Origin of the sequence: Pseudomonas sp. EA_35y_Pfl2_R5 (genome assembly GCF_963970805.1) — a bacterium.
Lineage (GTDB): Bacteria > Pseudomonadota > Gammaproteobacteria > Pseudomonadales > Pseudomonadaceae > Aquipseudomonas.
Genome location: NZ_CAXAOW010000001.1, coordinates 227,448 through 456,824, shown reverse-complemented (window position 1 = coordinate 456,824; position 229,377 = coordinate 227,448). Strand labels below are relative to the sequence as shown.

Annotated in this window: 204 protein-coding genes and 1 pseudogene (2 of these 205 running past the window's edge); 101 read left to right on the top strand and 104 right to left on the bottom strand. The window is 61.2% G+C overall.

All coding sequences use genetic code 11. The features are described from left to right. The 30 genes and pseudogenes from tssI to AACX99_RS01865 all read right to left on the bottom strand — a co-directional run. Positions 1-1,339: the 5' portion of a type VI secretion system Vgr family protein gene (gene tssI / locus AACX99_RS02010; protein WP_339409156.1), read on the bottom strand. Its footprint begins 752 nt before the window's first position; only the first 1,339 of its 2,091 coding nucleotides appear in the window; it begins with the start codon at positions 1,337-1,339; its stop codon lies beyond the left edge, outside the window. Positions 1,340-1,393: 54 nt separating this feature from the next. Beyond that, positions 1,394-2,389 carry a serine/threonine-protein kinase gene (locus tag AACX99_RS02005; protein WP_339409155.1) on the bottom strand — a complete coding sequence of 332 codons (996 nt, stop codon included), beginning with the start codon at positions 2,387-2,389 and terminating at the stop codon, positions 1,394-1,396. A 10-nt stretch (positions 2,390-2,399) separates the two neighbouring features. Next, a complete protein-coding gene (locus AACX99_RS02000; protein WP_090379571.1) occupies positions 2,400-3,128 on the bottom strand; it encodes a PP2C family protein-serine/threonine phosphatase in 729 nt (242 codons plus the stop codon). After that, positions 3,128-6,667 (bottom strand): type VI secretion system membrane subunit TssM, encoded by a 3,540-nt coding sequence (gene tssM, locus AACX99_RS01995; protein WP_339409154.1) that lies wholly within the window; start codon positions 6,665-6,667, stop codon positions 3,128-3,130. Before tssM ends, AACX99_RS02000 begins: the two co-directional genes overlap by 1 nt. Beyond that, complete coding sequence (icmH, locus tag AACX99_RS01990) at positions 6,664-7,545, bottom strand: type IVB secretion system protein IcmH/DotU (RefSeq protein WP_339409153.1); 882 nt, start codon at positions 7,543-7,545, stop codon at positions 6,664-6,666. Before icmH ends, tssM begins: the two co-directional genes overlap by 4 nt. Before the next feature lie 2 nt (positions 7,546-7,547). Next, positions 7,548-8,879, bottom strand: coding sequence for a type VI secretion system baseplate subunit TssK (gene tssK / locus AACX99_RS01985; protein WP_090240817.1), 1,332 nt, complete (start codon positions 8,877-8,879; stop codon positions 7,548-7,550). Positions 8,880-8,882: 3 nt separating this feature from the next. Continuing rightward, the gene (gene tssJ, locus AACX99_RS01980; RefSeq protein ID WP_339409152.1) at positions 8,883-9,365 is read right to left on the bottom strand and encodes a type VI secretion system lipoprotein TssJ; all 483 of its coding nucleotides are present in this window, start codon (positions 9,363-9,365) and stop codon (positions 8,883-8,885) included. 5 nt (positions 9,366-9,370) lie between these two features. Further along, a complete protein-coding gene (gene tagH / locus AACX99_RS01975) occupies positions 9,371-10,567 on the bottom strand; it encodes a type VI secretion system-associated FHA domain protein TagH (protein ID WP_339409151.1) in 1,197 nt (398 codons plus the stop codon). A 19-nt stretch (positions 10,568-10,586) separates the two neighbouring features. Continuing rightward, positions 10,587-10,718: a type VI secretion protein gene (locus tag AACX99_RS01970; protein WP_339409150.1), complete on the bottom strand. Its 132-nt coding sequence runs from the start codon at positions 10,716-10,718 to the stop codon at positions 10,587-10,589. 221 nt (positions 10,719-10,939) lie between these two features. Beyond that, positions 10,940-13,087 (bottom strand): lipase family protein, encoded by a 2,148-nt coding sequence (locus AACX99_RS01965; RefSeq protein ID WP_339409149.1) that lies wholly within the window; start codon positions 13,085-13,087, stop codon positions 10,940-10,942. A 6-nt stretch (positions 13,088-13,093) separates the two neighbouring features. Continuing rightward, the gene (locus AACX99_RS01960; RefSeq protein WP_339409148.1) at positions 13,094-13,942 is read right to left on the bottom strand and encodes a hypothetical protein; all 849 of its coding nucleotides are present in this window, start codon (positions 13,940-13,942) and stop codon (positions 13,094-13,096) included. Between the two features lie 6 nt (positions 13,943-13,948). Continuing rightward, on the bottom strand, positions 13,949-14,695 hold the full coding sequence (locus AACX99_RS01955) for a hypothetical protein (RefSeq protein WP_339409147.1): 747 nt from the start codon (positions 14,693-14,695) through the stop codon (positions 13,949-13,951). Further along, complete coding sequence (locus tag AACX99_RS01950) at positions 14,692-15,534, bottom strand: DUF4123 domain-containing protein (RefSeq protein ID WP_339409146.1); 843 nt, start codon at positions 15,532-15,534, stop codon at positions 14,692-14,694. The genes AACX99_RS01955 and AACX99_RS01950 overlap by 4 nt, the downstream gene beginning before the upstream one ends. Next, positions 15,531-17,597, bottom strand: a complete 2,067-nt coding sequence (locus AACX99_RS01945; RefSeq protein ID WP_339409653.1) for a type VI secretion system Vgr family protein — start codon at positions 17,595-17,597, stop codon at positions 15,531-15,533. The genes AACX99_RS01950 and AACX99_RS01945 overlap by 4 nt, the downstream gene beginning before the upstream one ends. Before the next feature lie 168 nt (positions 17,598-17,765). After that, positions 17,766-18,224 (bottom strand): annotated as a pseudogene (locus tag AACX99_RS01940) (putative adhesin); the annotation flags it as partial. A gap of 103 nt (positions 18,225-18,327) precedes the next feature. Beyond that, positions 18,328-19,839, bottom strand: a complete 1,512-nt coding sequence (locus AACX99_RS01935; RefSeq protein WP_339409651.1) for a sigma-54 interaction domain-containing protein — start codon at positions 19,837-19,839, stop codon at positions 18,328-18,330. A 10-nt stretch (positions 19,840-19,849) separates the two neighbouring features. Continuing rightward, positions 19,850-22,465 carry a type VI secretion system ATPase TssH gene (gene tssH / locus AACX99_RS01930; protein WP_339409145.1) on the bottom strand — a complete coding sequence of 872 codons (2,616 nt, stop codon included), beginning with the start codon at positions 22,463-22,465 and terminating at the stop codon, positions 19,850-19,852. 11 nt (positions 22,466-22,476) lie between these two features. Continuing rightward, positions 22,477-23,484, bottom strand: a complete 1,008-nt coding sequence (gene tssG / locus AACX99_RS01925; protein ID WP_339409144.1) for a type VI secretion system baseplate subunit TssG — start codon at positions 23,482-23,484, stop codon at positions 22,477-22,479. After that, a complete protein-coding gene (gene tssF, locus AACX99_RS01920; protein WP_339409143.1) occupies positions 23,448-25,238 on the bottom strand; it encodes a type VI secretion system baseplate subunit TssF in 1,791 nt (596 codons plus the stop codon). Before tssF ends, tssG begins: the two co-directional genes overlap by 37 nt. Then, on the bottom strand, positions 25,238-25,660 hold the full coding sequence (locus AACX99_RS01915) for a carboxypeptidase-like regulatory domain-containing protein (RefSeq protein ID WP_339409142.1): 423 nt from the start codon (positions 25,658-25,660) through the stop codon (positions 25,238-25,240). Before AACX99_RS01915 ends, tssF begins: the two co-directional genes overlap by 1 nt. 95 nt (positions 25,661-25,755) lie before the next feature. After that, positions 25,756-26,388 carry a hypothetical protein gene (locus AACX99_RS01910; RefSeq protein ID WP_339409141.1) on the bottom strand — a complete coding sequence of 211 codons (633 nt, stop codon included), beginning with the start codon at positions 26,386-26,388 and terminating at the stop codon, positions 25,756-25,758. A 10-nt stretch (positions 26,389-26,398) separates the two neighbouring features. Beyond that, positions 26,399-27,289, bottom strand: a complete 891-nt coding sequence (locus AACX99_RS01905) for a glycine zipper family protein (protein WP_339409140.1) — start codon at positions 27,287-27,289, stop codon at positions 26,399-26,401. Then, complete coding sequence (locus tag AACX99_RS01900) at positions 27,286-27,837, bottom strand: PAAR domain-containing protein (RefSeq protein ID WP_339409139.1); 552 nt, start codon at positions 27,835-27,837, stop codon at positions 27,286-27,288. Before AACX99_RS01900 ends, AACX99_RS01905 begins: the two co-directional genes overlap by 4 nt. A 9-nt stretch (positions 27,838-27,846) precedes the next feature. After that, a complete protein-coding gene (tssE, locus tag AACX99_RS01895) occupies positions 27,847-28,254 on the bottom strand; it encodes a type VI secretion system baseplate subunit TssE (RefSeq protein WP_339409138.1) in 408 nt (135 codons plus the stop codon). An 8-nt stretch (positions 28,255-28,262) separates the two neighbouring features. Beyond that, positions 28,263-29,738: a type VI secretion system contractile sheath large subunit gene (tssC, locus tag AACX99_RS01890; RefSeq protein WP_339409137.1), complete on the bottom strand. Its 1,476-nt coding sequence runs from the start codon at positions 29,736-29,738 to the stop codon at positions 28,263-28,265. A gap of 24 nt (positions 29,739-29,762) precedes the next feature. After that, entirely contained in the window at positions 29,763-30,269 is a 507-nt protein-coding gene (tssB, locus tag AACX99_RS01885) for a type VI secretion system contractile sheath small subunit (RefSeq protein ID WP_090379617.1), read from the bottom strand. 33 nt (positions 30,270-30,302) lie between these two features. Next, positions 30,303-31,865, bottom strand: coding sequence for a type VI secretion system protein TssA (tssA, locus tag AACX99_RS01880; RefSeq protein WP_339409136.1), 1,563 nt, complete (start codon positions 31,863-31,865; stop codon positions 30,303-30,305). A 468-nt stretch (positions 31,866-32,333) separates the two neighbouring features. Beyond that, positions 32,334-33,239: a D-hexose-6-phosphate mutarotase gene (locus AACX99_RS01875; protein ID WP_339409135.1), complete on the bottom strand. Its 906-nt coding sequence runs from the start codon at positions 33,237-33,239 to the stop codon at positions 32,334-32,336. Positions 33,240-33,344: 105 nt separating this feature from the next. Then, entirely contained in the window at positions 33,345-34,721 is a 1,377-nt protein-coding gene (locus AACX99_RS01870; RefSeq protein WP_339409134.1) for a TRAP transporter large permease, read from the bottom strand. Then, positions 34,714-35,259, bottom strand: a complete 546-nt coding sequence (locus tag AACX99_RS01865) for a TRAP transporter small permease subunit (RefSeq protein ID WP_339409133.1) — start codon at positions 35,257-35,259, stop codon at positions 34,714-34,716. The genes AACX99_RS01870 and AACX99_RS01865 overlap by 8 nt, the downstream gene beginning before the upstream one ends. 189 nt (positions 35,260-35,448) lie before the next feature. Between AACX99_RS01865 and AACX99_RS01860 the strand changes: the two genes are divergently transcribed. The 4 genes from AACX99_RS01860 (at position 35,449) to AACX99_RS01845 (ending at position 38,992) form a co-directional block, all read left to right on the top strand. Then, positions 35,449-36,549: a TRAP transporter substrate-binding protein gene (locus tag AACX99_RS01860; RefSeq protein WP_339409132.1), complete on the top strand. Its 1,101-nt coding sequence runs from the start codon at positions 35,449-35,451 to the stop codon at positions 36,547-36,549. A gap of 232 nt (positions 36,550-36,781) precedes the next feature. Next, positions 36,782-36,937, top strand: a complete 156-nt coding sequence (locus AACX99_RS01855) for a hypothetical protein (protein ID WP_339409131.1) — start codon at positions 36,782-36,784, stop codon at positions 36,935-36,937. Between the two features lie 31 nt (positions 36,938-36,968). Next, positions 36,969-38,330, top strand: coding sequence for a cache domain-containing protein (locus tag AACX99_RS01850; protein WP_339409130.1), 1,362 nt, complete (start codon positions 36,969-36,971; stop codon positions 38,328-38,330). 29 nt (positions 38,331-38,359) lie between these two features. After that, positions 38,360-38,992: a response regulator transcription factor gene (locus AACX99_RS01845; protein ID WP_339409129.1), complete on the top strand. Its 633-nt coding sequence runs from the start codon at positions 38,360-38,362 to the stop codon at positions 38,990-38,992. Positions 38,993-39,187: 195 nt separating this feature from the next. On the opposite strand, the gene AACX99_RS01840 is transcribed toward AACX99_RS01845, so the two are convergent. After that, the gene (locus tag AACX99_RS01840; protein ID WP_339409128.1) at positions 39,188-39,589 is read right to left on the bottom strand and encodes an acyl-CoA thioesterase; all 402 of its coding nucleotides are present in this window, start codon (positions 39,587-39,589) and stop codon (positions 39,188-39,190) included. 310 nt (positions 39,590-39,899) lie between these two features. Between AACX99_RS01840 and AACX99_RS01835 the strand changes: the two genes are divergently transcribed. The 7 genes from AACX99_RS01835 (at position 39,900) to AACX99_RS01805 (ending at position 49,093) form a co-directional block, all read left to right on the top strand. Then, on the top strand, positions 39,900-40,871 hold the full coding sequence (locus tag AACX99_RS01835) for a PstS family phosphate ABC transporter substrate-binding protein (RefSeq protein ID WP_339409127.1): 972 nt from the start codon (positions 39,900-39,902) through the stop codon (positions 40,869-40,871). A 254-nt stretch (positions 40,872-41,125) separates the two neighbouring features. After that, positions 41,126-43,411 carry a phosphate ABC transporter permease gene (locus AACX99_RS01830; protein WP_339409126.1) on the top strand — a complete coding sequence of 762 codons (2,286 nt, stop codon included), beginning with the start codon at positions 41,126-41,128 and terminating at the stop codon, positions 43,409-43,411. Between the two features lie 15 nt (positions 43,412-43,426). Further along, a complete protein-coding gene (pstA, locus tag AACX99_RS01825; RefSeq protein ID WP_339409125.1) occupies positions 43,427-45,103 on the top strand; it encodes a phosphate ABC transporter permease PstA in 1,677 nt (558 codons plus the stop codon). A 65-nt stretch (positions 45,104-45,168) separates the two neighbouring features. Then, the gene (pstB, locus tag AACX99_RS01820) at positions 45,169-46,002 is read left to right on the top strand and encodes a phosphate ABC transporter ATP-binding protein PstB (RefSeq protein ID WP_339409124.1); all 834 of its coding nucleotides are present in this window, start codon (positions 45,169-45,171) and stop codon (positions 46,000-46,002) included. A gap of 142 nt (positions 46,003-46,144) precedes the next feature. Beyond that, complete coding sequence (gene phoU / locus AACX99_RS01815; RefSeq protein ID WP_339409123.1) at positions 46,145-46,876, top strand: phosphate signaling complex protein PhoU; 732 nt, start codon at positions 46,145-46,147, stop codon at positions 46,874-46,876. A 133-nt stretch (positions 46,877-47,009) separates the two neighbouring features. Beyond that, complete coding sequence (locus AACX99_RS01810; protein ID WP_339409122.1) at positions 47,010-47,921, top strand: response regulator; 912 nt, start codon at positions 47,010-47,012, stop codon at positions 47,919-47,921. 275 nt (positions 47,922-48,196) lie between these two features. Then, the gene (locus tag AACX99_RS01805) at positions 48,197-49,093 is read left to right on the top strand and encodes a M23 family metallopeptidase (RefSeq protein ID WP_339409121.1); all 897 of its coding nucleotides are present in this window, start codon (positions 48,197-48,199) and stop codon (positions 49,091-49,093) included. Between the two features lie 161 nt (positions 49,094-49,254). Here the strand turns inward: AACX99_RS01805 and AACX99_RS01800 are convergent, their stop codons facing one another. The 5 genes from AACX99_RS01800 to AACX99_RS01780 all read right to left on the bottom strand — a co-directional run bounded on the left by AACX99_RS01800 (position 49,255) and on the right by AACX99_RS01780 (position 54,424). Further along, on the bottom strand, positions 49,255-50,595 hold the full coding sequence (locus AACX99_RS01800) for a hemolysin family protein (RefSeq protein ID WP_339409120.1): 1,341 nt from the start codon (positions 50,593-50,595) through the stop codon (positions 49,255-49,257). A 69-nt stretch (positions 50,596-50,664) separates the two neighbouring features. Continuing rightward, complete coding sequence (gene phoR / locus AACX99_RS01795) at positions 50,665-51,972, bottom strand: phosphate regulon sensor histidine kinase PhoR (RefSeq protein ID WP_339409119.1); 1,308 nt, start codon at positions 51,970-51,972, stop codon at positions 50,665-50,667. Positions 51,973-52,041: 69 nt separating this feature from the next. Then, the gene (gene phoB / locus AACX99_RS01790) at positions 52,042-52,731 is read right to left on the bottom strand and encodes a phosphate regulon transcriptional regulator PhoB (protein ID WP_090379663.1); all 690 of its coding nucleotides are present in this window, start codon (positions 52,729-52,731) and stop codon (positions 52,042-52,044) included. 91 nt (positions 52,732-52,822) lie between these two features. Next, positions 52,823-53,716 (bottom strand): 4-hydroxybenzoate octaprenyltransferase, encoded by an 894-nt coding sequence (gene ubiA / locus AACX99_RS01785; RefSeq protein ID WP_339409118.1) that lies wholly within the window; start codon positions 53,714-53,716, stop codon positions 52,823-52,825. A 153-nt stretch (positions 53,717-53,869) separates the two neighbouring features. After that, positions 53,870-54,424, bottom strand: a complete 555-nt coding sequence (locus AACX99_RS01780) for a chorismate--pyruvate lyase family protein (RefSeq protein WP_339409117.1) — start codon at positions 54,422-54,424, stop codon at positions 53,870-53,872. A gap of 213 nt (positions 54,425-54,637) precedes the next feature. Between AACX99_RS01780 and AACX99_RS01775 the strand changes: the two genes are divergently transcribed. The 6 genes from AACX99_RS01775 (at position 54,638) to AACX99_RS01750 (ending at position 58,235) form a co-directional block, all read left to right on the top strand. Beyond that, positions 54,638-54,805 carry a rubredoxin gene (locus tag AACX99_RS01775; RefSeq protein WP_090240746.1) on the top strand — a complete coding sequence of 56 codons (168 nt, stop codon included), beginning with the start codon at positions 54,638-54,640 and terminating at the stop codon, positions 54,803-54,805. Positions 54,806-55,046: 241 nt separating this feature from the next. Next, a complete protein-coding gene (locus AACX99_RS01770) occupies positions 55,047-55,214 on the top strand; it encodes a rubredoxin (protein WP_090379673.1) in 168 nt (55 codons plus the stop codon). Between the two features lie 63 nt (positions 55,215-55,277). Beyond that, positions 55,278-56,426, top strand: coding sequence for an NAD(P)/FAD-dependent oxidoreductase (locus AACX99_RS01765; protein WP_339409116.1), 1,149 nt, complete (start codon positions 55,278-55,280; stop codon positions 56,424-56,426). A gap of 186 nt (positions 56,427-56,612) precedes the next feature. Continuing rightward, complete coding sequence (locus tag AACX99_RS01760; RefSeq protein WP_090250753.1) at positions 56,613-56,885, top strand: HU family DNA-binding protein; 273 nt, start codon at positions 56,613-56,615, stop codon at positions 56,883-56,885. Between the two features lie 140 nt (positions 56,886-57,025). Beyond that, positions 57,026-57,418 carry a helicase gene (locus AACX99_RS01755; protein ID WP_274087006.1) on the top strand — a complete coding sequence of 131 codons (393 nt, stop codon included), beginning with the start codon at positions 57,026-57,028 and terminating at the stop codon, positions 57,416-57,418. A gap of 79 nt (positions 57,419-57,497) precedes the next feature. Further along, entirely contained in the window at positions 57,498-58,235 is a 738-nt protein-coding gene (locus AACX99_RS01750; protein ID WP_339409115.1) for a hypothetical protein, read from the top strand. Between the two features lie 55 nt (positions 58,236-58,290). Here AACX99_RS01750 and AACX99_RS01745 read toward each other — a convergent pair whose 3' ends face one another. The 3 genes from AACX99_RS01745 to AACX99_RS01735 form a co-directional block, all read right to left on the bottom strand. Beyond that, positions 58,291-59,697, bottom strand: coding sequence for an aminoacyl-tRNA deacylase and HDOD domain-containing protein (locus AACX99_RS01745; protein ID WP_339409114.1), 1,407 nt, complete (start codon positions 59,695-59,697; stop codon positions 58,291-58,293). 90 nt (positions 59,698-59,787) lie between these two features. Continuing rightward, a complete protein-coding gene (gene recG, locus AACX99_RS01740; protein ID WP_339409113.1) occupies positions 59,788-61,863 on the bottom strand; it encodes an ATP-dependent DNA helicase RecG in 2,076 nt (691 codons plus the stop codon). An 8-nt stretch (positions 61,864-61,871) separates the two neighbouring features. Next, on the bottom strand, positions 61,872-62,798 hold the full coding sequence (locus tag AACX99_RS01735; RefSeq protein ID WP_339409112.1) for a hydrogen peroxide-inducible genes activator: 927 nt from the start codon (positions 62,796-62,798) through the stop codon (positions 61,872-61,874). A 260-nt stretch (positions 62,799-63,058) separates the two neighbouring features. On the opposite strand from AACX99_RS01735, the gene AACX99_RS01730 reads away from it, so the two are divergent. From AACX99_RS01730 to AACX99_RS01665, 14 genes are all read left to right on the top strand, one after another. Beyond that, a complete protein-coding gene (locus AACX99_RS01730) occupies positions 63,059-63,472 on the top strand; it encodes an NADH-quinone oxidoreductase subunit A (RefSeq protein ID WP_339409111.1) in 414 nt (137 codons plus the stop codon). A 10-nt stretch (positions 63,473-63,482) separates the two neighbouring features. Continuing rightward, positions 63,483-64,160, top strand: coding sequence for a NuoB/complex I 20 kDa subunit family protein (locus tag AACX99_RS01725; protein WP_170048687.1), 678 nt, complete (start codon positions 63,483-63,485; stop codon positions 64,158-64,160). Positions 64,161-64,216: 56 nt separating this feature from the next. Further along, positions 64,217-65,998, top strand: a complete 1,782-nt coding sequence (nuoC, locus tag AACX99_RS01720; RefSeq protein WP_339409110.1) for an NADH-quinone oxidoreductase subunit C/D — start codon at positions 64,217-64,219, stop codon at positions 65,996-65,998. A 2-nt stretch (positions 65,999-66,000) separates the two neighbouring features. After that, positions 66,001-66,495 (top strand): NADH-quinone oxidoreductase subunit NuoE, encoded by a 495-nt coding sequence (gene nuoE / locus AACX99_RS01715; RefSeq protein ID WP_445261823.1) that lies wholly within the window; start codon positions 66,001-66,003, stop codon positions 66,493-66,495. A gap of 5 nt (positions 66,496-66,500) precedes the next feature. Further along, positions 66,501-67,874 carry an NADH-quinone oxidoreductase subunit NuoF gene (nuoF, locus tag AACX99_RS01710; protein WP_339409649.1) on the top strand — a complete coding sequence of 458 codons (1,374 nt, stop codon included), beginning with the start codon at positions 66,501-66,503 and terminating at the stop codon, positions 67,872-67,874. A 147-nt stretch (positions 67,875-68,021) separates the two neighbouring features. Continuing rightward, positions 68,022-70,742 (top strand): NADH-quinone oxidoreductase subunit NuoG, encoded by a 2,721-nt coding sequence (gene nuoG / locus AACX99_RS01705; protein ID WP_339409109.1) that lies wholly within the window; start codon positions 68,022-68,024, stop codon positions 70,740-70,742. After that, positions 70,739-71,731 (top strand): NADH-quinone oxidoreductase subunit NuoH, encoded by a 993-nt coding sequence (nuoH, locus tag AACX99_RS01700; RefSeq protein ID WP_275960207.1) that lies wholly within the window; start codon positions 70,739-70,741, stop codon positions 71,729-71,731. The genes nuoG and nuoH overlap by 4 nt, the downstream gene beginning before the upstream one ends. 13 nt (positions 71,732-71,744) lie before the next feature. Further along, positions 71,745-72,293, top strand: a complete 549-nt coding sequence (nuoI, locus tag AACX99_RS01695) for an NADH-quinone oxidoreductase subunit NuoI (RefSeq protein ID WP_160086025.1) — start codon at positions 71,745-71,747, stop codon at positions 72,291-72,293. Between the two features lie 162 nt (positions 72,294-72,455). Then, entirely contained in the window at positions 72,456-72,965 is a 510-nt protein-coding gene (nuoJ, locus tag AACX99_RS01690) for an NADH-quinone oxidoreductase subunit J (protein WP_090250589.1), read from the top strand. Further along, positions 72,962-73,270 carry an NADH-quinone oxidoreductase subunit NuoK gene (gene nuoK, locus AACX99_RS01685; RefSeq protein ID WP_090250586.1) on the top strand — a complete coding sequence of 103 codons (309 nt, stop codon included), beginning with the start codon at positions 72,962-72,964 and terminating at the stop codon, positions 73,268-73,270. Before nuoJ ends, nuoK begins: the two co-directional genes overlap by 4 nt. Continuing rightward, the gene (nuoL, locus tag AACX99_RS01680; protein WP_339409108.1) at positions 73,267-75,117 is read left to right on the top strand and encodes an NADH-quinone oxidoreductase subunit L; all 1,851 of its coding nucleotides are present in this window, start codon (positions 73,267-73,269) and stop codon (positions 75,115-75,117) included. Before nuoK ends, nuoL begins: the two co-directional genes overlap by 4 nt. Before the next feature lie 15 nt (positions 75,118-75,132). Further along, positions 75,133-76,662, top strand: coding sequence for an NADH-quinone oxidoreductase subunit M (nuoM, locus tag AACX99_RS01675; RefSeq protein WP_339409107.1), 1,530 nt, complete (start codon positions 75,133-75,135; stop codon positions 76,660-76,662). A gap of 19 nt (positions 76,663-76,681) precedes the next feature. Beyond that, on the top strand, positions 76,682-78,157 hold the full coding sequence (nuoN, locus tag AACX99_RS01670) for an NADH-quinone oxidoreductase subunit NuoN (RefSeq protein WP_339409106.1): 1,476 nt from the start codon (positions 76,682-76,684) through the stop codon (positions 78,155-78,157). 24 nt (positions 78,158-78,181) lie between these two features. Further along, positions 78,182-79,033 carry an SDR family oxidoreductase gene (locus tag AACX99_RS01665; RefSeq protein ID WP_339409105.1) on the top strand — a complete coding sequence of 284 codons (852 nt, stop codon included), beginning with the start codon at positions 78,182-78,184 and terminating at the stop codon, positions 79,031-79,033. Between the two features lie 13 nt (positions 79,034-79,046). On the opposite strand, the gene AACX99_RS01660 is transcribed toward AACX99_RS01665, so the two are convergent. From AACX99_RS01660 to AACX99_RS01635, 6 genes are all read right to left on the bottom strand, one after another. Next, positions 79,047-79,781, bottom strand: coding sequence for a hypothetical protein (locus AACX99_RS01660; RefSeq protein WP_339409104.1), 735 nt, complete (start codon positions 79,779-79,781; stop codon positions 79,047-79,049). 48 nt (positions 79,782-79,829) lie between these two features. Next, entirely contained in the window at positions 79,830-80,210 is a 381-nt protein-coding gene (locus AACX99_RS01655) for a RidA family protein (RefSeq protein ID WP_090250570.1), read from the bottom strand. Between the two features lie 147 nt (positions 80,211-80,357). Then, positions 80,358-82,466, bottom strand: coding sequence for a bifunctional GTP diphosphokinase/guanosine-3',5'-bis pyrophosphate 3'-pyrophosphohydrolase (spoT, locus tag AACX99_RS01650; RefSeq protein WP_339409103.1), 2,109 nt, complete (start codon positions 82,464-82,466; stop codon positions 80,358-80,360). Between the two features lie 60 nt (positions 82,467-82,526). Beyond that, positions 82,527-82,790: a DNA-directed RNA polymerase subunit omega gene (rpoZ, locus tag AACX99_RS01645; RefSeq protein ID WP_090250565.1), complete on the bottom strand. Its 264-nt coding sequence runs from the start codon at positions 82,788-82,790 to the stop codon at positions 82,527-82,529. 115 nt (positions 82,791-82,905) lie between these two features. After that, complete coding sequence (gene gmk / locus AACX99_RS01640) at positions 82,906-83,526, bottom strand: guanylate kinase (RefSeq protein ID WP_090250563.1); 621 nt, start codon at positions 83,524-83,526, stop codon at positions 82,906-82,908. A gap of 49 nt (positions 83,527-83,575) precedes the next feature. After that, on the bottom strand, positions 83,576-84,439 hold the full coding sequence (locus AACX99_RS01635; RefSeq protein WP_339409102.1) for a YicC/YloC family endoribonuclease: 864 nt from the start codon (positions 84,437-84,439) through the stop codon (positions 83,576-83,578). A 142-nt stretch (positions 84,440-84,581) separates the two neighbouring features. Here AACX99_RS01635 and rph point away from each other — a divergent pair, with 142 nt between their 5' ends. Together rph and AACX99_RS01625 are read left to right on the top strand one after the other, a co-directional pair. After that, positions 84,582-85,304 carry a ribonuclease PH gene (gene rph, locus AACX99_RS01630; protein ID WP_090379746.1) on the top strand — a complete coding sequence of 241 codons (723 nt, stop codon included), beginning with the start codon at positions 84,582-84,584 and terminating at the stop codon, positions 85,302-85,304. Between the two features lie 40 nt (positions 85,305-85,344). Further along, positions 85,345-85,716, top strand: coding sequence for a DUF4870 domain-containing protein (locus tag AACX99_RS01625; protein WP_160013746.1), 372 nt, complete (start codon positions 85,345-85,347; stop codon positions 85,714-85,716). 124 nt (positions 85,717-85,840) lie between these two features. Here the strand turns inward: AACX99_RS01625 and AACX99_RS01620 are convergent, their stop codons facing one another. Beyond that, positions 85,841-86,620 carry an exodeoxyribonuclease III gene (locus AACX99_RS01620; RefSeq protein ID WP_339409101.1) on the bottom strand — a complete coding sequence of 260 codons (780 nt, stop codon included), beginning with the start codon at positions 86,618-86,620 and terminating at the stop codon, positions 85,841-85,843. Positions 86,621-86,713: 93 nt separating this feature from the next. On the opposite strand from AACX99_RS01620, the gene pyrE reads away from it, so the two are divergent. Both pyrE and AACX99_RS01610 read left to right on the top strand, forming a co-directional pair. Beyond that, positions 86,714-87,355: an orotate phosphoribosyltransferase gene (gene pyrE, locus AACX99_RS01615; protein WP_339409100.1), complete on the top strand. Its 642-nt coding sequence runs from the start codon at positions 86,714-86,716 to the stop codon at positions 87,353-87,355. A gap of 22 nt (positions 87,356-87,377) precedes the next feature. After that, complete coding sequence (locus tag AACX99_RS01610) at positions 87,378-87,971, top strand: DUF4124 domain-containing protein (protein WP_339409099.1); 594 nt, start codon at positions 87,378-87,380, stop codon at positions 87,969-87,971. A 2-nt stretch (positions 87,972-87,973) separates the two neighbouring features. Here AACX99_RS01610 and AACX99_RS01605 read toward each other — a convergent pair whose 3' ends face one another. From AACX99_RS01605 to coaBC, 5 genes are all read right to left on the bottom strand, one after another. After that, positions 87,974-88,420 (bottom strand): acyl-CoA thioesterase, encoded by a 447-nt coding sequence (locus tag AACX99_RS01605; protein ID WP_339409098.1) that lies wholly within the window; start codon positions 88,418-88,420, stop codon positions 87,974-87,976. Between the two features lie 330 nt (positions 88,421-88,750). Then, on the bottom strand, positions 88,751-89,656 hold the full coding sequence (gene argB / locus AACX99_RS01600) for an acetylglutamate kinase (protein WP_339409097.1): 906 nt from the start codon (positions 89,654-89,656) through the stop codon (positions 88,751-88,753). Positions 89,657-89,686: 30 nt separating this feature from the next. Continuing rightward, positions 89,687-91,075 (bottom strand): phosphomannomutase/phosphoglucomutase, encoded by a 1,389-nt coding sequence (gene algC, locus AACX99_RS01595; protein ID WP_339409647.1) that lies wholly within the window; start codon positions 91,073-91,075, stop codon positions 89,687-89,689. Positions 91,076-92,330: 1,255 nt separating this feature from the next. After that, positions 92,331-92,786, bottom strand: a complete 456-nt coding sequence (dut, locus tag AACX99_RS01590; protein WP_339409096.1) for a dUTP diphosphatase — start codon at positions 92,784-92,786, stop codon at positions 92,331-92,333. A 30-nt stretch (positions 92,787-92,816) separates the two neighbouring features. Beyond that, positions 92,817-94,025, bottom strand: coding sequence for a bifunctional phosphopantothenoylcysteine decarboxylase/phosphopantothenate--cysteine ligase CoaBC (gene coaBC / locus AACX99_RS01585; protein WP_339409095.1), 1,209 nt, complete (start codon positions 94,023-94,025; stop codon positions 92,817-92,819). 189 nt (positions 94,026-94,214) lie between these two features. Between coaBC and radC the strand changes: the two genes are divergently transcribed. Beyond that, a complete protein-coding gene (radC, locus tag AACX99_RS01580) occupies positions 94,215-94,889 on the top strand; it encodes a RadC family protein (protein WP_339409094.1) in 675 nt (224 codons plus the stop codon). Here the strand turns inward: radC and AACX99_RS01575 are convergent. After that, the gene (locus AACX99_RS01575; protein WP_339409093.1) at positions 94,886-96,475 is read right to left on the bottom strand and encodes an ABC transporter substrate-binding protein; all 1,590 of its coding nucleotides are present in this window, start codon (positions 96,473-96,475) and stop codon (positions 94,886-94,888) included. The genes radC and AACX99_RS01575 overlap by 4 nt on opposite strands. A gap of 344 nt (positions 96,476-96,819) precedes the next feature. Between AACX99_RS01575 and rpmB the strand changes: the two genes are divergently transcribed. Further along, entirely contained in the window at positions 96,820-97,056 is a 237-nt protein-coding gene (rpmB, locus tag AACX99_RS01570) for a 50S ribosomal protein L28 (RefSeq protein ID WP_090240685.1), read from the top strand. 10 nt (positions 97,057-97,066) lie between these two features. Then, positions 97,067-97,222, top strand: coding sequence for a 50S ribosomal protein L33 (gene rpmG, locus AACX99_RS01565; protein WP_007894709.1), 156 nt, complete (start codon positions 97,067-97,069; stop codon positions 97,220-97,222). A 144-nt stretch (positions 97,223-97,366) separates the two neighbouring features. Here rpmG and AACX99_RS01560 read toward each other — a convergent pair whose 3' ends face one another. After that, positions 97,367-97,732: a cupin domain-containing protein gene (locus AACX99_RS01560; protein WP_339409092.1), complete on the bottom strand. Its 366-nt coding sequence runs from the start codon at positions 97,730-97,732 to the stop codon at positions 97,367-97,369. Between the two features lie 391 nt (positions 97,733-98,123). Here AACX99_RS01560 and AACX99_RS01555 point away from each other — a divergent pair, with 391 nt between their 5' ends. Further along, entirely contained in the window at positions 98,124-99,617 is a 1,494-nt protein-coding gene (locus tag AACX99_RS01555; protein WP_339409091.1) for an aldehyde dehydrogenase, read from the top strand. A 294-nt stretch (positions 99,618-99,911) separates the two neighbouring features. Then, positions 99,912-101,060, top strand: coding sequence for an MFS transporter (locus AACX99_RS01550; protein ID WP_339409090.1), 1,149 nt, complete (start codon positions 99,912-99,914; stop codon positions 101,058-101,060). Here AACX99_RS01550 and AACX99_RS01545 read toward each other — a convergent pair. After that, complete coding sequence (locus AACX99_RS01545; RefSeq protein WP_339409089.1) at positions 101,050-102,510, bottom strand: aminotransferase-like domain-containing protein; 1,461 nt, start codon at positions 102,508-102,510, stop codon at positions 101,050-101,052. The two genes, AACX99_RS01550 and AACX99_RS01545, sit on opposite strands and share 11 nt — an antisense overlap. 180 nt (positions 102,511-102,690) lie before the next feature. On the opposite strand from AACX99_RS01545, the gene AACX99_RS01540 reads away from it, so the two are divergent. Further along, a complete protein-coding gene (locus AACX99_RS01540; RefSeq protein WP_339409645.1) occupies positions 102,691-102,936 on the top strand; it encodes a DUF1127 domain-containing protein in 246 nt (81 codons plus the stop codon). A 40-nt stretch (positions 102,937-102,976) separates the two neighbouring features. Here AACX99_RS01540 and AACX99_RS01535 read toward each other — a convergent pair whose 3' ends face one another. Beyond that, positions 102,977-104,290, bottom strand: a complete 1,314-nt coding sequence (locus AACX99_RS01535; protein WP_339409088.1) for an NAD(P)/FAD-dependent oxidoreductase — start codon at positions 104,288-104,290, stop codon at positions 102,977-102,979. 175 nt (positions 104,291-104,465) lie between these two features. Here AACX99_RS01535 and AACX99_RS01530 point away from each other — a divergent pair, with 175 nt between their 5' ends. Then, positions 104,466-104,819 (top strand): YkgJ family cysteine cluster protein, encoded by a 354-nt coding sequence (locus AACX99_RS01530; protein ID WP_339409087.1) that lies wholly within the window; start codon positions 104,466-104,468, stop codon positions 104,817-104,819. Between the two features lie 3 nt (positions 104,820-104,822). Here AACX99_RS01530 and dadR read toward each other — a convergent pair whose 3' ends face one another. Beyond that, positions 104,823-105,311, bottom strand: coding sequence for a transcriptional regulator DadR (gene dadR / locus AACX99_RS01525; protein ID WP_090250512.1), 489 nt, complete (start codon positions 105,309-105,311; stop codon positions 104,823-104,825). Positions 105,312-105,465: 154 nt separating this feature from the next. Here dadR and dadA point away from each other — a divergent pair, with 154 nt between their 5' ends. The 6 genes from dadA (at position 105,466) to AACX99_RS01495 (ending at position 112,245) form a co-directional block, all read left to right on the top strand. Then, the gene (dadA, locus tag AACX99_RS01520; RefSeq protein ID WP_339409086.1) at positions 105,466-106,764 is read left to right on the top strand and encodes a D-amino acid dehydrogenase; all 1,299 of its coding nucleotides are present in this window, start codon (positions 105,466-105,468) and stop codon (positions 106,762-106,764) included. Further along, the gene (locus AACX99_RS01515; RefSeq protein WP_090250506.1) at positions 106,739-107,089 is read left to right on the top strand and encodes a RidA family protein; all 351 of its coding nucleotides are present in this window, start codon (positions 106,739-106,741) and stop codon (positions 107,087-107,089) included. Before dadA ends, AACX99_RS01515 begins: the two co-directional genes overlap by 26 nt. A 164-nt stretch (positions 107,090-107,253) precedes the next feature. Continuing rightward, complete coding sequence (alr, locus tag AACX99_RS01510; RefSeq protein WP_339409085.1) at positions 107,254-108,327, top strand: alanine racemase; 1,074 nt, start codon at positions 107,254-107,256, stop codon at positions 108,325-108,327. Positions 108,328-108,668: 341 nt separating this feature from the next. Next, positions 108,669-109,217, top strand: coding sequence for a cupin domain-containing protein (locus AACX99_RS01505; RefSeq protein ID WP_339409084.1), 549 nt, complete (start codon positions 108,669-108,671; stop codon positions 109,215-109,217). A 310-nt stretch (positions 109,218-109,527) separates the two neighbouring features. Then, positions 109,528-109,950, top strand: a complete 423-nt coding sequence (locus AACX99_RS01500) for a c-type cytochrome (RefSeq protein ID WP_339409083.1) — start codon at positions 109,528-109,530, stop codon at positions 109,948-109,950. Positions 109,951-110,115: 165 nt separating this feature from the next. Continuing rightward, a complete protein-coding gene (locus AACX99_RS01495) occupies positions 110,116-112,245 on the top strand; it encodes an acetyl-CoA hydrolase/transferase C-terminal domain-containing protein (RefSeq protein WP_339409082.1) in 2,130 nt (709 codons plus the stop codon). Between the two features lie 12 nt (positions 112,246-112,257). On the opposite strand, the gene AACX99_RS01490 is transcribed toward AACX99_RS01495, so the two are convergent. Both AACX99_RS01490 and rep read right to left on the bottom strand, forming a co-directional pair. Next, the gene (locus tag AACX99_RS01490; RefSeq protein WP_339409081.1) at positions 112,258-112,830 is read right to left on the bottom strand and encodes a xanthine phosphoribosyltransferase; all 573 of its coding nucleotides are present in this window, start codon (positions 112,828-112,830) and stop codon (positions 112,258-112,260) included. A 182-nt stretch (positions 112,831-113,012) separates the two neighbouring features. After that, positions 113,013-115,022, bottom strand: a complete 2,010-nt coding sequence (rep, locus tag AACX99_RS01485; RefSeq protein WP_339409080.1) for a DNA helicase Rep — start codon at positions 115,020-115,022, stop codon at positions 113,013-113,015. 266 nt (positions 115,023-115,288) lie between these two features. Here rep and AACX99_RS01480 point away from each other — a divergent pair, with 266 nt between their 5' ends. Next, positions 115,289-116,962 (top strand): putative bifunctional diguanylate cyclase/phosphodiesterase, encoded by a 1,674-nt coding sequence (locus tag AACX99_RS01480; RefSeq protein WP_339409079.1) that lies wholly within the window; start codon positions 115,289-115,291, stop codon positions 116,960-116,962. A 58-nt stretch (positions 116,963-117,020) separates the two neighbouring features. Here the strand turns inward: AACX99_RS01480 and pbpG are convergent, their stop codons facing one another. Further along, positions 117,021-117,968, bottom strand: coding sequence for a D-alanyl-D-alanine endopeptidase (gene pbpG, locus AACX99_RS01475; RefSeq protein WP_339409078.1), 948 nt, complete (start codon positions 117,966-117,968; stop codon positions 117,021-117,023). Positions 117,969-118,334: 366 nt separating this feature from the next. On the opposite strand from pbpG, the gene chrA reads away from it, so the two are divergent. Further along, complete coding sequence (gene chrA / locus AACX99_RS01470; RefSeq protein WP_339409077.1) at positions 118,335-119,678, top strand: chromate efflux transporter; 1,344 nt, start codon at positions 118,335-118,337, stop codon at positions 119,676-119,678. A gap of 91 nt (positions 119,679-119,769) precedes the next feature. Here the strand turns inward: chrA and AACX99_RS01465 are convergent, their stop codons facing one another. From AACX99_RS01465 to dibA, 9 genes are all read right to left on the bottom strand, one after another. Next, positions 119,770-121,122 (bottom strand): glutamine synthetase family protein, encoded by a 1,353-nt coding sequence (locus tag AACX99_RS01465; protein ID WP_339409076.1) that lies wholly within the window; start codon positions 121,120-121,122, stop codon positions 119,770-119,772. Positions 121,123-121,139: 17 nt separating this feature from the next. Beyond that, a complete protein-coding gene (locus tag AACX99_RS01460; RefSeq protein ID WP_339409075.1) occupies positions 121,140-121,697 on the bottom strand; it encodes a helix-turn-helix domain-containing protein in 558 nt (185 codons plus the stop codon). Positions 121,698-121,825: 128 nt separating this feature from the next. Continuing rightward, complete coding sequence (locus AACX99_RS01455) at positions 121,826-123,115, bottom strand: NAD(P)/FAD-dependent oxidoreductase (RefSeq protein WP_339409074.1); 1,290 nt, start codon at positions 123,113-123,115, stop codon at positions 121,826-121,828. Between the two features lie 224 nt (positions 123,116-123,339). Next, complete coding sequence (locus AACX99_RS01450; RefSeq protein WP_339409073.1) at positions 123,340-123,798, bottom strand: GNAT family N-acetyltransferase; 459 nt, start codon at positions 123,796-123,798, stop codon at positions 123,340-123,342. An 8-nt stretch (positions 123,799-123,806) separates the two neighbouring features. Then, positions 123,807-125,459: a diguanylate cyclase gene (locus AACX99_RS01445; protein WP_339409072.1), complete on the bottom strand. Its 1,653-nt coding sequence runs from the start codon at positions 125,457-125,459 to the stop codon at positions 123,807-123,809. Further along, positions 125,452-125,838, bottom strand: a complete 387-nt coding sequence (locus tag AACX99_RS01440; protein WP_339409071.1) for a response regulator — start codon at positions 125,836-125,838, stop codon at positions 125,452-125,454. The genes AACX99_RS01445 and AACX99_RS01440 overlap by 8 nt, the downstream gene beginning before the upstream one ends. Beyond that, positions 125,831-130,291, bottom strand: a complete 4,461-nt coding sequence (locus AACX99_RS01435; protein ID WP_339409070.1) for a PAS domain S-box protein — start codon at positions 130,289-130,291, stop codon at positions 125,831-125,833. The genes AACX99_RS01440 and AACX99_RS01435 overlap by 8 nt, the downstream gene beginning before the upstream one ends. 40 nt (positions 130,292-130,331) lie before the next feature. Then, entirely contained in the window at positions 130,332-131,465 is a 1,134-nt protein-coding gene (locus AACX99_RS01430) for an HDOD domain-containing protein (protein ID WP_339409069.1), read from the bottom strand. A 10-nt stretch (positions 131,466-131,475) separates the two neighbouring features. Next, positions 131,476-133,764 carry a phosphodiesterase DibA gene (gene dibA, locus AACX99_RS01425; protein ID WP_339409068.1) on the bottom strand — a complete coding sequence of 763 codons (2,289 nt, stop codon included), beginning with the start codon at positions 133,762-133,764 and terminating at the stop codon, positions 131,476-131,478. 168 nt (positions 133,765-133,932) lie between these two features. Here dibA and desA point away from each other — a divergent pair, with 168 nt between their 5' ends. The 8 genes from desA (at position 133,933) to AACX99_RS01385 (ending at position 141,957) form a co-directional block, all read left to right on the top strand. Continuing rightward, positions 133,933-135,120 carry a delta-9 fatty acid desaturase DesA gene (gene desA, locus AACX99_RS01420; RefSeq protein WP_339409067.1) on the top strand — a complete coding sequence of 396 codons (1,188 nt, stop codon included), beginning with the start codon at positions 133,933-133,935 and terminating at the stop codon, positions 135,118-135,120. Positions 135,121-135,285: 165 nt separating this feature from the next. Further along, on the top strand, positions 135,286-136,257 hold the full coding sequence (locus tag AACX99_RS01415; RefSeq protein WP_339409066.1) for a GGDEF domain-containing protein: 972 nt from the start codon (positions 135,286-135,288) through the stop codon (positions 136,255-136,257). Positions 136,258-136,729: 472 nt separating this feature from the next. Further along, positions 136,730-137,992 (top strand): OprD family porin, encoded by a 1,263-nt coding sequence (locus AACX99_RS01410; RefSeq protein WP_339409065.1) that lies wholly within the window; start codon positions 136,730-136,732, stop codon positions 137,990-137,992. 178 nt (positions 137,993-138,170) lie between these two features. After that, the gene (locus tag AACX99_RS01405) at positions 138,171-138,494 is read left to right on the top strand and encodes an ArsR/SmtB family transcription factor (RefSeq protein WP_339409064.1); all 324 of its coding nucleotides are present in this window, start codon (positions 138,171-138,173) and stop codon (positions 138,492-138,494) included. Then, positions 138,494-138,925 carry a YeeE/YedE family protein gene (locus tag AACX99_RS01400; RefSeq protein ID WP_339409063.1) on the top strand — a complete coding sequence of 144 codons (432 nt, stop codon included), beginning with the start codon at positions 138,494-138,496 and terminating at the stop codon, positions 138,923-138,925. Before AACX99_RS01405 ends, AACX99_RS01400 begins: the two co-directional genes overlap by 1 nt. Before the next feature lie 2 nt (positions 138,926-138,927). Next, positions 138,928-139,344 carry a DUF6691 family protein gene (locus tag AACX99_RS01395; RefSeq protein ID WP_339409062.1) on the top strand — a complete coding sequence of 139 codons (417 nt, stop codon included), beginning with the start codon at positions 138,928-138,930 and terminating at the stop codon, positions 139,342-139,344. Between the two features lie 38 nt (positions 139,345-139,382). Continuing rightward, the gene (locus AACX99_RS01390; protein WP_339409061.1) at positions 139,383-140,246 is read left to right on the top strand and encodes an MBL fold metallo-hydrolase; all 864 of its coding nucleotides are present in this window, start codon (positions 139,383-139,385) and stop codon (positions 140,244-140,246) included. Further along, positions 140,236-141,957, top strand: coding sequence for a SulP family inorganic anion transporter (locus tag AACX99_RS01385; RefSeq protein WP_339409060.1), 1,722 nt, complete (start codon positions 140,236-140,238; stop codon positions 141,955-141,957). Before AACX99_RS01390 ends, AACX99_RS01385 begins: the two co-directional genes overlap by 11 nt. Before the next feature lie 7 nt (positions 141,958-141,964). Here AACX99_RS01385 and mgtE read toward each other — a convergent pair whose 3' ends face one another. The 6 genes from mgtE to AACX99_RS01355 form a co-directional block, all read right to left on the bottom strand. After that, on the bottom strand, positions 141,965-143,605 hold the full coding sequence (gene mgtE, locus AACX99_RS01380) for a magnesium transporter (protein WP_339409059.1): 1,641 nt from the start codon (positions 143,603-143,605) through the stop codon (positions 141,965-141,967). Between the two features lie 78 nt (positions 143,606-143,683). After that, positions 143,684-144,790, bottom strand: a complete 1,107-nt coding sequence (gene aguA, locus AACX99_RS01375; protein WP_339409058.1) for an agmatine deiminase — start codon at positions 144,788-144,790, stop codon at positions 143,684-143,686. A 107-nt stretch (positions 144,791-144,897) separates the two neighbouring features. After that, a complete protein-coding gene (aguB, locus tag AACX99_RS01370) occupies positions 144,898-145,779 on the bottom strand; it encodes an N-carbamoylputrescine amidase (RefSeq protein WP_339409057.1) in 882 nt (293 codons plus the stop codon). 300 nt (positions 145,780-146,079) lie between these two features. Continuing rightward, a complete protein-coding gene (gene rmf, locus AACX99_RS01365; RefSeq protein WP_339409056.1) occupies positions 146,080-146,289 on the bottom strand; it encodes a ribosome modulation factor in 210 nt (69 codons plus the stop codon). Positions 146,290-146,599: 310 nt separating this feature from the next. Continuing rightward, the gene (gene gshA / locus AACX99_RS01360) at positions 146,600-148,180 is read right to left on the bottom strand and encodes a glutamate--cysteine ligase (RefSeq protein ID WP_339409055.1); all 1,581 of its coding nucleotides are present in this window, start codon (positions 148,178-148,180) and stop codon (positions 146,600-146,602) included. A 223-nt stretch (positions 148,181-148,403) separates the two neighbouring features. After that, positions 148,404-150,731, bottom strand: coding sequence for a Tex family protein (locus tag AACX99_RS01355; protein WP_339409054.1), 2,328 nt, complete (start codon positions 150,729-150,731; stop codon positions 148,404-148,406). A 226-nt stretch (positions 150,732-150,957) separates the two neighbouring features. On the opposite strand from AACX99_RS01355, the gene ompR reads away from it, so the two are divergent. The 3 genes from ompR to AACX99_RS01340 all read left to right on the top strand — a co-directional run bounded on the left by ompR (position 150,958) and on the right by AACX99_RS01340 (position 156,936). Then, the gene (ompR, locus tag AACX99_RS01350; RefSeq protein WP_090380028.1) at positions 150,958-151,692 is read left to right on the top strand and encodes an osmolarity response regulator transcription factor OmpR; all 735 of its coding nucleotides are present in this window, start codon (positions 150,958-150,960) and stop codon (positions 151,690-151,692) included. A 95-nt stretch (positions 151,693-151,787) separates the two neighbouring features. Further along, a complete protein-coding gene (locus AACX99_RS01345; protein ID WP_339409053.1) occupies positions 151,788-153,101 on the top strand; it encodes an ATP-binding protein in 1,314 nt (437 codons plus the stop codon). A 64-nt stretch (positions 153,102-153,165) separates the two neighbouring features. Next, entirely contained in the window at positions 153,166-156,936 is a 3,771-nt protein-coding gene (locus AACX99_RS01340; RefSeq protein ID WP_339409052.1) for a bifunctional diguanylate cyclase/phosphodiesterase, read from the top strand. A 156-nt stretch (positions 156,937-157,092) separates the two neighbouring features. On the opposite strand, the gene rimK is transcribed toward AACX99_RS01340, so the two are convergent. Beyond that, positions 157,093-157,998 (bottom strand): 30S ribosomal protein S6--L-glutamate ligase, encoded by a 906-nt coding sequence (gene rimK, locus AACX99_RS01335; RefSeq protein WP_339409051.1) that lies wholly within the window; start codon positions 157,996-157,998, stop codon positions 157,093-157,095. Further along, positions 157,995-158,462, bottom strand: a complete 468-nt coding sequence (rimB, locus tag AACX99_RS01330; RefSeq protein WP_445261822.1) for a retropepsin-like aspartic endopeptidase RimB — start codon at positions 158,460-158,462, stop codon at positions 157,995-157,997. The genes rimK and rimB overlap by 4 nt, the downstream gene beginning before the upstream one ends. 149 nt (positions 158,463-158,611) lie before the next feature. On the opposite strand from rimB, the gene AACX99_RS01325 reads away from it, so the two are divergent. Genes AACX99_RS01325 through AACX99_RS01315 form a run of 3 tightly spaced genes read left to right on the top strand, consistent with a single transcriptional unit; the run spans position 158,612 to position 160,355 of the window. Further along, positions 158,612-158,920 carry a metalloregulator ArsR/SmtB family transcription factor gene (locus AACX99_RS01325; RefSeq protein WP_339409050.1) on the top strand — a complete coding sequence of 103 codons (309 nt, stop codon included), beginning with the start codon at positions 158,612-158,614 and terminating at the stop codon, positions 158,918-158,920. A 32-nt stretch (positions 158,921-158,952) separates the two neighbouring features. Continuing rightward, the gene (locus AACX99_RS01320; RefSeq protein WP_339409049.1) at positions 158,953-159,918 is read left to right on the top strand and encodes an acyl-CoA desaturase; all 966 of its coding nucleotides are present in this window, start codon (positions 158,953-158,955) and stop codon (positions 159,916-159,918) included. Continuing rightward, complete coding sequence (locus AACX99_RS01315; RefSeq protein WP_339409048.1) at positions 159,918-160,355, top strand: RNA-binding S4 domain-containing protein; 438 nt, start codon at positions 159,918-159,920, stop codon at positions 160,353-160,355. Before AACX99_RS01320 ends, AACX99_RS01315 begins: the two co-directional genes overlap by 1 nt. On the opposite strand, the gene AACX99_RS01310 is transcribed toward AACX99_RS01315, so the two are convergent. Further along, a complete protein-coding gene (locus AACX99_RS01310) occupies positions 160,352-161,146 on the bottom strand; it encodes a phosphatase PAP2 family protein (protein ID WP_339409047.1) in 795 nt (264 codons plus the stop codon). The two genes, AACX99_RS01315 and AACX99_RS01310, sit on opposite strands and share 4 nt — an antisense overlap. Positions 161,147-161,362: 216 nt before the next feature. Here AACX99_RS01310 and hslO point away from each other — a divergent pair, with 216 nt between their 5' ends. From hslO to AACX99_RS01295, 3 genes are all read left to right on the top strand, one after another. Then, positions 161,363-162,250, top strand: a complete 888-nt coding sequence (hslO, locus tag AACX99_RS01305; RefSeq protein WP_339409046.1) for an Hsp33 family molecular chaperone HslO — start codon at positions 161,363-161,365, stop codon at positions 162,248-162,250. 181 nt (positions 162,251-162,431) lie between these two features. After that, positions 162,432-163,973: a phosphoenolpyruvate carboxykinase gene (locus tag AACX99_RS01300; protein WP_339409045.1), complete on the top strand. Its 1,542-nt coding sequence runs from the start codon at positions 162,432-162,434 to the stop codon at positions 163,971-163,973. Between the two features lie 747 nt (positions 163,974-164,720). Next, entirely contained in the window at positions 164,721-166,652 is a 1,932-nt protein-coding gene (locus tag AACX99_RS01295) for a RecQ family ATP-dependent DNA helicase (RefSeq protein ID WP_339409044.1), read from the top strand. A 23-nt stretch (positions 166,653-166,675) separates the two neighbouring features. Here the strand turns inward: AACX99_RS01295 and AACX99_RS01290 are convergent, their stop codons facing one another. Beyond that, positions 166,676-167,419, bottom strand: coding sequence for an ArsR/SmtB family transcription factor (locus tag AACX99_RS01290; RefSeq protein WP_339409043.1), 744 nt, complete (start codon positions 167,417-167,419; stop codon positions 166,676-166,678). A gap of 74 nt (positions 167,420-167,493) precedes the next feature. On the opposite strand from AACX99_RS01290, the gene AACX99_RS01285 reads away from it, so the two are divergent. Continuing rightward, a complete protein-coding gene (locus AACX99_RS01285; protein WP_339409042.1) occupies positions 167,494-167,841 on the top strand; it encodes an NIPSNAP family protein in 348 nt (115 codons plus the stop codon). Continuing rightward, a complete protein-coding gene (locus tag AACX99_RS01280) occupies positions 167,838-168,191 on the top strand; it encodes an antibiotic biosynthesis monooxygenase family protein (protein ID WP_339409041.1) in 354 nt (117 codons plus the stop codon). Before AACX99_RS01285 ends, AACX99_RS01280 begins: the two co-directional genes overlap by 4 nt. Before the next feature lie 189 nt (positions 168,192-168,380). Here the strand turns inward: AACX99_RS01280 and AACX99_RS01275 are convergent, their stop codons facing one another. From AACX99_RS01275 to AACX99_RS01255, 5 genes are read right to left on the bottom strand one after another with little or no spacing between them, the layout of a single operon-like run. Next, positions 168,381-168,992: an ABC-type transport auxiliary lipoprotein family protein gene (locus AACX99_RS01275; RefSeq protein ID WP_339409040.1), complete on the bottom strand. Its 612-nt coding sequence runs from the start codon at positions 168,990-168,992 to the stop codon at positions 168,381-168,383. Next, positions 168,989-169,906 (bottom strand): MlaD family protein, encoded by a 918-nt coding sequence (locus AACX99_RS01270; RefSeq protein ID WP_339409039.1) that lies wholly within the window; start codon positions 169,904-169,906, stop codon positions 168,989-168,991. The genes AACX99_RS01275 and AACX99_RS01270 overlap by 4 nt, the downstream gene beginning before the upstream one ends. Beyond that, the gene (locus tag AACX99_RS01265; RefSeq protein WP_339409038.1) at positions 169,907-170,695 is read right to left on the bottom strand and encodes an ABC transporter ATP-binding protein; all 789 of its coding nucleotides are present in this window, start codon (positions 170,693-170,695) and stop codon (positions 169,907-169,909) included. Further along, entirely contained in the window at positions 170,692-171,837 is a 1,146-nt protein-coding gene (locus AACX99_RS01260; RefSeq protein WP_339409037.1) for an MlaE family ABC transporter permease, read from the bottom strand. Before AACX99_RS01260 ends, AACX99_RS01265 begins: the two co-directional genes overlap by 4 nt. A gap of 51 nt (positions 171,838-171,888) precedes the next feature. Next, complete coding sequence (locus AACX99_RS01255; protein WP_339409036.1) at positions 171,889-172,815, bottom strand: exopolyphosphatase; 927 nt, start codon at positions 172,813-172,815, stop codon at positions 171,889-171,891. Positions 172,816-173,005: 190 nt separating this feature from the next. On the opposite strand from AACX99_RS01255, the gene AACX99_RS01250 reads away from it, so the two are divergent. Continuing rightward, on the top strand, positions 173,006-173,347 hold the full coding sequence (locus tag AACX99_RS01250; RefSeq protein WP_090250378.1) for a cupin domain-containing protein: 342 nt from the start codon (positions 173,006-173,008) through the stop codon (positions 173,345-173,347). 11 nt (positions 173,348-173,358) lie between these two features. On the opposite strand, the gene AACX99_RS01245 is transcribed toward AACX99_RS01250, so the two are convergent. Both AACX99_RS01245 and AACX99_RS01240 read right to left on the bottom strand, forming a co-directional pair. Then, positions 173,359-174,012, bottom strand: coding sequence for a DUF3313 domain-containing protein (locus AACX99_RS01245; RefSeq protein WP_339409035.1), 654 nt, complete (start codon positions 174,010-174,012; stop codon positions 173,359-173,361). Between the two features lie 98 nt (positions 174,013-174,110). Then, positions 174,111-175,049 carry a class I SAM-dependent methyltransferase gene (locus AACX99_RS01240; RefSeq protein ID WP_339409034.1) on the bottom strand — a complete coding sequence of 313 codons (939 nt, stop codon included), beginning with the start codon at positions 175,047-175,049 and terminating at the stop codon, positions 174,111-174,113. Positions 175,050-175,201: 152 nt separating this feature from the next. Between AACX99_RS01240 and AACX99_RS01235 the strand changes: the two genes are divergently transcribed. From AACX99_RS01235 to AACX99_RS01225, 3 genes are all read left to right on the top strand, one after another. After that, positions 175,202-175,804 carry a nitroreductase family protein gene (locus AACX99_RS01235; protein ID WP_339409033.1) on the top strand — a complete coding sequence of 201 codons (603 nt, stop codon included), beginning with the start codon at positions 175,202-175,204 and terminating at the stop codon, positions 175,802-175,804. A gap of 176 nt (positions 175,805-175,980) precedes the next feature. After that, positions 175,981-177,471, top strand: coding sequence for a flavin-containing monooxygenase (locus AACX99_RS01230; protein WP_339409032.1), 1,491 nt, complete (start codon positions 175,981-175,983; stop codon positions 177,469-177,471). Between the two features lie 182 nt (positions 177,472-177,653). Beyond that, positions 177,654-177,824: a hypothetical protein gene (locus AACX99_RS01225; RefSeq protein ID WP_339409031.1), complete on the top strand. Its 171-nt coding sequence runs from the start codon at positions 177,654-177,656 to the stop codon at positions 177,822-177,824. Between the two features lie 155 nt (positions 177,825-177,979). Here the strand turns inward: AACX99_RS01225 and AACX99_RS01220 are convergent, their stop codons facing one another. The 3 genes from AACX99_RS01220 to AACX99_RS01215 all read right to left on the bottom strand — a co-directional run bounded on the left by AACX99_RS01220 (position 177,980) and on the right by AACX99_RS01215 (position 179,613). After that, a complete protein-coding gene (locus AACX99_RS01220; RefSeq protein WP_445261829.1) occupies positions 177,980-178,432 on the bottom strand; it encodes an EAL domain-containing protein in 453 nt (150 codons plus the stop codon). Next, a complete protein-coding gene (locus AACX99_RS22120; protein ID WP_445261821.1) occupies positions 178,407-178,616 on the bottom strand; it encodes an EAL domain-containing protein in 210 nt (69 codons plus the stop codon). Before AACX99_RS22120 ends, AACX99_RS01220 begins: the two co-directional genes overlap by 26 nt. A 97-nt stretch (positions 178,617-178,713) precedes the next feature. Continuing rightward, the gene (locus AACX99_RS01215; protein WP_339409029.1) at positions 178,714-179,613 is read right to left on the bottom strand and encodes a LysR family transcriptional regulator; all 900 of its coding nucleotides are present in this window, start codon (positions 179,611-179,613) and stop codon (positions 178,714-178,716) included. Positions 179,614-179,823: 210 nt separating this feature from the next. On the opposite strand from AACX99_RS01215, the gene AACX99_RS01210 reads away from it, so the two are divergent. The 4 genes from AACX99_RS01210 to AACX99_RS01195 all read left to right on the top strand — a co-directional run bounded on the left by AACX99_RS01210 (position 179,824) and on the right by AACX99_RS01195 (position 184,555). Further along, a complete protein-coding gene (locus AACX99_RS01210) occupies positions 179,824-181,065 on the top strand; it encodes a 3-hydroxyacyl-CoA dehydrogenase (protein WP_339409028.1) in 1,242 nt (413 codons plus the stop codon). After that, a complete protein-coding gene (locus tag AACX99_RS01205; protein WP_339409027.1) occupies positions 181,062-182,852 on the top strand; it encodes an acyl-CoA dehydrogenase C-terminal domain-containing protein in 1,791 nt (596 codons plus the stop codon). The genes AACX99_RS01210 and AACX99_RS01205 overlap by 4 nt, the downstream gene beginning before the upstream one ends. A 70-nt stretch (positions 182,853-182,922) precedes the next feature. Then, positions 182,923-184,086: an iron-containing alcohol dehydrogenase gene (locus AACX99_RS01200; RefSeq protein WP_339409026.1), complete on the top strand. Its 1,164-nt coding sequence runs from the start codon at positions 182,923-182,925 to the stop codon at positions 184,084-184,086. Positions 184,087-184,114: 28 nt separating this feature from the next. Beyond that, positions 184,115-184,555 carry an acyl-CoA thioesterase gene (locus AACX99_RS01195; RefSeq protein WP_339409025.1) on the top strand — a complete coding sequence of 147 codons (441 nt, stop codon included), beginning with the start codon at positions 184,115-184,117 and terminating at the stop codon, positions 184,553-184,555. Positions 184,556-184,616: 61 nt separating this feature from the next. Here the strand turns inward: AACX99_RS01195 and AACX99_RS01190 are convergent, their stop codons facing one another. Beyond that, the gene (locus tag AACX99_RS01190) at positions 184,617-185,027 is read right to left on the bottom strand and encodes a hypothetical protein (RefSeq protein WP_445261828.1); all 411 of its coding nucleotides are present in this window, start codon (positions 185,025-185,027) and stop codon (positions 184,617-184,619) included. Between the two features lie 414 nt (positions 185,028-185,441). After that, entirely contained in the window at positions 185,442-186,533 is a 1,092-nt protein-coding gene (locus tag AACX99_RS01185; protein ID WP_339409023.1) for a substrate-binding domain-containing protein, read from the bottom strand. 183 nt (positions 186,534-186,716) lie between these two features. Between AACX99_RS01185 and AACX99_RS01180 the strand changes: the two genes are divergently transcribed. The 5 genes from AACX99_RS01180 (at position 186,717) to fdhD (ending at position 192,891) form a co-directional block, all read left to right on the top strand. Continuing rightward, positions 186,717-187,211, top strand: coding sequence for a formate dehydrogenase subunit gamma (locus AACX99_RS01180; RefSeq protein ID WP_339409022.1), 495 nt, complete (start codon positions 186,717-186,719; stop codon positions 187,209-187,211). After that, positions 187,208-188,779: a formate dehydrogenase beta subunit gene (locus AACX99_RS01175; protein ID WP_339409021.1), complete on the top strand. Its 1,572-nt coding sequence runs from the start codon at positions 187,208-187,210 to the stop codon at positions 188,777-188,779. The genes AACX99_RS01180 and AACX99_RS01175 overlap by 4 nt, the downstream gene beginning before the upstream one ends. A gap of 15 nt (positions 188,780-188,794) precedes the next feature. Next, complete coding sequence (fdhF, locus tag AACX99_RS01170; RefSeq protein WP_339409020.1) at positions 188,795-191,638, top strand: formate dehydrogenase subunit alpha; 2,844 nt, start codon at positions 188,795-188,797, stop codon at positions 191,636-191,638. A 34-nt stretch (positions 191,639-191,672) separates the two neighbouring features. Next, the gene (locus AACX99_RS01165) at positions 191,673-191,918 is read left to right on the top strand and encodes a formate dehydrogenase subunit delta (protein WP_339409019.1); all 246 of its coding nucleotides are present in this window, start codon (positions 191,673-191,675) and stop codon (positions 191,916-191,918) included. A 148-nt stretch (positions 191,919-192,066) separates the two neighbouring features. Next, positions 192,067-192,891, top strand: coding sequence for a formate dehydrogenase accessory sulfurtransferase FdhD (gene fdhD, locus AACX99_RS01160; protein ID WP_339409018.1), 825 nt, complete (start codon positions 192,067-192,069; stop codon positions 192,889-192,891). A gap of 63 nt (positions 192,892-192,954) precedes the next feature. Here fdhD and yrfG read toward each other — a convergent pair whose 3' ends face one another. Further along, positions 192,955-193,617 (bottom strand): GMP/IMP nucleotidase, encoded by a 663-nt coding sequence (gene yrfG / locus AACX99_RS01155; protein WP_339409017.1) that lies wholly within the window; start codon positions 193,615-193,617, stop codon positions 192,955-192,957. A 133-nt stretch (positions 193,618-193,750) separates the two neighbouring features. On the opposite strand from yrfG, the gene nudE reads away from it, so the two are divergent. Further along, a complete protein-coding gene (nudE, locus tag AACX99_RS01150; RefSeq protein ID WP_339409016.1) occupies positions 193,751-194,317 on the top strand; it encodes an ADP compounds hydrolase NudE in 567 nt (188 codons plus the stop codon). Continuing rightward, positions 194,314-195,147 (top strand): 3'(2'),5'-bisphosphate nucleotidase CysQ, encoded by an 834-nt coding sequence (gene cysQ / locus AACX99_RS01145; protein WP_339409015.1) that lies wholly within the window; start codon positions 194,314-194,316, stop codon positions 195,145-195,147. The genes nudE and cysQ overlap by 4 nt, the downstream gene beginning before the upstream one ends. A 172-nt stretch (positions 195,148-195,319) precedes the next feature. On the opposite strand, the gene AACX99_RS01140 is transcribed toward cysQ, so the two are convergent. Continuing rightward, complete coding sequence (locus AACX99_RS01140; RefSeq protein WP_339409014.1) at positions 195,320-197,230, bottom strand: beta-ketoacyl synthase; 1,911 nt, start codon at positions 197,228-197,230, stop codon at positions 195,320-195,322. A gap of 243 nt (positions 197,231-197,473) precedes the next feature. Between AACX99_RS01140 and AACX99_RS01135 the strand changes: the two genes are divergently transcribed. The 5 genes from AACX99_RS01135 (at position 197,474) to gcvH (ending at position 203,785) form a co-directional block, all read left to right on the top strand. Continuing rightward, a complete protein-coding gene (locus AACX99_RS01135) occupies positions 197,474-199,123 on the top strand; it encodes an acyl-CoA synthetase (RefSeq protein ID WP_339409013.1) in 1,650 nt (549 codons plus the stop codon). 110 nt (positions 199,124-199,233) lie between these two features. Next, a complete protein-coding gene (locus tag AACX99_RS01130; RefSeq protein WP_339409012.1) occupies positions 199,234-200,235 on the top strand; it encodes an extracellular solute-binding protein in 1,002 nt (333 codons plus the stop codon). 122 nt (positions 200,236-200,357) lie between these two features. After that, positions 200,358-201,974, top strand: a complete 1,617-nt coding sequence (locus tag AACX99_RS01125) for an ABC transporter permease (RefSeq protein WP_339409011.1) — start codon at positions 200,358-200,360, stop codon at positions 201,972-201,974. A 195-nt stretch (positions 201,975-202,169) separates the two neighbouring features. Further along, on the top strand, positions 202,170-203,252 hold the full coding sequence (gene gcvT, locus AACX99_RS01120) for a glycine cleavage system aminomethyltransferase GcvT (RefSeq protein WP_339409010.1): 1,083 nt from the start codon (positions 202,170-202,172) through the stop codon (positions 203,250-203,252). 143 nt (positions 203,253-203,395) lie between these two features. Next, positions 203,396-203,785: a glycine cleavage system protein GcvH gene (gene gcvH / locus AACX99_RS01115; RefSeq protein WP_339409009.1), complete on the top strand. Its 390-nt coding sequence runs from the start codon at positions 203,396-203,398 to the stop codon at positions 203,783-203,785. Between the two features lie 82 nt (positions 203,786-203,867). On the opposite strand, the gene AACX99_RS01110 is transcribed toward gcvH, so the two are convergent. The 4 genes from AACX99_RS01110 to AACX99_RS01095 form a co-directional block, all read right to left on the bottom strand. Then, the gene (locus AACX99_RS01110; protein WP_339409008.1) at positions 203,868-205,151 is read right to left on the bottom strand and encodes an esterase/lipase family protein; all 1,284 of its coding nucleotides are present in this window, start codon (positions 205,149-205,151) and stop codon (positions 203,868-203,870) included. Between the two features lie 18 nt (positions 205,152-205,169). Continuing rightward, positions 205,170-205,625 carry an NfeD family protein gene (locus AACX99_RS01105; RefSeq protein WP_339409007.1) on the bottom strand — a complete coding sequence of 152 codons (456 nt, stop codon included), beginning with the start codon at positions 205,623-205,625 and terminating at the stop codon, positions 205,170-205,172. A 3-nt stretch (positions 205,626-205,628) separates the two neighbouring features. Further along, the gene (locus AACX99_RS01100; RefSeq protein ID WP_339409006.1) at positions 205,629-206,549 is read right to left on the bottom strand and encodes an SPFH domain-containing protein; all 921 of its coding nucleotides are present in this window, start codon (positions 206,547-206,549) and stop codon (positions 205,629-205,631) included. 124 nt (positions 206,550-206,673) lie between these two features. Continuing rightward, on the bottom strand, positions 206,674-208,260 hold the full coding sequence (locus AACX99_RS01095) for a L,D-transpeptidase family protein (protein WP_339409005.1): 1,587 nt from the start codon (positions 208,258-208,260) through the stop codon (positions 206,674-206,676). Between the two features lie 170 nt (positions 208,261-208,430). On the opposite strand from AACX99_RS01095, the gene AACX99_RS01090 reads away from it, so the two are divergent. Further along, positions 208,431-209,087: a murein L,D-transpeptidase catalytic domain family protein gene (locus AACX99_RS01090; protein ID WP_339409004.1), complete on the top strand. Its 657-nt coding sequence runs from the start codon at positions 208,431-208,433 to the stop codon at positions 209,085-209,087. A 134-nt stretch (positions 209,088-209,221) separates the two neighbouring features. Here the strand turns inward: AACX99_RS01090 and AACX99_RS01085 are convergent, their stop codons facing one another. Together AACX99_RS01085 and rpiA are read right to left on the bottom strand one after the other, a co-directional pair. Continuing rightward, positions 209,222-211,006 (bottom strand): GspE/PulE family protein, encoded by a 1,785-nt coding sequence (locus AACX99_RS01085; protein ID WP_339409003.1) that lies wholly within the window; start codon positions 211,004-211,006, stop codon positions 209,222-209,224. Positions 211,007-211,123: 117 nt separating this feature from the next. Further along, positions 211,124-211,798, bottom strand: coding sequence for a ribose-5-phosphate isomerase RpiA (gene rpiA, locus AACX99_RS01080; protein WP_339409002.1), 675 nt, complete (start codon positions 211,796-211,798; stop codon positions 211,124-211,126). A 159-nt stretch (positions 211,799-211,957) separates the two neighbouring features. Between rpiA and ilvA the strand changes: the two genes are divergently transcribed. Further along, on the top strand, positions 211,958-213,472 hold the full coding sequence (gene ilvA / locus AACX99_RS01075; protein WP_339409001.1) for a threonine ammonia-lyase, biosynthetic: 1,515 nt from the start codon (positions 211,958-211,960) through the stop codon (positions 213,470-213,472). Positions 213,473-213,489: 17 nt separating this feature from the next. Then, a complete protein-coding gene (locus tag AACX99_RS01070) occupies positions 213,490-213,930 on the top strand; it encodes a DUF2269 family protein (RefSeq protein ID WP_339409000.1) in 441 nt (146 codons plus the stop codon). 64 nt (positions 213,931-213,994) lie between these two features. On the opposite strand, the gene AACX99_RS01065 is transcribed toward AACX99_RS01070, so the two are convergent. Continuing rightward, complete coding sequence (locus tag AACX99_RS01065) at positions 213,995-214,648, bottom strand: HAD family hydrolase (RefSeq protein WP_339408999.1); 654 nt, start codon at positions 214,646-214,648, stop codon at positions 213,995-213,997. Between the two features lie 154 nt (positions 214,649-214,802). On the opposite strand from AACX99_RS01065, the gene AACX99_RS01060 reads away from it, so the two are divergent. Together AACX99_RS01060 and ptsP are read left to right on the top strand one after the other, a co-directional pair. Beyond that, complete coding sequence (locus AACX99_RS01060) at positions 214,803-215,282, top strand: RNA pyrophosphohydrolase (protein ID WP_339408998.1); 480 nt, start codon at positions 214,803-214,805, stop codon at positions 215,280-215,282. Between the two features lie 18 nt (positions 215,283-215,300). After that, positions 215,301-217,580 (top strand): phosphoenolpyruvate--protein phosphotransferase, encoded by a 2,280-nt coding sequence (gene ptsP, locus AACX99_RS01055; RefSeq protein ID WP_339408997.1) that lies wholly within the window; start codon positions 215,301-215,303, stop codon positions 217,578-217,580. An 18-nt stretch (positions 217,581-217,598) separates the two neighbouring features. Here ptsP and AACX99_RS01050 read toward each other — a convergent pair whose 3' ends face one another. After that, on the bottom strand, positions 217,599-218,345 hold the full coding sequence (locus tag AACX99_RS01050; protein ID WP_339408996.1) for an NRDE family protein: 747 nt from the start codon (positions 218,343-218,345) through the stop codon (positions 217,599-217,601). A gap of 3 nt (positions 218,346-218,348) precedes the next feature. Next, complete coding sequence (locus AACX99_RS01045) at positions 218,349-218,717, bottom strand: hypothetical protein (protein WP_339408995.1); 369 nt, start codon at positions 218,715-218,717, stop codon at positions 218,349-218,351. Positions 218,718-218,838: 121 nt separating this feature from the next. On the opposite strand from AACX99_RS01045, the gene AACX99_RS01040 reads away from it, so the two are divergent. From AACX99_RS01040 to AACX99_RS01025, 4 genes are read left to right on the top strand one after another with little or no spacing between them, the layout of a single operon-like run. Then, a complete protein-coding gene (locus AACX99_RS01040; protein WP_339408994.1) occupies positions 218,839-219,621 on the top strand; it encodes a sulfite exporter TauE/SafE family protein in 783 nt (260 codons plus the stop codon). A 9-nt stretch (positions 219,622-219,630) separates the two neighbouring features. Further along, positions 219,631-220,431 carry a prolipoprotein diacylglyceryl transferase gene (lgt, locus tag AACX99_RS01035; RefSeq protein WP_339408993.1) on the top strand — a complete coding sequence of 267 codons (801 nt, stop codon included), beginning with the start codon at positions 219,631-219,633 and terminating at the stop codon, positions 220,429-220,431. Next, the gene (locus tag AACX99_RS01030) at positions 220,431-221,225 is read left to right on the top strand and encodes a thymidylate synthase (protein ID WP_339408992.1); all 795 of its coding nucleotides are present in this window, start codon (positions 220,431-220,433) and stop codon (positions 221,223-221,225) included. The genes lgt and AACX99_RS01030 overlap by 1 nt, the downstream gene beginning before the upstream one ends. A 59-nt stretch (positions 221,226-221,284) precedes the next feature. After that, complete coding sequence (locus tag AACX99_RS01025) at positions 221,285-222,349, top strand: transporter substrate-binding domain-containing protein (RefSeq protein ID WP_339408991.1); 1,065 nt, start codon at positions 221,285-221,287, stop codon at positions 222,347-222,349. Between the two features lie 11 nt (positions 222,350-222,360). Here the strand turns inward: AACX99_RS01025 and AACX99_RS01020 are convergent, their stop codons facing one another. Continuing rightward, positions 222,361-223,737 carry a DUF3482 domain-containing protein gene (locus tag AACX99_RS01020; protein ID WP_339408990.1) on the bottom strand — a complete coding sequence of 459 codons (1,377 nt, stop codon included), beginning with the start codon at positions 223,735-223,737 and terminating at the stop codon, positions 222,361-222,363. 108 nt (positions 223,738-223,845) lie between these two features. Beyond that, positions 223,846-225,240, bottom strand: a complete 1,395-nt coding sequence (locus AACX99_RS01015) for a DUF2868 domain-containing protein (protein ID WP_339408989.1) — start codon at positions 225,238-225,240, stop codon at positions 223,846-223,848. Positions 225,241-225,411: 171 nt separating this feature from the next. Between AACX99_RS01015 and AACX99_RS01010 the strand changes: the two genes are divergently transcribed. The 3 genes from AACX99_RS01010 (at position 225,412) to AACX99_RS01000 (ending at position 228,129) form a co-directional block, all read left to right on the top strand. Then, positions 225,412-226,587 carry a GGDEF domain-containing protein gene (locus AACX99_RS01010; RefSeq protein WP_339408988.1) on the top strand — a complete coding sequence of 392 codons (1,176 nt, stop codon included), beginning with the start codon at positions 225,412-225,414 and terminating at the stop codon, positions 226,585-226,587. A gap of 217 nt (positions 226,588-226,804) precedes the next feature. Next, entirely contained in the window at positions 226,805-227,317 is a 513-nt protein-coding gene (locus tag AACX99_RS01005) for a dihydrofolate reductase (RefSeq protein WP_339408987.1), read from the top strand. A gap of 164 nt (positions 227,318-227,481) precedes the next feature. Next, positions 227,482-228,129 (top strand): YitT family protein, encoded by a 648-nt coding sequence (locus AACX99_RS01000; RefSeq protein WP_339408986.1) that lies wholly within the window; start codon positions 227,482-227,484, stop codon positions 228,127-228,129. 70 nt (positions 228,130-228,199) lie between these two features. Here AACX99_RS01000 and ilvD read toward each other — a convergent pair whose 3' ends face one another. Then, positions 228,200-229,377: the 3' portion of a dihydroxy-acid dehydratase gene (gene ilvD, locus AACX99_RS00995; RefSeq protein WP_339408985.1), read on the bottom strand. 670 nt of this gene lie beyond the right edge of the window; the window shows 1,178 of its 1,848 coding nt (coding positions 671-1,848); its start codon lies beyond the right edge, outside the window — the gene reads right to left on this strand; it ends in the stop codon at positions 228,200-228,202.

Here is a 229,377-nt window from a genome sequence, read left to right as displayed (position 1 = left end):
AAGTCACCAGCACTTCCATGCCGATCCGTGGAATGGCGATGCCGCCGTAGCCATCACCGGCCCAGCTGGAGGCTACGCGCAGCCAGCAGCTGGTGGTGTCGTCGGCCTGGCCTTCGCGGTCCCAGAAGAATTGCACTTTGATTCGGCCGTATTCGTCGCAGTGGATTTCTTCGCCTGCTGGGCCGGTGACCACGGCGGTTTGGCTGCCCAGGACTTTGGGTTTTGGATGGGCCAGTGGCGGGCGGAAGGGCACGTCCCAAGGCGTGGCGGTGAAGTGGTTGCGGTAGCCCTGGGTGAAGCCGTCGCTGGCGGCGGTATGGCTGGTGACCGACTCTTCCAGCACCTGGGGTTGTTTGCCTTGGTGAATCACCTCGTGCAGCAGCCAGAGGTCGTTGTAGTCCTGGCGCGGGTGGTCGGAGAGTTCGAGGAAATGCCCGCAGAGCAGTTTCGGTTGATCGCCACGCCCTTCGGCCAGGCGGTAGTCGGTGCGGTGGCGTTCGAGGTGGCGTTGGCTGAGGTGTTTGCCGCGCACACGGTCTACAAAGCGGCCGGGGTAGTCGTAATCCTCAAGATCCGGCAACGGCTTGGCCTCGGGGTCGCGATCCTCCTTGAAGGCGGCTTCCATCAACAGTCGTGGCTGTTCGAAATCGTAATCACGGCGGGTGATGCGGCTGGTGCGGGTTTCCAGGCGTACGGCGAAGCGCTTGATCACCGGCTCATCGGCGGTCATGCCGTTGTCTTGCAGGTAGGCGGTGGGTTGGCCGAGTTTGCCAAACGCAGTCTGGTCATCACCAAAGGTCAGTACGTGGCCCTGACTGCTGTGCTGGAAGTGGTAGTGAATGCCTTCCTCCTCGCACAGACGTTGGATGAAGTGCAGGTCGCTCTCGTCGTACTGCACGCAGTAGTCGCGCGTGGGGTAAACCGTGGGGCCGAGCAGGAACTGGTAGCCGCCCTCGACGATGCCGTGCTCCTGCAGCACCTGGGCAACGATCTGCGGCACTGTCAGGTGCTGGAAAATCCGTTGGTTGGTGCGCAGGGCCAGGTAGCTCAGCTGCGGCACGATGCTCAGCTTGTAGCGGGTCAGGCGCTTGCCGGATTCGGCTTGGGCGACCTGATAGATCAGGCCGTGAATACCCAAGCCGTCTGGGGTAAAAGCGAGAAAGGCGCGCTGATGCAGCAGGCTTTGTAGGTCCAGCTCGGCGTTCTCGCTGATCAGTTCCACCTCGAAACGATAGGGCTGACTGATGGCTTCGCGGCCGCTGAACTCGAGCACTTGCAGGTCGTGCTCAAGGCCTTCGATGCTTAGGCTGAAGTGGGTTTCATTGGCCGGGTTGAACATAGTCATTTCCTTGTTAAAAGATCATCCATTGATGCTGCTGTGCGCGTGCTGCGTTCAACTGCGCCGTAGCCAGCGCCGCCAGCCGCTGGGTGTGGGCTGGCGAAATACCTCGAGCAACTGTGCGCAACTGATATTGCGCTGCGCTTCATCGAACGCCAGCGCGGTGCGCAAAGCGGGCCAGCAATGCGTCGGTAACTGCTCCGGACGTTGCAGCTGCTTATCCAGCTCCATGGCCTTGGCCTGTTTGGCACTCTGCCGGCGGAACGGGTGGCGCCCACTGGCCAGCTCATACAGCACGCACGCCAGGGCATAGACATCGGCGGCGGCAGTCAGCGGTGCGCCGTCGAGCAACTCCAGGGCGGCGTAACGCGGCGTCCAGGCGGTAAAGCGGTTACGGCACAGGCGCGGCAGGCCAGGTAGCAGGCCTTCCACGGGCTGGCCGAGACCATAATCGAACAGGCGTAGGCCGTCTTCGGCGAGCATCACATTGCTGGGTTTCAGGTCGCCATGCAGCACGCCGAGGCTGTGCGAATAGCTCAGGGCATCGAGCAGGGCGATGGCGATTTCCTGCAGCTCGCTCCAGGGCAGGCCCTCGGGGCGTTCACTAAGTAACTGGTCGAGGGTCAGGCCCTTGAGCAGCTCCAGGGTGAGGAAGGCGCGTTGACTCGGCACATCCACCTCGAAACCGAACAGGCGCACCACATGCGGATGATTAAGCCGCGCGGTGAGGGCGAACTCGCTGTACAGCAGCGAGTTGGCGTCCGGGTATTCGGCGAAGTCATCGCTGAGGGTTTTCAGTGCCACATAGGGCTCGGGATCACCGAACTGTTCGCGCAGCAGGTCACGGGCGCGATACACCGCACCCATGCCGCCAACGCCGAGCAGGCGCTCGATCTTGTAGCGGCCGCCGAGTACTTCCGGCAGTTCGCTGAGTACTTCGCGCGGGGCTTGCGTGGCCGGTTTGGCGGCAGTCGCGGCCAGGGCGAAGTAGGTCAGGTCGCTGGCCGGGCTGCTGGCCAGCTGCAGTTCGTCGAGCAGCTGTTCACTCATCCGTGAGTCCTCATCGGCGAATCACCACCGCACTCAGGTTGTCCCGCGCGGGGCCGTCGAGGGCCTGCTGGAACAAACGATTCAGGGTCAGCTGCGGTGACGGCAGGTTCAGCGCAGCACCCAGAGCATCGGCTGATAGGCCCTGGTAGAGACCATCGCTGCACAGCAGAAAGGCATCGCCGGGCAGCACATCGAGTTCGAGAATTTCCAGCTTCAGCTCGTCACTGGCGCCGATGGCGCGGGTCAGCGCGTGCGCTGCCGGATGCCGAGCGGCTTCGCTTGGGCTCAGTTGCTGCTCGTCAATCAGTTGCTGCAACAGCGAGTGATCGCGGCTGAGCTGATACAACCGACTGCCGCGCCACAGGTAGCAGCGGCTGTCGCCGGCCCACACGCAGGCGGCGCGGTCGCCTTCGATCAGCAGCGCCACTACCGTGCTGCCGATCACCGGATCGGGATGGGCAGCGGTAACTGTCAGCTCCTGGCCGAGGCGCCGGTTGAGCGAATGCAGGCGCTTGCGCAGTTCATCCAGACGCTGCGGCAAATCGCCTGCGCTCGGCTCGGCCAACTGCTCGACAATCAAGCGGCTGGCCAGGGCACCGTTCTGGTGCCCGCCCATGCCGTCGGCAACCACCCACAGGCCCTGCTCTGGCAGGGCCAGAAAGGCATCCTCGTTGCGCGCCCGCACCTTGCCGGTGTCGGTACGCGCAGCGCTGCGCCAGAGGTTGGCAACCTCCTGCATCAGAGCGTGGCCGGCAGTTTGAAGCTGCGCAGCTGGTCGAGGTCAAACGGGTTCGGCGAGCGCTGGCTGTGCAACAGGTAGTTGGCACGCAAGCCGCCCAGGTCGGCCTTGAGCATCAGCACGTCACGACCACTGTGGTAGTCCACGCTCATCAGGTCGAGCAGACGGAACAGCGACCAGGGGCCGGTGTTCTTCTCGATCCCGACCTTGCGTCCACCGAGCTCTTCTACAACCAGGCTGGTGCGTCCTTCATTGGCCTCGGTCGGCCAGCTGAAGGCAGTCTGCACGATAGGTCCGTGGCGGTATTCCATCTGCTGGTTGCCGAAACGGAAATCGGCACGGCCCAGGCTGGAATCCAGCGAGTAGGGCTCGAGCTTGAACAGCACTTTCGGCTCGTTGGGGTTCTCGGCAAAGAAGCTGCGGCGGATGGTTTGCGCATGGCTCATCTGCAACAGGAACTCGCGCGACAGTGGCAAGCCACGGCCATCCATACGGCGCAGTTGATACTGGCCGGCGGTGCCGCTGACAAATGGCTTGAGGTAGCTGTCGAAGAAGCGCTCGGCAATACCCTGAGCCTTGAAGAACTCGCGGAAGTCGGCAATCGCCACATCGCTTTCGCTGTGTGCGCTGAACGGATAACGCTGCTTCAACGAGCCATCGTAAGCGGCGTAGAGCTCGCTCTTATAGCGCTGGTTGAGGTAGTGGTAGGCGTCATTGAGCACTAGCATCCAGCTGTCTTCGGCGAGCAGGCCGAGCCAATTACCAACCGGTTGCGGCAGTCGCGCGGCACTGCTGCGCACCTGATTGATCGCGTCACGCTGGCCGCCCATGCGCGCCTTGGCCAATTCAAAGGCTGCTTGCTCCGGTGCGCTGGCGTGCGCCAGGCTGGCCAGTTGCAGCTGCAGGGCATCCAGCGCTTGCATGCTGGCAGCCAGCTCAGCCCCGGCACCGCCATTTTCATCAAGCAGGCGGTGCAGTGGCTCGAAACGACGCTCAAGGGTTTTGCGCGCAGTGTCCGGCAGGTTTTTCACCAGCGCCGCTTGCGCCTGTTCGGCGGCAGCACCGGCCAGTTTGGCAACTTTGCCCAGCTTGCCCTTGGCACCTTCCAGCGCTTCGGCGGCGGCACCGGCATCATCGGCGGCTTCGGCCATGCCTTTGAAACGGGTGTTATCACGCACTTCGACCAACAGCTGCAGCAGCGGTGAGTTGGCCGCAGTGAGGCTGGAAAGCTGCAGAGCGCCCTGATTGGCGCTGCCGATCGGGTCCAGCGACAACTGAGCAAGGGCTTCGCCCCAGTAGTTGGCGTAATCGCGGAAGTACAGCTGTTCCATTTCCACCAACAGGCGGCTGAGGTCGCTGCTGCTGAGGGTGTCGCTGTCGCCCAGTACCCAGTTATCGCGCAGCAGTTCGCGTACCAGGTCGGCACCCTTGGCGGTAAAGGTTTTCTGGTAGCCAGCCTGGGTATAGAAGCCCGGAATGGCGTAGTCGCTGCCGACAAATACGCCGGCTTGCGGGCCGAGCTTCTGGCTCAAGCGGTACTCCGGCAGGCTGCGGGCCTGGTCGCGGAGCATGCGGTAAACCACGTTGGCTAGCGATTCGCTACGCAGGATCTTGCGCGCTTCTGCGACCAATGGAGCGTTGAGCGAGTAAGGGGTAAACGACTCGGACAGCAAACGGTCGAAGTGCTCGTTGAGACCGCGCTGACCGACGCTGTTGCCGGCATAACGCAGCGACCAATCGGCTGCCAGCCATTCTTGCAGGAAGGCTTTGTCACGGCGCTCTTCGAGGTTGAGCATGAGGTAAGCGCGCAGGCTGTTGAGCAGGCGTTCACGGTCATTGAGGTTAGCGCGGACCTGGGCTTCCAGTTGGCGGCCAACACGGCTTAACAGCAGATTTTCCAGTTCGCCACGGTAGGCCCGCTGTACGGTTGGATCGGTTTTCTCACCCTGATACAAACCACCACGTTGCAAATAGGAGGCCTGATCCACCGGCGGGAATACCTGAGTGGCCGCGTAGCTTTGATCCAGCGCCTTGAGAGTGCGCAATGCATCGTCTTGCGCACTCAGGCTTTCGTGTTGCTGAGTCAGTTGCTGAGCGAGATCGCGCAGTTGTTCCAGGCGGCCGTGGTTACCGGAAAAACCATTGGCCCAGACCACACCAAACACACCGAGCACGACCAGGGCCGTGGCGTACATGGCGCGTTGGCCCCAGTCGATACGACGCACTTCCTTTTGATCCAGCCCGGCAAGGTCGGCCTCGGGGAAAATCACGCGATTGAGCACATGATTGATAAAGCGTGCGCGGCCGCTGCGGAAGGTCGGCAGGGCGCTGCTGGCCAAGCCGAGGTTGCGACCAATGCTGCTGGTGCTTGCATCGAGTTGGTCATTCAGTTCCGGTGCGCTGGTCAGATAGAAACCACGCAACTGGCTGGCGCGCTGATAGCGGTTGCCACTAAACGCCAGCTCGCTGAACAAGCACAGACGCTCGCCCAACAGGCCGAGTTGGTGCGGGAAGTCGAGAATGCGGCCACGGCGCTGGGTGTCGCGCTCCTGGTGCATGCGCAGGATCACCTGGCTGTTGAGGCGGCGCAGCAGCTCTTCGAACTCCTGACGGATTACCTGTACATCGGTGGCGTTCTGCTCCTTGCGGAAGCTGGCGCCGAGCACTTGATCGCTTTCTTCGCGCGATAGTTGGTCGAAGAACTCATCAAAGCCCAGCACTTTGTCGGCTTTGCTCAGCACTAGGTACACCGGCACGTTGGCGCCAAGGCGCTGATGAATATCCTGCAAGCGCTGACGGGTCTGGCGGGCGAGGTTTTCCAGTTCGACTTCGCTACCGCCTTGCAGGTACTCGACGGGGATATTCACCAGCACGCCATTGAGCGGGCGCGCGCGGCGTTTGCGCAGCAGGCCGAGCAGGGTTTCCCAGGCGCGGCCGTCGATGGCCGCGTCTGGTTGGGTCAGGTAGCGCCCAGCGGTGTCGATCAGTACGGCGTGGTCGGCAAAATACCAGTCGGCGTAGCGCGTGCCGGATACGTCTTTGGTCAGGCGTTGCTGGTCACCACGGTTGAGTGGGAAGTCCAGGCCGGAGAAGTCCAGCAGGGTGGTTTTACCGCTGCCTTGTGGGCCGAGCAGCATGTACCAGGGCAATTCACTGCGCCATTTTTCGCTGCGACCGCGGTACAGGCTGGAGCGTTTCAGGGTATGCAGCGCCTGCTTGAAGCGATGGCGCAACTCCATCTGTTCTTCATTGATCAGGCCTTCACGGCGCAGGCGCTCTTGGGCGTCGGCGTCATCTTCTTCGGCCTTCTTGCGGGCGGTGGCCTTCCAGCTGGCGAACACCATGGCCAGGCCCCAGATCAGGAACAGCAAGCTGATGCTCAGCAAGCGACTGGTGGCCGACTCCCAGAACTTGTAATCACTGACCGCCAGTAGCGGGCCGACGAACCACACCAGCAGGGCTAGCACCAGTACCAGGCACAGACTCCAGACCCAGGTCTTGCGAAAAAAATTGGCTAATTTGCCGAAGAAACTCTTCATTTCGTCTCATCCATGAATGCACCCGCGGACGGGTCAAGTTGCTCGTATGGCTGCAAAATTGTTTCGCGTTGCTCGCCCAGTACCCAGGCAAAACCGCCATACATCACTACCAAACAAACCACTGTGAACAGCGCCACCAGCCACCACGGCACGATGCGCACCAGGCGCCGACGGGTGTCTTTCAGGCCCTGCCAGTGCGGCGAGACTTCGCGCGGCACGTCACCGCGCATCTGGCGGATCTGTCGGTACAGGCTGTCGCGCACCGCTTCCAGTTCGAGCATGCCGCGTGGCAGCACGCGGTACTTGCCCTCGAAACCGAGCGACAGGCACAGGTACATCAGCTCAAGCATCGGCAGGTGTTTGACCGGGTTGCGCGACAGGCGCTCAAGCAGCTGGAAGAACTTCTCGCCGCCGAAGGTCTCGTTGTGGAAGCTCGACAGCAGGCTCATCTGCGACCACGTGCTCTCATTGCCCCACGGCGTGGTCACCACGGCTTCATCGACCACGGTGCAGAGCACATAACGGGCGGCCATGACCTGGCTGCTTTCCGCACCTTCGTGCAGGGCGCGATGCTCGAACAGCTTGATGGCGCTGGACAGACGTTGGTTGAGCGCGTGCATGTCTTCACTGTCGAAGCTGTGCTTGAGGCGCACCACCTCTGAGAGCAGATTTGCGGCTGCGGCTACCAGCGGGTTGAGGCTGATATTGAAGCTCTCCGCCGGGCGTAGTCGCGCGGCGTAGATCATCCGCTCTTCCAGCTGTTCGAACTTCGGCGGTGCGGCAAAATCGGTCAGCGGGCTGTGCGCTGGGGCATCACCTTTACGGTTGAGGATGACGGTTTTGTCGTCCTGGCCGTATTCCATTTCCTTGGTCGTCATAATCAGTTCCTGATCGCCCAGAATTTCATCTCAAGCCCGGAGAACTCGCCGGACACGTGGAAAGCGAAGCCGCCGGAGCGTTCCAGCTGCGCCAGGTCTTCGGAGCCCAGTTCCAGGGCGAAGTAGGTTTTGCCCGAATGGAAGGGGATCTGCCGTGGCGCCACGGGCATCGGTTTGACCTTGATCCCCGGCAGGTGCAGGTTGACCAGTTGGCGGATCTGCTCCACTGGGCCGACCTTGAGGTGCGCCGGCAGGCGGTTGCGCAGCTCTTCCGAGTCGCACTGAGCGCTAGCCGCGAGGACGAAGGTGGAGGTGGCGAGCAACTTGTGGTCGTGCAGCGGCGACACTTGAATGCCGTACTGACGCTGCTGCAGGAGCATTTCGATAGCGTGCTGCTCCAGCACCATCGACAGCACTTGGCGAATCGCGTCCATCAGCTTGCGGAAGCTGGTGCCCTGGTCGCTGTGCAGGTAACGGCCTTCCAGGCGCGGGCGTTTGATCTCGCTGGAGAAGGTCGCCAGCTCGCCGAGCAGGCCGAGCAACTCGCGGTAGATCTGCTCCGGGTGCACCTGTTCGATGCCCAGGTAATGACGCAGCACCGGCTCGAAGCGGTTGATTAGCTGCAGCATCATAAAGTCGCCGACTTCCGCACCGCCGACCTTGCCGGTGGCGCGAATTCGTTCGGCGAGAATGTCGCCGCGGTGCGCCAGCATGCTGATCACTTCCTTCAAGCAGCTGAGCAGGTAGCCGGAGGCCTGGAAGTTGACGTAGGTGGGGATGAACTCTGGATCAATGCTGATGACCCCGTCCGGAGTGGTGTCGAGCACATCGCACAGTTGCAGTTTGACGTAGGCCTGATCGCTCTGGTGTTCACCCAGCAGCAGGCGGAAATCCGGGCGGCCGCAGCTGACCTGACTCGATGCGCTGTCGCCGGCGTTGGAGTCGGCCACTTCTTCATCGAATGCGGTAAAGCGGGCCAGTACGTCTTGCTGTTCCGGGCGGCGGCTTTCGATATGGTTGCCGGTGACTAGCGGCAGGGCCAGGTACACCGGGGTGTTACCGGTATTCGGCGGCACGTCGAGAGCCAGTGGCTCGCGCTCAGCACCGATATCGAACAAGGTGCCGTCCGGCAGAATGCCGCTGGCCTTGCTGACTACCAGCTTGCCCATGTTGAGGAACTGGCGGTCGATCTCCAGCTCGAAAAAGCCCCACGCGTAGCTGTCGAGCTTCTGCGTGCGGGTTTTCAGTTGGTAGTCGTAGTAACGGTCGTTCTGCTGGAAGTGCTGCGGGCGCAGCAGCATGCCTTCCTGCCAGACCACTTTATGCATGGCCATGGCTTAGTCCTCGTCCTTGTCGGCTTTATCCGGAGCTTGAATGCCTTTGGCATCCAGCGTCAGCACGCTGTAGTTGTGCTCTTTTTCCTGCAACACAATCACTGTGCGCCAGTTGCTTTCTGGCAGGTCGCGGTAAGCGGCCAATACACCGACATAGCGGCTGCCAGGCTGTACCGAGAGTTTCAGTTTGCGCTGTTCGCCAGGACGCAGCTCCAGCTCTTCGAGCACCACCATGTCCGGCGACAGGGCTTCTTTCGGGCGCTGATAGAGCGAAAAGAAGTCGGCCGTTTCAAACGACACTGGGTGCTTTAACTCGACCAGGCGCAGGACGATCGGTGAAGGGCGGCCATTGAGGTCCGGGTTGAGTTCGTCCCGACCGTTAAGGGTCAGGTCGAGTTTGGTCATGTCCGAATAGGGCGACAGTGCGGCACAGCCGGTAAGGCCGAGCAGGGCGGCCAACAGGGCCAGGGGGAGCAAGCGGTGCATGGAAATCATCCTTGAACGTCGTTGTTAAGAGTGGCGATTAGGCGAACCTGCTCTTCATAGGTGCGGGCAAAGTCGCGGGCGAACAGACGGTCGCTCCAGTCGTCGTTCTGCTCCAGCGCGCTGTGCAGACGGCGGTAGGCGCGCCAGCGGCTGCCGGCAGTGGCGATCAGTGGCTTACGCCCTTCGCGCTCGAAACGCAGGCTCAGCTGCTCCGGCGACAGTTGCTCGAACATGCCCTTGACCGCCGCACGGCTGGCGGCGAGCAGCGCCACCTGATGCGCCTGCAGATCACGGAAACTGCGGCTGATGGTTTGCTCGGCACTGAGCTGACCCGCCTTGCCGCCACGCAGTAGGGCGCTCAGCGCTTCACTGCTGTCTGCGGTGTGTTTGAGTGGGTTGTTACCGGCGCTCTGCACCGTGGTCAGGGCCAGGCGCAGCTCATTTTTCAGTTCGCTACGGGTGCGCAGGCTCTGTTGCAGGCTGCCGACGCTTTGCTTGAGCAGCTTGGCTGCATTCAGGGCCAGGGCTTCGCGGGCGTCATCGTCGAGGTCATCCAGCTTGACCCCGAGTGCTTCGCCGAATTTTTCCCAGAAGCTCAAAGGCAGGCGTACCGGCTCTGGCGCTGGCTTGGGTTGGGTGATTACCGGCGGTGCAATCAGCTCCGGCACCAGCAGGTTCTCTTCATCGATCTGCGCATAGTCGCGTTGCTGGGCATGCACGTTGTGCGGCTGCAACACGGCCGTCAGGTCATCGACCTGAGCGTACACACGCTCCTGCTGATCCAGTGCAGTCATCGGGTCGAGATCAAGAAAGGCGTCATCCGGAATAATGCTGCCGGCCGGCTGCGCACGGCCGATATCGCCGGCGAACAGCGCTGGGTCCTGAATCAGCCTTGCGCGCAGCTCAAAATCACCGAAGCAATACACGCTGCCATGCTCAATACGCTGGGCCTCGCCCTTGCGCAGGCTGGCGCCGCTGTCTTTCAGCTGAATACCGTTGCTGCTGGTATCGGTCAGGAAGAACGAGCCATTGCGATAGCTCACCTCGGCATGCCGGCTGGACAACACGCGCTTGCGATCCGGTATCACCCAATCGCACTCCTCCGCCCGACCAATAATGCCGCCGGCCTGCTTGAAGGTTTTGGTGGTCAATAGACCTGGCACGAACTGCTGTGCACTGACCACATCGAAGACCAGTTCCATGGTGTTTTACTCCTTGCGGTCAGTTGCCGCGGGTTTGAGCTTGCGGGTCGCCCAGCGGGCGGTATTCGTCGTCGCTGAACTTGTAATTGCCGGTGCAGGCAGAGAGGCTCAGAGCTGCGAGAAGAACGAGGGCGTAATAGCGTTTAGGCACGCGGATTTCCTCCTTGAAAGCGTGAATGGCAACGGTAGTCACCGTTGTAGTGGCAAAGTGCTGCTTGTGGGCGGGCATTGAAATGCAAGACAGAGCCTTGTCAGGTGACCTGGTTCATAAAAATGGCGGATGAGCGCCCGAAACTGAGAGCTGTGAGCGTTGAAGTTGTGTTGGCATTCTCCGATGTCACTTGTGTGTCTGCAGTGGTGACGTCACTAGGATCATGCATATTGGTGCCTGCTAGGACTTGGTATCCGTGCTAGTTGGGGTGTCTTTCGGTTTTCGTTATGCGCTAGCCAGCGAGCAACCAGTTGTTCAAACTCGGGGTGGTTCTGCGCGTTGCCGTACACCGCGCTGGATGTGATCGGTTGTTTTGCCAACAGCGCAAGACGCTGAAGCGTCATATCCAGCTTGTCGATTTCGACTGTGACGTCTTCTTCTATCGCCGCTTTGGCTTCTTGGTAATTCCGGCGCAGATCCCAGGTTGGGATGGAGCGATTACGTGGGTCATTTTTGTATTGCGACCAGGTGACGTTTTTCCAGCGGCGCAATTTTTTGCCATAGGTCTCGATTTCGTCAGATAGCCACTTCTGTTCGAGGTTGGTGAGGGTACTGCCGCCGCGCTTGAGACTTTCCTGCCAGCGCAACAATGTGGCGTGGCACGCAGGGATATAGCCACCGAGCATTGTGTGATCCATGACGGATAAACTGCTGCGTTCGGGCATGTCACCTTTTAGGGCTAGGTAGTTGTAACGCGCGCAGGTGGCTTCTTCGATGCCGGTGCAGCCTGGCTTCCAAAGCACAGACGTCGGTGGGCCATCCGCCTGTGGCAACGGCATAAAGTGCCATTGCTGGCCATGGTGCTGATAGTCGTCGCCACTGAAGTTATACATTCCAGCGAGAAACAGCAGTGCACCCACGCCGGTTGACCCGCCGATCAAGGCGGCGGCACCCGGCCATAGCATGGCCCCTTTGGTGTCCATCCAGGGTGCTGGCACGGTGGGAATCAGGTCGTTGTGGTTGACGATACGGTGGTGAGTCAGTGCGCTGGCACCTTTTACAAATGCCTCGTCACCGGCTCGCGGGGAACCGTAGGTGTAGAGCAGCACGTCTTCGGACCAATTGTTTCTTATCCATTCGGCCATTAACAACGCGATGGCCCCTCCGAGGCTATGGCCGCACACCACTATTTTCTGGTTGTTCGTGCGGGCAAATTCCAGATAGGGCACCACAAAGTCGCGCACAGCTTTAAAGGACTCATGGAAACCATGATGGGCTTGGCCCTCCCCCGCCTCATTTGGCACTTGAGTGGCATTGACGTCGCGCACCCAGTCGGCAATTTCCTGAGTGCCACGGGCAACGATCAATACCATCCGATCATCATGGGTAATAAAGGCCTGGGCCTCACCAAGTGTGCCGCGCAGGATATTTGCAGGCTGATGCAGAAAGTGCACGGCTTGTGGTGTTCTGCGCTCCTCATTCAAACCGGCAAAGTGCTCATTATCATGGGGCACAATTTCCAGCCGTTTTGAGTAGGGCACCTCCTCGGTCAGCAGGTGATAGGGCGTTGCGCCGCCAAAGGTATCGGGTTCTGTGCAGTGCGCCAGCGTGGTGTCCAGTACATGGCCAAGGGTGCCGGGAACCGAATAGGGTGGCTTTGCTTCGCCCTTCGGGTCCTGGTCAAAAGGCTGATTGAACGGGGCGTAGGATTGCGTGGCCATCAGGGCAAACTGGTAAGCATCCAGCGCATTGAACTCCTTGCTTAGGGAAAGCAGCGGCCGATAAGCGCGTAAGGCTTTGACCTCCAACACATGGTGCTGGTTGGGTGCTAGAGCTGTACCCAGTTGTTCTTTCGCCAGCCCTGTGCTCTGCTTAAGCGACGCGGACGGGCGTGGATGCCAGGAGCTATCGCTGCGCGGTAGATGCGAGATGACTTCTGCAAAGTCACTGACCTCAACCCGATGGAATCGGGCCTTTTCTTGCACTGCACGCTCTTCAGCCAAATAGGTTTTGCCATCTGTACGGCGAGGGCCGGTGGGGGATTGTTCGGCAGCTACTTGCAGAGCAGTGAGTGGGAGTTTGTAGGCTTTTCGCGTTGTGAGCTCTTTGTACCACTTGTCAGTGATATTGCTTGCCAGACCTGAAATATCCAGCACGATTGGACCGCAATAAATGTTCTCTGCACGTGCAAAGCCATCACTATCTAGAATTCCTTCGATCTGTTGTCCCTGGCTATCGTGCAGCTTATAGGGGAGACCAGCGTAAGAACTGCCATCACCATGTTCGTCAACCAGCCGAAAGCTGATCCAATGCTCCCGGAGAGGGCAATTAAGTGTTTCAACTCTGTTGGTTTTAACCGAGTCATTCATCCCTGATCACTCCGTGCAATTTGGGTAAACGGTGCATTCACGACCGTTCATTTTGAAGGTTTTGAATTCTGGAGGGTTGCGACACCACTTCCAGCCATCCTTGTTTACACATGGCTTCCAACCCTCAGGAAATTTAATCCAGGTTTCGTCATGAGATGGCTCTTCTTCTGGATTTACCCGGAACTCCATTCTGACGGTCTTGCCCGGTAATTCGCCTCGAACCACTGCGATCCCCATGCCGCGCCGTTTCGAAAAATCTTCCGCGACTTGCCACTGTTCGTCGGTAGCGTGGCAGTAAAGAAGTTTTGCAATACCTCCTTTGCGGGCCAGCGCGTCGCTAATTTGAAATAGCCAGGTACAGAGCCCGCGAACTTCCAAGGTGCCGTTTGCCGGAAAGCGCGGCGCTTGCTCCGGGCGCTTGTCATAGATCTTCAAGCCGCCACCGGAAGGGTACTTGTCGAATACCGGATCAGGGCCGTAATGCCCCACCACCTTGAAATCAACCGAAGCTAACTGCAACGTGCAACCCACCAGCTTGTAGTTCAGCGGTATTTGTTGCTTGATCTGCTGGGGTTGAGAGTTGCGCTCGGTTTCGAAGATGGCGAAATGCTGATTGAGTTCAGTAACTTCTTTGCCAAGTCCATAGCTATAAAAAGTGCGCGTGCAGCCTTCGCGTTGAGTGGGGTTGTAGGTGGCGGTGATTTTTGAAGAGAAATCAGCAGGTAATTCGCCAGCCAAAGTAAAATTTTCAGAACCTGGCACAGCTACATTAATTGAACTGCATGCACTGCCACCAACTAGCATGCTTGTAAGTAGCAAGGTTTTAATAAAGCGCCTTTTCACTAATTGATTCATCGCTGCTTACTCCGTGCAATTTGGGTAAACGGTGCATTCGCGGCCGTTCATTTCGAAGGTTTTGAACTGTGGTGGCTCTGTACAGAGCTCTTCGAATTTAGTTCCCCAGCGACTTGTACAGGGCTTCCAGCCGGGTTTAGTTTTTAGCCAATAACCATTCATGTAAGGGCGCTCATCAGCGCTCACCTTAAATTGCAGCTGTACGGTCTTACCTGCTAGCTCATCGCGGGCCAGATGGGCTCCTGCATTTTCACAACTTAGTAGTTTTGAGATTTCTAGATAAAGCTTGCTGATTTGAAATGCCCATGAGCATTCAGCCTTCTTGGCCAGAGTACCGTTCGCCTGAAAGTCCGGCGCGCCCTCTGGGAGTTTGTCGACGATTACCAAGCCGCCATTGTCGTAAGTCTGCTGCCAGTCCTTATCGCCGTAGCGACCATGGATAAACAGCCCGACTCTGGCCAATTGCATTTCACACAACCCATCGTGATAGCTGACTGGGATGTTGAAACGGTATTGCTGCTGATCACTCTGGAGGCCGGTTTCGAACGACTTGGCCTGGCGGCGACCGTCACAGCCATTGGCCACGCCATAGTGGGCCTGGGCCTTGAGTGAGAAGTTGGCTGGCAACTCGCCTTCCAAGGTAAAGCTTTCGCCAGCCAGCTGGCTGAGTGAACTGCACGCGCTTAGCGAGAGGCCAAGCATGCTGATCCAGAACAGGCGATGTACCTGAAGATTGTTGAACGCAAAGGTCATGCCTGAACACTCGCTGTAAACAGCTCTTTGCTGCTGCGCGCGAAGTGGGCATCCGCTGTTTCATTCTCGACGGGAGCCCACGCAGGGTGTTCAGCGAGCGCAGGGTCGAGTTGGTAGCGCAGCAGAAACTGAATGCGTTCCAACGACTGCCACTGCCAGCTTTGGGCTTGCTCAAGTTTCGTGTCCAACCAGCTACTTAGGGGCTGCGTTTCGGCCAATTGAGCGGTTGCTGCTGAGTGGTTTTGCCACAACCACTGCTCCAGGTTATGCCGCAGAACTGCTTGGCTGACGGTCTCTGGTTCGGCCAGTTCTTGCCAGGGTTTGTCGAATGGCGCTGGGTATAGAGCCGGGTGCGGGTTATTGATGCTCTGCCAGGCTTGGCCGTCCCAACATAACGCGCTGTTTAGTGGGCCCAGTAGCAAGGGGTGTTGCGCTTCGCTGAGTTGAGCAAGATGGCGTGCGATTACCCGGTTGTCCTGAAAGCGGTAGAACGCACGTTGCTCTTGCTCATCAACTAGCAGGCGTTCTTGCCAGTGTTGGGTCAGGGTGGCTAGATCAATGTGTTCTGCGCTGGCCAGCCAACCCCAGTCACTTTCAGGTGTATTGAGTAGCGTCTGAATCAGCTCTGCGTCGGAGTTATGCAAACGCACCAGCCAAGGGCCGACTTCGGCCATATCAGTAAACTCGGTACCTTGGTAAAGGTTGACGTAGTCCTGCATCAGGTCTGCGGCGAACAGGGCTTTGATCGGATCAGGCTCTGCGAGGCTGTCGATAATCAGTACCAGCTCGCGTTGCTGGGCAAGCTGTTCAGTGAGCCAGTCTTGGGCTACTTCGATCATGCGCGGAGTCCTGTGTCACAGACGCCATCCCGGCATGCTTCACAAATAGGGCAGCGACTTGCACCAAGTTGGCGTGCCTTGCGGGCCATTTGCAGTTGGACGTTGGCCAGGGCGAGCTGAGGCTTTTCTCCTGCCTTATCCGCATCCGCCGCCCCCGGAATAATCGGCAGCACAATGCCGATCCCAGTGCCCACGCCCGGTGCGCCGCCGGAGTTCATCTTGATGGTTGCGCCGCTCAGGGTGACGCCACCCGGATCGAGCTTGAGGAAGCTGCCGCCGCCGCTGGCGGTGAGTTCCATGCCAGCGTCTATCACCACTTTGCTACCGGCGTAGTAGTGGATTTCGTTGCCGGCTTCGACGAATTGGCCGGTGCCGACTTTCACATGCTGTTTTTGCCCGACGGTTAGGTGGTCGTTGCTGCGGGTTTCCACTTTGCGGTCGGCGTGGGTAGTGCGGTGTTCTTCGGCCTGGAATTCGCTGTAGCTGTTGGCTTCGACCGTGTCGTGGCGCTCGTTACCCACGCGGATTTTCTGGTCGTGCTCGATGTTTTCGTCCCAGTCGCGCTGAGCATGCAGGTAGATCTGCTCGGCACCTTTTTTGTCTTCGATGCGCAGTTCGTTATAACCGCCACCGCCTGGGCTGCTCAGGGTTTTGAACAGGCTGCGGGTTTTGTTGGCAGGCAGTTCGTAGGGCACCACATGTTCGGCGTGGTACAGGCAGCCGGTGACAAGGGGCTGATCAGGATCGCCTTCGAGGAAGGTCACCAGCACTTCCATACCGATACGCGGAATAGCGATAGCGCCATAGCGGTCACCGGCCCAGCTGGAGCTGACGCGCAGCCAGCAACTGGTGGTGTCGTTGGCTTGGCCTTCGCGGTCCCAGTGGAATTGCACTTTGACGCGGCCGTATTGGTCGCAGTGAATTTCTTCACCGGCGGGCCCCGTGACTACGGCCGTCTGGCTGCCCAAGACTTTGGGTTTTGCATGCTTAAGTGCGGGGCGGTGCAACACGTCCCAAGGCGTGGCACTGAAGCGGTTGCGGTAGCCCTGTTGGAAACCGTCGCTGGCTTGGGTGTCGCTGGTGACGGACTCTTCCAGCACCTGCGGCTGTTTGCCCTCGTGGTGGATTTCCGTCAGTAGCCAGAGCTGGTTCCAGTCGCTGCGCGGGTGGTCGCTGAGGTTGAGATAGTGGCCGCTGAGCAGCAGCGGTTGGTCGCTTTCACCCTGGGCTAATTCGTAATCGCTGCGATGACGTTCGAGGTTGCGTTTGGCCAGGTGCTTGCCACGTTCACGCTCAACAAAGCGGCCGGGGTAATCGTAGTCTTCCAGGTCGGGGCTGAACTCACTGGTAAAAGCAGCTTCCATCAACAACTTGGGCTTTTCGAAGTCGTAGTCGCGGCGGGTTACGCGGCTGGTGCGGGTTTCCAGACGTAAGGCGAAGCGCTTGACCACCGGCTCATCGGCCACCAGGCCTGTGTCCTGCTGGTAGGCCGTTGGCGCGAGTTTGGGGAAGACGGTTTGGTCATCACCGAAGACCAGTACATGGCCTTGCTCGCTGTGCTGGAAGTGGTAATGAATGCCTTCTTCCTCGCACAGGCGCTGGATAAAGTGCAGGTCGGATTCGTCGTACTGCACGCAGTATTCGCGTTCTGGGTAGACGGTCTGGCCGAACTCGAACTTATAGGCGTTGCTCTGGATGCCATGTTCTTCGAGCACCTGGCTGATGATCTTTTCTACCGTCAGATGCTGGAAAATACGCTGGTTGATGCGGTGCGCCAGGTACGCCAGTTGCGGGCGCAGGGTGACGTGGTAGCGGGTTATACGGTGCCCGGAGTCGCCTTGGGCGATGCGGTAGATCAGGCCATGAATGCCGCCGCCATCGGCTGTGAATTCTAGGAAGGCGGGTTGATGTAGCAGGCTTTCCAGGTCCAGGTCAGGGCGTTCACTGATCAGCTCGAGTTCGAATGCAAAGGGTTGGCTGATGGCCTCGCGGCCTTTAAATTCAAGTACTTGCAGATCGTGGCCGAGACCGTCGATGGCCAGGGTAAAGCGGTTTGGCGCCAGGCTTGTGGCAAGGTTGGCGGCGTTGCCGGTCAAGGCGCGAACGACTGCGGAGGCCGATACCGCACTGCTTCTGGCATTGGCTGTAACAGCCTCAGTCGGCGGCTGGGTCGTCGCGGCCGGAGCAATATGGGTTGCGGGCTTGGGGTGAAAGAGAAAATTACGGCAAAACACACAGTGGATTTCGTCGTACTGCAGGCCGTGTTTGCTCAACTCGCTGAATACATCACTCAGCGCGATGGTGCTGTTCTGCAACAACAGGGTCGGGGTTTTGCGGTTGCGTACGGTGAGGATGTCGACGCCTTCAAGCTTGGCACCGTAGGCAATGCTCGAGTACTGGTCGTCGCTGTACTTGGAAACCAGGTAGTTCCGCGTGGATTCCCCCGGTCCTTTCTGTTCGTGCGGCGCGATTTCACCGCGCATCACCTTGCCCAGGCCGGGGTCTTGCAGGGTTTTACCGTCCGGGCCATAAAACACCAGCGAGGTGTTGGCGGGCACGTTCAAGTGCATGCCAGGCATATAAGCGCCATGGCTGGTGATGATCAGTTTCTTGCTTGGCTGCCCAGAGGACTTCTGGAACAGATAGAAATGTTCGCCGAGAGCGGTTGCGTTCGCTGGAGTAGGTTTCACGCGAAGACTCCTACATGACCACGTTGCGGCTGGACAAGCACAGCGCTGACGGGATTGACGTAACTCTGATTGGCGGCGTTGAACATGCTCTTCTCCTTAAGCCTTACACGTCAGCCGGGCTGATACTCAGCCGCTGCATGCGGTACAGCAGGGTGCGGCGCGGCAGGCCCAGTTCGCAGGCGGCGCTGGTCTGGTTGCCACGGTTTTTGCGCAGGCAGTCGAGCAGCAGGCTGCGTTCGACGCGCTCCATGCGTTCGCGCAGGTTCATGCCACTGTCGTCCGGGCTGCTGTCCTGACGCAGGTTGAAGTACTCGGGCAGTAGCTCGCCGCCTTCACATAACAGCACCGCGCGTTCGACCATGCCTTTGAGTTCACGCACGTTACCGGGGAAGGCGTAGCTGGCCAGTTGGTCCAGGGTGCGGTCGGCCCAACGGCAAGGGTTGCGCTGCAGGAAGGCACTGGCCTTGTCGGCAAAGTGCCGGGCCAGGGTGAGAATGTCTTGCTCACGCTCGCGCAGGGCCGGCAGTTCGATAGGGAACTGCGCCAAGCGGTAGTACAAGTCTTCACGGAAACGACCTTCTTCGACCAGGCTGCGCAGGTTGTGGTGAGTGGCCGAGACGATGCGTACATCGACTTTGTGCGTGCTGGTTGAGCCGAGCGGGCGCACTTCACCTTCCTGCAAGACGCGCAGCAGCTTGGCTTGTAGGCTCAGCGGCATATCACCGATTTCATCGAGGAACAGGGTGCCGCCATTGGCCGCGTCGAACAGGCCCTGATGGTCGCGGTCGGCGCCGCTGAACGCGCCTTTGCGGTAGCCGAACAGTTCACTTTCCAGCAGGTTTTCCGGCAGCGAGGCGCAGTTCTGCACCACAAAAGCTTTGCTGCGGCGAAAGCCGCAATCGTGAATGGCACGGGCTACCAGCTCCTTACCGGTGCCGGTTTCACCCGCCAGCAATACGCTGACAGGGTTGTGCAGCACTTTGCTGATCAGCTGGTAGACGCTGCGCATCGCCGGGCTGTCGCCAATCAGGCCATAGCCGCTGGCGCAGGGCATACTGACCACGGCAACCGGCTGCTCGTCGCTCGGAGCGCGCAGGCGTTGCAGCAGGTGCAGTTGGGCGACGACAAAGCTGCCCAGCTGGCCAAGCGAGTCGGCAAAGCCTTGCAACTCTCGCGAGCGCTGGCTGGCAATCAGCAACAGGCCGGTGACACCTTTCTGCTCATCCAGCAGCGGTTGGCACAGCAAGCTGCGCCAAGGCTGTTGCGCCTCGGGCAGGAAGCCGGTCTGGTGCAGGTTGCGATCCAGCTCATTGAGGCTCAGCGTCTGGTTCTGGCACAGGCAGTACTGCAGCAGATGTTCGCCGTCGTAGTCGCTGGACAGGCTGGCATCCGCACGCGGTTGCAACAGGCCGTCCTGCCATTCGGCGGACAGCGTCAGGCGGGTGTGAGTATCGTCGAGCAGGTACAGCTGGCTCAGTTCGCTGCCGGACAGCTGTGCGGCACTTTCCACCAGGCCGCCGAGCAGGGCATCGCTAGTGGACGCACGTGCCAGCGTGGCGAAGCGTTGCAACAGCGCTTCGGCATAGCGCAGCGGCTGCGGCACCTGACTGAACATCAGCGACATGTTAAGCGAACTCACAGACCACCGATCCTTCGCCGTCCAGGGTGGCGTGCACGCGTTGCAGGCTTTCGCCGCTGGCCATGGCGTCGAGCAGGCGGTCGACCACCAGCGGTTGCAGGTGTTGGTCAATCAGGTGATCGATCAGGCGTGCGCCGCTGTCGCTGTGGCTGCAGCGTTCGGCCAAATTCTCCAGTAGGGCAGGCGCGTAGCTGAACTGCAGTTGGCGACGTTGCAGGCGCTCAGCGAAGCGCTCCAGCTTGAGGCCGACCAGTTCATTGAGCACTTCGCCATTGATCGGGTAGTACGGCACCACGCGCATACGGCCGAGCAGTGCCGGCTTGAAGTGCTGGGTCAGGGTCGGGCGAATCGCCTGTTCAAGGTCTTCCGCATCCGGGCGCTGGCCGCCCTGGCAGAGGCTGGCGATCCGCTCGCTGGCCAGGTTGCTGGTCATCAAAATCAGCGTGTTGCGGAAGTTGATCTCGCGGCCTTCGCCGTCGTTGGCCACGCCTTTGTCGAAGATCTGATAGAAGACGTTCATTACGTCCGGGTCGGCTTTTTCCACTTCATCGAGCAGCACCACCGAGTAGGGCTTCTGCCGCACGGCTTCGGTGAGCATGCCGCCTTCGCCGTAGCCGACGTAGCCGGGTGGTGCGCCGATCAGCCGGGAGACGGTGTGCTTCTCCTGGAACTCGGACATGTTGATGGTGGTGAGGAAGCGCTCGCCGCCATACAGCAGATCGGCCAGGGCCAGGGCGGTTTCGGTTTTACCGACGCCGCTGGGGCCGACCAGCAGAAACACGCCGACCGGCGCATCGGCGCGATTGAGGCCGGCAGCGGTGGCGCGCATCGAACGGTCCAGGGCGGCGATGGCTTGCTCCTGGCCGCGCACGCGCAGGCCGAGGTCGCGGGCGAAGGTCAGCACCTTGCTGTTGTGCTCGCGGGCCAGCTGGCTCAGCGGCACGCCGGTCCAGTGGCTGATCACTTCGGCCACTAGGCGCGGGCAGACTTCGAAGCTAACCAGGCGCTCATTCACCTGAGTACTGGCCAGCTCGGCTTGCACGGCGCGCAGTTCGTCTTCCAATTGCTCCAGCTGCACGGCCTGGCCGTCGCTTTCTTCAGGTTTGGCTTCGGCTTCGTTCGGGTTCTGGCGCAGGCTGGCGCACTGCTTGCGCAATTCCAGCAGGCGTTCGGCCAGTTCACGCTGCACCGACCAGCGGGTTTCGATCTGCTCAAGTTCAGCGCGGGCCTGGCTCAGGCGCGCTTCGAGCTGTTCGAGGATTTCGCTGTCGATCTGCAAACCGGCTTGTTTGTCGCGGCCCATGGCTTCGCTCTGCCGTTCGCCTTCGGCAATTTCACCGCGCAGACGCTCCAGTGCCTCCGGTGCAGCGGCCAGACTGATGCGCACGCGGGCGCAGGCGGTATCGAGCACATCGACGGCTTTGTCCGGCAGTTGCCGACCGGCCAGGTAGCGCGCCGACAGTTCGGCGGCGGCGACCACGGCGTCATCACGCAGGTAGATGCCGTGGCTCTTTTCATACACCGGTGCCAGGCCACGGAGGATAGTCACGGCCTCTTCGACCGTCGGTTCGTGCAGTTGCACGGGCTGGAAGCGCCGGGCCAGGGCCGGGTCCTTCTCGAAGTACTTTTTGTACTCGCTCCAGGTGGTGGCGGCGATGGTGCGCAGCTCGCCACGCGCCAATGCGGGCTTGAGCAGGTTGGCTGCATCGCCACTGCCAGCCTGACCACCGGCACCGATCAGGGTGTGGGCTTCATCGATAAACAGGATGATCGGCTTGGGCGAGCCTTTGACCTCATCGATCACGCCCTGCAGGCGGCGTTCGAACTCGCCTTTGACACTGGCGCCGGCTTGCAGCAGGCCGAGGTCCAGACACAGCAGTTCGACACCCTTAAGCGCAGCGGGCACCTCACCAGCGGCGATGCGCAGGGCCAGGCCTTCGACGATGGCGGTCTTGCCGACACCGGCTTCGCCGACCACGATCGGGTTGCTTTTACGGCGGCGGGCGAGGATGTCGATCATCTGGCGGATCGCGCCGTCGCGGCACAGCACCGGGTCGAGCTTGCCGTCGCGAGCCTGCTGGGTGAAGTTGTGGGTGAAGCGCGAGAGGTTCGATTCGCCACCGGCTGCGGGTTTACCTGCGGCGGTTTGCGGTTGCTGAGCCATGGCGAATTCGCGCAGGCGCTCGGCATTCAGCTTGGCCAGCAGTGGCTGATAGTGGCTGCCGGCATAGCGCATCGGGTTGCGCAGCAGGGCGAGGATCAGCGCGGCTTCATCAACCTGGCTCTGGCCCAGTTCCAGGCTGGCGACCAGCAGGGCGTCCTGCAGCCATTGCACCAGTTCTGTGGCAAATACCGGGTTGCGCGATTCGCTGTGTTCGCCACGCGGTTGTAGGGCGCGGGCCAGCTCGCTGGCGTCCACTTCGGCATCCTGCAGGGCGCGGGGCAGCAAGCCTTCCGGGCGCTCAAGCAGGCCGAGCAGCAGGTCTTCGACGAGAATCTTGCTGCCGCCACGTACCACGCAGCGCTCGGCGGCGCATTCCAGGTCATGTTTGCTGGCCGCGTCGAGGGCTTGCACCAGTTGCTGTAAATCGACGTTGATCATTTCATCAATCCTTAATGAGCTTTGCTGCCGAGGGTGACCACGCCGTCGGCGTTGTCACGCCCGAGCCAAGTGGTCCAGCCCAGCAGGCAGGGGTTGTCCGCGCCGAGGCGCAATTCGCGTATTTCGTCCTGGCGCAGCTCCAGGCGTATGTCGTAATCGAGTGGGTCGCGCAGAGTGAAACGCACCAGCGCGCAGAGCGGTTGGTAGCCGCTGCCAATGGGCAGAAATTCGTGGAAGCGGTCCCAGTTCAGTTGGCGTACATGGATGCGGAACTTACCGCCGCGGTCGCGCACGAACTCGCCAAGCACCAGGCTTTCACCGAGCTGGCTGTTGGCCAAGCCCAGGCGGTTGCGCTGTTCGCCGAGGATTTCCACCTGACGCTCCAGGCACTGTTCGATATGCAGGTCGGCGTGCTTGAAGTAGTAGCGCAGTACTGACTCGATCAGTGCTGCCGAGTGGGCGCGCAGACTGAGCAGGCCGAGGTAGGGCAGCAGGCGCTTCCAGTTCAGCTCCTTAGCCTGGCGAATGGTCTCGCCACCCAGGCCGATCAGAGCAAACAGGTGTGCGGAGAACGCATCGACCGCACCGCTCTGGAACCGCGAGTGATAGCGGTACTTCTGCCAGGTTGGTAGCAACAGACGCTGTAGACGGTTGTTGAACAGGTCGAGGAAGTCGCGGGTCGGGTTGCCATCTTCACTGTCGCCCAGCGCTTGCTCACCGTAGAACGCTGGCAGTGGTGAGCCGGCGCCAAACAGGCTGACCAAGTTGATGCGCAGGCGCGCGCGCAGCTCACCGTGCTCTTCGAAGAATTGCACGCGATCGATATCGCTACCGGGGAACCCCATGCTCGGGTTGGCCTGCAGTTCCAGTCGCTGATACAGCGCCTCCTCATCCAGTTCAGGATGAGCAGCCTGCAAGCGTTCCAGCACCAGCTGCACACCCTGGAACAGGCTGTACTCGCGGATGCCCCGGCTAAGCCGGTTTAGAGCAGGGGCTGTTGCCCCATGCGCGGCGTCCATTGGTACACCTCTCCCTGTGTGCTCTGTACGCGCAGCTCGTGGTACGAGTTCAAGCTGGCATACAGGGCGAAAAATTCATTGAGTACGGTGGCGAAGAGAAATAGATCGCCTTCGCCGACATAGCCTTCGGGGTTGATCGTCAATTGCGTACGTACACCACGCACGGGCAAGCCGCGATGCAGGCGATCGACGTGCTGGTGGCTGATGCTTTTCAGACCGTCGAGCAGGCGCTTGCTGACCTTTTCTGCATGCTGGTCGTAGTAGCGCGGCAGGTCGTAGGTTTCGAGAATGACTTTGAGTGCCTCGACGTTGGCCAGCGACAGGTAGTTCAGCGACATGTTGCTGATCAGTTTCCAGAGAAAGTCGCGGTGCAATGGCGGTGCATAGCTCGGCGTTACGGCACTGATATTGCGGAAGGTGAGGAACTCCGGGGTGTCCTCGCAGGGCATGCAGATATCACCAAGGCCCAGCTGACGTGGCAGGTTCTGGTTGGTGCAGGTCAGCTCGATGGACAGGGTTTCATGCTGATCGAGGTTGCGCAGGCCAAAGCTCAGGTAGGTTTCCAGGCCGTCGCCAAGCAGCGACGGTTGCTGGCGCACGCTGTAGTGCGGGCGCGCCAGGGGCACGTCGAAGCTGGCGTCGTGCTCGAAGGATTCGAACGGCACGTACTCTTCGTAACCCTTGCCGCCAGGCTTCCAGCCGGTGACGCGATCCACCGAGAACACCCCGCAATGCTCGGAATCGAGCTCCGAGGGCAGCAGCAGGTACTGATCCTGCTTGCCGTCCAGGCGAATCGGGATGGCGTCATGGGCGAACAGGTTGACCACCGGTGTGCAGTACAGGCGCACGTTATCTAGGGTCGGGCGGATACGTTGCACGCCGGCCTTGTGGATATCGAAACGCAGTTCGATGCCGCGCGCCTGTTTGAGCACGTCTTCGGGGACGCGCTTGAGTGCATCGATGCCGAGCAGGTCGACAAACAGGAACTTGTCCTGGAAGGCGAAGTATTCCTGCAGGTAGCGGTAACCGCGGAAGGTGTTCAGCGGGTAGGGGATCAGCGCCTGATCTTCGGCAAAACCAACGGGCTGCACATTGCTGCTTGGCAGGTGCAGGCCATCCAATGGTCGCCCTAGCGTGTCCTGCAGCGGCTTGCCAGCCGCATCGAGCAGCACCAGCTGTACGCCACCGAGATGACGCAACAGGCTCAGGTAAAGCAGTTGGCTGATATAACGCTCGCCAGCCAGGTGCAGGCGCAACTGCTTGAGGTTGAGCTCGCCAAGATGGCCGTCCGCAGTCATGCCCAGGCGCAGGCTGAGCATCGCACCAGCGCCCTTGATCGAGTAGTCCAGGCCATTGAGCGCCAGTGGTAGCACCTCGGTGGCAAAGGCGGTGCGAAAACGGCAGGTCACGCCCTGGATCGGCTTGGATTCCACAGGTGTATGGCGTGGCACCAGCAAGGCACCGCCCGACCGTTTGAGTGGGTCGAACTGCAACATGCTGAACGCCGGCAGCGGGCGCATATAGTTCGGCCACAGCAGGTGCATCAGCGAATGGGTCAGCTCCGGCAGCTCGTCATCAAGCTTCTGCCGCAGACGTCCGGTAAGAAAGGCGAAACCTTCCAGCAGTCGCTCGACATCCGGGTCGCGCCCGCTCTGCCCAAGAAACGGCGCCAACGCCGGGCTGCGCTCGGCAAAGCGCTTGCCGAGTTGGCGCAGGGCGGTGAGTTCGCTCTGGTAGTAGTGGTTAAAAGACATCAGTTATTCATCCCTGCCGTGGGGTCGTCACATGGCCAATTATTGGTTGCTTGAATTTCTGCGTAGTCGTTGGGCATGTGCTGTGGAATCAGCTTCAGATCCTTGAAAGCTGTTACGGGTGGAACCCCACTACACCAATGTGGAACCATCCAGAGGCAGTGGCGAGGCTTGTAGCCGGGCGCTTCAATGGTCAGCACGGTGTTGCAGGGCGGGGCATCCTCCAGCAAGGTGATCAGGCGAAAATCCGAATGAGCGGCAAAAGCAAAACGCCCATTCGCATCGCTGCTGGTTTTGTAGATGCGGGCCATATCACTGCCAACATTCAAAGTCAGCTCTGCACCGCTTACCGGCTGCCCGCTTTCTACCGATACCAGGCTGCCCTCAATAGGTGGATTGACCGGCACCGTATGTGGATAGATCACGCAGCCGCTCAATAGCGAGCTGCACCCCAACATCGTGACGACCGTTGATAGGCCTCGATGGTGTAGGTGCATGTCCCCGCACGCTCCAGAGGTCATCAAGGGGACACTTCCTGATTATTCATGCCATCGTGAAAGTCGATGAACTCACGCCATTCAGCGGGGCATTCGAAACGGTCGAGGAAAGCAATCTGCTCAGCTTTTTCGAGGCTGTTCCAGAACGGTGTCCAGTAGGTATTCCACCAATACGCCATATCGCCTTGCAGGCTTCCTAGCGACTCGGGATCGACTTCCGGAAAAACTTCCCAGGGAGTGGGCGGCGCGATATCTATCTGACGCAGCGCAGCGACGAGCTGCATGCTGTTAGTAATAACGATCAGAGATACGTTGTTGAATTCGGTCTGTTCGCAGAGCGAGACAGTTTTACCGGCCGGGTTGCGCAACGACAGGAAGCGCGCTGATTGCCCCACTTCATGCTGGAAGTCTTCGTGCTCAATAACGTTGCGTAGTTCAGCCAGGCTGCTAGCACGCGGCATAAGGCTCATATGGTAGGCAGCAAGCTCGAATGGTTCGAGTGTGGTGACCAAGGGAAATCTTGAGGTTGAGGCTAGCGTAGGTAGCGGTTCGGCCGGGTACAGAGCGACCAATTCCTGAAGCTCATTTCGCACCGCAGTGGTGTGGACAACGGAAGCATCCTTGCCTACTTTGGCTTTTTTGAAAAATGGGAACATATCTGCGCCTTCAATTCTCATAGATGTGGTCAGCTACCCAGTCAGCGCCAAAATAGCCAGCAGCTCCGAAAACGATGCCGCCAACTAGTCCCGTCGCAATGGCTCCTGGGCCGGTTTCTATACCGAGTGCTGCACCGACAACCCCGCCGACTTTAAAGCCTGCCCATGCCATCCCCCAGCCGCCTGCCTGCCGAACCAGTTCGGCAGTAATGGGTTTTGCGCTACCAACTTCAATGGATTCTCGGCTGGCTTGAGTCAGGTCATAGGCGGTGAAAGCGACACCTAGAACTTGAACTACGCGTGCAGACCTAACCAAAGCATTGGTCGCACCTAGCGATTGTTTGTTGAACACGGCACTTGCCGGGACTTTCTTGCCGTCTATCAGGATTTCTTTATCTATTTCACGAACATAACTCGCGATCTTATCCACGCGCTTAGCCAGATGTGGATGTTGTGCCTTGTACCGATTGAGATCGGCGAGAATCTCCTCAGTTGAGACGAGTCTGGCGCCCGCACTCTTAGCCTTTTCAATATCGATGAAGATGCTTCTGCCATCGAAACGAGGCGAGCCTTCAGGAAATATCGAACTAGTAGAAATGAATTGTGAGGCATTTTTTCCCATGACATGTTCAGCGATGCTCACTGATGCATTTGGGCTTTTGGGCATCATTCCGTAGCGCTCAGGGCTCACTTCTGAAAGCGCCTGCAGCGGGGAAAGCTGCATATTGGCTAGGTAAGGACTTTTATTTGATGCGTAAATTTTTCGAACCAAAAAACCGTCTTTGCCTACCTCTTCAACAACGATAAAGAAGAACGCGCGGGCAGGCATAAGATAGCCAGGAATATCACTAACTGATCCAGGTTGTTGGTTGGTTTCGGCTGTACATTGGAATGCGCTCATGCTCTGCCCCACTTTTCCAGAGCGGCCACACCAGTAGTTATCTCCAGCGTTTCCTGTGTTGCGGTATAGATACGTTGGGTTCGTCCAGCTCCATCTGAGAAGCCTTGGTAGACGTTCCCTGCCTGATCTTTGATATGAAAAGGCGTATTGGCGAGCGGTGTCCCTTCCCCATCGACGATACGAAACTGTTCATCGTACGCACCTATAAGAAGCGGCACGATTGTATGTGCAATGGTCATCGCAGACGGCGCCGTAAACGCCGCCCCACCCCCACTGGTCCCAATAATCACCGTTCCAGAGCCCGCTACAACCGGATTGCCGTGATTACCCACAGTGCCCACCGTGGTAGCAGGCTTGCCGTTGATCAGTACATTGCTGATCACGTTGCTGGCCAAGGAGCTGCCGCAGGCAGTTGGGTCGTCTTGGCGTGCGGCGGACAGGTTGTCGAACAGCACGTTGGGTGAGCCAACGGTGATTGGATTCTTGCTGTGGCCAGGAAGCGGACAGACAGTGGGGTCGCTGACGCGGGCTGCGGGTTTACCGGACATGGGCTCTCCTTAATTGACCTTGACCTGTCCGCTGCCATCCAGGCGCGCGGAGAAACTCACTTGGCGTTTAAAGCCGTCCACTTCCAGCAGGCCTTCGATGGCAAAGGCCAGGCTCAGCGGGTTGTTGTCGCGGGGCAGGGAAATCACCCGCACCTCGCTTAAACGCGGTTCGTACGCTTCGATAAAGCGTTCGATGGCGATACGCGCCTGCTGCAGCGAATCGTGCAGCGACAGGCGCATATCGTTGAGATCGGGCAACCCGTAGTCGGGTAGCGTTTGCACGCTGCCCGCTCGGGTGCTGAGCATTTTCGCCAGGTGGGTAGCCACCGACGCCATGGCGGCGACCTCGCGGCTCCAGCCAGCGCGCTGGCTGGCTTCACCGCCGAGGCGTTCGAATAGGCTTCCGTAACCTGACATAAGGATGCTTATTCCTTGTCCAGCTTGCCGACGAGCGACAGGGTGAAATCGGCACCCATGTACTTGAAGTGCGGGCGCACGTTGAGGCTTACGCGGTACCAGCCCGGCTCACCATCAACATCACTGACGATCACCTGAGCGGCGCGCAGTGGACGGCGGCTACGCACTTCAGAGCTCGGGTTTTCCTGGTCGGCGACGAACTGGCGGATCCACTTGTTGAGTTCCAGTTCGAGGTCGGTGCGCTCTTTCCACGCGCCGATTTGCTCGCGCTGCAGCACTTTCAGGTAGTGGGCCAGACGGTTGATGATGAACATGTACGGCAGTTGGGTGCCGAGCTTGTAGTTCAGTTCAGCGGTCTTGCCTTCTTCACTGATGCCGAAGAATTTTGGCTTTTGCGCCGAGTTGGCGGAGAAGAACGCGGCGTTATCGCTGCCTTTGCGCATGGTCAGGGCGATAAAGCCTTCTTCGGCCAGCTCGTATTCACGACGGTCGGAAACCAGCACTTCAGTTGGGATCTTGGTTTCGATCTCGCCCATGCTTTCGAAGTGGTGCAGCGGCAGGTCTTCTACCGCACCACCGCTTTGTGGGCCGATGATGTTCGGGCACCAGCGGAACTTGGCGAAGCTATCGGTCAGCTTGGAGGCGAAGGTGTAGGCGGTGTTGCCCCACAGATAATGCTCGTGGCTGTTGGCGACGTTCTCTTTGTAGACGAAAGTCTTCACCGGGTTGTCTTCCGGGTCGTACGGGTTGCGCAGCAGGAAGCGCGGTACGGTCAGGCCGACGTAGCGGGCATCTTCTTGCTCGCGGAAGCTCTGCCATTTGGCGAACTGCGGGCCTTCGAAGTGGTCCTTCAGATCTTTCAGGTCCGGCAGCCCGGTGTAGCTTTCCAGGCCGAAGAACTTCGGACCGGCCGCGGCGATAAACGGCGCGTGGGACATGCTGGCGACGCTGGCGACGTATTGCAGGGTTTTGACGTCTGGCGCGCTCGGGTCGAAGAAGTAGTTGGCGATCAGAGCCGCAACTGGCTGGCCACCGAACTGGCCGTACTCGGCGGTGTAGATGTGCTTGTACAGGCCGGACTGCATGATCTCCGGGCTGTCTTCGAAGTCATCGAGCAGATCCTGCTTGGAGGCGTTGATGATCTCCAGCTTGATGTTTTCGCGGAAGTTGGTGCGATCCACCAGCAACTTCAGGCCGCGCCAGGAGGATTCCAGCGCCTGGAATTCGGCGTTGTGGAGGATTTCGTCCATCTGCCGGCTGAGCTTGGCGTCGATCTCCGCGATCATGCGGTCGACCATGGCTTTTTTTACCGGCTCATTTTCGTTCTGCGGCTTCAGCAACTCTTCGATAAAGGCCGACACGCCACGCTTGGCGATGTCATAGGCTTCGTCGTCCGGAGTCAGTTTGGTCTCGGCAATGATGCGGTCGAGGATGCCGAGGTCGGCGGCGCTGCGACCGCTTTCTACTGCTGCACTAGTGCTCATGAATTAGCTTCCTTGTTAATTGAATCAGGAGTCCAGCTTGCCTTGGGCAGCCAGGCCGAGTTCGCCGAGTACGCGGTCACGCGAGTCGTCGTCAGCCAGCACGCTTTCGATGGCTTTACGGAAGGCCGGGGCATTGCCCAGTGGGCCTTTCAGAGCCACCAGGGCGTCGCGCAGCTCCATCAGCTTTTTCAGCTCAGGCACCTGGTCGACGACATTGGCCGGGTTGAAGTCCTTCATCGAGTTGATGCGCAGCTGCACGGCCATGTCGTCGCCTTCAGCATCGTCCTGCAGACGGTTAGGCACGGCGAAGGTCAGGTTGAGTTCCTGCTTGGCCAGCACTTCGTCGAAGCTGTTCTTGTCGATGCTGATCGGCTTGCGGTCTTCGATCTTGCGATCGTCGGCGCGCTGGGTGAAATCACCCAGAACCATCAGTTTCAGTGGCAGTTCGATCTCTTCCTGAGCACCGCCAGTGGCGGGTTTGAAAGTGACGTTGATGCGTTCCTTGGGGGCTACCGAGCCTTCTTTGGCCATGGTCATTCTCCGTTACGGTTATGGCCCGAGGGCCTAGTCCAGTACCACTTCAAGATCGAGGTGGCACAACCTGCGGTAGATCTCTTCCTTGCTTTCACGCACCGCGTGGTTCTGCGGCAACAGCTCACAACAGCTGTGCAGCATGCGCAGTACGTCCAGGGCGAGATCGGGTTCCCAGTCGCCGAGGCCGGTGGCCTGTAGCGTCTGGTCGAGCGATTCGAGTTGGGTCTTGGCCAGTTCGTATTTCTTTGCGCTGTAGCACAGGCGCGCCAGGGTCAACTGCCAGAAGAAGCGTTCACGGCCGCCGCGCGCCTTGGCCAGGCCGAGCTTGAGTTGTTGCACGGCGGATTTCAGGCCGTCCTTGCGCAGCTTGGGCAGGGTTTCCTGCAGGGCGATATCCCAGGCTGGCAGTGCGTTACCGTCGGTGGCGACGGGCGTGTTGTCGCTGGCTGGAGCCTGCACGTGCGGCATCACATGGGAGCTGAGCCAGGCGCGGGTCTGCGCATCGGCAAAGGCGCTGCCATCGTGGAAGCGCAGTTCTTCCAGGCCGCTCATGCGCTGCATAAACAGCGCCAATTGGATTTCCACTTCACGCATCGCCTGCTCGGCGTCCAGTTCGTGCAGGCACTGCCAGACCAGATGCTGGCCGTCTAGCCAGAAGGGCGCGCGGGCGATGCTGGCTTCCAGATCGACCAGCAGATCGGCGTATTGGCCGTTCTGGTAGCGCTCCTGATAGCTGGTCAGCTTGTCCGTCGGCAGGCCGCGCAGGGCGGTGATCTGTTCGGCGTTGCGCTCCGGCAGGCCATCGATAGGCAGCCAGAGCAGGGTGCGAGCCAGGCGCAGGGCGCGCAGGTCGCTAGCTTTCTGTTTCAGCCAGTAAGCGCACAGTGGACGGGCCTGGTCTTGCAGGCTGCGCAGGCTCTTGTGCGCTTCTTTCTCGTTTTCGATAGGCGCGCCTGGGGTAAGCATCTGGCTGGCGGCCTGTTTGACCTGGGCAATCGCCGCGCCGACTGAGCCGGGCTCTGGTTGGCCTTGAGCAGCGCGTTTGACCAGTTCATCGAGGCGCCGACATAGCGGTAAGAGCAAGGGTGCGTCTTCACCCAGGTGCTGCGCCAGGCAGGCTTCCAAGGCGCGCAATTGCTCGGCGAGGCTGCGAAACAGCGCCAGTTGCTCACCAATCGGCACGTGCTCGGCCAGCGCCTGCTCCAGGCGTGGAATCAGCCAACTGATGGCTGCAGCGCGGGTGCGTGATTTGCGCGGATGCAGTTCTGCCCAATGGTTGAGGCACAGGTAGTGCAACAGGCTGAAACCGGCCTGCAGGCCGGGAAAGGATTCGCGTTGGTAAAGCCCCCAAATCAGCCAAGAGGCGACGCGTAAATCCTTGGAATGGGCGCTGAGCAATATCTCGCTGTTTTCGCGGACCTTTTGCCAGTCAATCGCCGCCGTTTCATGCAGCGCCGTGGCCTTGCCCAGCTCGTTTTCGAGAACTTCATATTCGCTGGAATAACGCACGTCATTACCGGCAAAGTTCCCTTCATTAATAGGGAGTTTGGCCAGCTCTAAATAATGAGCAGTGAGCTTGTTTGAATAGGTCATTCCATGACTCGATTATCGCTGCGGGTAACTTACGAGAAGCCGGCGTGGCTTCTGAAGTCCATCCTGTTCCGCCACAAGTGCGCAAAAAATTGCGCACTTGTATGTGCAACAAGTTGCGCACGTCCTAGTGAGGTGGGCATCCTAGCCCCATGAAGAGTGTCGGACAACCATTGAAAGTGTGAAATATGTAACAGTGAGCGATATTCGACGATTAATAACTGGGACGATAGTTCCTGAAGATTGTGAGAACTAATGCACAAGTAAATTAATCATGAGGTTAATGTAGGGATATGCCGCTCTATATGTAAGAAATGGCTTACTGGCAAACTAGTGGCGCGTCACAGAAGTTGTGCGGTTATTGCAAGTTAGTGTGACGCAGTGCAGGTTTTGCTGGGTTGGCGTGTGACGGCTGGGTGGCGGCCGAGCCCGAGCGGGCTCGGTGAGGAAAGACACGCGACCATTGGTCGGTTAGTCGCCGAAGGGTTCGGCCCAGAGGCTCAAGTCGAGCCGATGTTGTTCACCCGCGGCCAGCACACGGATGTCATCCAGCACGTTGGCGTGCTCGATACACAGCATGCCGGGCCAGGCATCGGCGGCGAATTGCGAGAGGCGCTGAGCTTTGTCGACCCAGGGGTTCCACAGTACGGCTGAGTTTGAGCCGCTGCTATGCAGCTGGATGCGCCGCTGCCACGTGCTGTCGAGGATGCTCAGCTGGGCCGGAGTATCCAGGTAGATGCGGTCGGTCTCGCCGCTGAACTGCAGCAGGCCATCCTGCTGGCGTTGCTGCCAGTCTTCTAGGGTTTCGATATAGCGGCAGCCATGCAGGTCTTCGACCGCAACGTGATGGATATCGCTGACGGCAAAGTAACTGTGCAGCGCCTGGCTGATCGCCAACGGTGTGCTGCCCAGGTTACGGCTGCTCAGCTGAATATGCAGGCGCTCATCCAAGCGAATGGACAAACGCAGTTCAGCGGCATGGGGCCAGTCGGGCAGTGGCTGGGTGATGCTGTTGTAGACGAACTCCAGGTGGATGCTGTCGTCGCGGTTGGCGATGTCCTGCAACTGCCAGTCAAGGCTGCGTACCAGGCCATGGGCGGGCGCAGCATCTGGTTGCAGGTGCAGGGCCTGCACCGCCTGTGGGTTACGTTGCAGGTTGCCGAACCAGGGCCAGCACACTGGCACGCCGCCGCGCACGCTCTGGCCGCGCTGGTAAGCGGCTTGCTCACTGAGCCAGATTAGCGGCGGCTGGTTATCTTCCTGGTAGCTGAGAAGCTGTGCGCCTTGCTGACTGATCAGCAGCACGCGAGCACCAACGCGTGCACGCCAGCAGGTCAGCTCGTCCAGTTCAAGGCGTTCAACGTGGGTTCTGGCCATTGGTGTACTCCCAGAAGGAAGAATAAAAAAGCTATTGGAGCCCAGCTTGTGCGTAGAAAGCAAAACGCCCGTCAGTGACGGGCGTTCTGTGGCTGGTCTCAGACGTTACTTGCCGTAGACCTGTTCCGGCAGCCAGGTGATCAATCCTGGGAACTGGTAGGCGACTACCAGCAGCAGAATCTGGATCAAGATAAACGGCAACACACCCTTATAGATGGTACTGGTGGGTACCGATGCCGGGGTGACCCCGCGCAGGTAGAACAGCGCAAAGCCAAACGGTGGGGTAAGGAAGGAGGTTTGCAGGTTGAGCGCGATCATCACGCCCAGCCATACCGGGTCCAACCCCATGGCCAGCAATACCGGGCCGACAATTGGCACCACCACGAAGGTGATCTCGATAAAGTCGAGGATAAAGCCGAGCAGGAAGATCACCACCATCACCAGGAAGAACGCGCCGAGCACGCCGCCGGGTAATTGAGCGAACACGTCCTCGATCATCGCTTCGCCGCCGAAGCCGCGGAATACCAGGGAGAACAGCGAGGCGCCAATCAAGATGAGGAACACCATGGCACTGATTTCAGTGGTGCCGTAAGCCACTTGGCGCAGCTGGCCGAAGTTCAGCTTGCCCTTGTAGGCGGCTAGCAGCATGGCACCGAGTGCACCGAGCGCTGCGGCTTCGGTCGGTGTTGCATAACCAGCGAGGATCGAGCCGAGCACGGCGCCAATTAGCAGCAGCGGCGGTACCAGAGCGTTGATCAGTTTGCCCCACTCAATGGGGCCAAGCTCTTCTTGTGGCAGCGCCGGCAGCTTCTTCGGTTGGAAGATCGCCACGCCGATGATGTAGGCGATGTACAAGCCGACCAGCAGCAAGCCAGGCAGTAGAGCACCAACGAACAGGTCACCGACCGAGACGGTTTTCGGCGAGAAAATCCCCATCTTCAGCTGAGCTTGCGAGTAAGCGCTGGACATCACGTCGCCCAGCAGTACCAGGACGATGGACGGCGGGATGATCTGCCCTAGGGTGCCGGTAGCGGCCAGGGTGCCGGTGGCAATCGCCGGGTCATAACCGCGGCGCAGCATGGTCGGCAGGGCCAACAGGCCCATGGTCACCACAGTGGCGCCGACGATACCGGTGGAGGCGGCGAGCAGCGCGCCGACCACACACACGGAAATTGCCAGGCCGCCGCGCAGGGTGCCGAACAGCCGCGACATGGATTCCAGCAGGTCTTCGGCGACCCTGGACTTCTCCAGCATCACCCCCATAAACACGAACAGTGGCACCGCCAGCATGGTCTGGTTGTTCATGATGCCGAACAGGCGGTTGGGCAGGGCGCTCAGGTAGCCGCCATCGAAGGTGCCGGTGAGGATGCCGATACCGGCAAACAGCAGCGATACACCGCCCAGGGTGAAGGCCACCGGGTAGCCGGCCATCAGGGCCGCGCAGATGCTTATAAACAGCAGGATCGCCATCAACTCAGCCATGGTTCACCTCCGCAGCGGGCAGGCGGCCGGTGAGGATATTGGCGAACTTGATCAAGTCGGAAATTCCTTGCAGTGCCAGGCTGATCACCAGCACCAGGATGATGCTCTTCTGCAGGTAGACGAATTTCAGCCCGCCTGATTCGCTGGAGCCTTCCAGAGTTGCCCAAGAATTGCTGACGTAATCCCAGCTAGCCCAGCCGAGAAACAGGCACACCGGCAGCAGAAACAGCAGGGTGCCGAGGCTATCGACCAGGGCTTTACGCTTGGCGCTGAACTTCTGATAGAAGATGTCGACGCGCACATGGCCGTTGCGTTGCAACACCCAGGCGGCGGCGCCCATGAATACCAGTGCGTGGCTGTACAGCACGGCTTCCTGCAGGGCGGTGGCGCCGATGCCGAAACCGTAACGCAGGATTACCACGATGGCGGTGCCGATCACCAGAAACAGGGTCAGCCAGGCGCAGGCCTTGCCCAGCCAGGCATTTGTCGAGTCGATAAGGCGCGCGATGCTCAGCAACCGAGGAGGAGATGTCGTCATGGCAGATCCTTTATTGTTATGAGCCAAGAGGGCCTGGGATTCTAGGTGGCGGGGTAAAAGCGTCGCAACTCGCAATACTACGTACGTAGTCACTGCGCTTGAGCGATGTTGATGCCTATGATAGTCAGTATTAGCTGATTGCTGGCGATCCCGGTGCTCAGACCCTTAACAACAACAAGGAACCTTTACATGAAACGTCGTCAAATTCTCGCAGCAGCGGGCGTAGGCCTTGCAGCCACGGCCTTGGCCGGTTGTAAACAAGAAGCTGAAACCGCCGCCAAACCTCAAGAGGGTGCGGGGGCGCAGACTTTCAACTGGAAAATGGTCACCTCCTGGCCGAAGAACTTTCCGGGTGTTGGCGTGGGGGCCGAACGCTTCGCCAAGCTGGTTGAGGAAATGAGCAACGGCCGCCTCAAGGTCAAGGTGTATGCCGCTGGCGAATTGGTGCCAGCGCTGGAAGTATTCGATGCAGTCAGCCGTGGCACTGCGGAAATGGGCCATGGCGCACCTTATTACTGGAAAGGCAAAGTGCCGGCCGCGCAGTTCTTCTGCGCTTCGCCGTTCGGCCCCAACGCTCAGGAAATGAATGCCTGGTTGCACAAAGGCGGCGGTATGCAGCTGTGGGAAGAGGTGTACAAGCCGTTCGGCGTACTGCCGATGGCCTGTGGTAATACCGGTGTGCAGACTGCCGGCTGGTTCAACAAGGAAATCAACAGCGTCGACGACTTCAAGGGCTTGAAGATGCGTACCCCAGGCCTGGGCGGCGAAGTGCTGACCAAGATGGGCGGTACCGTGGTCAATATGCCGGCCGGCGAGATCTTCACCGCGATGCAGACGGGTGCCATCGACGCCACTGAGTGGATCGGCCCATACAACGATCAGGCCCTGGGCCTGCACAAAGCCGCCAAATACTACTACACCCCAGGTTGGCAGGAGCCGAGCGTACTGTTCGAGCTGGACATCAACATCAAGGCCTGGGAAACCCTGCCGGCCGATCTGCAGGCCATCGTCCGCGCCGCCGCTCGCGACGTGAACGGCGATATGCTCGACGATTACAACGCGAAGAACATGGAAGCTCTGGAGCAGCTCAAGGGCGAGGGCGTGGAAGTACGCCGCCTGCCGGATGAAGTGTTGGCCAAGCTCAAGGAAGTGGCCGCCGAAGTGGTCGACGCCAGCGCCGCTGCCGATCCGGTGGCGAGCAAGGTATGGGCTCAGCAGAAGGCTTATCTGCAGCGTCTGTACGACTATGCTGAGCTCAACGAAAAGGATATCTACAATATCCGCGGCTGACTCCCGCCCCCATAAAAACGCCGGCCTCGCGCCGGCGTTTTTATTTACGTGTTGCATGGGCGTTTGGAGTAAAGCGTCGATTATTAATCGAGGCCGCGATAAGTAGGATCAGCCCTGCGCGCCGGTATTCATCGCCTGCCCTGGAGTACATGGCGCAGAGCATTGCTCTCTCAGCGCGAGAGTAGAGCACACACGTTATCTGGTGGGGACTTGGTGTGCGACTGATAAGTTAGTGCCAGGGTATGATCGCCCCCAGCAGGCCGGTACCTCGGTCACTGCCATCGGTGAGTTGATTGATACAATCAGCGACATGAGCGTGCAGACCCCGATCAGCTTGGCCGAACTCAGTGACAACCTGGGTGCCCTGGTACGTCAATTCCGCATTTAGATTGCTGTATTTTTCTGGAATAACGTAACTCATGCAACTCAAGCACAAGATAGTCGCACTCAGCGTGCTGCCGTTGCTGTTGGCCGTGGCGGTGGTTTGTGTACTGGTATTTTTTCAGAACCAGCGCCTCGGCGAACAGCAGGCGCACCTGATCGAAGAGAGCATCCTGACGAGCAAGCGCGCCGAGCTCAAACACTATGTCGAGATGGCCCTGAGCATCATTTCGCCGCTGTACGAAAGTGGCCGCGACGATGCCGAGATCAAACAGCAGGTGCTAGGGGTGCTGGCCAGAATCAGCTTCGGCAGCGACGGTTACTTCTTCGTTTACGAAAGCGACGGGCGCAACCTGATGCACCCGCGCCAGGGCGAGTTGGTCGGTAAGGATTTATGGAACATGACCGACCCGCGCGGTTTGCTGGTCATTCAAGCCTTGATGAAAAGCGCGCAAAGCGGTGACGGCTTCCAACATTACGCCTGGCAGAAACCGTCGACCGGCGAGGTGACCGACAAGTTGGCCTATGTGGTCATGCTTGAGCGTTGGGGCTGGATGCTTGGTACAGGGATTTATCTGGAAGACGTCGATCAAGCGATTGCCCAAGTGCATAACGAGGCCACCAACGGCATCCATGCCACCATGCTGGCGATTGCCGGCCTGGCTCTGGTCGCTGTGTTGCTGGTATTCGCCGGCGGCCTGGCACTGAACCTCAGCGAGCATCGCCTGGCGGATCGCAAGCTGCAATTGCTCACCCAGCGTATCGTCAGCCTGCAGGAAGAAGAGCGCTCACGGGTGTCACGCGAGCTGCACGACGGCATCAGCCAACTGCTCGTCTCGATCAAATTCCAGTTCGAACTGGCCAGCCTCGAACTGGCCTCAGGCAATGACCAGGGACTGGAGACGCTACACAAAGGCACCGAGCGGCTGGCGGGAGCCATCGGCGAGGTGCGGCGGATTTCTCACGACTTGCATCCCTCGCTGCTTGACACCCTTGGCCTGCCCGCCGCGATTGGTCAGTTGGTCGCCGAGTTCGAGCAACGCAGCGGCCTGCTGATCGACTACAAGAATGACCTCGGCTATACACTGCTTAACGATGGGATGGCGGTGGCGCTGTTCAGGATTCTGCAAGAAGCGTTGACCAACATCGAGCGCCACGCGCGGGCGAACACTGTCGCCATTAGCCTCGACGGCAGGGCGCAACGGGTGCGTTTACGGGTTCGCGACGACGGCGTCGGTTTCAGCCCCAGGCATTTCGATACCCTTACTGGCGGTATTGGCTTGCGCAACATCCGCGAGCGTGTCGAGCATTTTGGTGGGCGCTTCGCCCTTACATCGCAACCTGGCCAGACGGAGCTGATGGTGACGCTGCCGTTACCGACCCCCAACCCTCTCGACTGAAGCAACCAAAACAACAAGAGCACGCACTCATGACTGCTGCCACCATACGAATCGCCCTGATCGACGACCATGCCTTGGTGCGCGAAGGTATTCGCGCATTGCTCGCGGTGCTGCCTCATTTCGAGGTGGTCGGGGAAGCCGGCAGTGGTGCCGAGGCATTCGACCTGATGCAGCGCACGCAAGTCGACATTCTGCTGATGGATGTTGGCTTGCGCGATATCAATGGGCTGGAACTTACCCGCCAATTGCGCGAACGCTACCCTGCGATAAAGGTGTTGATCCTGAGCATGTACGACAATCAGGAGTACGTGAGCACCTCGCTGGCGGTTGGTGCCAGTGGCTACGTTTTGAAGGAAGCGCCTTCCCGTGAAATCGTCGCGGCTATCGAAGCCATCGCAGCCGGTGGCAGTTTCTACAGCGGCGATATCGCGCGCAAGTTGGCCAAGCCCGCCCCCAGCGAAGACGAATTGACCCCGCGCGAACGCGAGGTACTGCTGATGCTCGCCCAAGGCCTGAACAACAAAATCATGGCCCGCACGCTGCAAATCAGCGTACGCACCGTTGAAACCCATCGCTTGAGCATCAGGCGAAAACTGGCTATCGACAAGCCGGCAGACCTGCTCAAGCATGCCCTGGCCCATGGCTGGATACCCGACGGCTAGCAGGGCGTTAAAGTGGATATTTAGCCTGTATGGGTAGGGGGTGTCAGCGCAGGTGGGGTGGGCGCACGGCCTGGGCGGCCCCGCGTCACCCTACACTGCCAAGTAATCGCGCGTTGAGTCTCTGAACCCAATACAGCCTACGGATCGCGTAGGTGCTAACTCATCACCACGTTCACTGCAATTGTCACCTACCGCCTACCGCCGTGCCGGCACTGAGCGGGTGCGGCCGCTGCCGTCGATGGCGACGAACACGAATACCGCCTCGGTGACCTTGCGCCATTCGCTGGACAGCGGATCGTCGCTCCACACTTCGACCAGCATCTGGATCGAGCTACGGCCCACTTCCACGGTTTGCGTATAGAAGGACAGTTGCGCGCCCACCGCTACCGGCACCAGAAACGCCATGCGATCAATGGCTACGGTGGCTACGCGCCCGCCGGCTACCTTGCTAGCCATGGCCGTGCCGGCCAGGTCCATCTGTGATACCAACCAGCCGCCGTAGATATCGCCAAAACCGTTGGTTTCACGCGGCAGCGCGGTGATCTGCAAAGCCAGGTCGCCTTGCGGAATAGGGTCTTCCTGTTCGAAATCGTGCATCGGATAGGCTCGCGGCGCGGTTGTTGTTATTGGCGCGGTGCGGGGCTTGGCGGTGGCGGCGAGTCAGGCTCTGCGGCTATCGCGGTTCGGCCCAGCAGGCCCGCGGGAGTGCGGGCGCAGCGAGTATAGCGACTCGGCAGTCGCAGGGCGACCATGGCACTTGGCCGACGGGTTCTGCACACCTATTTATCGACTGCGGCAAAACTTCGACAGCGTTCATCTAACTGTCACATTGCATACATACAGTCGTCATGCGGCCTACAGATACTTGGCCCCGTTCAATCCAACACTAGTCTGCTAGGAGTAAGGCATGAAACTTAAGCGTTTGATGGCGGCCATGACTTTTGTCGCCGCTGGCGTGGCTACTGCCACTGCGGTTGCTGCTGTCGATCCGGCTCTGCCGAGCTACACCAAGACCTCCGGCGTATCGGGCAACCTGTCCAGCGTCGGTTCCGACTCCCTGGCCAATCTGATGACCCTGTGGGCTGAAGAGTTCAAAAAGGAATACCCGAACGTCAACATCCAGATCCAGGCCGCCGGCTCTTCCACTGCGCCGCCCGCTCTGACTGAAGGCACCGCCAGCATGGGCCCGATGAGCCGTGCAATGAAGGATGCCGAGATCCAGGCGTTCGAAGAGAAATACGGCTACAAGCCGACTGCCGTACCGGTGGCCATCGACGCCCTGGCGGTATTCGTGCACAAAGACAACCCAATCAAGTCCCTGGACATGGCTCAGGTTGACGCGATCTTCTCCAGCACCCGCCTGTGCGGTGGCGCTACCGATATCAAAACCTGGGGTGACCTGGGCATGACCGGCGAGTGGGCTGCCAAGCCGATTCAGCTGTTCGGTCGTAACTCGGTATCCGGCACTTACGGTTACTTCAAAGAAGAAGCTCTGTGCAAAGGCGACTACAAGGCTAACGTCAACGAGCAGCCGGGTTCGGCTTCCGTGGTGCAGTCGATCTCCAGCACCATCAACGCCATCGGTTACTCGGGCATCGGCTACAAGACTTCCAGCGTGAAGACTGTTCCTCTGTCGAAGAAAGGCGGCGAAGCTTTTGACGCCAACGAAGAAAACGCCCTGGCTGGCAAGTTCCCGCTGGCTCGCTTCTTCTACGTCTACGTCAACAAGGCACCGAACAAGCCGCTGAGCCCGCTGGACGCCGAGTTCGTCAAGCTGGTGCTGTCCAAGCAAGGCCAGGAAGTTGTGGTGAAAGACGGCTACATCCCGCTGCCGAGCAAAGTGGCTGCGAAAACCCTGAAGGAGCTGGGCCTGGAGTAATCCCGGTATAGGCAAGGACGCCAAAAAATGGTCAGGAACCCTTTTTAACGTCGCGCAGCGACGGCCCGAAGGGTGGTCGCCAGGGATGGCAGACCATGAATAAGTCGCACGCCCGCCTTCGTTTACGAGAGGCGGGCGTTGCTTTGTCAAAGCGCTGTAACTTTTCTGTCACATAGGGCGGCTAGAGTTAGCGCCTCGTATAGCGACAGAAATCACTATGGCGCGCTCATGGCTGCGCAGAGACGCTCTTACCTATGAATGACTTGGCTAGTGAAACCATGACCGCCACCTCCAAATCTCTCGGGCTGGACTTCAACACTCCGGCCCTGCAGCGCAAGCGGCGTATCCGCGCGCTGAAAGATCGTTTCGCCCGCTGGGCGGTATCCATCGGTGGTATGGCCGTACTCGGCGCCATCACCCTGATCTTCTTCTATTTGGCCTACGTAGTGCTGCCGATGTTCCAGGGTGCCAGCCTGGACAGCCGCAAGCCGGTTCAGGTCGCCTGGTTGACTGAGGCTGCCGCGCCACTGCTGCTGACCCTGGAAGAACAGAACCAGATGGCCATGCGCCTGGACCAGAGCGGCAAGGTGCAGTTCTTCGATGCGAAGAAGATGCAGCCGCTGAGCAGTGTGCAGCTGCCGATCCCGGCAGATGTGCGGATTGCTTCGGTCGGCCAGGATCAGCCCGGCAGCAACCGTGTAGCCCTGGGCCTGTCCAACGGACAGGTGCTGGTGTTCCAACATGTCTACAAGCTCAGCTACCCGAATGATGTGCAAACCATCACGCCGAGCATCGAGTATCCGTTCGGTGAAGCGCCGATCGAACTCGACCCTCAGGGTCGCGAGCTTGATCACATGGGCGTCAGCCTGAATAGCGGCACGCTGATGCTGGCCGGCTCCACCGGCACCGAGCTGCACGTGCTGAGCTTGGGCCGCGAAGAAAATTTGATGACTGGCGAGGTGACCCTCAGCGAAGAGCGCGTTGCTCTGCCGCAGATCGCCGAGCCGATCAAGGCACTGATCATCGATCCACGTCACCTGTGGCTGTATGTGGTCAACGGCCGCGCTACCGCCGATGTGTTCGACATGCGCAGCAACAGCCTGAACGGTCGTTACAAGCTGCTGGAAGATGGCAAGCTGGAAGTCAGCAACGCCACCTCGCTGCTCGGCGGTATCTCGCTGATGATCGGCAACAGCAGCGGCGGTATCGCCCAGTGGTTTATGGTGCGCGAAGCGGACGGCAAGGCCGTGCTGAAGTCGATCCGCAGCTTCCAGCTGGCTGACAGTCCGATCGTGCAGATTCTCCCGGAAGAGCGCCGCAAGGGCTTCTACGCCCTGGACGCCAAAGGCAATCTGGGCATCTTCCACAGCACTGCGCACCGCACCCTGCTGGTCGAACCCGTAGCCGACGGTCAGGCCCTTGCCGCCCTGTCGCCACGCGCCAACCGCCTGCTGGTGGAGAGTGATGGTCAGTTGCAGCGTTTGATCATCGACAACCCACATCCGGAAATCTCCTGGAGCTCGCTGTGGGGCAAGGTCTGGTACGAGAACTACGACGCGCCGGGCCACGTCTGGCAGTCGACCTCGGCCAGCACCGACAACGAACCCAAGCTAAGCCTTGCGCCGTTGGCCTTCGGTACCCTGAAAGCAGCGTTCTACGCCATGCTCCTGGCCGCGCCGCTGGCCATCGCCGCCGCGCTCTATACCGCCTACTTTATGGCCCCAGCGCTGCGTCGCAAGGTCAAGCCGGTGATCGAGCTGATGGAAGCGCTGCCGACGGTGATCCTCGGCTTTTTCGCCGGCCTGTTCCTCGCGCCCTATGTGGAAGGTCACCTGCCGGGCATCTTCAGCCTGCTGATCTTTACCCCCATCGGCATTCTGCTGGCCGGTTACCTGTGGAGCCGCCTGCCGGAATCGATCCGTCTGAGCGTGCCGGATGGCTGGGAGTCGGCGATGCTGATCCCGGTGATTCTGCTGGTCGGTTATGTCTCGCTGGCCATGAGTGGCCATGTGGAGAACTGGTTGTTCGACGGCAATATGCGCATGTGGCTGAGCAATGACTTAGGGATTCCGTTTGACCAGCGCAACGCCCTGGTAGTCGGCCTGGCCATGGGTTTCGCGGTTATCCCGACCATTTACTCGATTGCCGAAGATGCCGTGTTCAGCGTGCCGAAGAGCCTGACGTTCGGCTCCCTGGCCCTGGGTGCTACGCCGTGGCAGACCCTGACTCGTGTGGTGATCCTCACCGCCAGCCCAGGCATCTTCTCGGCGGTGATGATCGGTATGGGCCGCGCCGTCGGTGAAACCATGATCGTGCTGATGGCCACCGGCAACACCGCGATCATGGACATGAACATCTTTGAAGGCCTGCGCACCCTGGCCGCCAACGTGGCGGTGGAAATGCCCGAGTCGGAAGTCGGTGGTACCCACTACCGCGTGCTGTTCCTCTCGGCGCTGGTGCTGCTCGGTTTCACCTTTGTCATGAATACCCTGGCAGAGCTGGTGCGCCAGCGTCTGCGCGTCAAGTACGCCTCGCTCTAAGGTCTGGGAAGGTATATGTCCGTGAAACAGAACAACCTGAAAACCTGGTTCAAGAGCGGTACGCCGTGGATCTGGATGAATGCCGGCGCGGTGTCGATCGCGGTGATCATGACCCTGGGTCTGATGACAGTGATCGCTGTGCGCGGCCTTGGCCACTTCTGGCCGGCGGATATCGTTGAAGCCGACTACCAGATCCCTGGTCAGCAAGCCAAGGTGATGGCCGGCGAGGTCACCCAGATCGAAGAAGTGCCGCGTGCCCGTCTGGCGGCTTCTGGCTTGCCGGTCACCGCCGAGGGTGGCGAGTTTATGACCCGCGAGCTGTTCAAGGTGGGTAACCGCGATGTGTATGGCGCGGACTTCACCTGGGTGGTCGGCGAATGGCTGAGCAACCTGCGCACTCCGGAAAATCTTACGGCGCTGGAGCGCCGCGAATGGGGCAACTTCTACGGCTACCTGGTTAACGTCAAGGAAAGTGGCGAGCTGGTTGCTGAAGGCGACGCCAGCTGGCCTGCGCTGCAGGAGCGCATTGAGCGCGTGGAGCAGCTGCATAAGAATTTGGTGCGCCTGGAGAAGAAAGACATCGGCCGGATCAACGCCGGCCTGGAACGCATCCGTCTGCAAACCCGCAAGCTGGAGCTGCAGGGCAAGCTGGACGACGTCGCCCAGGCTGAGCTGGACGCCGAGCGCGCGCAGTGGGATGCCGAGTACAAGGTACTGGAAACCGAGCTGATCGCCCTCAACCAGGCGTTCAACCGCGACAGTGTCACGCTCAAGACAGTTGATGGCCGTGATGTGACCATCAGCCTGGGTAAGGTGGTACGGGCCTTCCAGCCCAACGCCATGGATACGCTCGACAAACTCGGTTTCTACTTCGCCAAGCTGTGGGAGTTCGTCAGCGACGATCCGCGTGAAGCCAACACCGAGGGTGGCATCTTCCCGGCGATTTTCGGCACCGTGATGATGACCCTGATCATGGCCGTGATCGTCACCCCATTCGGCGTGGTGGCGGCCATTTACCTGCGTGAGTACGCCAAGCAGGGCCCGCTGACACGGGTGATCCGTATTGCGGTGAACAACCTGGCAGGTGTGCCTGCCATCGTGTACGGCGTGTTTGGCCTGGGCTTCTTCGTCTATGTGCTGGGTGGCTCGCTGGATCGCATGTTCTTCCCGGAAGCCGCGCCGGCGCCGACCTTCGGTACGCCGGGTCTGCTCTGGGCCTCGCTGACCCTGGCGATCCTCACCCTGCCGGTGGTCATCGTCGCCACCGAAGAAGGTCTGGCACGGATTCCACGGGCCGTGCGTGAAGGCTCCCTGGCCCTCGGCGCGACCAAGGTAGAAACGCTATGGCGCGTGGTGTTGCCAATGGCCAGTCCGGCGATGATGACCGGTCTGATCCTCGCCGTGGCCCGCGCCGCTGGCGAAGTGGCGCCGCTGATGCTGGTGGGCGTGGTCAAGCTGGCCCCGAGCTTGCCGCTCGATGGCAACTACCCGTACCTGCACCTCGATCAGAAGATCATGCACCTGGGCTTCCACATCTATGACGTCGGCTTCCAGAGCCCCAACGTCGAGGCCGCGCGGCCGCTGGTGTACGCCACAGCGTTGCTGCTGGTGTTGGTCATCGTGGTGCTGAATATGGCAGCGGTTTATATCCGTAACCACCTGCGCGAAAAATACAAAGCGCTGGATCATTAATCTATTGTGTTGCCCCGGTATCTGCCGGGGCGGCCTGAATGAATTGTTAGCGTAGGGAGCATCCCATGCAGCACGAAGCACACACACACGGTATCGACATGACAGCGTTAGGCCGCGAACGTCAGGGCTTGAGCATGGCCAACGAGCAGGTGGCTATCGCTGTGCCCGGGCTGAATTTGTATTACGGCGACAAGCAGGCGTTGTTCGACGTGCAAATGACCATCCCCAAGCAGCGCGTTACCGCGTTTATCGGTCCGTCCGGTTGCGGTAAATCCACTCTGCTGCGCACCTTCAACCGGATGAACGATCTGGTCGACGGCTGCCGTGTGGAAGGTGAGATCAACCTCGACGGCAAGAACATCTACCGCAAGGGTGAAGACGTTGCCGAGCTGCGTCGCCGGGTTGGCATGGTATTCCAGAAGCCCAACCCGTTCCCCAAAAGCATCTATGAGAACGTGGTCTATGGTCTGCGCATCCAGGGCATCAACCAGAAGCGCGTGCTTGATGAGGCCGTGGAATGGGCGCTGAAAAGCGCGGCGCTGTGGGATGAAGTGAAAGATCGCCTGCATGACTCGGCACTCGGCCTGTCCGGCGGTCAGCAGCAGCGCCTGATCATTGCCCGTACGGTGGCGGTCCAGCCGGAAGTGCTGTTGCTCGACGAACCTTGCTCGGCACTTGACCCGATTTCCACGCTCAAAGTTGAAGAGCTGATCTACGAACTGAAATCCAAGTACACCATCGTCATTGTGACCCACAACATGCAACAGGCAGCGCGTGTGTCGGATTACACAGCGTTTATGTACATGGGCAAGCTGATCGAGTTTGGTGACACCGACACACTGTTCACCAACCCGGCGAAGAAACAGACAGAAGACTACATCACCGGCCGCTACGGCTGATGGCCATGCCAGAACGCGCCGGGCGGCGTTGGCGAAGCTTGCCGTACAAAATCGTACTGTCTGCGCTTCGCCGCCTTGCCCGGCACGCTCTGGCAAAGCCCATCCTATGCAGAGACGTTTCGGTTAATTCAAGGGTTTGCACATGATCAACAAAGAAAACCTTACTCAGCATATCTCCCAGCAATTCAACGCCGAGCTGGAGGAGGTGCGCAGCCACTTGCTGGCCATGGGTGGCCTGGTTGAGAAGCAGGTCAACGACGCGGTTACCGCGTTGATCGATGCCGACTCCGGCTTGGCTCAGCAGGTGCGCGAGATCGATGACCAGATCAATCAGATGGAGCGCAATATCGACGAAGAATGCGTACGCATTCTTGCCCGTCGCCAGCCGGCCGCGTCTGACCTGCGCTTGATCATCAGCATCTCCAAGTCCGTCATCGATCTTGAGCGCATCGGCGACGAAGCCACCAAGATCGCCAAGCGCGCGATCCTGCTGTGCGAAGAAGGCGAAGCGCCGCGTGGCTACGTGGAAGTGCGGCATATCGGTGATCAGGTGCGCAAGATGGTGCAGGAGGCGCTGGACGCCTTCGCTCGCTTCGATGCCGACCTGGCATTGTCGGTGGCGCAGTACGACAAGACCGTCGACCGCGAATACAAGACCGCGCTGCGTGAGCTGGTGACCTTTATGATGGAAGATCCACGCTCGATCTCGCGCGTGCTCAACATCATCTGGGCCCTGCGTTCCCTGGAGCGCATCGGCGACCATGCACGCAATATCGCCGAACTGGTGATCTATCTGGTGCGCGGTACCGATGTGAAGCACATCGGTCTGACCCGCATGCAGGAAGAAGTGCAAGGCATCAATAAAGGCAACTGAACCGTTTTGCACGGGCGGTGCCGAGGCGCTGCCCGCGCAGGAAAATGCACGGATCTTGATATAGGCGGTATTTCGGTTGGCCTTTGGCCAGTAGCCGTGACTATGCTTAAGGCCATGACAACGGGAGTGGCCGATGAGCAAAGTCAGTGTGCTGGTGGTGGACGACGCAACCTTTATCCGCGATTTGGTGAAAAAGGGTTTGCGCGACCACTTCCCAGGCATCCAGATCGAGGAAGCGGTAAATGGGCGCAAAGCCCAGCAAATGCTGACTCGCCAGCCGGTTGACCTGATTCTTTGTGATTGGGAAATGCCGGAAATGTCTGGCCTGGAGCTGCTCACCTGGTGCCGCGAGCAGGACAGCCTGAAGATCGTCCCCTTCATCATGGTCACCAGCCGCGGTGACAAGGAAAACGTAGTACAGGCGATTCAGGCCGGCGTTTCCGACTTTATCGGCAAGCCATTCTCCAATGAGCAACTGACCACCAAGGTGAAGAAGGCCCTCAGCCGTGCTGGCAAATTGCAGATGCTGATGTCCAGTGCACCGCCAAAAATGCTTAGCAGCGGTGCGTTCGCCAATGACTCGCTGTCTGCCCTGACCGGCGGCAAGGCCGATGTGGTCAAGCCTGTGGCAGGGCCCGCAGTGCAAGCCGCTGCGGCCTTTGCTGGCAAACCTGCCGCCAAAGCACCTGCCGCCAGCGCGCCTAGCGGCCGTGGCCAGGGCCAGTTACGTTTGCCTGGCGGTGCCACCATGTCTTGCGTGATCAAGGCGCTGAGCCTTAAGGAAGCGCTACTGGTGGTCAAGCGCACCGAGGAGCTGCCGCAGGTGCTGGAAAGCGCGGTGCTTGATCTGGAACAGGGCGAGGCGGCGGAAACCGCACGGCTCAACGGTTACCTGCATGCCGTCGCGGCTTTCGAGCCAAAACCGGACAGCGAGTGGCTGCAATTGACCTTCAGATTCGTCGACCGCGACCCGCAGAAGCTCGACTACATCTCCCGGCTGATCGCCCGGGGTACGGCGCAAAAGCATTTCAGCCCTGGCGCATAGGTTGGCTTGGTGCACAGATTAGGTTGAGGCGCGTAGCGACGTAGCCGACTAGCGGTGGCGGACGTACCGCCGAAGTCCTCTTGATCATCACACCATGTCGCTTTATGTGTTGTATGTCGGTGTAGCCCTGACGCAATAAAAGCCTGGAATCTGGCGAGCCATGCGACCGATGGCGGTGAGCCGGTTCACAGCCTGACCCTCGTTACCTCGCGCGCAGACGGTAGCGCTGCTAATCTCAACGATCCGGACAGATAAACCATAAGATCCGAGTCGTTATGCTAGGGCGTCTGATACTTCTCTGCAGTTTGTTGACCCTTGCCGGCCAGGCAGCGGCGTTGACTATTTATAAGTACACCGATGCTAATGGTGTGGTCACCTATACCGACCAGGCCGCGCCCGGTGCGCAGGTGTTTGTGTTTCGCGACCGTATGGTCGAGCGCCTGGATAACCAGGTAAAGCTGGAAACCAAGAAGCACGAAGCCGGTGAAACCCTATTGGTGCGCAACGATCTGTTCGCCCCCGTACAGATTGAGCTGCGCCTGGAGGCCACTGACAATGTCACCGGTGTGCCGAACAAGCCGATCAGCTGGGTGTTGCCGCCGCGTAGCAATATCCGCCTGGCCACCCTGGCCCCACGTGATACCAGCAAACCCATGCGCTACACCCCCAAGTTGCGCTACGCCATGGGTGATCCGCGCTTGCTGCCGACGCAGAAGAGCTACCCGCTGCCGTGGCGTGGCGGCCCGTTTCGCCTGACTCAGGGCGCTAACGGCAAGTACAGCCACTTCACTCCGAAAGGCCGCTATGCCATGGATATCGCCATGCCCGAAGGCACGGCAATTGTTGCGGCGCGCGGCGGTGTTGTGGTGAAAACCGAGAATCAGCAAAGTGGTCGCGGCAACAACCCGTCCGGTAACTATGTGCGCGTGCTGCATGACGACGGCACCATGGGCGTTTATCTGCACCTGATGAAAGGCTCGGTTGCCGTCAGGGAAGGCACTCGTGTGCGCGCCGGCAGCATGCTTGCGCGTTCAGGTAATACCGGCAACAGCACCGGCCCGCATCTGCACTTCGTGGTGCAGCGCAATGTAGGTCTGGCGCTGGAGTCGATCCCCTTCAATTTCGCCCAGCCGGTCAACAGCCTGCCCAATTTTGCCGTGGGCGGCGAGTAGCCTGCAGGGTAACGGTGGCTGGCATATATCCGTAGGATGGTGTTGAGCGCAGCGATACCCATGCAGTGCGGCTGGTGTTATTGATGGGTTACGCCTTCGGCTAACCCATCCTACGGTTCTAACTCGCGAGATCGTAAACACGTTCTACGGCAGCCTGCCCTTCAATCCAGCTTCAGCACCTTGGCCAGCACGATCTTCGGGCCTTTCATCTTTTTCACGATAATCCGCAGGCCGTCGACGTCCAGCACTTCCTCTTCTTCGGGCATGCGCTTGAGGGTTTCGTAGATCAGCCCGGCGAGGGTTTCCGCTTCGACGTGATCAAGGTCGACCCCCAGCAGGCGTTCGACCTTGGCCAGTGGCGTGTCGCCGCGTACCAGCAGCTTGCCCGGCTGATAGGCGAGAATGCCGCGTTCGGCCTTGCGGTGTTCGTCCTGAATATCGCCGACCAGCGCTTCCAGCACGTCTTCCATGGTCAGGTAGCCGATCACCTTGCCGTCGGCCTCTTCGACCAGGGCAAAGTGCGAGCCGCCCATACGGAATTGTTCCAGCAGGCTGGACAGCGGCATATGCCGGCCGACCCGTTCGACCGGGTGCATCAGGTCGGCCAGTTTCAGCGCCGAGGGCAGCATTTCCAAGAGCGACAGGTGAAGCAGTAAATCCTTGATGTGCAGCACGCCGACATACTCGCCGCTGGTGTCGTCGTAGACGGGGTAGCGACTGTACTTGTGCCGGCGAAATACACTGAAGACTTCATCCAAGGCAGCGTTCAGCGGTAGGTAGACCAGGTCCTCGCGGGAGTTGGCCCAGTCCACGACTTCCAGCTCGCCCAGCTCTACGGCCGAGGCCAGTACGCGCATGTCCTGATCACTGGGGTCACTGGCGCGGCTGGAGTGGAGGATCAGCTTGAGTTCATCGCGGCTGTAATGATGTTCATGGTGCGGCCCCGGCTCGCCCTGGCCGGCAATGCGCAGAATGGCGTTGGCACTGGCGTTGAGCAGGAAGATCGCCGGGTACATGGCCCAGTAGAACAGATACAGCGGCACGGCCGTCCACAGCGACAGCAGCTCGGGTTTGCGAATGGCCCAGGACTTGGGGGCCAGCTCGCCGACCACGATATGTAGATAGGAAATGATCGCGAAGGCAGTAAAGAAGGCGATGCCGTGCACCAGTTTGGGCGACTCGATACCGATGGCCGCGAGCAGCGGTTCGAGCAGGTGGGCGAAGGCCGGTTCTCCGACCCAACCCAGACCCAGCGAAGCCAGGGTGATACCCAGTTGGCAGGCCGAGAGGTAGGCATCCATCTGGTTGTGCACGGTGCGCAGGATATGCCCGCGCCAGCCGTGTGCTTCAGCCAAGGCATCGACCTTGGTGGCGCGCAGGCGAACAATGGCGAACTCGGCGGCAACGAAAAAGCCATTGAGTAGCACTAGAAACAGAGCGAAGAGGACGAGGCCGAAATCGGCGAAATAGGTGCTGGCGACGTAACTCGTGGAGGGGTCCATAGGGGGTTCGGGTAGTGAATGACCGCTAAAGGGTGGGGGCAGAGAGCCGGCTTTGCAAGTACGCCGCGGCTACTGGCCGCGCCGTACTACCTGCAGGGTGGGGAAGTGGCAGGTGAAGATGCTGCCCTTACCGAGGTTGCTGACGATATCCAGCCGTGCGCGGTGCCGCAGAAGTACATGCTTGACGATGGCCAAGCCCAGGCCGGTGCCGCCGGTGTTGCTGGCACGGCTGGAGTCCACCCGGTAGAAACGCTCGGTCAGGCGCGGCAGGTGTCGGGCTTCAATGCCCAGGCCGCTGTCCTGCACGGCCAAGTGCGCCCCCTGTTCATCACCCCACCAACGAATGTGGATATCACCTTCGTCCGGGGTGTATTTCACCGCATTGAACACCAGGTTGGAGAAGGCGCTACGCAGCTCTGTTTCGCTACCCTTGAGTTTGAGGTGCGGGTCGGCGTCCAGGCTAATGCGGTGGTGACGTTCGCCAGAGAGCGCCTGGGCATCGTTCTTGATGCTCAGCAGCAGCAGGTCAACGGCCACTGGCTGGTTGTCCGAGGGATAGTCGGTGGCTTCCAGCTTGGCCAGCAACAGCAGGTCATTCAGCAGGTTCTGCATACGTCCACCCTGCTGTTGCATCTGCTGCAGGGCACGCAACCAGCGCGGATTAACATCCTCGACGTTATCCAGCAGGGTTTCCAGGTAGCCAGCGATCACCGTCAGCGGGGTGCGCAGTTCGTGGGAGACGTTGGCGACGAAATCCTTACGCATCTGTTCCAGCTGATACAGACGGGTGATGTCGCGCACCAGCATCAGGTGTTCGCGGTTGCCGTATTGGGTGATATGAAACTGCAGGCGCAGGCGGTCGCTGACTGGTGAAGGCAGCTCCAGTGGCTCGTTGTAATTGTGGTTTTCGAAATATTCGATAAAGCGCGGGTCTCGCACCAGATTGGTGATCTGCTGGCCGCTGTCCTGCGGAGTTTTCAGGCCCAGGAGTTTTTCCGCGGCGATGTTCCACCACTCCAGATTGCCGTCGCGGTCGAGCATGATCACCGCATCTTTCAGCGCGGCGGTGGATTCCTGCACCCGGTCGATCACTGCCTGCAGGCGGCCACGGACTTTTTGATCGCGGCGCTGCAGGTGGTAGATGCTGTCGAACACTTCGCCCCACAGGCCGTAGCCATCGGGCGGCGCTTCGTCACCCTGGCGGGTGCGCAACCACTTGTGCAGACGCAGCAGTTGTTGCAGGTGCCAGCCGAGGTAGCCGGCCAAGCCGAGCAGCAGGGTCCAGGCGTATTCGCCAGTGATCAGCCCGAGCAGCAGGCAGGCACCGACCAGAAGCAGCAAGTGGCGTATCAGGGGGCCGCGCCAGTCTTGATTCAATTCGAGCTCATCCGCCAATCAATCCTTTATGCAGGTCAGGTATACAACCTGCGGGCCATCCTAACCGTCTTAGCTCTTGGTGGAAAAACGATAGCCGGTACCACGGACGGTTTGCACCAGGTTCTCGTAAACCTCGCCAAGCGCTTTGCGCAGGCGGCGGATATGCACGTCTACGGTGCGCTCCTCGACATACACATTGCCGCCCCAGACCTGATCGAGTAGCTGGCCACGGGTGTAGGCGCGCTCCTGGTGGGTCATAAAGAACTGCAGCAGGCGGTATTCGGTGGGGCCCATTTCGGCGGGTTTGCCGTCGATGGTCACGCGGTGGCTGACCGGGTCGAGCAACAGACCGCCAACTTCGATCGGGCCTTCGCTGTCGGTCGGGCCGGCGCGGCGCAGCACGGCTTTCAGGCGGGCGACCAGTTCGCGCGGCGAGAACGGCTTGGTGATGTAGTCGTCGGCGCCGACTTCCAGGCCCTGGATCTTGTTGTCCTCTTCGCCCTTGGCAGTGAGCATGATGATCGGGATGTCGCCGGTCAGCTCGTCGCGCTTGAGGCGCCGTGCCAGTTCGATGCCGCTGGTGCCGGGGAGCATCCAGTCGAGCAGGATCAGATCAGGTTTGCGGTCGACGATGATGGCGTGCGCCTGCTGGGTATTCTCCGCTTCCAGGCACTCGTAGCCGGCCATTTCCAAGGCCACGGCGATCATTTCACGGATCGGTGCTTCGTCATCGACGATCAGGATGTTCTTGCCAACCATGGGTCAAGCCTCGGGTCATCTCGCTGTAATGGACTGCATTAGATAACGGAATTATTGCAGCGATATGACAGTCGCGCGGCACGCACCTGTTCTACCCGCGTAACGCGTAGTCGAGCACTAGGCCAATAAAGATCGCCAAGCCGGCCCAATGGTTATGCAGAAAAGCATTGAAACAGGCCATCGGCTTGCGGTTGCGGGTCTTGTGAAACTCCCAGGCAAAACAACCGGCCGCCGCCAGTAAACCGAGATGGAAGTACAGGCCCAGCTCGAAGCGGGCCGCCGCCAGTAGCAGGCACAGCAGCGCCAGGCCCTGCAGTGTGACGATGATCAGGCGGTCCGCATCGCCGAACAGGATGGCGGTGGAGCGCACGCCGATCCTCAGGTCGTCTTCACGGTCAGCCATGGCGTAGTAAGTGTCGTAGGCCACCGTCCACAGCAGGTTGGCGATATACAGCAGCCAGGCCTCGGGCGGCAGATTGCCGGTCTCTGCTGTGAAGGCCATGGGCATGCCCCAGGAAAACGCCGCACCCAGTACCACCTGCGGGTAGAAGGTGTAGCGCTTCATAAAGGGGTAGCAGGCGGCCAGGGCCAGGCCGCCAAACGACAACCAGACGGTGGTGGCGTTGGTAAACAGCACCAGAACGAAGCTCAGCGCCACCAGTACGGCGAACAGAATCAACGCCTCGCGTGGTTGGATCTTGCCACTGGCCAGCGGGCGCGCCTGGGTGCGTTTGACGTGGCCGTCAAAGTTGCGATCAGCGTAGTCATTGATCACGCAGCCAGCGGCGCGCATCAAAAATACGCCGACGACGAAGATAAACAGGTTCTTTGCGCTCGGCACGCCCTCGGCAGCGACCCACAGCGCCCACAGCGTTGGCCACAGCAGCAGGTAGATGCCGATGGGCTTGTCCAGGCGCATCAGCTGGATAAAGTCCCAGGCGCGGGGGTGCAGGCGATTGAGCGAATGCAGCAGGCGGGTATACATCGAGCGCGTCTCCGTGCGAGTTGCGGCTGATTATACGGAGCGCGTAGGGTGGATCACGTTTTATCGATCCACCATTGTGGCTATAAGGTGGATGTAAAAAACGACATCCACCCTACGGGCCGCCTTACGACTCGATGTCAGCAGCGGCCCACCCTACGGCGTGTCGATCTTGGCGGCTTGCCAGAACTCGGGGAGGAATACCTCTGCCACCAGCACCCCCAATGCGCCACGGCTAAAGCACGAACGCCGTGCCCACAAGCGCTCGTTGCAGGCCTCTGCTGGTAGCCATTGCGCCGGGTAGCGGCACACCTGCAATTCACCACGATCAAAAGCGCGGTCGCTGAACAACAACTCACCCAGCGAACGACTGCCCAGTTGATCCATTGCCAGACCGGATCCTTCCAGGGCGCTGCGTGCAGCTACGCTGCGGGCGAATACCCAGGGCTGGCCGTGGCCGCGCAGGTACACCTCACGCACCCAGCCCTGGCTGCCGTTGACCACGCCCAGCGCGCTGCATTCATCGTTGCGCAGGCGCTGCCAACCTTCCTGCAGCGGGGTGACGCTGAAGCCATTGGCGGACAGGGCGGTCAGCCGGCGCGTCAGCGAGTCCTCATTGAATAGCCAGTCACGCACCGCGGTAGTGGGCGCAGGGTGCAGTTGGCTGGCTGTCAGCCAGCGCGGCGGATGGGCGAGGGCGGCGTGGGGCACGAGCAGATTTCACTTGAGCTGAGGCGCACGAGTCTAGCACGGCACTTGCGCCCGGCAGGTGGCGCAACGCGCGGCGATTGGCCGCTACGCCGGGCAGAACCCGACTTTGGTTGGCCTCGATGGCGCGCTATTCATCGCCCGGCGGCTTGGCGCACTTGCACATATGCGGTAGTTTCCCCGGCGCAATAGCCGTGTGATCCGTCTGAGGTAGTTATGAAGAAGTGGCAATGTGTGGTCTGTGGACTGATTTACGACGAGAGCCAGGGCTGGCCTGATGAAGGCATCGCCGCCGGTACACTCTGGCAGGATGTCCCGGAAGACTGGCTGTGCCCCGACTGTGGCGTGGGCAAGCTTGATTTCGAAATGATCGAAATCGGCTAAGAACCGTCTCCGATCTGCTGCACGTCGGCGCTGCTGCGTTAAAAACAGGCTCGAAATGCTCATTTACAGCCGTAAACTCCGCTTTCTCGCCTGTTTTTGCCTTGCATCGCTCTAGCTCGCGAGATCTGAAACCGCTTCTAAGTCCATGCTGCTCTAGGCGGCGAACCGAGGGTCGCCGTTTTGTTTCGCGAGTGCGCATACTCAACACCCCCGAACGAGATGGATAAGCGCCGAGGTGGCTATGCGCAAGTGGCAATGTGTGGTGTGCGGTTTTATCTATGACGAAGCCCTCGGCCTGCCCGAGGAAGGCATCGCCCCTGGCACGGCCTGGGAAGATATTCCCGCCGATTGGCTGTGCCCCGATTGCGGCGTAGGCAAGCTGGATTTCGAGATGATCGAAATCGCCTGAACCGCGGCCGCCCCGAAATTTATTACGGCCACAGTAATGCGTGGCCTGTGTGAGGAATGCAGCATGAGTGCACCTGTCGTCATCGTTGGCACCGGCTTGGCCGGCTACAACCTGGCTCGTGAATTTCGCAAGCTGGACAGCGAAACCCCGCTGCTGCTGATCACCGCTGACGACGGCCGCTCCTATTCCAAGCCGATGCTGTCCACCGGTTTTGCCAAGAACAAGGACGCCGATGGCCTGAGCATGGCTGAGCCGGGTGCCATGGCCGAGCAACTCAAGGCGGAAATCCGCACCCATACCCACATCAGCGGCATCGACCCCGGCCACAAGCAACTGTGGATCGGCGAAGAGTCCGTGCCGTACCGCGATCTGGTGCTGGCCTGGGGCGCCGAGGTGATTCGCGTACCGGTGGAAGGCGATGCCGATGATGCGATTTTCTCAATCAATGATCTGGAAGACTACGCGCGCTTTCGTACGGCGGCCGCCGGCAAGCAGCGCGTCCTGCTGCTGGGCGCTGGTCTGATCGGCTGCGAGTTTGCCAATGACCTCAGTCTTGGCGGCTATCAGGTCGAGCTGGTGGCGCCCTGCGAGCAGGTGATGCCAGGCCTGCTGCACCCGGCTGCCGCAGCCGCAGTTCAAGCCGGTCTGGAAGGGCTCGGTGCACGCTTTCATCTCGGGCCGGTGTTAGCCAGCCTGAACCACCAAGGCGATGCACTGCAAGCGCACCTGTCCGACGGCACGCTGATTGAGTGCGATCTGGTGCTTTCAGCCGTGGGGCTGCGCCCGCGCATCGCACTGGCCACCGCTGCAGGTTTGACAGTCAATCGTGGGGTGGTGGTCGACCGTCACCTGCGCACCTCACATGCCAATATCTATGCCTTGGGTGACTGCGCCGAGGTCGACGGGATCAATCTGCTCTATGTGATGCCGCTGATGACCAGCGCCCGTGCGCTGGCGCAAACCCTGGCTGGCACTCCGACCGCAGTGAGTTACGGGCCTATGCCGGTAACGGTAAAAACCCCGGTTTGCCCGTTGGTTGTCTCGCCGCCGCCGCGCGGCCAGCAGGGCGAATGGAGCGTGGAGGGCAGCGGCGCCGACATCAAGGCGCTGTGTCATGACAGCAGCGGCGCGCTGCTCGGTTATGCGTTGACCGGTACGGCCGTGCAGGAAAAATTGGCTCTGAATAAGCTACTGCCTGCACTTTTGGCTTAAATGGCGGTCGTTCTGTCGTATATGCCATAAGCCTGCTTGGTTTAACTGTCGGACAAGACTGGCGCAGGGCCCGATGGCATGCCATTCTCCCTCAGTCTGCCGCAGCCTAGAGCTGTTGCCGCGCCTTGGTATCTGCTCGCGCAGAGCAGCCCGGACACAACAACAAAAAACCGTAAAGAGGCATTTATGCGTAAACCGGAACTCGCCGCCGCCATCGCCGATAAGGCGGATCTGACTAAAGATCAGGCAAACCGTGTACTTAACGCAGTACTTGAAGAAATCACCAACGCACTGAACCGCAAGGACAGCGTCACCCTGGTAGGCTTTGGTACTTTCGTACAACGCCACCGTGGTGCTCGCACCGGCAAAAATCCGCAAACCGGCGAGCCGGTAAAGATCAAGGCCAGCAATACCGTCGCCTTCAAACCGGGCAAGTCCCTGAAAGACGCGGTCAACTGAGTCCTTGAGCCCGGAGCCTTTGGCTCCGGGCTGCACTACCCCGGTCAGCGTGTTCACGCCCTTCTTTCAGCCGGATGTAGTCCCCGCCGCAAACCGCTACAATGCGCCGCCTTTTCTCTATCCTTTGCGAGGCCTCGCGCATGAAATTCCGTTTTCTTCTGTGGATGCTGGGCCGTCTGATGGCCAAGGCCAGCCGTGAAAACCCGGCTTTCCAACAACAACTGGTCGACCGCGACATGGTCTTTCAACTGCACACCCTGGACGGCAAAGTTGCCCGTCACTTCATCGTCAAAGACCAGCGCATCACCAGCAAACGCGGCCCGGTCAGCGAACCTGCATTTGCCCTTGGCTTCAAGGATGCGGCCTATGGTTTTGCCACCATGAGCGCGAAAAACAAGCAGCTGGCGTTTATGCAGGGCATTCAGAACAAGGACATCCAGATTCAGGGCAACCCGGCGTTGGTGATCTGGTTCCAGGGGCTGACCAAATACCTGATGCCGAAAAAGAAAGACGCTGCCAAAAAAGCTGCCTGATTCGCAGCAGTGCGCGCCAGGGCTGGCCTGCGCGCACCGCATTCGCTAGGCTGGGCATAGCCCTAGTGAGAGTTTGCCCATGCGTTTGCTGCTGAGTGCCCTGCTGTTTTCCACCTCCCTTGCCCACGCCGCACCCCCTAAAGCCGAAGCCTTTGCGCCGCTATTCGAACTGGCGGGCATCCGTTTGCTCTGCGAACAGAGCGCACCGCTGGTGCAGCGTGGCCTGGCCGATAAGCAGCAAGCGCAGTTGGCCAAGGTGTTTGCCGCCGATGGCTTGTGCCTGGATTTGGCTAAACGTCTGACCGGCAAACTCGATCAAGCCCAGCTGGAGCAGGCCAAGCGCCTGTTGGACAGCCCACTGGCGCAGGGTTTTACCGCCGCCGAGCGTTCGGTTGGTGAGGGTGGCGCAGAAGGCCTGGCGGCCTATCGCAAACAACTGAACGAGCGCCCGCCGCGTGAGGAGCGCCTGGCTCTGGTGCGACGTCTGGATGCCGCCGCACACACGACCATTCTGGCTACCCTGCTGCGCTATGAAGTCGGCAAGACCCAGGCGCTTCTGGCGTTGCAGGGCCGTGGTGAAAGCATCGACGAAAAGGCCTTGAGTACTCAGACCAAGGCTCAGGAAGATGCGCTGCGTATCTCCAGCGCTGAGGCAGTGGAGTCATTTATGCTTTACGCCTACCGGCAGATGCCCAGCGAAAAGCTGGCCGAATATGCTGCCCTGTATGAGCAGCCAGCCGTGGCGCAATTGCTCGATGGCAGCGCGCAGGTGTTGCCGGAATTGTTCGCCGCACGGCGTGCCCAGCTGAGGAAGTAATCATTCGACTGTAGCGATAAAGGGGCCCTTAGGCCCCTTTATATTTTCTGCAGTATTAGTGCGGCGGGTGGAATTGCGCCGCCAGTTCGCGCAGCGCGACTTCGGCGGCCAGCACCTTGCTCACGGCTTCTTCGGCTTTCTCCCGGCTGATGCCGAGGTTGTCGAACAGGCTTTGTGGAATCTCGCTCTGTGGGCCGGCACCGATGCCGCGATTGCGCAGCAGGCTGACCGACAGGCACACCAGGTTTGGGTAGGTGGCGTGGGGGCCGGTGTATTCCGGGTCGTGCTGGAAGCGCAGGGCGCTGGCCAGTTCTTCGGGCATATCCCAGTAACGCATCAGCCATGCGCCGATCTGCTCGCGACTGATACCGAGCAGATGCTGTTCGATATAGCTGTGCGACAGGTGCGGGTTGACCTCCAGATGCCGGCAGATCAGCGAGAAGTGCGGCGGAAACACATGCGCCAGCACCAGATAACCGAAGTTGTGCAGCAAGCCGGCGAGATAGGTCAGGCCAGCTTCCGGGCGCTGCGCGCGCGGGATGGCGCGGGTCAGCCCTTCGATCACCGCAGCGCTGTAGATTGCCTGTTGCCAGTACGGCGTGGCCTGTTGCGGATGATCTTTGGGCAGGCTCAGGGTTTTCCCCAGGGCCAGGCCGAGGGCCAGGTTGATCACCAGATCGAAGCCCAGCACGCGGACGATGGCGTCCTCCACCGAGCGGATCTTGCCGGGTGCCGCGTAGTAGGGCGAGGCGGCCCAGCTGACCACCTGGGCGGCCAGCGCCGGGTCGGTTTCGACCACGCCGGTGATGTCATCCACGGTGGCATCCGGGTCGACGCGTAGCTTGATAATCTTCTGCGCGGTTTCCGGCAACGGCGGAATCTCGATGGTTTCTTCCAGGCGTTGCTGGATGCGCCGCGCGGTAAAGGCCTGCACCGCCAGGGTGATCTCGGCGCGGTCGTCGTCCGGGCGATCGAGGTTCAGGCGAATATTGCTCAGCGGCTCGCCGAAACGCGCGGCGCTGGCCTTGCTCAGCAGGGTCTTAAAGGCCTCGGTGCTCAGCTCCAGCAGCACGCCGCGCTGGCCGGATTCGATATACAGGCTCGGCGCCTGCAATAGGCGCTCGTCATATAGGCACGGTGAGCTGGTCAGTGGCGGCAGGCCGGGCAGCACTTTCAGGTTGTGCTTGCCGAGCATGCGCTCCAGGCGTTCCGGCTTGACCGCAGTCAGCTGACGGCCGGTCAGTTCGGTCAGGCGGTTGAGGTCGAGCAGCTGGCTCTGCGGGTAGAGCACCAGCAACGCGCCCACAGCGTCATCCAGTAATACCGCCTGCAAACGCTGAGCAGCGGGCAGGCCGGGCAGGTCGCGGCAGACTTGGTAGGGCAGGCCGAGCTTTTCCAGTAGTTGCAGAATCACCGCTGGCGGGCGCGGAGCGGTGTCGGGAGCTAGGGCAAGTTCAGTCATGGCGGTATCCGGCAGAGGCAGCAATGTTTCGAGTATAAACAGCGGGTTGGTGAAAGTGCGGCACAGGCGACGGTTGCCATGTGCGCTGCTTCACACTTGCCCGTATTGTTGGCCATGCCGCAGCCAGCGTTCAAGTAACGGGCTGACATGCTGCGGCCAGTGTTCCAGCAGCGCTTGCGCGGCGTCGCGTACTGCAGGTAGCAGGTCGGCATCGCGCATCAGATCGGCCACCTTGAATTGCAGCAGGCCGGTCTGGCGGGTGCCGAGCATCTCGCCGGGGCCGCGCAGTTCCAGGTCCTTTTCGGCGATAACGAAACCATCGCAGGTCTCGCGCATGATTGTCAGGCGTTCGCGACCCAGCTGCGACAACGGCGGGTGATAGAGCAGCAGGCAATGGCTGGCCGCGCTGCCGCGACCGACCCGGCCGCGCAGTTGGTGCAGCTGGGCCAGGCCCAGGCGTTCCGGGTTCTCGATGATCATCAGGCTGGCATTGGGCACATCGACGCCGACTTCGATCACCGTGGTGGCCACCAGCAGTTGCAGCTGGCCCTGTTTGAACTGGTCCATCACCGCGGCCTTTTCTGCCGGTTTCATGCGCCCGTGAATCAGCCCGACATTCAGCCCGCCGAGCGCCGCCGATAAATCCTCGAAGGTGGTTTCCGCGGCCTGGCAGGTCAGCTCTTCGGATTCCTCGATCAGCGTGCAGACCCAGTAGGCCTGCCGCCCTTCATTGCAGGCCAGGCGCACGCGCTCGACCACTTCCAGGCGGCGGCTGTCGGCGATCACAAGGGTATTCACCGGCGTACGACCAGGTGGCAGTTCGTCGAGGATCGAGGTGTCGAGATCGGCGTAGGCGCTCATCGCCAGGGTTCGCGGGATTGGCGTGGCGGTCATGATCAGCTGATGCGGACACATGCGCCCGCCGATGCCTTTCTGCCGCAGGGCCAGACGCTGCTGCACGCCGAAGCGGTGCTGCTCATCGATGATCACCAAGGCGAGCTTGGCAAAGCGCACTTCATCCTGAAACAGCGCGTGGGTGCCAACCACCATGGGCGCGCCGGCGGCGATCTGCTCCAGAGCGCTGGCGCGGGCTTTGCCCTTGAGCTTGCCGGCTAGCCAGGCGACTTCCAGGCCCAGCGGCGCCAGCCATTTGCTGAAGTTGATGAAATGCTGTTCGGCAAGAATCTCGGTCGGCGCCATCAGTGCCACCTGATAACCGGCTTCCAGCGCCTGCAGCGCGGCAAAGGCGGCGACCACGGTCTTGCCGGCGCCCACATCGCCCTGCACCAGGCGCAGCATCGGTTCGCTCTGGCTGAGGTCGTAGGCGATTTCCGCGCCAACTCGCTGTTGCGCGCCGGTGGGGGTAAAGCCCAGGTTGGCCAAATATTGCTGCGGCAGGCTTTGCGCCAGGGGCAGCGCCGGAGCCTGCTGCGCGCGTACGCTTTCGCGCAAGCGTTGCAAGGAGAGTTGGTGGGTCAGCAGTTCCTCGAAGGCCAGACGGTGCTGGGCCCAGTGGCGACCTTCGGCGAGTTCTTCCAGGTCAGCATCCGGCGGCGGTCGATGCAGGTAACGGATGGCTTGGTCGAGCGGGCTGAGTTGGTAATCGTCAGCCAGTTCTCGCGGTAGCCAATCTGGCAGGCTGTGCGGACCCAGGCGTGCCAGGGCCTGCTCGCTGAGCTGACGCAAGCGTTGCTGGGTCAGGCCTTCGGTCGTCGGGTAGATCGGCGTCAGGGTCTGTTCCACGGCAATTGGCTCGCTGCCGGATAGCGCACGGTATTCCGGGTGGTAGATTTCCAGGCCCGATGAGCCAGGGCGCACTTCGCCGTAGCAGCGCACCTGAGTGCCACGTTTGAGGCCTTCTTTCTGCGCCTGGCTGAAATGGTAGAAGCGTAAGGATAGGGTGCCGCTGCCGTCCTGCAGGCGTACCAACAGGCTGCGGCGGCGGCCCATGACCACATCGGCACCAGCGACTATGCCTTCAACCACCGCGTCCTGGCCGGGGCGCAGCGCGCCAATCGGCACGATGCGGGTGCGATCCTGATAGCGCAGCGGCAGGTGGAACAACACGTCCTGCAAGGTTTCCAGGCCGACCTTGGCGAGTTTTTCGGCCAGGGCCGCCCCCACGCCTTTCAGCGCGGTGACAGAAACCGCAGCCAATTCGGTCATGGCCTGTCTTAGCTGCTCTTGGGCAGTGGTTTGGCCACCGAGCACAGGCGGATCGAGTCGGTCAGTACTTCGATGGCGTTCGGCCGTGGGAAGCTGGCGCGCCAGGCGATGGCCACGGTGCGGAACGGCGCGGGCGCGCTCAGCGGGCGCACTTCGATCACGCCAGGGGCGTAGTGGTGGCTGTCGACGGCAGAGAACGGCAGGATCGATACGCCGAGGCCCGAGGCGACCATATGGCGAATGGTTTCCAGCGAGCTGGATTCCACCGTGGTGTGCTTGGCGCTGTCTTCGCCGCCCTTGCGCAGGGTCGGGCAGGCTTCCAGCACCTGATCGCGGAAGCAGTGGCCTTCGCCGAGCAGCAGCAGGCTCTTGTCATTCAGCAGCTTGCTGTCGATGGTTTTCATCGCGGCCCAGGGGTGGCCGGCGGGAAGCAGGGCGTAGAACGGCTCGTCGTACAGCGGCTTGGTCAGCACGTCAGCTTCATGGAACGGCAGGGCGATGATGATCGCGTCCAGCTCGCCATTGCGCAGTTTGTCGCGCAGCACGTGAGTAAAGTTCTCTTCGATATACAGCGGCATCTGCGGCGCGACGCGGTGCAGTTGCGGAATCAGGTGGGGGAACAGATAAGGGCCGACGGTGTAGATCGCGCCGATCTTCAGCGGCGCGGCCATCTGGTTCTTGCCGGCTTGGGCCAGCTCGCGGATGCCCTGGGCCTGCTCCAGCACTTTCTGCGCCTGGGTGACGATGCCTTCACCGACCGGGGTCAGGCGTACTGCGCTCTTGCTGCGTTCGAAGATCAGCACACCCAGCTCATCTTCGAGTTTCTTCACCCCCACCGACAGCGTCGGCTGGCTGACATGACAACGCTCGGCGGCGCGGCCGAAGTGCTGTTCCTGAGCGAGGGTGACTATGTAGCGCAGTTCGGTGAGGGTCATAGTCTTTATCCATTGAGATGCAGCCAAGCATAGCGGCTGTATTCAATGGAACCAACTGTTGATACCGCTCTGCAGCGCTGGCTCAAGCCGCAAAACGGTTTTGGCGATTGGTTACGCGTTTATGTCGCTTTGTGAACATAAAATAATTGGTTACTAATTCGTAGCACGCATAGAATTGCGACCATACTTGGCGGGCATCCTGTTTGGACTTGCGCGCAATAAAAATTATAGAAGCCGTTCCTTTATCAAGGAGTACCGGCATGCCTGATGCGGTAACGACCATATCCCATAACTGGGCTTTTGCTGTTTTTTTGCTTGGGGTCTGCGGCCTCATTGCGTTCATGCTTGGCCTGTCCAGCCTGCTGGGTAGCAAAGCCTGGGGGCGCAGCAAGAACGAGCCCTTCGAATCCGGCATGTTGCCCGTCGGCAGCGCGCGCCTGCGCCTGTCAGCCAAATTCTATCTGGTCGCGATGCTCTTCGTGATCTTCGACGTTGAAGCCCTCTTTCTCTTCGCTTGGGCAGTTTCGGTGCGCGAAAGCGGCTGGGCTGGGCTGATCGAAGCTACAGTCTTTATAGCAATTCTGTTGGCAGGTCTTGTCTACCTTTGGCGGATCGGGGCGCTCGATTGGGCACCTCAGGGCCGTCGCGAGCGGCAGGCGAAGCTAAAACAATGAGGCTTTGGCGATGCACTACAAACTTACTCGGATCGATCCGGATGCGCCCAATGAGCGCTATCCGGTCGGCGAGCGGGAGACTGTTTCCGACCCGCTGCTAGACGATCAAGTCCACAAGAACATCTACATGGGCAAGCTCTCAGATGTTCTCAATGGTGCAGTGAACTGGGGGCGCAAGAACTCCCTGTGGCCGTACAACTTCGGCCTGTCCTGCTGCTATGTGGAAATGACCACCGCCTTTACTGCGCCGCATGACGTGGCTCGGTTTGGTGCGGAAGTGATCCGGGCCTCCCCACGCCAGGCGGACTTCATGGTCATCGCCGGCACCTGCTTTATCAAGATGGCTCCGGTCATCCAGCGCCTGTACGAGCAGATGCTGGAACCCAAGTGGGTGATCTCGATGGGCTCCTGCGCTAACTCTGGCGGCATGTACGACATCTACTCGGTGGTCCAGGGCGTCGACAAGTTTCTGCCGGTCGACGTCTATATTCCCGGGTGCCCGCCGCGTCCCGAGGCCTTTTTGCAAGGCTTGATGCTGCTGCAGGAATCCATCGGTCAGGAGCGTCGGCCGTTGTCCTGGGTGGTCGGTGATCAGGGTGTTTACCGTGCCGACATGCCTTCGCAGAAAGAGCAACGTCGCGAGCAGCGGATCGCCGTGACCAATCTGCGCAGCCCCGACGAAGTGTGAGCCTGGGCTCGCTTGAGCCCGCCTACTGACGCCGTTGACCGATAGCGACCGAGATCATGACTGCAGACAGCATTCTGTCCATACCGCCGTACAAGGCTGACGACCAAGATGTGGTCGTCGCACTGAATTCCCGTTTTGGCGCTGAAGCCTTTACCGCACAGAGCACCCGTACTGGCATGCCGGTGCTGTGGGTGGCTCGCGAGCGGCTGGTCGAAATCCTGACCTTCCTGCGCAACCTGCCGCGTCCCTACGTGATGCTGTATGACCTGCATGGCGTCGACGAGCGCCTGCGTACCCAGCGTCGCGGTCTGCCGGGTGCGGATTTCACTGTGTTCTATCACCTGATGTCGCTGGAGCGGAACAGCGACATCATGCTCAAGGTTGCCTTGAGCGAGCGCGACCTCAATGTGCCCAGCGTCACCAGCATCTGGCCCAATGCCAACTGGTATGAGCGCGAAGTCTGGGACCTCTACGGCATTCACTTCAGTGGCCACCCGCACCTGACGCGGATCATGATGCCGCCGACCTGGGAAGGTCACCCGCTGCGCAAGGATTACCCGGCGCGCGCCACCGAGTTCGATCCGTTCAGCCTGACCCTGGCCAAACAGCAGCTGGAAGAAGAAGCCGCGCGCTTCAAGCCGGAAGACTGGGGTATGAAGCGCGGCAGCGAGCATGAGGACTATATGTTCCTCAACCTCGGCCCCAATCATCCGTCGGCCCACGGTGCGTTCCGCATCATCCTGCAGCTCGACGGTGAAGAGATAGTCGATTGCGTGCCCGAAGTCGGTTACCACCACCGTGGTGCCGAGAAGATGGCCGAACGGCAGAGCTGGCACAGCTTTATTCCTTACACCGACCGCATTGATTACCTCGGTGGGGTGATGAACAACCTGCCGTACGTGCTGGCCGTGGAAAAGCTCGCGGGCATCACCGTGCCGCAACGGGTCGACGTGATTCGCATCATGCTGGCCGAATTCTTCCGCATCACCAGCCACCTGCTGTTCCTGGGTACCTATATTCAGGACGTCGGTGCGATGACGCCGGTGTTCTTTACCTTCACTGACCGTCAGCGCGCCTACAAGGTGATTGAAGCCATCACCGGCTTCCGTCTGCACCCGGCCTGGTACCGCATCGGTGGTGTCGCCCATGACCTGCCGCGTGGCTGGGACAAGCTGGTTAAAGAATTCGTCGACTGGCTGCCCAAGCGCCTCGACGAGTACGAGAAAGCCGCGCTGAAGAACAGCATTCTCAAGGCGCGCACCATTGGCGTGGCCCAGTACAACACCAATGAAGCGCTGGAGTGGGGCACCACAGGTGCCGGCCTGCGCGCCACCGGCTGCGATTTTGACCTGCGTAAGGCGCGGCCGTATTCCGGCTACGAAAACTTCGAGTTCGAAGTGCCGCTGGCCGCCAATGGCGATGCCTACGACCGCTGCATGGTGCGCGTTGAGGAGATGCGTCAGAGCATCAAGATCATCGATCAGTGCCTGCGCAATATGCCGGAAGGCCCGTACAAGGCCGACCATCCGCTGACCACGCCGCCGCCGAAAGAGCGCACGTTGCAGCATATCGAAACCCTTATTACGCACTTCCTACAAGTCTCATGGGGCCCGGTGATGCCAGCCGACGAGTCATTCCAGATGATCGAGGCGACCAAGGGCATCAACAGCTACTACCTGACCAGCGACGGCAGCACCATGAGCTACCGCACGCGGATTCGCACGCCGAGCTTCCCGCACCTGCAGCAGATCCCTTCGGTGATTCGCGGCAGCATGGTCGCTGACCTGATCGCGTACCTGGGTAGTATCGACTTCGTTATGGCTGACGTGGACCGCTGATTATGAATACGCTAATTCAGACTGATCGTTTCATCCTCAGCGAAGCCGAACATGCGGCCATCGAGCATGAGATGCACCACTACGAAGACCCGCGTGCGGCGTCGATCGAAGCGCTGAAACTCGTGCAGAAGGCCCGTGGCTGGGTGCCGGATGGCGCCGCCGATGCGATTGGCGAAATCCTCGGTATTCCCGCCAGCGACGTCGAAGGTGTGGCCACCTTCTATAGTCAGATTTTCCGTCAGCCGGTGGGCCGCCACATTATCCGGGTGTGCGACAGCATGACCTGCTATGTCGGTGGCCATGAGTCGGTCGTCGCTGAAATGCAGAAACAGCTCGGTATCGGCCTCGGCGAGACCACCGACGACAGCCGCTTTACCCTGCTGCCGGTGTGCTGTCTGGGCAACTGCGACAAGGCCCCGGCGCTGATGATCGACGACGACACCTTTGGCGACGTGCAACCTGGCGGCGTGGCTCAACTGCTGGAGGCCTACCAATGAGTGGTATGAAAACGCTGACCTCCATCGGCCCGGCCAACAAGATCGCCCGCAGCGAGGAAAGCCATCCGCTGACCTGGCGCCTGCGTGACGATGGCCAACCGGTGTGGCTGGAGGAGTACCAGCAGAAGAATGGCTACGCTGCTGCGCGTAAAGCGCTGAGCGAAATGGCCCAGGCCGATATCGTGCAAACGGTAAAAGATTCCGGCCTCAAGGGCCGTGGTGGTGCCGGCTTTCCCACCGGGGTGAAGTGGGGCCTGATGCCTGCCGACGAATCCATGAACATCCGCTACCTGCTGTGCAACGCGGACGAAATGGAACCGAACACCTGGAAGGACCGCATGTTGATGGAGCAGCTGCCGCACCTGCTGGTGGAAGGCATGCTGATTTCTGCCCGTGCGCTCAAGGCCTATCGCGGCTACATCTTCCTGCGCGGCGAATACGTCGATGCGGCGGCGAATCTGAATCGCGCTATCGAGGAAGCCAAGGCCGCCGGCCTGCTCGGCAAGAACATCCTCGGCAGCGGTTTCGATTTCGAGCTGTTCGTCCACACCGGTGCCGGGCGCTATATCTGCGGTGAAGAAACCGCACTGATCAACTCCCTCGAAGGTCGCCGCGCCAACCCGCGTGCCAAGCCGCCGTTCCCGGCTGCCGTCGGCGTATGGGGCAAGCCGACCTGCGTAAACAATGTGGAAACCCTATGCAACGTGCCGGCCATCGTCGGTAATGGCGTGGACTGGTACAAGAGCCTGGCCCGCCCGGAGAGTGAAGACCACGGCACCAAGCTGATGGGCTTCTCCGGCAAGGTGAAGAACCCTGGCCTGTGGGAGCTACCCTTCGGCGTAAGCGCTCGCGAGCTGTTCGAGGACTACGCCGGCGGCATGCGGGATGGCTACACCCTCAAGTGCTGGCAACCTGGCGGTGCTGGCACCGGCTTCCTGCTCCCCGAGCACCTGGATGCGCTGATGTATGCCGGCGGTATCGGCAAGGTCGGCACGCGCATGGGCACCGGCCTGGCGCTGGCGGTGGACGACAGCATCAGCATGGTCTCGCTGTTGCGCAATATGGAAGAGTTCTTCGCCCGCGAGTCCTGCGGCTGGTGTACGCCATGCCGCGATGGCCTGCCCTGGAGCGTGAAAATTCTGCGCGCCCTGGAGCGCAAGCAAGGCACGCAGCAGGACATCGACACGCTACTCGGTCTGGTCAACTTCCTTGGCCCGGGCAAAACCTTCTGTGCTCACGCACCGGGTGCGGTTGAGCCGTTGGGCAGTGCGATCAAGTATTTCCGTTCGGAGTTCGAGGCTGGCGTGGCCAGCTCGGCGGCTCCGGCAACGACGGGGCAATTCGTCCCCGCGCTAAAAATGGCAGGGAGCCATTTTTAACGTCGCGTAGCGACGGCCCGAAGGGTGGCCGCCATGGATGGCAGGCCATAAAAAATTGGCGCTCTGGCGGCCACTGACCTGGCCCCGCAGCACAACGTGATTCCATTAGCCAAGCCCGCTTCGGTGGGCAAAGAAGAAACCTGAACCATGGCCACTATCCACGTAGACGGCAAAGATTTCGAAGTCGATGGGGCGGACAACCTGCTGCAGGCCTGCTTGTCCCTCGGTCTCGATATCCCTTACTTCTGCTGGCACCCGGCGCTCGGTAGCGTCGGCGCCTGCCGCCAGTGCGCGGTCAAGCAGTACACCGATGAAAACGATACGCGCGGGCGCATCGTCATGTCGTGCATGACGCCGGCCACCGACAACACCTGGATCAGCATCGACGATGAAGAGTCCAAGGCGTTCCGCGCCAGCGTCGTCGAGTGGCTGATGACCAACCACCCGCACGACTGCCCGGTGTGCGAGGAGGGCGGCCATTGCCACCTGCAGGACATGACGGTGATGACTGGCCACAACCAGCGCCGTTATCGCTTCAGCAAACGCACCCACCAGAATCAGCAGCTCGGCCCGTTTATTGGGCATGAGATGAACCGCTGCATCGCCTGCTACCGCTGCGTGCGTTACTACAAGGACTACGCCGGCGGCACTGACCTGGGCGTGTATGGCGCGCACGACAACGTGTACTTCGGCCGGGTCGAAGACGGCGTGCTGGAAAGCGAGTTCTCCGGCAATCTGGTCGAGGTCTGCCCGACCGGTGTGTTCACCGACAAGACCCACTCCGAGCGCTACAACCGCAAGTGGGACATGCAGTTTGCCCCGAGCATCTGCCATGGCTGCGCCAGCGGCTGCAACACCAGCCCCGGCGAGCGCTACGGCGAACTGCGGCGCATCGAAAACCGCTTCAATGGCGATGTGAACCAGTATTTTCTCTGCGACCGTGGCCGTTTTGGCTACGGCTACGTCAACCGCACTGATCGCCCGCGTCAGCCGCTGCTGGTGAATAAAGACGGTGGCGAAAAGCTCGGCATCAATGCCGCGCTGGACAAGGCCGCCGAGCTGCTCAAGGGCAAACGCGTAATCGGTATCGGTTCGCCGCGCGCCAGCCTGGAAAGCAACTTCGCCCTGCGTGAGCTGGTCGGCGAGGCCAACTACTACTCCGGTATCGCTGCGGGCGAGCTGGAAAATATCCGCCTGATCCGCGACATCCTGCAGAACGGTCCGCTGCCGGTGCCGACCCTGCGTGAAGTCGAGCTGCACGACGCGGTGTTTATCCTCGGTGAAGACCTGACCCAGACCGCCGCACGCCTGGCCCTGGCCCTGCGTCAGGCGGTCAAGGGCAAAGCCACTGAAATCGCCGCCTCGATGAAGATTCAGGACTGGCACATGGCTGCCGTGCAGAACGTCGCTCAGGACGAACTGCATCCGCTATTTATCGCCAGCGTTACTGCCACGCGTCTGGATGACATCGCCGAAGCCTGCGTGCACGCCGCGCCGGCCGACCTGGCGCGTATCGGTTTCGCCGTGGCCCATGCCATCGACCCGAGCGCACCGGCGGTTAACGGCCTGGATGCGGATGTCGGTGAGCTGGTGCAGTTGATTGCCGAGGTGTTGCTAGAAGCCAAGCGTCCGCTGATCGTCTCTGGCGCCTCCTTGGGCGAGAAGGGCCTGATCGAAGCCGCAGCGAATATCGCCAGCGCCCTGAAGAATCGCGAAAAGAACGCCTCCATCAGCCTGGTGGTGCCGGAAGCCAACAGCATGGGCCTGGCGCTGCTGGGTGGCGAGTCTGTTGATGCTGCTCTGCAGGCGCTGACGTCCGGCCAGGCCGATGCCGTGATCGTGCTGGAAAACGATCTCTACCGTCGTGCCGACGCCGCCCAGGTCGATGCTGCACTGGCAGCGGCCAAGCTGGTGATCGTCGCCGACCATCAGCACACCGCTACCAGCGAAAAAGCCCATCTGCTGCTGCCGGTTGCCAGCTTCGCCGAAGGCGATGGCACCCTGGTCAGCTTCGAAGGCCGCGCCCAGCGCTTCTTCCAGGTGTTCGAGCCGAGCTACTACGACGCCAATATCCTGATTCGCGAAGGCTGGCGCTGGCTGCATGCGTTGCACAGCACGCTACAGGGCAAGCCGCTCGACTGGACTCAGCTAGATGCGGTGACCGCGGCCGTTGCTGCCAGCAACAGCTTGCTGGCCCGTATCGGCGAAGCGGCGCCAAACGCCACCTTCCGTATCAAGGGCCTCAAGCTGGCGCGTGAACCGCACCGTTACAGCGGTCGCACCGCAATGCGCGCTAATCTCAGTGTGCACGAGCCGCGTCAGCCGCAGGATCAGGATTCGGCCTTCACCTTCTCCATGGAAGGCTATTCCGGCAGCAAGGAAGATCGCCAGCAGATTCCATTCGCCTGGTCGCCGGGCTGGAACTCGCCGCAGGCCTGGAACAAGTTTCAGGACGAAGTCGGCGGCCATCTGCGTGCCGGCGACCCCGGTGTGCGTCTGCTGGAAGCCAAAGGCGCAGTGCTGCCGTGGTTCAGCGCACCGGCCGCCTTTAACCCGGCACCGGGCACCTTGCAGGCCGTGGCGCTGCATCACCTGTTTGGCAGTGAGGAAACCTCCGCCGGCGCCGCGCCGCTGCAAGAGCGCATTCCCGCACCTTACGCGCTGCTGGCCAAGGCCGAAGCAGAGCGTCTGGGGGTGAATGACGGCGCGCTGCTGAGTCTGGCAGTCGCCGGGCAGACCCTGCGCCTGCCGTTGCAGATCACCGAAGAGCTGGCCATTGGCGTCGTTGGTCTGCCAGTCGGTTTGACGGGTATGCCGGCGCTGATCGCAGGTAGCGTGGTCACCCGCATTGAGGAGGCCGCGCAATGAGTTGGCTGACCCCCGAAGTGCTGGACGTGCTGATCGCCGTACTCAAGGCCATCGTGATTCTGCTGGTGGTGGTGGTCTGCGGCGCGCTGCTGAGCTTTGTCGAACGGCGACTGCTGGGCTGGTGGCAGGACCGCTACGGCCCTAATCGGGTCGGGCCGTTCGGCATGTTTCAGATCGCAGCGGACATGATCAAGATGTTCTTCAAGGAGGACTGGACGCCGCCGTTCGCCGACAAGTTCATCTTTATCCTGGCTCCGATGATCGCCTTCGCCGCCATGTTGATGGCCTTTGCGATTATCCCGATCACGCCGAACTGGGGCGTGGCTGACCTGAATATCGGCATTCTGTTCTTCTTCGCCATGGCCGGGCTGTCGGTGTATGCCGTGCTGTTCGCTGGCTGGGCGAGTAACAACAAGTTTGCCCTGCTCGGCGCGCTGCGCGCCTCGGCGCAGACGGTGTCCTACGAGGTGTTTCTGGCGCTGGCGCTGATGGGCATCGTCGCCCAGGTTGGCTCGTTCAACATGCGCGACATCGTCGATTACCAGGCGGAAAACCTCTGGTTCATCATTCCGCAGTTCTTCGGCTTCTGTACCTTCTTTATCGCCGGCGTGGCGGTGACTCACCGTCATCCCTTCGACCAGCCGGAAGCGGAGCAGGAGCTGGCCGACGGTTACCACATCGAATATGCCGGGATGAAATGGGGCATGTTCTTCGTCGGCGAATACATCGGCATCATCACCATCTCGGCGCTGCTGGTAACCCTGTTCTTCGGCGGTTGGCACGGGCCGTTTGGCATCCTGCCGCAGATTCCGTTTTTCTGGTTCGCCCTGAAAACCTGCTTCTTCATCATGATCTTCATCCTGCTGCGCGCCTCGATTCCGCGGCCACGGTATGACCAGGTCATGGCCTTCAGCTGGAAGTTCTGCCTGCCGCTGACCCTGATCAACCTGCTGGTGACCGGCGCATTTGTGCTGGCCGCGGCCCAGTAAGGAGAACCACAGAATGTTCAAATACATACGGGATGTGGTGCACGGCACCTACACCCAACTGCGCAGCATGGTCATGGTTTTCAGCCATGGCTTTCGCAAGCGCGACACCCTGCAATACCCGGAAGAGGCGGTGTACCTGCCGCCACGCTATCGCGGGCGCATCGTGCTAACCCGCGACCCCGATGGCGAAGAGCGCTGCGTGGCCTGCAACCTGTGTGCTGTGGCCTGCCCGGTGGGCTGCATTTCGCTGCAGAAGGCGGAAACCCCGGATGGCCGCTGGTACCCGGATTTTTTCCGCATCAACTTCTCGCGCTGCATCTTCTGCGGCCTGTGCGAAGAAGCCTGTCCGACCACGGCGATCCAACTCACTCCAGATTTCGAGATGGGCGAGTTCAAGCGCCAGGACCTGGTGTACGAGAAAGAAGACCTGCTGATTAGCGGGCCGGGCAAGAACCCAGACTACAACTTCTACCGCGTCGCCGGTATGGCCATCGCCGGCAAGCCGAAAGGTGCCGCGCAGAATGAGGCCGAGCCCATCAACGTCAAAGGCCTGCTGCCCTAAGGAGCCTGTTTAATGCCTGCTGCGCTTGCTGATACTGCGTTGAAAACAGACTCGGAATGCTCATGTACAAAAGTACACTGCGCTTCCTCGCCTGTTTTCGCCTTGCCTCAGCTGCACTCGCGACGGCCTAAACAGACTCCTACGGAGATATAGAGGATCTATATGGAATTCGCTTTCTACCTCGCCGCCGGCGTTGCCGTGGCGGCCACATTCAGGGTGATCACCGCGAGCAATCCGGTGCACGCCCTGCTGTACCTGATTCTCTCGCTGCTGGCAGTGGCGATGACCTTCTTCGCCCTCGGCGCGCCGTTTGCTGGCGCGCTGGAGATCATCGTTTACGCCGGCGCGATCATGGTGCTGTTCGTGTTTGTGGTGATGATGCTCAACCTCGGCCCGGCGGCGGTCGAGCAGGAACGTCAGTGGCTGACGCCGGGTATCTGGACCGGCCCGGCGATTCTCTCGGCGTTGTTGCTGGGGCAATTGCTCTATGTGCTGTTTCAGTCGCCCAGTGGCGCGGCCCTTGGTTTGCAGACCATTGATGCCAAAGCGGTCGGTATCGCCCTGTACGGGCCATACCTGCTGGCGGTGGAGCTGGCTTCGATGCTGCTGCTCGCTGCGCTGGTCGCGGCCTATCACCTCGGCCGTCACGATGCCAAGGAGCCCACGGCATGAATGCGATTCCCCTGGAGCACGGCCTGGCGCTGGCCGGCGTGCTGTTCAGCCTCGGCCTGATCGGCCTGATGGTGCGGCGCAATATCCTCTTTGTGTTGATGAGCCTGGAAGTGATGATGAATGCCACCGCCCTGGCCTTTGTGGTGGCGGGCAGCCGTTGGGCCCAGCCTGACGGCCAGGTGATGTTTATTCTGGTGATCACCCTGGCGGCCGCCGAAGCCAGTATTGGCCTGGCGATCCTGTTGCAGCTGTATCGCCGCTTCAACACCCTCGATGTCGACGCTGCCAGCGAGATGCGCGGATGAACCTTCTATTCCTGACCTGTGTGTTTCCGCTGCTGGGCTGGTTCCTGCTGGCCTTCTCGCGTGGGCGTTTCTCCGAGAACCTCTCCGCGCTGATTGGCGTCGGTTCGGTCGGGCTGTCCGCGCTGACGGCGGCCTGGGTGATCGTGCAGTTCAACCTTAATCCGCCGGAAAACGGTGTGTTTACCCAGGTATTGTGGCAGTGGATGAGCGTGGCCGGTTTTGCGCCGAGCTTTACCCTGTACCTGGATGGCCTGTCACTGACCATGCTTGGCGTGGTTACCGGCGTGGGTTTCCTGATCCACCTGTTCGCCAGCTGGTACATGCGCGGTGAAGAGGGCTACTCGCGCTTCTTCGCCTACACCAACCTGTTTATCTTCAGCATGCTGCTGCTGGTGCTCGGCGATAACCTGTTGGTGCTGTACTTCGGCTGGGAAGGCGTAGGGCTGTGCTCCTACCTGCTGATCGGCTTCTACTTTAAGCACACGCCGAACGGCAATGCAGCGCTGAAGGCCTTTATCGTCACCCGTATCGGTGATGTGTTTATGGCCATCGGCCTGTTTATCCTGTTCCTCCACCTCGGCACCCTGAATATTCAGGAGCTGATGGTGCTGGCGCCGCAGAAGTACGTCGAAGGCGACAGCTGGCTGTGGATTGCTACGTTGATGCTGCTCGGCGGCGCAGTGGGTAAATCTGCCCAGCTGCCGCTGCAAACCTGGCTGGCCGATGCGATGGCCGGTCCGACCCCAGTTTCCGCACTGATCCACGCGGCGACCATGGTTACGGCCGGTGTCTACCTGATCGCCCGTACCCACGGCCTGTTCCTGCTGACCCCGGACGTCCTCGAGCTGGTCGGCATCGTCGGCGGCGTAACCCTGGTGCTGGCCGGCTTTGCCGCGCTGGTGCAGACCGACATCAAGCGCATCCTCGCCTACTCGACCATGAGCCAGATCGGCTACATGTTCCTCGCCTTGGGCGTTGGCGCCTGGGACGCGGCGATCTTCCACCTAATGACCCACGCCTTCTTCAAGGCCCTGCTGTTCCTCGCTTCGGGTGCGGTGATCAACGCCTGCCATCACGAGCAGAACATCTTCAAGATGGGCGGCCTGTGGAAGAAACTGCCGTTGGCTTACACCAGCTTTATCGTCGGTGGCGCGGCCTTGGCGGCGTTGCCGCTGATCACTGCCGGTTTTTACTCCAAGGATGAAATCCTCTGGGAAGCCTTCGCCAGTGGTCATCAGTGGCTGCTGTGCGCCGGCCTGGCGGGCGCCTTCCTAACCTCGATCTACACCTTCCGCCTGATCTTTATCGCCTTCCATGGCGAGCAGAAGACCGAAGCCCATGCCTGCCATGGCATCGCTCACTGGCTGCCGCTGGTAACGCTGATCGTGCTGTCGACCTTTATTGGTGCGCTGATCAGCCCACCGCTGGCGGGCGTGTTGCCGCAAAGCGTTGGTCATGCCGGTGGCGAGGCCAAGCACAGCCTGGAAATCGCCTCGGGGGCCATTGCGATCATCGGCATCGTTCTGGCGGCGTTGCTGTTTCTCGGCAAGCGCAGCTTCGCCACGGCGGTGGCGCAGAGCGCGCCGGGGCGCTTCCTCTCGGCCTGGTGGTTCGCCGCCTGGGGCTTCGATTGGCTCTACGACAAGCTGTTTGTGCGACCTTACCTGTTGCTTTGCCGGTTGCTCGGGCATGACCCGATCGACCGCAGCATTGGCCTGATTCCGCGACTGGCGCGGGGCGGCAACGCCTTGCTGGCTCGCAGTGAGACCGGTCAGGTGCGCTGGTATGCCACGTCTATCGCCGGGGGCGCCGTACTGGTGCTCGGCCTGCTGCTGATTCTGAATTAAGGAAATCCAACCGTCATGATTCTGCCCTGGCTAATCCTGATCCCCTTTATCGGCGGCCTGCTGTGCTGGCAGTGCGAGCGTTTCGGCAACATTCTGCCGCGCTGGATCGCCCTGCTGACCATGGGCCTGCTGTTCGGTCTGGGCCTTTGGCTGTGGGCCACTGGCGACTTCAGCCTGGCCCCAGCTCCCGGCGCTGCGCCGCAGTGGGCGGCCGAGTTCCAAGTGCCGTGGATTGAGCGCTTCGGCATCAGCGTGCATCTGGCGCTGGACGGCCTATCGGTGCTGATGATCAGCCTCACCGGCCTGCTCGGTGTGTTGTCGGTGCTCTGTTCGTGGAACGAGATCCAGAACCGCGTCGGCTTCTTCCACCTCAACCTTATGTGGATTCTTGGCGGTGTGGTCGGCGTGTTCCTCGCCGTCGACCTGTTCCTGTTCTTTTTCTTCTGGGAAATGATGCTGGTGCCGATGTATTTCCTCATCGCGCTCTGGGGGCATAGCGGCAGCGACGGCAAGACGCGTATCACCGCCGCCACCAAGTTCTTTATCTTCACCCAGGCCAGCGGCCTGATCATGTTGCTGGCGATTCTCGGGCTGGTATTCGTGCACTTCGACCAGACCGGCGTGCTGACCTTTAACTATGCCGATCTGCTCACCACCAAGATGGCGGCTGGCACCGAGTACATTCTGATGCTCGGTTTCTTTATCGCCTTTGCGGTGAAGTTTCCGGTGGTGCCGTTTCATTCCTGGCTGCCCGATGCTCACGCCCAGGCACCAACCGCTGGCTCCGTGGACCTGGCCGGTATCCTGCTGAAAACCGCGGCCTACGGCCTGATGCGTTTCGCCCTGCCGTTGTTCCCCAACGCCTCGGCGGAGTTTGCGCCGATTGCCCAGTGGCTCGGTGTGTTCGCCATCATCTATGGCGCGCTGCTGTCGTTCGCGCAGACCGATATCAAGCGCCTGGTGGCCTATTCCAGCGTGTCGCACATGGGCTTCGTGCTGATCGCCATCTACTCGGCCAGCGAGATCGCCCTGCAGGGCGCGGTGGTGCAGATGCTCGCCCACGGCCTGTCCGCTGCGGCACTGTTTATCCTCTGCGGCCAGCTGTATGAGCGCCTGCACACCCGCGATATGCGCGAGATGGGCGGGATCTGGGCGCGTATGCCCTGGCTGCCGGCGATCAGCCTGTTCTTCGCTGCTGCGGCCCTGGGCTTGCCGGGCACCGGCAACTTCGTCGGCGAGTTCCTGATTCTGATCGGCAGCTTCCAGGGCGCGCCGTGGGTCACCGTACTGGCCGCCACTGGCCTGGTGTTTGGCTCGGTCTACTCGCTGATCATGATTCACCGTGCCTACTTTGGCCCGGCCAAGGCAGAAACCGCCTTGCCAGGCCTGAAGCTGCGCGAGCTGAGCATGGTGCTGGGCCTGGCTGTGCTGCTGATCCTGCTCGGCGTCTACCCGCAGCCGGTGCTCGACACCTCTGCCGCCAGCATGCAAGGCGTGCAGCAATGGCTGGGCGGTGCCTTAAATCAACTTGCCTCGGCCCGGTAGCCTTATGGAACATCACGCTGTGGAATTCACGACTCAACACTTTATCGCGCTGCTGCCGCTGCTGATCACCAGTGCCACGGTGGTGCTGGTGATGCTGGCCATCGCCTGGAAGCGCAACCACACGCTGACCTTCGGCCTTTCGGTGCTGGGCCTTAACCTGGCGCTGCTATCACTGTTGCCGGCTCTGGGCGTAACGCCCATCGAGGTCACGCCGCTGCTGTTGGTGGATAAATTCGCCTGCTACTACATGGCTCTGGTGCTGGCCGCGACGCTGGCCTGTGTGACGTTGACTCACGCCTACCTGGGCGGCGAGTCCGGCAAGGGTTACCCGGGCAACCGCGAAGAGTTGTACCTGCTGATGCTGCTGTCTGCCGCCGGTGGTCTGGTGCTGGTCAGCGCGCAGCATCTGGCTGGGCTGTTTATCGGCCTGGAACTGCTCTCGGTGCCGACCTACGGCATGATCGCCTACGCCTTTTTCAACAAGCGTTCGCTGGAAGCCGGCATCAAGTACATGGTGCTGTCCGCCGCCGGTTCGGCGTTTCTGCTGTTTGGCATGGCGCTGCTGTACGCCGAGTCGGGCAACCTGACCTTCGCCGGCATCGGTGCCAAGCTGGCCGCCGATGGCCTGCCGAGCATGCTCGCGCAGTTGGGTGTGGGCATGATGCTGATTGGCCTGTCCTTCAAGCTGTCGCTGGTGCCGTTCCATTTGTGGACGCCTGACGTTTACGAGGGCGCGCCGGCTCCGGTGGCAGCCTTCCTCGCCACGGCCAGCAAGGTCGCGGTATTTGCCGTGCTGCTGCGTCTGTATCAGATGTCGCCGGCCACCGCAGGCGGCTGGTTGAATGATCTGCTAACGCTGATCGCCATCGCCTCGATCATCTTCGGTAACCTGCTGGCGCTGCTGCAGAACAACCTCAAGCGTCTGCTCGGTTATTCCTCCATTGCCCACTTTGGCTACCTGCTGGTGGCGCTGATCGCCAGCAAGGGCTTGGCCGTGGAAGCGGTTGGCGTGTACCTGGCCACCTATGTGCTGACCAGCCTGGGTGCGTTCGGTGTAATCACCCTGATGTCGACGCCTTACAACGGCCGTGATGCCGATGCCCTCTACGAATACCGCGGGCTGTTCTGGCGCCGTCCGTACCTGACGGCGGTGCTCACCGTGATGATGCTGTCGCTGGCCGGCATTCCGCTGACAGCTGGGTTTATCGGCAAGTTCTACGTGGTCGCAGTGGGCGTGCAATCGCAACAGTGGTGGCTGCTCGCCGCCCTGGTTATCGGCAGCGCCATCGGCGTGTTCTATTACCTGCGGGTGATGGTCACCCTGTTTATGGTCGAGCCGAACCTGCGTCGTCACGATGCGCCGTTCAACTGGGCGCAGCGTGCTGGCGGCATGATGCTGCTGTTTGTCGCCGTGCTGGCGTTCTTCCTCGGTGTGTATCCACAGCCGCTATTGGAGCTGGTGCAACAGGCCAGCTTGGTGGCACTGTTGCCCTGATGAACAACCAGGGAATACGCAACGATGAGTAAGACACTGATGATCGCCGGCTGCGGCGATGTCGGCAGCCGCCTGGGTCAGCAGCTAAGCGCTGCAGGCTGGACGGTGTATGGCCTGCGCCGCAGCGTGGCACTGCTGCCACAGGGTATTCGCCCGGTTGCCGGTGATCTGCACGCCGATGCCTGCCCGGCTGCCTGGCCGAGCGAACCACTGGATTACCTGGTGTATTGCGCGGCCGCCACCGAACACGATGAGGCCGGCTACCGCGCTGCCTATGTCGATGGCCTGCGCCGCGTACTGGGCTGGCTGGCGCAACAGGGCCAACGGCCCAAGCGCCTGCTGTTTGTCTCCAGCAGCGGCGTGTATGGCCAACAGCTCGGCGAGTGGGTGGATGAAAATTCGCCTGCTGAGGCCGATAGCTACTCCGGGCGGATCATGCGCGAGGCCGAGCAGCTGGCCTTGCATAGCGGGCTGCCCGCCAGCCTGGTACGCCTAACCGGCATCTACGGTCCAGGCCGCGAATGGTTGCTCAAGCAGGTGCGCCAGGGTTATCGGGTAGTCAGCGAGCCGCCGCTGTATGGCAACCGCATTCATGTCGATGACGCGGCCGGGCTACTGGCCTATCTGCTACAGGCCGATGCCCGTGGTGTGGCGCTGGATGATTGCTATATCGGCGTTGACGATCAGCCTGCGCCGCTGCATGAGGTGGTGGGCTGGTTGCGCGAGCAGCTGGAGGTCAGCCATTGGTCCGAGCAGTCGACGGTACGCCGCTCCGGCAGCAAGCGTTGCAGCAACGCCCGCGCCCGCGCCCTGGGTTGGACGCCGTATTACGCGAGCTACCGCGAGGGTTACCGGGCGATTCTGGCGCAGTTGTAGCGTTCGCTTCGGCCTAACGTTTGACCAACAGCCAGCGCTGCTGGCCTTTGTAGTAGCTGGGCATTTCATCGATCTGTGAGCGGTTGAGCGCCTCGAAGACGCGCAGCTGATTGCCTTCGCGCTCGAACAGCCAGCTCTGCCCCTGGTCGCCCAGTTGCAGCCAGAGGCTGTCGAACTCGCCGCTCATTGCCGCGCAGTCACCTGCTAGACACAAGGCATAACGTTCGGCGCCTGGCAGGCCTTGCAGGCTGCCATCGGCCTGGAACAGCACCAGGCCGCCTTCGCCCAGACCCTCCTCGATCAACCAGGTGCCGCCCAGATAGGCGCTGTATAACGCCTGCTCGAAGCTGCTTCCCGCGGGCGCAAGCGGGCCTGGCGCGGTGGGTGCACGGACAAAGCGCTGCTCCGGCCAGGTATCGCTTTGCGTCTGGACCAGCTCATCGTCGCTGAGGCTCAGGGTTTCCTGAAAATCACCGTAGAAGTGCACGCGCAGCTGGCCGTCGGCCTGGCGCTCGAAGCTGCCCTCGCCGCGTTCGAAGCCATTGCTGAAGCTGGCCAGCTGGCGCGGGTTGTCGAGCTGCCATTCCAGGTTGGGACCGTAAGCCAGCAGGGCTTCGCGCAGGTTGCCGCTTTCGACGGCGGCGTCAATGGCCGCCTGGTTGATCCAGGTGCCGCTGGGCTCTTGCGGCGTGCTGGCGCAACCGCTGAGCAGGACGCCGGTGAGTAGGGCTACAAACAGGCAACGCATGCGGCGTCCTCAAGAGGGAAAGGGCGGGGCAGTGGCCCCGCCAGGGGCTTATTCGAGAACCAGAATAGCGTCCATTTCCACCTGCGAGCCGCGTGGCAGGGCGGCTACGCCGATGGCTGCGCGGGCCGGGTAGGGCTGCTCGAAGTAACGGCCCATGACTTCATTGACCTTGGCGAAATGCGACAGATCAGTGAGGAAGATGTTCAGCTTGACGATGTCCTTGAACGAGCCGCCAGCGGCTTCGGCCACGGCCTTGAGGTTCTCGAATACCTGCACGGTCTGGGCTTCGAAGCCTTCCACCAGTTCCATGGTTTTCGGGTCCAGTGGGATCTGCCCGGACATGTACACGGTGTTGCCTGCCTTGATCGCCTGGGAGTAGGTGCCGATTGCGGCTGGGGCCTTGTCGCTGGTGATAACGCTCTTGCTCATGGGAACTCCTGTAAAGCTGATGTGGAGGAACACTGCAGCGTGCACGGGCGCGCTGCCAGTTAGATTGCCTAGGTTGGGTGAAAGCCACTGCGGCTGTCAAAGTACAGCTGGTGGTTGATTGCGCTGTTCAATTCGGATGTTGGCGGATCAGGCGCGCGCGCGGGTGATGCGGATTACCCCGGTCAGGGCGCGTAGCTTCTTGATCACCCGGGCCAGGTGTACGCGGTCATGCACACTGACCACCAGCTGCACGACGCTGATGCGGCCGTCACGCTCGTCCATGCTGATCTTCTCGATATTGCCATCGGCGGCATTCACGCTGCCGGCCAGCAGGGCGATCAGGCCGCGCTGGTGTTCCAGTTCGATGCGTAATTCGACATTGAACTCGCCGACCACGTCCTTGGCCCAGGACAGCTGGATGCATTTTTCCGGGTTATGCCGAACCTCGCCGATATTGCGGCAGGTATCCAAGTGCACCACCATGCCTTTGCCGGCCGACAGATGGCCGACAATCGGGTCGCCCGGAATTGGTGTGCAGCACTTGGCGTAACTCAGCACCAGACCTTCGGTGCCGCGGATCGCCAACGGCCCTTCAGGGCTCGGCAGTTCTTCGCCACCTTCGCTGAGCAACCGGCGCGCCACCACATAAGCCATACGGTTGCCCAGGCCGATATCTTCCAGCAGGTCTTCGATCACCTCCTGATGGTATTCGGCGAGCACCGCCTGAACCCGCTCGGGCGAGAGCTTGTCGACGCGGCTGTCGAAGCCGGCCAGCACCTTGTTCAACAGGCGTTCGCCCAAACTGATGGATTCCGAGCGGCGCTGCAGTTTCAGCGCGTGGCGGATATGTGTGCGCGCCTTGCCAGTGACTACAAAACTCAGCCAGGCCGGGTTTGGCCGTGCGCCAGGGGCGGTGACGATTTCCACCGTCGAGCCACTTTCCAGGGCTTGCGACAGCGGCGCCAGGCGGCGGTTGATGCGGCAGGCGATGCAAGTGTTGCCGACGTCGGTGTGCACCGCGTAAGCGAAGTCGACCGCGGTGGAGCCTTTCGGCAGCTCCATGATGCGGCCCTTGGGCGTGAACACGTAGACCTCGTCGGGGAACAGGTCGATCTTCACGCTCTCGATAAATTCCAGCGAGTTGCCGGCGCGTTGCTGCATCTCCAGCACGCCCTTGACCCACTGGCGCGCGCGGGCATGGCTGCCTTTGGGCTGGTCTTCCTCGTTGGATTTGTATAGCCAGTGCGCGGCAATGCCGTTGTTGGCCAACTCTTCCATCTCGCGGGTGCGGATCTGGATCTCGATCGGTACGCCGTGCATGCCGAACAGCGTGGTGTGCAGCGACTGATAGCCGTTGGCCTTGGGTATCGCGATGTAATCCTTGAAGCGGCCGGGCAGGGGCTTATACAGGTTATGCACGGCGCCGAGCACGCGGTAGCAGGTGTCGACCTTGTCGACGACGATGCGGAAGGCGTAAACATCCATGATTTCGTTGAACGCCCGACGTTTGCCGCGCATCTTCTGGTAAATGCCGTATAGATGCTTCTCGCGGCCCATCACCTCGCCTTCCATGCCTTCACGGGCCAGGCAGTGGGTGATCGACTCTTCGATCTTGTTGACGATTTCCTTGCGGTTGCCCCGAGCACGCTTGACCGCTGTGCGGATGCGCTCGGAGCGCATCGGGTGCATGGCCTTGAAGCCCAGGTCTTCGAACTCGATGCGCATGCTGTGCATGCCCAGGCGGTTGGCAATCGGTGCGTAGATTTCCAGGGTTTCCTTGGCAATGCGTCGGCGTTTTTCGCCGGACAGCACTTCCAGGGTGCGCATGTTATGCAGGCGGTCGGCCAGCTTGACCAGAATCACGCGGATGTCGCGGGCCATCGCCATGGCCATTTTCTGGAAGTTCTCGGCCTGGGCCTCGGCCTTGGTCTCGAAGTTCATCTGGGTCAGTTTGCTGACCCCATCAACCAGTTCGGCCACGGATTCGCCGAACTGCGCGTCCAGGGCTTCCTTGGCGATACCGGTGTCTTCGATTACGTCATGTAGCATCGCGGCCATCAGGCTCTGATGGTCCATGTGCATGTCAGCCAGGATGCTCGCCACCGCTAAGGGATGGGTGACGTAAGCTTCGCCGCTGCGGCGGCGTTGACCGTCGTGGGCTTGTTCGGCGTAGAAGTAGGCGCGGCGAACCAGGTTGACCTGGTCGCCGTCGAGGTAGGTCGAAAGTCTGTCGGCGAGGGCGTCTATGCTCGGCATGGGTGTTCCCCTTGCCGACTCAGATGACCCTGCGCCTGACGACGTCGACCCGGCATAGGCTTACAGAGGCTCGTTAGCCTCTTCCTCGAATGCAGCAAACAGTGGTTCTTCTTCGACGATGTCGTCTTGGGCGATGACGTCGTAGCTCATCAGGCCAGCAGCGATTTCGCGCAGCGCGACCACGGTCGGCTTGTCATTTTCCCAAGCCAGCTTCGGCTCTTTGCCACCGGTAGCCAGTTGGCGCGAGCGCTTGGTGGCGAGCATGACCAGCTCAAAGCGGTTATCAACGTGATCCAGGCAATCTTCGACGGTAACGCGGGCCATGGTGTTCCTCGTAGCAAATGCGTAGTAGAGCTGGGCCCCAAATGGGCGAGCGGACTGGATAGTCTAAAAAATCACCAGCATTAAGGGAAGCGTTGATTTGCCGCAGCGCGATAAGTCAGACCAGTAACTCGCTGAGCAAACCGCTGTGGCGTTGCTGTTGTGGACCTTGCAGCAGCTGATTGGCGCGGAAAATCGCCTTCAGATCGCTCAAGGCGTGGGCGAAGTCATCGTTGATCAGCAGGTAGTCGTACTCAACGTAGTGGCTCATTTCGCTGACGGCTTCACGCATGCGGCGCTCGATGATCTCGCCGCTGTCCTGGCCGCGATTGGTCAGGCGGTGACGCAGCGCTTCCTGGGTCGGCGGCAGAATAAAGATGGATTTGGCTTCCGGCATCAGTCGACGGACCTGTTGCGCGCCTTGCCAGTCGATTTCCAGAATCAGGTCGAAACCGTCGCGCAGGGTCTGTTTGACCCATTCTTGCGAGGTGCCATAGAGGTTGCCGAAGACTTCCGCGTGTTCAAGAAATTCGGTCTTGTCGAGCATGGCGTGGAACTGCTCGCGGCTGACGAAGTGGTAGTTCACCCCATCCACCTCGCCCGGGCGCATGGCACGCGTGGTGTGCGACACGGACACGCGAATCTGCGCTTCGCTGTCAATCAGCGCCTTGACCAGGCTGGTCTTGCCCGCGCCGGACGGGGCGGAAATAATGTAGAGGGTGCCGGTGGTTATGCTCATGGATCAATCCTGGAACGCGTTGTTCGAAGAGTAGCAGTGGCTGTCTGGCTTACTCGATGTTCTGTACTTGTTCGCGCATCTGCTCGATCAGCACCTTGAGGTTGACCGCCGCCTGAGTACTGCGCGTATCGAAAGCCTTTGAGCCGAGGGTATTGGCTTCGCGGTTGAGTTCCTGCATCAGGAAGTCCAGACGCCGGCCGGCTTGGCCGCCGGTTTTCAATACGCGGCGCACTTCGCTGACGTGGGTGCTGAGGCGGTCCAGCTCTTCGGCGACATCACTTTTCTGCGCGAGTAGCACAAGCTCCTGCTCCAGGCGCTGCGGGTCCAGCTCGGCCTGCATCTCGGCGCAGCGGTCGAGAATTTTCTGGCGCTGCCCGGCAAGCATCAGCGGCACCAGTTCGCGCAGGGCAACTACTTGTTCGAGGATGCTGTCCAGGCGCTCATTGAGTAGTTTGGCCAGCTCGCTGCCTTCGCGTTCGCGGCTTTGTTTCAGTTCGCTCAGCGCTTGGCTGAACAACGCCAGGGCGCTTTGATTGAGTGTCTGCGGGTCGGCTGCGTCGGCCACCAGTACACCGGGCCAACCGAGCACTTCCAGCGGGTTGAGTGCGGCGGGCTGCTTGATCAAGCCAGCCACGCTTTCGGCGGCTGCGACCAGCTGTGCTGCGCGCTCCAGGTCGACTTGCAGGGCTTTGCCGGCATTGTCGTCACTGAAGCGCAGGGTGCATTCGACTTTACCGCGCGACAGGCCGTTGCGCAGCGCTTCGCGCACCGCGCCTTCGAGGTCGCGGAAGCTTTCCGGCAAGCGCAGATGGGGTTCCAGGTAGCGATGGTTGACCGAGCGCAGCTCCCAGCTCAGGGTGCCGCTGGCGCTCGCCTGCTCGGCGCGGGCGAAGGCAGTCATGCTGTGGATCATGGGGCGAACCTCGCGAAAAGTCGGAACTAAAGGCGCAGGATTGTAGCGCAGTGCGTCGGCCGCTCCCAATTCGGCACACCCACGACGGGCTTACGGCCCTATAATGCCGAGCAGATTTTTTATTCAGAGCAGGAATTCCTAGATGAAACGTCCTAGTGGCCGCGCCGCCGATCAGTTGCGCTCGATTCGCATCACCCGCAACTACACCAAGCATGCCGAGGGTTCGGTACTGGTGGAATTTGGCGATACCAAAGTGATTTGCACGGTCAGTGTCGAGTCGGGCGTTCCGCGCTTTCTCAAGGGTCAGGGCCAGGGTTGGTTGACTGCCGAATACGGCATGCTGCCGCGCGCCACCGGCGACCGTAACCAGCGTGAAGCCAGCCGTGGCAAGCAGGGCGGCCGTACCCTGGAAATCCAGCGCCTGATTGGCCGTTCGCTGCGCGCCGCGCTGGATATGTCTAAGCTGGGCGAGAACACCCTGTACGTTGACTGCGACGTGATCCAGGCTGACGGTGGTACCCGCACCGCATCTATCACCGGCGCCATGGTGGCGGTGATTGATGCGCTGAAAGTGATCAAGAAGCGTGGCGGCCTGAAAGGCGGCGATCCGCTCAAGCAGATGATAGCCGCCGTATCGGTGGGCATGTATCAGGGCGAGCCAGTGTTGGATCTGGATTATCTGGAAGACTCCGCCGCCGAAACCGATCTCAACGTGGTGATGACTAGCACTGGTGGCTTTATCGAAGTGCAGGGCACTGCCGAAGGTGCACCATTCCAGCCGGCTGAGCTGAATGCCATGCTGGCGTTGGCGCAGAAGGGCATGACCGAGCTGTTCGAGTTGCAGCAAGCGGCTCTGGCTGACTGATTGAGCTGTACTACAAGCCCGTAACGCAAGGAGAAACACCATGAGCGACGAGTCCCAAGCGCCACAACCGGTTCCCGGCCCTGAAGCCCGCCAGTGGGCGATGTTCTGCCACTTCGCTGCCTTTCTCGGACTGGTGATTCCCTTTGGCAACCTGCTTGGGCCGCTGATCGTCTGGCAGATCAAGAAGGACCTTGATCCGTTCGTCGATGCGCAGGGCAAGGAAGCGCTGAACTTCCAGATCAGCGTGGCTCTGGCCGCGCTGCTGTGCTTCCTGCTGATGGTCGTCGTCGTGGGCTTTCCGCTGCTGGTGCTGGTCAGCATTGCGGCGCTGGTGCTGACCATCATTGCCGGGATCAAGGCCAATGAAGGCCAGGCTTATCGTTACCCCTTTGCTTGGCGCTTGGTGAAATAAGCATTGCGCAATCGCCGGGAGCGATTTTTAACGTCGCATCACGACGGTCCGCAGGGTGCTGGCCAGGGATGGCAGAGCATAAAAAGCCGGCGCTTAGCCGGCTTTTTTGTGCCCTGCTATCAGGCTATACGCTGAGTATCCAGTCGTAATCGACGATCAGCGGCGCATGCTGCGAGAAGCGTGGCTGGCGTGGCAGCCGCGCGCTGCGGATGCTGCGACGCATGCCGGGGGTGAGCAGCTGATAGTCGAAGCGATAGCCGAGGTTGAGTAATTCGGCCTGCTCGCTATCCGGCCACCAACTGAACTGGTCGCCTTCACGGCTGACTTCGCGCAGCGCATCGACATAGCCCATGGTGCCAATCACTTCATCCAACCAGGCGCGCTCCGGGGCGAGGAAGCCCGGTGATTGCTGGCAGTCGCGCCAGTTCTTCACGTCGAGCTTCTGGTGCGCCACATAGAGCGAGCCGCAATAGATGTACTCGCGGCGCTTGCGGCGCTGCTTGTCCAAATAATGGGTGAAGTCATCCATAAACTTGAATTTCTGATTCAAGCTCTCATCACCCTGCTGCCCCGAAGGCATGAGCATGGTGGCAATACTTACTTTGTCGAAATCGGCCTGCAGGTAGCGCCCATAGCGATCGGCCATTTCAAAGCCCAGACCGCTGATTACCGCCTTGGGTTGCAACCGCGAATACAGCGCCACGCCACCTTGGCTGGGCACTTCTGCATCGCAGGCATAGAGGAAATAGCCATCCAGTTGGAGGGCTTGGTCGTCCAGTTCAAAGGCGGAGGCGCGGGTGTCCTGCAGGCAGATGACGTCGGCATTCTGTGCTTGCAGCCAACTGAGCAAACCGCGCTCGACTGCAGCATGAATACCATTCACGTTCACACTGATGATCCGCATAAATGGCCCCCAAAATCACGTGCGTGTATGATACCCGAGCTCACCTCTATTAGCTAAATTACCTAGTGAATCCGTGCTGTCCGGGGCTTTTTAATGCAAGCGTATCAACGTGATTTCATCCGTTTTGCTATCGAGCGTGGGGTTCTGCGCTTTGGTCAATTCACCCTCAAATCTGGGCGTATTAGTCCTTATTTCTTCAACGCAGGGCTGTTTGACAGCGGCTCGGCCCTGGCCCAGCTGGGCCGTTTCTACGCAGCCGCAGTGGTAGACAGCGGTATCGATTTCGATGTGCTGTTCGGCCCGGCCTACAAGGGTATTCCGCTGGCGGCAACCACAGCAGTTGCGCTGGCCGAGCACCATCAGCGTGATCTGCCCTGGTGTTTCAACCGCAAGGAAGCCAAGGACCACGGCGAAGGCGGCACTCTGGTTGGCGCGCCTTTGGCCGGGCGCGTGCTGATCATCGATGATGTGATCACCGCCGGTACCGCGATTCGTGAGGTGATGCAGATCATTCAGGCGCAGAGCGCCCAGGCCGCTGGTGTGCTGATCGCGTTAAACCGCCAGGAACGTGGCAAGGGCGAGCTTTCTGCGATTCAGGAGGTCGAGCGTGACTACGGCGTGCCGGTGGTGAGTATTGTGTCACTCGAACAGGTACTGGAATATCTGGCAGAGGATGCTGAACTCAAGCAGTATCTGCCTGCGGTACAAGCCTATCGTGCCGAGTACGGAATTTAACCCGCTGATAAGGTGCTGTGTTGTGCATAAAACTGTCCTGACCTGCTGTTCGCTGTTGCTTGGCCTACTGTTACCGGTTGTGGCAGGTGCGACCGAGTTGTACCGCTATGTCGATGATAAGGGCACTACTGTGCTCAGTCGTCAGGGGGTGCCGCCGGAACACATCAGTAAGGGCTATGAGGTGCTGAATGACCAGGGGCGGGTGATCAAGGTGATTCCACCTGCACCCAGCCCAGAGGAGATGAAACGCATTCTTGCCGACAAGGCCCGCGCGAGCAGTGATGCACAGTTGTTGCGTCTGTACAGCACGCCGGATGACGTTGAGCGTGCGCGTCAGCGCAAGCTGGCCGAGCTAGATGGTTTGATCGGCGTGGCACGCGGCAATCTGCAGTCGGTGCGCACGCAACAGGCAAATCTGCAGAGCCAGGCTGCCGACCATGAGCGTGCCGGGCGCGCAGTGCCGGCGCATTTGCTGGCGCAGATCGATAACCAGAAGAGTGAACAAGCGCGTCTTAAAGGCGACATTCTGCGTTATCAGGCAGCGCGCACAGAAGCGGACAGCCGTTTCAATGCTGATCGTGAGCGGCTAAAGGAGCTGTTGGGCCGCAACCAGTAAGGCTATTGCTGCGGCGCGCAGCGTTCAAAGGCCATAACCTTCTCTTTCAGCCACGCTGGTAGTGGACTGCTGCTGCGGCTTGTGTTGTCCGCGTGCACGTAAATCACTTCGCCGGCAGTCAGCGCCTGCTCACCGCACCAGATACCCATGGCAAAACTCAGGCTCGAGCGCCCCAGGCGGGCGACACGAATGCCGATCTGTAGTTCATCATCGAAACGTGCCGGGGCCAGATACTCGAGCACGGTCTTGATTGCAAAGAAATCGCCGCCGTCGCGGCTCAGGTCGTCCGGGTAGCTGATGCCCAGCGCACGGAAGTATTCGGTGATGGCGACATCGGCATAGGTCAGGTAATGACCGTTGAACACGATGCTCTGCGGGTCGACTTCGGCCCAGCGCACGCGCAGCGTATGGAAAAAGCTGAAGGTTTCGCGGGAAGGCGCGGTTGGCATGCGGTACACCTCTGGCTGGCAGTGCGAGTTCACTGAGCTTCGGTGTTGCGGCGACCTACTGCAAGGGTTGCATTTGGCTATCAGGCGGGCGAATCAGCCAGGATTAGCCGCCTGATTTACTTACTGGCCGTTTAGAATCTGTTTACGATCTCGCGAGCTAGAGTCCTACAAGGCGAAAACAGGCGAGGAGGCGGAGTTTACTGGTGTAAATGAGCATTACTCGTTTCACTCGCCCCTTCGGGGGCGCGCTGAAGCGCGTTAGTCACAAGCGGCTTCCGAGCCTGTTTTTAACGCAGTAGGGCCGACGCGCAGCAGATCGTAAATAGGTTCTCAGTGGCGTTTGCGGTTGCAGATCAGGGTACCCACACCACTGTCGGTGAAGATCTCCAGCAGCACGGCGTTCGGCACGCGGCCGTCGATGATGTGCGCACTGGTCACGCCGCCTTGCACTGCTTCCAGGGCGCAACGGATTTTCGGCAACATGCCGCCATAAATGGTGCCATCGGCTATCAGTCCATCCACCTGCTCGGTTGTCAGGCCAGTGAGCACCTGGCCCTGCTTGTCCATCAGGCCGGCGATATTGGTCAGCAACATCAGCTTCTCGGCTTTCAGTGCTTCGGCGACCTTGCCGGCGACCAAGTCGGCGTTGATGTTATAGGACTCGCCGTTCTGGCCGACGCCAATCGGTGCGATCACCGGAATGAAGTCGCCCTTGACCAGCATATTCAGCAGGTCGATGTTGACCCCGGTGACTTCGCCGACATGGCCGATATCGATGATCTCCGGCTGGGTCATCTCCGGCGTTTGGCGGCTGACCTGGAGCTTCTTGGCGCGGATTAGCTGGGCGTCTTTGCCGGTCAGGCCTATGGCGCTGCCGCCGTGCTGGTTGATCAGGTTGACGATGCTCTTGTTGACTTGGCCGCCGAGAACCATTTCCACCACGTCCATGGTCGCAGTGTCGGTGACGCGCATGCCGTCGACAAAGTGGCTTTCGATGGACAGGCGCTTGAGCAGATCACCGATTTGCGGACCGCCGCCGTGGACGACAACCGGGTTGATGCCGACCGCCTTCATCAGCACGATGTCGCGGGCGAAGCCTTGCTTGAGCTCTTCGCTTTCCATGGCGTTGCCGCCGTATTTGATCACCAGCGTCTTGCCGACAAACCGGCGGATATACGGCAGTGCTTCGGACAGTACCTTGGCGACATTGGTGGCGGCATCGCGTTCGAGGGTCATGCAGGGCTCCAGTTAAAAATCGCTAATCAATCAGAACGGCAGGTCAAGGTCGGGCACCGCGCTGTAGAGCTGGGCGCGGAAAATTTCCTTGATCCGTTCGAGTTCCTGTTCGGTTTCCGCCTCGAAGCGCAGTACCAGCACTGGCGTCGTGTTGGAGGCGCGCACCAGGCCCCAGCCTCTGGGATAGTCGACACGCACGCCGTCGAGGTTGGTGATATTGCCTTCACCCCATACACCATCACGCTGCAGGCGTTCGATGATGCTGAACTTGCTCTGCTCGGTGACCTGAATATTGATTTCCGGGGTGGAAACGTCGTTGGGGAAGGCGCTGAACACGTGGTCGGCGTCGCGGCGGTCCTGGCTGAGGATTTCCAGCAGACGGGCGGCGGCATAGATGCCGTCGTCGAAGCCGAACCAGCGCTCTTTGAAGAAAATATGCCCACTCATCTCGCCGGCCAGCAGTGCGCCGGTTTCCTTCATTTTCTTCTTGATCAGTGAGTGGCCGGTTTTCCACATCACCGGGCGCCCGCCGTAGCCACTGATCAGTGGAGTTAGGCGGCGCGTGCATTTGACGTCGAAGATGATGTCGGCGCCGGGGTTGCGTGACACCACATCCTTGGCGAACAGCATCAGCAGGCGGTCCGGGTAGACGACGGTGCCGGTATTGGTCACCACGCCGACGCGGTCACCGTCGCCGTCGAAGGCCAGGCCGATATCGGCTTTTTCGCTCTTCACCTTGGCGATCATGTCTGCCAGGTTTTCCGGTTTGCCAGGGTCCGGGTGGTGATTGGGGAAGTTGCCGTCGACTTCGCAGTACAGCGGAATCACCGAGCAACCCAGCGCCTCGATCAATTGCGGGGCGATAACCCCGGCCACGCCGTTGCCGCAATCAACCACCACGCGCATGGGTTTGGCCATGGCAATGTCGTCGCGAATTTGCTTGAAGTAGCGCTCCAGCACATCGACCTGTTCGACGGTGCCGACACCGCTGGCCAGGTCGTTGTTGTCGATGCGTGCTTTCAGCGCCTGAATCTGCTCGTTGGCCAGGGTGTCGCCGGCGATAACAATCTTGAAGCCGTTGTAGTCCTTCGGATTGTGGCTGCCGGTGAGCATCACCGCCGATTTGCCTGTGAGGATATGCCCGGCGTAATACACCACAGGCGTTGGTACCATGCCGACATCGCTGACGTTGCAGCCGCAATCAAGCAGGCCCTGGATCAGTTGTTGCGCCAGCTCCGGGCCGGAGAGGCGGCCGTCGCGGCCGACGGCGATGTTCGGCTCGCCCTGGGCCAGGCTCTGCGAGCCGATGGCGCGGCCGATCCAGTAGGCGGTTTCGGCATTCAGGGTGCGGCCGACCACGCCACGAATATCGTAGGCGCGGAAGATGTCTGCAGGCAGCTTGGGCGCTTTCGCCTGCACGGGGGCGGGCGCCGGCTCATCGAGGCCGAGCAGGTCCTGGTCTTCGTCGAGAATATCGATGTCGAGGATGTCGGTGTCCTGGAATAGCGGGTCAACCATAGCGCTGGTGGGCTTTTGCATGGCGGCGAGTCCTGGGTTGGTTGTACCTGTGCCGGCGGCTGGCGCGACGGCTGGTTCAGACGCGCGGCGCGGCATGCGTGCGAGGTTCTGCGCGAGGATATCCAAGGCTGGCAGAGTCAAGCTGAAGGCTTTGACGGCCTTACCGGCGGACAGTTCCTTGAGCATTTGCCCCAGCTGCAGCACGTCGGCGCGCAAATGGCGCTGCAGGCTGCTTTGCAGGAGATAGAGGCCGACAATTGCACCAGCCAGGGCCAGCAGACCAGCGATGATCAACAATAGCGGCGAAAACACCGGATTGGTCAGCGACGGGCCGGGGGTAAAGCTGACCGTCCAGTTGGGGTTGCCGGTGCTGAATGATTGCGCGGTGCCTTGCGCCTCACCGCGCTGAGCGAGGACCTGGGCGGCGGTGTTATTGAATTGCTGGATCAGCTGGATTTGGCCGATCTCGGCGGGCATCACCGGCAGGCTGGCGAGCAGGCGCTCAAGATCCACGGCCAGCAGTAGGGTGCCATGCAGTGGCTCACCTTCGCTCAGGCGCAAGGGTGCAGCACTGTAGACCAGCCAGCGTTGGCCCACCTTGTATGCCTCCGGTGCGGGTGTCTGGCCGTTTTCTGCGCGGCGCAGCATATCCAACGCAGCGAAGTTCATCGGCGCGCTGCGCCCCATGTCCTGCACGGCCTGGCCGCGGGCATTGAGGTGCGCGTCGACCACCCCGTGCCAGTAGGTGAGGTTGCGTTCGGCGCCGCGGATCTGGTTGGTATCCTGGCTCTGCAAGGCTTGCAGCAGTTGCGGGTTGCGCGCAGCTGCCTGGGTGTCGGCGCTCAGTTGCTGCAAAGCCTTCTGCAATACGGTTGCCTGACCGCCGCCCCAGGCCTGGCTAAGTTGCTGCAACTGCTGCTGATAGGCGCTATTGAGCGGGCCGAACCAGAGCAGCGCACCGGCCAGGATGATGCCGAGTAACGCCGCCAGCACACCGGGTAACAAGGCGTTGGGGCTGTTCTTGGTCGCTTTGGCTTCGGCGGGGGCACTGGTCAGTTGGGCGCTGGCGGTTACTCCGTCAGCGTCCTTGGCTGTGCGCGTGAAGAGTTTCATGCAGCGCCTCCTCGGCAATTCATCCTGAAATTTGGTTATGTAATCAATGGCTGCCGGAGTGGCCGAAGCCGCCTGCGCCGCGCTGGCTCTCATCGAACTGTTCGACCAGTTCGAAATGCGCCTGCACCACCGGTACCAGAACCAGCTGGGCGATACGTTCGCCAATGGCGATGGTGAAGGCGCTCTGCCCACGATTCCAACAGGACACCATCAATTCTCCCTGGTAGTCCGAGTCGATCAGGCCGACGAGATTCCCTAGAACGATGCCGTGTTTGTGACCCAGACCCGAGCGCGGCAGGATCATCGCGGCCAGGCCAGGGTCGCCGATGTAGATCGACAGGCCGGTGGGGATCAGCACGGTTTGCCCCGGTTCCAGCACCAGATCCTGTTTGAGCATGGCGCGCAGGTCGAGGCCGGCGGAGCCTGGCGTAGCGTAGTGCGGCAGGGGAAATTCGTTACCCAGGCGCGGGTCGAGGATTTTGGCTTGTAAGGCGTGCATATCAGGCTCTTTGCTCGATAAATAAAGGCATCAGCTACGCGCGAGGCGTTCGGCAATAAAGCTCACCAGTTGGCGGGCAATCTTGCTTTTGCTGGTCTGGGCGAAGCTGCTCTGCTGGAGCTCACGGTCGATGATGGTGATGGCGTTTTCTTCACTGTTGAAGCCGATGCTGGGGTTAGCCACGTCATTGGCGACGATCAGGTCGAGGTTCTTGTCGCGCAACTTGCGCGAGGCGTACTCCAGCAGGTTTTCGGTTTCGGCAGCAAAGCCGACGCTGAATGGCCGGTCACTGCGTCCTGCCAGGGTGGCGAGAATATCCGGGTTACGGACCATTTGCAGGAGCAGACCATCACCACTGGTGGGGTCTTTTTTCAATTTGTGCTGGGCGACCACTTCCGGGCGGTAATCGGCGACTGCCGCGGCAGCTATCAGCAGGTCACAGGGCATCGCCGCTTCGCAGGCCGCGAGCATGTCGCGGGCGCTGGTGACGTTGATCCGGGTGACGCGCTCGGGCGTTGGCAGGTGCACCGGGCCGCTGATCAGGGTGACCTTGGCGCCTGCCTCGGCAGCTGCTTCGGCGAGGGCAAAGCCCATCTTGCCGGAGCTGTGATTGGTGATGTAACGCACCGGGTCGATGTTTTCCTGGGTCGGGCCGGCGGTAATCAGCACGTGCTTGCCGGTCAGTGCTTGGTGTTGGAAGCAATCGGCGGCGCATTGCACCAGTTGTTCGGCCTCGAGCATGCGCCCCAGGCCGACGTCGCCACAGGCCTGGCTGCCCGCCGCAGGGCCAAACAGATGCAGTCCGCGTGCGGTCAGCAGCTGGGCATTGGCTTGAGTGGCGGGGTCACGCCACATGGCCTGGTTCATTGCCGGTGCCAGGGCTACGGGGGCATCTGTGGCGAGAACCAGGGTGGTCAGCAGATCGTCGGCGACGCCCTGGGCCAGACGCGCCATAAGGTCAGCGGTGGCCGGGGCAATCAATACCAGATCGGCCCAGCGTGCCAGTTCAATATGGCCCATGGCCGCTTCGGCTTCAGGGTCGAGCAGATCGAGGTGCGCCGGATGTCCGGACAGTGCCTGCAGAGTCAGCGGGGTGATGAATTCGCGACCGCCTTTAGTCATGACCACGCGCACGTCGGCATCCTGGTCCTTGAGTCGGCGAATCAGCTCGGCACTTTTATACGCGGCAATACCGCCGCCCACGCCAACAATGATGCGTTTCCGATACAGCCGCTGCATAGGCCTGCCTTTTATCAAAGAGGGTTTTACCGCTGCGCCGACACCTCCCCAGGTCAGGCGCCGCGCAAAAGTTGGGCTACGATAGCACAGAGCCTGCAGTGGGGCAGCGCTGCCAAGCGCTTGCCAGGCTTGGCTTTGCGGCACACGGACGCGGCGCTTTGCCGCGTCTGGTACACACAAGGAGGTGTGATGAGTATTCGTGATTGGCCTGCGGCAGAGCGGCCGCGAGAAAAGCTGCTGACGCAGGGCGCAGGCACCCTGACCGACGCCGAACTGCTGGCGATTTTCCTGCGTACAGGTGTGGCCGGGCAGAGTGCGGTCGACCTGGCGCGTCATCTATTGGGCGACTTCGGCAGTCTGCGCGCCTTGCTGCAGGCGGATTTATCTTCGTTCAGTCAGCGTCTTGGGCTGGGACCGGCCAAATTTGCCCAGTTGCAGGCGGTGCTGGAGATGGCCCGTCGTCATCTGGCCGAGCAATTGCGTCGCGATTCGGCGCTGGAAAGTCCCCAGGCCGTGCGTGATTACCTGAAAGCGTTGCTACGGCATGAGCCACATGAGGTATTTGGCTGCCTGTTTCTCGATGCCAAGCACCGTGTGCTGGCGTTCGAGGCGCTGTTTCATGGCTCCATCGACAGCGCCAGCGTTTATCCCCGGCAGGTGGTTAAGCGCGCGCTGGCACATAACGCAGCGGCGCTGATTCTAACCCACAACCACCCGTCGGGTGTGGCCGAACCCAGTCAGGCGGATCGGGTGCTGACCCGTCGCCTGAAAGAGGCACTGGAGCTGGTGGATGTGCGCGTACTCGACCACTTTATCGTCGGCGACGGTGAGCCGCTGTCGATGGCCGAGTACGGCTGGCTTTAGGGCTTCAGGCGCACCTTGGCAAAGTCCTGGCGACCGAACGGACTGACCTGATAGCCCTCGACCTGCTTGCGCGTTAGCGCGTAGGCAGTCGGGTGGGCCAGCGGTAGCCACAGCGCCTGCTGCTGGATGATTTGCTGCGCTTCTTTATATATCTGACTGCGCTGCGCCTGGTCGCTGGCGCTTTTGCCATCGGCGATCAGCTTGTCCAGTTGCGGGTCGCAATAACGGGCGAAGTTCAGCCCGGATTCAAGCGAGGCGCAGGCAAACTGCGGGGTGAGGAAGTTGTCCGGGTCACCGTTGTCGCCGGCCCAGCCCATGAATAGCAGGTCATGCTCGCCCGCTTTAGCGCGGCGAATCAGCTCACCCCATTCGATCACGCGGATTTCCGCTTTGATGCCGATCTTCGCGAGATCAGCCTGCAGCAACTGCGCGCCCAAGCTCGGGTTGGGGTTGAGCACGCTGCCGGTGGGACGCGTCCAGATGGTGGTGCTGAAACCATCGGCCAGGCCGGCCTGCTTGAGCAGGTCCCGAGCTTTCTGTGGGTCGTGGGGGTAGCCGGGCAGTTCGCTGGCATAGCTCCAGGTATTGGGCGGATAGGGGCCGTTGGCTGCCTCGGCGCTGTTCTCGAATACCGCTTTCAGGTAGCTGGCCTTATCGAACGCCAGGTTGATCGCCTGGCGCACGGAGGTTTTGTCCAGCGGCGGGTGCTGACTGTTGATGCCGACGAAGGCGGTCATAAAGGCAGCGGTATACGCGCTCTGTAGATTGCTATCGCCGCTGATGGACTGCACGTCCTGCGGTTTGGGCGACAGGGAGATATGGCATTCGCCGCGGCGCAGTTTCTGCAGGCGCACGTTGGCGTCCGGGGTGATGGCGAACACCAGGTTGTCCACCGCAGGTTTGCCCGCGAAGTAGCTTGGATTGGCGCTGTAACGCACGCTGGCGTCCTTCTGGAAGCGTTTGAAAACAAACGGACCAGTGCCGATTGGCTGGCTGTTAAGTGCTTCCGGGGTGCCGGCCGCCAGCAGTTGTGCGGCGTATTCGGCGGAATAAATAGAAGCGAAGCCCATGCTCAGGGTGGCGAGGAAGGTCGCGTCCGGGCGGTTAAGGCTAATGCGCAGGCTGTGCTCGCCGGTCTTGTCGATGCTTTTGATCAGGCTCGGCAGCTGCATTGATTGCGCATGCGGGTAACCGCTGGGGGCGACCTTGTGCCATGGGTGAGCTGGGTCGAGCATGCGCTGAAAGCTGAACAGCACGTCATCAGTATTCAGTGGGCGGCTGGGGCTGAAATACTCGGTCTGGTGAAAACTCACATCCGTGCGCAGTGTGAAGCTGTAGTCCAGGCCATCCGCGCTGACCTGCCAGGCCTGCGCCAGGCTTGGTTTTAGCGTGCCGCTGAGCGCATCAAAATCCACCAGGCGGTTCATCAGTACGTCGGCCGAGGCGTTGGTGGTGGTCAGCGAGTTGTACTGCACCACATCGAAGCCGTCAGGACTGGCCTCGGTGCAGATGCTGAGCGTGTTGCCCTGGGCCAGAGCGGGCGCAAGAAGCGGGGCGAGCAGCAGCGGTAGGGTGGCGAGACGCATGGCAAACTCCTGACAGGGTGGCGCGTGGGCGAGGGTCTTACCCTAGGCCATTATTTGGCGGCGGAGCAATCAGTCTTGGCGACGAGCGGTCGATCTGCGCTGTTGCCGTTGCGGGCTGGCCTGGACGCCGGAATAGCGGGTTGCTCTTTGCCGGGTAAAGTACGTTTAACCTTGTTGCGCTGAGGGCTTTCTGGTATAAAGCAGCGCTCTTTTGTAGGGGCCCGGTTCTTGCGCTTTCAGGTACGGCCGGTAAGACCCTCGAGATACGCGGCGCTAAGCGCCAAGATTGAATATTAGCGGCCAACCCATGCCGGGTTGGGCATGTGGTTTTAGAGGGCTGAGGCATGTCGAGAGTCTGTCAAGTTACCGGTAAGGGTCCGGTAACCGGGAATAACATTTCCCACGCAAACAACAAAACCCGTCGTCGTTTCCTGCCGAACCTGCAGCATCACCGCTTCTGGGTCGAGTCTGAGAACCGTTTTGTACGTCTGCGCGTTTCTGCCAAAGGCATGCGTTGCATCGACAAGCGTGGTATTGACGTCGTTCTGTCCGAGCTGCGCGCTCGCGGCGAAAAGGTTTAAGGGGAAAGTCATGCGTGAATTGATCCGTTTGATCTCGAGTGCCGGTACTGGTCACTTCTACACTACCGACAAAAACAAGCGCACTACTCCGGACAAAATCGAAATCAAAAAATTCGATCCGGTTGTTCGCAAGCACGTGATCTACAAGGAAGGCAAGATCAAGTAATTGATCTGGCTCCTTGCCGAAAAAGCCCGCTTTTATAGCGGGCTTTTTCTTGCCTGCGATTTGGCGTGATAAACCCTGGGCGCTAAAAATGGCCGGCAATAAAAAGCCCGCGCAAGGCGGGCGAAGGGTGACGCATGAATAGCTTCAGCTGCTGGCTTGTTCGAAGATCACATAGACCTTGCTGCAGGGCTCTAGTACCTCCCAAGTGCCGGAGAAGCCGGCCGGGATGACGAAGCGGTCGCCCGCACGCAGGGTTTTGGCGTTGCCATCTCTATCGCGCAGTACCGAGACGCCTTGCAGAATCTCGCAGTACTCGTGTTCGGTGTAGTTGATGTTCCAGTGGCCGATGTCGCCTTCCCAGATACCCGCATTGAACTGACCGCACGGGCTGCCATAGTGGTTGCGCACGCTTTGCTCGGGGTTGCCCTTGAGGACTTTTTCCGCAGCTGGGCGGTAGTGCTCCGGTGCGGTAGTGGCGGTGGCGAAGTCGACGATCTTTTCGATGTTCATAAACATGTCCGGTAGGGATGGAGCGCCTGTTAAGGCCAGGCTTGTTGTCGGTAGAGTAGCGATTTCGGCAGTCTATGTTTAATAAAGCACACATAACAAGGCGGTCTTGCCAGTTTTTGTAAAAAATATTGGAAGTGTGCAGGCCTCTGGTTTAGTGTTGCCGGCAGGATTGGGTCGTAAGAATCTGTTCACGATTTAGCGAGCTAGGGGCATGCAAGGCAAAAACAGGCGAGGAAGCGGAGTGTACGAGTTGTACATGAGCATCCGAGCCCGTTTTTAACGCAGCAGGGCCGGCGCGCAGCAGATCATGAGCGGTTCTGTAGCCCATGCAGAATAATTGACAGCGCGTGCGGCCACCTGCGGCGCTTTACTAGTGATAGAGGATGTAGCAATGACTAGCCTGACTCGTGCCGACTGGGAGCAGCGCGCCAACAACCTGAAGATCGAAGGCCGTGCCTTTGTTCATGGTGAGCACCGCGCGGCTGTTTCTGGGGCCACCTTCGAGTGCATCAGCCCGGTTGACGGTCGCCTGCTTGGCCTGGTCGCCAGCTGTGATCTAGCCGATGCCGAGCTGGCCGTGGCGGATGCCCGCGCTACTTTCGAGTCCGGCGTCTGGTCGCGCATGGCCCCGGCGCAGCGCAAGCGCGTGATGATCCGTTTCGCCGACTTGATGGACCAGCATGCTGAAGAACTGGCGCTGCTGGAAACCCTCGATATGGGCAAGCCGATCAGCGACGCCCTGGGTGTCGATGTGCCGGGTGCCTCGCGGGCGATTCGCTGGAGCGGCGAAGCAGTCGACAAGATTTACGACGAAGTGGCGGCTACCCCGCATGACGAGCTGGGTCTGGTGACCCGTGAGCCGGTTGGCGTGGTGGCGGCCATCGTGCCGTGGAACTTCCCGATGATCATGACTGCCTGGAAGCTCGGCCCGGCCCTGGCCACTGGCAACTCGGTGATCGTCAAGCCGTCCGAAAAATCGCCGCTGACTGCCCTGCGTATGGCGCAGCTGGCGCTGGATGCTGGTATCCCGGCGGGCGTACTCAACGTCCTGCCAGGTTACGGTCATACAGTCGGCAAGGCGCTGGCGCTGCATATGGATGTCGACACCCTGGTGTTTACCGGATCGACCAAGATCGCCAAGCAGCTGATGATCTACGCTGGCGAGTCGAACATGAAGCGCGTCTGGCTGGAGGCGGGCGGCAAGAGCGCGAATATCGTCTTCGCCGATGCGCCTGACCTCAAGGCCGCGGCCGAGGCCGCTGCTGCGGCGATCTGCTTCAACCAGGGCGAGATGTGCACCGCTGGTTCGCGCTTGCTGGTGGAGCGCTCAATCAAGGACACATTCATGCCCATGGTCCTCGAGGCCATGCAGGGCTGGAAAGCCGGTCACGCCCTGGACCCGGACACCAAGGTCGGCGCGCTGGTCGACGCTGGTCACCTGAATGCGGTGCTCGGCTACATCGACGCCGGCCACAAGGATCAGGCCAAGCTGCTCTGCGGTGGCAAGCGCACTCTGGAAGAGACCGGCGGCCAGTACGTTGAGCCGACCATCTTTGATGATGCGCACAACGCCATGCGCATCGCCCAGGAAGAAATCTTTGGCCCGGTGCTGACGGTGATTCCATTCGACAGCACCGAGGAGGCCATCAAAATCGCCAATGACAGCATCTACGGTCTGGCTGCGGCTATCTGGACCAGTAACCTGTCCAAGGCGCACCTGGCCGCCAAGGCCCTGCGTGTCGGCAGCATGTGGGTCAACCAGTACGACGGCGGTGATATGACAGCGCCGTTTGGTGGCTTCAAGCAGTCCGGTAACGGCCGCGACAAGTCGCTGCATGCCTTCGACAAGTACACCGAGATTAAGGCGACCTGGATCAAGCTGTAACGCTGTCGGGGCGACCTCCGGGCCGTCGGCCATGCTGCGTTGCGTCCTCGCTTTTAATGCTCACGTACTGCAGTACGCTGCGCTTAAAAGCTCCGGGGCGCCTGATTCGCTAGCGCTCACCCTGCGGGCCAGCCTTTGGCTGTTACTCCCGTTGGTCGTTGGTCCTGGCCTTAGTCCCGTAGCTCTCGATTGATGGCACCGCTAGGCCACACCTGCGGCCGGGTTCCTATGGAGCCCGGCCGTTTTGCATCTGTGCAGCGGGTGCCGCGCGGGCCAGGGAATGGAGTGAGAAGATTGAACTGGATGACCTATTTCGCCGTCAGTGCGGCGGTGGTAATCGTGGGGTTGGCGCTGGGTGTGACGCTGCCACTGGTATCGTTTCGTCTTGAATCATGGGGCTATGGCCCCTTTGCCATTGGTGTGATGGCCTGTATGCCGGCTATCGGCGTGCTGCTTGGCGCGCGCCTTACCGGGCATCTAGCGGGTTGGTTCGGCACACCGCAGACCTTGCGCTTGTGTCTGCTGGCCAGCGCGGCGTCGGTTGCGCTGCTCAGCGTGATGCCGAGCTATCCGCTGTGGCTGCTGTTGCGCCTGCTGATTGGCATCTCATTGACCGTGGTGTTTGTGCTTGGCGAAAGCTGGATCAATCAGTTGGTCGAGGATCGTCTGCGCGGCCGCTTGGTGGCGCTGTATGGCACTGGTTTCGCATTGAGCCAGCTGTGTGGGCCGCTGCTGTTGACCTTGCTTGGTACGGAGAGTGATCGCGGTTTCTGGTGTTCTGCCGCGCTGCTGGTGGGCGGTAGTCTGCTGCTGTTGGGCCGCGATGGGGCGCCCAAAGTCGATGCGCAGAGTGCGTCCGGGCGCGGCATTCTGGCGTTCTGCCGCAGCTCACCGGCAATTGCCTGGGCGGTGGTGCTGTTTGCTGCCTTCGAGGCGATGGTGCTGACCCTGCTGCCGGTGTATCTGCTGCGCGAAGGCTTCGCTCAGCAAATGGCCTTGATCATGGTCAGTGCGGTAGTGGTTGGCGATGCGGCGCTGCAGTTGCCGATTGGCTGGATGGCCGACCGCGTACCACGGCAAACACTGTTCCGCTGTTGTGGGGTGGTCTTGCTGCTGTCGAGTCTGAGCATTCCGTCTTTGCTGCACACGCCGCTGATCTGGGTGGTGCTGGTACTGTTCGGTGCCAGCGCCGGCGGCCTGTACACCCTGTCGCTGATTCTGGTCGGTCAGCGTTACCGCGACGATGCGCTGGTGCGCGCCAACTCGCATATCGCCTTGCTTTGGGGCGCCGGTTGTCTGCTTGGGCCACTGTCGACCGGCGCCGCCAGTCAGTGGGTCAGCGGTCACGCGCTGCCAATACTGATGGCGATTGGCGCTGCGGTATTTGTCTGGCTGGCGTTTCAGCGCGGAGCATTCAGCGAGGTAGCGGTCGTCAAGGCATAAGCGCAACCGCTTCGCTGCTGTGCACGAATTGCTGCTCGGCCAGCAGTGCAGCCACGCACTCGCCGACCTGGTGAATCGCCTGCTCAAGCTCTGGCGTGGGTTTGCCTGCGTAGTTGATGCGCAAACAATTGCGGTATTTGCCAGCGGCGGAAAAGATGCTGCCGGGAGCGATCTGGATGGCGTGTGGCAGCAGTTCGCGGTTCAGGCGCTGGCTGTCGAAGCCGGTCGGTAGTTCAAGCCACAGCATAAAACTACCCTGCGGCCGGCTGACCCGCGTGCCGGCAGGGAAGTAGCGACTGATCCAGTCGATCATCAGGTCGCGTCCGCGTTGATACTGCGCGCGCATGCGCCGCAGATGCGGCTCGTAGTGGCCAGCTTCCAGATATTCGGTGATGGCCAGCTGTGGCAGCTGGGCGGTGCTACCGGTGCCCATGTATTTCATGTGCAGCACGCGGTCTAGGTAGCGCCCCGGGGCAATCCAGCCGATGCGCAGGCCGGGAGCCAGGGTTTTGGAAAATGAACTGCAGAGCAGCACGCGGCCATCTTCGTCATAGGATTTGATGCTGCGTGGGCGCGGGTAGCTGTAGGCCAGATCGCCGTATACATCATCCTCGATAATCGCCACGTCATAGCGCTGAGCCAGGGCCAGCAGGGCGCGCTTGTTGGCGTCGGGCATGATGTAGCCCTGCGGGTTGTTGCAGGTCGGGGTCAGCTGAATGGCCTTGATCGGCCATTGCTCCAAGGCCAACTCTAGGGCTTCTAGACTGATTCCGCTGATTGGGTCAGTAGGTAGCTCCAGGGCTTTCATGCCGAAGCCCTTAAGCGCCTGCATCACGCCGTGAAAGCTCGGTGAATCCACCGCAACGATATCGCCCGGCTCGCACACTGCACGAATCGCCGCCGACAGCGCCTCGTGGCAGCCGGTGGTGATGACGATCTCTTCGGGTGACAGGCTGCAGCCAGAGTCGAGCATCAATCGCGAGATCTGCTCACGCATGCCCAGGTGGCCGTAAATGCAGCCGTAGGTCAGGCTGGTTGCGTCCTGGCGGCGGCTCAGGCGCGACAGCGAACGCAGCAGCGGCTTGAGCGTCGGGCTGTCGATATCTGGCCGACCACGACCGAGTTGCAGTAGGCCTTCTTGTCCTGGTGAGCGACTGATGAGCTCCAGCACCTGATCCCATTGCGATACGTCCACCGGTCGTTGGGCCATGCGGCTGACCATGGGCAGAGCCGGCTGGTTACGCGCCAAAGGTACAAAATAGCCGGACTTGGGCTTGGGCATGGCCAGGCCTTGGTCCTCCAGGTGGCGGTAGGCCTGTTGCACCGTACTCAGGCTGACGCCATGTTCCAGGCTCAGGGCGCGTACAGAGGGCAGGCGATCACCGGGACGATACAGGCCCTGTTCAATGCGTGCGCCGAGCAATTCGGCCAGGTTGACGTAAAGGGTCATCAGCTGCCTCGCAATTTCTCTGTATTTTGTATTAAGCCAGTACAGATGGACGATAGATCCACCATTCAGAGCTTGTTTTCTGAATTCTGTATGTATTTAAAAGTGCATTTTTGCATCTGTCATGCTTTTTCCGCGTCCCTCATCATGATCTCCCATCAGGCTTACGGGCAGGAGCAAGCGATGAACGGATTGAGTGATGTCAGGCTGACAATGAAATCAGACGAATTGCAGCAAGAGGCTGCTGGCGGGCATCTGTATGCTCAGATGGGTGCGGCTAAGCCAGCTGTGCGCCGCTGGAACGCATTCTGGTTGCGCCTGAGCACTCGCCGGGCGCTGCTAACGCTGACCGATGAGCAACTCAAGGATGTTGGCCTGAGCCGAGAACAGGCACGGCGCGAGGCGTTTCTGCCGTTCTGGAAGTTGTAAGGGGCTGCAGCAGGCCTGGGCGGCCTGCTGTGGAGGGCGATTAGACCAGCTCTTTCATCCGATGCCAGAGCATGCCCAGCGCTAACAACGGCGAGCGCAGGTGTTTGCCGCCGGGGAAGGTCATGTGCGGCACCTTGGCGAACAGGTCGAAGCCGCTGCTGGCCTGGCCGGCAATGGCCTCGCCGAGTAGCTTGCCGGCCAGGTGCGTGGCATTGACGCCATGGCCCGAGTAGGCCTGGGCGTAATACACGTTGGGTTGTTCCTTGAGGCGGCCGATCTGCGGCAGGCGGTTGGCGCCAATACCGATCATGCCCCCCCACTGGTAGTCGATTTTTACGTCTTTCAGGTGCGGGAAGACTTCCAGCATTTTCGGCCGCATATAGCCGGAGATGTCTGCAGGATCGCGACCGGAATAGTGGCACGCGCCGCCGAACAGCAGACGGCGGTCGGCGGACAGGCGGTAGTAATCGAGGGCCACGCGCTGGTCACACAGGGCCATGTTCTGCGGAATGATCGCCCGCGCTTCGGTTTCGGACAGCGGTTCGGTGGCAATCACATAGCTGCCGGCGGGCAGCACCTTGCCGCCCAGGTTGCTGTTCAGGCCATTCAGGTAAGCGTTGCAGCCGAGCACCAGGGTGGCGGCGCGCACCACGCCCTGAGCGGTGTGTACCTTGACCTCGCTGCCGTAGTCGATGTCCGTCACTGCCGAGTTCTCGAACAGTTGCACGCCCAGGCTCTGCGCCGCAGCGGCTTCGCCGAGGGCCAGGTTAAGCGGGTGCAGGTGGCCGGAGCCCATGTCGATCATGCCGCCGACGTAGCGGTTGGAGCCGACCACTTCATGCATCTGCTCCGGTTGCAGCAGGCGCATTTCATGGCGATAACCCAGTTGCTTGAGTTCGGCCATGTCTTCGGCGAAGTCGGCAAGGTGGCTGGGCTTGTTGGCCAGGTCGCAGTAGCCCCAGGTCAGGTCGCAGTCGATGTTGAACTGCTCGATACGCTGGCGGACGATTTCCACCGCTTCTAAGCCCATCAGTTTCAGCTCGCGTACGCCCTGCGCGCCAATTACCGATTCAAACTGCTCAACGCCATGGCCGACACCGCGAATCAGCTGACCGCCATTGCGCCCGCTGGCGCCCCAGCCGATTTTGTGCGCTTCCAGCAGCACCACCGAAAGGCCTTTCTGCGCCAGCTCGATAGCCGTGTTGAGGCCGGAGAAACCACCGCCGACGATGCACACATCCGCACGTAACTCGCCGCCCAGGGCGGGGTAGTCGAGTTGGCGATTGGTGCTGGCGGCGTAATAGGAGTTGGCGTGCGGGCTATTGTGAGCCGGCTGGTGAACGCGGGCGTTCATGTGTGGAATCCTGATTATTGTGTTTGGAAAATTTTACGAAGCATAAGCGTGGGATTTACCAAACGCCAAGAGGCAATCGCGAAATAAGTGGATTTTCGTCAGCTTGGCTGCACAACTGCCGCGATTCAAACCGCTGCGCGGTTACTATGCCGACCTGTATTTCAGGACCACGCCCATGAGCTGTACCAGCCGCAAGATCGACCAGCTGCGTTTGCAGATCCCCAGTTTCGCCTGCGTGCCGGGCTGTCACGATTGCTGTGGCCCGGTCACGGCCTCGTCTGAGGAAATGTCGCGTCTGCCGGTAAAAAGCGATGCCGAGCATGACGCCGCGTTGGTCGAGTTCAACTGTGTGCATCTTGGTCCGCAAGGTTGCCAGGTGTATGACCAGCGTCCGCTGATCTGCCGACTGTTCGGCACCACGCCGAGCTTGCCCTGTCCGCGCGGCCAGGGTCCGGAGCAGATGATCGAGCCGGCTGTGGCCAAGCAGGTGCATCAGTTGATTGCGACTACCCGCCAAGTTCTCGTCTGACTGTTAGTCGGCAATCGGCAGGCTCAGGCTCTCTTTCACTTCTTCCATGACGATATAGCTCTTCGACTCGCGCACATGGGGCAGCTTGAGCAGGATATCGCCGAGCAGCTTGCGGTAGCTGGCCATTTCGTTGATCCGCGCTTTCACTAGGTAGTCGAAGTCGCCTGATACCAGGTGGCATTCGAGCACGTGCGGCAGCTTGAGTACCGCGCGGCGGAACTCCTCGAAGGTGTCGCCGGACTTGTAGTCCAGGCTGATCTCGACAAACACCAGCAGGCTGGCCTTGAGCTGCTGCGGGTTGAGCCGGGCGTGGTAGCCCATGATGATCCCTTCGCGCTCCAGGCGGCGCACGCGCTCGGTGCAGGGCGTGGTCGACAGGCCGACTCGCTCGCCCAGCTCGGTAAAGCTGATGCGCCCATCTTCCTGCAGGATGCGCAGGATATTACGGTCGATTTTGTCCAGTTCGCGGCGGCTTTGATGCTGGGTGCGCATGGTGGATACCCCTCTATAGAAGGCGATATTGCCAAGAATTGTCGCCAAATATAGCTATTTATATAGTGAAAAGCACTGCTGTTCTCTTCCTATACTGCGCCCAATAGCGGTCTCAAGAATTATCCGTCGCGCTGGGCGCGGCGAGGAGAGCAACATGCGGGTTATGGTTCTCGGTAGCGGTGTGATTGGCACAGCCAGTGCATATTACCTGGCGCGCCAGGGTTTCGAAGTGGTGGTGGTCGACCGGCAGAACGCCCCGGCCATGGAAACCAGTTTCGCCAACGCCGGCCAGGTGTCCCCTGGCTATGCCTCGCCATGGGCCGCGCCGGGCGTGCCGCTGAAAGCCATCAAGTGGCTGCTGCAAAAGCACGCGCCGCTGGCAATCAAGGCCACCGCCGATATCGACCAATACCTGTGGATGGCGCAGATGCTGCGCAACTGCACCGCCAGCCGTTACGCGGTGAACAAGGAGCGCATGGTGCGTCTGTCCGAGTACAGCCGCGACTGCCTCGACGAACTGCGTTTGGAAACCGGCATCGCCTATGAAGGCCGCAGCCTGGGCACCACCCAGCTGTTCCGCACCCAGGCGCAATTGGACAACGCGGCCAAGGATATCGCCGTGCTCAAGCAGTCCGGCGTGCCTTACGAGCTGCTCGACCGCGCCGGCATCGCCCGCGTTGAGCCGGCCCTGGCCGCTGTCACCGACAAGCTGGCCGGCGCGCTGCGCCTGCCCAATGACCAGACCGGCGATTGCCAGCTGTTCACCAGCAAACTGGCCGAAATGGCCAAGGCGCTGGGCGTGGAGTTCCGCTTCGGCCAGAACATCCAGCGCATCGACGCCGTAGGTGATCGGGTCAATGGCGTGTGGATCGACGGCAAGCTGGAAACCGCCGACCGCTACGTGCTGGCGCTCGGCAGCTTCAGCCCGCAGCTGCTCAAACCGCTGGGCATCAAGGCGCCGGTGTACCCGCTTAAGGGGTATTCGCTGACTGTGCCGATCACCAATGCGGCGATGGCGCCGACTTCGACCATCCTTGATGAAACCTACAAGGTGGCGATCACCCGCTTCGACAACCGCATCCGCGTTGGCGGTATGGCGGAAATCGCCGGCTTCGACCTGAGCCTCAACCCACGTCGCCGCGCCACCCTGGAAATGATCACTGCCGATCTCTACCCGCAGGGCGGCGATCTGAGCCAGGCCGAATTCTGGACCGGCCTGCGTCCGGCCACCCCGGATGGCACGCCGATTGTCGGTGCCACCGGCTTGCGCAATTTGTTCCTCAACACCGGTCACGGCACACTGGGCTGGACCATGGCCTGCGGCTCCGGTCGCCTGCTTGCCGATCTGATGGCGAAAAAGCGCCCGCAGATCAGCGCCGAAGGCCTGGATATTTCCCGTTACAGCCGCTCCCAGGAGAGTCATAAGCATGTCAGTACAGCGCCTGCACACTGAAAGTCGTTACAGCGAAATCGTTATCCACAACGGCACGGTCTACCTGGCCGGGCAACTGGCGGATGACTACAGCGGCGATATCGTGCAGCAAACCCGTGAAACCCTGGCTAACACCGATCGCATGCTGGCCGAGGCCGGCAGCGACAAGTCGAAAATTCTTTCCGTGACCATCTACCTGAAGGACATGGACCGCGATTACGCCGGTCTCAATCAGGTTTGGGATGCCTGGGTCGCGCCAGGCGCGGCGCCCGCACGGGCCTGTGTCGAGGCGAAGATGTACAAGCCTGAGGTGCTGGTGGAAATGATGATCGTGGCTGCCCTGTAAATCGGCCGATTCCGTTTGCGATAAGTGTTTGCCCGGCCATCACACCGGGCTTTTTTATAGCCTGCCATACCTGGCGGCCACCCTTCGGGCCGTTGCTACGCAACGTTAAAAATTGCTCCCGGCAATTTTTTATAGCCTGAAAACTGCTGATAGCCGAGAACATCATGCGTCCTGCCCGTGCTCTGATTGATCTGCAAGCCTTGCGTCACAACTACCAACTGGCCCGTGAAGTCAGCGGCGCGCGCGCCCTGGCAGTGATCAAGGCGGATGCCTATGGCCATGGCTCGGTGCATTGTGCGCAGGCGTTGCAGGAGCAGGCCGATGGTTTTGCCGTGGCCTGTATCGAGGAAGCGCTGCAGCTGCGAGAGGCAGGTATTCGTGGGCCGATCCTGTTGCTGGAAGGTTTTTTCGAGGCAGATGAACTGCCGCTGATCGAGCAGCACGAACTGTGGTGCGTGGTGCATTCGCTGTGGCAGCTGGAGGCCATTGAGCGCAGCTCGGTACGCAGCCCGCTGACGGTGTGGTTGAAGATGGACAGTGGCATGCACCGCGTCGGCCTGCGCCCGGCCGATTACCAGGCGGCCTATCAGCGCCTGCTGGCCAGCGGCAAGGTGGCGAAAATTGTGCTGATGAGCCACTTCGCCCGCGCCGACGAGCTGGATTGCCCGCGCAGCGATGAGCAGTTGGCCGTGTTCCAGCAGGCACGTCAGGGCATTGTCGCTGAGGTTAGCCTGCGCAATTCGCCAGCCGTATTGGGTTGGCCCAATGTGCCGAGCGACTGGGTGCGCCCCGGCATCATGCTGTATGGCGCCACACCATTCGAGCAGGCGCAGACCGTGGCGGCGCGCCTGCAACCGGTGATGACCCTGGAATCGAAGATTATCAGCGTGCGCGAACTGCCGATTGGCGAGCCGGTGGGCTATGGCGCGCGCTTTGTCAGCGAACGGCCGACCCGCGTCGGCGTAGTCGCTATGGGCTATGCCGATGGCTACCCGCGTCATGCGCCGACCGGCACGCCAGTGGCGGTGGGCGGTCAACTGACCCGACTGATCGGCCGCGTGTCGATGGACATGCTCACCGTCGACCTGACCGATCTGCCGCAAACGGGCCTGGGCAGCCGCGTCGAATTCTGGGGCAAACAGGTGCTGGCCAGCGATGTGGCTACCCAGGCAGATACGATTCCCTATCAGCTTTTTTGTAACCTGCGAAGGGTCCCGCTGCTCTACCTCGGGGGATGAGAGCCTGTTAAAAGGCTACTGCGCGTCGCCCTGCTGCGTTAAAAACAGGCTCGGACAGTGACTTGTCACTGAACGTCCGCAGGACGGCCCGCAGGGCGAGCGCAGCGAGTAGTGCTCATTACAACCCGTAAAGTCGCCCGCGACTCCGACCGTTCCTCGCCTGTTTTGATCAGCCGGAGGCTGTTACTGGCGTAGCGCCTGGCATGGTTCTAGCTCACGAGCCTTTGAATAGGCTCTAACACGCACGCTGTAGACGAGTTTGAACGCGAGTGTTGTAAATTCCGAACGCTATGCCATGATACGGCGAATTTTCCGTATCTATCCCAAGGGGGACTCCAGCATTGGACGTCGGTGTACGACTGCAATCCATTCGCAAACTCAAAGGCCTTTCCCAGCGTGAACTCGCTAAGCGGGCGGGCGTCACCAACAGCACCATTTCGATGATCGAGAAGAACAGCGTAAGCCCCTCGATCAGTTCGTTGAAAAAGGTGTTGGCCGGTATCCCCATGTCGCTCGTGGAGTTTTTCTCCCTGGATGTGGAGCAGGATAGCCAGGCCCAAGTGGTCTATCGCGCCGCAGAACTCACCGATATCTGTAGCGGGACCATCACCATGAAGCTGGTGGGCAAGGCGCATCCGAGCCGAGCCATTGCCTTCCTTGATGAAACCTACCCCAGCGGCACTGATACCGGCGACGAGATGTACGCCCACGAAGGTGAAGAGGCCGGCATGCTGGTCGAAGGCAAACTGGAGCTGACCGTGGGCGACGAGGTTTTTATCCTCGAGCCGGGCGACAGCTACTACTTCGAGAGCAGCAAGCCGCACCGTTTCCGCAACCCGTTCGAGCAGCCAGCACGGCTGATCAGCGCGACTACGCCGGCCAATTTCTAAGAACCTGTCACGACCTGCTGCGCGTCGGCTAAACGGCGTTGAAAACGACCTCGGAATGCCGCTTGCGGCTAACGCACTTTAGTGCGGCTCCGGAGGGGCGAGCGAAGCGAGTAATGCTCATTTACAGCTCGTAAACTCCGCTTCCTCGGCCGGTTTCGCCACCGTTTATCTCTAGCTCGCAAAGTCGTGAAAGGCTCTTAATAACCCTGCGACAATATGGGTTGTTTCAGCGGCGGCGGCTTGCCGTTATACTGACGCCCGCTCGCGAAACCGTGGCCGCGAGCGTGACTAGCCACGAAGAGGGTGTACCGTGAACCTGATTAAAAAGCTCCTGGTAGCACCGGCTACCGTATTGGCCCTGTGGGCAGTGACTGCTCAAGCCACGACCGACGAAGCCATTGCCGAGCGACTGAAGCCGGTGGGTCAAGTCTGTGTGATGGGTGAGGAATGTAAGGGCGTGGGTGCTGTAGCCGTTGTTGCTGGCGGCGGTGCGCGTACTGCTGATGACATCATCACCAAGCACTGCGGCGCCTGCCATACCCCAGGTATTTTGGGTGCGCCGAAAATTGGCGATAGCGCAGCCTGGAAGGCCCGTGCTGATGCAGAGGGTGGTCTTGACGGCATCCTGGCCAAGGCAATTTCCGGCATCAACGCCATGCCGCCGAAAGGCACCTGCGCCGACTGCTCGGATGACGAGCTGCGTGAAGCGATCCAGAAGATGTCCGGCTTGTAAGCCACATCAGTTCGTAAAAAAACCGCCTTCGGGCGGTTTTTTGTTTTACCGTGAAAATTGGTACTTTCATACGTCGCCGTAGGTCCACACAGCCTAGGCAAAGGGTGTCGCGGCATTGTGCTCTGCCGGTCCCAGGCCAGCCATTTTCACCCAGCAGGGAATCGGATGCAGAAGCCTTGTTCTATTGAGGGCGCGGTTGATCAGGTACTCACCGCTCTCGACGGTCCCATTCGGCTAGGGCTGCCGCTGGGCCTGGGGAAACCCAACCAGTGGGTGAATGCGCTCTATGCGCGGATCAAGCAACTGCCCGAGCGGCAGTTGGTGATCTACACCGCGCTATGCTTGGGTCGCCCTCGGGCTGCTGCGGGTTTGCCGCGCCGCCTGCTTGAGCCGTTCGTCGAGCGTATCTATGGTGATTACCCCGAACTTGACTTTCTCACCGACTTGCAGCGCGACAGCCTGCCGGCCAACGTGCGTGTCGAGCAGTTCTTTCTACAGCCGGGCAGCCTGCTTGATAGCGCGACAACCCAGCAGAACTACATCAGTAGCAATTACAGCCATGTCGCCCGCGACCTGAATGACAAGGGCCTGAACCTGATTGCCCAACTGGTCGCCCAGGACCCGCAGCGTCCGGAGCATTTCAGCCTCAGCTGCAACCCGGATATCACCCTGGATCTGCTGCCTCTGTTGGAGCAACGCCGCGCCGCTGGCGAAACCATTCTGTGTCTGGCCCAGGTGCACAGCGCGCTGCCCTATATGACAGGCGATGCCGAAGTGCCGCGGCGCAGCTTCGACCTGCAGGTGCTGGAGGAAGACAGCAGTACGCTGTTTTCCACCCCCAATATGCCGGTGACGCTGCAGGATCATTGCATCGGCCTGCATGCCAGTGCCTTGGTCCGCGACGGCGGCACCCTGCAGATAGGTATTGGCGCCATGGGCGATGCGCTGACGGCGGCCTTGCTCGCGCGTCAGGCGGACAATCAGGCTTATCAGGCGCTGTTGGACGAATTGCGCTGCACCCGGCATTGGAAGACCGAGATCGATAAGACAGGCGCTGTGCAGCCCTTTAGCCAAGGTCTGTATGGCTGCAGCGAGATGTTCGTCAATGGCCTGCTGGCCTTGGTTGATGCTGGCATCGTGCGGCGCCCGGTTTACCCCGAGTTGGTGCTGCAGCGGCTGGCCTCTGGCGGTGCGCTGGATGATCAGGGTATGCCGCTCAGTGTGCAGGCCCTGCTCGATGCTGGCCTGGCGCCGCAACTGGATGCCCAGGCGCTGTGCGAGTTGCAGGCCAGCGGTTTGCTGAGCGACAGCATCCGCTGGGCTGAAGACTGCCTGCTATTAGCCGATGGTCAACAGTTGGCGAGCGACCTGCGTGATGCACGCACCCAGCAGGTACTGCAACAGCACTTGGGGCAAGCGCGCGGCGGCGTGGTGGTACACGGCGGCTTCTTTCTCGGGCCGAATGCCTTCTACCAACGTCTGCGCGAATTGAGCACAGCGCAGTTGCAGCGCTTTGCCATGACGGGCATTTGCTTTATCAACGAGCTGCATCATCAGGAAGCGCTCAAGCGTTTGCAGCGCCGTGATGCGCGCTTTATCAACACGGTATTCACCATGACCCTGATGGGCGCCGGGGTGGCCGACCAGCTGGAAGACGGTCGGGTGCTCAGCGGGGTTGGCGGGCAGTACAACTTCGTCGCCCAGGGCCATGCTTTGCAAGGCGCTCGCTCGATTCTACTGCTGCGTAGTTGGCGTGACGCGAACGGCAAGGTCAGCTCGAATATTGTCTGGGACTATGCACATGCCACGATTCCGCGGCACCTGCGCGATATGGTGGTGAGCGAATATGGCATCGCTGATCTGCGCGGCAAGACCGATGCCGAGGTAATAGAGGCGTTGCTCAATATCAGCGACTCGCGCTTTCAGCCAGGCTTGATCGAGCAGGCGCAACGCGCCGGCAAGTTGCCCAAGGATTTCCGCCTCGATCCGCGTTTCGCCGACAACCTGCCCGAGCGGTTGCAGGCGCTGCAAAATCGTCATCCGGAGTTATTCGCCGAATACCCCTTGGGCTGCGATTTTGACAGCGAGGAGCGTGATCTGCTGCGTGCGCTGAACTGGCTGAAAGCCCGTTTGAGATTCGCCTGCGCTCTGGAACTGGCCACTGCAGTGTGGCGCGCGCCCAGCCCTGGTGAGTACGGCGCGCATCTGCAGCGTATGGCGCTGGCTCAGCCGCGCGGGGTGCGCCAGCGCGTGCAACGGCGCTTGCTGCTGGCGGGCTTGCGGGCCAGCAGTTGAAGCATTGCAGGCTCAGTCGAGAAAGCTGACCTGGCCATCGCTCAGCGAGCCGATGCGCGCCAGTGACTCGACCCGGTAGCCCTGGGCGTCCAGTTCGGCGCGGCCGCGCTGGAAAGACTTCTCAATGACCACGCCAATCCCGGCGATGCTGGCGCCGGCCTGGCCGATCAGGTCGATCAAGGCGCGGGCGGCATGGCCGTTGGCCAGGAAATCGTCAATCAGCAGCACATGATCCTGGGTGTTCAGGTGCTTGGCCGAGATGGCCAGGGTGCTTTCGGTCTGCTTGGTAAAGGAAAACACCTTGGAGATATACAGATCATCCTTGAGCGTCAGCGACTGGTACTTGCGCGCGAAGATCACCGGCACGCCCAGCTCCAGACCGGCCATCACCGCCGGAGCAATGCCCGAGGCCTCGATGGTGACGATCTTGGTGATGCCCAGGCCGGCAAAGCGCTGGGCAAATTCATGGCCGATCTGCTGCATCAGCCTGGGATCGATCTGGTGGTTGAGAAAGGCATCGACCTTGAGCACATGCTCCGAGAGCACGCTGCCTTCATCGCGAATCTTCTGTTTTAGCGCTTCCACGCGGTTACCCTCGTCGTTCTTTCCGATGCCCGGTCTGTGCCGGGATGTAATGGTGCAGCGTAGCGCGGATGCAATCAGCGGCGAAATGCGCGTCGGGCGGAATCCTCGCTTCGCCGCTTGTTTCTACGGCCGGCCATCCCTGGCAGCCACCCTGCAGGCGCGTCGTGAAATATGACTTTCGATCATTTCTTGAGCATGGCGCGCATATTAGCCAGCGCCGAGTTGCCGGTGGCGGCCTTGACCTCCGGTGCTGCGTCTTCCTGCCCTTCCCAAACCAGATCCTCGGGCGGCAGCTCATCGAGAAAACGGCTCGGTGAACAATCGATGATTTCGCCGTACTGCTTGCGCTTGGCGGCGAAGGTCATGGTCAGGTTGCGTTTGGCGCGAGTGATGCCGACGTAGGCCAGGCGGCGTTCTTCTTCAACGGTATCGGCCTCGATGCTGGAGCGGTGCGGGAGGATTTCCTCCTCCACGCCGAGGATATACACCGAGGGGTATTCCAGGCCTTTGGAGGCGTGCAGGGTCATCATCTGCACGCCTTCGGCGCCTTCCTCTTCCTCCTGCTGACGTTCGAGCATGTCGCGCAGCACCAGTTTGCCGATGGCGTCCTCGATGGTCATGTCGCCGTCTTCATCGCGCTCCAGGGTGTTCTTCAGTGCCTCGACGAGGAACCAGACGTTGCCCATGCGCGCGTCGGCGACCTTGTCGTTGGAGGCGTTCTGCCGCAGCCAGTTCTCGTAATCGATGTCCATGACCATACTGCGGATCGCCGCAATCGGGTCGTTCTGCGCACATTCCTGGCGCACCCGGTCCATCCACTTGGTAAAGCGCGCCAGGCGTTCGGTATAGCGTGCGTCCAGCTGTTCGCCCAGGCCGATTTCGCCGGCGGCGGCGTACATGCTGATCTTGCGGCTGGTGGCGTAGTTGCCGAGCTTTTCCAGGGTGGTGGAGCCGATCTCGCGGCGCGGCACGTTGATTACCCGCAGGAAGGCGTTGTCATCATCCGGATTGACCAGCAGGCGGAAGTAACTCATCAAATCCTTCACCTCCTGACGGGCGAAGAAGCTGGTGCCGCCGGAAAGGCGGTAGGGAATCTGATGGTGCTGCAGCTTCAGTTCCATCAGCTTGGCCTGGTAGTTGCCGCGATAGAGGATGGCGTAGTCGCTGTAGGGGCGCTCGGTGCGCAGGTGCTCGGTGAGAATCTCCAGGGCCACCCGCTCGCATTCGGCGTCTTCGTTTTTGCAGCGGATCACACGGATCTCGTCGCCCATGCCCATCTCGCTCCACAGCTGCTTCTCGAACGCGTGCGGGTTGTTGGCGATAAGGATGTTGGCGCATTTCAAGATGCGGCTGGTCGAGCGGTAGTTCTGCTCGAGCATCACCACTTTCAACGACGGGTAGTCGTCCTTGAGCAGCATCAGGTTTTCCGGGCGCGCACCGCGCCAGGCGTAGATCGACTGGTCGTCGTCGCCGACCACGGTGAACTGGTTGCGCATGCCGACCAATAACTTCACCAACAGGTATTGGCTGGCGTTGGTGTCCTGGTATTCGTCGACCAGCAGGTAGCGGATGCGGTTCTGCCACTTTTCCAAAATGTCGGGATTGTCCTGGAACAACTTCACCGGCATCAGGATCAGGTCGTCGAAATCCACCGCGTTGTACGCCTTGAGCGTGCGCTGGTAGTGCAGGTAGACGATGGCGGCGGTCTGCTCCTTGGGGCCCCGCGACTCGGCCAGGGCCTGCTCGGGCAGGATCAGGTCGTTCTTCCAGCTGCCGATGTAGTTCTTGATCTCGTCCGCGCCGTCATCACCGGAATACTCCTTCTGCATGATGTCCGACAGCAGCGCCTTGATATCGCCTTCGTCGAAGATCGAGAAGCCCGGCTTGTAGCCCAGCGCCGCGTATTCCTTGCGGATGATGTTCATGCCCAGGTTGTGGAAGGTCGACACTGTCAGGCCGCGGGCTTCGGGGCCCTTGAGCAGGCTGCCGACGCGTTCTTTCATCTCGCGCGCGGCCTTGTTGGTAAAGGTCATGGCAACGATATGGCGGGCCTGGATACCGCAGTTCTGCACCAGGTGGGCGATCTTGCGGGTGATCACACTGGTCTTGCCGGAGCCTGCGCCGGCGAGCACCAAAAGTGGGCCGCCGACATAGGTCACGGCTTCCTGCTGCCGGGGGTTCAGTCGGGACATGGAGTCAATCGTCAGGCGGAATGGGCGCGCATTTTAACAGGCCTGGCGCTTTCTGCCGTGACCATCTGGAAGTGTGTCGTAGCGCACATAATGGCAAACCGCCAGGCTTGGTTAATTTTCCTAATCCAGTACTCTGGTGCCACTTTCGGGTCCTTGCCATGCCGCAGGGCGCGCGCCACTGACACAAGGATGTGCGTGATTAGACGTCGATTACGACGCATCCGAGCGGTTGTAATGCTCTTTATTTGTGCTGTGGGGGAAGTTGTTTGTCCGCGTTCGTCGAACCATTACGCTTGCTCCTGCTGGCGGAAACGCCGGGCTGGGCGCAGTTGCTGCGCGAACGCCTGAGTGCGCTCGGCAGTGGTTATGCGCTGATCACTGCACCGTCCTGGGAGGCGGCCAGCGCCTTGTTCGATAAACCCAACAACGCCCTGCTGTTGACCACCGCGAAATACCTGCCTGCCTCCGGGCGCTGTTCCCTGCCGATTGTCCTGCTGCTGGATGTCGAGCCCGAAGCCGAGCCCGAGGGCGTGTGCGACTGGCTGGTGCGCGACCGGCTGAGCAGCGAAGTGCTGCGCCGCTGCCTGCGTTATGCGCGCGAACGCGGCAACCTCAACGACACCTTGCACCGCCTGGCCGAACAGGATGCGCTGACCGGCATTGCTAACCGCCAAGGTTTTCAGACCCTGCTTGCCGCGCGTCTGGCTGAGTACGAAGGCCGCGGCCTGACCCTCGGCCATCTCGATCTGGACAACTTCCGTCACGCCAACGATGCCCTTGGTTACCAGGGCGGCGATAGCCTGATTCTGCAGGTGGTGGCGCGGATCAAGGCGCAGCTGCAAGCTGGCGACCAAGTGGCCCGCCTGGGTAGCGATGAGTTTGCCTTGCTGCTCGACAGCCGCCGCGACCCGCAGCGCGCCGAGCGCTTGGCCGCACAGATTACCGAAGCCCTCGGCGAGCCGTACTGGATCGACGGCGAAAGCCTGCTGATCGGCTGCAGTCTGGGTCTGGCCCATTCCCGCGCCGAAAGCAGTGCCGACCCGTTGATGTGGCACGCGCATATCGCCATGCAGCAGGCCAAGAGCCAGCAGGGTTGCACCTTTCATATCTATGACGAGCGGATCAACCGCAGTGCGCGCAACCAGGCCGACCTGGAAAGCGAACTGCGCCGCGCCCTGCGCCGTGACGAGCTGGAGCTGCACTACCAGCCGCGATTGTGTCTGCAGACCGGGCGCATCGTCGGCCTGGAAGCGCTGGTGCGCTGGCGTCATAGCGAACATGGCCTGCTGGCGCCGAATGAATTTGTACCGCTGGCCGAAGAAAGCGGGCTGATTGTGCCGCTTGGCTATTGGGTGATCAGCCGCGCGCTGCGCGATATGCAGTGGCTACGTGGCCGAGGTCTGCCGGCGCTGCATATGGCGGTCAACCTGTCGTTCCGCCAGTTTCAGGACAGTCAGCTGCTGCCGACCCTCAGTCGCCTGATCGAAGAGCGCGGGGTGGATGCGCAGTGGCTGGAGTTCGAGCTGACCGAAACCGCAGTGATGCGTCGCAGCGATCAGGTGCAGCAGACCATGCTGGCCCTTGCTCGCCTTGGCGTGCGTTTCTCGTTGGACGACTTCGGCACCGGTTTCTCCTCCTTTGTGCACCTGAACAACCTGCCGATCACTCTGCTGAAAATCGACAAGAGTTTTGTCGGCGGTATGGGCGAGCGCGCGGAAAATCGCCAGCTGGTGCGGGCGATGATCAACCTGGCGCACAACCTCAACCTGCAGGTGGTGGGCGAGGGCGTGGAGAACGCCGAACAGCTGGCGCTGCTGCGTCAGTATGGCTGCGATCAGGTGCAGGGTTATCTGATCAGCAAGGCTTTGCCGCTTCCCGAGCTGGCACGCTTTCTGGTGTTTGGTATGCGTCAGCCGTTGCTTGGTCTGAGCAACAGCTGAGCTACTCGCTGATGTGAAAAGGCCCGCACTTGCTGCGGGCCTTTTTTGTTTTAAGGCTTTATTGCGCGGTCTTGGCCTGGCGCTGCGCCAGTTTCTGCTGGCGGTAGCTGATGGCCGCTGGCGGCACGGCGGTGACCTTGCCGGTTTCCAGCCAGCGTTTGAGGCGGTTGGCGTCGGCCATATGGGTGTATTTGCCGAAGGCATCCAGCACCACGAAGGCCACCGGACGGTTATTCATCACAGTATTCATCACCAGGCAGCGGCCGGCTTCGCCGGTGTAGCCGGTCTTGCTCAGCTGCACGCTCCAGCCGGGCTTGCGCACCAGGTTGTTGGTGTTGCGAAATCCCAGGGTGTAGTTGGGCTTGCGGAATGCCTGGGTCTTCTCCGAGGTGGTGCTGAACTGGCTGATCAGCGGGTACTGGCGTGCGGCCTTGAGCATCAGCACTAGATCACGGGCGCTCGACACGTTGTGCTCCGACAGTCCGGTGGGCTCGACAAAGCGCGAGTGTTTCATGCCCAGGGCACGGGCCTTGGCGTTCATCGCCGCAACAAAGGCCGCGTGGCCGCCTGGGTAGTGGTGCGCCAGGCTGGCGGCGGCGCGGTTTTCCGAGGCCATCAGGGCCAGGAGCAGCATGTCGCGACGGCTCAATTCGCTGCCCACACGCACGCGGGAGAACACGCCGCGCAGGTCATGGGTGTCGCGAATCATGATCGGCAGCTGCTGATCCAGCGGCAGCTTGGCGTCGAGGGTGACCATGGCGGTCATCAGTTTGGTTACCGAGGCAATCGGCACCACGCTGTCGGCGTTGCGCTCGTAGAGCACCTGATTGGTTTGCAGATCGACCAGCAGGGCGCTGCCGGCGGCCAGGTCCTGTTGTTTGGTGGGGGCGGCCTGGATGTGCGATGCAACTACAACGCAGCTGCAGATCAGCAGCAGGCTTATTAGGGGCTGTTTCCGTTTCGCTCGCGGCCGCGCCGGAGCCTGTTTTAGCGCGAGACCAGGCACGAGACGGGAAGTTTGGTTGTCCCAAATGAGTGTCGAGAAACGCAGTATCGCGCTAAAACAAGCCCGGCCCAGAGGGTTGCGCGAAAAATCTCGCCATGCGGTGTTGGAGGACTTGGCAAGGGAACAACCATTACCTGCGTCCTCCGCCTTGCCTGGCGAAATTTTTCGCGGCAACGCGGCTTGCGATGAAACGGGAACAGACCCTAACGAATGGCGGATTTTCACAGAGAGCTTCACGGGCAGGTTGAGGGTGGGCACAGCGCTGCCAAGTATACGGAAATCCGTGTCTGGGCTTGAACGTGCAGGCTTAAATCGTCATGCGCTCGCGCTATAGTGCGACCGCGTTTATTGCCATGAGTTGCCCGCATGTCCGAATCGTCTGCTCCGCCTGCGCCGCCCGCTGTCAGCCTGCGTGAAGCCTTCTGGTTCTGGCTCAAACTGGGGCTGATCAGCTTCGGCGGTCCGGCTGGGCAGATCGCGATCATGCACCAGGAATTGGTGGAGAAGCGCCGCTGGCTGTCCGAGCGGCGTTTTCTGCATGCGCTGAACTACTGCATGCTGCTGCCGGGGCCGGAGGCGCAGCAGTTGGCCACCTATATCGGCTGGCTGATGCATCGCACCTGGGGTGGGGTGATTGCCGGCGCACTGTTCGTGCTGCCGTCGCTATTTATCCTGATCGGCCTGTCCTGGCTGTATATCGCCTATGGTGATGTGCCGCTGGTGGCGGGAATCTTCTACGGCATCAAGCCGGCGGTCACCGCCATTGTGGTGCAAGCGGCCTGGCGCATTGGCTCACGGGCGCTGAAGAACAACTGGTTGTGGGGCATCGCCGGAGCCTCTTTTATCGCCATCTTCGCCTTCAATCTGCCGTTTCCGCTGATCGTGGTTGGCGCCGCGCTGCTGGGCTACCTCGGCGGTCGTTTGCTACCGCAACGGTTCAGCTTGGGCGGCGGGCATGCGCCGACTAGTCAATCCTATGGCCCGGCGTTAATTGACGACAACAGTCCACCGGCTGTGCATACGCGCTTTCGCGTCTCGCGGCTGGCGCTGCTGCTGGTAGTGGGGGCGCTGCTCTGGCTGCTGCCGATGGGCCTGCTGACCTGGCTGTATGGTTGGGATGGAACGCTGACGCAGATGGCCTGGTTCTTTACCAAGGCTGCTTTGCTGACCTTTGGCGGGGCTTATGCGGTGCTGCCGTATGTGTACCAAGGTGCGATCGGCCATTATGGTTGGCTAACGCCGACGCAGATGATCGATGGGCTGGCGCTGGGGGAAACCACGCCGGGGCCGCTGATCATGGTGGTGGCGTTCGTGGCTTTCGTTGGGGCTTATCTACAGCCGGTGTTCGGCGACGATTCGGGCTTTGTCAGCGGTGCGCTGGCGGCGGCGTTGGTCACCTGGTTCACCTTTCTGCCGTCCTTCCTGTTTATTCTCGCCGGCGGGCCGCTGGTGGAATCGACCCATGGCGAACTGAAGTTCACCGCACCGCTGACCGCGATTACCGCTGCGGTGGTCGGGGTGATCCTTAATCTGGCGCTGTTCTTTGCCTACCATGTGCTCTGGCCACAGGGGTTCGCGGGCAGCTTCGACTGGCCGTCGGCTGTGCTGGCCTTGGTGGCGGCGCTGGCGCTGTTATGTTTTAAGCGTGGGGTGATGGAGGTGCTGCTGGTGTCGGCACTGGCCGGGTTGGCGGTGTATCTGCTGCGTTGAAGTCGCCATAGACCGGAGAGGGCCGCCTGTAGGAGTTGGCCATGCGTGCGAATCGCCAGCATGGCCAGCTCCTACAGTTTGATCGTTGCCTTTACAGAAACCAGCGGTATTCCCGCGCGCTGACTTCCTGCATAAAAGCCAGATGATCCTGGCGCTTGTTTTCGCAATAGACCATCACGAACTCACTGCCCAGGCCCTGGTTGACCACCGGGTGGTCGCGCATGGCGCTGACCGCGCCGAGCATATCCTGAGGAAAGTCGATACCGCTCTGGCGGTTCTCGTTGAGCGGGGCAATCGGCTCTTTGCCTGCATCCAGGCCATGTTCCATACCGGTAAGGATTGCCGCTAGCACCAGATAGGGGTTGGCGTCGGCCCCGGCCAGGCGGTGTTCGATGCGCAGGTTCTTGCCGTCCGATTCGGGGATACGGATGCACGCATCGCGGTCCTCGAAGCCCCAGCTGGCGCGACTGGCGGCGTTGACCATGGCGCCATAGCGGCGGAAGGCATTGTGGTTGGCGGAGAAGATCGGCATGCAGTGCGGCAGCAGCTCCAGGCAGCCGGCCACAGCATGGCGTAGCGGGCGTTGTTCGTCGGCAGCAAGTAGGTTGTTACCGGCCGCGTCATACAGACTGACATGTACATGCATACCGCTGCCCGGCGCTTGCAGGTAAGGCTTGCTCATAAAGCTGGCACGTTGACCGTGCTTGAGCGCCACGCCGCGGGTGCTGCGGCAGAACAAGGCGGCCCAGTCGGCGGCGCGCAGGCCGTCGTCGCAATGACCGAAGTTGATCTCGAACTGGCCGGGGCCGAGCTCGGCGGTGATCACGTTGGCGTCCACGCCCTGCTCATTGGCGGCGTTGACGATCTCGTGCAGCACATCGGCGAAGCGAGAGAGGCGTTCGATATGCATATTCGGTTGGTCGTCGGCATCGTCGCACAGCGGGTCGCGGGGGAACTGCGGCAGGCCGTCCTGCAGCTTGCGATCGAACAGATAGAACTCCAGCTCAAACGCCACCACCGGACGGATGCCACGTGCTTCCAAGCGCTTGAGTACGCGAGCGAGTACTTCACGCGGTTCGAACTCGATGGGCGCGTCAGTGCCGTCGGAGCTGATCAGCATCTGCCCCAGTGGCTGGCTTTCCCAGCGCACCGGCTTGAGGGTGCCTGGGATCAGCCTGCGCGGTGCGTCCGGGTCGCCGTCGTTGAAGCAGTAGTCGCCAATCGGGTGCAGGCCACCCTGCACGCCGAGCAGCACACAGTTCTGCGGGATTTTCAGCGGGCTGCCGGCGGCGACCTTCTCCAGCATGTCGATGGGATAACGCTTGCCGTAGAAATGCCCGGGAATATCCAGGCTGATCAGGTCGACATAGCGCACCTCGGGGTGAGCGCTGCGGAAGGCGCGGACTTCGCTGAGCAAGTCGGGGAATGCTGTTGTTGTTTTCATGGTGGTATCTGCGCGGGTCAGGTGAAGACCCAGAGCACTCGTGTGGGTAAGTCGGTGAGGTTGGCGTAACGGAATTGCGCGTGGGGCGGCAGCTGGAAACTGTCATTCGGGCCGAGGGTGACCGGCTCGGCAGCGTCGCCATACCAGATGGTCAGCTCGCCTTCGAGGACGAAGCCGCCTTGTTCGGAGCTGTCGTTCAAATGCCCATCGCCGCTGGTGGCGCCAGGATCCAAACGACTTTCGAGCATGGAGAAACCACCCGACATGGTCGGCGAGGCCAGTACATCGGTAATGCCTCCAGCGTAATACAGCGTGCGGCGCTCGCCGGGGCGGGTGGCCCAGGGCACGGCTCGCGGCTTGCTCAGGCTGTAGAAATAGGTGGTTGGCACGCCGAGGGTTTCGCTGATGGCAGTCAGGTCGGCCACAGTCGGGCGCGACAGACCGCGTTCAACCTGAGAAAGAAAGCCCACCGAACGGTCGATGCGCGCGGCCAGCTCACCCAAAGTGAGGTTTTTGTGCTTGCGCAGATCGCGGATCAGGATCGCCAGACCGTCGATTTCTTCCTGCATATCCATCAGGTGTTCCTTGGTGTGAGGGCTCTTGTAGGGTGGATGACGCTTTTTCATCCACCGGCGTTGGTGGTTGGCCACCCGGTGGAAAACGCTGCGCGGTTTTCCACCCTAGGAGAGCGTTCTGGCCATCATCAAATAACATCGCGCAGGCGGTACCAGGCTTTGCCCACCGCCTCGATAGGCGCGGCGAGCAGATCGCCGCCGGGAAAGCGTGGATTGCTCAAGCCCTGGTACAGATCGAGTAGGCCGGCATCACCGAGAATCGCATCAGTGACCGCGCGGGCGGCGGCCAGGGTCGGCAGGATGCCGTGACCGGAGAAGCCCTGCAGCCAATACTTCTGCCCGCTGCGGCCAACGTCCGGGGTGCGGTGCATGGTGCAGTCGATATGCCCGCCCCAGCCATAGTCGATCTGCACGCCACGCAGCTGCGGGAACACCCGTTCCAGATAAGGTCGAGTGGCCGCCGGTACATCCTTGGGGATGCCGCCCAGGTAGGTGCAGCCGCCGCCGAACAACAGGCGGTTGTCCGGGGTGACGCGGAAGTAGTCGGGAACAAATTGGTTGTCGATGGCGCAGGTGCCGTGCGGGAACAGCGAGCGCGCCAGCTCTGGGTCTAGTGGCGCGGTGGCGATCTGGTAGGAGCCAACTGGCAGCAGGCGTTTCGCCAGCGGCGCATCGAGCTTGTCGATATAGGCGTTGCAGGCCAGTACCAGCACGTCGCTGCGTACTTCGCCCTGTTCGGTGCGCGCTACAAAACCTTCGGCCGTTTCGCGGTAGTCCAGCGCCTTGCTCTGCTCGAAGATTTTGCCGCCCGCCTTTTCGAAAGCATCGGCCAGGCCCTGGGCCAGTTTCAGCGGGTTGAGGTGGGCGGCGCCGCTGTCATGCAGCGCGCCTAGGTAGCGTGGGCTGGCGATCCACTCGGGCAATTGCTCCTTGGGGATAAAGCTCAGCTGCGAGTAGCCGTACTTCTGCTCGGCTTCTTCCAGGCTTTCCTGCAACTGACGTACGCGGCGCGGCAGCACGGCGGTATAGATCGCGCCGGTGCGGTAATCGATATCGAAGTTATGCCGTTCGGGCAGCTCGCGCATTTCTTCGGCGGCCCAGACCATGCTGTCCCACAGGCGGCGGGCGCGTTCCAGGCCGAGGGTCTTTTCGAACGGCGGCATATCGCAGGACCAGCCCGGCAGCGCCTGACCGCCGTTGCGCCCGGAGGCCGCCCAAGCCAGGCGACTGGCTTCCAGCAGCACCACCTTCTTGCCCGCCAGGGCCAGGCGCAGTGCGCTGTGCAGGCCGCTGAAACCACCGCCAATGATCAGCACATCACACTGCAACGCCTCCTGCAGGTGCGGACGCAGGGGAATTGGACCTGGGTAGGTGCCGGCGTAGTAGGTGCCGATATGCTGGGCGGATTGTTTGAACATGGCGCGCCTCATGAAATTTTATTTAAATAATTTCATGAAAATTTACGCGATAAATTTCACAAAGCCAAGCGCGAGGTGCTGTAGGGTTCAATCATGTTCAAAGTCTCGCGAGCTAGAGACATGCAAGGCAGAAACAGGCGAGGAAGCGGAGTGTACGGCTGTACATGAGCATTCTGAGCCTGTTTCTAACGCAGCAGGGCCGACGCGCAGCAGGCTGGGCGTCTCTAGAAGTCGATGGCCAGACGCAGGCGATCCTTATGCTGCAGGCCCTGTTCGAACAGCGGCTCGGGGTAGTGTCGCAGGAAGTAGTCTGGCTCGACGGCATACACCCGCAGGCCGGCGCGCTGGTAGAAGGTCAACTGGTGGCCGAAGCTGCCGGTGGCGACTTCCAGGCGCGTGGCGCCCAGCTGTCTGGCGCTGTGCAGGGCGTGTTGCAGCAATTGTCTGCCAACGCCTTGGGCCTGGTAGTTCGCCTCGACGGCGATATTCATCAGCTCCAGGGTGCCAGGGTTGCGCGCCTGCAGCACATAGACTCCGACGGTCGCGCCATCGCGCTCGGCGAGGTAGCAGTGACCATGCGCCAGGTAAGCCTGCACATACGGCAGGTGTGGATCGGCTTCCAGCAGCAGGGCAATCGGCAGCTGCGCCGCACTGCACGCGCGGATATGGATGGGTGGGCTCATTGGCGGGTTTAGCGCACCTGATTGCGGCCGCCATGTTTGGCGGCGTACAGCGCGCGATCGGCTTTCTCCAGCAGGTCGTCGGCACTTGTTGGCGTGTCTTCGGTGGAGGCAATGCCGGCGCTCAGGGTCACCGAGAACTGCTGGCCGCTGGCGATAAAGTGCAGCTCGGCAAAGCGTTGGCGGATTTCATCGAGAATGCGCAGCGCCTGCCCCGATGGACAATCCGGCAGCACCACGAGGAATTCTTCGCCGCCATAACGGCCCAGGCTGTCGATGCGCCGCAGGCGTTGGCGCAGGAGGTTGGCCAGGGCACGGATGACGTTGTCGCCGGCAGCATGGCCGTGACTGTCGTTGACCTTCTTGAAGAAGTCGATATCCAGCATGGCCACGCTAGCGGGCTTGCCGCTGCGTTGCGCGCGTTCCAGTTCGACCGCGGCCTGCTCCTTGATATCGGCGTGCTTGAGCAGCCCGGTGAGGCTATCGCGGGACAATGCATTGCTCAGCAGGCGGGCGCGCTGTGCACGGGAGAACACCGCAGCGACCAGGGCGTTGTCGGAAATTGGTTTGGTTACAAAGTCGTCGCCAGCCTTGATCAGAGCGTTCATCTGGCGGCTGATATCGGTTTCTGCCGACAGGTAAATAATTGGTACACGCAGCCAGTCGTCGTTCATGCGTATGATCTGTGCCAGCTCTGGGCCGGTGCAGTCCGGCATGCTGACATCCAGTAGTACCACCTCGGGGTTGAAGCTGCGCATACGTTCGAAGATATCGGCTGGTGTGTGGAGCATCTCCACCAGCATATTGGCGCCGCGCAGAATCAGGCTGAAACGGCTGGCCAGCTCGCGGTCGTCGTCGATGATCAAAACCCGGTACGGCTCGCCCTGTTGCTGGGCGAAGCAGCGTTCCAGGCGGTTTTCCAGCTGCGGAATGTCCACCGGTTTGGTGAAAAAGCCCATGGCGCCGACGCGCACCGCTTCCAGGTGGGTGGCGAAATCGTCCTGGGTGGTGATCACCAGCAACGGCAGCGGCTCCTCTAGGCGTTGTTGCAGGTCGGCGGCATATTCCAGGCCGGTCAGGCTTTCGTCGGGCAGGTTGACGTCGACGATCAGCGCATCGGGCAGCTGTTGCTGTAGGGCGTTGTCGAGCTCGCTGATGTGGCTGAAGTGCTCGGCGTGGTAGCCAAAATTGTTCAGCGTCAGGCGCATATTTTCGCCAATCGAATGCTGATCTTCGAGGATATAGATACGCCGCGCGTTACCGTTCTGTCGCGGCGGTTTGACTGTGCGTTTGGTGGGTTCTTGGCTATGTTCGGCCTGGAACTGCTGCTGCGCCAGTTGCTGCAGGCTGTGGCTGAAGTCCTGCAGGCTCTGCTGTTCCTGCTGCAGGGTTTCCAGCCACTGATCGGCTTGCTGCTCTAGCTCACGGGCGCGCTGGCCAAGGCTGCTAAAGCCGAACGTGCCAGCGGCGCCGGCGAGCTTGTGCAGTTGATTGCGCAGGCTCTGTAGATACTGCAGTTGTTCCTGTGGGTCGGTGGCGTGCAGCAGGCGTTCGGCGTTCCGCCCAAGGGCAGGTAGCTCTTCCTGCAGACGTAGGGCGAAGGCATCGCTCAGTTGCTGCAGGTGCCGCTGCAGTTCATCGGCGGCGCTCTTGCCTTTACTCATGGGCCAGGCTCCAGATCTTGCGTACCTGTGCGGCCAGTTGCATAGGGTCAAAGGGTTTGATGATTACGTCGCGGGCGCCAAGACTGCGGTAATGGGCGATCTCCGACGGCTGCACCTTGGCGGTCATAAAGACCACGGGCACCTGGCTAAGGTCGATCAACCGTGCGATCTGCGCCAGGGTTTGCGGGCCGTCCATGTCCGGCATCATCACATCCAGCAAAATAAAATCCGGTGCAAAGCCTTGCAGCTGATCCAGGGCGTCTTGCCCGGATGAGCAACTGAGTACCTGAAAGCCACCCACAGCCTCCAGCGCCAGCTTGGCCACAGCCTGGATCGATGGATCGTCCTCTACATGCAGAATACGTTGCAGCTCAGGCATGTCGATGTTCCTCAGGACTGGTTTCTAAAGCCAGGGTAGTCAGTTCAAACCAGAAAGTCGCGCCGTGACCGGGGCTTGAGTTGAAACCGATCTGCCCGCCCATGCGCTCGATGATCTCCTTGCTGATCGCCAGGCCCAGGCCGGTGCCGCCTTTCTGCCGGGTGTCGGTGGCATCCGCTTGGGAGAACTTGCTGAATATCCGCTCCTGGAAATTTTCCGGTATGCCAGGACCATGATCGGTCACGCTGACGCGAATGCGCGCGTCGTGCTCTTGCACGCGTATCTCCACGTTCTGTCCTTGGGGCGAGAACTTTGCCGCATTTGAAAGAAGATTGGCCAGCACCTGGGCCAAGCGTAGCCTGTCGACGCGTGCGCGGGCCTGGGTCGGCGGACCTTGCAGCTGCAGTTGTACCTGGTAGTGGCTGGCGTATGGCTGGTTTTCTTCGATGGCCTGCTCCAATAGCGGCTGTAGCGCCTCATCGTGCAGTTCGAAAAGCATCTTACCGGCTACCAGCTTTTCCATGTCGAGCAGGTCATTGATCAACAGGTTGAGGCGCTGGCTGTTGTCCTGAGCGATCTGCAACATCTGTTGCATGCTCGCTGGCACTGCACCCAGAGCGCCGCCGTTGACCAGGCCGAGGGAGCCGGAAATCGCGGTCAGCGGGGTGCGCAGCTCGTGGCTGACGGTGGAGACGAATTCGTTCTTCATTCGCTCGATACGTTTGCGTTCCTCGATATCGCGGATCACCGCAATAAAGCGTCGTTCGCCCTGGTGGCTGATCTGCGAGATGGCCAGCTCGACTGTGAAGGTTTCGCCATTGCTGCGCATCGCGCTCAGCTCTATTTCCTTGCCGAGCACCTGGCTGATGCCGGTTTTCAGGTAATGGCTGAGGTAGCGTGCGCGCATTGAGCGTTGTGGTTCGGGCATCAGCAGCGTTACCCGGTGCCCGGAGACCTCCAGGTGGCTGTAGCCGAAGATGCGCTCGGCGGCGTGGTTGAAGGTCTCGATATAGCCTTGTTGGTCGATGGTGACAATCGCGTCGAGCACATTGTCGAGCAGCGTGCGCAGGTAGTCCTCACGCTCGCGGATGGCCATTTCCGCGGCGATGCGCTCGTTGAAATCCTGGATTTGCACCACAAAGTGCACCGGCGCATCGTTGCTGTCGCGCACCAGCGACACGCTCATCAGCACCCAAATGATCCGCCTCTGGCTGTCCAGATAGCGTTTTTCCATCTGGTAGGTGCTGATCTCGCCGGCCAGCAGCTCTTCAATATGTTGCAGATCGGCATCCAGGTCGTCGGGATGGGTAATTTGCTGGAAGTTGCTGCACAGAAGCTCTTCGCGGCTGTAGCCGAGCATTTCGCAAAGCACTTCATTGACCTCCAACCATTGCCCTTGCAGCGAGACCAGGGCCATGCCCTGAGGCGCGGTGCTGAAGGCGCTGCTGAAGCGCTGCTGGCTGAGGCGCAGTTGGTCTTCCACGGCCTTGCGGTCGCTGATGTCCCAGATAAAGCCGGAAACCCACTGCAGCTCACCGTGGCTGTCGTATTCCCCGCGGCCTTTTTCCCTTACCCAGACGCTATGGCCGTCGGCGTGCAGTAGGCGGTAGGTCAGCTCGAAGGACTCCTGGCGTTCGATGGCAGTCACCGCGCGATAGGTAATCGGCAGGTCGTCAGGGTGTACCACGCTGGAGAAGCTGCGCACGCGATTGTTGATAAAGTCGCTGGCCGGATAGCCACTGAGTGCCTGGATTTCCTCACTGAGGTAACTCATCGACCAGTTCTCATCGTTGCGGCAGCGATACACCGCTCCGGGCAAACTACTGACCAGGCCGCGGAAGCGACTCTCGCTCTTTTGCAGCGCGCGGGTGGCCTGGTGCAGGTCGTTGATGTCGCTGGCGATGCCCAGATAACCGGTGATCACCCCCTCGGTATTGCGCATGGCACTCACCGTGAGGTTGACGATGCGCTGCTCGCCATTATTGCGTAGGTAGGTCCATTGGCGGGTTTCTGGCTCACCCTGGTCGGGGAGGCGGGTAAACACCGCAAAACCGCTGACTTCAGTGCCGAACTGCAGGCTCAGTTGCTGTTCACGGTCCCGTATTTCCTCGGCCAGGTGGAACAGCGCCGGGCTGTGCAGGCCGATCACCTCTGCGCTGTTATAGCCGAGCAGACGCTCGGCACCGGAGTTGAACAGGGTGATCAGGCCTTGGGTGTCGGTGGTGATAACCGCCACACCGGTGGCCGAGTCGAGCACCGTCTGCAGAAAACGCCGCGCCTCGCGGGTCTGCTCTTCATGACCCAGACGCTCCAGGGTGGCACCGACCCAACGGGCGAATAGACGCATGAATTCTTCATCGGCATAGTCAAATGGCCTGTCGCGCGCCTCGCTTGAGGCGAAGCACAGGGTGCCGAAACGCTGGCCGGCAACCCAGATGCTGGTGCCGATATAGCTTTCCAGGGCAAACAGTGGGTAACAGGGGTGGGCGGCATATTCGCTCTGGCCCATGGCGGTAATCGCCAGTACATCCTTGCGGCGCAGGGTAATGCTGCAATAGGTGTCGCCTAGGGGGAAACACTGGCCGTCCTGCAGGGTGTCGGGTGGCGATACCTGGGCCCTTACCCGATAGGTGTCAGCATCGATCTGGCTGATGATGCCAATCGGCATGCCATAGAACTCAGACCCCAGTTGCAAGGCCTGGCGCAGCTGTTCGTGGGAGCTCAGCTTGGGCAGTGCGGCAATCTCGTTGAGGGCACGCAAGGCCGCTTGCATGCGCTGTATGCGCTGCTGGGTCTGCGCGCGCTGGCCATCGCGGCGCAGGGCTTCAAGTACCTGGCCTAGGGTGGTCAGTAGCGGTTGCAGCTGGGCGGCAAACTGCTCGCTGTAGCCGCCTTCGCGGTTGGCCAGGCCGAGCATGCCCAGCAGTTCACCGTTGGCGTGAATGGGCAGGCCGGCAAATGCTTGCAGCGGTGGATGGCCTGGCGGCAGGCCGGCGCTTTGCGGGTGATTGCCGGGATTGTTGCTGATCAGCATCTGGCCACTGCGGATGACTTGGCCGAACAACGTGTTGAGGTTACGAAATTCCAGGCCCTGGGGGGAATGGTCGGCATAGAAGGCGCGACTTTGCGCATCCCAGGCGATATTGCTGATGGCGAAGGTCCGCAGAAAGGGCGCTCCTGCTTCGTCGTGACGAATCTCACCAACAAAACCGAACTGGCTGGCGCTGACTTCGAGAATCCGCCCGAGCAGGGTGTCGAAAGCCTCGCGCTGATTGTCTGCGTTGATATAGGCCGCCTGCATCTGGGTGATAAGCGCCAGCAACTGCCGCGACTCCTCGGTTTGCTGGTGCTTGTGTTGCAGTTCGGCATGGTGGTGGCGCATGGTTCTCTGGCTACTGTGCCGGGTGGCCTGCAGTAAGGCCAACAGCAGTGCTTCGGCAGCGAGCCAGGCCAGCAACCACTTGACCACCAGCCAGCGGTTGTCGCGCTGATGCACACTGTACAGTGTCGTGATATCGCGCCAGGTCAGTGCCCGCACTGAGTTGTCCAGGCCAGCGACAGGCTGATAGCCATTCAGGCTGATCTGGTTGAGCAGGTAGGTGTGGCCCTGATCGTCGAGCAGCTTGAAGGTGTTGCCCGCCTCAGGGGGGGGTAGGCGATGCTGGGCCTGCCAGTGCTGCACCTGCACCTGGGAAAAGCCGGCCAGATGCCAGTAATTACTGTCGTCAACGGTAGCGCGCAGCGCCTCGCCACTGCTGCTGGGCGCTTGCGCAGAGCGCTTGAGCAGCAGCGCAACGCCAGCCTCCAGTTCGCGGTCCAGCTGTTGCAGATTGCCCAGGACATCCAGGCTGACCTCCAGCGCACCGACGTTAAGCCGTCCCTCAAGGCTGTCGATCTGCAGCGGCACGATGGCGCGCATGCTGAGCTTGTCGCCATCCACTGCCATGCCGGTGATTGTGGTGGACTGCTGCAGGCTGTCGAGCAGCATCGGCCGCTGCGCGGCGGGGAAGTCGGCAAACCACTGCGGCTCATGCACGCGCAACAGCACTTCGGCCGTGGGCGCTAGGTGGATATACAGGGCAAACGGACGGATACCTTGCAGGTTGCGCCAGCGTGGGGCAAGGCGGGTATACAGCTGGTTGCGGATGGCGTTCAGGCTTTGTGTCTCTAACGGTTCACTGCTCTGTAGCGTGTGGGCCTGGCGCACCAGCTCGACCAGCCAGGCGTCGGCAGCGATGGTTTCGGCCAGCAGCTGCGCTTGTTGTTGCAATTCCTGCTGGCTATTGCGCAACGTCAGGCTTTGCATCTCATGCTGCTTGGCGACTTGCAGGTTCCACAGGTTTTCCCGCTCGTTGAGGGCAAAGCCGCCGAGTACGCTGAAGAAAACCGCCAGTCCCAGGCTGCCAAGGCCGACGATCCAGTGGATCGTGCTGGGCATAAGCCGCTTAAGCATCTATCCGCTCCATCATCCGGTTAGGCACCGAGAACATCATTCAGGTTAACCCTGCCAGTCGGCGCAGGCGTGCCAGTTCGGGATCGTCGGTTGCGCTGGTGAGCTCGCAGGCGGCCAGGCGCATCAGGATATTTTCGCGTTTGACGTTATGGCTCGGCAGGTTGTAGCACGCACCGATCAGCTCGCGCAGGTGCATCGGCAACTGCCATTGCGCCTTGATGCTGATGGCAAACGGGCCGCTGAACTGGTCGATGGCCTGCATCACCTGGGCTTCGCTGAAACTCTGCCCGTTGTCCTGCCACGCTTGTGCCAGGTACAGCACACACAACTCGCCCATGCGGTGCAACAGCGCCGCACTGTGGAAGGGCGCAGGGTCCAGGGTGCATTGGCGGGCTAGGTGGGTGCTGCGCTCAATCAGCAGGTCGGTGCTGTCCAGGTGCGCTTGGGCGAGCGTCCGTAGCAGGGGGTTATCCAGCGCGCTGCATTGGCGCAGTGCCAGGCCCATGGCCAGATTCAGGCTGTTGGCGGCGCCCAGCTTCTGCAGCGCTTCGAGCAGACTGGTACAGGGTTTCCCAGCCTGGTTATAGGCGCTGCTGTTGGCCACAGTGAGCAGGCGCGCGCTGAGTGCCGGATCGTATTGCCATTCGCTGGCCAGCTCGCGTAGGTCGATCTGTTCGCCCTTGAAGCTCTGCAGCAGGCGATCACGTACATGAGCTTTGAGGGGCAATTGCAAGGCGCTGCTGGGCAGGCTGCGCAGGTGGTCGAGCAGGTCGTTCTGCGGGGCGTTGCTCTTAAGCGGATGTTCGCCATTGTCTGCGGGCAGCAGGGTTTCCAGGCTGGCGGCGACATGCGCGGCTTGAAAGGGCTTGCTGATAAAAGCGCTGATTTTCATGGCGCGCACGGCTATTACGCTGGCGCGGTCGGAGCGGCCAGTGATCACTACCAGTGGTGTGCTGCTATTGTCACGGCGCACCTGTTCGAGTAACTGGGTGCCGGGGCCGTCCGGCAGATTCCAGTCGCAGATAACTATATCGGCTGGGCGCTGCTGCCACTCACGCAAGGCGGCGCTGACGCTGTCCAAGCACACCACCTGGCTGCCGGGACGCAGGCTGAGGACGATCTGCTTGAGCAGATCGGCGATCCAGCTGTCGTCCTCGAGAATCATTACACGCATGCTTTCTGCCTTAGTCTGTATTCGCGACGCTCAGCGCCAGGTGGCGGGTTAGCTGTTCTGCCGGTTGTGGGCGCCCGAAATAGTAACCTTGGGCGTGATCGCAGCCGAGCTGCTGGAGCAATTCGACCTGTTCGAGTTGTTCGATACCCTCGGCCAGCACCTTGAGCCCCATGCTGTGGCCGAGGGCAATCACCGCGCGGGTGATCGCCACATCGTCTTGATCATGCGGTAACCCGCTGACAAAGCTCTGATCGAGTTTGAGTTTATGTACTGGCAGGCGCTTGAGGCGTGCCAGGGAGCTGTAGCCGGTGCCGAAGTCATCGATGGCCAGGCGAATACCCAGGGCGCGCAAGCGTTCGAGTAAGGCCAGGGCGGCGCCGGGATTGTCCATCACTGCACTTTCGGTGACTTCCAGCTCCAGATTGGCGGGATCGAGGCCGGTATTGTGTAGCACCTCGGCCACCCGCACATCCAGTTCGCCGCGACTAAATAGGCGGCTGGAAACATTCACCGCGACAAATCGCAGCGCAAACCCGGCGATTTGCCAGGCGACCATTTGCCGGCAACTTTGCTCCAGCACCCAGGCATCAATGGTGCCGATCAGCCCGGTTTCTTCGGCAATCGGGATAAATTCGCCGGGGGCCACCAGCCCGCGCTGTGGGTGTTGCCAGCGCACTAGGGCTTCGACGCCGATCATTTCCTGGCTACCCAGGCACATCAGTGGTTGGTAGTAGACGCGCAGTTCTTGATTATCCAGGGCGTGGCGTAGGGCGCTGGCCAGTTCAACGCGCTGGCTGGCGTGTTCAGTCAGCTCTTGGCTGTAGAAGGCATAGCTTTCGCGGCCGCTGCTCTTGGCTTTGAACAGCGCCGAATCGGCATTGCGCAGCACCTGGCCGACATCGACGGCCTCGCTGGGATACAGGCTGATACCGATGCTGGCGGTGACAAACAGTTCTGTGTCGGTGACTTTGAAGGCCTGCATCAGGCACGCCTGCAGACGCTGCGCCATCACTGCAGCCTGTTCGGCGCTGCTGCAGGTTTCGTCGAGCAGGCCGAACTCGTCACCGCCCAGACGTGCCAGGGTCATGCGTTTGCCGAGTTGCTGAGCAAGGCGTTCACCGACGTCCTTGAGCAGCAGGTCGCCGATGTTGTGGCCGAGGCTTTCGTTGATGTGCTTGAAGTGGTCGAGATCGATCAGCAGCACTGCGCCGCTCTGCCCATCAAGCCTGGCGCGTTCGAGGGCGTGCTGGACGCGCTCGGTAAACAGCAAGCGATTGGGCAGGTTACTCAGCGGGTCGTGGTGCGCCAGGTAATCCAGCTCGCGTTGCGAGCGCTTCAGAGCGCTGATATCGGAGAACACCGCGACGTAATGGCTGATCCCCCCCTGCTCATCGTGAATCACCCGGATGCATTGCCACTGCGGGTAAATCTCGCCGCTCTTGCGTCGGTTCCACACCTCACCGCTCCAGGCGCCGCGATTTTGCAGGGCGTTCCAGAGGCTGTCATAAAAGGCTTTATCGTGCCGTCCGGATTTCAGCATGCTCGGCGATTGGCCGAGTATTTCCGCCTGACTGTAACCGGTAATGCGGGTAAAGGCGGGGTTGCAGTGGACGATATGCTGCTGCGCATCGGTCACCAGCACGCCTTCCTGGGTGGCATCGAACACCGCTGCGGCCTGGCGCAGGCTGTCTTCATCCTTGCGCCGCTGGGTGATGTCGCTAGCCGTGCCGATCAGACGTTCGGCCTGGCCATGCTCGTCAAACAGCAGGCGCCCGCGTGATTGAATCCAGCGGTAGCTGCCGTCCTGATGCAGCAGGCGATAGTTGACCTCATAGGGCGCGGGGTTGCGCGCCGCCAAACGTTCCTCAAGGTGGCGGTCGAAGCTTGTGCGGTCATTGGGGTGCAGGCGCTTCAGCCAGTGCTGCAGATCATGCCCCAGCTCATGGGCGCGCAGACCGAGCAGGGCCGAGTAGCCAGGGGAGACGTACAGCCTCTGGGTCTGCAGATTCCAGTCCCACATACCGTTTTGAGCGGCTTCCAATGCATCCTGTAGGCGTTTTTCGCTGCGCTGCAAGGCGTGATGCGCCAGGCGCTGCTGCTCGTGGTGGGCGCGTAGCACTGCATATAACAACCCCGTGGTAAGCAGCACAAATGCCAGTCCCTTGAGCAATTGCGCGCGCTCCAGCTGCGGCTGCGACATTCCCAGGTTGACCAGCAAGCTGTCGCTGAACGCTACCCAGAGACCAGCGGCCAGCATATAGCAGAGAGTCAGGCGCCAAGCGCCTTGCGGAGCATTCATGGAATATAAGTCAGTCCTTTGTCTAAGACCGGCAGTATAGATGCTGATAAGGAAGCAACATTCTTATGCAAAAGACCAACTGGTTTTCTGATCGGGGTCAGGGATAATGGCCATCGACGTGCGCTAAACATCAGCGGCGTCCTTCCTTCTGCACGAGGCACACGATCCATGTGGTACAACGGTTTTCTTGACCTGTCGGTCTGGCAGTTGATCGCAGTTACCCTGCTGATGACGCATGTGACCATCGTCAGCGTCACGGTTTATCTGCATCGCTATTCGGCGCACCGCGCGCTGGAGTTGCACCCGGCGCTAAAGCACTTCTTCCGTTTCTGGCTGTGGTTGACCACGGCACAGAACACTCGCGAATGGACCGCGATCCACCGCAAACACCACGCTAAATGCGAAACCGTGGACGACCCGCACAGCCCGGTGATCAAAGGCCTGAGCACGGTGCTGCGTACCGGCGCCGAGTTGTACGCCGAAGAGGCGAAGAACCCGGAAACCCTGCGTATCTACGGCAAGAACTGCCCGGAAGACTGGATCGAGCGCAACCTCTACTCGCGCTTCCCCGTTGCCGGCGTAGCGCTGATGGGCGCCATCGACCTGGCACTGTTCGGCGCTGCGGGCATTACCATCTGGGCGATCCAGATGATGTGGATTCCAGTCTGGGCAGCGGGCGTGATCAACGGTCTTGGCCATGCCGTCGGCTATCGCAACTTCGAATGCCGCGATGCTGCGACTAACCTGTTGCCTTGGGGCATCCTGATCGGCGGCGAAGAACTGCATAACAATCACCACACCTACCCGAACTCGGCCAAGCTGTCGGTGAAGAAGTGGGAATTCGACATGGGTTGGTTCTGGATCAAGCTGTTCAGCCTGCTCGGCTTGGCCCAGGTGCAGCGTGTTGCGCCCATCGCCCATCGGGTCGAGGGCAAGCGCAGCCTGGACATGGACACTGCCATGGCCATCCTCAACAACCGTTTTCAGATCATGGCGCAGTACCGCAAGCTGGTGATCGCGCCGCTGGTGCAGCTGGAGCTGGCCAAGGCCGATGCCTCGGTGCGCCATCATTTTCATCGCGCCAAGCGCCTGTTGTCGCGTGAACCAAGCTTGCTCGACGAAGGCCATCAGGTACGTATCCAGCGCATGTTGGAACAGAGCCAGGCACTCAAAGTGATCTACGAAAAGCGCCTGGCGCTGCAGCAGATCTGGATGAAAACCAGCGCCAATGGCCACGACATGCTCGAGGCCATCAAACACTGGGTCAGCGACGCCGAAGCCAGCGGTATTCAGTCGCTACGGGAATTTGCCGAACAGCTGAAAACCTATTCGCTGCGCCCTGCTGTCGCCGTATAACGCGCCGTTTGGTACTCAAGCCCGCCCATTGGCGGGCTTTTTATGGCCTACCATTCAAGTAGTCCCTTTTCAGGCTAAATTTGGCGCACGCTCCAGTCTGATCGGTTTGAATTTCTGGCGCCTGCCGCTGTCTTTGCTCGGTACTTCTATGCGATGGCGGTTGTTATGGACGAAATCAGCAGAGAGCAGCTCGAACAGGAAGAGTTGACCCTCGCGCTGTTGCATACCCGCGCCGAGGTGGCGCGTTTGCAGGAGCGCGAGCAGCTATTCAGTACCTTGCTGGGCAGCGTTAATGCGGTGCTCTGGGCGTTTGACTGGGATGCCAAACGGGTGGTTTACGTCAGCCCTGCGTACGAACGAATCTTTGGCCGATCGGCCGCACTCTTGCTGGCCGGTTATGAAGAATGGCGTAACAGCATCTACCCCGATGATCTGGATTACGCTGCCGAAAGCTTTGCCCAGGTGCTGGAAACCGGTGCGGTCGAGGCTCGCGAGTACCGCATCATCCGTGCCGACGGGCAACTGCGCTGGCTCAGTGACAAGTGCTTTGTCAGTCGCGAAAGCTCACCAGGCAAGCCGCATATCATCGTCGGCATCGCCGAAGACATCACTGAGAAGAAGCAGCTCGAAGGCGAATTGCACCGCCTGGCCACCACCGATGTGCTGACCCAAAGCAGCAACCGCCGGCACTTCTTCGAGTGCGCCCAGCGTGAGTTCGAGCAGGCCCGAGAATATGACAGCCCGCTTGCCTTTTTGCTGCTTGACCTGGATGACTTCAAACAGATCAACGACCGCTATGGCCATCAAATGGGCGATCAGGTGCTACAGCGCCTGGCCTACAGCTGCGCCACGACACTGCGCCGTGGCGACCTGTTCGGGCGCATCGGCGGTGAGGAGTTTGCCGCTGTTTTTCCACGTTGCGAGCCAGCGCTGGCCGAGCAGATTGCGGAGCGTCTGCAGCGTGAGGTACGCCGCCTGGGCTTCAATCACGACGATTTGCGCTTTGGCGTGACCCTGAGCCAGGGCCTGACCAGCCTGCGTGCTACAGATACCAGTCTGGATGCCTTGTATGCCCGCGCCGACGCCGCGATGTACCAGGCCAAACGCCAGGGTAAAAACCGGATAGTGGTTGATTGATCGCGTGCGGCATGCGGTTGGATAGGTGTGTCGGCGATAAACCGCCTTTTTGCTTTTTGCCATCGGCAGAAAACCGCTCACGGCCGCTCGGCCAGGCTTGGAAAACCTCCCTTTAAATCTGGAAAGCCTTGCAATAGAGGCTTCGGCTGGCCGTTTTGGGCGGCTGGCACAGTAACTGCGTAGGGCTCAGCGCATCACGGTCTGGATTACCGGCCGACAATAAAAATGTAGAGACCCGCGCCATGATTTTTCCCTGTCCGCTGCCATGTCCTCATTTCCCAGCTCGCGCTGACTGTCTTCACGCGCTCACCTGATTTCGTTTATTGCATGGCCGCCCTGGCTGCGGTGGCTGTTCGCCTGCCTGGCACTTGGCCCTGCAATAACCCCTGGATTCGGTGCGCGCCTGCCACTTCATAAGTTGAAGACAGTACCTGTGCCGATGTGCAAACCACACACAACTGGAGTACACATAATGAGAAAGACCTCCCTGGCCCTAGCCGTTGCTGCCAGTACCCTGGGCTTGTCCCTGAGCCAAGTCGCCCATGCCGACTTTATCGGCGACAGCAAAGCCAGCCTCGAAGCGCGTAACTTCTACTTCAACCGCGACTTCCGTGAAGACGCGGGTCCGCACAAGTCCGAAGAGTGGGCTCAGGGGTTTATCCTGCGCGCTGAGTCGGGCTTCACCGAAGGCACCGTCGGTTTCGGTCTCGACGCCATCGGCATGCTCGGTTTCAAGCTGGACTCGGGAGACGGCACTGCAGGTAGTGGTCTGCTGGTTCCGGATCGTTCGTCCAATGGTTCGCAGGACAACTACTCCGGTCTGGCTGTAGCGGCCAAGGCCAAGGTTTCCAAAAGCACCCTGCGCGTCGGCCAGATGCAGTTCAAGAACCAGGCGATCGCCTCCAGCGATAGCCGCCTGCTGCCGCAAATTTTCCGCGGCGGTAACCTGGTATCCCAGGAAATTGATGGCCTGACTCTGGATGCGGGCTACCTCGATGAGGTCAACAACCGCAACTCGCAAGACTACGAAGACATGACCCTGAATACCTACTCCTTGAGCGGTATCCAAATTAAGGGTGGTGCCGTCAACCAGTCCAACGAGTTCGTCTTTGCTGGCGGTAACTACAAACTCACCAAGGATCTGACGGCGGGTTATTACTATTCCAATCTGGAAGACCTGTACAAACAGCACTCCTTCAATCTGGTGCATGTACTGCCGCTGGGCGACAAGCAGAGCCTGAAGACCGACGTGCGCTATGCTCGCTCCACCGATGACGGCCTGAGCAATGTCGATAACAAGGCATTCGGCGCGATGGTGACCTATGCCCTGAGCGGCCATAAATTTGGCCTCGGCTACCAGAAGATGAGTGGTGACACCGGTTTCGCCTATGTCGGTGGTACTGATCCGTTCCTGGTCAACTATGTGCAGATTGGCAACTTCGCGGCCAAGGACGAGAAGTCCTACCAAGCACGTTATGACTTCGACTTTGCTTCTGTTGGCGTGCCTGGTTTGACCTTTATGACGCGCTTCCTGTCGGGCGACAACATCGACCGCGGTCGCAACGTTTCTGAGGGTAAAGAGCGTGAGCGCAACACCGAACTGATGTATGTATTCCAAGAAGGCGCCCTGAAGAACCTGGGTGTGCGGTGGCGTAATGCGACCATGCGCAACAACTTCAGCCGTGACATCGACGAAAACCGTCTGATCGTCAGCTACACCCTGCCATTGCTCTGATTGTGGCGGTTTCAGGCTGAGCTGTTGCATCCAGCCCAGCCTGAGCAGCAAACCAAACCCGGACTCTGTTCCGGGTTTTTTATCACCTGCGATTTACCTCTGTGCAGTGACGCGGGCAGTGCTTGTCATTCATTCTATAAAAGAATAGATTGTTTTTATCTTAATTGAGCTGCTTGCCATGACGCTTGAACATCCACCAATCGATATCCAGCAACTGCGCGCCAATGCCGATTCGGCTGGGCAGTTGCTCAAGGCCCTGGGTAATCCGGATCGCCTGTTGTTGCTGTGTCAGCTGTCCCAGGGCGAACGCAATGTCAGCGAGCTGGAAACGCTGCTGGGTATTCAACAGCCGACGTTGTCGCAGCAGCTGGCGGTGTTGCGCCGTGAGGGCCTGGTGGAAACCCGGCGTGAGGGCAAGCAGATTTATTACCGCATCTGCAGCCCGGCCGCGCTGGCAGTGATCAACACCCTGTATCAGCTGTTCTGCGCCGGTGAGCATTGATGACTATCGATTGGTACAACTTCACGCCCGGGAGCGCCATGGCTGGCGGTGCGCTGATCGGTTTGGCGGCCAGCTTGTTCGTCGTGATGAATGGCAGGGTGGCCGGTATCAGCGGCCTGCTTGGCAGTCTGCTGGAGCGTGGTGAAGGGTGGGGCGAGAAGGGCCTGTTTCTGCTGGGCGTGCTGCTCTCGCCGCTGCTCTGGCAGCTGTTTGCCCACCTGCCCGAGATTGAACTTCACAGCAGCTGGCTGGCGCTGATCGTTGCCGGTTTGCTGGTCGGCGTCGGCACCCGCTATGGCGCAGGTTGTACCAGCGGGCATGGCGTCTGCGGCTTATCGAGGCTGTCCTCGCGCTCGCTGGCCGCCACCTTGAGCTTTATGGCCGCCGGTTTCGCCACGGTATTTGTCCTGCGCCATCTGCTGGGGGATTGAACATGCGCAGACTGATGGCCTTTCTCGCCGGTGTGATTTTTGGCATGGGTCTGCTGACCGCGGGTATGGCCAACCCGGCCAAGGTGCTGGCGTTTCTCGACCTGGCCGGGGCCTGGGACCCATCGCTGGCCCTGGTGATGGTGGCGGCGATTGGTGTGGCGTTTTTACCCTTCAGTTGGGCGCGCGCGCAGCGCAGCAGTTTGCTCGGTGCGCCGATGCAGTCGCCGGGCAAGCGCGAGCTGGATCGCCGGTTGATCGGTGGCAGCCTGTTGTTCGGTATCGGCTGGGGGGTTGCCGGCATCTGTCCGGGGCCGGCCGTGGCGATTCTGCTCACCGGGCGTTGGCAGGTGCTGTTGTTCGTGGCGGCCATGCTGGTGGGCATGGTTGTGTTTGCTGCGCTGGAACGCCGGCGCGGGTAATTGATGATCGGGAGATCACTATCAAAGCAGGAGCTGCCATGTCACCGCTAATTCAGGCCTTTTTCGACCCTGACACCTCGACCTACAGCTATGTGGTCAGTGATCCGGCCACTGGGCAGTGCGCCATTATCGATTCGGTGCTGGATTACGATGCGGCGGCCGGGCGAACTGCGACGGCCAGTGCCGACCGTCTGATCGCCTACGTGCGCGAGCATGGTCTGAGTGTGCAGTGGTTGCTGGAAACCCATGTGCATGCCGATCACCTGTCCGCCGCGCCCTATCTCAAGGCTGCCTTGGGTGGGCAATTGGCAATCGGTGGGCAGATCCGCGTGGTGCAGAACACCTTCGGCAAGTTGTTCAATGCCGGTGGCGAATTCGCCGTTGATGGCCGCCAGTTCGATCAGTTATTCCACGATGAGCAGGCGTTCCAGATCGGTTCACTCAACGCCCGCGCTCTGCACACGCCAGGGCATACCCCGGCCTGCATGACCTACCTGATCGGCGATGCGGCGTTTGTCGGCGACACCCTGTTTATGCCCGATTATGGCACCGCGCGCTGCGACTTCCCCGGCGGCGATGCGCGAGTCCTGTACCGTTCCATTGCCCGGCTATTTGCCTTGCCAGCCAGCACCCGGCTGTTTATGTGCCACGATTATCTGGCTCCAGGTCGTGAGCAGCATCGTTACCAAACTACGGTGGCGGAGCAGCGTGCGAACAACGTGCACGTGCATCAGGGCATTGATGAAGACGCGTTTGTTGCCATGCGTCAGGCCCGCGACGCGGGGCTGGGAATGCCTGCGCTGATGTTACCGGCAGTGCAGGTGAACATGCGTGCCGGCCATCTGCCGCCCGCCGAAGATAATGGCGTGCGCTACCTCAAGGTACCGTTGAATGCGTTATAAGTGGCCGCTACTCAACACCGTGCGCAACTACGACCGTAGTCAGGCAGGCCGCGATCTATTGGCGGCCTGCCTGATCTGCCTGTTGCTGGTGCCGCAAGCCTTGGCCTATGCGCAGTTAGCCGGGTTGCCAGCGGTGGCGGGGATGTACGCGAGTATCTTGCCGTTGGTGGTGTATGCGTTGATCGGTGCAAGCCCTGGGGTGGCCATGTCATTCGGGCCGGTGGCGGTCTTGTCACTGATGACCGCGGCGGCATTAGCGCCGATCGCGGTGGCCGGTAGCGACGCTTACAGTGCGGCCGCGATCGGGCTGACGCTGCTGGTCGGTGCGCTGTTGTTGTTGATGGGGCTGTTGCGCCTGGGCTTTATTGCCAACTTTCTCAGCCATCCAGTGATCTCTGGGTTCGTCAGTGGCGCGGCAGTGCTGATTGCGGTGAGTCAGCTGCGTTATTTACTGGGGGTGTCCGTTGATGGTCTGACCCTGCCGCAGGTGCTTCCCGCTTTATACGTCCAATTGCCGGCGTTACATAAACCGACCCTGCTGCTGGGCGTGGTGAGCTTGGTGGTACTGGTGGTGTTGCGCAATCTGAGTCTGTTGGGCGTGTCAGTTGCTTGGGCGCTGCGGCTGAAGCAGCTCAGCGCCTTGTTGGTGATGCTGTTGGCCATGTCCGTAGGCGGTCTTTTGCAACTGGAGGCCTATGGGGTCAGAGTTGTGGGGCAGATCCCGTCGGGGCTGCCGACATTGGGTTTACCGAACCTGGAGCTGGGCCTGTTACGTGAGCTGCTACCGGCCGCGCTGTTGATTGCTCTGGTGGGGTTTATCGAGTCCATCTCCATTGCTCAAAGCCTGGCTATGCGCAAGCGTCAATTGATCCGCCCTGATCTGGAGCTGCTGGGCCAGGGCGCAGCCAATGTGGCCTCGGCCTTTAGCGGCGGGATGCCAGTGGCGGCGAGTTTTTCCCGTTCTGCGGTGGCCCGGCAAAGCAATATGGCTACGCCGCTGGTGGGTATTTTTGCGGCGGGTTTGATGTTGGCCGCGGTGCTCGGCCTGGCCCCGGTATTGCGCCATCTGCCACAGGCGGTATTGGCGGCGAGTATTCTGGTGGCGGTGCTTGGCCTGATTGATGTGCCGACCTTCCGTCACACCTGGCGCTACTCAAAAGCGGAAGGCTGCGCACAGTTAGCCACCTTCTTCGGCGTGCTGTTACAAGGTGTGGAGGCCGGCATTATGCTCGGCGTTGCCCTGTCACTGTTGTTGTTCCTCTGGCGCACCAGCCGGCCGCATATGGCTGTTGTCGGGCAGGTTCCGGGCAGCCAGCATTTTCGCAATGTCCAGCGCTATGACACGGTGCAGAGCGCGAGCGTGCTGTCGCTGCGGGTTGATGAAAGCCTGTATTTTCCCAACGCACGCTACCTGGAGGCCCGCATCGGCGAGCTGATTGCCGTGAGTCCTGAGGTCCGTCATCTGGTGCTGATGTGCTCAGGGGTCAATCAGATTGATGCCAGTGCGCTGGACGCCCTCGAAGCAATTGCCGAACAGTTGCAAAGTGCCGAGGTGCAGCTGCACCTGTCTGAAGTCAAAGGGCCGGTGATGGATAGGTTGCTGCGTTCGGACTTTCTCGAGCGCTTTGGCGGGCAGGTGTTTATCAGCCACTATCAGGCGCTGTGCACGCTAGACCCCGTGTGTGCTGTGCGTGCACTGACGCCGCAATAGCTGGCGCCTAGAGCAGCAGAATGGTCGCCAGGCCAAGAAAGGCAAAGAAGCCGATCACATCTGTAACCGTGGTCAGAATCACACTACCGGCCAGCGCCGGGTCAATGCCCATGCGGTGCAGCAACAGCGGAATGCCCCATCCGGACAGTGTGGCGCAGAGCAGGTTGAGCAGGATCGCTGCACCCAGCACCGCACCAATCCCCCAGTTGTCAAACCAGGCAACAGCGAGCAGGGCAATGACCACTGACCAGAGTATGCCGTTGAGGATGGAGATCCCCAGCTCGCGGTTTAGCAAAATGCGGATATTGCCTTTTTGCACCTGGCCCAAGGCCAGGCCGCGGATGACCAGGGTCAGGGTCTGGCTGCCGGCAATGCCGCCCATACTGGCGACAATCGGCATCAGTACTGCAAGAGCGACCAGTTGCTCCAGGGTCGCTTGAAACAAACCGATGACCCAGGCGGCGCCGAAGGCGGTGATCAGGTTGATGCCTAGCCACAGGGCACGACGGCGTGCGCTGACCAGCACGGGGGCGAAGATGTCGGCCTCGTCATCCAGGCCGGCCATGTGCATCAGGGCGCGGTCGGAGTTTTCGCGAATCAGGTCAATCACGTCGTCCACGGTAATCCGCCCGAGCAGGCGGTTGTGCTCATCGACCACGGGCGCAGAGAGCAGGTCGTGATCCTGAAACAGCTGGGCGACTTCATTGCTGTTGGTGGTGACAACGATTCCGGCGATGTCGTGGTGCATCAGCTCGCTGACGCGCTGATCGAGTTCAGCCGTGACCAGCTCGCTCAGACGCAGGGCGCCCTGGTAATGGCCTTTACGGTCGACCACCATCAGCAAGTCGGTTTGTGGCGGCAGGCGTTCGAGCAGGCGCAGGTAGCGCAAAATGGCACCGGCCTGGACATCGGCGCGCACCTGAATGGGGTCGGCGTTCATCAGGCCACCCGCTGAGTTCTCTGGGTAGGACAGCATCGACTCAAGCTGCTGGCGTTGCGCCGTGCTGCTGGCGTGCAGCAACTGCTTACCCAGCTTGGCTGGCAAGGCCTGGATCAGGTCGACGCGATCATCCAGCTCAAGTTTGGCGGTGGCGGCGATCAGGTCCTCAGGTTCGAGCTCCAGGGCCAGCGCGGTACGGATTTCATCATGCAGGTAGGTGAGCACTTTGCCCGCCCGCTCGGTTTCCACCATGCTCCAGGCGCTGTAGCGCTCTGCCGGTGGCATGGCTTCGAGCAGGCCGGCGACTTTGGCCGGATGCATGCGTTGTAGCAGTTTGCCTAGGCGTTTGAGTTTGCCGTGGGCCAGTGCCTGGCGCACGGCCTCCAACTGGCTCGTATGGCTGTTGTCAGGCTCATCACCCGCTAGGCCTGATTCGGCAGAGTCACCGGCCAGTTGCACCCTCAGGCTCGGGCTCAGGTGGTGCAGGGTGCGCTCTTCCAGCTCGGGTCCGATCTGTTGCCACAGCATCAGGCGTTGCTCGGTATCCAGCAGCTCCAGCAATGCGGCAATTTTTCCGGGATGCATGCGTGCCAGCAGTTTGCGCACGCGCTTGTTCTTGCCGCTGCCGAGTGCCTGGGTGATGGCCTCGCTTTCTGTGCGGCTATGGGGGGGCTGGTTGTCGTGGGGTGTGGCAGGAGTTGGCTTCATGGACTCAGCCTAACATCCGCCTGTTAAGTGCGCCCAGTGGGGGACTGTTGCTGTGGTCAGTCACCCCACTGGGTGTTGTCAGGCCAACTGTGGCGCGGGTTGCTGTTGAGTAATGCAGTGGATATTACCGCCGCCCAAGAGAATTTCTCGACCCGGTACCATTACCACGCGGTGCTGCGGGAACAGGCGGCGCAGGATCGCTTCGGCTTCGGCGTCCTTGGCGTCGTCAAACTTGGGCGCGATGATGCCGCCGTTGACGATGAGGAAGTTGACGTAGGAGCCGGCCAGGCGGATCGACGGATCACGCTCCTGGGTGCCGGCCACCAGATCCACCCCCGCACACTCTTCATCACTGGCATACAACGGGCCGGGAATCGGCATCTTGTGCACGATCAGTTGACGGCCCTTGGCATCGCGCGCGCTTTCCAGCACGCGCATGGCCGCCTGGCAGCGTGGGTAGTTCGGGTCGGTGGCATCGTCAGTCCAGGCCAGCAGCACTTCACCGGGGCGCACGTAGCAGCAGAAGTTGTCGACGTGGCCGTCAGTCTCGTCGTTGAACAGGCCGTCCGGCAGCCAGATCACGCTGTTGATGGCCAGGTGATCGGCCAGGTACTGCTCGATTTGCTCACGGTTCAGGTGTGGGTTGCGGTTGGGGTTGAGCAAGCATTCCTCGGTGGTGATCAGGGTGCCTTCGCCGTCGACATGAATCGAACCGCCTTCGAGGATCAGCTCATCGGTACGGTAGCGCTGCTGCCCTTCGATCTGCAGGATCTTGCGCGCCACCTGATCATCACGCACCCAGTTGGCGTACAGCCCGCCATTCAGGCCGCCCCAGGCGTTGAATGCCCAGTCCACACCGCGCACTTCGCCGCTGCTGTTAGTGACGAAGGTTGGCCCGGTGTCGCGTACCCAGGCGTCGTCGGTGGTGATTTCCACCACGCGAATATTGCTGTGGACCAGGCGCTCGCAGGCGTTCTCGTACTGGCCGGCAGACACGCACACGGTCACCGGTTCGAACTCGGCAATCGCCCTGGCCACTGCGGTGAACGCAGCTTGCGCAGGCTTGCCGCCCAGGCGCCAGTTATCCGGGCGCTCGGGCCAGACCATCCAGGTCTGGCTGTGGCTTTCCCATTCGGCGGGCATGCGGAAGCCGTCGGCGCGTGGGGTAGTCGTCAGGGTTGTCATAGGGTCACCAAAACATTGAGCGGGACGGATGGGGCGAGTGTTGATTCCCATCGAGGGTCATGATGGGTATCGACACTGCGCGACTCAACCCATCCTACGAGGCGTTTTTACTCGGAGGCCAGATGACCGTCGAGGGTTTTTAGCGGGCCGTAGAGGTTAGGGCGGCGGTCACGGAAGCTGCCCCAGGCGCTGCGGATATGCTCCAGCTGATCCAGGTCGAAGCTGTGCATCAGCACCGCTTCGTCGGTTTCGTTGGCTTCCTGCACCTTGGCGCCGAACTGGTCGGCGATAAACGAGGAGCCATAGAAATTGATGTGGTAGTCGCCCTGGTCTTCACGGCCGATGCGGTTGCTGGCAATCAGCGGCATCAGGTTGGCGCCGGCGTGGCCCTGTTGCACGCGCTGCCAATGATCGCGTGAGCTGATGCTCGGGTCATGCGGCTCGCTGCCGATGGCGGTCGGGTAGAACAGAATTTCGGCACCGAGCAGCGCCATGCTGCGCGCGCACTCGGGGAACCACTGGTCCCAGCAGATGCCCACGCCGATCTTGGCGTAGCGGGTGTTCCACACCTTGAAGCCGCTGTCGCCGGGGTTGAAGTAGTACTTCTCGTGGTAGCCCGGGCCGTCCGGGATATGGCTTTTCCGATAAATCCCGAGGTTGCTGCCGTCGGCGTCGATGAGCGCGATGCTGTTGAAACGCGCGCGGCCGGCCAGTTCATAGAAGCTGATCGGCAGGACCACCTGCAGTTCCTTGGCGACTTTCTGGAAGTGCAGAATCGCCGGGTTGCTCTCGGCCGGCGTAGCCAGTTGCAAATAGTCCGGGTTGGGCTTCTGGCAGAAGTACGGCGCCTCGAACAGCTCTTGCAGCAGGATGATCTGTGCGCCCTTGCCGGCGGCCTGACGCACCAGCCGCTCAGCGTTGGCGAGATTCGCGGCGGTGTCCCAGGAACAGGCCATCTGGGTGGCGGCGACGGTAACGATACGGGGCATGGTTTGGCACCTCAAGAGCAGTTGGGGCGGTCATCTGACACTAGCAGAGGCCTGCGGCTGTGCCATGCCTCGCGGGTAGGTCATGGCAGTGGATGACCTATATATATCCGATAAAAATCGGCATTAGAAGCAAAATTTAAGACGCCTGATAAGTTTTTATCGATTTATATCGAATAAAAATCGAATAATACGCTATGGCAAAGCAAACGCCGATCAAAGACAAGACGAAACGCCGCCGAGCAGGCTGAAGTGCCGCGGGCGTTAACAGTGTGGGCAAGTGAAGATTGGGTGGAGCGAGGGTTAGGCGCTGTAGCGTTTGTGCAGCTCGAATTGCTCGTGGCCGTCATCCCAGCCGGCTTCCCAGGCAGCGATCAACACATCGGCGGCGAGCCCGCGCGGGGTGTTGGCTTGTCCGGTCAGCCCTGCCATGTAGCCCTGTTGGTAAGCCTTGTTAAGGCTTTCCAGGCTCCAGTGCTGGTCATCTTCCGTGTTGAGGTTGGGGCAGGCCATGGCGGCAGCTCGCAGTGGATTTACCCGTGCAATGCTAGCCGCATCGCTTAGGCAGGGCTGCGCCGCTGATCCCGCTTTTGCCACCGCTGACGGTTTATGTGATGCAGTTGGCGAAATGCCGGCTTATCGGTAAGACCTTGTTTAGAGGCTGGCGAGCTAGAGCCATGCAAGGCGCTACGTCAGTAACAGCCTCCGGCTGGTCAAAACGGCGAGGAAGCGGAGTGTACGGTACGTGAGTATTCCGACTGGGCTCGCATCCGAGCCCGTGTTTAACGCCGCAGGGCCGACGCACAGCAGACCGTAAACAGGGTTAAACCGTGAGGGCCAGGATGCTGGCCTGATAGGCGGCAGCAAAACTGTCGAAGTCGCCTTGTTCCTGGGCTTCCAGTTCGGCTTGGTCTTGAATCGACTGGGCGGCTCTGGATTCGAAGGCGGCCTGCTGCTCAGTGCTTAACGGTTGGCTGCGGAAGTAGTCGGCGTGCAGCTTGCTCTGGCGCAATGCGAATTCGGTAAAGCTCAGGCCTTGTTGCAGCTCTGCCAGCACCTGTGCCGACGGCGTCAGGCTGACATCGGCAACCTTGGCCTGTTGCGCCTGTAGGGCCAGGCAGTGGGCGTCGCCACCGTGACTTTGATCGAGCAACTCGGCCAGCGGCAGGATTTGTTCGAGCAACTCGCTGGCCCAGTCTTGCAGCGCTACTGGCTGAGCATTGCGTTGCAGCTGCAGGCCCGGACGGCGACCTTCCTTGACCACGCTCAGGAAGTTGTCGGTGCAGGCATGGCATTCGTCGCTTTCCAGCAGCGGGCTGTCGGCCAGTGCGCAGAACAGCAGGAAAGCGTCGAGGAAACGCGACTCGGTCAGGTCGATACCCAGTGGCAGGAACGGATTGATGTCCAGACAGCGCACTTCAACGTACTGCACGCCACGGGCCATCAGCGCCTGGATCGGCCGCTCACCGCTGTAAGTCACACGCTTGGGGCGGATGTTGGAGTAGTACTCGTTCTCGATCTGCAGGATATGGGTGTTCAGCTGCAGCCACTCACCGTCCTTCTTCGCGCCGATTTCCACATAGGGTGGGTAAGGCGTGCCTACCGCCTGGCGCAGGCTGTCGGTGTAGCTGGTGAGGTCGTTGTAGCAGGGCGTCAGGCCGGCTTGGGCATTGCTCTGGTAGCCCAGGTCGCTCATACGCAGGCTAGTGGCATAAGGCAGGTAGAGGGTGTCGGCGTCCAGCTCCTGCAGCTGATGCGGATTGCCGCGCATAAAGCCCTTGTGCAACGCCGGCGAGACACCGAATAGGTACATCAGCAGCCAGCTGTAACGGCGGAAGTTACGGATCAGCGCGATATAGCGCGCCGACTGGTAATCCCGCGCGCTGCGCGTATCGCCTTCGGCCTGTTGCTGCAGTTGCCACAGCGCGTCGGGCAGGGAGAAGTTGTAGTGGATGCCTGCGATGCACTGCATGGTTTTGCCATAACGCAGGGCCAGCCCCTTGCGGTAGACATACTTGAGCTCGCCAATATGCGAGCTGCCGTAGCGGGCGATCGGGATTGTTTCTTCATCCGGCAAGGCGCAGGGCATCGACGGGCTCCACAGGAATTCGCCGTCCAGCTTGCTGTAGGCGAAGCGGTGGATCTGTTCGAGATCGGCCAAGGTCGCTGCCGGGTCCGGTTCGGCCGGGGTGATAAATTCCAGCAGCGATTCGGAGTAGTCGGTGGTGATCTGTGTGTGGGTCAGCGCCGAGCCAAGGGCGGCCGGGTGCGGCGTCAGCGCCAGCTGGCCATCACTATCGACGCGCAGGCATTCGCGCTCGATACCGTGCAGGCATTGGGAAAGCAGGGAGAGGTTGGCGCGCTCGCCAAGCTGGGCCAGGCGGCGGGTTAACAGGTCGCTCAAGATTGCATTCCTTCACGCATCGGTCGCCTCAATATGGGGACAACACGCGTGCTCTACAAGGGGGCGAGAAAACCGCGTTCAGCGGTCGATAGCGCTTTATAACCCGAGGCGGGTGAAGAAGGTTATAGCTGCGCGCAGTGCATTTGCGTCAGGGCGACGCGGGAGGGGCGGGCGCGAGGCCCACGGACATAGATCGTATGTCCGTGGGCCTGCGGGCGTTGGCTTATTTCTTCAGTTGTTTGGCATTGGCAAACAGCGCTGCCATGCCGCCGCTGGCTGGCGCGGGCTTGTCCTGGCTGGAATGGCGTTCGCTGCGCGGCGCGTTGCCGCCCGGCTTGCCGCCACGGGATTGCCCGCCACGCGCCCCTTCGATTTTCTCGCCTGGGGTGTCGCCCATGCGCATCGACAGGGCAATGCGGTTACGCGGGATGTCGACTTCCATGACCTTGACCTTGACCACGTCGCCAGCCTTGACCGCCTCGTGTGGATCCTTGATGAATTTCTCCGACAGCGCCGAGATATGCACCAGACCGTCCTGGTGTACGCCGATATCGACGAAGGCGCCGAAGTTGGTCACGTTGGTCACCACGCCCTCGAGCATCATCCCCAGTTTGAGGTCATTGAGGGTTTCCACGCCTTCCTGGAACTCGGCGGTCTTGAACTCTGGGCGCGGGTCGCGGCCGGGCTTTTCCAGCTCACTCAAGATATCGCCGATGGTCACCAGGCCGAACTTATCGTCGGTGAACTGCTTCGGGTCGAGGCGCTTGAGAAAGCCCGAGTCGCCGATCAGCGAGCGGATATCGCGGCCGGTGTCGGCAGCGATGCGCTGCACCAGCGGGTAGGTTTCCGGGTGCACGGCGGAGGCGTCGAGCGGATTGCTGCCGTTCATCACCCTGAGGAAGCCGGCGGCCTGCTCGAAGGTTTTGTCGCCCAGGCGCGGCACCTTGAGCAGGTCGGCGCGGCTGTTGAACGCGCCGTTGGCGTCACGGAAGGCGACGATATTCTGCGCCAGGGTGGTGTTCAGCCCGGAAATACGCGCCAGCAGCGCGGCGGAAGCGGTGTTCACATCCACGCCGACGGCGTTTACGCAGTCCTCGACCACCGCATCCAGCGAGCGCGCGAGCTTGAGCTGCGACACGTCGTGCTGGTACTGGCCGACACCGATGGATTTCGGGTCGATCTTCACCAGTTCGGCCAGCGGGTCCTGCAGGCGGCGGGCGATGGACACTGCTCCACGCAGCGACACGTCCATATCCGGGAATTCCTTGGCGGCCAGTTCCGAAGCGGAATACACCGAGGCGCCCGCTTCACTGACCATGACTTTGGTCAGATTTAGGCCCGGCAGCTTCTTGATCAGGTCGGCAGCCAGTTTGTCGGTTTCGCGGCTGGCGGTGCCGTTGCCGATGGAGATCAGGTCGACGGCGTGTTTGGCGCACAGCTTGGCCAGGATCGCTAATGTGCCGTCCCAGTCATTGCGCGGCGCATGCGGGTAAACGGTGGAGGTTTCCAGCACCTTGCCGGTGGCATCGACTACCGCCACCTTGCAGCCGGTGCGCAGGCCCGGGTCCAGTGCCAGGGTGGCGCGCGGGCCGGCCGGGGCGGCGAGCAGCAGGTCGTGCAGGTTGCGCGCAAACACGTTGATCGCCTCGTCTTCGGCGGCTTCACGCAGCTCGCCGAACAGGTCGGTTTCCAGGTGGGTGTAGAGCTTGACCTTCCAGGTCCAACGCACCACTTCGCCCAGCCATTTGTCCGCTGCGCGGCCGCGGGCGGAAATGCCGAAGCGCTCGCCGATCATGCCTTCGCAGGGGTGCATGGCCCCTGGGATTTCCTCGCCAACTTTCAGGCTGGCGCTGAGGATGCCTTCGTTACGACCGCGGAAAATCGCCAGAGCGCGGTGCGAGGGCGCGCCCTTGAGCTTCTCGTCGTGTTCGAAGTAATCGCGGAACTTGGCGCCTTCGTTCTCTTTGCCGGCGACTACACGGGCGCTGAGGATAGCGTTGTCCTTGAGGTAGCTGCGCAGGCTGGCCAGCAGGTTGGCGTCCTCGGCGAAGCGTTCCATGAGGATGTATTTGGCGCCTTCGAGCACGGCCTTGATGTCGGCAAAGCCTTTTTCGGCGTCGATAAAACGTTCGGCTTCGCTCTCGGGGTTCAGCGTCGGGTCATTGAACAGCGCGTCCGCCAGTTCGCCGAGGCCGGCTTCCAGGGCGATCTGGCCCTTGGTGCGGCGCTTCTGTTTGAACGGCAGGTAGAGGTCTTCCAGGCGGGTCTTGGTGTCGGCCAGGTTGATCTCGCGGGCGAGCTCGGCGGTCAGTTTGCCCTGTTCCTCGATGCTGGCGAGGATGCTGGCGCGGCGCTCGTCCAGCTCGCGCAGGTAGCGCAGACGCTCTTCCAGGGTGCGCAACTGGGTGTCATCCAGGCTGCCGGTGACCTCTTTGCGGTAGCGCGCGATAAACGGCACGGTGGAGCCTTCATCGAGCAGTGCCACGGCGGCGGCGACCTGTTGCGGGCGTACGCCCAGTTCTTCGGCGATGCGGTTGTTGATGCTGAGCATATAAAAAGCTACCCACACGGAAACGAAAAACCGGCCACGCAGAGCACGGGCCAGACACGAAAGCCGCGCATTATAAACACTGCCCGGCAGTGCGCCGGGAACCAGTCGGGGAAAAATCTGCTAACAATGGGCTGCACGTCGGCTGCGGCTCCTGAGCCATAATGCCGGCCATTGCCACACTGCCAGCGCGCCCGCGCCCGGCGGATGCCCGGACAAGGAGCCCTGAATGAGCAGCACTGCACTTCCCGCTGAAGGCGAAAAAATCCTTATCGTTGACGACGACGCGCGCCTGCGTCGCCTGCTTGAGCGCTTCTTCGACGAGCAGGGCTACCGCGTGCGTGCGGTGGAAAACGTCGAGCAGATGGACCGTTTGCTGGCGCGCGAGCTGTTCAATCTGGTGGTCCTCGACCTGATGCTGCCGGGCGAGGACGGCCTGTCTGCCTGCCGCCGTCTGCGTGAGGCGAACAATCAGGTGCCGATCATCATGCTCACCGCCAAGGGCGACGAGGCCAGCCGTATCCAGGGCCTGGAACTGGGCGCCGACGATTACCTGGCCAAGCCGTTCAACCCGCGCGAGCTGCTGGCGCGGATCAAGGCCGTGCTACGCCGCCAGGCGCCGGTAGTGCCAGGCGCGCCGGGCAGCGAAGACGAGAGCGTGAGTTTCGGCGACTACGAACTGTCCCTGGCCACTCGCGAACTGAAGAAGGGTGATGAGGTGCATATGCTCACCACTGGTGAGTTCGCTGTGCTCAAGGCGCTGGTGCAGCACGCCCGCGAGCCGCTGACCCGCGACAAGCTGATGAATCTGGCCCGGGGCCGCGAGTGGGATGCGCTGGAGCGTTCCATCGACGTGCAGATTTCCCGCCTGCGCCGCTTGATCGAACCCGATCCGTCCAAGCCGCGCTATATCCAGACGGTCTGGGGCGTGGGTTATGTGTTTGTGCCGGATGGCAATAAGTAACTGCCGTAGGGTGGAGGACGCTTTATTCATCCACCTCTGTTTCTGCTCGGTGGATCGATGAGGCGCGATCCACCCTACGACCACGTCGAGTCACCATGAAAACCCCTCTCTGGTTCCCGCAAAGCTTTTTCGCCCGCACGCTGTGGCTGGTGCTGATCGTGGTGCTGTTCTCCAAGGCGCTGACCCTGGTTTATCTGATGATGAACGAAGACGTGCTGGTCGACCGCCAATACAGCCACGGCGCCGCGCTGACCCTGCGTGCCTATTGGGCGGCGGACCCGGAAGACCGCGCCACCATCGCCGAAGCGGCTGGCCTCAAGCGCGTGCCACACGAACAGGTGCCGGCCACCGAGCAGCATTGGCCGTATAGCGAGATTTTTGCCCGGCAGATGCAGACTGAGCTGGGCCCGGATACCGAAGTGCGGGTGCGTGCCAAGAGCCCGCCAGCGCTCTGGGTGCATGCGCCGGCGCTGGGCGATGACTGGCTGCGGGTGCCGTTGTACCCGCATCCGTTGCGTGGTCAGCGGATCTGGAGTGTGCTCGGCTGGTTTCTGGCGATTGGTCTGCTCTCCACCGCCGCCGCCTGGATTTTTGTACGCCAGCTCAGCGCACCGCTCAAGCGCCTGGTATTTGCCGCCCGGCAGATCGGCAAGGGGCGCAGTGTGCGCCTGCCGGTGGGCGATACGCCGAGCGAAATGGCCGAGGTGTACCGCGCCTTCAATCAGATGGCCGAAGACGTCGAACAGGCCGCTCGCGAGCGCGAGCTGATGCTCGCCGGGGTGTCCCATGACTTGCGCACGCCGCTGACTCGGCTGCGCCTGTCCATGGAGTTTCTGCACACCGATTCGGAACTGACCGAAGACATGGTGCGCGATATCGAAGACATGGATGCGATCCTCGATCAGTTCCTGGCCTTTATCCGCGACGGCCGTGACGAGCCGCTGGAACAACTCGATCTGCTCGAACTGATTCGTGAGGTGGTCGCGCCTTACAACCAGAAGCAGGAAATGGTGCGCCTGTGCCTAGAGCCTGTGCCGGCCTTTCCGCTGCGACGGGTGTCGCTCAAGCGCCTGTTGGTCAACCTGATCGAGAACGCCCTGCGCTACGGCGGCAATGCCGTAGAAGTGGCGGTTTCCCTGGCGGGTGATCACAGCGCACCTTACGTCGTACTCAGCGTACTGGACCGTGGCGCGGGCATTGATCCCGCCGAGCTGGGCAGCATTATCAACCCCTTTATTCGTGGCGACCGTGCCCGCGGCGGCCAGGGTGCTGGATTGGGGTTGGCCATCGTCAAGCGCATCGCTGCGCTGCATGGCGGCAGTGTCGAGCTGCGCAACCGTTCCGGCGGCGGGCTGGAAGCCCGGGTGTGTCTGCCATTGGGGCTGTTGCTGCCGCGCGACGCGGCCTAGCGCACGGCATACTGTTGTCACGACGCTGAACTATGCTTTATCAGCGCGATGACATGAGGTCAGCATGCCTGCAGTTCCACACCGTCTTCCTCTATGGACTTGGCTGCTGCCGCTGCCATTACTCCATCTGACTACCTGGCTTTCCCTGGCGACTCAGTTCACCGACGGGGCTGCCCTCTGGTATCCGCCATTTGCGCTGGCGCTGGTTTTGACCCTGTGGTGGGGCCCGCGGGTGCTGCTGGCGATGTACCTCAATGCCATGTTGTCCATTCCCCTCTGGGGCCTGGAATGGCAGTGGGCCCCACTTTATGCCTTGCCGGAAACCCTCGGCGTGGCGTTGGCCTGGCTGCTGCTGCGGTTGCGCCCATTTGATCCGGCCTTGCCCGACCTCAGCCATTTACTGCGCTTTGTGCTGCTTGGGGTGTTGGTGCCGGTTATTCCCATGGCGCTGGGGGTGCAAGGCAATCTCTGGTTGTCGGGGCACGCAACGCTGCAGAGTTTGTCCTCGGGCAGCGTGACGTTGTGGCTGGCCGATAGCCTGACGACGTTAGCCATCGCCATCCCCATGCTGGTTTACCTGACGCCCTGGGTGCGTCGTCGTGGCTGGTTAGCCGCAAAGGTGCTCAGTGGTTGCGAGCAGGTGCCCGAGGCGCTGCGCCAGTTACCGCCCTGGCCGCTGCTTTTGCTATTGCTGCTTGGCTTGCCCTGGTTGCTTGGTTCACTGCCGCTGACGCTAAATTTGCCGCTGATGGGCGTGATGATGCTCGCCCTGGCATTGGTGTGGGGGTTTGCCGGCGGCCTTTGCGGTGCGGTGTTGAGCGTGACGATGGTATTGGTTCTGCCGTTGCTGCGTGGCTTGAGGGACTCAGAGGCCTGGCTTGACCCGCAGCGCTTGGAGCTGCACTTCAGTGTGCTGCTGTTTATGCTCGCCACCTTGCTGGTGGGGCGCAGCCTGAGTGACCTGCGTCAGGCGCTGGCGCGCAGTGCGCAGATGCAGCAGCAATTGGCGCTGGCCAATCTGGCGCTGGAAGCCAGCCCGTTAGGCGTGATCATCGCCGATGCCCGCCAGCCCGCTTTACCCCTGATTTACTGCAACCCGGCTTTCGAGCAGATTACCGGCTACAGCCGTGAAGAGACCGTGGGTAACAACTGGAACTTTCTGCTCCGTGATGACCAGCAACAACAGGGCCTTAGCCGCTTGCAGCAGGCGGTGCGCGAAGGCATCGGTTGTGATGTGGTGTTGCGCAGTTACCGCAAGAACGGCCAGCAGTTTTGGAATGAATTTACCCTCGCGCCCATGCGCGACGATCAGGGCATCAGCCATTTTGTGGCCTTGCAGAGTGATGTGACGGCGCGCGAGCAACTGGCGACCCAGGTGCGTTCACAGAGTGATGAGCTGCTTAAGCAGAGCTATCTGTTCAGCCAAACCGAGCATATTGCCAACCTGGGTGGGTGGGTGCTGAATGTGGCCGACAAGAGCATGGACTGGAGTGCAGGTTGCTTTCGGATTTATGAGCTGGACCCTAAAAACGGTGCGCCTGACATGGACGGTGCGTTGAGTTATCTGGATGCCAGCGGCCGTGTACTGTCTGAACAGACGCTTCAGCTCCTGATTGAGGGGCAGGAGCAGTTCGATATCGAGGTGCGCCTGCTCACGGCCAAGGGTAAAAGCCGTTGGCTGCGTATTCGCGGAATCGCCGAGCGCGATGGTGCGGAGTTGGTGCGGGTATATGGGGCGTTGCAGGATGTCAGCGCACGTAAATACGCCGAGCAACAATTGCGTGAGCGTGATGAGCGATTACAGCTGTTTTTCGAAGCGCCGTTGATTGGCATGGCCCTGACTAGCCAGAACTTCGCCTGGGAAGAGGCCAATCACAAGCTGTGCAGCATCCTCGGGCGCAGTCGTGAAGAGTTGCTGGCGTGCACCTGGGAAACGCTGTCGCTGGAGGGCGACATGCAGATCGAACAGTCTTTACTTGACCAGGTGCTGAGCGGTAGTCGAGAAGGTTTCGAGTTGGAAAAACGCTTTCGTCGACCCGACGACAGCCTGGTGCATACGCGTGTCAGTTTGCGTGCGGTGCGCCACAGCAACGGGCGGGTGCGCATGTTCCTGCTACTGGTTGAGGACATCAGCGAGCGTTTGCAGGCCGAGGCGCGCTACCGCACCATCGTCGAGCATGCGCCCGAAGCCATCATGTTGTTCGACCTGCACGGCACGTTGGTCGAGTGCAACGACAATGCCTTGCGCCTGCTGCGTTACAGCCGCGAGGAAATCGCCAACAAGCGCGTATTTGACCTGAGCCCAAGCAAGCAAGCGGACGGCCAGCTGACTGCCGAGCTCGGCCAGGTCTATCTGCAGCGGGCGATGGCCGGTGAGGCGCCGGTATTTGACTGGTTGCACCGCGATAGCAAGGGCCGGCAGATTCCCTGTGAGGCACGTCTGGTGCGCATGCCCGGCGAGCCGGTGTTGATTCGTTGCAGCATCACCGATATTTCCGAGCGTCAGCGCTATCAGCGTGAGATCGAGCGGTTGGCTTTCAGTGACGAACTCACCGGCCTGCCCAACCGGCGCCTGCTGCTCGACCGTTTGCAGCATGCGATGGACCGCGAGCAGCGCGAAAACACCCTGGGTGCCCTGCTGTTTATCGACCTCGATCACTTTAAGACGGTCAATGACAGTCTCGGCCATCTGGTCGGTGATGGCCTGCTGCGCGAGGTCACCACGCGGCTGGCCAGCGGCTTGCGCGCCGAAGACACTCTGGCGCGGATGGGCGGCGATGAGTTTGTGGTGCTGCTCGAAGGGCTCGACAGCAACCCGCAACTGGCGGCAGAGGCGGCGGCGGTTACGGCGGAAAAGCTGCTGAAAAGCCTGGTTGGCGCCTGCTGGATTGATGGTCATGAGCTGTCGATCAGCGCCAGTATTGGTATCGCTTTGCACCCCTTCGGCAGCCAGGTTGCTGCCGATGTATTGAAGCAAGCAGACACAGCCATGTATCGGGCCAAGCAGGGCGGGCGTAACGCGTTGCACTTCTTTGCCCCTGAGATGCAGGCGGCCATCGACCAGCGTTTGCAGATGCAGAGCGAACTGCGTCAGGCGGTGCAGCGCAAGCAGCTGTATCTGGTGTTCCAGCCGCAACTGGCGTTGGCCACCGAGCGCATAGCCGGTGCGGAAGTGCTGCTGCGCTGGATTCATCCCGAGCGCGGTGAAGTGATGCCCGGCGACTTTATTCCGCTGGCCGAAGAAACCGGCTTGATTGAGGAACTCGGTGCCTGGGTGCTGGAGCAGGCGTGTGCGGCGCTGGCGCGTTGGTTACCGCAGTGGCCGCAGCTGGTGTTGGCGGTCAACCTCAGCCCGCGTGAGCTGCGCCAGCGCAGTTGTGTGGCGCGTATCAGTGAGTGCCTGCAACGCCATCAAGTACCGGCCACGGCGCTGGAGTTGGAAATCACCGAAGGGGTGTTGCTTGAGGACGTTGAGCAGTGCATCAGCAATATGCAAGTGCTCAAGGCGCTGGGCGTGCGCTTCGCCATTGATGATTTCGGCACCGGTTACTCTTCACTGACCTACCTCAAGCGCCTGCCGTTGGATCGCCTGAAGATTGATCGCAGTTTTACCTGGGACATGGACGGTGAAGACGGCAGCGGCCTGATGCTGGTGCAGACCATCCTGGTGATCGCCCGCAACCTGGGTCTGGAGTGCGTGGCTGAAGGCATCGAAAGCCAGTGGCAGCTCGATTGTCTGCGTGAGCATGGCTGCTCGCTGGGGCAGGGCTATCACTTCAGCCGACCGCTGAAGGAAGCGGACTTTCAGGCCTGGATGGAGCAGCATCAGCTATAGGCTTGAGTCTACGTTTCGCCATCCCTGCCGCGTCGTCCGTTAGGCGTAGGGTGGATGACGCTTCACCCATCCACCAGCGGCTGCCTCATGGTGGATGAAAAGAGCGTCATCCACCCTACAGCCTGCGGCGCACCCTTGACCGGGCCTCGCCTATGCTCAGCCTTTGCCCTTGGTGCGAGTCAGATTCGGGCCGCTGTTTTTCTCCAGATGCTGAATCACCAGGCTGGCGACGTCCTTGCCGGTGGTGGTCTCGATGCCTTCCAGGCCGGGGGATGAGTTGACCTCCATCACCAGAGGGCCGTGGTTGGAGCGCAAGATATCCACACCGGCCACGCTTAGCCCCATGACCTTGGCCGCGCGGATCGCAGTCATGCGCTCCTCCGGGGTAATTTTGATCAGGCTGGCGCTGCCGCCACGGTGCAGGTTGGAGCGGAACTCGCCGGGCTTGGCCTGGCGCTTCATTGCGGCAATCACCTTGTCGCCGACCACAAAGCAGCGAATATCCGCGCCGCCGGCTTCCTTGATGTACTCCTGCACCATGATGTCCTGCTTGAGGCCCATAAAGGCCTCGATCACCGATTCGGCAGCGGTTGCCGTTTCACACAGCACCACGCCAATGCCCTGAGTGCCTTCCAGCACTTTGATCACCAGCGGCGCGCCGTTCACCATGTCGATCAGGTCGGCGATGTCATCTGGGGAGTGGGCGAAGCCGGTCACCGGCAGGCCGATGCCACGGCGGGAGAGCAGCTGCAGCGAGCGTAGTTTGTCCCGCGAACGGGCGATGGCTACCGACTCGTTGAGTGGGAACACGCCCATCATCTCGAATTGGCGCAGCACCGCGCAGCCGTAGAAGGTCACCGACGCGCCAATCCGTGGGATCACCGCGTCAAAGCCTTCCAGCGGCTTGCCGCGGTAGTGGATCTGCGGCTTGTGGCTGGCAATATTCATATAAGCGCGCAGGGTGTCGATCACCACCATCTCGTGGCCCCGCAACTCCCCGGCTTCAACCAGGCGGCGGGTGGAATACAGGCGCGGGTTGCGCGACAGCACGGCGATCTTCATTGGGCACCAGGGGAGTCAGCGAGGGTGGGTTTGTTCTGTACGTAGGTCAGAGCTGGGTTGACCAGCAACTGTCCGGCAATCAGTGCCTTGGAGCCAAGCAACACCCGGTAGCGCATGGTCTTGCGGCAGGTCAGGGTGAACTCCACCGGCCATTCGCGCTCGCCCAGGGTCAGGTTGGTGCGGATCACATAACGCGACTGCGTGTGGCCGTTTGAGCTTTTGATGGTTTTCACCGATACCAGCTGCGCCTCGCAGCGATGCCGGCTTTGCACCAGGGTGCCGAGGTGCGCGGTAAAGCGCACCCAAGGCTCGCCATCGCGGTCGAATGGCTGGATGTCACTGGCGTGCAAGCTGGAGGTGCTGGCCCCGGTATCAATCTTGGCGCGCAGGCCGACCATGCCCAGTTCCGGCAGGTTGATCCATTCACGCAGGCCGATTACGCCAAGTTGGTCGAAAGTCTTCAAAGGTAGGCGGTTCTCTAGATATTGCGGGCATTCTAGACAGGTCGGATGACAACCGCATCACTACGCCTGCGTCAGAGTAAAAGGATTTGTCAGGTCGCACTTAATGGAATATAAGCATTTAACTTATTGGTTAAATGATTGGATTGACGATGACTGCAGACCGCGTTTTCGAGGCGCTGGCATCCACACCGCGCCGGCAGATATTGGCCTTCCTCTCAGCTCAAGAGCTGACTGCCGGAGAGATCGCCAGTCGCTTTGATATGAGTGCTCCGGCGATTTCTCGGCATCTGTCGATTCTCGCTGCCGCTGGCCTGGTAGTCAGTGAGCGTAAGGGGCAGTTTCTGCTTTATCGACTCAATCCGGACAGCCTGCTTAATACTTTGCTCGGCTTTGCCTTCGAGGTCTGCCCCACGGGCAGTCAGTTGAAGCGTGAAGGTGAGGAATTGAGTAAGAAATAATCGATAACGGCCGCTCAGGCCAGGAGCTGCATATGGATGTGATGCCAGAAAGCCTCAAGAGTCATCGCGTGCAACGAGCTGATGTTGTGCATGGCGAGGTGCGCTGGGAGCCGGTTCGTTCGCTATGGTTTACCTGCATGGCTCTGGGGGCGTTAGTGGGTGGTGCGCTGACCTTCAACTTGGCAGCCTTTGCCCTGTTTGCCGGCTCGACTGCTCTTGTGTTGTTGCTCGGGCATTCGCTGGGCATGCATCGCAAGCTGATCCACGACAGCTTCCAGTGTCCCAAGTGGTTGGAATACTTTTTTGTGTACTGCGGGGTGCTGGTCGGGCTGTCCGGCCCGTTGGGGCTGTTGCGCACCCATGATCTACGTGATTTCGCTCAGAGACAGAAAGATTGCCACGATTTCTTTGGTCACCGCCGTCCTCCGTTGCAAGATGCGTGGTGGCAATTGCACTGCGAGTTGCGCCTGGATTGCCCTCCGATTATTCAAGTTGAGGCTCGAATTGCCGCAGACCCCGTTTACCGCTTTCTGCAGCGCACCTGGATGGCTCAGCAACTGCCCTGGGCACTACTGTTTTTTGCTTTGGGCGGTTGGGCCTGGGTGTTCTGGGGTGTCTGCGCACGGATTGCGGCCGGGGTTTTTGGTCACTGGTTGATTGGACATTTCGCTCACCGCCATGGCGAGCAACAGCATGTGGTTGAGGGCGCCAGTGTGCAGGGGTTCAACGTGCCATTTTCCGCCCTGCTGACCATGGGGGAGTGCTGGCACAACAATCACCATGCCTTTCCCGGTTCGGCCCGCCTGGGTCTTTACGCGGGTGAGTGGGATCCCGGGTGGTGGGTGCTTCAGGGGTTGCAGCGTTTAGGGCTGGTTTGGGGGCTGAAAACCCCAGAGGATCTTCCTCATCGCCCAGAGTTGCGCAAGATTGTGGAGCCTGCAAAAAGCTCTTGTGATTGTCGGGTGCGGGTGTGGTTGAAGCGGCGGGTGTGGGGCTAATGGGTGTGCACGATAAAGACGACGGTAAAATCCGCCTGGATAAATGGCTATGGGCTGCAAGGTTCTTCAAGACCCGTGCCCTGGCCAAGGCCGCTATCGAGGGCGGCAAGGTGCATCACCGCGGCGAGCGCTGCAAACCAGGCAAAGAGCCAAAAGTTGGCGATGTTTACGTGATTCGTACCGGCTTTGAGGAGCGCAGTGTGGTGGTGCAGGCGCTTTCCGTAGTGCGCCGTGGTGCGCCCGAGGCGCAGGCGTTATATGCCGAAACGGAAGAGAGCATTGCGCGCCGCGAACAGGCGGCAGCGCAACGTAGGGCCGGAGGGCTGGGCATGCAGACCGATGGTCGGCCGAGCAAGAAGCAGCGTAGGCAGATCCACGACTTCAATGAGCGACAGGACGGCGGTCTGCGCCATCCTTGGGCTGACGAAGAGGTCTAGCGGCCGCTTATGACGCTCAGACGGTCCAGCAGTGGCAGTTTGGCCAGGTGTTTGAGCAGCGGCTGGGTGGCATATTCCAGCCATTCGCTGGCTTTGTAGGCAAACGGCGTAAAGCAGGCCCAAGCCAGGCCCAGCAGGGCGAGAAACAGGCCACCCACCAAGGCGTCCGAGCCCCAGTGAGCACCGGCCACTAGGCGTGGCAGCATAAAGATCACGGCCATGCTCCAGACCAGCAGCAAGCGCCAGTTACGCGCAAACAGGCTGATAAACATCGCCCAGATCAGCAGTACCGAGGCGTGATCGCCAGGGAAGCTGCGAGTGGCGCTGTCTTTCATATCCCAGCGCTCTTCCCAGGCTGGGAACAGTTCAGTCAGGCGCGCCGCACCTTCCACTACCAAGGACGCGCTCGGGCGCTGCCAGCCCATCAGCTTGACCAACTCGGCGAAGCCGACGCGAAACAGCAGCATAACGATTAGCGCCGCGAGGAAGGCATACAGCGCCTTACGTACCTGCGCGCCGCTAAATATCAGGTTGGCCTTGAGCATCACGGCCAGCATCAGTAGGCCAACACCCATGTCGACTGGGCGCATACTGCCGATTGCCCAGGTTTTTGCCCACAGGCCTGCGTCATGCACGGGCTCGTTGAGCAGGGCAAACAATTGCAGGTCGAATTGGTCCCACAACGCACGGCTGGGTGCCCACAGCCAACTGGCGAGCAGCAGCAGGGCGACGATATGGCAGGCAATCAGCGGGCGAATACGCCACTGCTGGTTAATAAAGGAAGGGGGCATGCAGTGGCATCCTTGTCATCTGTAAGGGACTGAGGCGGCGGGCATGCTAGGTATTCTGTCTTCTGATTGCAAAGATTCGCGCTACCTTTTGTCGACAACTGTGATCCGGGTTGGTATCGATAGCTTCCGCCCGCAGTGCTGATAGATAAGAGGCGCTTGGTCAGATGGGCGTTTACGCCTAAAATCGCGGGCCGAGTCACATTCAGTGAAGTTGGCATGTCTGATTTTTCCCAACGCTTCTTGTTCGACGACAGCGATATTCGTGGTGAGTTGGTCGGCCTGACCGACAGCTACAGCCATGTGCTGGCCAAACACACCTACCCGCAACCGGTCGCCCAACTTCTGGGTGAACTACTAGCCGCCGCCTCGCTGCTGATCGGTACGCTGAAATTCGAAGGCCTGCTGATCCTCCAGGCGCGCTCCTCCGGTGCCGTGCCACTGCTGATGGTCGAATGCTCCAGCGAAGGCGAGCTGCGCGGTATCGCCCGTTATCACGCCGAGCAGATCACTGCCGATGCCAATTTGCGTGAGCTGATGCCTGATGGCGTGCTGGCCATGACCGTCGACCCGAAATCCGGGCAGCGTTATCAGGGCATTGTCGATCTGGAAGGCGATACCCTGGCTGATTGCCTGACGAATTACTTCGCCACCTCCGAGCAGTTACCCACGCGCTTCTGGCTTAGCGCTGATGGCCAGCGTGCTCGCGGCCTGCTGTTGCAGCAGTTGCCTGCTGATCGCCTGAAAGAAGCCGATGAACGTGAGGCCAGCTGGCAGCACGCCATGGCCCTGGCCGATACCCTAAAGGCTGAAGAGCTGCTCGGTCTGGATAACGAAACCCTGCTGCATCGCCTTTATCACCAGGAAGCGCTGCGTCTGTTTGATCCGCGCGACCTACAGTTCCGCTGCAGCTGCTCGCGAGAGCGCTCCAGTCGCGCGCTGATCAGTCTCGGCCAGGCCGATGCCGAAGCGCTGGTTCAGGAACATGGCGGCAGCGTGGAAATCGATTGCCAGTTCTGCAACGAACGCTATCTCTTCGATGCCGCCGATGTGTTGCAACTGTTTATCGATGGCAGCATCGAAGCTCCATCGGATACGCGCCACTGAGTTTCAAGCAGATTCTGGGGCAAATTAGTACGCAAACCGTGCCGGAATGATCTGATCAGAGGCTGCACCCGCAGCCGGCTTTTTCTGGCATAATCCGGCGCACTTTTTTCGCTGTAGTAGTGCTCGATTTTCTACTACAAAACGTTCGGAAGACTCGGCCACTTGGCCGACGGGGACCCACATGACGCAAGCCAACAACGCCGTGTACACCGACATCAGCGCTGCCCAACTGGTCGAAGAAGCCCTTCGTCGCGGTGAAGGTGAGCTGGCCGCCAACGGCTCCCTGGTCGTACGCACAGGCCATCGCACTGGTCGTTCGCCGGCTGATCGCTTCATCGTGCAAGAGCCGAGCACCGAGGCGAAAATCGCCTGGGGCGCGATCAATCGTCCGTTCCCGGCTGACAAGTTCGATGCTCTGTGGGACCGAGTTCAGGCGTTCTCCGATGCTCAAGACAGCTTCGTTTCGTACGTTCATGTAGGTTCTGCCGACGCGCACTACCTGCCAGTCAAGATGACCACCGCCACCGCCTGGCAGAACCTGTTCGGCCGTTGCCTGTTCATCAATCCGGAGCAGTACAACCCGGCTGGCAAGGACGAGTGGCAAGTGCTCAACGTCGCCAACTTCGAGTGTGTGCCGGAGCGTGATGGCACCAATTCCGATGGCTGCGTGATCCTCAACTTCGCCGCCAAGAAAGTCCTGATCGCCGGCATGCGTTACGCCGGTGAAATGAAGAAAGCCATGTTCAGCGTGCAGAACTTCCTGCTGCCGGACGCCGACGTGCTGCCGATGCACTGCGCGGCCAACATCGGTGAAGAAGGCGACGTGACCCTATTCTTCGGCCTGTCCGGCACCGGTAAGACCACCCTGTCGGCCGACGAAAGCCGCTACCTGATCGGCGACGACGAGCACGGTTGGGGCGTGGGCGTGGTGTTCAACATCGAAGGCGGTTGCTATGCCAAGTGCATCGACCTGTCCGAGAAGAACGAGCCGGTGATCTGGAAAGCTATCCAGTTCGGTGCCGTGCTGGAAAACGTGGTGCTCGATGAAAACCGCGTACCGAACTACGCCGACGACAGCCTGACCCAGAACAGTCGTGCAGCCTATCCGCTGGAGCTGGTTGAGAAACGCAGCGAGAAGAACCTCGGCGGCGAGCCGAACGCAGTGATCTTCCTCACCTGCGACCTGACTGGCGTACTGCCGCCGGTGTCGATCCTCAACGAAGAGCAAGCGGCTTACCACTTCCTCTCCGGTTACACCGCGCTGGTCGGTTCCACCGAAATGGGGTCGGGCGGCGGCATCAAGTCGACCTTCTCCACCTGCTTCGGCGCGCCGTTCTTCCCGCGTCCGGCTGGCGAGTACGCTGAACTGCTGATCAAGCGTATCCGCGGCTTCGGCTCCAAGGTCTACCTGGTCAACACCGGCTGGACCGGCGGTGGCTACGGCGTTGGTAAGCGTTTCAACATTCCGACTACCCGTGGCGTTATCGCTGCGATTCAGAGCGGCGCTCTGATCGGTACCGAAACCGAGCTGCTGCCGATCATCAACCTGAGCGTGCCGAAGTCGGTACCGGGCGTTGAAACCAATCTGCTCAACCCGCGCAACACCTGGGCTGACCAGAACGCCTACGACGAAGCCGCTAAAGGCCTGGCCGGTCTGTTCATCGAGAACTTCAAGAAGTTCGATGTGTCCGACGCCATCCGCAACGCCGGCCCGCAACTCTAAGTTGTAAGCGCCGTACTAAAAAAACCGCCTTGATCGGCGGTTTTTTTATGCATGGGAAATTGCAGAGATAGCCTGTAGGAGGCGCTTTAGCTTTTAAAAAGTTGTTGCGGCTAAAGCCCATCCCCCGGTGCTTTGCATGTGCGATAAGAAACGGAAAAGCCGCCCGGAGGCGGCTTTGGGTGCGTATCTGTCAGCAGATCAGGCACGTTTACGAGTGTTGCGCGTTGCATTCTTGCTCAGGTGGCCGCTCTGCACGGCCTTAGCTGTTGCTGTATGGCTGTCTCGGGCCACAGCGCTAACGGGGTGGCAACTCAGGCGATTTCCAGGGCCTTTGTCTGCGACTGTCGACTTCTGCATGACTGGCGAGTGCCAGGTAGGTATCGATATGTCGCGGTTGAGCACTGGCGCTTTCGAATTGCATGACGGCGTTAGGTCTATGGTTTGGCACAACTCACGGCGAACCTGAGTTTTCCGCCAGACTGCACATCGGCCTGTGGTTCGCATCAGCTACTCCGGTTTCGCCGGGGTCTTTGCTGCGCGGCCATCTGGACTGGGTGGTGAGCGATCTAGTGGATAACCGGCAAGCTGCCGCTGAAACCAGATACCTGCATACTCATCTCCTTTTTTATTGGCATGATTTGAATGTACGCCTGTGTTGTCCATGGTGTTAGTTGGATTGGCAATAGCGGCGGGGCTTGTAGGAATTAATCATTGTTTACCGCTGCGGCGGTCAATGGAGTGACAGCCATGAGTACCCTGGAACGTGTGTTCGGCTTCAAGCAATTGCGCCCCGGTCAGGAGCGTGTGGTCACGGCCGTGCTGGCCGGACGTTCGGCGGCGGCGATCTTTCCCACCGGTTCGGGCAAATCGTTGTGTTATCAGCTGCCGGCGTTGCATCTGCCGCACCTGACCCTGGTGGTCTCGCCCCTGTTGGCACTGATGCAAGACCAGCTGGCGTTTCTGCATGGCCGTGGCATCAGTGCCGCGAGTATCGATTCGGCGCAAAGCCGCGAGGATGCCAGTGCGGTGATGACGCGGGCGAAATCCGGCGAGCTGAAGATTCTGATGATCTCGGTCGAGCGGCTGAAGAATGAACGCTTTCGCAACTTTATCGCCCAGGTGCCGATCTCCCTGCTGGTAATCGATGAGGCCCACTGCATCTCCGAGTGGGGGCATAACTTTCGCCCGGACTATCTCAAGCTGCCGGACTATCAGCGCCAGTTCGGCATCCCGCAGGTGCTGCTGCTCACCGCCACGGCCACGCCACCGGTGATTGCCGATATGCAGAAGAAGTTCGCCATCGCCGCTGATGACGTGGTCACCACCGGCTTCTATCGCGCCAACCTCAATCTGCTGGTCGAGCCAGTCAGTGGTTCTGACAAGCAGCGCCGCCTGGAGCAGTGGCTGGGTGCCAAGGCCGGGCAGCCGAGTATCGTTTACGTGACCCAGCAGAAGACCGCCGAGCAGGTGGCCGCGCGCCTGAGTCAGCGCGGCATTGCCGCCAGCGCTTACCACGCCGGCATGGCCTCTGATGCGCGCGAGGCGATTCAGCGCCAGTTTATGGCTGGGCAGATCAATTGCATCGTCGCCACCATCGCCTTTGGCATGGGTATCGATAAGTCGGATATCCGCAATGTGGTGCACTTCGACCTACCGAAATCCATCGAGAATTACAGCCAGGAAATCGGCCGCGCCGGCCGTGATGGCCAGCCCTCCGACTGTCTGGTGCTGGCCAACCGCGACAGCCTCAACGTGCTGGAAAACTTTGTTTACGGCGATACGCCGGAGCTGGATGGCATTCGCTGTGTACTGGATGAGCTGCTGAGTAGCAGTCAGGGAGGCGAATGGGAGCTGATGCTCAACCAGCTGTCCGAGCAGAGCAATATTCGCCAGTTGCCGCTGAAAACCCTGCTGGTGCAGCTGGAATTACGCGGCATCATTGCCCCGCGTTACGCCTATTTCGCCGAATATCGCTTCAAATACCTGCTAGAGCCCGAGGCGTTGCTGGAGAAGTTTGACGGCGAACGGCGGCAGTTTGTTGAGGCGCTGGTCGCTACCTCGCAGCGAGCGCGCACCTGGTGCACGGTGGATTTCGACCAGCTCTACCAGCAGCACCAGGCCGAGCGCGGCCGGGTGATCAAGGCCTTGGATTACTTCCAGGAAAAGGGCTGGGTCGAGCTGGAAAGCAAGCAGATGACAGAGGTCTACGCGCTGCTCGACCCGGGTTTCGATCCGGCGGCTTTGAGCGGCGAACTGCATGGCTATTTCAGCCAGCAGGAAGCCAGCGAAATCCGCCGGATTCACGCCATGCTCGCGCTGTTTGCCAGCGAGCAGTGCCTGAGCCAACGCTTGGCGGCCTATTTCGGCGACGCCCACGCGCCGCAGCAATGCGGGCATTGTTCGGTGTGCCGTGGGCAAGTGGCTCGGCTGCCCGCGCCGCCAGCCTTGCCGCCGCTGGCGGAGCAGGATGCCCGCGGGCTATGCGGCGGCTTTATACGCAAACACCAGGAGCTTAAAGGCCGCGAGCCGAGCGCCGAGTGCCTGACGCGCTTTCTCTGCGGTATCAGCGTGCCGCTGTTTACCAAACTCAAGGCGCGTCAGCTTGGCGGGTTTGCCGCGCTGGAAGACTATCCCTACGCCGAGGTACGCCACTGGCTCAAGGCTCAGGCTGGGGCATAGGAAGAAGCGCTGCAGCTGTGCTGCTAAGCGAGCGTATCCAGCGTTGCAGTTGCGCTATCGACGGGGTGGCTGAGCGGCTCGCCAGGGGCCGGTTGGAACCAGGCACGGAATGAACGCTCGCCGGCCGCAGTGAACGCCACCACGCGCGAGTCGCCTGCGCACTTGGCCCAGCCAAGCTCTAGGATTCGCACAAACAGGGCGGCGCCGAGCGCGCCGGCCAGGTGATGGCGGCGTTCGCTCCAGTCCAGGCAGGCCCGGCAGAATGAACGGCGTTGCAGCGCCAGGGCGTCGGGGTCGATACCAATCTGGCGAAACCACTGACGCCCGCTGTTGGTGAGCGCTGGCCCGGCGTCCAGCTGTTGCAGCAGCTCGCGGCGCAGTAACCCCTCATAAGCCAGCACCCCCAGTTCACCGGCCAGGTGGTCGTAGCAGACCCGTGCGCGGCGCAAGGCCAGGTCACGTGGTCCGGTGCGCGGCAGCGGCGGCCCGGCGTGCAAGGCGAGGCCCATCATCGACTCGAGCAGTTGCGCGATTTCCCGGCCAGCCAGGCGGAAGTAGCGATGCCGGCCCTGCTGGTCGACGCTGAGCAGGCCGGCGTCGAGCAATTTGCTTAGGTGCGAGCTGATGGTCTGTTTGGTCACGCCAGCGATATCGGCCAGCTCGGTGGCGGTCAGCGCGCGATCAGCCATTAGTGCGGACAGCACTGCGGCGCGGGCGTTGTCGCCGAGCAGGGCGGCGATACGGGTGATGTTGGGGCCTTCGATCATGGTTCGATGCTAGTCGAACCATATGGCAGCGGCAATTGGCTAAGGTCTCCGCCACTAACCAGAGGAGTGATCCCATGCAAATCACCTGTGTAATCCGCTATGAAATCGACCCGTTTCAGCGCGCCGCCTTCAAGGCGTATGCGGAGAACTGGGGGCGCATTATTCCGCGTTGCGGCGGCCAGCTGTTTGGCTACTTCCTGCCCCATGAGGGCAGCAACTATGTGGCCTGGGGCTTGATCGGCTTTGCCAGCCTGGCTGCTTACGAGGCCTATCGGGCACGGCTCAAGGATGATCCAGAGGGCCGCGCCAACTTCGCCATGGCCCAGCAGATGCGCTTTATCCTGCGCGAGGAGCGCTCCTTCGTTGAAGGCGTCGAGGGCACCCTGGGCGTTCAGCTTGGCTTCGCGGGGATTGCAGCATGATCGCGGTGATCTTCGAGGTGCAGCCCCAAGCCGGCCGGGAGTCGGAGTACCTGGACACAGCAGCGGCGATCCGTGAGCAACTCGAACAGGTAGATGGCTTTATCTCGGTGGAGCGCTTTGCCAGCCTCTCCCAACCGGGCAAGTTGCTGTCGTTGTCGTTCTGGCGAGACGAGGCGGCGGTCAAGCGTTGGCGCACTCTGGAGGTGCATCGTCAGGCGCAGACAGCCGGACGTGGCGGTGTGTTCGCCGAGTATCGGCTGCGCGTAGCCGAAGTGATGCGCGACTATGGGCTGCATGAGCGCGAACAAGCGCCGAATGACTCACGTCGGGTGCATGACCAGCTGCTGTAAGCGTCAGGGCGCGGTAGGACTGCACCCAGGGGGACACTCGCCGATATCCGCGTTACACCGCGTCGGTTGAGCGGCGCTAAAGTCCTGCATCAGGTGCAGGCATTCGCTGTTCGAGCTGCACGCTCGCGTAGCAGCGCTTCTTTGCCGAGCTCAGGGGCCTGCCTCTCGCTGTTTGTGAACGTGTTCAGTTCACTGCTGTTGCACCGCGTTGCCCTGGCTCAAGGTCCACTCCAGCACGTCTCGGGCCAGTTGATCGCCGGCCTGGCCAAAGGCGTTGACCACCGCCGGTACTGAGGTGTCGTTGGCGGCCTGGCTGACTTCGAAGCGCCGGCTGGCGAGGATGCGCAGGCTGCCGCTCTCTACCAGACGGGCCTCAAACAGGATGCGCGCCGCCGGAATGCCGTCGCGGTATTCGCTGTGGAAGGCGCGCAGGTCGCCGTCCAGTTCCAGGTCGGCTTGCAGGCGGCTTTCATCGCTGCTGACAGCCTTGAGGCGGCCATCGTCGAGGAAGGCGTCGATCAGCCGATCACGGATCAGCAAGGGTGCGCGGTCGCTCCAGCGCACACCCTGGTAAGCGCTGATCTGATCGCCCGGCGGCAATACGGCAATCCGCGTGCTGTCGAGTAACTGGCTGCTATAGGGCTTGTTTACCCGCAGCGCCCAATTGGCGCTGGTTGCATGGCTAGGCAGGCTGCTGGCCGGCAGGCGGTAGATGTTCAGTACCTGGCTTTTCGGCAATACCGAGCAGGCGGCCAGGCTGCCGACCAGCAGCAGGGTGGCGAGCAGGCGAAGGCGACTCATGGTTGAAACTCCTTGATGGTATCGCTGCGCAGCAGGTAGCCGGCTGGGTCTTCCTCCAGGCGGCGGGCGAAGGAGCGCAGGGCGCTGAGGGTTTCGCGCAGTTCGATAATGGTCGGGCCCAGCTCGCCGATGCCCTGCATGCCGCCGTCGAGGGCGGCGCGGTTGTCGGTCAGCAGGCGTTCGACGTTGTTGCTGCTGCGCTCCAGCGAGGCCATCAGGCGACTGGCGCTGTCCATTGCCTCGCGGCCCTGGCCGCTGAGCAGCTGGTTGGCGTTGCGCATCAGGTCGGCGGCTTCCTGGCTGGCCGTGCTCATCTGCTGCAGCGCCTTGCGCAGCTCATCGCGCTGCTCGGCGACGCTGGCGCTGGTTTGTTCAATGTTCTCCAGGGTGCGTGAAATATTCTCGATATTGTCGCGGGAGAATAGTCGGTTGGCACGGTTGAGCAGGCGCGTGACGCTGAGCACCAAGTCTTCGCCATTCGACATCAGCCTTGAGAGGGGGGAGCGGTCGGCGATGATCTCTGCACGCTCATCGCTCGTGCTGAGCAGTGGCGGGCTTTCCGGCGTGCCGCTGTGCAGCTGGATCAGCGACGTACCAGTGATCCCGGTGATCGATAGGCGTGCGCGGGTGTCCTGTTTGATTGGCGTGTCGGCGCTGACGCGGATATGTGCGCGTACTCTGCGTGGGTCATTCGGGTCGAGGCGTAGGCTGACCACATCGCCGATCGTGATCCCGCTGTATTGCACAGCGCTGCCCTGGGACAGGCCGCTGACCGCTTCAGTGAAAATCACATCGTAGTCATTGAACTCCTGATCCGAGCTGGCTTTGCTCAGCCACAGGGCAAAGCCCAGAGCGGCGGTGACCATCAGTACGGTAAACAGGCCAATCAACACGTGGTGGGCGCGTGGTTCCATTCAATTTCTCCCTGCCGCGCCGTTGGCGGCCTGTTCGGCTGCGCGTCCGCGCGGGCCGTGAAAATACTCGTGTATCCAAGGGTTATCGTTGGCAGTCACGACGTTCAGGCGGTCGGCCACCAGCACGCGTTTTTCCGCCAGCACGGCCACCCGGTCGCAGATGGTGTAGAGCGTATCGAGGTCGTGGGTGACCAGAAACACGCTGAGACCCAGTGCGTCGCGCAGGGTCAGAATCAATTGGTCGAAAGCCGCCGCGCCAATGGGATCAAGGCCGGCGGTAGGTTCGTCGAGAAACAGGATCTCCGGCTCCAGCGCGAGGGCGCGTGCCAAGGCTGCACGTTTGATCATGCCGCCGGAGAGTTCGGTTGGGTACTTGTCGCCGGCTTCGCGCGGCAGGCCGACCAGGGCCAGTTTGACCAGAGCCAGACGCTCGGCAGTTGCGCGGTTGAGGTTGGCGTGCTCGATCAACGGCAAGGCGATGTTCTCGGTCACCGTCAGCGAGGAAAACAGCGCGCCGCGTTGATAGAGTACGCCGAGACGCCGTTCTAGTTGCGAGCGCTGCTCGGGTGGCAGGCGCAGCAGTTCTTCGCCAAATACCCGCACGGTCCCGGCATTGGCGTGGCGCAGGCCGATAATGCTGCGTAGCAGCACCGACTTGCCGGTGCCCGAGCCGCCAACCACGCCGAGCACTTCGCCGCGATACAAGTCCAGCGCCAGGCCCTGGTGCACGGTCTGCTTCCCGAAGCGATTGACCAGGTTGCGTACTTCGATAATTGCTTCGCCCGTCACCAGCCCATCTCCATCAGAAACAGTGCGGCCAAGGCATCGAGCACGATCACCACGAAAATCGACTGCACCACGCTGGAGGTGGTGCGCTCGCCCACCGACTGTGCGCTGCCGGTGACCTTGAAGCCTTCCAGGCAGCCGATCACCGCAATCAGGAAGGCAAACATAGGTGCCTTGGCCATGCCCACGACAAAGTGTTTGAGGGCGATATTTTCCTGCAGCATGGCCAGGTACATGGTCGGCGAGATATCCAGGCTAAGGGCGCAGACCACCGCGCCGCCGAGGATGCCGCTGAGCATGGCGATAAAAGTCAGGATCGGCAGGGCAATCAACAAGGCGAACACCCGTGGCAACACCAGCAGCTCCATGGGGCTCAGGCCGAGGGTGCGGATGGCGTCGATTTCCTCGTTGGCCTTCATCGAGCCGATCTGCGCGGTAAAGGCGCTGGCGGTGCGCCCTGCGATCAGAATGGCGGTGAGCAATACGCCGAACTCACGCAGGAAGGAGAATGCCACCAGGTCGACTGTGTAGATGCTCGCGCCAAAATCGGCGAGTACCGTGGCGCCGAGAAAGGCCACCACCGCGCCAACCAGGAAGGTCAATAGAGCGACAATGGGCACGGCATTCAGGCCGCTCTGCTGCAGATGCGCGACCAGTGAGGTGATGCGCCAGCGACCGGGGCGCAGGAGGATAGTGAACATCGCCGCCAGGGTCATGCCGATAAAACCAAGCAGCGCCACAGCTTGCTGCCAGAGCTCTTCCAGAGCCTCGCCGATTTGCCCGAAAAATTCGCGCCAGGCTGGGGTGTGTTTGCTCGGTAGGGCATCGCCAGCATCGGCAATCGCATTGCCCACCGTCTGCAGCAGCGCGCGGCGCTCGCTGGCTAGGTCTGGTGCATCGTTGGCCAGTTGCGTCAGACGCTGACTGCCGAGTAATTCCACCAGCAGCGCGGCGCCGGCGGTATCCAGCGCGCCAAGACCTTGCAGGTCAATACTGGCTGCGCTATCCAACGTGCCGCGCAGCGCCAGTACTTCGGCTTCCAGGTTGGCATAGTGAGGCAGCGTCCAGTCGCCGCCGATGCGCAAACCAGGGGGCGCATTTGTGCGACTGGACTCAAGCTGCGTGATAAAGGGCGCTGTGCTCATAGGCCACAGCTTAACCTTCTAGCCGAGGCTGCGCCCAGTCTGCAGCCAGGCTTAACCGTCAGCGGTAATTTCCGCGATTAGTTCGCGCAGCGCGGCTTCGGCGTCCTCGTTGACCACTTGGCAGGTGCCGGCGTTGGCATGGCCGCCGCCGTTGTAGCTCAGGCACAGTTCTCCGACATTGGTATTGGAGCTGCGATCAAGGATTGATTTGCCGATGGCGAATACGGTGTTCTGCTGCTTCACGCCCCACATCACGTGGATCGAGATATTGCACTGCGGATACAGCGCGTAGATGACGAAGCGGTTGACCGCATAGATCGTCTCCTCGTTGCGCAGATCCAGCACCACCAGGTTGTGGTAGACCGTGGCGCAGCGCTGGATTTGCGCCTTGGCTTCGCGCTGGTGCTCCAGATACAGCCTCACGCGCTCGTCGACATCCGGCAGTTCGAGGATTTCAGCGATGCCGTGGGTCTGGCAGAAGTCGATCAGCTGCATCATCAGCTGGTAGTTGGAAATGCGGAAGTCGCGAAAACGACCGAGGCCGGTGCGCGCGTCCATGATAAAGCTCAGCAGTTCCCAGCCCTGCGGGTCGAGTATCTCGTCACGGCTGAATTGCGCGGCATCGGCCTTGTCCACGGCTTCCATCATCTCGTCCCACTCACGCGGGAAGGCCTCGTGGCCGCCGTAGTGTTTCCATACCACGCGCGCCGCCGAAGGGGCATCGGCATCGATCAGGTGATTGCTCGCCGGCTGGTTGCGGATGGTTTCGCTGAGGTGGTGGTCGAAGGCCAGATAGCAGCCGGGGACGTAGGGCAGGTTGGTGGTGATGTCGTTATTGGTGATCGCCACTTTGCCGTCCTGCATGTCCTTGGGGTGGACGAAGAGGATGTCGTCGATCAGGTTGAGGTGTTTGAGCAGGGCGGCGCACACCAGGCCGTCGAAATCACTGCGGGTGACCAAGCGGTAAAGACTGGACATAAAGCATCTCCGGATCGGGCAAGCGGCGGGAATAAACCAACAGGCCCTGTTCAAAGTAGCACGCGGTTTACCCATCAGCCTGGACGAAGGGGCTGCGCTGTAAGGCAGTTGAAGGTCGACCTCAGGACAGTTCCGACAAGATGGCCGTCCTAGGCTGGCGCTTGTTTTCTAACGATCTCAGGAGCCACCCATGTCACCGATTACCGTACTGCGTGATACCCAGCCGATTCCACTGCTGGATGCCTGCAAATGGACACGCATCGCCGGCGAGCCGCACACCGTCAACCTGAACGCCTACACCTCGGCGGACGGCAGCAAGATCATGGGCACCTGGATCTGCACCCCTGGCAAATGGCAGGTGGCCTATGAGAAATGGGAGTACTGCCACTTTCAGGAGGGCTACTGCATCATCACCCCGGAGGGGCAGGCGCCGATTCATCTGCGCGCCGGCGATATCTTTATCGTCGAGCCCGGGATGAAAGGCACCTGGGAGGTGGTCGAGACAGTGCGCAAATACTTTGTATTTGCTTGAGCCGTTAAGCCTCAGGGTTTGAAGTTGCGAGCATCCTTGGCCCACTCATCCAGTGCGGGTTTGATGTCCTTGAGGCGCAACTGGCTGCTGTCGTTTTCCAGTGGCAGGCCATGGCCCTTGCGGACTACGCGTGCCATTGGCTGGCTGTTGCGGCCGTCGATGGCTTCCAGTTCGACATAAATATTGGTGTCCTGATCGCGGGTGCCGGCGGCTGTGCTGGCGGCGGCTGCGATCAGGGCAATTGGGATGACTTCGTAGACCTTCAGCCCTTCTGGCGACGTGCTCACCGCACTGATGGCACTGCGTAGCACCAGCGTTTCCTGGTCGGCATATTCGACCACCCGCATGCGTCCGGCCAGCTCCAGGCGCATGGCCTGCTGCAGGTAGAGGGCGATTTCGTCCAAGGTCTGTTGGCTAACTTGCGCACTCGGGGTTGGCGCGGGGTAGAACACCGGTCTCTCCACTAGCACCGAGCGGTAGTTCCCGGGTTTGAAGTCGGGCGATACCCAGCGCATCACCGGCGCGCCGCTGGCCGACTGGGCGGGCTGCAGTTGTGAGTAATCGCTGAGAAAGCCCGAATACTGCGATGGTTGCGTGGTTTTGCTGGCGCAGCCGGCCAGTAATAATGTGGCGGACAGGGCAAGGCCAAGGGTTTTCAACATCATTGCGGTGATCTCGCTAGGGTTGGTCGCCTAACTGTAGACCAGTTTGCAATACGTCATTTTCTGCTCGGGCAAGCCTTCTAGATCAGTGCTTATAGGTGTCAGTCGCGGCAAAAAACCATGGCTTTTAGGGCACTGTCCGGCTGGCTGTCAGGGAATTCCGGCGGGTTTTCCAGGCGCTCGCTAAAGCGCAGGCTCGGCGCTTCGCTGGCCATAGTCTGGATCAGATAATCCGGACCGATTTCCGGCTCGTTGCTGCAGGCCAGTACCACACCGTTTGTGCTCAGGAGCTCTGGCAGGCGGCGCAGCACCTTCGGGTAATCCTTGCTCAACACAAAGCTGCCACGCTGGAAAGACGGTGGGTCGATGATGATCAGGTCATAGGGGCCGTACTTGGCAACCTTACCCCAGGACTTGAACAGGTCGTGGCCGAGAAACACCACCTGGCTCAGGTCGTGCTGGTTTAACCGGTGATTGTCACGGCCACGGCTGAGCGCGGCCCTGGCCATATCCAAGTTGACCACCTGGCGCGCACCGCCGGCCAGCGCGGCCACGGAAAACCCGCAGGTGTAGGCGAACAGGTTGAGTACACGCTTACCCGCCGCCTGTGCCTGCACCCATTGGCGGCCATAGCGCATATCGAGAAATAGCCCGCTGTTCTGCTTTTTACCCAGGTCGAGGCGGTACAGCAGGCCGTGCTCGCAGATATCCCAATACTCAACCGGCTCACCGAGCAGCCATTGCGTGGGGCTCTCGGGCAGGTAGCGCTGCTGCAACAACAGGCTGTGCGCACCACTCTGTTGCCAGGCTGCGGATTGACAGAGGCCGAGCAGCATCTGCTGCAGTGCGGCCAGTTCGGCATCACTCACCGGTTTGAACAGTGCCACCAGCAGCACGCCTTGCAGCCAATCCACAGTGACCTGCTCCAGCCCCGGCCAGCAGCGTCCACGGCCGTGGAACAGGCGACGGGTTTCACTGGGCGCGCTATGCAGGGCGGTGAGCAGGTGTTGTTGTAGGGTGGCAAGGGCGTCTGGGGTCATGGGCTGTGGTCGATTGGGCTAGGCGGCGATTTTAACAGGCGAGCGCCTAGGATCGACTGTGTCGATCATTGTTATCGGTAAAGGCGTTTGGCGTTACGCCCGGCAATTGCCTAGCATTGCCCTCTTTAAATAGCCTGCAGATAAGGAATCCCATGCATATCGACGAAGCCATCCGCAGCCGCCGTGCCGTTAAAGGTTATGACCCGGAATTTACCCTGAGCGATGCTGACAAAGACGAGCTGCTGCAACTGGCGTTGCTTGCACCGTCGGCGTTCAACCTGCAGCACGTGCGCATGGTTGAGGTCAGCGACCCGGCGCTGCGTCAGCAACTGCGCGAAGTGGCCTGGGGGCAGGCGCAGGTGACCGATGCCTCGATGCTGGTGGTGGTGTGCGCCAAGCTCGACAGCTGGCAGCAGGATGTTGGCCGCGTCTGGGAAGGCGCGCCCGCGGAAGTGCAGGCCTATATGGCTGGTGCCATCGACACCTACTACCGCGACAAGCCGCAGGTGCAGCGCGATGAAACCATGCGCAGCTGCGGCTTGATGGCGCAGACCTTGATGCTCGCCGCGCGTGGCAAGGGTCTGGATTCCTGCCCGATGGACGGCTTCGATTTCGATGCCGTGGCCAAGCTGATCAAGCTGCCTGAAAACCATGTGATCGCCCTAATGGTCGCCGTCGGCAAGAAGACCATCGAGCCCAAGCCGCGCATTGGCAAGCTGCCGCTCAGTGAAGTGGTGCTGCGCAATAGCTTCTGATCGCGGGGCAAGTTGTTGAGCATTCTGCTCATTCTTCAGCCATAACTGTGGACAGCCTGGGCTGTTCACACCACTAAAGGTTGGATGACAAAGCTGCTATTGGGGGTGAATCTGGCGGGCATTAGGGGTCGACAACTATCGACCCGCGTCCATCAGAAGAAGCCAGTGGAGCCCCCATGTCTGCCGAACATCTGGATGTTTTGATCATTGGTGCCGGTCTGTCCGGCATCGGCGCGGCCTATCACCTGATGAAGCATTGCCCCGGCAAACGCTTCGCCATTCTCGAAGGCCGGGCAGCCTTGGGCGGCACCTGGGACTTATTCCGCTATCCGGGTATCCGTTCCGATTCGGACATGTTCACCCTCGGCTACAACTTCAAACCCTGGACCAACCCGCTGGCGATCGCCGACGGCCCGTCGATTCGCAGCTATATCGAAGAAACTGCCGAGGAAAACGGCATCCAAGAAAAGATCCGCTACCAGCACAAGGTACTCAAGGCCGACTGGTGCAGCGAGCGCGCGACCTGGACCCTGCAAGTACAGCGTGGCGATGCGCCCGAGCCGATCAAGCTGAGCTGTCAGCACCTGCTGATGTGCACCGGCTATTACCGCTACGAAGCGGGCTACACCCCAGATTTCAAGGGACGTGAACAGTTCCAGGGCGAATTTATCCACCCGCAGCAGTGGCCGGAAAACTTCGATTACAGCGGCAAGAACGTGGTGGTGATCGGCAGCGGCGCGACGGCGGTAACCCTGGTGCCGGCGATGACCGACAAGGCCAGGCACGTGACCATGCTGCAACGCTCGCCAACCTATGTGGTGAGCCTGCCGCAGGGCGATCCGATTTCCGCCTTCTTGCGCCGTTTCTTGCCGGAAACCTGGGTTTACCGTCTGGCGCGCACGCGCAACGTGGCGGTGCAGCTGGGCTTTTACAAACTGTCCAAGGCTTTTCCCAATCTGGTGCGCAAGGCCTTGCTCGGTATGGCCCGGCATCAGTTGGGCAAGGGCTTCGATATGCGCCACTTCAGCCCGCGTTACAAGCCTTGGGATGAGCGGGTGTGCGCCGTGCCCAATGGCGATCTGTTCAAGGTGCTGCGCGAGGGCAAGGCCTCGGTGGTGACTGAGCATATCGATGGCTTTACCGCCAAGGGCATCCGCCTGAAGTCCGGTCAGGAGCTGCCGGCGGATGTGATCATCAGCGCCACCGGTCTGGAGCTACAGCTGTTTGGCGGAATGCAGGTGGCGGTGGATGGGGTGCCCTTCGATGCGGCCCAAAGCATGGGTTATCGCGGCATCATGCTGCGTGACTTGCCCAATGCTGCCGTGGTGCTGGGTTACACCAATGCCAGCTGGACGCTCAAGGCGGACCTTTCCAGCGAATATTTCTGCCGGCTGATCAATCATATGGACGCCAACGGCATGCGCCAGTGCACCCCGCGCGACACGGCGCGGCAGGTCAAGAATGCACCTTTCCTCGATCTGGCTAGCGGCTATATCAAGCGCGCGGCCGACAAGATCCCCAGCCAGGGGGATCGCGCGCCGTGGAAGCTCTACCAGAATTACCTGCTGGACCTGGCGCTGCTGCGTTACGGCAAGGTTGAGGATGGTTATCTGGAGTTCAGCTCACCGCATGTCGGCGAATCGGCCGCCGCAGCCACTGCGGTCTAAACTGCAAAACAATGTAAGCCAAACGCATAGCCGCTTGGCGCGTTATGCCTACAGAGATGTGGCCATTTGCCGCTTTAGAAGCAGGCACAGGCCCACTATGCTTTTGTGACGGCCATCACGGATGAGTGGGCCAGGTATTCCCTGGTTGTAGTCACAAAGGAGTCCTCTAGAGGATGAGCAGAATGGAATCGCTTCAGCAAGAGCAACGCTACCTGCCACAGCTGCGGGCGCATATCGACAAGCTGCTGGCCAAAGGCTGGGTGATCGCCGAGCGCAGCCCTCTCACCCTGCAATCCGGGCGCAAGACCTACATGGTCATGCACGGGATGTTGATTGGTGATAACGCCTTTTAACCTGCGTCCCATCGTTTTCCCGGGCCGCTGCTGATCACGATGATCGGCAGCGGCCTTTTTTCTGGCCTGTATCAATCCGTATGGCGGGGCAGTTGCCAGTGGGCTGTCGCCAGCCAGTCGGCAAACGCTGTCGGCGGTAGCGGTTTGCTGAGCAGTTAGCCCTGGGCGATGTCGCAGCCAGGCTGGTCCAGGCGTTCGAGGATGGCTTCGGTTTCCACCCCTTCGGCGACGATCTTCAGGCCCATGTTGTGGCCCAGTTTGATGGTCGAGCGGACGATGGTGTCGTGCTCAGCAGGTCGAGGACGAAGGACTTCGTCGATCTTCAGCTCGTGCACTGGCAGGCGTTTGAGCTGAGCCATGCTCGAGTAGCCGGTGCCGTAGCCGTCAATCGACAGCTGTACGCCCAGCTCGCACAGCTCCTGCAGTTGGCCCATGGCCAGTTCCGGGTCAGCCATCTCTGCACTTTCGGTGATTTCCACAATCAGGCCAGATGGCGGTACGCCATGCTTGGCCAGTTGTGCGGCAAGCAAACCGGCAAAGCCGGGATCGGCCAGATCCAGTGCGGATACATTGATCGCGGTCTCAGCTCCAGGCCCTGTTCCTGCCAGGCGCAGACGTTGCCGGTCTGCTCGGCCAGGGGGATAAGCTTGTCCGGCGAGATAACCCGTGCACCGGGTGAATCCAGCGCACCAGGCACTCCACGCCATACAGGCTGCGCGCGCGGATATTCAGTTTCGGTTGGAAGTGCAGACTGAGCTGGCCATCTTCCACCGCGCCTTTCAGTTCGCTCATCAGAGCCAGCAGCCAAAGCCGATTTGAGCATGATTGTTTCCCCAAGACTGCACGACAGTAGCCGGCAATGTAGGAAGGCTTGCCCCGTTGCGGGTGATCAATGCTGGGCGATCTGCTGGATCTGTTCGATCAGCCAGTGCAAGGCCGGGTCGCGCTGGCGCTGGGCCAGGCTGACGATCTCCAGGTGAAACGGGCCGAGGGCGAACGGCAGCTCGAACAGCTGCAGCGGCAGCAGGTTGGCGAAGTGGCGCGCCAGTTGGGTCGGCAGCACGGCAGCCAGCTCACTGTCGGCGACGATATGCGCGGCCTGCAGATAGTTGGGTGTGGTGTAGAGAATCTCTCGGCACAGGCCCTGTTCGCCCAGCCATTGGTCCACCATGCCACGGGTCTGACCACCGTGCACCCAGAGGTGGCGTAACTGCAGAAAGGTCGGTAGGTCCATTGGCCCGCTGACCAGAGGATGACCGCGGCGTAGCGCCAGCTGTAGGGTTTCGCTCATCCAGTGCTGGCGGGCGAAACGTGCGGGGATGTCTTCGAAGCGGCCCAGCACCAGGTCCAGCTCGCCCTTGTCCAGCGCCTCGGCCGGCAGGCTGGGGCTCAAATGGCGGATGTCGATGCGCATGCCAGGTGCCAGCTGGCTGAGCAGCTTGAGCAAGCGTGGCATGCAGATCAGCTCGACATAATCGGTAACGGCGATGCTGAAGTGCTGCCGGCTGCTGGCCGGATCGAACACTTCACCGGCACTGAGGCTCTGCTCGATCTGCTGTAAAGCGGCGCGGATCGGGGTTTCCAGCGCCTGCGCGCGTGGCGTGGGTTGCATGCTGCGGCCAACCCGCACCAACAGTGGGTCGTCGAGCAATTCGCGCAGGCGACTCAGGGCGTTGCTGACGGCCGGCTGGCTGAGCGACAGACGTTCGGCGGCGCGGGAAACATTTTGCTCGCGCATCAGTGCATCGAACACGCGCAACAGATTGAGATCAAAGGTTGAGATATTCATTAGCTGAATACGACTTATCACAAGACTAAATTTCAAAAATAGTAACGCCTTGCTTATGGTGGTGGGCGAATTTTTTGTATGCCGGAATCCAGTCCTTGTAGGAGCGGCCCATGGCCGCGAATCGCGGGCATGGGACTAGGCGTCCCCCCGCTCTTACAGAAATAGCGATCAGGCGGCATGCCCATTCAATTTCCAGCCAGAGGGTCCTCGATGAGCAACTCCGTTTTCACCATTCAGCAGGCCGCTGTCATCGGCGCGGGCACCATGGGTCGCGGTATCGTCATGAGCCTGGCCAACGCCGGTATTCAGGTGCTGTGGCTGGACAACAACCCACAAATGCTCGAGCAGGCCATGACGGTGGTGGCCGAGACTAACGCCCATAACCTCAAGCTCGGGCGGATTACTGCCGAACAGTCGGCTGCGCGCCTGGCTTGCGTCACCCCGGTGGGCGAGTACGCCGCGCTGGCGGATGCCGATCTGGTGATCGAGGCGGTGTACGAGAACCTCGAGCTCAAGCAGCAGATTTTCCGCACCCTGGACGCCATCCTGAAACCGGGGGCGATTCTTGCCAGCAACACCTCGGCGCTGGATATCGACGCGATTGCCGCAGTCACCAAGCGCCCAGAGCAGGTGCTGGGTCTGCACTTCTTCAGCCCGGCGCACATCATGAAGCTGCTGGAAATCGTCCGCGGTGCCAAAACTGCGCCCGCGGTGCTTGAGGCAGCCGTAACGATGGGCCAAAAGATCGGCAAGATCAGCGTGGTGGCCGGTAACTGCGACGGCTTCATTGGCAACCGCATGCTGCACACCTATGTGCGTGAAGCGCGCATGTTGTTGCTGGAAGGCGCATACCCCCATCAGGTGGATGCTGCGCTGCAGGGCTTCGGCTTTGCTATGGGGCCCTTCCGTATGTACGACGTGGTCGGCATCGATCTGGAATGGCGCGCCCGCGAGCTGGCCGGCAAGGGCCAGGATGACCCGGCGGTGCAGGTCGACAATCGACTGTGCGAGCTGGGGCGTTTCGGTCAGAAGTCGCGCATGGGCTATTACCGCTACGCCGAGGGTAGCCGTCAGGCCGAGCATGACCCTGAGGTCGATGCTCTGGTGCTGCAGGTGTCCGAGCAGCTCGGGTTTGTCCGCCGCGAGATTGGTCCGGAGGAAATTCTTGAGCGTTGCCTACTGGCGCTGGTCAACGAAGGGGCGAAAATCCTTGAAGAGAATATCGCCGCCAATAGCCATGACATCGATTTGGTCTACCTCAATGGCTACGGTTTCCCAGCCGATAAAGGCGGGCCGATGAGCTGGGCCGACGGCCAAGGGGTTGTGGCCATTCATGAACGGTTGAAGGCGTTGCAGTCGACCTTTGGTGAGCATTGGCTGCCGGCACGTCTGATTGAACAACTGGCGGCCAGCGGTCAGCGCTTCGCCGATGTGCAGGAGGACCGGGTATGAGCTACCAGGCCCCGTTGCGCGATATGCGTTTTGTCCTGCACGAACTGTTCGATATCAGCAGCCACTGCGAGTTGCTCGGTAATGGCCTCGACCGCGAGCTGATCGACGGCGTGCTGGAGGAGGGCGCGCGTTACGCCGCCGAGGTAATCGCGCCGCTCAACCGCAGCAGCGACGAGCAAGGTTGCCAGTTGAGTGATGGTCAGGTGAGTACACCGGACGGATTTGCCGAGGCCTATCAGCAATACGTCGACAACGGCTGGGCGAGCATGACCGGGCCTAGCGAATACGGCGGTCAGGCGCTGCCGCAGATGCTCGCGTGCAACTTCCACGAGATGCTGATGGGCGCTTCGCTGTCGTTCCGGGTCTACTCCGGGCTGACCGAAGGCGCGGTCCTGGCGCTGTACAAACATGGCAGCGAAACGCTGAAAGACACCTACCTGCACAAACTGGTCAGTGGCCAATGGACCGGCACCATGTGCCTCACAGAGCCCCAGGCCGGCACCGACCTGGCGCTGCTGCGCACCAAGGCAGAGCCGCAGGCCGATGGCAGCTTCAAGGTCAGTGGCAGCAAGATCTTTATCAGCGGCGGCGAGCAGGACCTCTCGGAAAACATCATCCATTTGGTGCTGGCGCGCCTGCCGGACGCTCCGGCCGGGGTGAAGGGCATCAGCCTGTTGTTGGTGCCAAAATTTATCGCCGCGGCCGACGGCACACCGGGCGAGCGGAACGCGCTGTCTTGTGGCGCTATTGAGCACAAGATGGGCATCAAGGGTGCGTCCACCTGCGTGATGAACTACGACGGCGCCACCGGCTGGCTGATCGGCGCAGCCAACCAGGGCCTTGCCTGCATGTTCACCATGATGAACGACGCGCGCTTTCAGGTCGGTTTGCAGGGCTTGGGCATTGGCGAGGCGGCCTTCCAAGGGGCGCTGCGTTATGCCCGCGAGCGCCTGCAGTCGCGCGCCCTGGCAGGGCCTGCCGAGCCGGGCAAGGCGGCCGATCCGATCATCGTGCACCCGGATGTGCGGCGCATGTTGCTGACGCAGAAGAGCCTGGTCGAAGGCAGTCGCATGCTGGCGGCTTACTGCGCACGTCAGCTCGACCTTGAGCATGGTCATCCGGACGCCGCTGCGCGCAAGGCCGCCGGCAAGCGCGCGGCGCTGTTGATTCCGATCGTCAAAGCCTTCTTTACCGATATGGGCCAGGAAGTCGCCAGCCATGCGGTGCAGGTGTATGGCGGCCACGGCTTTATCCGCGAGTGGGGCATTGAGCAACTGATGCGCGATAGCCGTATCACCCAGCTGTATGAAGGCACCAACGGTATTCAGGCGCTGGACTATATCCGCCGCAAGGTACTCGGCGACGGCGGTGCCGAACTGTCGGCGCTGCAGGCCGAATTCAGTGAATTGTGCGATACCCAGATTGTTCGTCCGAGCCTGGCCGCGCTGGCTAAAACGGTGCAGGCGCGTTTGGGCGAGTGGCGCGAGCTAAGCAGTGAAGTGCTTGCCGCCAGCCAGCGCGATGTACAGGAGATTGGCGCGGTGTCGGTGGATTTCCTCCAGTATTCGGCCTATGTGTTGCTGGCCGGCTTCTGGCTGCAGGCGGCGGCTCGGGCGCAGGATGCCCTGGAGGCGGGCAGCGGCGAAGCGGCGTTCTACCAGGCCAAGCTGCAGTCAGCTGACTTCTACCTGCGCCGGGTGTTGCCACGGGCCAGTGCGCATCGCGAGGCTCTGCTGGGGGGGGCAGACTGCCTAATGGCCATGGATGAGGCGAGTTTTGCCTTCTGACTGAAGCGCGTAGCGCGGGTGCAACCCACGCTGCTGCGCGAGCCATTTATTACAACAAGAGGATCACCCCATGCTGCCCTTTAGCTTTGCCACCACTGCGCAGGTTCTTTGCGAGATTGGTGCGTCCCGGCGTCTGGCCGACCTGTGCCGCGAGCGCGGTGCGCAACGGGTGCTAATCGTCACTGATCCGGGCATCAGCAAGCTTGGCCTGCTTGACGAGGTGCTGCCAGGTTTTGCTCGCACAGAGCTTACGGTCGAGGTGTTTGATCAGGTGGTCGCCGATCCACCCGAGGCCATTCTGCTGGCCGCGGTCGAGCAGGCACGGGCACTGAAGGCGCAGCTGATCGTTGGCTTTGGCGGCGGCAGTTCGATGGATGTGGCCAAGCTGGTGGCGCTGCTGGCGCATCCCGAGTGCGGCCAAGAGTTGGCGCAGATCTACGGCGTCGGCAACGCGCGGGGTCAGCGCCTGCCATTGATTCTGGTGCCGACCACCGCCGGCACCGGCTCGGAGGTCACGCAGATTTCCATTATCACCACCGGTGCAACCACCAAGATGGGCGTGGTCTCACCGCTGCTGCTGCCGGACTTGGCGTTGCTGGATGCTGAACTAACCCTCGGCCTGCCGCCGGCAGTTACCGCTGCCACCGGTATCGACGCCATGGTGCATGCCATCGAGGCCTACACCAGCGCGCTGAAAAAGAACCCGCTGTCCGACCTGCTAGCCCGCGAAGCGCTGCGCCTGCTGGCGGCCAACCTGGATAAGGTGGTGCATGACGGATTTGACCGTGAGGCGCGCCAGGCCATGCTGCTGGGCTCCTGCCTGGCGGGTCAGGCGTTTGCCAATGCGCCGGTGGCGGCGGTGCATGCGCTGGCTTATCCGCTGGGCGGGCACTTCCATATTCCCCACGGCCTGAGTAATGCCTTGGTGCTGCCGCATGTGCTGGGCTTCAACGCTAATTCGGCGGCACCGCTGTATGCCGAGCTGGCGCCGCTGGTGCTGGGTGAGCAGCTGCGCGCCGGCAGCGTATTGCAGCAGACCGAACAGTTTATTGGTGCACTGGCCGATTTCAGCGTGCGCAGCGGCCTGCCCACATGCCTGCGTGATGCCGGCGTGCCGCAAGACATGCTGGCAACGCTGGCCCGCGACGCCATGCAGCAACAGCGCCTGCTGGTGAATAACCCGCGGGAAATGACTGAGGCCCATGCCCTGGCCATCTATCAGGTGGCTTATTGAGCTGCCTCGCTAACTTCAAGGACTTCCGATGAGCCAACCCCAGCACCTGCGCAGCGACTACCGGCATTTCCAGCCGATTACCACGCGCTGGCATGACAACGATGTCTACGGTCACGTCAACAACGTCACCTACTACAGCTTCTTCGACAGCGCGGTGAACACCTACCTGATCGAGGTTGGCGACCTGGATATCCATAACGGTGAGGTGGTGGGTTTCGTGGTCAGCTCCAGCTGCGACTACTTCGCCTCCATCGCCTTTCCCGAGCGCATTGAGATCGGCCTGCGGGTCGGCAAACTAGGCAATAGTTCGGTGCAGTACGAACTGGCGGTGTTCAAGTCCGATGAAGACGAGGCCTGTGCCGCCGGGCGTTTTGTGCATGTTTTTGTCGACCGCAGCAGCAATCGTCCGGTGAGTATCCCCGAGAAGTTGCGCGCGGCGCTGACAGTGCTGCTAGAGCCGGTGGTGTAGGCGGGCGCCCCAAAAGCAAAAAGCCGCTATCAAGCGGCTTTTTGCGGTCAGCACTCGGCACTTAGTGGTGTTTGTGCTTTTTATGCTTTTTGTGTTTCTTGCCGTGGTAGTGGCCGCGATCTCGCTCGCTGCCGCCGGCGTATTCATTGGCCAGCGCGCCACCGGCTGCGCCGCCCAGGCCGGCGCCGATGGTCGAGCCGGTGCTGCCGCCGACTTTGTTGCCGATTACCGAGCCACCGGCAGCACCGAGGCCACCGCCCAGTGCCGCTTCGGTCTTGTTACCATCGCGTGCGGTAATCACCCCGCCCGCCGCGCCACCCAGGCCCGCGCCAATGGCTGCGCCGGTACTGCCGCCAACCTGTTGGCCAATCACGTTGCCCAGGGCGCCGCCGACGCCGCTGCCGATGGCAACCTTGCCGGTGTCGCCGGCCATTGCCTGTCCAGCGGCGAAGCCGAGGCTCAGTAGAAGCATCGAAATGTACTTCATGGAGACGTGCTCTCAGTGGTGAAATTGGTGGCGATGCTGGGGTTGGCGGGCAGGCCTGGCAAGCGTCTGCCGACGAGCGGCGCGTTTGTGTAAGTTACTGTTTTAAATGAAGAACTTTTTAACAATTGGCTGGTCACAGCTCGTTGCTCCAAGGCGGGTCAGGGACTTCCCAGCCTTCGAGGCAAGATGCGACTTTATTGAGATCCATGCGCCGCTAGCCATCGGCTTGTAGGCGCCGGCCATGCCGGCGATTCGTACGCATGGCGTGTTCCTATACGGAAAGCGGCAGCCCGAGAAATCGAGCATGGTATTGATCCACGCTGCACTGCCTGCGGCGAGTGGCCCTGCGAATCGCCAGAACGCCCACAGTGGCGGGATCGGGCGTTGCGCGCTTGGCGCCTACTCCAGCAGGCTCTCGCGACTCCACTGTTCCAGCGCCTGGGCGAGCGGCAGCACCTCGCCGGGGCGGCTCAGGGCGTAACCCGGCAACTGGCCGATGCGCGCCTGGAATTCCGGGTGTTGCAACACCTCGAGCAGGGCGCCCATGGCCGGCAGCGCCAGGCTGTCCTGATGGCAGAGCAAACAGTAGTGTTCGCGGGCCATGGGGATAAAGGCCAGGCCGAACATGCGTGCCGCCGCTTCGACGCCGAAACCGACATCGGCCATGCCACTGGCGACGTAGGCGGCCACCGCGGCGTGGGTGTATTCCTCGTTATGGAAACCGTCGATGTTGGCGCTGTCGATCTGCGCCTGTTGCAACAGGCTTTCCAACAGCATGCGCGTGCCCGAGCCCTGCTCGCGGTTGACCAGGCGCAGGCCGCTGCGCTGCAGGTCGGCCAGACCACTGATGGCCAGCGGATTGCCGGGGGCGAGGATCAGGCCCTGGGTGCGCACGACGAAGGTAATTACCCGGTGCTCGTCACGCAGCCAGGGCTGGATGCGCGCCATGCTCAGGTTGCCCAGCGGCCCGGACGGCACGTGCAGGCCGGCCAGGTCGCAGTCGCGGCGTTGCAGCGAGAGCATCGCCTCGACGCCGCTGCGAAACTGCAGCTCCCACTGCCAGCGGCTGTCCTGTTCCAGCCATTCGCGCAGCGCCGCCACGGCGAAGCCATGGCTGGCGTGGATGCGCAGGCCGGGACGGGTTTCCTGCAGCGCGCGGTTAAGCTCGATCTCCAGCTCGCCGGCGAGGTTGTCCAGCTGCGGGGTCAGGCGTGCGCGGATGCGTTGGTCGGCGCGCAGCAGTTTTTCCCCGAGGCTGGTGAGGTGCGCGCCCTTGCCGCGCTGCAGCTCGATCAGCGGGCTGCCGAAGAACGCCTGCCACTTGCCCAGCAGATTCCAGGCATGCCGGTAGGAGTAGCCGCTGCGGGCGGCGGCCTCGGTCAATTTGCCGCTGTCGTGGACGTTTTGCAGCAGGCTCATGCCCTGGGGATCGAGGCTGCTGCCATCGGTTTGGTGAAAGCGCCAATGCGGTTGAATCTCGATACGGATCATATGCTATCTGCTTCATATTTGATGCGGTGTAAGTGCATGTTAGCTTGGCTGCACGTGATTTACATGCCCTGCAAATAAGAACTCAATTTCATATGTTGTGCGCCTGATAGGTCGCCCAATCACTGGCCGGACACGTTCGGCGGTGATTGGCAGTCCCCAGCACAACGGCCGGAGCCTCGAAACATGGCCAAGCTTGCCCCGCATACCGATCTTGCGCAGTACCAGACTGTCACCCGCGAGGTGCTGGCGGCGCATCGCGACGAACCGGGCGCGCTGCTGCCCATTCTTCACGACATCCAGGATCGTCTTGGCGCGGTGCCGCCCGAGGTGCTGCCGCTGATCGCCGAGGACCTCTGTCTGTCGCGTGCCGAGGTGCACGGGGTGGTCAGCTTCTACCATGATTTTCGCGCCAGCCCGCCGGGGCGTGTGCACCTCAAGCTGTGCCAGGCCGAGGCCTGCCAGTCGATGGGCGCCAAGGCGCTGACCCATGAGCTGCAGGAGAAGCTCGGCCTGCAACTGGGCGAGACCCGCGCCGACGGCAGCCTGACCCTGGAGGCGGTGTACTGCCTGGGCAACTGCGCCTGTGCGCCGAGCGCCTTGCTCAATGGTGAGCTGCACGGTCGGGTCGATGCCGAGGATCTGCTGGAGTTGTTGGAAGAACAGGAGGCGCGGCTATGAGTTCGCCCATCACCGTTTATGTGCCGCGCGACGCCAGCGCCATCAGCCTGGGTGCCGACCGGGTGGCCCGGGCCATAGTCGCCGAGGCTGCTGCGCGCAATATCGAGGTGCGCCTGGTGCGCAACGGTTCGCGCGGGTTGTTCTGGCTAGAGCCGCTGGTCGAGGTCGCCACCGCGGCTGGGCGTGTGGCCTATGCCTCGGTCAAGGCCCGCGACGTTGCTGGATTGTTCGACGCCGATTTCCTCGACGGCGGGGAGCATCCGCTGGCGCTCGGCCTGACCGAGGAGATCGACTACCTCAAGCGTCAGCAGCGCCTGACCTTCGCCCGCGCCGGGATCACCGATCCGCTGTCGCTGGCTGACTATATCGCTCACGACGGCTATCGCGGCCTCAGGCGTGCGCTGGAAATCGGCTCTGAGGCGATCATCGCCGAAGTGCTCGACTCCGGCCTACGCGGGCGCGGTGGCGCGGCTTTCCCCACCGGGATCAAGTGGCGCACCGTGGCCGGCTGCGAGGCTGCGCAGAAATACATCGTCTGTAACGCCGACGAGGGCGATTCCGGCACCTTCTCCGACCGCATGGTGATGGAGGACGACCCCTTCGTGCTGATTGAGGGCATGACCATCGCCGCCCTGGCCGTCGGGGCCACCGAGGGCTATATCTACCTGCGCTCGGAATACCCGCATGCCGAGGCGGCGCTCAAGGCGACCATCGCCACGGCCTATGCCGAGGGCTATCTGGGCGACGACATCCTCGGCAGCGGTCAGCGTTTCCATCTGCACCTGCGCCGCGGTGCCGGGGCCTATGTCTGCGGTGAGGAAACCTCGCTGCTGGAAAGCCTCGAAGGCAAGCGCGGCGAGGTGCGGCCCAAGCCGCCGCTGCCGGCCATCGAGGGCCTGTTCGGCCAGCCGACGGTGATCAACAACGTGATCTCCCTGGCCTCGGTGCCGATCATCCTCGACAAGGGCGGCGCCTACTACCGCGACTTCGGCATGGGCCGCTCCCTTGGCACCTTGCCGATCCAGCTGACCGGCAACATCGCCCGCGGCGGCCTGATCGAACTGGCCTTCGGCATCACCCTGCGCGAACTGCTCTACGACTACGGCGGCGGTTCGGCCACGGGCCGGCCGATCCGCGCGGTGCAGGTCGGCGGCCCGCTGGGTGCCTACCTGCCCGAGTCGCAATTCGACACGCCGCTGGACTACGAGGCCTTCGCTGCGCTGGGCGCGGTGCTCGGCCACGGCGGCATCGTGGTGTTCGACGACAGCGTCGATATGGCCGACATGGCGCGCTACGCCATGGAGTTCTGCGCCATTGAATCCTGCGGCAAGTGCACGCCCTGCCGGATCGGCTCGACCCGCGGCGAAGAGCTGCTCGAACAGATCATCGTGGCCCGTTCCGAAGGCCCGCAGCCGGGACGCATCGAGCTGCTCAAGAGCCTCTGCGACACCATGCTCGGTGCCTCGCTCTGCGCCCTCGGCGGCATGACGCCTTACCCGGTGCTGAGTGCCATCAATCATTTTCCCGAGGACTTCGGGGCGCCTTCCGACGCCACCGAAGCCCGCTGATCCGGAGACGCCCCCATGGCCCTGTTTCGTGAACTCGACTACGGAACCCCCGCCCGCACCGGCGCTCCGGTAACGGTGGAAATCGATGGCACCGCCATCACCGTGCCAGCTGGCACCTCGGTGATGCGCGCCGCGCAAGAAGCGGGCATTTCGGTGCCCAAGCTGTGCGCCAGCGACAGCCTGGAGCCGTTCGGCTCGTGCCGCCTGTGCACCGTGGAAATCGAAGGCCGGCGCGGTTATCCGGCGTCCTGCACCACCCCGGTGGAGCCGGGCATGAAGGTGCGCACGCAGAGCCCGAAACTCGCCGAACTGCGCCGCGGCACCATGGAGCTGTATATCTCCGATCACCCGCTGGACTGCCTGACCTGCTCGGCCAACGGCAACTGCGAGTTGCAGGACATGGCCGGCGTGGTCGGCCTGCGCGAGGTGCGTTACGACCCGGTGAAGACCCACCTGGCCGAGGCCAAGGACGAATCCAACCCCTATTTCACCTTCGACCCGGCCAAGTGCATCGTCTGCAACCGCTGCGTGCGCGCCTGCGAAGAAGTGCAGGGCACCTTCGCCCTGACCATCAGCGGCCGTGGCTTCGACTCGCAGGTCAGCGCCGGGCAGAACGAAGACTTCCTCGACTCCGAGTGCGTGTCCTGCGGCGCCTGCGTGCAGGCCTGCCCGACCGCCACACTGATGGAAAAGTCGGTGATCGAGATGGGCCAGGCCGAGCGCAGCGTGACCACCACCTGCGCCTATTGCGGCGTCGGTTGCTCGTTCAAGGCCGAGATCAAGGGCAACGAAGTGGTGCGCATGGTGCCGAACAAGGACGGCCACGCCAACCATGGACACTCCTGCGTCAAGGGCCGTTTCGCCTGGGGTTACGCCACCCACCCGGATCGCATCGCCGCGCCGATGATCCGTGAAAGCATCCATGACGCCTGGCGCACGGTGAGCTGGGACGAGGCGATCGCCTACACCGCTCAGCGTTTCAAGGATATCCAAGCGAAGTACGGCCGCAATTCGGTCGGCGGCCTGACCTCCTCGCGCTGCACCAACGAAGAGGCCTACCTGGTGCAGAAACTGGTGCGCGCCGCCTTCGGCAACAACAACGTCGACACCTGCGCGCGGGTCTGCCATTCGCCGACCGGCTACGGCCTCAAGGTCACCCTCGGCGAATCCGCCGGCACCCAGGATTTCGACTCGGTGCTGGCCGCCGACGTGGTGCTGGTTATCGGTGCCAACCCCACCGACGGCCACCCGGTGTTCGGCTCGCAGCTCAAGCGCCGCCTGCGTGAGGGTGCCAAACTGATCGTCGCCGACCCGCGCGGCATCGACTTGGTGCGCGGCCCGCACGTCAAGGCCGACCATCACCTGCAGTTGCGCCCGGGCAGCAACGTCGCCCTGCTCAATAGCCTGGCCCATGTGATCGTCACTGAAAGTCTGGTCAACGAGGCCTTCGTCGCCGAGCGCTGCGAGGGCGAGGCCTTCGAACAATGGCGCGCCTTCGTCGCCGAGCCGCGGCATAGCCCCGAGGCCATGGCAGAGCTGACCGGCGTGCCGGCCGCCAGCGTACGCGCCGCGGCGCGCCTGTACTCCACCGGCGGCAACGCGGCGATCTACTACGGCCTGGGCGTGACCGAGCACAGCCAGGGTTCCTCGACCGTGATGGCGATCGCCAACCTGGCCATGGCCACTGGCAATATCGGCCGCGCCGGCGTGGGCGTGAACCCGCTGCGCGGGCAGAACAACGTGCAGGGCTCCTGCGACATGGGTTCCTTCCCCCATGAACTGCCCGGCTACCGCCACGTCTCCGATGCGCAGGCGCGGGCACAGTTCGAACAATCCTGGGGCGTCAGCCTGCTCGATGAGCCGGGTCTGCGCATCCCCAATATGCTGGCCGCCGCGCATGCCGGCACCTTCAAGGGCATCTACATTCAGGGCGAGGATCCGGCGCAGTCCGACCCGGACACCCAGCACGTCACCGATGCGCTCAAGGCCATGGAGTGCGTGGTGGTGCAGGACCTGTTCCTCAACGAAACCGCCAAGTTCGCCCATGTATTCCTGCCCGGTGCTTCCTTCCTGGAGAAGAACGGCACCTTCACCAACGCCGAGCGACGCATCTCGCCGGTGCGCAAGGTGATGCCGGCGCTGGCTGGCAAGGAAGACTGGGAAGTGACGGTGGCGCTGTCCAACGCCCTCGGCTACCCGATGAACTACACGCACCCGTCGCAAATCATGGACGAGATCGCCAGCCTGACCCCGACCTTCACCGGGGTCAGCTACGCCAAGCTCGACCGTATGGGCAGCATCCAGTGGCCGTGCAACGACGACGCGCCGGACGGTACGCCGATCATGCACGAGGACGCCTTCGTGCGCGGCAAGGGCCGCTTTATGGTCACCGAGTACATCCCGACCGAGGAGCGTACCTCGCGCAAGCGCCCGCTGATCCTGACCACCGGGCGCATCCTCTCGCAGTACAACGTCGGCGCGCAGACCCGGCGTACCGCCAACGGCGCCTGGCATGCCGAGGACCGTTTGGAGATCCATCCGGTGGATGCCGAGGACCGCGGGATCAACGACGGCGACTGGGTGTCGATCAACAGCCGCGCCGGCGAGACGGCGATGCGCGCGATCATCACCGAGCGGGTGCAGCCGGGGATTGTTTACACCACCTTCCATCACCCGGAGTCCGGCGCCAACGTGATCACCACCGACAACTCCGACTGGGCCACCAACTGCCCGGAATACAAGGTCACCGCCGTGCAGATCAGCAAGGTCGAGGCGCCGTCGCAGTGGCAGAATGAGTTCCAGGCCTTCACCCACGAGCAGCTCGACCTGCTGCCGCAGATCAAGGTGGTGCAGCTATGATCACGGCCCTGCCTTGGAGGATTGCCAAATGGGCATGAACGCCACACAACTGATCAAGATGGCCAACCAGATCGGTGCCTTCTTCGCCTCCCAGCCCGATCCGCAGCAGGCGCAGGACGACTTCGCCCTGCACCTCAAGCGCCAGTGGGACCCGCAGATGCGCACCGCGCTCTGTGCCCATCTGGATGCCTGCGGCGGCGAAGGGCTGAGCGCCTTTGTGCTCGAGGCGATGCAAACCCATCGCCAACAGCTCGAACCGCTGGCCGCACGAGCAGTGTAGGGTGCGCTGTGCGCACCAGACAGCCGCAACCATGAAGTCCCGGTTCGGCGTAGGGCGGATGACGCTCTTTTCATCCACCATTGCAGCACCACGGTGGATCGGTAAAGCGTGATCCACCCTACGCTTCATCGCGAGGAATCCGCATCACATGTCACACCGTGCTCCCCGTCCGCTCGCCGATGATCGCGCCGCCCACCCGGCGCAGGACGCCTATGCCTATGTCGAACTGGATCAGGCCGAGCAGGTCGGCAGCGCCATGCTGGCCGAGGAATGCGCCCTGGCGATCGCCTACAACGGCATCAGTTATGCGGTGATGATGGTCTCGCCATCGGCTATCGAGGACTTTGTGGTCGGCTTTAGCCTGAGCAGCGCGGTGGTCGATAGCGTCGAGGATATCTATGACATCCGCGTCACGCGCCGCGGCGACGCCCTCAACGCCGAGGTGCAGATCAGCAATCGGGCGTTCTGGGCGCTCAAGCAGCAGCGTCGGCAGCTGGCCGGCACCAGCGGTTGCGGCCTGTGTGGGGTGGCGGCGCTGGAGCAGGCGCTACCGCAACTCACAGCGCTGTCAGCCAGCCCGCTGCCGCCGGCCGCACATTTGCGTGAGCTGCGCGCGCGCATTGCCAGCGTGCAGAGCCTGGCGCGCCACAGCGGCGCCCTGCATGCCGCGCTGTACGTCGATCCGCTCGGCGAAATCGGCCTGTGCCGCGAGGATATCGGCCGGCACAACGCCCTGGACAAGTTGATCGGCGCCCTGCACCAGCAAGGCCTTAGCGCGCGCCAAGGTTTCGTGGTGATCACCAGCCGCTGCAGCCTGGAGCTGATTCACAAGGCGGTGCGCGGCGAGTTCGCCACCCTGGTCAGCCTCTCGGCACCGACCAACCTCAGTGTGCGCTGGGCGCGCGAGCACCGGCTCAACCTGATCCACCTGCCGCATCACAGCGCGCCGCGGGTCTACAGCCCGGCGAGATAGCCAGTAGCCCGGATGCCATCCGGGGAAGATGCCAGGCTGATAAAGCTCGCGGCTTCCAGCCGGCTACAGGTTTTGCAGTAACGCCCGGTAATCCTCGACCGCAGCAAACTCCTCGGTGTCTTTCGGCCCCGCCTGGCTATCGGGCTGGCGCACGGCGAGCAGCTGGCCGACGCCAAAGCGCCCGGCGCTGCGCAGAATTGGCAGGCTGTCGTCGATAAACAGACTGCGCGCCGGGTTGAAGTTGATGTCCTGCTGCAGGGCGTGCCAGAACTGCTGGTCTTCCTTGGGGAAACCGTAGTCGTGGGAGCTGATCAACCGGTCGAAATAAGGCGCCAGCTCGATCCGCTCCAGTTTCAGCGACAGCGAATCGCGGTGTGCATTGGTGATCAGCACCACCTGTTTGCCGGCGTGGCGCAGGGCCTGGATAAAGGTGTCGGCATCCGGGCGCAGGGCGATCAGGTGCGCCACTTCGCGCTTGAGGTCGCGAATCGACAGGTTCAGCTCGCGGCTCCAGAAATCCGTGCAGTACCAGTTGAGCGTGCCGGCATGCTCGCGGAACAGCGGCAGCAGCTCGGCTTCGGCCAGCGCACGGCTGACGCCATGATGCTCGGCATAGCGCTGCGGCAGGTGCTGCAACCAGAAGTGGTTGTCGAAGTGCAGGTCGAGCAGGGTGCCGTCCATATCCAGCAGGACGGTGTCGATGGCGTTCCAGGGCAACGAGGGCATGCGCAGTTCTTCGGGCTGATGCGTAGGGCGTCGCGATTTGCGCCTTGGGCGTCGTGATCGCGCAATCTCCTACGCAGATAATAGGAAAAGCCGCGTTATGATAACCCGCTATGTCCTGCCCAGGAGCCGCCCCATGCGTCAGAAACCCACCGTACTCGCTCGCGAAATCGTCGCCAGCAGCCGCCTGTTCCGTGTCGAGGAGCTGCAGCTGCGCTTCAGCAACGGCGTGGAACGCACCTATGAGCGATTGGTGGGCAAGGGTTCAGGTTATGGCGCGGTGATGGTGGTGGCGATGGTCGATAACGAGCACGCGCTGCTGGTCGAGGAATATTGCGGCGGCACCGATGACTACCAGTTGTCGCTGCCCAAGGGCCTGATCGAACCGGGCGAGGACGTGCTGGAAGCGGCCAACCGCGAGCTAAAGGAAGAAGCCGGCTTTGGCGCGCAGCATATGGAACTGCTGGCCGAGCTAAGCCTGTCGCCGGGTTATATGAGCCAGAAGATTCAGGTGGTATTGGCCTCGGGGTTATATGAAGAACGCCTGCCGGGCGATGAGCCGGAGCCGATGCGCGTCGACAAGACCAGCCTGCGCGAGCTGTCTAGCCTGATCCAGCATCCGCAATTTACCGAAGGCCGCGCCCTGGCTGCGCTGTACCTGGCCCGTGATGTGCTGACTCAGCGTGGGATCTTTAAACAATGAGCCAAGCCACGAGCCATCCTCTGATTCCTGCAGTCATCGAATTGGTCCGTGAAGCTGGTGCTGCGACGCTGCCGTATTGGCGCACCGATGTGACGGTTAATGAAAAAGCCGATGCCTCGCCGGTTACAGCCGCCGATCTGGCCGCGCACCATATTCTTAATGACGGCCTGCTGGCACTCGTCCCAGATATCCCCGTGCTTTCTGAAGAGGCGGCCGATATCGCGATGAGCGAGCGCGAGCATTGGAACCGTTGGTGGCTGGTCGATCCGCTGGATGGCACCAAGGAGTTTATTGCCGGCAGCGAAGAGTTCACCGTCAACGTCGCGTTGATCGAGCAAGGCCGTGTGGTTTTTGGCGTGGTCGGCATCCCGGCCACCGGCCAGTGCTATTACGGCGGCGCCGGTCTGGGCGCCTGGCGAGAGGATAAAGCGGGCAAGGCTGAGCCGATCAGCGTGCGTCTGGCCCCGCAGGAGGCCTTTACCCTGGTGGCCAGTCGGCGTCATTCCAGCCCCGCGCAGGAGGCGCTGCTGGCCGGCTTGAGTGAGCGCTTTGGGGATCTGCAACTGGCCAGTGTCGGCAGCTCGCTGAAGTTCTGCCAGCTGGCCGAAGGCAACGCCGATTGCTACCCGCGCTTGGCACCGACCTCACAGTGGGACACTGCTGCGGCGCAGGGTGTGCTGGAAGGGGCGGGTGGTGAAGTGCTGACGCTCAAGGGCGAGGCACTGACCTATGAGGCGCGCGAATCCTTGCTAAACCCGTACTTTCTGGCGCTGCCGGCGGCTGCCGCCTGGCGCGCCGAACTGATTCAGCTGGCCCGCGCGCTGGATTAAGCAGCGGGCCGTTTGGCTTGGATGATGGGTATCGCTTCGCTCAACCCATCCTACGTAGTTGGATAAACCGGCGGCATAAAACTGTAGGAGCGGGCCATGCCCGCGATGGGCTTGGTCGCGGGCATGGAACTAGGCGTTCCCTCCGCTCCTACAAATCGCATTCCGGCTTGGCTTATTCGAGCATATCGCCGTAGCGTTCGTCCTTCTTGAACACCAGCGGCTGGGCGAAGCCCGGCACCTTGATTTGCTCGCAGTTGATCTCGATCTGCTGGTCGTCGATCAGGTCGTTGCCGAAGTTATAGATGATCCCCAAATCCCCCAGCAGTGCTTGCGCGTCGTAGGCTTGGGCGGTGGCGCGGGTGGCCTCGCGGCGCTGCAGGTAGGCGGCAAACGCCGCTTCACCATGGCGTTTGCGCAGCATGCGTTCGGCCACATGCGGCGCCAGCAGCAGGGCGCTGGCGTTGTTGCCGCCAAAACCCTTGGAGTTGATAAAGCAGACGTCGAGCTGCTCGGGGGCGCGGGCGCGGTCGTTGGTGGCGAAGCTCAGGTGCTGTTGATGCACGTCTTCGGCCACGGCGTCGATGGTCTTGATCCCTGGGATGATGCCGTACTTGAAACTGCCCAGGGCGGAGATCAGCTGGTCGCCGCTGGCGGTGGCCAAGGAATGGCCGACAAAGGCTTTCACTGCGGTGACCGGCCACTGCTCGATGGCAAAGGCGCTGGCGATGCGGTCGAGAATTTCCGATTCAGTAACGCGGTTGGCCGGGGTGCTGGAGCCGTGGGCATGCACAAAGCTGCGCTCACGCACCGCATCGATGCCCAGCAGTTGCACGGCGCTGGCCACCGCCTTGGCCACGGTCAGGTAGTTGCCCGGACCAGGGGCGGAAATGGATTTCTTGAAGCCGTCGGCGTTGATAAACACATCCGGCACCGCGCCGTGGATATCCGCGCCCAGCTCCAGGGCCAGGGCGTCGTCCATCAGCACCACGAACTGGCAGGCTTCGGCCAGGGTAAAGCCGCAGTTCTCGCCAAATGGGCGGCTGGCACGGCGGAAATCGACCTGTTCATTGCCTTCGATCTGCCGTAGGCCATCTTCGGTGGCCAGCGCGCCCATGGCGCCGTAGCCCTCGATGCATTCCTGATTGATTGGCGCTTCGCTGTTGCCGACGATGGCCACCCGCGCCTTACCCGAACTGATCAGTTCTATGCCTTTCTGCAGGTTATAAAGGAAGGTGGCGCATGCCCCGGTGACGCTGCCGGTGGTGCCGACGCTGCCCAGTACATAGGCGTTGATAAAGTCCGCCGGCATGGTGTTCAGGCCCAGGGCCAGCTGTTTGGCGGTGACACGTCCGCCCTTGAGGCGCGACTGCATCAGGCCGCCAAAGCCGTTTTCATCCAGCTGACTCATGATGCTGCCGGCGAACACCGCGACTTCATCGGGGGCCACGTGCTGCATGATGGTCTGCCAGTCGATGCCGGTGGCGCGCAGCGCGTCGGTGACGCCGACTATGGTCATGGCCAGGCCGCGCGGATGGAAGCGCGCGTTGTACAGCTCGCTCGGCTCAAAGCCGCTGGGCAGCTGCCCGGCGGATTTCACCGGCAGGGTGCGGTAGCTGTCGACCTTGAATTCGCAGTTGTCGTGCAGGGTTACCAGCACTTCGCTGGCGTTCAGCTCGTCCACTGTCCAATCCGACGGCAGTGGGTCCGGCAGGTGTTTACGCAGGGTGATAAAACTCAGCGGTTGACCGGCGGTGGCGCTGATATCGATGGTTTTCTGCCAGTGCGCGGCGTCGACATCCAAGTGTTGCTTCTCGATCCGGCGCACCAGGGTCGAAGCGAGAATCTGCTCGGCGAAGCGGCTGTCGATCTCGGCCAGGCTCAGGCTGTTACCTTCATTGTCCTGATAGCTACCGTCGAACACCTTGACCAGTTTCATCATTACCGCCAGACCGGCCAGGGTCTGCTGACGTGCGGAGGTGTCCATGGATTCGATCACGGTACGGCGGAAGCCATGGTGAAACGAGCTGCGCCCGGCCGCGTTATAGCCACCAAAACCAACGATCACAGGTAAGCGTGAGGTCACTCGATAACTCCTTGAAAAGAGGGCGCCAGACAAGCCGAGATAAAGCTATGGAGGCTTGTCACACAGGCTGGAGCGCTCTGCGGCGGTTATTGCACCGCAATTAAGCAACCAGCATGGCTGTTCGGATGCCTATGCTGACGTGATTGCTGACTTGCAAGTCACGGTTTCGACCAAGGTAGCGCATCGCTAAAACCTTACGACTGTTATGGTCTCTGCGTATAAAGACCCAGCTGGAGAACAACAATGCACAGCGTCAATCCATACGAGTACGGCATGCCCCGCGATGCGGCAAATTTTCAGGCACTCAGCCCGCTGAGCTTTCTTGAGCGCGCCGCCAGCGTCTATCCGCAGCGCCTGGCGCTGATCAATGGCAGCCTGCGCCAGACCTGGGGTGAAACCTACAGCCGCAGTATTCGTCTGGCCTCGGCCCTGGCCCAGCGCGGCATCGGCCTGGGCGACACGGTGGCGGTGATCGCGCCCAACGGCCCGGCGATGTTCGAAGCGCACTTCGGCGTGCCGATGTGTGGTGCGGTGCTGAATGCCATCAACACCCGTCTGGATGCCGAAGCCATCGCTTTTATCCTGCAGCATGGCGAGGCCAAGGTGCTGCTGGTGGACAAGGAGTTCGGCGAGCTGGCCCAGCGCGTGGTCGGCCACCTGCCGCAGCCGCCGCTGGTGATTGGCATCGACGACCCAGAATATGCCGAAGGTCTGCTGATCGGTCAGCTGGAGTACGAGGCGCTGCTGGCCGAAGGTGACCCGGACTACCCCTGGCAGTTGCCCGCCGATGAGTGGCAGGCGATCTCCCTCAATTACACCTCCGGCACCACCGGTAACCCCAAGGGCGTGGTGTATCACCACCGTGGCGCACACCTGAATGCGCTGTCCAACGCCATGTGCTGGGACATGAGCCGCTTCCCGGTGTACCTGTGGACGCTGCCGATGTTCCACTGCAATGGCTGGTGCTTCCCCTGGGCGCTGGCCGCCTATGTCGGGGTTAACGTGTGTCTGCGCCATGTGCGCGCCGAGGCCATCTACCCGGCGATTGCCGAGCATGGCGTCGACCATTTCTGCGGTGCGCCCATCGTGCTGAATATGCTGGCTAACGCCGATGAGGCGCTGAAAGCGCTGAAGACCCAGCCGGTGAAAGTGCTCACCGCCGGTGCCGCGCCACCCGCGGCAGTGATCGAAGCCATGGAGGCGCTGGAGTTCCGCGTCACCCACGTCTACGGCTTGACCGAAACCTACGGCCCCAGCGTCGCCTGCGAGTGGAAAGCCGAGTGGGACAGTGAAAGCCCGGAGCAGCGCGCGCGGCTCAAATCCCGCCAGGGCGTGCGTGCGCCGCTGCTCGACGGCCTGATGGTGGCCGACCCGGATACCCTGCAACCGGTGCCGAAAGATGGCCAGACCATCGGCGAGATCATGATGCGCGGCAACGTGGTGATGAAGGGCTACCTGAAAAACCCATCGGCCACTGCCGAAGCCTTTGCCGGAGGCTGGTTCCACTCCGGCGACCTGGCGGTATGGCATGCCGATGGTTATGTGGAGATCAAGGATCGCAGCAAGGACATCATCATCTCCGGCGGCGAGAACATCTCATCCATCGAGGTGGAAGACGTGCTGTATCGCCATCCGCTGATACTCGAAGCCGCCGTGGTGGCCATGGCCCACGCCAAATGGGGCGAAACGCCGTGCGCCTTCGTCACCCTTAAGCCGGGTGCCGAGCTGACCGCCGAGGAGGTGATCGCCTTCTGTCAGCAGCGCATGGCGCGTTTCAAGGTGCCGGGTTGCGTGGTGTTCACCAGCCTGCCGAAAACCAGCACCGGCAAGGTGCAGAAGTTTGTCTTGCGTGAGCAGGCCAAGCAGTTGGCCGCGCAGCAGGCGGTGGCATAAGCAGGGTTGAAGGCACTTGTTACAGGTTTAAATGAATAGCGAGTTGAGAACCTAAATACCATTCACTACTATTTGGCACCTTAACTCGTCTATACAAAGAGGCAATCTCCATGCAGGTCAGCAAAGGTTTGTTCGCCGCACTCTCTCTCACTGCGTTGGCTAGCACCGCACAGGCCGCTGATGAGGTGGTGGTTTACTCCGCACGTATCGACGAGCTGATCAAGCCGGTGTTCGATGCCTACACCGCTAAGACCGGTGTGCCGGTGAAATTCATCACTGACAAGGAAGCACCGCTGCTGGCGCGCCTGAAGGCTGAGGGGGCCAATACTCCGGCCGACATGTTGATCACTGTGGACGCTGGTAACCTCTGGCAAGCCGAGCAAGAAGGCGTACTGCAACCGACCAAATCCGAAGTGATCACGGCCAATATTCCAGCTCAGTACCGCTCCAGCACCGACAGCTGGACCGGTCTGTCGCTGCGCGCGCGGACCATTTTCTACTCCACCGAGCGGGTTAAACCGAGCGAGCTGAGCACCTATGAAGCCCTGGCCGACAAAAACTGGGAAGGCCGCCTGTGCCTGCGTACCAGCAAGAAGGTTTACAACCAGTCGCTGACTGCCACCCTGATCGAAACCCATGGCGCGGCCAAAACCGAAGAAATCGTCAAGGGCTGGGTCAACAACCTGGCCACTGACGTGTTCGCCGATGACACTGCGCTGCTGCAGGCCATCGATGCCGGACAGTGCGATGTGGGTATTACCAATACCTACTACTACGGTCGCCTGCACAAGCAGCAGCCTGACCTGAAAGTTAAGCCGTACTGGCCGAACCAGAACGACCGTGGCGTGCACGTCAACCTGGCCGGGGCCGGTGTGACCAAGCACGCCCCGCATGCAGAAGCTGCGCAGAAGCTATTGGAGTGGATGACCACTGCCGAAGCCCAGGCGATTTTCGCCGGCGTCAACCAGGAGTACCCGGCCAACCCGGCGGTTGCACCATCCGACGAAGTCGCGGCTTGGGGCACTTTCAAAGCTGACTCGATCGCCACCGAAGTGGCCGGCAAGCGCCAGGCTGAAGCCACCATGCTGATGGATCGCGCTGGCTGGAACTAAGCCAGGGCTAAGCCGGCAGGTGGAAAAGCCGTCACGGTTTTCCACCCTGCAACGCGCTGGCTTTATACTGCCGACGCCCCGCCTTTGCGGGGCGTTGTCTTTTCCGCTGTAGAGGACTCTGCGTGGCCCATCCCGCCCAGCGCCGCTGGTACCCCATCGCCTTTGCCGTTGCCTTGCTGGTGCTGCTGCCGCTGAGCGTGCTGATGTTTAGCTGGCACGAGGTCGACCAGCAGATCTGGGCGCACCTGTGGCAAACCCAGTTGCCGCGTCTGCTCGGTAATACACTGGTGCTGGTTTTTGGTGTGGGTATTGGCGTGACGTTGCTCGGTGTCAGCCTGGCCTGGCTCACCAGCCTTTGTGAATTTCCCGGCCGGCGCTGGCTGGACTGGGCGCTGATGCTGCCGTTTGCCATTCCCGCCTATGTGCTGGCGTTTGTGTTTGTCGGCCTGCTGGATTTTGCCGGCCCGCTGCAAACCTTGCTACGCGAGTGGTTCGGCAGTGATGTGCGCTTTCCCCGGGTGCGTTCCACTGGCGGGGTGATCATCGTTCTGGTGCTGGTGTTCTACCCCTACGTTTACCTGCTCGCGCGCAATGCCTTTCTGGCCCAGGGCAAGGGCCTGATGGAGGCTGCGCGGGTGCTCGGCCTGAGCCCCTGGCGCGCATTTTGGCGCGTCGCCCTGCCAATGGCGCGTCCGGCGATTGGTGCCGGTCTGGCGTTGGCAATCATGGAAACCCTGGCGGATTTCGGCGCGGTCTCGGTGTTCAACTTCGACACCTTTACCACCGCCATCTACAAGACCTGGTACAGCTTCTACAGCCTGACCAGCGCCACTCAACTGGCTAGCCTGCTGCTGCTGGCGGTGATGCTGGTGCTCTACGGCGAGCGCCGCGCTCGCGGTGCGGTACGCCCGGTGAATGAGCGGGCGCGTAGCAAGGCGCTGTATCACCTCAAGGGCGGTAAAGCGCTGGCTGCCAGCACTTGGTGCGGCCTGGTGTTCGCCTGCGGTTTTGTCATCCCGGTGCTGCAGCTGATTGTCTGGTTCTGGCAGCGCGGCCGTTTCGATCTGGATGAGCGCTACAGCGCCTTGATCCTGCACACCCTTTACCTGGGCGCGATGGCAGCACTTATCACCGTCAGCGTGGCTTTGCTGCTGGCTTTCGCGCGGCGTATGGCACCGACACGGCTGATGCGTTCGACCGTCGGTGTGGCCAACCTGGGTTATGCCCTGCCGGGCTCGATGCTGGCGGTGGCGATTATGCTGGCGTTCAGTTACCTGGACCGCGAACTGGTGATTCCACTGTCCAGCTGGCTGGGCGGTGCAGGCAAGCCGGTGCTGCTCGGCAGCCTGTCGGCGCTGCTGTTGGCTTATATGATCCGCTTTATGGCGGTGGCCTACGGCCCGTTGGAAAACAGTTTGGCACGCATCCGCCCCTCCTTACCGGAAGCCTCGCGCAGCTTGGGGGTTGGTGGCGTCGGATTGTTCTTCAAGGTGTATCTGCCCCTGCTGGTGCCGGGTGCGCTGTCGGCTGCGCTGCTGGTGTTTGTCGATGTGCTCAAGGAAATGCCCGCCACCCTGCTGATGCGCCCCTTTGGCTGGGACACGCTGTCGGTGCGAGTGTTTGAAATGACCAGTGAAGGCGAGTGGGCGCGCGCCGCGCTGCCGGCTCTGACCCTGGTGCTGGTCGGGCTGTTGCCGGTGATTCTGCTGATCCGCCGTTCGGCGCGGCGTCACGGGTAGGGTGGGTTAGCCGTGTAGCGGTGTAACCCGCCAGGCGTCTTCAGTACAGGCAAGACCAAGATGACCGCCCCCGGTGTTGCGGCTACAATGCGCGCCATTCGCAGCGGCCGATCATCTTGATAGCCCGTGCCAGTGCCCGATTGTGTGGGCTCAGCCGGGTTGCCGCTGCACTGCCCAGCCCGCAAGGAGACACTTATGGGACAGCGCACACCGCTTTATGACCTGCACCTCGCTCTGGGTGCCAAAATGGTCGACTTCGGCGGTTGGGACATGCCGTTGCATTATGGCTCGCAGGTCGAGGAGCACCACCAGGTGCGTCGCGACTGCGGGGTGTTCGATGTGTCGCACATGACTGTGGTGGACGTGACCGGCAGCCAGGCCAAGGCCTACTTGCAACACCTGCTGGCCAACGACATCGAACGCTTGCAAAGCGTCGGCAAAGCGCTCTACAGCGGTATGCTCAACGAGCAGGGCGGCGTGGTGGACGACCTGATCGTGTACCTGACCGACGCCGGTTATCGCGTGGTGGTGAATGCCTCGACCCGCGACAAGGACCTGGCCTGGATGCGTCTGCAGAGCGTCGATTTTGACGTGCAGCTGCAAGAGCGCGCCGAGCTGGCGATGCTGGCCATTCAAGGCCCGCACGCGCGCAGCAAGACCGCCGAGCTGGTCAGCCATTCGCGCGCCAACCTGATTCAGAGCCTCAAACCATTCGAAGGTCAGCCCGATGGCGAGTGGTTTATCGCCCGCACCGGTTACACCGGCGAAGACGGCCTGGAAATTATGCTGCCGGCCAGCGAAGTGGTGGCCTTCCTCAATGAACTGGTCGGCGCCGGGATTTCCCCGATTGGCCTGGGTGCGCGCGACACTCTGCGCCTGGAAGCTGGGATGAACCTCTACGGCCAGGACATGGACGAAAGCGTTACCCCGCTGGCCGCCAATATGGCTTGGACCATCGCCTGGGAGCCGGCCAGCCGTGGATTTGTTGGCCGCGCCGCGCTGCAGAAGCAGAAAGCCGAAGGTGTTGGCTCCAAGTTGGTCGGTCTGGTGCTGGAGGAGCGCGGTGTGTTGCGCGCCCACCAGGTGGTGCGGGTTGAAGGGGTGGGCGAAGGCGAGATCACCAGCGGCAGCTTCTCGCCGACCCTGGGTAAATCCATCGCCTTGGCCCGCGTGCCGGCAGCGACTAATGAACGTGCCGAGGTGGAGATCCGCGGCAAGTGGTACCCGGTGCGGGTCGTCAAGCCAACTTTTGTGCGTAACGGCAAGGCGCTGATCTAAGCCTTGAGCTGGCCATGGATGGTCGAGAACGCACCGTTTTGCAGCGGTGCGCCAGGTTTTTAAAGACTTTCTTTCGGTATGGCCAAGGCCTGCTAAATTTCCATGACGGCGTGGTCGCCGTCATGTCAGATGAGGAACGACACATGAGCAATATCCCCGCCGATCTGCGTTACGCCGCCAGCCACGAGTGGGCGCGCCTGGAAGCCGATGGCAGCGTGACCGTAGGCATTTCCGATCACGCACAGGAAGCCCTGGGTGATGTGGTATTCATCGAGCTGCCGGAAGTCGGCAAGACCCTGAATGCCGGTCAGGAAGCCGGGGTGGTGGAATCGGTCAAGGCCGCGTCCGACATCTACGCACCGGTCTCCGGTGAAGTGATCGCGATCAACGACGGCCTGGCCGACAGCCCGGAAAGCGTCAACAGCGACCCGTATGGCAGCTGGTTCTTCAAGCTCAAGCCGAGCGACGTCAGCGAACTGGACAAACTGCTCGATGCGGCTGCCTACAAGGCCAGCGCCGACAGCGACGCTTAAGTCGCACCTGCTCTGCCAACAAGCCTCGCATTGTCGAGGCTTGTTTGTTTTTGTGCTCGTCGGCTTACGGTGGCGGCTACGGCTAGTCAGTCGCCACTGTCTTGCAGCCCTGTGCCGGCAGGCTGTTCAGCGCGCGCTCAAGCAGTGCATTGCTGCGTTTGCTATTGAGGATGCTGGTGTGGGTTTCGTCGAGCAGATACAGACGTTCGGCTTCGTCCTGCGCGGCGGTGCGTAGTTCGCTGGCCAGCGGCACTGTGCCGTCGTTGGGTTCGGGCAACAGGCGCGTGTTGCCGGCGTAACTGACCAGCAACCATTGGCGCATATGCGTCGGCAGTGGGGTGGCGAACAGGTCTTGCAGGTAACGGCTGCCCGGCGCCATATCGCGCCATACCGGAATATCCAACGGCACGTCGCGCACCCCGCGGGCCGCCGAGGGGTGGCCAGCCCAGGGCGTCGATAGGGTGATAAACAGACAGAGCCGCTGATTCTCGTCATCACTCAACAGCTGCAGTGCATGGCGTGCGACCAGGCCGCCCATGCTGTGGGCGAATACATGCAGGCGCGTCGGTGTGTGGCGCATCTGCAAATCACGTATGCCGAGGCTGAGCATATAGGCGCTGTTGTTCAGCGGCAGGCCGCTGGGGAAGTGGTAGAGCACCAACTGATAACGTTGCAGGTCGAGATTGGCGGCCAGCTCCTGCCAGTCGCGCGGTGAGGAGTTGATACCGTGCACCAGGATGATCGGCTCCTTGTCCTCATCCCAAGGTTCGAGCAGATAGAGGCCGTAGCCCAGCTCGCGCATAAAGCTCAGCGGTTGCCAGGCACCTAGCCGTATGTTTGCATCGCTGAAGCGCGGGTCATCGAAGCTGACCGGCTGCAGGTAGTTGCTCTGCATGCGCGGTTGCTCGTGGTAGAGGACCTTGAGGCTGAGATCCAGTGCGGGGGCCGGTTGCAGGTCGGTGGCGGCAAGGCGTAGCGGGTTGAGCCGGCTCAAACGTGCCCGCTCGTCCGGTTCTGGCTGCACACTAAGTGGCGCGCTTTGCGCCTTGGCGAGCCAGTGACGGGGTTCATCGCTGTCGAGGATAAAGTTGCCGTTGCGGTCATCGAATGCCAGCAACTGGTAGGTGGCCGGCGCTTCGGTGAAATAGAACAGCTCGCCAGGTGCAGCGACGCGGTAGTTGACCAGCTTGCCCTGCGCGTCAAGCAGCGCGACCAGGGCGCTGCGCCCGGAGTCCGAGGTCTGCAGTTGGCCGGGAATCAGTAGCAGTTCCTGGCGGGCCTGCTGCATCTCTTTGTCCAGCTTGAGCAGGCTGCAACCGCTGCTGAGCAGCAGCGCAGTGGCCAGAATTACACGCCATTCGATCATCTGGTCACCTCGTAAGGCTTAACTTGCTTGTTCGGCCTCAACTCGCAATAGCACGCCATCTTGGCCAACTACGCGCACCGGCGTACCTGCGGGCAGATCACTGCCGATCACCAGCCACAGGCTGTCACCGGCCTTGATCTTGCCGCGTCCGCCATTGATCGCTTCGTGCAGGACGAAGGTGCGGCCGACGAATTCGCTGCCGCGCTGGTTCAGCCCTGGCTGGTCGGAAGGCTTGGCGGCGCTGCGTTGGCGCTGCCACCAGAACACGGCTGTGAGTATCGAGAGCACCCCGAACAGGATGAATTGCACGGCCCACGGCAGGCCCGGGAAGATAAAGGTCAACAGGCCGACGCTGGCGGCGGCCAGACCGATCCACAGCAAATAGCCACCGGCACCGAACACTTCGAGGATCAGCAACAGGGTGCCGAACGCCAGCCAGTTCCAGTACGACAGGTGCTGTAAAAAGTCCCACATGGTTTAACCCTTCTTCTCGCCGAAGGTGGCTTTGACAATTTCGCTGATGCCGCCCACTGCACCAATGACCTGGCTAGCTTCCAGCGGCATCAGGATGACCTTGCTGTTGTTGGCGCTGGCCAGTTGGCCGAGGGCTTCGATGTACTTCTGCGCGACGAAGTAGTTGACCGCCTGCACGTTGCCGCTGGCGATGGCTTCGGAAACCATGCGTGTGGCTTCGGCTTCCGCCTGGGCGGCGCGTTCGCGCGCTTCGGCTTCGAGGAAGGCGGCCTGGCGCTGGCCTTCGGCTTTGAGGATGTCGCCCTGCTTCTGCCCTTCGGCCGTGAGAATGGCAGCGGCGCGCAGGCCTTCGGCTTCGAGAATCTGTGCACGCTTGATCCGCTCGGCTTTCATCTGCCCGGACATGGCCGCCATCAGGTCGGCGGGCGGGCTGATGTCCTTGATCTCGATGCGGGTGATCTTGATGCCCCAGGGTGCTGTGGCTTCATCGACGGTGCGCAGCAGGCGCTCATTAATCGCGTCGCGCTGGCCGAGCATGGCGTCCAGCTCCATGGAGCCGAGCACGGTACGGATATTGGTCATCACCAGGTTGCGGATGGCGTGCTCAAGGTTGTTCACCTCGTACGCCGCCTGGGCCGAGTTGATGATCTGGAAGAAGCAGATGGCGTCGATTTGTACCGTGGCGTTATCGGCGGTGATCACTTCCTGCGGCGGAATATCCAGCACGTTTTCCATCACATTGAGCTTGCGGCCGATCTTGTCCATCACCGGCACGATGATGTTCAGGCCAGGCTTGAGGGTGTTGGTGTAGCGGCCGAAGCGTTCCACTGTCCATTCGAAGCCCTGCGGTACAACCTTGAAGCCCATAAATACGATGGCGACGGCGAGGCCGACGAATAGAAAAATGACGCTGCCGATTTCCATGTGGTGCGATTCCTTGGCGGTTTTTAGTCAGCGGATTAGCTGTTCAGATATCTAAGCACAGTTGGCGTTGGCACTGCTGTCGATGCCGTTGCAGAGTGCACCGATCAACGGTCATGGCTGCCGATCAATGCACGCTTGGCGTCAAGGCTTTGACCAGGCGCGCGTCGCGCGCGTAGATGTCCGGATAGTAGCGCAGGGCTCCATCCTTAGTGGCTTCGACCGTCCAGTAGGCAATCAGCAGCGGTGCCGGACGTTGCAGGCGGTATTGCTGGGTTTCGCCGCTGGCGATGCGTGTCTGCACGCTGCTCAGCTCATCCGGGGTGAGCAGCCAGGCGAGCAGGGTGTCGACAGCCTCGACCCGTACGCAGCCGGAGCTGAACGCACGTGGGGCCTTGCTGAACAGCTGCTGGCTAGGGGTGTCGTGCAAGTAAACCGCGAATGGATTGTCGAAGCGCACTGCTACCCGGCCGAGCGGGTTGTGGCTGCCAGCCGACTGGCGCAGACGGATCGGCCCCGGGTTTTCCCAATCGATGCTGTGTGGGTCGAGCAGGTTGCCGTCGCGGTCAAACACGCTCATCTGCTGGCGTTCGAGGTAGCCGATGTCGTCGCGAATGGCTGGCAGTTTGTCTTCGCGCAGGATGGTCGGCGGCACGGTCCAGGTCGGGTTAAGGGTCAGCCGCACAATGCTCGAGGCGAGCAGCGGCGTTTGCCGTTCGGCGCGACCGACCTGGGTACGGGTGCGCCACAGCAGCTGGTTGTTGCGCCGTACCTGGACTTCAGCGGCCGCGACATTGATCAGCACTTCGGCATCGCCCATGGTGTCGGCCAGCCAGCGCAGGCGTTCGAGATTGACGCGCAGTTGTTCGCGGCGCAGCTGAGGGCTGATATTCAGCTCGCTCAGGCTGGCGGGACCGAGAATGCCATCCGGGTTGAGGCTGTGGTCGCGCTGAAAATTCTCCAGGGCGCTTTGCGTAGCCAGATCATAGGTATTGCCCAGATCAGCTAACGGTGCAGCCAGGTAGCCCTGGGCGATCAGGCGTGCGCGCAATTCTGGCAGCCGTGAATCTTTGCCGCCGGGTTTGAGCTGTGGCCCGCTAGCCAGCGTTGCCCACTCCTGCAGCGGCTGCAGACGTTGTTGCGCATAGGCGCTACGCAATCGTTGGTATTGCACTGTCGCAGGCCGCGCACTGGCAAAGGCCGCCGCCGGCATATGCACATACAGCAACGCCAGTGAGAGGGTCGCCAGTTGTGGGTCTGGGTTAGTCTGCCCTGGCGCTTGCCACAGCGGTTCCAAGCGCTGTTGCAGCAAGCGGCCGCGACGCAGATGCAGCAGGGCCTGCAGATAGCTGTGGCTGGTCAGCAGTTCCGCGCAGTCGCGCTGCTCGGCGAAGCTTTCCGCAACCAGATTGGGCAGCGCATAGTCACTGGGCTGCAAGCCGTCATCGGCCAGTTGCGCCAGTTGCTCGCGCAATTGCAGGAGCTGCTCGCTGTTCTGCCATACAGGTTGGCCGTCGCGCTGGGCATAAAAAGCCTGCAGTAGGCGCTGGGCATTCTCGTCTAGGCTTATCGGCAATGGGCTGCAACGCTGCGGCAACTGGACCAGCAATGGGCGCAGATCAAGGTTGCTGGTAAAGGGCGCAGCGTCGGTACTGGCGACCAATGGCAGGGCGAGCAGAGCAGCGCTCAGGTAGAGTGTGCGTTTTTTGAACAATCTACTGCTCCAGTCCTTGGCTCTGAATAGAATCCCGTAGGTGGGATTTAACACAAAAGTATAGACAGGCCGTAGTTGGATCTTGTGACAGGACGTCCGTACCTTGAGGTAATTACACAATGTTTGGACGCCTTGGCAGATTCTGCCTAATTGGGTTGTGGCTGGCTTATATGCCGTTCTCGGCGAGCGCAGCCGAGCAGGATGGGCTGCTCAAGGATCTGACGCGGATTGCTCCCGGGCTTAATCAGCAGGCACTGCGTCATGCCCTGGCGGCTATGCAGTGTGCGGTCAATCATGGTGCCGAACCTGCGCGGCGCCTGGCCGTAATCGATTATTCGCGGCCGTCTACCGAGCGGCGTTTGTGGATATTCGATCTGCAGCGCAAGCGTCTGCTGCTGCGCGATTTTGTTGCCCACGGTCGAAAATCCGGTGAGAACTTTGCCGAGGTGTTTTCCAATCGCCTGGGTAGCCACCAATCCAGCCTGGGTCTGTTCCGCACCGCAGAAAGCTACAGTGGCAAGCACGGCTATTCCCTGCGTATGGATGGCCTGGAGCCTGGGTTGAATGATCTGGCCCGCGAGCGCGCCATCGTCATTCATGGTGCCGGTTATGTGAACCCACTCTGGGTCGCTAAACAGGGTCGTATCGGACGTAGCCTGGGTTGCCCGGCGGTGCGTCCGGAAGTGGCGCGGATGGTGGTCGACCAGCTGAAGGGCGGGCAGTTTCTCTTCGCCTGGCACTCCAATCAACGCTGGTTGCAGGCCTCTACCTATCTGGAGTGCAAGCCGCAGCGGGTGGCGACGTTGAGTCGTGTCGGGGAAGGCTGAGAGCCAGCTCATGATCTCGCGAGCTAGAGTCATGCAAGGCGAAAACAGGCGAGGAAGCGGAGTTTACTGTTGTAAATGAGCATTCCGAGCCTGTTTTCAACGCAGCAGGGCCGACGCGCAGCAGATCATTAAGGCTATTTCTGCTCGCTCTGCGGAGTGACCCGCAGCACTTCCTCGATGGTGGTCAGGCCAGCGGCGACCTTCTGCGCGCCGGACAGGCGCAGGCTGCGCATGCCTTCCTTGAACGCATGCCGACGCAGGGCAATCAGGTCGGTGTCGGCGGTGATCAGCGGCTTCATCGCGTCATTGATTAGCATGATCTCATACACCCCAGCGCGTCCGCGGTAGCCGGTGTCGCGGCATTCCAGGCAGCCGACAGCGCTGCAGGCCTGGGTTGGTAACGGTGCGTTCCAGGGTTTGGTCAGGCTTTGCCAGTCGTCTTCATCCAGTGTCTGCGGTGCCTTGCAATGTGGGCATAGGGTGCGCACCAGGCGCTGCGCCATTACGCCGAGCAGGGTGGACTTGAGCAGGTAGTGCGGCACGCCCAGTTCCAGCAGGCGGGTGATGGCGCTGGGCGCGTCGTTGGTGTGCAGGGTGGAGAGGACCAGGTGGCCGGTGAGCGCCGCCTGGATCGCCATTTCGGCGGTTTCCAGGTCGCGGATTTCGCCGACCATGATGATGTCCGGGTCCTGGCGCATCAGCGCGCGTACGCCGCTAGCGAAGGTCAGGTCGATATTGTGTTGCACCTGCATCTGGTTGAAGGCCGGTTCGACCATCTCGATTGGGTCTTCGATGGTGCAGAGGTTTACTTCCGGCGTGGCCAGTTGCTTGAGCGTGGTGTATAGCGTGGTGGTCTTGCCCGATCCAGTCGGCCCGGTGACCAGGATGATGCCGTTGGGCTGGCTGGTCATGCTCTTCCAGCGCTTCAGGTCATCAGCGGAGAAGCCCAGCTGGTCGAAGCTTTTCAGCAGCACTTCCGGGTCGAAAATCCGCATCACCATCTTTTCGCCAAACGCGGTGGGCAGAGTCGACAGGCGCAGCTCCACCTCGCCGCCGTCCGGGGTCTTGGTCTTGACCCGACCGTCCTGCGGTTTGCGTTTCTCCGCGACGTTCATCCGCCCCAGGCTTTTCAGACGGCTGACAATGGCCATGGTCACCTGGGGCGGGAATTGGTAGACGGTGTGCAATACGCCGTCGATGCGGAAACGCACGCTGCCCTGTTCGCGACGTGGCTCGATATGAATATCGCTGGCCCGTTGGGTGAAGGCGTACTGGAACAGCCAGTCGACAATATTGACGATATGCGCGTCGTTGGCGTCGGGCTCTTGGTCCTGGGCGCCGAGATTAAGTAGTTGCTCAAAGTTGCCCACGCCGCTGATCTTGCTGTCGCCAGCCGAGGCGCCGCTGACCGATTTGGCCAGGCGGTAAAACTCTACGGTAAATCGCTGAATATCCGTCGGGCTGGCTACCACGCGTTTGATCGGGCGTTTGAGCACATGGGTCAGGTTGGCCTCCCAGCTGTGCACCAGCGGCTCGCTGCTGGCGATAGTCACGCTGTCGTTGTCCACCGCCACAGCAAGAATCTTGTGGCGTTGAGCAAAGGCGTAAGACATCAGCGGGGTGATGGCGGCGACATCAATCTTGAGCGGGTCGATGCGCAAGAAGGGCTGCCCGCATTGTTCCGCGAGCCAGGCGGTCAACCTTTCAAGGTCAAGTTTTTTGCCTGGGTTCTTCAAGTCATCGAGTTGCTGGGCAGCGAGAAATTCCAGTGGATGTTGCTGATTGCTGACCGCGCTGCGGCGGATCGCCAGGCATTGTTCGGCATTGTCCTGATTGGTCCGGCCCTGGGCAACCAGCTCACGCAGAAGGTCGGCGAGCTCCAGCTGGCGATCATGGGCGGATGAGACAAATGCGGACATAAAGCTCCCTTAGGATCCTGGTAACTAAGCAATGCCGGCAGCATGACGCCGCGGGCGTGAACTGTCTGCCGACTTGATCCATTTTTGCACAGCTGCCAGCTTTCGCCGTCCGAGGCCTCAAGCACGCTTGAGAGTTTTTACGCCTTCAGCGGTGCCGAGTAGTAACAGATCGGCCGGGCGGGCGGCGAACAGGCCATTGGTGACCACGCCGACGATTGCGTTGATCTGGCTTTCCAGCTCGGCCGGGTTGGTGATCGACAGGTTGAACACGTCGAGGATGATATTGCCGTTGTCGGTCACCACGCCTTCGCGGTACACCGGGTCGCCACCGAGTTTGACCAGTTGGCGAGCCACATGGCTGCGCGCCATGGGAATCACTTCCACGGGCAGTGGGAAGGCCCCCAGGACAGGCACCAGCTTGCTGGCGTCGGCGATACAGATAAAGGTCTGCGCCACCGCTGCGACGATCTTTTCGCGGGTCAGGGCCGCGCCGCCGCCCTTGATCAGGTTGAGGTGCTCGTCGCTCTCGTCGGCGCCATCGACATAGAACTCCAGGTCGCTGACGGTGTTCAGCTCATACACCGGAATGCCGTGGCCTTTGAGGCGTGCGGCGGTGGCTTCGGAGCTGGCGACGGCGCCGTCGAATTCCATCTTGTGTTTGGCCAGGGCGTCGATAAAGCAGTTGGCGGTGGAGCCGGTGCCGACTCCGATCACACTCTTGGCGTCGAGTTTGGGGAGAATAAAGTCGACGGCAGCCTGGGCGACGGCTTGCTTGAGTTGATCCTGGGTCATCGTGGGGCCTGGTGTGAGAGTGAGGAAAGGCGCGAATTATAGCGCGGCTGGCCAGTTAGCGGACCTTCGGCCGGGAAAACCCCGTGCCTTGTATGGTCGTTCAGCGCGGGGCTGGGGTAGACTCGCTGACTCTTTGAAAAGCCGCCTGCGATGCCCGCCATGCTCGAACAGTACGTCAAGAAGATCCTCACCTCGCGCGTTTATGACGTGGCGGTGGAAACTCCGCTGCAAGCTGCCAACCAGCTTTCCGAGCGGCTGGGCAACCAGATTCTGCTTAAGCGAGAAGACCTGCAGCCGGTGTACTCATTCAAGATTCGCGGCGCCTACAACAAGCTGGCGCAGCTCTCTGCTGAGGAGCAGGCGCGTGGCGTGGTCACCGCCTCGGCCGGCAACCATGCCCAGGGCCTGGCACTGGCGGCCAAGGTTCTGGGGGTAAAAGCCACCATCGTGATGCCCAAGACCACCCCGGAGATCAAGGTGCAGGGTGTGCGCTCGCGCGGCGGCAAGGTGGTGCTGCATGGAGACAGTTTTCCCGAGGCGCTGGCCTATTCGCTGAAGCTGGTCGATGAGAAGGGCTACATCTATATCCACCCCTACGATGACCCGCACACTATTGCAGGGCAGGGCACGGTGGCGATGGAAATCCTCCGTCAGCAGCCGGGTCAGCTCGATGCGATCTTCGTACCAGTCGGTGGCGGCGGCCTGATCGCGGGTATCGCCGCTTATGTGAAATACCTGCGCCCGGAAATCAAGATCATCGGCGTCGAGCCGGATGACTCCAACTGCCTGCAGGCCGCCATGGCCGCCGGCGAGCGCGTGGTATTGCCGCAGGTCGGGCTGTTTGCCGATGGCGTGGCGGTGGCGCAGATCGGCCAGCACACCTTCGATGTGTGCAAGGACTATGTCGACGAGGTGATCACCGTCAGCACCGACGAGATCTGTGCGGCGATCAAGGACATTTACGACGACACCCGCTCGATCACCGAGCCGGCCGGCGCGCTGAGTGTGGCCGGGATCAAGAAATACGTCGAGCGTGAAGGCTGCCGCGGCCAGGTGCTGGTCGGCATCGATTCCGGTGCCAACGTCAACTTCGACCGCCTGCGCCACGTCGCCGAGCGCGCCGAGCTGGGCGAGAAGCGTGAAGCGATCATCGCCGTGACCATCCCTGAACAGCCGGGCAGCTTCAAGGCGTTCTGCGAAGCCATCGGCAAGCGGCAGATCACCGAGTTCAACTACCGCTACCACGAGGATAAAGAGGCGCACATCTTTGTCGGCGTGCAGACCCACCCGGAAAACGACCCGCGTGCGTTGCTGGTGCAGGGCCTGCGTGAGCAGGGCTTTCCGGTGCTGGACCTGACTGACAACGAGCTGGCCAAGCTGCATATCCGCCATATGGTCGGTGGTCATGCCGCAGCGGTGCCGGATGAGTGCGTCTACCGTTTCGAGTTTCCTGAGCGCCCGGGCGCGCTGTTCAATTTCTTACAGAAATTGGGTGGGCGCTGGAATATCTCGATGTTCCATTACCGTAATCACGGCGCGGCCGATGGTCGCGTGGTGGCGGGCCTGCAAGTGCCGCACGCGGAACGTCACCTTGTACCGGCGGCGCTGGAAGCCATCGGCTACCCCTATTGGGATGAGAGCGACAACCCGGCGTACAAACTCTTTTTAGGTTAATCGGCAGGAGCTGATCGATGGAACATTACCAACTGCTGAAAATTCTCCACAGCGCACCGGGCGTGCTGTTGTTGCTGGGCGTGCTGGCGCACGTGTTTATGCTGTGGAAGGCGTCGCGTAGTGGCGATCGCGCGGTGCTGCAGCGCAAGCTCAAACGCACCCGGCTGATCAGTTTGCCGGTATTCGGCCTGTTGGCGTTGAGCCTGCCGGTCAGCGGCTGGTGGCTGGTGAATCTGGCGGGCTTCTCGCTGGGGCAGACCTGGTTGCTGGCTAGTAGCGTGCTGTTCGGTGTGCTGGTGTTGTTCGGTCTGCTGCTCAATGGCCGTCTGGGGGTGTGGCAGGCCTTGGGCGACAGCCCTGCACCGGCTAGCCTGCTGCGTTTCTGCGCGGCCTATGCCGGACTGATCCTGTTGCTGTTGCTTGTGATTATGGGGCTGATGGGGGCCAAGCCGGCCTGATCAGGTTCTTAACGCAACGCCAAATAAAAACGCCGCCTGATCAGGCGGCGTTTTTACGGGAGGGTTAGCGCAGTGAGATAACCGGCCAGCCGCGTTTCTCTGCTTCGGCGCGCAGATTGGGATCGGGGTCTACGGCAAACGGGCGGGTGACCTGTTCCAGCAGTGGCAGGTCATTCATTGAGTCGCTGTAGAAGCTGCTATCAGTCAGGCTCAGGCCGGTTTCGCCGAGCCAGCGATTGAGGCGGGTGACCTTGCCTTCCTTAAAGCACGGCACATCGGTGGTGCGTCCGGTGTAGCGGCCGTCGGCCATTTCGCATTCGGTGGCCAGCAGGGTATCGACGCCCAGGCGTGCGGCAATCGGCGCGGTAACAAAACGGTTGGTTGCGGTGATTATCATCAGCTTGTCGCCGGCTTCGCGGTGCTCGGCCAGTAGGGCTTCGCCCTTGGCGAGGATGATCGGCTCGACGCAGTCGCGCATAAACTCGCGGTGCCACTGCTCCAACTGGGCCATTTCTGTGCGGCCAAGAATTTCCAAACTGAAATTCAGGTAGTCGTTGATATTCAGGCGGCCGGCCAGGTAGTCCTGATAGAAGTCATCGTTGCGCGCTTTATAGGCAATGCCGTCGAGGATGCCGCGCTCACACAGGTAATCGCCCCAGGCGTGATCGCTGTCGCCGCCGAGCAGGGTGTTGTCGAGATCGAATAAAGCCAAACGCACGGGAGCACCTTTGATAGCCAGCCACGAAAGGCGGCCAGAATAACGGCTTTTATAAGGCTTTCCTATTACACGGGCCGCTCGCGTTGCTGCTGCCGCGGCCTTTGTGGAACAATGCCTCATGTCTTAAATTTAGGCGTTTACGAGGTTGTGTGCCGTGATCGATTCCGATGGTTTTCGCCCCAATGTTGGCATCATTCTGACCAATGATGTCGGCCAGGTGCTGTGGGCGCGTCGGATAAACCAGGACGCTTGGCAGTTCCCGCAAGGCGGGATCAATGACCATGAGTCGCCAGAAGAAGCGCTGTACCGCGAATTGAACGAAGAAGTAGGCCTGGAGCAGCAGGATGTGAAAATTCTCGCCTGTACCCGGGGCTGGTTGCGTTATCGTCTGCCTCAGCGCCTGGTGCGCACGCACAGCCAACCGCTGTGTATCGGGCAAAAACAGAAGTGGTTTCTCCTGCGTTTGACCGGAACAGAAGATCGGGTGCGCATGGACCTGACCGGCAAGCCGGAGTTTGATGGCTGGCGCTGGGTCAGTTACTGGTACCCGCTGGGCCAGGTGGTGACATTCAAGCGCGAGGTATACCGTCGCGCCCTCAAGGAACTCGCTCCGCGCCTCTTGGCGCGGGACTGACACAGGCTAGAGCCAAGCATGCTCAATACGCTGCGCAAGATTGTCCAGGAAGTAAATGCCGCCAAGGACCTCAAGGCGGCGCTGGGCATTATCGTGCAGCGGGTGCGCGCGGCCATGGGCAGTCAGGTCTGCTCGGTTTATCTGCTTGACCCGGAAAGCAATCGCTTCGTGCTGATGGCTACCGAGGGCTTGAACAAGAAAGCCATCGGCAAGGTCAGCATGGCGCCCAACGAGGGGCTGGTCGGCCTGGTCGGCACCCGAGAAGAACCGCTTAACCTCGAACACGCCTCCGAACACCCGCGCTACCGCTACTTTGCCGAAACCGGTGAGGAGCGTTACGCCTCTTTCCTGGGTGCGCCGATCATTCACCACCGCAAGGTGATGGGTGTATTGGTTATCCAGCAGAAAGAACAGCGTCAATTCGACGAGGGCGAAGAAGCCTTTCTGGTGACCATGAGCGCCCAGCTCGCCGGGGTTATCGCCCATGCCGAGGCCACGGGCTCGATTCGCGGCCTGGGCCGGCAAGGCAAGGGCATTCAAGAAGCCAAGTTCGTCGGCGTGCCGGGCTCGCCCGGTGCTGCTGTGGGTACTGCTGTGGTGGTTTTGCCGCCAGCGGATCTGGAAGTGGTGCCAGATAAAACCGTCTCTGACATCGCCGCCGAGCTGGCCTTATTCAATAACGCCCTGGAAGGGGTGCGCAGCGACATGCGCGCGCTGTCGGCGAAGATGGCCACTCAGTTGCGCCCGGAAGAGCGCGCGCTGTTCGACGTGTACCTGATGATGCTGGAAGACGCCGCTCTGGGTAACGAGGTGGTCAAGGTCATCCGCACCGGCCAGTGGGCCCAGGGCGCACTGCGTCAGGTGATTGGCGAGCACATCAATCGTTTCGAGCTGATGGACGACGCCTACCTGCGCGAGCGCGCCAGCGACGTCAAAGACCTCGGCCGGCGCCTGCTCGCCTATCTGCAGCAGGCGCGTCAGCAAACGCTGGTCTACCCGGACAACTGCATACTGGTCAGCGAAGAGCTGTCGCCGGCGATGCTTGGTGAAGTGCCGGAAGGCAAGCTGGTCGGCTTGATTTCGGTGCAGGGCTCGGGCAACTCGCATGTGGCGATCTTTGCTCGTGCCATGGGCATCCCCACTGTCATGGGCGTGGTCGATCTGCCGTACTCGAAGATCGATGGCATTCAGCTGATCGTCGACGGCTACCACGGTGAGGTATTCACCAACCCCAGCGAAGTGTTGCGCAAGCAATACGCTGAAGTGGTCGAGGAAGAGCGCCAGCTGGCCCAGGGCCTCGACGCGCTGCGTGCCTTGCCCTGCGAAACCCTCGATGGCCACCGTATGCCGTTGTGGGTTAACACCGGTCTACTTGCCGATGTAAAACGTGCCCAGGAGCGCGGCGCCGAAGGCGTTGGCCTGTATCGCACCGAAGTGCCGTTTATGATCAAGGAGCGCTTCCCTAGCGAGAAGGAACAGCTGGCGATTTATCGCGAGCAGCTGGCCGCCTTCCATCCGCTGCCGGTGACCATGCGCAGCCTGGATATCGGTGGCGACAAGGCGCTGAGCTATTTCCCGATCAAGGAAGATAACCCCTTCCTCGGCTGGCGCGGCATCCGCGTGACCCTCGACCACCCGGAAATCTTCCTGGTGCAGACCCGCGCCATGCTCAAAGCCAGTGAAGGGCTGAATAATCTGCGCATCCTGCTGCCGATGATTTCCGGCATTCAGGAGCTGGAAGAAGCGCTGCACCTGATTCATCGCGCCTGGGGTGAAGTGCGCGACGAAGGCACCGATGTACCGCTGCCACCGGTCGGGGTGATGATCGAGATTCCAGCGGCGGTTTATCAAGTGCGCGAGCTGGCGCGGCAGGTCGACTTCCTCTCGGTCGGCTCGAATGACTTGACCCAGTACCTGTTGGCCGTGGACCGTAACAACCCGCGGGTCGCCGATCTCTACGACTTCCTCCACCCTGCGGTGTTGCAGGCACTGCGCCTTGTAGTGGCCGGCGCGCATGCCGAAGGCAAGCCGGTGAGTATCTGCGGTGAGATGGCCGGTGACCCGGCGTGCGCCGTGTTGTTGATGGCTATGGGCTTCGATGGCCTGTCGATGAACGCCACCAACCTGCCCAAGGTGAAATGGCTGCTGCGGCAGATCAGCATGGGCAAAGCCCAGGAGTTGCTCGGCCAGGTGATGGGCATCGACAATCCGCAGGTGATTCATAGCACCCTGCAACTGGCCCTACGCAACCTTGGCCTGGGTCGTATGATCAATCCGGCATCGGATATTCAGGCCTGAGACTTGCTGATCTCCACATCAGCAAGTCAACACAGCCTCTCCCAGACATACACCATGGCTGCCGAACGTACGCTCGGCTAGCACGCGGCTGCCGTCAGCATTAACGACCAATGCGGTGCTGGCGCGGGTGCCGTAGGTGACGCTGGCAATAAATATGCTGGACAACAGGCGTTCGCCGGTCAGGCCGATGCCGGTTTGTGGTAGCTCGGCGTCCGTCGCGCGGGTGGGGTCGGCCAGCAGCTTGAGCAGCATCTGCGGGTGTGGCTCATGCAAGCCATTGTGCAGCGCCTGCTTGGCCCGCTGCAGCTTGGGCCAAGGCGTGTCCAGGTCAGCATTCGACAGACCGTATACGCCTTCTGCCAGGGGCCTGGCGCGTCCTGTCAGGGAATTGAAGTGCCAGAGCTGCTGGCTGTCACCGAGCAGCAGGTTGAAGCCACTGTAGTGCCGGCGTTGTTCGTGCAGCTCATGCAGAAAATCTTCGATGCTGTGGTTGCTGGTGAGAAAGGCTACCGGCAGCTCGCCCCGTGAGCGGTTGCCTTGAGCCTGTCCGGGGTCGCGAATATTCGTCAGGGCGGCAAAGCGCCCGCCAGGGCCGACGCCTAGCCAGGTGCCGCCGGCCTGCAGGTCGCGACCGGCTATCACCCCCGGTACATCGGGCCACTCGGCCAGGGGCTGGCCCGGACGCTCATAGAACTCATCACGGTTGGCGGCCAGCAGCAGTGGCTGGGCATGGCCCGGGCGCCAGGCCAGGACAATCAGGCACATGGATTAGCTCCTTAACTTAGCCAGCACGCCGGCGTTGTCCAGCTCGTTGCCCAGGTGCAGGCGCACCTTGCGCGCGCCGCAGCCGAGGCCAAGTTCCAGCAGGATGCGCTCTTCGACCTGCGACAGGCCTCCCTCCAGGTGCTCCAACGGTTGAATCAGCAGCTGCGGCGGCCGGCTCAGGCGCAGAAAACGCTTGGGTAGGATTTCATCGATGCCGCGCTGCAGCAGTTGCTGCGCCGCGGCAAAATCTGCCACCAGCAGGCGCTGATTACTGAACGCGGGATCAGCCTGCAGGTGCAGCGTGCGGTCACTTTGCAGATGCGTCAGGTGCATCTGGTTACAGCTCAGTTTCAGGTACAGGGTCGGGCGCATGTTGGTGTATTCCACAAGCGATGTTGGCACTTTACGCAAAGCTCGGGCGGACATCCATCGCGCAAAGTAGAGTCCGGCCCTGTGCATCCGTTACCATGCCGGATTGTTTGCGGGGGTGCTGATGGAACTGCTGCTGTATTTGGTCCTGGGGGCTGCAGCTGGAACGCTTGCCGGGTTATTTGGCGTCGGCGGCGGCATTATCATCGTGCCGGTGTTGGTGCTGAGTTTTGCTGCTCAGGGTTTTGATCCGGCGATTTTGACGCACCTGGCGGTAGGCACTTCGCTGGCGACCATCATCTTTACCTCGATCAATTCGGTGCTTGAACATCAGCGTAAAGGCGCTGTGCTGTGGCCGGTATTTGCCTGGATGACCCTGGGGATTTTGCTTGGCGCGGGGCTTGGCGCGATGACCGCCGCCGCGATTCAAGGGCCGCTGCTGCAGAAGATCATCGGCGTATTTGCGATCATCATCGCCGTGCAAATGGCGCTGGAGTTGAAACCCAAAGCCGGCCGCGCTGTCCCAGGCAAGCCCGCGCTGGCCCTGGCTGGTGGTGTGATTGGTTGGGCCTCGGCGATTTTCGGGATTGGCGGTGGTTCATTGAGCGTGCCGTTTCTGACCTGGCGCAGCGTGCCAATGCAAAAAGCCGTGGCCACCTCGTCGGCCTGCGGCTTGCCGATTGCGATAGCCAGTGCCCTGAGTTTTATCTGGCTGGGCTGGGATAAACCGGCGTTGCCGGAGTGGAGCTTGGGTTTTGTTTACCTGCCGGCGTTGGTCGGTATTGCCATCCCCAGCATGTACTTTGCCCGTGTCGGCGCACGCTTGGCGCACAAGCTGTCGCCGCGCCTGCTCAAGCGTCTATTTGCCCTGCTGCTGTTTAGCGTGGGCCTGAGTTTTCTGATCTGAGGAACTGAAATGCTGCCTTACCCGCAGATTGACCCGGTTGCACTGGCCCTCGGCCCGCTGAAAATCCATTGGTACGGCCTGATGTACCTGATCGGTATCGGCGGCGCTTGGTGGCTGGCCTCGCGCCGGGTCAACGCCTTCGCGCCAACCTGGAACAAGGAGAAGCTCTCCGACCTAGTGTTCTGGGTGGCTATGGGGGTGATCCTCGGTGGCCGTCTCGGTTATGTGCTGTTCTACGATCTGGCCGCCTATATCGCGGAGCCGGTGCGCATGCTGCGTATCTGGGAAGGCGGCATGTCGTTCCACGGCGGCTTGATCGGCGTAATGCTGGCCACTTGGTGGTTCGGCAAGCGCAACAACAAGAGCTTCTTCGAGCTGATGGACTTTATCGCCCCGCTGGTGCCGATCGGCCTGGGCGCCGGGCGCATCGGCAACTTCATTAATGCCGAACTGTGGGGCAAGGCCACCGATGTGCCTTGGGCGATGATCTTCCCCACCGACCCGCAGCAGCTGGCGCGCCATCCTTCGCAGCTGTATCAGTTCGCACTGGAAGGCGTGGCGCTGTTTACCATCCTCTGGTTCTACTCGCGTAAGCCGCGGCCGACCATGGCGGTGTCCGGCATGTTTGCCGTGTGCTACGGAATCTTCCGTTTTATCGTCGAATTCGTCCGCGTGCCGGATGCCCAGCTCGGTTATCTGGCCGGCGGCTGGCTGACCATGGGCCAGGTGCTTTGCGTGCCGATGGTCCTCGGCGGCCTGGGCTTGATCGCCTATGCCTACAAACGTCAGGCTGCACAGGAGGCCGTGTAATGCAGCAGTACCTCGACCTGATGCGCCTGGTGCGCGACACCGGCACCTTCAAGAGTGACCGTACCGGCACTGGCACCTACAGCATCTTCGCCCATCAGATGCGTTTCAACCTGGCCGACGGCTTTCCGCTGGTGACTACCAAGAAGTGCCACCTGAAGTCGATCATTCACGAGCTGCTGTGGTTCCTCCAGGGCGACACCAATATCCAGTACCTGAAGGACAACGGTGTGCGTATCTGGGACGAGTGGGCCGACGAAAACGGTGACCTCGGCCCGGTCTATGGCTACCAGTGGCGCAGCTGGCCGGCGCCGAACGGTGAGTCGATCGACCAGATCAGCAAGCTGATCGAGATGATCAAGAAGAACCCGGACTCGCGCCGCCTGATCGTCTCCGCCTGGAACCCTGCGCTGGTCGAGCAGATGGCCCTGCCGCCGTGCCACGCCCTGTTCCAGTTCTACGTGGCCGACGGCAAGCTCAGCTGTCAGCTGTATCAGCGCTCGGCGGATATCTTCCTCGGCGTGCCATTCAATATCGCCAGCTATGCGCTGCTGACCTTGATGGTCGCCCAGGTCTGCGGCCTGCAACCGGGCGACTTTGTCTGGACTGGCGGCGACTGCCACCTATATGCCAACCATATCGAGCAGACCGATCTGCAGCTGAGTCGCGAGCCGCTGCCGCTGCCGGTGATGAAGCTCAATCCTGATGTGAAGGACATTCTGGCCTTCAAGTTTGAGGATTTTGAATTGCTGGGTTATCAGGCGCATCCGCACATCAGTGCGCCAGTGGCGGTCTGATCCCCGGATGACGCGGCAGTTTTTGTTACCCTGAGGTTTTTTAGTTGGGGGAACAACGCATGCCGAGAGTCCTGATCGTCTTGTGGCTCATGCTGCTGGGGCTGAATGCCGTGGCTGCAGAACCGAGCGAGCCAGTGCTGCGTGTGGGTATCACCGAGGTGCCGCCATTCGTGGTCAAAGAGCCGGATGGCAGCTGGCGTGGCATCAGTATCGACTTATGGAACACCGTTGCTGAGCAAGCAGGCTATCAGTTCGAGCTGCTGCCCATGCCGTTCGAGCGGCTATTGCCGAGCCTGGAAGAAGGCAAGCTGGATGTAGTGGTCGGCGCATTGACCATGACTGCCGAGCGTGAAGACCGTTTTGACTTTACCCACGCTTTTTATCGCACCGGCTTGGCCATTGGCGTGCCATCGGTCAGTGAGGGCGGTTGGACTGTGCTCAGAGGGTTGTTGTCCTGGCAGTTTCTCAGTCTGATTTTTGGCTTGGCCGTATTGCTGTTGCTGGTCGGGGCCCTGCTTTGGGTATTCGAAAGACACAATAACCAAGCGCAGTTTGGCGGCACCCCGGTGCAAGGCCTGGGCTCCAGTTTCTGGTGGGCGGCGGTGACGATGACCACCGTGGGTTATGGCGATAAAGCCCCGGTAACCTTGGGCGGGCGCTTGGTTGGGCTGGTGTGGATGTTTGCGGGCTTGATCATGGTGTCGACCTTCACTGCTGCTGTCGCAAGCATGCTTACTGTGGGGAACCTGCAAGGGGGCATCCAGGGCGCTGAGGATTTGCGCCGCGCCCATGTGGCGAGCGTCGAAAATACTTCAGGTGCGCTCTATCTGGAGAATCAGCGTATTCGCCACAGTAACTATCCGAATCTACTGGCTGCCATGCAGGCGGTGCAGCAAGGTGACGCTGAAGCCGTGGTGTATGACCTGCCGATCATGCAGTACCGCAATGGCGAGCTGAACCAGGGTGGTCTGCGACTGCTGCCGGGCACGTTCGAGAATCAGTCCTACGCGTTTGCCCTGGCCAGTGGCAGCCCCTACCGGGAACGCATCAATCTGGAATTGCTGCGGGCCGTCAGTGAGGATGATTGGCTCAAGCTACAGCGACTTTATCTGGGCATGCCTTGAGCGGCGGCAGGCTATTCGTCGCCTAGCAAGGTGGTGGCCAGTGCGCTGAGTTGTAACGCCCGCTCGCTCTGCTCAAGCTGTGCTGCCGGGTTGAGCGATGACCACTCTGGGTGGGCGCGGGCCTTGTGCAGTGCGCCGGGTAGTTTGCTTTCACGCCAGCTGACGTCCTGGGGAGTGGCCAAGGCTATGGCGTCCACAGCTGCATGGCCGCGGGCTTCCAGTGCTTGCAGCAGTTGCTGCTGTCGCAGGGCGAGCAGGCGCAGCACGGCGTCGTCGACCGTTAACTCGCGTTGGCCCTTGAGCTTGCCTTTCAGTCGCGCGCCATAGCCGCGCAGGGTTTGTGCGCCGCCGCCCAGCAGCGCACCCGCGACGGCCGCTGCGCCGAGGGTGATGCCGCCGACAAGCAGGTCGATGCCGACTCCGGTGGCCGCCCCCGCCGCCATACCGCCGCCGATATTGATGCCGAGCTGCTTGAGGGTTTCCGGATTGAACAAATCGTCACCCCAGCGGCCGTCGAGCAACGGCAGCTCGGCGGCCTTGGCATCGTCCTTGCGGAAGGCGTACAGGCGCAGCAGCGCTTCGACGCAGTGTTGCTCACGTTGGCGGACGACCTCGCGCAGCTCGCGGATCGCCGCCTGCTCCAGTGCCGGCTCGGTCACCACGCTACGGCGGCAGGCGGCGCAATCGAGCAGCAGTTCGGCGATCAAGCGGGCGGCGGCACTGCGCCGGGCCTGGCGTTGCGCCTGATGGTCGTCAATCAGGCGCTGCAGTTGTGGCCGGGCTTTTTCCTGCAGCAGTGCCAGGCTGTCGTACAGGCGGCGTTCGCCATCCAGCGGTGGCGCCACGCTGTCGAAGCACACTAGGGCATGTAGTCCTAGGCGGGCCAGGGCGGCGCGCCAGTCCGGCTCACGGTGTTGGCTGCTGTTGACGAAATTCAGTACTGGCAGCAAAGGCCGGCCGCACATGGTTAGCACTGCTAGTTCGTCGCGGTATTTGGCCAGCACCGGCTCGCGCGCATCAATCACATAGAGCCCTGAGTCAGACGCTAGCAGTTGGCGCAGCACCTTGGCTTCCTGCTCGAAACGCTGGCGCGCTTCGCTGCTGTCGAGAAAGCGTGCCAGCCGCGCCGGGCCGTCGAGGCGTTCACCGGGGCGATCCAGGCGCTCCAGATAATCCAGCAGAGCGATGGCGTCTTCCAGGCCAGGCGTGTCGTACAGCTCCAGCAGCGCTTCGCCCTCTACTGACAGGCGCGCTCCTTCGACATGGCGGGTGGTGCTGGGGCGATGGGATACCTCGCCGAAGCCGACGTCGCGGGTCAGGGTGCGCAGCAGCGAGGTCTTGCCGACATTGGTGTGGCCGACCACGGCGAGTTTCAGTGGATGGCTCATCGTAGGCTCCGTAGGGTGGCTGGCGCTTTACCCATCCAGCAACCACGATGGTGAATGAAAAAGGCGTCATCCACCCTGCCCAGGTCGCATAGCCTGCATTGATCGATATCAGTCATGGCCATGCTCCAGCCAGCTGAACGGCGCGCTGTCGCTATAGCTCAGCTGCAGTCGTTCCAGTGCGCGGTGCCAGTCGCCCAAACGGGCACTGTCCAGCGCTTCGCCGGGCGGCGGTGGCAGTAGCCAGATGCGCGTGGCAGCTGCGCTGCGCGCCAGTTCGCCGAGCAGCGCCAGGCTGCCGCGGTCTGGCGAGCGGCGCGGGTCGCAGGCAATCAGCAGGCGGGCCGGGGGGAAGCGGTTGAGCTGGTCGAGTAACTGATTGCGCTGCTCGCGGCTGTCGATCACCCCGGCATCGCCGATGCCCTTGGGCAAGGCGGGTGGCCAGCTGCGCTGTGGGTCCAGTTCGATCGCCACCAGTAGCGCTCCCTGGCTTTCTGCTACGTGACTGCCAGTCTGAGGTTGATGCAGCTGCGCTGGTGCGGCATCGCAAACGCCGAGGCGTTCGCTGCTCGGCTGCAGGTGTTCGCGTAGCAAGCTGTAGCCCGGCAGGCTGAGGTCCAGGCTCAGCGCTGCACAGCCTCGGCGCCAGCGCCACAGGCACAGCATTAGTAGGCCTAGGCGCGGAAGCACGCCGTAAACCACCAGCACGCCCATCAGCCAGCCGGCCCAGCTTAGCCGCGCGCTTTCATTCGCCAGGGCACTGTCGCCGCTGGCGCGGATCAGCTCGGCATCCGGCAGGCTGAAACCAAGGAGTGCGGGCAGGCTGCCGATGGCCTGGGTCATGGCGATAAAGCTGTCACCGCCGAGCAGGGTGCTTTCCCAAACGAAGCCGTAACGGCGGGTAGCCAGCAGGGCCAGCAGGGTCAGCAGCGCGGTAAGCAGTGTCAGCAACCAGAATCCCTGTACCAGTACGCCCAGGCCCCAGCGGCTCAAACGCTGGCGCTGTAACATCAGCAGCAATGCAGGTGCCAGTTGCGCCGCCTGGGCGTCGCGGGCGAGTTTGGCGCTCAGCCATAACCACAGATGGCCGAGGGGGCCTGCGCTATCGCGGCTTAGCAGCAGCCCCAGCGCCCAACCCAACAGCAGGAGCAAATTTAGCCCGAGCAGGCTGCCCAGGGCCCAGAACACGTTGACCGGTCGCAGGCCGTCACCCAATGCCGCCACCGCCAGGCCGCTGCCACTGAGGATGGCCAGCAGTACCAGCAGCAATCCAGCCAGACGCGCGCCCTGTAGCCAGTGCTGCAGCGCCTGCACCTGGCCGTCACGTTCGGCAAGCATCCAGGCGCGGGCCTGGATGCGTTCGCTAAGAGTACCGCCCTGGGCCTGGACGCGGCGGTTGGCTTCGCTGTCTTCCAGCGAGCCGGCATGTTCCTCGCGCAGGCGGATGGTTTCACTGATCCAAAGGCGCTGCAGGCGGCTGGGCGTGGGTTGATCGAGTGGGCTCACGCGGTGTTCCATAAACGGGTGGAAGCCAGAGCATAACCGCAGCGGCCGGCACATGGCACAGTTGCGCTCGCGTGTACTCCGCAGGTCAGTCCAGCTAGGCTGATGGCAGTGGGCGGCCGAATGCCTCGGTCAGCGGCTGCTGAATGCATAACAATAAAAGCGAGTGCCATCGTGAAGTTACCGCACCTGGAGTGGGTCAATCAGGATTCGCCGTACCTGCGTCAGCACCAGCAGGGCTTTCGCGCGCTGAGTTTTGACGATGAACTGGAGCAGGCGTTCAAGCGCTATCACGCCAATGTGTTCCTGCGACGCATGCGTTGGTCATTGCTGGTTGCGACGCTGCTGGCGATGCTGTTTGTGCTGCTGGATGCGCTCAACCTGCCGGACCCACTGCGTGGACGGATACTCGCCCTGCGCCTGGGGGTGATTCAGCCGATGCTGCTGTTGGCCTGGTTGGCCACCTATCGGCCGGGCTTGCGTGATCACTTGCAGTTGATCGGCGGGGTTGTGGCGTTGCTCTCCGGGTTGGCCGTGGCGGGCATCATCGGTCTGGCTCGCCACCACAGCTTTGCCTTGCCCTACGAGGGCATCATCCTGGTTACCGTGTTCTTCTATTTCCTCACTGGCCTGCGCTTTACCACTGCCGTGTTGTGCGGCTGGCTGACCTTTGTGGCGTATCTGGCGGTGGAACTGGGCACCGGCCTGGCCGGGGAGGCGCTGCTAAACAATGCCTTGTTTCTCGCCCTGGCCAATATCATCGGCTCGGTGGGCTGCTATTCCCTGGAATATGCCACGCGGCAGAATTTCCTCGCCCATGGCCTGCTGCAGGACCTGGCCGAGAAGGACTTCCTTACCGGGCTGCTCAACCGCCGCGCCTTTACCGAGCGTGCCGAGCGCAGCTGGCGTCAGGCGCAACGGGAAAAGCAGACCCTGGGCGTGGTGATGATGGATGTGGACTTCTTCAAACGTTACAACGACCACTATGGCCACGCCGCCGGTGACGAGGCGTTGCGCCAGGTTGCTCGAGTGATCGGCGAGCATGCGCGGCGGCCGCTGGATTGCGCTGCGCGTTATGGCGGCGAGGAGTTTGTGGGGGTCTGGTATGGCCTGGATGAAGTACAGCTGCTGGCGATTCTGCAGGATATCCGCAGCAATATCGAAGCCTTGGGCCTGACGCATGCCCATTCGGATGCCGCCGGCGTGATCACGCTGAGCATCGGCATGGCCTACCTCACCCCGCAGCCGCATCAGGGCCTGAGTGATGCCCTACGCTTGGCGGATGTTGCGCTCTACCTGGCCAAGGAGCAGGGGCGAAACCGCGTGGTGGGTAAGCGGCAGGATGGTTAAGCGAACTGAACGGCGAACCGGTTAACGACCTGTTGTGCGTCGGCCCTGCCGCGTTAGAAACAGGCTCGAATGCGAGCCCAGTCGGAATGCTCATGTACAACTCCTACACTGCGCTTCCTCGCCTGTTTCTGCCTTGCATGGCTCTGGCTCGCAAGATCGTGAACCGGTTCGGGGGGAAGGCTTCAATGATCGCTACGCAGACGGTATTCTCGCGCCTATGAAAAATTCCCTGCCTCTCTGCATGATCGCCGCCCTCGCGGAAAACCGCGTAATTGGCCGCGATAACCAACTGCCCTGGCACCTGCCGGCGGACCTCAAGCACTTCAAGGCGCTGACCCTGGGTAAGCCGATCATCATGGGTCGCAAGACCTGGGATTCCCTCGGCCGCCCCTTGCCGGGCCGGCTTAATCTGGTGGTCAGCCGTCAGCCGGATCTGCAGCTGGAGGGCGCGGAAGTCTTTACCAGTCTCGACGCGGCGCTCGAGCGTGCCGAGGTCTGGGCCCGCGAGGAAGACGCCGAAGAGCTGATGCTGATCGGCGGTGCCCAGCTGTACGAGCTGGGCCTGGCTCAGGCCGAACGCTTGTACCTGACCCGCGTCGGCATCAGCCCGCAGGGCGATGCCTACTTCCCCGAAGTGGTCGATGCTGACTGGCACCTGTCTTCCGCCATCGAACACCCGGAAGGGCTTGAGACCCCCGGCTATGTGTTCGAGGTGTGGGATCGCAAATAGTCCGTTCGGGCTGAGCGTTTCAGTGCTGCATTGATCTCCGCCAGGGTGGGCGCCGCTTTGGCGTGTCACCCTGCGCGTTGTTGTGTCGCGCTAACCCATGCCAGGCGATGTCTTGCTGGCCGCTACGCTGTCTATTGTCGTTTGCCCTCTACAGGTTGTTCCCCATGCATGACGCTGATACCGATCACGCCGAGCTGGATCGTATTGCCGCGATCTTTATTCGTCACCCTCTCTGGGAAGATGGCCTGGCGCTGTTGTTGGGCACTGCTATGGTGGCCTTGGGCATTACCTTCTACAGCCAGGCGGGCCTGCTCACCGGGGGCACCGTGGGTTTGGCTTTTCTGATGAAGTACCTGCTTGGTTGGCCCTTCGGTCTGGTGTTTTTTCTGATCAACCTGCCGTTCTACGCCCTGGCCATCTGGCGCATGGGCTGGCCTTTTACCCTGCGCACCTTCTGCGCGGTGGGGATGGTCTCGCTGCTGGCGGAGTTGACGCCGCAGTGGATTGGCTTCACTCATCTGAATGTGGTCTATGCCGCGTTGTTCGGTGGTTTCGCCATGGGCCTGGGCTTACTGATGCTGTTCCGTCATCGCGCCAGCTTGGGTGGCGTGAATATCCTTGCGCTGTATCTACAGGAGCGTTTCGGTCTGCGCGCCGGCAAGGTGCAGATGGGCATCGATGTGCTGATTGTTCTTGGGGCGGTCATGGTGGTGCCGCTGGACAAGGTGGCGCTGTCGATCCTCGGCGCGTTGGCGCTGAATATGGTGCTGGCGATCAATCACCGCGCCGGGCGTTATATGGGGGTGAGTTAGCGGCCTATCGAGTCCTGAAAGCAAAAAGCCCGGTACTCAGTACCGGGCTTTTTGCTTGTACGGATGCGTGTTACGGCATCAGCTTGTCCAGCATGACCTTGTCGCGTACAGCGCCCTTGTCGGCGCTAGTAGCAAGCAGGGCGTAGGCCTTCAGTGCAGTGGTCACTTTACGTGGGCGCACTTCAACTGGCTTCCAGCCCTTCTTGTCCTGCTCGTGGCGGCGATGGGCGATCTCTTCATCGCTGACCAGCAGGTTGATGGTGCGGTTAGGGATATCGATCAACACCTTGTCGCCATCCTTGACCAGGCCGATGGCACCGCCAGCAGCGGCTTCCGGTGAAGCGTGACCGATGGACAGGCCCGAGGTGCCGCCGGAGAAACGCCCGTCGGTGAGCAGAGCACAAGCTTTGCCCAGGCCTTTGGATTTCAGGTACGAGGTTGGGTAGAGCATTTCCTGCATGCCCGGACCACCTTTCGGGCCTTCGTAGCGGATGATGACGATATCGCCTTCCTTCACCTCGTCGGCGAGGATGCCGCGCACGGCGCTGTCCTGGCTTTCGAAGATCTTCGCGGTGCCTTCGAAGACATGGATGGATTCATCGACGCCGGCGGTTTTCACCACGCAGCCGTCGAGGGCGATATTGCCGTAGAGCACGGCCAGGCCGCCTTCTTGCGAATACGCATGCTCGACGCTGCGGATACAGCCGTTTTCGCGGTCGTCATCCACCGTGTCCCAGCGGGTGCTTTGGCTGAACGCGGTCTGCGTCGGGATGCCGGCCGGGCCTGCACGGAAGAAGGTGTGCACGGCTTCATCGTCGGTCTGGGTGATGTCCCATTTGGCGATGGCCTCGGCCATGGATTTGCTGTGCACGGTCGGCAGATCGGTGTGCAGCAGGCCGCCACGGGCCAGCGAGCCAAGGATGCTGAAGATACCGCCGGCGCGGTGCACGTCTTCCATATGGTACTTCTGGATGTTCGGTGCCACCTTGCACAGCTGCGGCACTTTGCGCGACAGACGGTCGATATCGCGCAGGTCGAAATCGACTTCGCCTTCCTGCGCGGCGGCCAGCAGGTGCAGGATGGTGTTGGTTGAGCCACCCATGGCGATGTCCAGGGTCATGGCGTTTTCAAACGCCTTGAAGTTGGCGATATTGCGCGGCAGCACCGACTCGTCGCCTTCACCGTAATAGCGCTTGCACAGCTCGACGGCGGTACGGCCGGCCTGCAGGAACAGCTGCTCGCGGTCGC

Coding starts and splice junctions, on each gene's coding strand:
- AACX99_RS01090 (WP_339409004.1), top strand. CDS start 208,431: ATGCCGTTCTCGGCGAGCGCAGCCGAGCAGGATGGGCTGCTCAAGGAT.
- AACX99_RS01870 (WP_339409134.1), bottom strand. CDS start 34,721: ATGGCTGAGTTGATGGCGATCCTGCTGTTTATAAGCATCTGCGCGGCC.
- AACX99_RS22120 (WP_445261821.1), bottom strand. CDS start 178,616: ATGAGCGAACTGAAAGGCGCGGTGGAAGATGGCCAGCTCAGTCTGCAC.
- AACX99_RS01575 (WP_339409093.1), bottom strand. CDS start 96,475: ATGCGTCTCGCCACCCTACCGCTGCTGCTCGCCCCGCTTCTTGCGCCC.
- AACX99_RS02005 (WP_339409155.1), bottom strand. CDS start 2,389: ATGAGTGAACAGCTGCTCGACGAACTGCAGCTGGCCAGCAGCCCGGCC.
- AACX99_RS01385 (WP_339409060.1), top strand. CDS start 140,236: ATGCGTTATAAGTGGCCGCTACTCAACACCGTGCGCAACTACGACCGT.
- AACX99_RS01000 (WP_339408986.1), top strand. CDS start 227,482: ATGCATGACGCTGATACCGATCACGCCGAGCTGGATCGTATTGCCGCG.
- AACX99_RS01560 (WP_339409092.1), bottom strand. CDS start 97,732: ATGAACATCGAAAAGATCGTCGACTTCGCCACCGCCACTACCGCACCG.
- AACX99_RS01760 (WP_090250753.1), top strand. CDS start 56,613: ATGCGTAAACCGGAACTCGCCGCCGCCATCGCCGATAAGGCGGATCTG.
- AACX99_RS01105 (WP_339409007.1), bottom strand. CDS start 205,625: ATGTGGGACTTTTTACAGCACCTGTCGTACTGGAACTGGCTGGCGTTC.
- AACX99_RS01110 (WP_339409008.1), bottom strand. CDS start 205,151: ATGATCGAATGGCGTGTAATTCTGGCCACTGCGCTGCTGCTCAGCAGC.
- AACX99_RS01040 (WP_339408994.1), top strand. CDS start 218,839: ATGGAACTGCTGCTGTATTTGGTCCTGGGGGCTGCAGCTGGAACGCTT.
- AACX99_RS01875 (WP_339409135.1), bottom strand. CDS start 33,239: ATGGCCAGAACCCACGTTGAACGCCTTGAACTGGACGAGCTGACCTGC.
- AACX99_RS01730 (WP_339409111.1), top strand. CDS start 63,059: ATGCCTGATGCGGTAACGACCATATCCCATAACTGGGCTTTTGCTGTT.
- ompR (WP_090380028.1), top strand. CDS start 150,958: ATGAGCAGCACTGCACTTCCCGCTGAAGGCGAAAAAATCCTTATCGTT.
- nuoF (WP_339409649.1), top strand. CDS start 66,501: ATGAAAACGCTGACCTCCATCGGCCCGGCCAACAAGATCGCCCGCAGC.
- AACX99_RS01965 (WP_339409149.1), bottom strand. CDS start 13,087: ATGAATGACTCGGTTAAAACCAACAGAGTTGAAACACTTAATTGCCCT.
- AACX99_RS01200 (WP_339409026.1), top strand. CDS start 182,923: ATGCTGCCCTTTAGCTTTGCCACCACTGCGCAGGTTCTTTGCGAGATT.
- AACX99_RS01045 (WP_339408995.1), bottom strand. CDS start 218,717: ATGCGCCCGACCCTGTACCTGAAACTGAGCTGTAACCAGATGCACCTG.
- tssM (WP_339409154.1), bottom strand. CDS start 6,667: ATGAAGAGTTTCTTCGGCAAATTAGCCAATTTTTTTCGCAAGACCTGG.
- hslO (WP_339409046.1), top strand. CDS start 161,363: ATGTCTGATTTTTCCCAACGCTTCTTGTTCGACGACAGCGATATTCGT.
- nuoC (WP_339409110.1), top strand. CDS start 64,217: ATGACTGCAGACAGCATTCTGTCCATACCGCCGTACAAGGCTGACGAC.
- nuoJ (WP_090250589.1), top strand. CDS start 72,456: ATGGAATTCGCTTTCTACCTCGCCGCCGGCGTTGCCGTGGCGGCCACA.
- AACX99_RS01130 (WP_339409012.1), top strand. CDS start 199,234: ATGCAGGTCAGCAAAGGTTTGTTCGCCGCACTCTCTCTCACTGCGTTG.
- tssB (WP_090379617.1), bottom strand. CDS start 30,269: ATGGCCAAAGAAGGCTCGGTAGCCCCCAAGGAACGCATCAACGTCACT.
- radC (WP_339409094.1), top strand. CDS start 94,215: ATGAGTATTCGTGATTGGCCTGCGGCAGAGCGGCCGCGAGAAAAGCTG.
- AACX99_RS01070 (WP_339409000.1), top strand. CDS start 213,490: ATGGAACATTACCAACTGCTGAAAATTCTCCACAGCGCACCGGGCGTG.
- gcvH (WP_339409009.1), top strand. CDS start 203,396: ATGAGCAATATCCCCGCCGATCTGCGTTACGCCGCCAGCCACGAGTGG.
- AACX99_RS01635 (WP_339409102.1), bottom strand. CDS start 84,439: ATGATCCACAGCATGACTGCCTTCGCCCGCGCCGAGCAGGCGAGCGCC.
- fdhD (WP_339409018.1), top strand. CDS start 192,067: ATGTCACACCGTGCTCCCCGTCCGCTCGCCGATGATCGCGCCGCCCAC.
- AACX99_RS01245 (WP_339409035.1), bottom strand. CDS start 174,012: ATGATGTTGAAAACCCTTGGCCTTGCCCTGTCCGCCACATTATTACTG.
- AACX99_RS01400 (WP_339409063.1), top strand. CDS start 138,494: ATGACTATCGATTGGTACAACTTCACGCCCGGGAGCGCCATGGCTGGC.
- AACX99_RS01735 (WP_339409112.1), bottom strand. CDS start 62,798: ATGACCCTCACCGAACTGCGCTACATAGTCACCCTCGCTCAGGAACAG.
- tssE (WP_339409138.1), bottom strand. CDS start 28,254: ATGTCAGGTTACGGAAGCCTATTCGAACGCCTCGGCGGTGAAGCCAGC.
- recG (WP_339409113.1), bottom strand. CDS start 61,863: ATGACCGAATTGGCTGCGGTTTCTGTCACCGCGCTGAAAGGCGTGGGG.
- AACX99_RS01280 (WP_339409041.1), top strand. CDS start 167,838: ATGATCGCGGTGATCTTCGAGGTGCAGCCCCAAGCCGGCCGGGAGTCG.
- AACX99_RS01340 (WP_339409052.1), top strand. CDS start 153,166: ATGCCTGCAGTTCCACACCGTCTTCCTCTATGGACTTGGCTGCTGCCG.
- AACX99_RS01545 (WP_339409089.1), bottom strand. CDS start 102,510: ATGACCCTTTACGTCAACCTGGCCGAATTGCTCGGCGCACGCATTGAA.
- pyrE (WP_339409100.1), top strand. CDS start 86,714: ATGCAAGCGTATCAACGTGATTTCATCCGTTTTGCTATCGAGCGTGGG.
- nuoI (WP_160086025.1), top strand. CDS start 71,745: ATGTTCAAATACATACGGGATGTGGTGCACGGCACCTACACCCAACTG.
- AACX99_RS01810 (WP_339409122.1), top strand. CDS start 47,010: ATGAGCAAAGTCAGTGTGCTGGTGGTGGACGACGCAACCTTTATCCGC.
- aguA (WP_339409058.1), bottom strand. CDS start 144,790: ATGACAACCCTGACGACTACCCCACGCGCCGACGGCTTCCGCATGCCC.
- icmH (WP_339409153.1), bottom strand. CDS start 7,545: ATGACGACCAAGGAAATGGAATACGGCCAGGACGACAAAACCGTCATC.
- AACX99_RS01960 (WP_339409148.1), bottom strand. CDS start 13,942: ATGAATCAATTAGTGAAAAGGCGCTTTATTAAAACCTTGCTACTTACA.
- AACX99_RS01850 (WP_339409130.1), top strand. CDS start 36,969: ATGCAACTCAAGCACAAGATAGTCGCACTCAGCGTGCTGCCGTTGCTG.
- AACX99_RS01765 (WP_339409116.1), top strand. CDS start 55,278: ATGAGTGCACCTGTCGTCATCGTTGGCACCGGCTTGGCCGGCTACAAC.
- phoB (WP_090379663.1), bottom strand. CDS start 52,731: ATGGTTGGCAAGAACATCCTGATCGTCGATGACGAAGCACCGATCCGT.
- AACX99_RS01775 (WP_090240746.1), top strand. CDS start 54,638: ATGAAGAAGTGGCAATGTGTGGTCTGTGGACTGATTTACGACGAGAGC.
- AACX99_RS01555 (WP_339409091.1), top strand. CDS start 98,124: ATGACTAGCCTGACTCGTGCCGACTGGGAGCAGCGCGCCAACAACCTG.
- AACX99_RS01950 (WP_339409146.1), bottom strand. CDS start 15,534: ATGATCGAAGTAGCCCAAGACTGGCTCACTGAACAGCTTGCCCAGCAA.
- desA (WP_339409067.1), top strand. CDS start 133,933: ATGTGGTACAACGGTTTTCTTGACCTGTCGGTCTGGCAGTTGATCGCA.
- AACX99_RS01225 (WP_339409031.1), top strand. CDS start 177,654: ATGGAATCGCTTCAGCAAGAGCAACGCTACCTGCCACAGCTGCGGGCG.
- rpoZ (WP_090250565.1), bottom strand. CDS start 82,790: ATGGCCCGCGTTACCGTCGAAGATTGCCTGGATCACGTTGATAACCGC.
- AACX99_RS01230 (WP_339409032.1), top strand. CDS start 175,981: ATGTCTGCCGAACATCTGGATGTTTTGATCATTGGTGCCGGTCTGTCC.
- AACX99_RS01240 (WP_339409034.1), bottom strand. CDS start 175,049: ATGACCCCAGACGCCCTTGCCACCCTACAACAACACCTGCTCACCGCC.
- rpmB (WP_090240685.1), top strand. CDS start 96,820: ATGTCGAGAGTCTGTCAAGTTACCGGTAAGGGTCCGGTAACCGGGAAT.
- AACX99_RS01655 (WP_090250570.1), bottom strand. CDS start 80,210: ATGAGCAAGAGCGTTATCACCAGCGACAAGGCCCCAGCCGCAATCGGC.
- AACX99_RS01410 (WP_339409065.1), top strand. CDS start 136,730: ATGAGAAAGACCTCCCTGGCCCTAGCCGTTGCTGCCAGTACCCTGGGC.
- AACX99_RS01270 (WP_339409039.1), bottom strand. CDS start 169,906: ATGGAACCACGCGCCCACCACGTGTTGATTGGCCTGTTTACCGTACTG.
- AACX99_RS01935 (WP_339409651.1), bottom strand. CDS start 19,839: ATGTTCAGTCAGGTGCCGCAGCCGCTGCGCTATGCCGAAGCGCTGTTG.
- AACX99_RS01325 (WP_339409050.1), top strand. CDS start 158,612: ATGACTGCAGACCGCGTTTTCGAGGCGCTGGCATCCACACCGCGCCGG.
- nuoE (WP_445261823.1), top strand. CDS start 66,001: ATGAATACGCTAATTCAGACTGATCGTTTCATCCTCAGCGAAGCCGAA.
- yrfG (WP_339409017.1), bottom strand. CDS start 193,617: ATGCCCTCGTTGCCCTGGAACGCCATCGACACCGTCCTGCTGGATATG.
- AACX99_RS01530 (WP_339409087.1), top strand. CDS start 104,466: ATGAGCTGTACCAGCCGCAAGATCGACCAGCTGCGTTTGCAGATCCCC.
- AACX99_RS01465 (WP_339409076.1), bottom strand. CDS start 121,122: ATGAAAACAACAACAGCATTCCCCGACTTGCTCAGCGAAGTCCGCGCC.
- AACX99_RS01800 (WP_339409120.1), bottom strand. CDS start 50,595: ATGGACCCCTCCACGAGTTACGTCGCCAGCACCTATTTCGCCGATTTC.
- AACX99_RS01165 (WP_339409019.1), top strand. CDS start 191,673: ATGAACGCCACACAACTGATCAAGATGGCCAACCAGATCGGTGCCTTC.
- AACX99_RS01260 (WP_339409037.1), bottom strand. CDS start 171,837: ATGAGCACAGCGCCCTTTATCACGCAGCTTGAGTCCAGTCGCACAAAT.
- dut (WP_339409096.1), bottom strand. CDS start 92,786: ATGCACGCCTTACAAGCCAAAATCCTCGACCCGCGCCTGGGTAACGAA.
- nuoM (WP_339409107.1), top strand. CDS start 75,133: ATGATTCTGCCCTGGCTAATCCTGATCCCCTTTATCGGCGGCCTGCTG.
- argB (WP_339409097.1), bottom strand. CDS start 89,656: ATGACCCTCGAACGCGATGCCGCCACCAATGTCGCCAAGGTACTGTCC.
- ptsP (WP_339408997.1), top strand. CDS start 215,301: ATGCTCAATACGCTGCGCAAGATTGTCCAGGAAGTAAATGCCGCCAAG.
- AACX99_RS01390 (WP_339409061.1), top strand. CDS start 139,383: ATGTCACCGCTAATTCAGGCCTTTTTCGACCCTGACACCTCGACCTAC.
- AACX99_RS01515 (WP_090250506.1), top strand. CDS start 106,739: ATGTCAGTACAGCGCCTGCACACTGAAAGTCGTTACAGCGAAATCGTT.
- AACX99_RS01835 (WP_339409127.1), top strand. CDS start 39,900: ATGAAACTTAAGCGTTTGATGGCGGCCATGACTTTTGTCGCCGCTGGC.
- AACX99_RS01210 (WP_339409028.1), top strand. CDS start 179,824: ATGAGCAACTCCGTTTTCACCATTCAGCAGGCCGCTGTCATCGGCGCG.
- AACX99_RS01050 (WP_339408996.1), bottom strand. CDS start 218,345: ATGTGCCTGATTGTCCTGGCCTGGCGCCCGGGCCATGCCCAGCCACTG.
- dibA (WP_339409068.1), bottom strand. CDS start 133,764: ATGAATGCTCCGCAAGGCGCTTGGCGCCTGACTCTCTGCTATATGCTG.
- dadR (WP_090250512.1), bottom strand. CDS start 105,311: ATGCGCACCCAGCATCAAAGCCGCCGCGAACTGGACAAAATCGACCGT.
- tssJ (WP_339409152.1), bottom strand. CDS start 9,365: ATGCACCGCTTGCTCCCCCTGGCCCTGTTGGCCGCCCTGCTCGGCCTT.
- AACX99_RS01495 (WP_339409082.1), top strand. CDS start 110,116: ATGCAGAAGCCTTGTTCTATTGAGGGCGCGGTTGATCAGGTACTCACC.
- AACX99_RS01195 (WP_339409025.1), top strand. CDS start 184,115: ATGAGCCAACCCCAGCACCTGCGCAGCGACTACCGGCATTTCCAGCCG.
- AACX99_RS01745 (WP_339409114.1), bottom strand. CDS start 59,697: ATGACTGAACTTGCCCTAGCTCCCGACACCGCTCCGCGCCCGCCAGCG.
- tssF (WP_339409143.1), bottom strand. CDS start 25,238: ATGTCTTTTAACCACTACTACCAGAGCGAACTCACCGCCCTGCGCCAA.
- coaBC (WP_339409095.1), bottom strand. CDS start 94,025: ATGCAGCGGCTGTATCGGAAACGCATCATTGTTGGCGTGGGCGGCGGT.
- AACX99_RS01345 (WP_339409053.1), top strand. CDS start 151,788: ATGAAAACCCCTCTCTGGTTCCCGCAAAGCTTTTTCGCCCGCACGCTG.
- tagH (WP_339409151.1), bottom strand. CDS start 10,567: ATGGAACTGGTCTTCGATGTGGTCAGTGCACAGCAGTTCGTGCCAGGT.
- AACX99_RS01445 (WP_339409072.1), bottom strand. CDS start 125,459: ATGAGTAAAGGCAAGAGCGCCGCCGATGAACTGCAGCGGCACCTGCAG.
- AACX99_RS01320 (WP_339409049.1), top strand. CDS start 158,953: ATGGATGTGATGCCAGAAAGCCTCAAGAGTCATCGCGTGCAACGAGCT.
- AACX99_RS01235 (WP_339409033.1), top strand. CDS start 175,202: ATGCATATCGACGAAGCCATCCGCAGCCGCCGTGCCGTTAAAGGTTAT.
- AACX99_RS01135 (WP_339409013.1), top strand. CDS start 197,474: ATGCACAGCGTCAATCCATACGAGTACGGCATGCCCCGCGATGCGGCA.
- AACX99_RS01460 (WP_339409075.1), bottom strand. CDS start 121,697: ATGGATATGCAGGAAGAAATCGACGGTCTGGCGATCCTGATCCGCGAT.
- AACX99_RS01455 (WP_339409074.1), bottom strand. CDS start 123,115: ATGTTCAAACAATCCGCCCAGCATATCGGCACCTACTACGCCGGCACC.
- AACX99_RS01020 (WP_339408990.1), bottom strand. CDS start 223,737: ATGAGCCATCCACTGAAACTCGCCGTGGTCGGCCACACCAATGTCGGC.
- nuoH (WP_275960207.1), top strand. CDS start 70,739: ATGAGTTGGCTGACCCCCGAAGTGCTGGACGTGCTGATCGCCGTACTC.
- chrA (WP_339409077.1), top strand. CDS start 118,335: ATGTCCGAATCGTCTGCTCCGCCTGCGCCGCCCGCTGTCAGCCTGCGT.
- AACX99_RS01535 (WP_339409088.1), bottom strand. CDS start 104,290: ATGAACGCCCGCGTTCACCAGCCGGCTCACAATAGCCCGCACGCCAAC.
- pstB (WP_339409124.1), top strand. CDS start 45,169: ATGCAGCACGAAGCACACACACACGGTATCGACATGACAGCGTTAGGC.
- AACX99_RS01955 (WP_339409147.1), bottom strand. CDS start 14,695: ATGACCTTTGCGTTCAACAATCTTCAGGTACATCGCCTGTTCTGGATC.
- AACX99_RS01085 (WP_339409003.1), bottom strand. CDS start 211,006: ATGTCCGCATTTGTCTCATCCGCCCATGATCGCCAGCTGGAGCTCGCC.
- AACX99_RS01005 (WP_339408987.1), top strand. CDS start 226,805: ATGAAAAATTCCCTGCCTCTCTGCATGATCGCCGCCCTCGCGGAAAAC.
- AACX99_RS01430 (WP_339409069.1), bottom strand. CDS start 131,465: ATGCGTGTAATGATTCTCGAGGACGACAGCTGGATCGCCGATCTGCTC.
- AACX99_RS01910 (WP_339409141.1), bottom strand. CDS start 26,388: ATGTTCCCATTTTTCAAAAAAGCCAAAGTAGGCAAGGATGCTTCCGTT.
- nuoK (WP_090250586.1), top strand. CDS start 72,962: ATGAATGCGATTCCCCTGGAGCACGGCCTGGCGCTGGCCGGCGTGCTG.
- AACX99_RS01295 (WP_339409044.1), top strand. CDS start 164,721: ATGAGTACCCTGGAACGTGTGTTCGGCTTCAAGCAATTGCGCCCCGGT.
- AACX99_RS01290 (WP_339409043.1), bottom strand. CDS start 167,419: ATGATCGAAGGCCCCAACATCACCCGTATCGCCGCCCTGCTCGGCGAC.
- AACX99_RS01605 (WP_339409098.1), bottom strand. CDS start 88,420: ATGCCAACCGCGCCTTCCCGCGAAACCTTCAGCTTTTTCCATACGCTG.
- rep (WP_339409080.1), bottom strand. CDS start 115,022: ATGTCCCGACTGAACCCCCGGCAGCAGGAAGCCGTGACCTATGTCGGC.
- tssC (WP_339409137.1), bottom strand. CDS start 29,738: ATGAGCACTAGTGCAGCAGTAGAAAGCGGTCGCAGCGCCGCCGACCTC.
- AACX99_RS01250 (WP_090250378.1), top strand. CDS start 173,006: ATGTCACCGATTACCGTACTGCGTGATACCCAGCCGATTCCACTGCTG.
- phoU (WP_339409123.1), top strand. CDS start 46,145: ATGATCAACAAAGAAAACCTTACTCAGCATATCTCCCAGCAATTCAAC.
- nuoG (WP_339409109.1), top strand. CDS start 68,022: ATGGCCACTATCCACGTAGACGGCAAAGATTTCGAAGTCGATGGGGCG.
- AACX99_RS01450 (WP_339409073.1), bottom strand. CDS start 123,798: ATGAGCCCACCCATCCATATCCGCGCGTGCAGTGCGGCGCAGCTGCCG.
- AACX99_RS01845 (WP_339409129.1), top strand. CDS start 38,360: ATGACTGCTGCCACCATACGAATCGCCCTGATCGACGACCATGCCTTG.
- rpmG (WP_007894709.1), top strand. CDS start 97,067: ATGCGTGAATTGATCCGTTTGATCTCGAGTGCCGGTACTGGTCACTTC.
- AACX99_RS01175 (WP_339409021.1), top strand. CDS start 187,208: ATGAGTTCGCCCATCACCGTTTATGTGCCGCGCGACGCCAGCGCCATC.
- AACX99_RS01770 (WP_090379673.1), top strand. CDS start 55,047: ATGCGCAAGTGGCAATGTGTGGTGTGCGGTTTTATCTATGACGAAGCC.
- rpiA (WP_339409002.1), bottom strand. CDS start 211,798: ATGACCCAGGATCAACTCAAGCAAGCCGTCGCCCAGGCTGCCGTCGAC.
- AACX99_RS01750 (WP_339409115.1), top strand. CDS start 57,498: ATGCGTTTGCTGCTGAGTGCCCTGCTGTTTTCCACCTCCCTTGCCCAC.
- fdhF (WP_339409020.1), top strand. CDS start 188,795: ATGGCCCTGTTTCGTGAACTCGACTACGGAACCCCCGCCCGCACCGGC.
- AACX99_RS01625 (WP_160013746.1), top strand. CDS start 85,345: ATGAGCGACGAGTCCCAAGCGCCACAACCGGTTCCCGGCCCTGAAGCC.
- gcvT (WP_339409010.1), top strand. CDS start 202,170: ATGGGACAGCGCACACCGCTTTATGACCTGCACCTCGCTCTGGGTGCC.
- rimK (WP_339409051.1), bottom strand. CDS start 157,998: ATGAAGATCGCCGTGCTGTCGCGCAACCCGCGCCTGTATTCCACCCGC.
- nudE (WP_339409016.1), top strand. CDS start 193,751: ATGCGTCAGAAACCCACCGTACTCGCTCGCGAAATCGTCGCCAGCAGC.
- spoT (WP_339409103.1), bottom strand. CDS start 82,466: ATGCCGAGCATAGACGCCCTCGCCGACAGACTTTCGACCTACCTCGAC.
- aguB (WP_339409057.1), bottom strand. CDS start 145,779: ATGCCCCGTATCGTTACCGTCGCCGCCACCCAGATGGCCTGTTCCTGG.
- AACX99_RS01355 (WP_339409054.1), bottom strand. CDS start 150,731: ATGCTCAGCATCAACAACCGCATCGCCGAAGAACTGGGCGTACGCCCG.
- AACX99_RS01185 (WP_339409023.1), bottom strand. CDS start 186,533: ATGATCCGTATCGAGATTCAACCGCATTGGCGCTTTCACCAAACCGAT.
- AACX99_RS02000 (WP_090379571.1), bottom strand. CDS start 3,128: ATGCAGGAGGTTGCCAACCTCTGGCGCAGCGCTGCGCGTACCGACACC.
- AACX99_RS01865 (WP_339409133.1), bottom strand. CDS start 35,259: ATGACGACATCTCCTCCTCGGTTGCTGAGCATCGCGCGCCTTATCGAC.
- AACX99_RS01215 (WP_339409029.1), bottom strand. CDS start 179,613: ATGAATATCTCAACCTTTGATCTCAATCTGTTGCGCGTGTTCGATGCA.
- AACX99_RS01315 (WP_339409048.1), top strand. CDS start 159,918: ATGGGTGTGCACGATAAAGACGACGGTAAAATCCGCCTGGATAAATGG.
- AACX99_RS01190 (WP_445261828.1), bottom strand. CDS start 185,027: ATGCTTCTACTGAGCCTCGGCTTCGCCGCTGGACAGGCAATGGCCGGC.
- AACX99_RS01395 (WP_339409062.1), top strand. CDS start 138,928: ATGCGCAGACTGATGGCCTTTCTCGCCGGTGTGATTTTTGGCATGGGT.
- AACX99_RS01830 (WP_339409126.1), top strand. CDS start 41,126: ATGAATGACTTGGCTAGTGAAACCATGACCGCCACCTCCAAATCTCTC.
- ilvA (WP_339409001.1), top strand. CDS start 211,958: ATGCTCGAACAGTACGTCAAGAAGATCCTCACCTCGCGCGTTTATGAC.
- AACX99_RS01415 (WP_339409066.1), top strand. CDS start 135,286: ATGGACGAAATCAGCAGAGAGCAGCTCGAACAGGAAGAGTTGACCCTC.
- tssK (WP_090240817.1), bottom strand. CDS start 8,879: ATGGCCATGCATAAAGTGGTCTGGCAGGAAGGCATGCTGCTGCGCCCG.
- dadA (WP_339409086.1), top strand. CDS start 105,466: ATGCGGGTTATGGTTCTCGGTAGCGGTGTGATTGGCACAGCCAGTGCA.
- AACX99_RS01860 (WP_339409132.1), top strand. CDS start 35,449: ATGAAACGTCGTCAAATTCTCGCAGCAGCGGGCGTAGGCCTTGCAGCC.
- AACX99_RS01205 (WP_339409027.1), top strand. CDS start 181,062: ATGAGCTACCAGGCCCCGTTGCGCGATATGCGTTTTGTCCTGCACGAA.
- AACX99_RS01725 (WP_170048687.1), top strand. CDS start 63,483: ATGCACTACAAACTTACTCGGATCGATCCGGATGCGCCCAATGAGCGC.
- AACX99_RS01660 (WP_339409104.1), bottom strand. CDS start 79,781: ATGCGTTGCCTGTTTGTAGCCCTACTCACCGGCGTCCTGCTCAGCGGT.
- AACX99_RS01755 (WP_274087006.1), top strand. CDS start 57,026: ATGAAATTCCGTTTTCTTCTGTGGATGCTGGGCCGTCTGATGGCCAAG.
- AACX99_RS01440 (WP_339409071.1), bottom strand. CDS start 125,838: ATGCCTGAGCTGCAACGTATTCTGCATGTAGAGGACGATCCATCGATC.
- tssG (WP_339409144.1), bottom strand. CDS start 23,484: ATGGACGCCGCGCATGGGGCAACAGCCCCTGCTCTAAACCGGCTTAGC.
- rmf (WP_339409056.1), bottom strand. CDS start 146,289: ATGGCCTGCCCCAACCTCAACACGGAAGATGACCAGCACTGGAGCCTG.
- AACX99_RS01030 (WP_339408992.1), top strand. CDS start 220,431: ATGCAGCAGTACCTCGACCTGATGCGCCTGGTGCGCGACACCGGCACC.
- tssH (WP_339409145.1), bottom strand. CDS start 22,465: ATGATCAACGTCGATTTACAGCAACTGGTGCAAGCCCTCGACGCGGCC.
- AACX99_RS01900 (WP_339409139.1), bottom strand. CDS start 27,837: ATGTCCGGTAAACCCGCAGCCCGCGTCAGCGACCCCACTGTCTGTCCG.
- AACX99_RS01025 (WP_339408991.1), top strand. CDS start 221,285: ATGCCGAGAGTCCTGATCGTCTTGTGGCTCATGCTGCTGGGGCTGAAT.
- AACX99_RS01435 (WP_339409070.1), bottom strand. CDS start 130,291: ATGCTTAAGCGGCTTATGCCCAGCACGATCCACTGGATCGTCGGCCTT.
- cysQ (WP_339409015.1), top strand. CDS start 194,314: ATGAGCCAAGCCACGAGCCATCCTCTGATTCCTGCAGTCATCGAATTG.
- nuoL (WP_339409108.1), top strand. CDS start 73,267: ATGAACCTTCTATTCCTGACCTGTGTGTTTCCGCTGCTGGGCTGGTTC.
- AACX99_RS01255 (WP_339409036.1), bottom strand. CDS start 172,815: ATGTCCAGTCTTTACCGCTTGGTCACCCGCAGTGATTTCGACGGCCTG.
- AACX99_RS01310 (WP_339409047.1), bottom strand. CDS start 161,146: ATGCCCCCTTCCTTTATTAACCAGCAGTGGCGTATTCGCCCGCTGATT.
- pstA (WP_339409125.1), top strand. CDS start 43,427: ATGTCCGTGAAACAGAACAACCTGAAAACCTGGTTCAAGAGCGGTACG.
- AACX99_RS01905 (WP_339409140.1), bottom strand. CDS start 27,289: ATGAGCGCATTCCAATGTACAGCCGAAACCAACCAACAACCTGGATCA.
- mgtE (WP_339409059.1), bottom strand. CDS start 143,605: ATGAAGCCAACTCCTGCCACACCCCACGACAACCAGCCCCCCCATAGC.
- AACX99_RS01805 (WP_339409121.1), top strand. CDS start 48,197: ATGCTAGGGCGTCTGATACTTCTCTGCAGTTTGTTGACCCTTGCCGGC.
- AACX99_RS01285 (WP_339409042.1), top strand. CDS start 167,494: ATGCAAATCACCTGTGTAATCCGCTATGAAATCGACCCGTTTCAGCGC.
- AACX99_RS01405 (WP_339409064.1), top strand. CDS start 138,171: ATGACGCTTGAACATCCACCAATCGATATCCAGCAACTGCGCGCCAAT.
- tssA (WP_339409136.1), bottom strand. CDS start 31,865: ATGACCTATTCAAACAAGCTCACTGCTCATTATTTAGAGCTGGCCAAA.
- AACX99_RS01540 (WP_339409645.1), top strand. CDS start 102,691: ATGAACGGATTGAGTGATGTCAGGCTGACAATGAAATCAGACGAATTG.
- AACX99_RS01300 (WP_339409045.1), top strand. CDS start 162,432: ATGACGCAAGCCAACAACGCCGTGTACACCGACATCAGCGCTGCCCAA.
- gmk (WP_090250563.1), bottom strand. CDS start 83,526: ATGAGCATAACCACCGGCACCCTCTACATTATTTCCGCCCCGTCCGGC.
- AACX99_RS01665 (WP_339409105.1), top strand. CDS start 78,182: ATGAGTAAGACACTGATGATCGCCGGCTGCGGCGATGTCGGCAGCCGC.
- AACX99_RS01275 (WP_339409040.1), bottom strand. CDS start 168,992: ATGAGTCGCCTTCGCCTGCTCGCCACCCTGCTGCTGGTCGGCAGCCTG.
- lgt (WP_339408993.1), top strand. CDS start 219,631: ATGCTGCCTTACCCGCAGATTGACCCGGTTGCACTGGCCCTCGGCCCG.
- AACX99_RS01100 (WP_339409006.1), bottom strand. CDS start 206,549: ATGGAAATCGGCAGCGTCATTTTTCTATTCGTCGGCCTCGCCGTCGCC.
- alr (WP_339409085.1), top strand. CDS start 107,254: ATGCGTCCTGCCCGTGCTCTGATTGATCTGCAAGCCTTGCGTCACAAC.
- AACX99_RS01840 (WP_339409128.1), bottom strand. CDS start 39,589: ATGCACGATTTCGAACAGGAAGACCCTATTCCGCAAGGCGACCTGGCT.
- ubiA (WP_339409118.1), bottom strand. CDS start 53,716: ATGTATACCCGCCTGCTGCATTCGCTCAATCGCCTGCACCCCCGCGCC.
- AACX99_RS01620 (WP_339409101.1), bottom strand. CDS start 86,620: ATGCGGATCATCAGTGTGAACGTGAATGGTATTCATGCTGCAGTCGAG.
- rph (WP_090379746.1), top strand. CDS start 84,582: ATGAAACGTCCTAGTGGCCGCGCCGCCGATCAGTTGCGCTCGATTCGC.
- AACX99_RS01180 (WP_339409022.1), top strand. CDS start 186,717: ATGGCCAAGCTTGCCCCGCATACCGATCTTGCGCAGTACCAGACTGTC.